This is a genomic window from Vibrio sp. TAP-3B, from assembly GCF_057784735.1.
Genome location: NZ_CM173495.1, coordinates 519,045 through 749,730 on the forward strand (window position 1 = coordinate 519,045; position 230,686 = coordinate 749,730).

Consider the following 230,686-nt stretch of genomic DNA (forward strand, 5'->3'; position numbering starts at 1 on the left):
GTTTGCTTGTGGATCGTTTGATGACCGAAACCGTGGTGGAGGGCTAGTTTTGTTTTCACCTTTAGCATTGATGATCGGCGGTCGCTTCAGTCGCGCGAAAAAGCGCAATAAGATGGTTTCTTTCATCTCTCTTTCGTCAACAATTGGGATTGCGGTGGGTGTTGCCGTGATCATTATCGGCCTTTCGGCAATGAATGGTTTTGAGCGTGAACTGCAGTCGCGTGTGCTGTCTGTGATCCCACACGGTGAATTGGAAGGCGTCAATGGTCCACTTCATCACTACACTAAAACGATGAACCAAGCTTTAAGGCATGAACGCGTGGTTGCCGCAGCGCCTTACGTGCGTTTCACAGGATTGGCTGAAAAGGGCAGCAAGCTAAAAGCGATTGAAGTCCGTGGCGTTGATCCTGCTTTTGAACAAGCTGTTTCTAGCATGGCAGACTATATTGACCGAGACGCATGGCAGAATTTTTATGCGGGCCAACAGCAAGTGATCTTAGGTCGAGGGGTGGCGAATGAACTAAGCGTTGACGTAGGAGATTACATCACGTTGATGATCCCTCAAACGGGGAGCGCCAACAAAGTACAAGCGCCTAAGCGTGTGAGGGTTAAAGTGTCAGGGTTCTTAACCTTGAATGGTCAAATCGACCACACGCTTGCACTCGTACCGCTAAATGATGCACAGCTGTACGCGAATTTGGGCGATGGCGTGACGGGAATATCGCTTAAAACGGACGATGTACTCAATGCCCCTTCTATTGTTCGAGAAGTAGGAAGCCTTGTTGATGTGTATGTGTATTTGAAAAGCTGGCAGCAAAAGTTTGGTTTTTTATATCGAGATATTCAGCTTGTGCGCACCATTATGTATTTGGTCATGGTACTGGTGATTGGGGTTGCCTGTTTTAATATTGTCTCAACTCTCATGATGGCAGTAAAAGATCGCGCGGCAGAAATTGCGATCCTGCGGACTATGGGCGCAAAAGATAGCCTGATCAAACAAATCTTTGTCTGGCAAGGCGTGTTATCTGGTGTATTTGGTAGTCTAGTCGGCAGCGTAACTGGTGTATTGGTCGCGTTAAACCTTACCCCAGTCATTAAAAAGTTAGAGGGGTTAATAGGACATCAATTCTTATCCGGTGATATCTACTTCGTTGATTTCTTACCTTCACAGCTGCACTGGCCAGATGTCGCTTTAGTGTCTATGACGGCCATCGTTCTGAGTTTGCTTGCGACTTGGTATCCCGCTTCGCGTGCCGCGAAACTAAATCCCGCCGCGGTATTAAGCTCAAAATAATTGAACTTTATGAACGTGAATGATTTGGCAACATGACCAACCATTCACAAAAACAAAAAGGACCGAATTCGGTCCTTTTTTGTCTTTACCCTACTTGAGCAACATCTCGTTTCATTTTAGTTGTTAGATGCCCCTCAACCGTTACTCAACATGCTGATTTTTATGCATTGACGCCTTATCTTATTTTGCGCTTTTGCCAACTGCGCACCACAGAGTAACGCCAAAGGCCACGAATACCAAAATAGCCAATGACGGCTGAGGTCACGGCGCAGATAGCACAGCCTAGTAAAAAAGGCGGCCCGAGCGTACTCATTTGCTGCATAATAAATTCCCATGACAACTCAAAGTGAAATGGTTGTGAAGGGACGTGCATCACGACAGCGCCTAATTTGTAGGCGAAATAAAATAGTACAGGCATTGTGATTGGGTTGCTAATCCAGACCAGAGCGACGGAGAGAGGTAGGTTGACACCAAGCATGATTGCAAAACCCGCGGCTAGGATCATTTGGCTAGGAAGCGGAACAAACGCCATAAAGAGACCAACGGCAAAAGCCCCAGACGCCGAACGACGGTTTAAACACCAAAGGTTCGGGTTGTATAACACATTACCGAAAACCTTCAATGCTTTTTGGCGTTTGATCAATTCATGATCTGGTATGAAGCGTTTTATCAGCTTTCTAGGCATAGGACAGCATGACTCTCTCAGAAAAAAGTTGGACCTTGGCGTTATTTGTAGCAAGCGTTATCTCGTCAGCATGGTGGCCGACAATACCAGGTTGGCGTTGGTTGCTGCTGGGAATAATAACCACAGGCTCAATAATAAAATTACGTCGCGGTTTAATTAGCATAGGCGTAATTGTGGGCTTTATGATTGTCGTCGTCCACGGCAATGTCATGGAGTATCAGAGACAAGCCCTTTTTCAAGTAGGGGAGAATATTAACATAATTGGTAAAGTTGACAGCCCTTTTACGCAAATAAGTCATGGATATGAAGGCATCGTGGTGTTAAAGCGGATTAATGGTCAAACTCTGTTACCTTTTCTTAAACCTAAACTCCGTCTTATCACGTCTTTTCCACTCGAGGTTAACAGTGAGTTTACGACGACCGTGTCGTTAAAACCGATCATTGGTTTACGAAATGAAGTGGGATTCGACACCGAAAAACAATCGATGGGTAAGGGGGTGGTCGCGCGTGCGGTGACCGATAAAAATGCAACTTGGGTTATTCGTAGCACGACTTCTTGGCGACAAACCATTATTGCTGATGTCATTGATGATGTTTCTTCTCTCAATCACTTTTCTCTCATTAATGCTTTAGCTTTTGCCGATCGTTCTTTGTTATTGAAGGAGGACTGGCAAGCACTTCGAGATAGTGGCTTGTTGCATTTGGTTTCTATTTCTGGTCTGCATATCGGTATGGCGTTCACTTTCGGCTTAGTTGTTGGCAACGCAGTGCGCTATGTTGTACCCAGATATCAATTATTACCTAGTTTAAGTGGGCTACTGTTCGCCATTTCTTATGCGTGGCTAGCCGATTTCTCATTGCCGACCACTCGCGCTGTTTCAGTCTGTATTATTTATGTGGCGCTCAAATACACGCTAGTACATTGGACTCCTTGGCGAGTCCTGTTGCTGGCGGTGGCTTTGCAATTGTTCGTTCAACCTTTTGCTTCATACAGCATGAGTTTTTGGTTGTCATATTTGTCGGTTTGCGCAGTGTTAGTTGCGATCAATTTGGTTCGGCATCAGAAAGGAAGTTGGTTTGCAAAACTAAAGGTTTTGCTATTCAGTCAGCTAGTTCTAAGTTTGTTTATTGTCCCGGTTAGTGGTTATTTTTTTTCAGGCTTCAGTCTTGTTTCCATCGTTTATAATTTGGTTTTTATTCCGTGGTTTGGCTTTATCGTCGTCCCTTTCATGTTTTTGGCGCTGTTCTCTTCACTTTTTATTGAAGCGGGTGCGAAGATGCTATGGCAGTTGGTTGACTGGTCACTGTGGCCGTTAAGTGCCTCAACACACTATGCGGTAGGCTCTTGGCAACCCATTAGTATTGAAATGACATGGTTTATCATTGCGGTGAGTGCGTGTTTGATGCTTAAGCGTTTCATGTCGGTGTATGCGTGGTGTGTACTGTTGGGCGTTGTCATAAGCATCAAAATATCGTCGCAATATCGCGAACAGAACTGGCGTATCGATGTTCTAGATGTTGGTCATGGTCTGGCGGTCCTCATTGAGAAATCGGGTAAAGTTATGCTCTACGACACCGGCAAAGCTTGGCAAAACGGCAGTATTGCAGAACAAGTGATAACGCCTTTACTGCATCGGCGAGGCTACCAAACCATCGACACAATGATCCTGAGTCATTTCGATAATGATCATGCTGGTGGGCGTGCCTCAATTGAGCAATACTTTTCTCCTCTCCATAAGATCAGTAGCCAAAACCTTGCTAGCTATCAACCCTGTATCAGAGGTAGCTATTGGCACTGGCAGGAACTAACTATCGAAGTACTTTGGCCTCCCGAACTTGTTAAGCGCGCTTATAATCCGCACTCGTGTGTGTTGCGTGTTAGTGACCCTGCATCACAATTTAGTGTGCTTCTTACTGGTGATATTGAGGCCATCAGTGAATGGATGTTACTCAGGGAACCAGAAAAGTTGGCTAGTGATGTGATGATCGTTCCGCACCATGGCAGTAAAAGCTCATCAAACCCTCGGTTTCTGGAATCGGTCTCGCCTAGCGTGGCGGTGGCTTCGTTAGCGAAAAATAATCGATGGGGGATGCCTGCCGAAACGGTAGTCTCCTCTTATCGTAGGCGTGGTGTCACCTGGCTTGATACAGGGCAACACGGTCAGGTGAGCTTCTTGGTTAATCATAATAATTGGCGTTTTGAAACCAAACGTGGTGATACATTTGAGCCTTGGTATAGGCAGATGCTGCGGAAGGGGGTAGAATGAGAGCCTTAATCTAAGAAAACAAAGCACTTCTATGTCGATAAATACTGATGAAACGACTTGGCAGACGTTTAAACGTCTATGGCAATTTATTCGCCTATATAAGACCGGTCTTATCGTTGCAGTCATAGCATTAGTTATTAATGCTATATCAGATACCTATATGATTTCCCTGCTAAAACCTTTGCTAGATGAAGGCTTTGGGAATGCCGAGTCTGATTTTTTACGCATACTTCCATTGATTATCTTTGTCATGATGTTCGTTCGTGGTACGAGTGGATTTGTCTCCACTTATTGCTTGAGCTGGGTGTCTGGTAACGTCGTAATGCAGGTGCGTCGCATGGTGTTTAATCACTTTATGCACATGCCAGTGTCTTACTTTGATAAAGAAAAAACGGGTAACCTTTTATCTCGTATTACTTACGATTCAGAGCAAGTCTCAGCTGCGACGAGCCAAGCGTTAGTCAGCATTGTACGAGAAGGTGCCAGTATTATTGGTTTGCTAGTTCTGATGTTTTACAACAGCTGGCAGCTATCTTTAGTGCTATTTGCGGTTGCACCAGTCGTGGCGTGGAGTATTGGCGTTGTCTCTAAACGCTTTAGAAAAATATCCAAAAATATGCAGACGATGATGGGCAATGTGACGGCGTCAGCAGAGCAGATGCTGAAGGGACATAAAGTCGTATTGAGCTACGGCGGTCAAGACATCGAACGTAAACGCTTCGAAAAAGTCAGTAACCAAATGCGTCAACAAAGCATGAAGTTGGTGACCGCGCAAGCGGCCGCTAACCCGATTATTCAGATGATTGCGTCATTTGCCATTGTTGCGGTTCTTTATCTAGCGAGCATTGATTCTATCAAGGAACAATTGACACCAGGTACCTTTACTGTTGTTTTCTCTGCGATGTTTGGTCTGATGCGTCCGCTTAAGGCACTAACTAATGTTACTTCTCAGTTCCAGCGTGGTATGGCTGCGAGCCAAACGTTATTTGCTTTGATTGATCTTGAACCAGAGAAAAACGAAGGCAAATACACCATTGAACGTGCGCAAGGTGATGTTTCAGTCAAAAATGTCACTTTCACTTATGTGGGGGCAGAAAAACCTGCATTGCAAAACGTCAGCTTTGATATTCCCCGAGGGAAGACGGTGGCGTTGGTTGGGCGCTCTGGTTCGGGTAAGAGTACCATTGCGAACTTGTTCAATCGTTTTTATGACGTTGACAGCGGTTCTATCATGTTAGACGGTCGCGATATTCGCGAATACGAACTGAAGAATTTACGTGAGCAATTTGCGTTGGTTTCGCAAAACGTACATTTGTTCAATGACACTATTGCTAACAATATTGCGTACGCAACCGAGGATAGGTACCAGCGAAGTGATATAGAAAAGGCGGCGACATTAGCGCAAGCTATGGAGTTCATTAATAAAATGGACAATGGCTTGGATAGCATGGTTGGTGACAACGGTGCGAGCTTATCCGGAGGTCAGCGCCAGCGTGTTGCGATTGCTCGCGCGCTGTTACGTGATGCGCCTGTACTGATCCTTGATGAAGCGACCTCTGCTTTGGATACCGAATCTGAGCACGCGATTCAGGCGGCGTTAGAGGAGCTGCAAAAAGACAAAACGGTGTTAGTCATCGCGCACCGCTTGTCGACGATTGAAAAAGCGGATGAAATTCTTGTGGTGGATGATGGTGCTATCGTTGAGCGCGGTAATCACGCTGATCTTATTGCAAAAAATGGTGCTTACGCACAGTTGCATCGCATTCAATTTGGTGAATAGATACGGTGATTGAAAAAGTCTGGTTTGGCAATCACCCACTCAAATATCTCTTATGGCCGCTCTTGTGGCCATTGAGTGTATTGTTTGGTGCGATAAGTAAGTCTAAGCGAAAACAGTATCACACAGGCAAAAAGCGCCCTTATAAAGCCCCGGTACCCGTTGTTGTCGTTGGTAATATTACCGCGGGTGGTAATGGTAAAACACCGGTTGTGATATGGCTGGTTGAGCAATTGCAAAGTATGGGCTTTAAGCCCGGAGTCGTATCTCGTGGTTATGGGGCAAAGGCGCCGCACTACCCATTGATACTAAAAGAAAATACACCTGCGAAACATTGTGGTGATGAGCCTAAGCTGATTCATTGTCGTACTGGTGCGCCTGTTGCGGTTGACCCTGTGCGTTCAAAGGCGGTGAAAGCATTGCTTGAGTCTGGTGTCGATATCATCATAGCGGATGATGGCTTGCAGCATTATGCGTTGGCTCGTGATATTGAGTTAGTGATTGTGGATGGTAACCGACGGTTTGGTAATGAAAGCTTGATCCCACTTGGCCCTTTGCGAGAAGGTGTAGAGAGGTTGAATGAAGTCGATTTTATCATCATCAACGGTGGGCTGGCTCACCAAGGCGAGATCGCCATGACACTTTCGCCTTCAAAAGCCATTAATCTTAAAACTCATCAACAAGTGGAAGTATCTGCGTTAAATGATCTCGTTGCGTTTGCTGGCATTGGTCATCCTCCGAGGTTTTTTAATACATTAAGTACACTGAATGCAGACGTTAAAATCACTAAGGGGTTTGCAGACCATCAGGATTTTAACCAACAAGAATTAGAAGCATTGGCTCTACAAGGAGCGAATGTCATCATGACTGAAAAAGATGCCGTTAAATGCAGTGCGTACGCGCAAGAAAATTGGTGGTATCTGCCTGTATCTGCCCAGTTTGAACCAAACGATGCAGAGCGAATTTTAAACAGAATAAAAGAGGTTAAAGCGACTTATGGATCATCGTCTGCTTGAGATTGTAGCTTGCCCTGTGTGCAAAGGTAAGCTGACGTACGACAAAGGTAATCAAGAGTTGATTTGCAAATTAGATCGTCTTGCTTACCCGATCAAAGAGGGCATTCCTGTTCTGCTTGAGCCAGAAGCTCGCACTATGAATATGGATGAGGGACGCTGATGTCTTTTACGGTTGTCATTCCTGCACGTTATTCATCGAGCCGTTTACCGGGTAAACCGCTTGCAGATATCGGCGGTAAACCAATGGTTCAATGGGTTTATGAACAAGCACTACAAGCGGGGGCGGACAACGTCATCGTCGCGACCGATAATGCACGTGTCTCTGATGCCGTCGTGTCGTTTGGTGGCAAAGTGTGTATGACGTCACCGAATCATGAGTCGGGCACAGAACGCTTGGCTGAAGTGGTTGAAAAAATGGCGATTCCTGCGGATCATATTATTGTGAATGTACAAGGCGATGAGCCCTTGATCCCACCATCTATCATTCGTCAGGTTGCAGATAACTTAGCGAATAGTAAGGCTCCGGTGGCCACATTAGCGGTGGAAATCGATTCAGAGGATGAAGTGTTCAATCCAAACGCGGTTAAAGTTGTGGCTGATGAGCAAGGTTATGCGATGTACTTTAGTCGAGCGACGATCCCTTGGGATCGCGATAACTTCGCCAAACAAGACAAAACGATAGCAAACCCGTTAATGCGTCATATCGGAATTTATGCTTATCGTGCGGGGTTCATTAATACCTATGTGAACTGGGCTCCAAGCGCGTTAGAGCAAATTGAGTGCCTTGAGCAGCTAAGAGTACTTTGGTATGGCGAGAAGATTCATGTGGCGGTTGCAAAAGAGTCGCCGGCAGCCGGTGTTGATACCCCAGAAGATCTCGAAGCAGTTAGGGCGATAGTGACGAAAATAACGTAATTTATGTTTTGCCAAAGATAATAAAAGACTCCTACATGAGGAGTCTTTTTGCTTTTAAGGGGGAGGTTTAATCCGATTTGTCTAAACGAGTTTATCTAGAATGAAATTTAACCTTAACAAGTCCACAAGTTCTAGATGTTCGTGTCATATTGGTTACGTTTAGGGCAAGTTGCCAGCGTTTCTCGATGACCAGTGTCTTTAACTTCCTGTAAAACCACGTCGAAACCCCACAATCGGTACACGTGCTTCAATACCTCCTCGTGACTTTCATCTAACGGAATGCGATTGTGCGGCACGTATTGTAGAGTGAGTGAGCGGTCACCGCGGACATCGACATTAAACACCTGAATATTCGGCTCAAGGTTCGCTAAATTGTACTGAGCTGCCAGAGTTTCGCGAATGCGTTGATAGCCCATTTCATCGTGGATAGCCGCCACTTCGATAAAGTTTTTATGGTCGTCGTCATTGATAGCAAACAACTTGAAGTCACGCATGAGTTTGGGGGACAGATACTGGCTAATAAAACTCTCATCTTTAAAGTTGTGCATTGCGAAGTGCACGGCGTCCAGCCAATCTGTTCCTGCTAAATCAGGGAACCATTCCTTATCTTCATCAGTTGGTTCTTCGCAAATTCGTTTTATATCTCGGAACATCGCAAACCCGAGCGCATAAGGGTTAATCCCACTAAAGTAAGGACTATTATATGGAGGTTGGGCGACCACACTAGTGTGGCTATGTAAGAACTCAAGGATGAATTTTTCGGACACAAGGCCTTCATCGTAAAGGTGGTTTAGGATGGTGTAGTGCCAGAATGTGGCCCACCCTTCATTCATTACCTGAGTTTGTTTTTGAGGGTAAAAGTATTGACTGATTTTCCGCACAATACGTACAACTTCGCGCTGCCACGATTCGAGAAGTGGTGCATGTTTCTCAAAAAAGTAGAGTAAATTTTCTTGAGGTTCACTTGGAAAACGTTCTTTTATGTCTTCTTCTTTGGTCTTCGCCCTCGGGACTGTTCGCCACAAATCATTAACTTGAGACTGGAGATAAGCCTCTCTCTCTTCTTGTCGGGCTTTTTCTTCAGTAATGGAAATTTTCTCTGGTCGTTTATAACGGTCCACACCGAAGTTCATTAATGCGTGGCAGGAATCGAGTAATCGCTCTACTTCTTGAGCGCCATATCGTTCTTCGCACTCTGCAAGGTACTTTTTAGCGAATAATAAGTAATCGATTATTGAACCCGCATCCGTCCATGTTTGGAATAAATAATTGCCTTTGAAGAAAGAGTTATGCCCGTAAGAAGCGTGTGCAATCACGAGCGCTTGCATCGTTACGGTATTCTCTTCCATTAAGTAAGCAATACATGGGTTGGAGTTAATGACGATTTCGTACGCCAAGCCCATTTGGCCGTGTTTATAGTTTTGTTCCGTCTGGATGAACTTTTTCCCAAATGACCAGTGATTGTAATTGATGGGCATACCGATACTTGAGTATGCATCCATCATCTGCTCTGAAGTGATGACTTCAATTTGGTTAGGGTAAGTGTCGAGACGGTAATGTTTCGCGACACGTTTAATTTCTTTGTGGTAGCGCTCAAGTAGTTCGAAAGTCCAATCAGGGCCATCTGGTAGTATCTTACTATTACGCTTTTTTGGCGTCTCTCCAGAGAAGTTTTTCGTTGCAGTATTCATCGCTAGCCTCCTTACGCCGTTTCTTTTTTGAATAGTTCACGGAAGACTGGGAAGATATCTTCCACAGAGCGAATGTTTTTAATGGCAAAGTTTGGGAACTCATCAGTGAGTTTTTCGTATTCATGCCACAAGGTTTGGTGAGAGCGGCGGGTGATCTCAATATATGAATAGTACTGACAATTGGGCAGGAGCCTGTTTACAAGCAAATCACGACATCTCGGTGAGTCATCCGCCCAGTTGTCACCATCGGATGCTTGCGCAGCATAAATATTCCATTGATCAACTGGGTAGCGTTCTTTCACGATCTCATCCATGAGCTTCAATGCACTGGATACGATAGTGCCTCCAGTTTCTTGCGAGTAAAAGAACTCGTGTTCGTCCACTTCTTTCGCTTGAGTGTGGTGGCGAATAAAGACGACGTCGACATTCTCGTACGTACGAGTTAAGAACAGGTACAACAGAACGTAAAAACGTTTTGCGATGTCTTTCGTGGCTTGATCCATAGAACCAGATACGTCCATCAAACAAAACATAACCGCTTGGCTTGATGGAACCGGACGTTTCTCGTAGTTTTTAAAGCGCAAATCGAAGGTATCAATAAACGGTACACTTTCGATTTTTTTACGTAGTTCTTCAATCTCCGTTTTCAAGCGGTTCTCTTCAAACTGTTGAGCTGGTTCAATGTTTTTGATACGAGCAAGTTCGTCTTCTAGCTCTTTAAGGAGGCGTTTCTTGCCTGCTGTCATTGCAGTTCGCCGAGCAAGTGACTGTTGAAGTGAACGGACAATGGCGATGTTAGAAGGCATACCAGCAGTTTGGAAACCTGCGCGATGCGTTTTCCATTCAGTAATTTTTGTGATTTGATTCTTCTCTAGATTCGGCAGTTCGAGATCTTCGAACAAAATATCTAGGTATTCATCTTTCGATATTTGGAATACAAATTCATCCTGACCTTCTCCGTCTGGACTGGCATTTCCTTCGCCCGATCCGCTCCCTTGCCCTCCACCTTTAGGGCGCTCGATTTTATCACCAGTAATGAATTGGTCATTGCCCGGATGTACTCGTTCGCGTACCCCTCCTTTGCCCTGATGAAAGGTCGGCTCATTGATGTCTTTGTGTGGTATAGATACATCTTCGCCCGTTTCTGTATTCGTAATCGAGCGTCGATTCACTGCGTCTGCTACCGACTCTTTAATTTGCTCTTTATGGCGTTTCAAGAAGCGCTGTCGATTTACAGCGCTCTTGTTTTTTCCATTGAGCCTTCGGTCTATAAATTGCGCCATGGAATAGCCCTCTTCATGTTTCACAAGCGACCTAACGCAACCACTTGATTAGGATGACTTACGTACTCGTAGGTACCACTCAGAAAGTAGACGTACCTGTTTCTCGGTATATCCTTTTTCCATCATGCGAGCGACAAAGTCGTCGTGTTTCTTCTGATCTTCAGAAGAGGTTTTCGCATTAAATGAAATAACCGGAAGCAGCTCTTCAGTGTTAGAGAACATTTTCTTCTCGATTACTGTGCGCAGTTTTTCGTAGCTGGTCCAAACTGGGTTTAGACCATTGTTATTCGCTTTCGCACGAAGCACAAAGTTAACGATTTCGTTTCGGAAATCTTTCGGGTTAGAAATACCCGCCGTTTTTTCGATCTTCTCTAGCTCTGCATTGAGTGAAGATCGGTCAAACAGCTGCCCAGTTTCTGGATCGCGATATTCTTGGTCTTGAATCCAGAAGTCTGCGTATGTTACGTAGCGGTCAAAGATATTTTGGCCGTATTCAGAGTAAGACTCGAGATAGGCGGTCTGGATCTCTTTACCAATAAATTCGACGTAGCGAGGGACAAGGTAACCTTTCAAAAATTCGAGATATTTTTCAGCGGTTTCTGTCGGGAACTGTTCGCGTTCAACCTGTTGTTCTATCACATAGAATAGGTGCACAGGGTTGGCTGCCACCTCGGTTTGGTCGAAGTTAAATACGCGTGACAAAATCTTAAATGCGAAACGTGTTGAGAGGCCATTCATGCCTTCATCGACACCCGCATAATCACGATACTCTTGATAGCTTTTCGCCTTCGGGTCTGTATCTTTCAGCGTTTCGCCATCATAGACGCGCATTTTAGAGAAAATGGATGAGTTTTCAGGTTCTTTCAAACGAGAAAGAATACTAAACTGTGCCAACGTTTCGAGCGTGCTTGGTGAGCAAGGCGCGGTAGACAATTCGCTGTATTCAAGCAGTTTCTCATAAATTTTCACTTCTTCTGACACGCGTAGACAGTATGGCACTTTGACAATATAAACACGGTCGAGGAAGGCCTCGTTATTTCTGTTATTGCGGAATGTTTGCCATTCTGACTCGTTTGAGTGGGCTAGAATCATGCCATCGAATGGAATTGCAGAAAGGCCTTCTGTACCGTTAAAGTTGCCTTCTTGGGTGGCGGTTAAAAGTGGGTGTAGCACCTTAATTGGCGCCTTGAACATTTCTACGAACTCCATCAAACCTTGGTTAGCTTTACAGAGTGCACCAGAGTAACTGTAAGCATCTGGGTCATCTTGTGAGTAATGTTCGAGTTTACGAATATCAACTTTACCCACCAATGATGAAATATCTTGGTTGTTTTCATCACCTGGTTCAGTTTTAGCGACCCCGATTTGATCGAGGATAGAAGGGCGGACTTTGACTACTTTAAACTGGGTGATATCCCCACCAAACTCATGCAATCTTTTTGCCGCCCATGGCGACATTATTGATCTCAGGTAACGCTGTTCTATACCGTATTCTTTTTTCAAGATTTCGCCGTCTTCAGTGGCTTTAAACAAACAGAAAGGGTGGTCGTTCACGGGACTACGTTCTCCGTTAACACTTAGTACGTAGATTGGCATTAGTTCCATTAGTGCTTTGAGCTTTTCAGCAAGCGATGATTTACCACCGCCCACAGGGCCGAGCAGGTAGAGAATTTGTTTACGTTCTTCTAACCCTTGAGCCGCATGTTTTAGGTAAGAAACAATCTGTTCTATTGCGTCTTCCATTCCATAGAAGTCTTTAAAGGTCTTATAACGAGAGATAACACGATTCGAAAAAATGCGGCTTAGTCTTGGATCTTTCGCCGTATCAATTATCTCTGGTTCGCCAATTGCCATCAGTAGGCGCTCTGCTGCATTCGCATAAGCACTTTTGTCATCCTTACATAGAGCGAGAAACTCCTGTAACGACATCTCTTCATCTTTTGCAGCTTCATATCTTGATTGATAGTGATCAAAAATACTCATAGCAATTCCCCTTTCGATTACCACCGCTTTAAAAACAAATTCCTAACAAGTTAAGCGTAGATGGCAATTGTCGATTTTGCTTTAGGATTATGTGCTTATTTCCATTTACTACGGTATCAACAACGATATTTTTGATGGGAAGAGTGCTCGTCATATTAAAAAATAAGATCATGAAAATGTGCTAAATCGGACCAACTAAAGCGAGGTTTAATAAGTATTGATGGTATGTTCGCATACGCTTTTTTGACCGCAGCATAATGATATTTTTAAATGTTATATCCCATTAATTCACGGGGATGACGATGAAGACTGATTAGTTATTTATTCTGTCAAGGTTTGTTTTGAACATTGTATTAAACTGATTAAGTCCTTATGATTGGTGGATTGATTTGCAATAAAGTGATAAGGCTAATATGCAACATCGTAAAATGTTGTTTCTGACTATCAGTTCCGCTCTGTTTTTTTCAAGTTATTCGCAAGCAGCGGGTTCATCGTGGTCGATCGGAGGGGCCGTGGCTTACTCTCCTGCTGTTTATAAAGATACTGATTATAATACAACGGTGATTCCATTAATCGGATATGAAGGTGAGCATCTTTTTTTTCGGGGGTTTAGTGCAGGCTATCGTCTTTTGCCTGTGGGTTCTGAAAGGAATGTCATTTTTCGACTTGCTTACGACCCTCGCACTCTCAAGCCAGAAGATTCTGATAATGCGAAGATTCGACTATTAGACGAACGAAAAGCATCCATTCTTGCTGGTGTGAGTTATCAGGTTAACACTAAGGCTGGTACTTTGGAGGCATCAGCAGGTACTGATGTGGGAGACCAACACAATGGCTTGTACGCAGAATTAGCATGGCGTTTACCGTTGCATTTTCGAGGCTGGGGAGTCACTCCCTCGATAGGTTATGCGTACAACTCAGAGAAGCTTAATGATCACCTCTATGGTGTGTCGAAAGCGGAAGAACAGAGAAGTAGTATCAAAGCGTTCGACGCAGACTGGGATGGCCACTATTTTATAGGTGCTTCGGCATATTTGCATTTAACGCGAAAGGTCCGGTTAACGGGCAGTATTCGCTATCTTAACTTAGATGGTGACTTAGCGGACAGTCCAATATTAGAGCGAGGTATCGCAACCACGGGCACCCTAGGGGTCTCTTACGTGTTTTAATTGGTAAAATAAAAAACCAAATGAGCCTTCTCACTTGGTTTTTTATTACTTTTACTACTGAAGCTTTGATTTATGCACTAAAAATTTGTGCCAATTCGTTTTCACATAGGTGGTATTGGCGAGGGCAGTTACGCCATGTTTGCAACATACGGCGGTATTTATCCAGCATCGGCATTTGGCTATTGAAGTGGTGGTCTGCTTTATCAAATTGTGGGTAAAGCCCCTCAGAATCGATCAGGAAGCGAACGTAGTGCACTTGCTGTACTTCGGTTGCTATATCAAATCCTAGGAACTGTAATCGGCGTTGATCCACATTGCTGCACTCTTCTGTGTCTAGCATATTGTGAGATTCTTGCATTGCATGGTACATCTCCATAATGTCGATGATCTCGCGGCACTCAGCTTCTGAAAGGCATCCAAAATCTTTATTTAATTCAAGCATATGCAATTCATAACCGCGTTCTACGATCGTTTGCAGACGTTTGTATTTCGCCGCATTATTTGGATCAAGCTGAGACATTAGGTTGTATTGGTTTGATAGAATCAGACGTTGAGCGTTTGACATTTCCATGGTGACCTCACTAAATAATCTAATATATTTTTAATGTGCTTAGATTAACGCTTAAGACATGAGTGAAACATGATCTCAATACATATTTAATATGAAAAAATGACAAGAATGATTGATTCCAGCCAAGGTGTGTAAGGCGAAGAGCTACTTTTTGTGATAGTGGTTGTATATGTAGTCTTTATCGGAGAAAACTCTGAGCCATTCGGGTTTGAAAACCGTCAGTACGGCAAGCGACATACCATTGAGTAAACCTTCTGGAAAGGCGAGCAGAGGCACAAAAATAAAGTAATTATGCTGAATAACTTCCCAATCATAATGACCAACAGACAGATGGTAAAATGAATTAATCAGGAGATGTAAACTACCCGTTATTGCGCCGTTGAAAAAACCCGCAACGAAAATGAAAACAAAGAGATTTCGCGGTAAGTAGTGATAGCTTAAAATAAATACTAAGTGACTGATTAATATGGGGATTAGGGCAGAAAGCACTAAAGAGGTGGGTAATAATAGCAATGAAATATCATGCAACCAATGATGAGCTAACATCGCTGGTATACTGAGGAGAAAAGCCATGCGCCAACCGTACATCATGGTTACAGTCGTTAAGGCGAGAAAGTGAATTTGCAGCCCTTCTTTTACCCCTGCTTGTGCAGACCACAGGATAGTAAGAAAAAATAATGTTGCTAACACAAGGTGTTGAAATATTTTTTCTTTTTCAAGCTTGGGCCAAACTACTTTTTTCCAATCGGTTAGACAGTGGGCGAGTACTACCCAAAAGATGACGACCAGCGAACCTAAATTAAACCAATCCATGTTTCTTCCTTTGCTGCGAACTTTGTGTAATCGCCTTCACCTATATTTTTAGTATAAAAATACCAGCATTATGCTGGTATTTTAAAGAGTTTCGGTTTGAAGTCGGTTTAGTATTTTACGTTATCATTGTACTGAGCAAGAATCGACTGGATATTATCCATGGTTTCCTTTGAAGGAGGGTTTACCCCTTCTAATGGGTATTCTAAGCCCAGCGCTTCCCACTTATGGGCTCCCAGTTTGTGGTATGGAAGTAACTCCACTTTCTCGACATTATCCATGTCTTTGATGAATTCACCAAGCATGTGAGCGGCCTCTGGATCGTCCGTATAGCCCGGTACGACAACATAACGAACCCAAGTTTTCTTCCCAATTTTCTGTAAGTAACGAGCAAAGTCCAATGTGCGTCTATTAGACACGCCGATAAGATCTTGGTGAACTTCATCTTTCATATGTTTGATATCAAGCATCACCAAATCGGTCGCGTCTAACACTTCGTCGATGATATCAGTGTGTTTACGAACATAGCCATTGGTATCCAGACAAGTGTGGATGCCCTCAGCTTGAGCTGCACGGAAAAAGTCACGTACAAACTCAGGTTGAAGCATTGCTTCACCGCCAGAACAAGTAACGCCACCCCCGGATGCATTCATGAAGTGGCGGTAACTTTTCGCTTCGGAAATGATTTCTTCAACCGTCACTTCTTTGCCATCATGCGTGTCCCAAGTATCGCGATTATGGCAATACTTGCAGCGCATCAAACAACCTTGCAAGAAAACGATGAAACGAATGCCAGGTCCGTCTACGGTACCACATGACTCAAATGAGTGAATACGACCAGCTGTTGACATCTTGTGCTCTCATTACTAATGAATTCTGGCTGTTATTTTATTACAAAAAGCAGGGTTAAAACAGCTTTGTAGGCTGTTAGGGTGAATTGAACCTTGCATCATAAAGTTATTTAGGAATAGGGCACGCTTATTTATTAAAGTAGCCATAACTTGATTGTCTATTGAAGGTTGATATTAATAAAGTGGATAGCTTAGCGCTTAGAAAAAGGCGAAAACAGAGAACGATCCCGTGCCATACACGTCAGTTTGAGACTCTTCATAGTCTGACGTTTTGACGGTGAATGCCAAGCTCGCGCCATAGTTTTGGTTATACCAAGTTGCACCCGCAACGGCACTGGCTTGCCAGTTTTGCAGTGTCACGTCGTATGGCGTTGATGGTTCAGGAATTCCAGAACGATCGCCCTCGATGGTCATATCGTTAAAACTATATCGTCCCTCAAACCCGGTATATAAAAACCAGCTCGATGTGTTTTTTGCCAACATGCTGGCAGAAAAAGGACTTTCTGCACTAATATTCGCCGCGCCGATGCTGTTGGCTAAGTGTGTTCCCCAACGAAACATCACTCCTTGAGAGATGTTACTGCGGAAATTACCCACGTTAATGTCATTAACATTGGTAATCTCCCACTGCGTGCTTTGGCTATCGCTGCGCATCAGTTTATTGAAAGCTCGGTAGCCAACACTAAACGCTATTTCATCATCGATTTGGTAATCCCAACCCTGCGGGTCGGTTGAGCCAGTAATGCCGTGAACAATTTGTTGCGCTTTTTCTGATAGTGAGCTTTCGCCAGTCGCCCCAACCGTCAAGTTATAGCGAACGGTTTTATCATTAGCAATAGAAAGATAGTTGATTTCGGTATGCAAGTAACCAGCGTATGGGCGGTCATTTGCAAGAGGATAGTCAGCTTCGATATCACTCGGTGTCCACATTTTATGGCCAAGAACCAATTCTATTTTATCGATATTTGATTGTTCTGGGTTATTTAAACTCAACCATTTCCACTCGTTTTCTTTTTTGAGTTGGCCCGTTGCGTAGGAGAGGAAAATGCCATTGGTGTAATCTTGGTCAACACCAAAAATACCGTCATTGTCGAGAGTGAAAGAAAGCGTAGACTTAGTGGATGCCATCGCAACCGGTGAAAGAAGAGTAAGAACAATTAATTTACTGAGTTTCATATACTTTATTTACTAATTTTTTTCGCATCATACGTAAGAATGTGGGCAAAATCTTTCGTAATATCACAACTTTCGTTCAAGAAATAAAAAAAGGGCTGATGCTTCATCGCATCAGCCCTTTTATATCACTAAAACGTTACATCGCTATGGTCTTATAGAGACTCAGTGAATGTACGTGCGATTACGTCAGCTTGTTGCTCTGTAGTTAAAGAGTTAAAGCGAACAGCGTAACCTGAGACACGAATTGTTAGCTGAGGGTATTTCTCAGGGTGTTTAACCGCGTCTTCTAGAGTTTCTCGGTTAAGAACGTTCACGTTTAGGTGTTGACCGCCTTCAATTCCAGACTCGTGGTGGAAGTAACCATCCATTAAACCAGCAAGGTTAGCGCGCTGTGAATTTTCATCTTTACCTAGTGCATTTGGCACGATAGAGAAAGTGTAAGAGATACCATCTTGTGCGTCAGCAAACGGCAGTTTTGCAACTGAAGTTAGTGATGCAACAGCGCCTTTCTCATCACGACCGTGCATTGGGTTTGCACCTGGAGCAAATGGAGCGCCAGCACGACGACCGTCCGGAGTGTTACCCGTTTTCTTACCGTATACCACGTTTGAAGTGATAGTAAGAATTGACTGAGTAGGGATTGCATCACGGTAAGTCTTAAGCTTACGGATTTTGCCCATGAATACAGAAACAAGTTCACATGCGATGTCATCAACGCGTGGGTCGTTGTTACCGAATTTAGGGTAATCACCTTCGATTTCGAAATCGATCGCTAGACCGTCTTCGTCACGGATAGGCTTAACTTTTGCGTATTTGATTGCAGACAGAGAGTCAGCCGCAACAGATAGACCTGCGATACCACAAGCCATAGTACGCTTAACATCACGGTCATGTAGAGCCATTAGCGCAGCTTCGTAGCTGTACTTGTCGTGCATGAAGTGGATGCTATTTAGCGCAGTCACGTATTGCTTCGCTAGCCAATCCATGAAGTGGTCCATTTTGTCCCAAAGTTCATCGTAGTTCAAAACATCGCCTTCGATCTTAGGCATGTTTGGACCCACTTGGATTTTTAGCTTCTCATCCACACCACCGTTGATGGTGTAAAGCATGGTTTTCGCAAGGTTAGCACGAGCGCCGAAGAACTGCATTTGCTTACCAACAACCATTGGAGATACACAACATGCGATAGCGTAGTCATCTGACTCCATATCTGGACGCATTAGGTCATCATTTTCGTACTGGATTGAAGAGGTATCGATTGATACTTTCGCACAGAACTTCTTGAAGCCTTCAGGTAGTTTCTCAGACCACAACACAGTGATGTTTGGCTCTGGAGAAGGACCCATGGTGTATAGCGAGTTTAGGAAACGGAAGTTTGTACGAGTCACTAGCGTACGACCATCAAGACCCATACCACCCATAGATTCTGTTGCCCAGATTGGGTCGCCAGAGAACAGGTCATCGTACTCAGGAGTACGTAGGAAACGAACCATACGTAGCTTCATGACGAAATGGTCGATCATTTCTTGAGCTTGTTCTTCGTTGATGCGGCCAGCAGCGATGTCGCGCTCGATGAACACGTCTAGGAACGTAGAAGTACGGCCTAGAGACATTGCTGCACCGTTTTGAGACTTAACCGCTGCTAGGTAACCGAAGTAAGTCCATTGAATGGCTTCTTGCGATGTTTCTGCCGGACGAGAAATGTCGAAACCGTATTTCGCTGCCATCTCTTTGATTTGACCTAAAGCGCGATGTTGCTCTGCGATTTCTTCGCGAAGTTGCATCGTCATGTGTAGATCTTCGCCATTCTCAAAGCGCTCTTGTAGAGATGAGAATTGAGCAAATTTGTCCTTCATTAAGAAATCAATACCGTATAAAGCAATACGACGATAATCACCAATGATACGACCACGGCCGTAAGCATCAGGAAGACCAGTCAATACGCCAGACTTACGACACTTCATGATCTCTGGAGTGTAAATGTCGAAAACGCCTTGGTTGTGTGTTTTACGGTACTCTGTGTAGATTTTCTTAACTAGTGGGTCAAGCTCGCGGTTGTAGGCTTTGCATGAGCTTTCAACCATGCGGATACCACCATTAGGGATGATCGCACGTTTTAGAGGAGCGTCAGTTTGAAGACCTACGATCGTTTCGAGATCTTTTTCGATGTAGCCTGCATCGTGAGCAGTGACGGTAGAGATAATTGAAGTATCGAAATCAACAGGAGCGTGAGTCGCGTTCTCTTGTTTGATACCTTCCATTACCTTAGCCCAAAGCTTGTTAGTCGCTTCAGTACCTTCAGAAACTAGGAAAGATTCGTCGCCTTCGTACGGAGTGTAGTTCTTCTGAATGAAATCACGAACGTTTACTTCGTTTTGCCAGTCGCCTGCAGCAAAACCTTCCCAAGCTTTAGCAAATTGCTCTGCCATGACATACCTACCTTTTTAGTAGAAAAAAATACGTACTGCTTCGCCGTTGAGCCAGCTATCCCCAATTGAAGAGGGGAACAGTACACTCTTATGAATAACAATATTTATAGTCTTAAATTTAAATAACCGGATCATAAAACTATAAATATTGTCACTATTTAAAATGTCTCTCTTTTTAAGCAACAGTTAGAGGTTAAACTAAAATTTTTTTGTAAACCTTAAACTAAATCAATAAATCCTCAACAATCTCGATAAAAAGAGGGTAGCGACTAGCGCTACCCACACATTTTTTGAGCGATTGGCATTACAACCAAGACTGAATACCATATTGGCCTTCAAGCATACCAACTGCAAGCATAGCGACCAAACAAATGGCAAACACACAGATAGGGATAATAATCTTGTCAGCAAAAGAAAGGCGTGAAGCGCGTTCTTTGTCACCGATTAGGCCATTGTTGTCTAAGAACATCGTTAGTGCCCAAGCCAGTACAGGGTTGGTCATGATAGAAGCGAAGATACAAATACCAGCTGCTTGTGAGTCTTTGGTGTCACGAACCATTTGCATCCCTGCTTCTAGTAGAGGTAGAGAGACACCAACAAGAAGTGCAACACGCATGACTGGAGGCCATACCGCAACATCCATAGGGAAGCCCAGAATCGCAACGACAATACAGAACGAACCAAGTAGAATCGCACCAGCAGGAATAGGGCGCTTGGCAATGGCCGCAGGGATCATGTAAGTACCCCAAGAGGAAGTGATGTTACCGCCACCGACAGCCGTACCTACCATCTGACGAACAGAACACATACTCATCGTGTCATCAACATCCATGAGCACTTTTTCAGTCTTCTTAGGGTAGTTCAGTTCTTGGAAAATGCGGTGGCCTAGGAAATCAGGTGACCACATTGCTACTGCTAGAATCGCAAAGGGTAGAGAGGCGATGAAATGTTCTACGTTTGGTAGACCAAGCATCCAACCTTCTTCTGTGCTGCCCCACCAGTAAACAGGGTTTAGATTTGGTATACCCATTTCTGTTTCGAATTTAATGTCAAAACCTGCGCCAAGAACTAAAGCGATTGCTAGGCCTGTGAATGCACAAACGGGAATGGCTAACCAACGCTTGTTTACCTTTGCAAGGTATGCGTAAATCGCAACAGTGATGCCAAGTACAATCAGACCCACGTACCCCATGCTACCCGCTTCAACCGTTGAAGATTGAAGCCCAACAGCCCAATCTTGGATTGAAGTAATTTGGCTCATGGTACCTGTCAGGCCAAGGAAAATAAGTAAGCCACCTGCCGTCCCTTCGGACGTGAGGTTAACAAGCTTCGACCCGCCTTTTAAGAAACTTAAGATTAGACCAAACACCCCGATAAGAATTGCTAGAGCAAGGGGATGAGCGCCCGCCAATGCGATGGTGCCTATCAAAGGAATCATTGGGCCGTGGTTACCAGCAAGGTTTGCACGTGGGTTTAGGAAACCCGAAGAGATGATACAAAAAAGAAGTGCCGGGATTAGCATTTCCACACGTGCAACTTCGATAGCGAAGTCTTTACCTAGATTGATATGATCCCATGAGGCGGTAAGGCCCTCAGCCCAAGACATCATTACTGCTGAGTACATGGCGATAATGCCAATGGTACCAGCAAGTGCAGGAACAAGATCTTCAAGCTCAAAACGGAAGTCACGACCTGGCAAGTTTAAGCCGAAACGACGCGGCTTCATAATTTGTAGTTCGTGGTCTAGGTAGTCTGAACGGCTTGCGAACTCAGATGCTGGACGGTGAAGCTCACGGTAGCTCTTGGTCTCGATATCTGAATCAGAGTGCGCTTTATTAACTGCGTCTGACATAGATTCCTCATATATTTTAAAGTTATGAATTCTTCATTCAATTGTGTTAGCCCGCATCCTGCGGCACGCTTATGCTAGCTGTTATTAGATTTGTTGCACGTCGATATTGTGCCTAAGCATAGCTAATAACTTATTGTGTTGAGGCACAAAAAAATCCTCATCTTTTGGCTGGAGTCTAACAAGATAGTCATTTTTGGTGATTGATTTAGATCACTTTAAGAATAGATGTGAAATAAAACTACATAAAGTGTCTAACATGAGAATGTGACGGTGATCTCTGGTGTAAATTAATTACACATGTTGCATAAAATTAGAAGTTTTAACATTGGTTATCTTATAAGCATTAAGTGGAGTATTAATATTGACGATAAAGCTGGCTTTATTCTTGCTAAATACTGAACAAAGACGATTTTGGGTTAATCATTGCCGCTCAGTTTAGGAAGAAGACATGAAACAACGTAAAGTAATGCCACTTGTGGCTATCATCTCGGGGTTAATCGTTGGTTGCGGAGGTGGCGGAGGTGGCGGAGGCAACCCTGCGCCGAAAACGGCATTTACTTTTGATTTTGCTATACCAGCAACAATGATTGAAAGTGAAGCAACAGCGAAAGGTTGTTCGGTGTATGACCACAAAACTGAGCTGAACGGTGATGAAATGGTTTTAACCTATAGCGCAGCGTCAAAAGAGCAAGTGACTAACTATGTTATCGGTTATTACTCTGATGCTGATGGCAAAAGATCTGGAGACTTCATTAAACCAACCACTGATAACTTTAAGTTCTATCTTGAAGATATCCCTGACGGCGGCTTTGTAACGTTTCAAGCAATAGAGTTTAACGGTAGGGAAGCTCGCGTAAACACATTTTCAAAAGAGTTTCTACAAGACAGAAAGCTGCGTAATGCCACTTTTGCTCTTAACAGTATCCCTTTGAATCAATGCTTTACAGGCGGAAACTTAACAAGCAAAAAATTTACGAACTTAGATTATCGAAATGCTGAGTCAGGTGGTGGAGATTACAACTTTGTCTCGCAAACCGCTATTTTCACATCTCCTAACTCTGATATGTTGCCTACAGATGAGCTAATAGGGCTTAAAGGTGAGCCAACGGCGTTGTTCCAGTATGAATCTGGTTCAAGCGACAAAGCGCTTTACCAGTATGGTATTGGTTCGTGGGGTACTGGTGAGATCGCCTTAGTAAGAGCTGATAATACGTCAAGAATTTATTCTTCGTCTGACTATATTTACGACTCGCTTCACATTGGTTTTGTTACTAACGGCTTTGCCTATGATGCGTTAGAACTAGATAACACAACCGTTGAATATAATCGTCCTAGCTCAACGAACAAAGAAACTTGGGTTTACATGGCGTTTTTTGAGAATCAAGCTAATGGTTGGGAGTCTCTACTTAACGAAACGGTCTCTGATGGATGGGATATTGATGTTGATCCGAGCTCTTACTTAAATATTGATAACCTGCCAAATACAAAACCAAGTGTATCAATGCAAGGAAGCGTAGAGTCGGTGATCGATTTAGGTATGGGCTTAACCTCGGCTACAGAAGGCTTTACTCGCGTAGCTTACTTTGCTGCTTCTGGTGACTATAAAGTCACACACCGCATTTTCACTAAGAGTGATAGCGATTCAGTCGTTGTTCCAGAACTGCACTATTACAACTTTCCTACATCTGCTATTAATGGTTTGAAAGTTTCGTCAACAGACAACTTTAATCGTACAGCAGTTGTGTTGAGTGAAGATAGCAAAATTGATTCTAAGATGTTTATGAGTTTCTTCTCTAACGGCGCAGCGTCGGAGCCTAAATTAGATGCAGATTTAGATGGTATTCTTACTTCAGAAAAAGAAGATTTAGAAAACGAAGTGGTTTTGCGTCATTCAAATTCTTTAGTCGTAACTCGTTTCAATTAACACTTTTTAAATTTATCAAGCCCCTTTTAAAAGGGGCTTTTTTGTAGTGAATATTCACAGGTGAGAAAGTATATAACCATTGAGTGAGGTTAAAGTTAATTATTGTGAATTTTTATTCATTGTTTTCGGGTTAATAATTTGTTGCAACTTTCAGGGGGTGGTGCTAATTTGAACTGAATTAGAAAGGGCGGAGTCCCTTAGCAGTGATAGAAATACAGGGAGTAGGGCGCATGAATGATGTACCAGCGCTAGATATAAAAGACCTGCACAAAACATTTGGACAAAATGAAGTTCTTAAGGGAATTTCTCTTTCCGCACACAAAGGGGATGTTATCTCCATCATTGGCTCTTCCGGTTCTGGTAAGAGTACCTTCCTTCGATGTATCAATTTATTAGAAACACCAACTGCAGGTGAAATTTGGGTGAACGGTGAGCTTATCCAAATGAAGAATAATCGTGCTGGTGAATCTGTACCTGACAACGAAAAGCAAGTGCAACGCATTCGTTCTCGTCTTGCGATGGTGTTTCAAGGGTTTAATCTTTGGTCGCATCTCACTGTACTAGAAAATGTCATCGAAGCTCCTATTCATGTTCTTGGGATAGCAAAAGCCCAAGCGATTGAAAATGCAGAGGCATTACTTAAGAAAGTGGGCCTGTATGAGCGTAAAGATTATTACCCTGGACATCTATCTGGTGGTCAGCAACAGCGTGCCGCCATTGCTCGAGCATTGGCAGTCGATCCTGAAGTCATGTTATTTGATGAACCAACCTCAGCACTAGATCCGGAACTTGTTGGGGAAGTGCTAGGAGTAATGAGAGATTTGGCAGATGAAGGAAGAACGATGCTGGTTGTCACGCATGAGATGGCGTTTGCTCGCGACGTCTCTAATCATGTGATGTTTCTGCATCAGGGTTTAGTGGAAGAGCAGGGAAAACCAGCTAAGCTGTTTACAGAACCAGATTCAGAACGATTACAACAGTTTATTTCCTCTATCTATTAATATTCTTCAGGCGGCAGGCTTTTGCCACCTAAGCCAACACAACAAACAAAACCAATAAAATAGCAATCACAGGAGTATGGAAATGAAAAAGTGGTTATTAGCAGCAACATTGGCTGCAACGGCAATATCAGGGGTCGCTCAAGCGAAAGAATGGAAAACGATTCGCTTCGGCATTGAAGGTGCTTACCCTCCTTTTAGCTGGACAGAAACAGATGGATCTCTACAAGGCTTTGACGTCGACATGGCGAATGCTCTTTGTGAAGAGATGCAAGTTAAATGCAAAATTGTTGCTCAAGATTGGGATGGCATCATACCGTCACTACTTGCGAGAAAGTACGACGCGATTATTGCTGCCATGTCTATTACCACAGAACGTAAGAAGAAAGTGGATTTCACGGGGAAATACGCGCTTATTCCAAACAAATTTATCGCTAAAAAAGGTGCGAACCTAGACTTTGATAACCTAGATGGTAAGAAAATCGCAGTGCAACGCGCGACGACTCACGACAAATACCTCACAGACAACTACGGTGACAAAGTTGAGGTCGTTCGTTATGGATCTTTTGATGAAGCTTACCTAGATCTTGCTAGTGGACGAGTTGTTGCAGTGCTGGGTGATGCATCTGCTTTAGAAGAAGGTGTACTTAATAAGGCGGGGGGTGAAGCGTACGAATTTGTTGGCCCGTCACTCACTGATCCTAAATGGTTTGGTGAGGGCTTTGGTATTGCCGTCCGTAAACAAGATAAAGATTTAACGAAAAAGCTTGATGCGGCGATATTGTCACTACGTGAGAAAGGGGTTTACCAAGAAATTGCAGGTAAATACTTTAACTACGATGTTTACGGTGAATAAACCGTAATTAAACGGCCGTTGGCTTGTTCCTAGAAGTAGTCAACGGTCGATTTTGAGTTTTAGGGATTAGGAACTCACCTATGCTGGATTTACAAGGATATGAAGCCTCCATCCTAAAAGGGGCTTTGGTAACCATAGAAGTCGCTGTACTTTCCCTTCTGCTTGCTGTCATTCTGGGTATGGCCGGCGCGTTAGCTAAGTTAGCACCATACAAGTGGGCCAGAGCGATTGCGACTCTTTACACCACCATAATTAGGGGGATTCCGGACTTAGTTCTGATGATGCTGATTTTCTTTGGTGGGCAAATACTGTTAAACAACAGCCTTTACTCTATCAACGAAACGCTCAACGAGTGGTTTTCTTCTAGTGATCCAAACCATGAATGGACTTCTTACTTGCCCGATTATATTGACGTCAGTCCGTTTATCGCTGGGGTGATCACCATAGGCTTTATTTTTGGTGCCTACATGGCAGAAACATTTCGCGGCGCAATTATGGCGGTTGATAAAGGCGAGCTAGAAGCCGCAAAAGCTTATGGCATGAGCTCTATTTTATCGTTTAGAAGAATTTTGTTACCTCAGATGATCCGTCATGCATTGCCTGGGTTTGGGAATAACTGGTTAGTACTGCTTAAAACCACGGCGTTAGTTTCTATCATTGGTTTAGATGACATGGTGAGAATAAGTTCTTTGGCCGCTGGGACGACGAAAATGCCGTTTACCTTTTACATGGCAGTTGCGCTTATCTTCCTATTATTTACCAGCGTTTCTACAGGTTTACTTAAACTTGTTGAGCGCAAGTTCAGTATTCATGCGAGGTAAGTCATGGATTTTTCTTTGATAATCGAAAGTTTGCCAATCTACCTCCAAGGGCTCTGGACGACCGTTTGGTTGGTGGGGTTAGCGCTGGTGGTTGGCTTGTGTGTCTCTATTCCGCTAGCCGTTGCACGCAATAGCACTAACTACTTACTGAGTTTGCCTTCTTGGGGTTTCATTTATTTTTTCCGTGGTACGCCACTATTGGTTCAGTTGTATTTGATTTATTACGGTATGGACCAATTTTTTCCAGTAAAAGATACATTATGGGAAAACGCGTGGTTTTGTGCGTTGGTTGTCTTTATCTTTAATACCTCGGCCTATACTGCAGAAATTATTCGCGGTGCGATTAATGGTTTGTCAAAAGGTGAGGTAGAGGCAGCCAAAGCATATGGGATGAGTAGGTTTATGACATATAAGCGTATTATCTTACCAAGCGCCCTACGTAGAGCATTGCCTGCTTATTCGAATGAAGTTATTTTCATGCTGCACGGTAGTGCGGTCGCGGGTATCGTTACTATTATGGACCTAACTGGAGCTGCGCGCTTAGTAAATTCACGTTATTACGCCCCATTCGAGTCTTTTCTGACAGCGGGGCTTTTCTACATGGCACTGACCTTTATTATATTATGGTGCTTTAAACTCGCAGAAAAACGATTTCTGGCATATCTTCGCCCACTCAGTTAGTCATTGATTTAAAATGGTACCTATAGAGGTGCCACTTTTTACACCTTCATTTTGATACCTTCATCCCTACTTTTCTATTTGATCTAAAAGACAATTTCTTTACCTAGAGTATTTACATTAAACTTGGATAAACCCATTGTTTAGTGAGTAAAAGTGAAAAAAACAATTCTATCGTTGGGCTTTGCCGCCATCGCCACTGGATGTGGTGGGGGAGAGTCACAATCAAATACCCAAGTAAAACCAACGCCAACGCCAGTTCAACAAGCGTTGGAAACTGGCAATGCACTATTCGTTTCTGAACCGAACGATTTCATCCGCAAAAGTCGTCAGGTCGTCGAAGCACATAAAAAGCAGGCTAACGCGATTAAATCCGCTATCGCGAAAAAACTATCTGGTTTGTATTGGGATCCGACTCATGATGCTGCGATTTTGGCACCTAAGTATGGATTCAACAGCACGATTTTGATGACTAATAAGGCAATGGCAAGCGGTTACAAAGACCAAACCTTGTCAATTGGCGTTGCAGGAGAGCAGACCAACGGTCAACGTTACGCGGTATTAGGTAGTAACCCATTTCGCACCAAGCAACGTTTTCCTGATTCTTCTAATGCAGCGATGACTCAATGGTTAAATAACCTAGTTACTTGGCTTTCTAACGGCTCGACATCAAACGTCGTGATTGCGCAAATGGATCAGTCTCACTACTTCCCTGATGAGCAAGCCACGCGCAATTGGCTAAAAGATAATATTTCACAAGAGTTGGATGTTAACGATGTTAATCAGTGTGATGGTTCGAAGCTACTTAGCTGTTTGAAGACGAATACACCGAACTTGTTGATTTTGTCGCAACATCTGCGCTCAGGAGACAGCAACCAGCAGGTGCTGGATGCGCTGTCTTACGCTGAGCAAGCCAAAATTCCTGTTCTCTATCTGCATTGGGATGGCGGATTAACTGAGCTTGGTCGAGACGTTTTGGAAAGACTTCATGTTGATTACGTGGGAGATAATTACTGGCGTAAGTTAGGCTTAGTCGATTGGGCGCCTTCATCCTTAATGAACGTTGTGCCGGATTCTGTGGTTACGCAACAAGCGTTGTTGTCTCGTTTTGAATCTCAAAATTTCAATGTTGACTTGTCACAGTGCGATGATAAATCTTGCCCTGATACTGCGAATATGGATGGTCAATTTTATGCTGGAGCAAACAGTATTCGGCAGTGGCTGAAAAAGCATGATGAACAAAAGCTCTCATTGTTTGACCAAGACGGCTACCAATACGAAAAACTTATGGTGTTGCTGGCGGATCATTATCGTCAAACGATAACATTCCCAATGGACAAGCAATCAACTGAAACGACCGAGTTCCTGAAGTCATACTTTGCCGATTACGTGCAATACAACAGCCGAAACGTTAATCCCAAACAGCCAAATATGGGTAACTTCAGTCGCAGTGAGTTTGGCTCTGAAGTGAAGAGAATCAGTGCTACGATTAATATGGAATCAAAGCGTAACTTCCGCTCCGCTGGTGTGTATGCGCTTCCCGGGGAAACCTTTACGGTCACACGTAATGACAGCAATGATGTGACGACCAAAATTGTCATTAACAGCTTAAGAAGTGGCGCAACTCATGAGTTCAGCAAAGATGGTTACACTCGACCAAAAATGCTGACTTCATTCGCCTATGAAGTGAAGCTGGGTGAAGCCATCACTCTAACTTCACCTTATGGTGGGCCGATCCAAGTTCACTTTGACAACAATGATGTGCCAGTAGAGCTAACATTTAGCCATGTAGCGCAACATCCAGTATGGAGAAGTGCGAAGAACAACGATACGTTTATTCAACAGCTTGAGGCAAACTTGTTCGATTGGGCTGAGTTGATCACGCCTGGATTTGAAGTGCACGCTAAGCGAGACAAAATGCTTGAATCTGTTAACGATGCAACGTGGTCGACACCAGCCGCAATGGCGCTTGCGACAGAAGAGTATGCCCACAATTACCCACATGTGCTAGCTGGTTTCCAAGGGCCGGGTATCAATGAAGTTCCAGAAATTATCCAATATGCCAAAAATCAAGGCTGGGAAATCGCTAACATTGATATGGTGAAGCATATGAATGCTGACCAAGCAACATGTGGCTACGGCTGTTCTGGCAACCCATATGATGCATATTGGGCATTCAGCCCGCTTGGTCACGGTGATTTACATGAGCTAGGTCATGGCTTAGAAAAAGGTCGATTCCGATTTTCTGGTTGGGAAGGGCACTCAACGACTAACTATTACTCTTATTATAGTAAGTCTCGTTTCTTCCAGAATACGGGGAAAGTTTCAACTTGCCAAAGCTTGGACTTCAAAGGCCAGTTTGAACTACTGCAATCTAGCCGAACCCAAGCGGATCCAAATGCGCATATGGCAGAGAAAAATCAAACCAGTTGGAGTTGGGGCGTTCGTGTTTATATTCAAATGATGATGGCGACGCAGTACGAAGGCGAACTGCAAAATGGTTGGCATTTATTGGCGCGATTGCACCTGATCGAGCGTGAGTTTAACCGCTTAAAATCGGATGATGCGCTTTGGAATGAGAGACGATGGAGTATTGGTTTCGCCAATTACTCTCGTGAGGAGGCAAACAGCATCTCAAACAATGATTGGTTGCTTATTGCTCTGAGTTCCGTTGCTCAGCGAGATATGACGAGCTATTTAGATATGTGGGGCTTCTCTTTCTCGGAAAAAGCAAAACAGCAGGTTGTGGCGCTGAATCTACCGCCAATGCCTCTCACTTACTTTGCAAGTAGTAATACTGGCTACTGTTTGAATGAATTTGCTCAAATACCAGTCGTTATCGACGGTCAAGCGCCTTGGCCACTTAACTAAATTCAAACAGCTATTTAGCAGACACAAAAAGGGAGACATTGTCTCCCTTTTTACTAGAGGTTAGCAATGCAATGAACCAACCTATAGCTATGTACTATTTGAATGTCGACCAAATTGGGGCGTGGTCGGAAGGCTTTTCAATGCCACGGAGCTCATAGTCGATACCAGATTCAATGCATTTTTGCGCTAGGGAAGGGGTCGCTAAAATGACGTCGATCCGTAGGCCACGGTTGTCATCAAAGCCGCGTGAACGGTAGTCAAACCATGAGAAACGATCATTAACTTGTGGGTATAGCTGGCGGAAAGTGTCCACAAAGCCCCAATCTAACAAGGTTTTCAGCCATTCACGTTCTTCAGGTTGGAACGAACACTTACCGGTTTTTAACCAGCGTTTACGGTTTAGTTCACCAATGCCAATATCAGCATCAATAGAGCTGATATTAATATCGCCCATCACGATTAACTGTTCATCATTGCTATGGTGATCGTTTAAATAAGTCATCAAATCTTTATAGAACTGGCGCTTGTAAGGGAATTTAGTCTCGTGACTGATGTTCTCCCCTTGAGGGAAGTAACCATTAAGAACCGTAACCTTGCCACCATTATCATCTTCAAACGTTGCCATAATCATGCGTTTTTGATGTTCTTCATTATCGGTCGGAAACCCTTTTTGTACGCTGATTGGCTCTTGTTTACAAAGCATCGCTACACCGTAATGCGCTTTCTGACCGTGAAAATACACTTTGTAACCCATGGCTTCGACATCTTGAATCGGGAACGCGTCATCGTGAACTTTAATTTCTTGGAGGCCGATAACATCAGGTTGGTGTTTATCGATAAGCGCTTGGAGTTGGTGCAGTCGTGCACGAAGACCATTGATGTTAAAGCTGATTACTTTCATTTTTTATCCTTATTAAGGGCATACTTTTTATGGATGGTATCACTGCACGTTTGCACTGCAAATGATTCTCAACGAAAGAAGAGAGGGGAGAATGTAGAGACTTTACTGCTTAGCTTTTATTTTGTTTTCTAAATCCGATTGCACAATTTTTAATGCATTAAGGGCCGCTTCAGGAGTAATGTCGTTAGATTCAAGCAAATAGATTAAATCGACAGCCAGTTTGATTTCTTCTGGGGCTTCATCAAGAGGGGAGATAGGTTGATCTGACATTATTGATGTTTTTCTCTGTGAGTGATTTGGTTTTCAAGTTTGAGCAAAGCGGCTTCGCAACGTGCCAGTCGTTGTTCTGTGGCTAGCAAGGTCTTTTGCGCTTCAGCTCGGATAAAACTTGGTGACGTTTCTACAGCCCGTTCTTTTTCTAAAACCATCTCTCGCAAGCGCCTTGCCCACTCTTGGTGTTGAGCGAGTTCTTGGTATAACACATTGATTGGTTTTCGAAAGTGGCTGCTATGTTTGATCTCGTTCTTACGAATTTTCGTGGTTGAGATTTCCCGTTGTATTGCACCGATCTGTGCGACTAACCGTTCTGTGAGGTATTCAGCACGTAAAGCCGTTAGCTTCTCTTCCTCTTGTTCACGGATGATGGCATTCAATGTTGATTTTGCTTCTTTTACACAAGGCGTTAATAATCGAGAACGACAATGAAACAGACGCTCATCAAAAAGTGATACATGATGTTCGCCTCTTTGGCGATCAAGTATCGCGGCTTGTTTCGCCATTTGTTCTAAATGTTCGGAAAGCTGAGCAATATTCATTAAAAACCTACAAACCATGCGTCATAAGCCAATTTAATGGCAAGTACGCTGACGACAGTAACAAACACAGGACGAATGAACTTTGAGCCAAAGCGAATAGCAGAGTGTGCTCCAACAAACGCTCCAGCCATTAAGCAGACGCCCATCGTTAAGCCTAGCATCCAATTGATGTGCCCAAGAGCAGCAAAAGTGATCAGTGACGTAAAGTTACTGGTAAAATTCATCGATTTTGCTAATCCTGAAGCCAGCAGGATATTGAGGCGATAAAGAGCCATGGAGCTGACCGTCCAAAATGCACCAGTACCAGGACCCGCTAAGCCATCATAAAAGCCAATTGAAAAACCTTGCAAGTACTGTTTTCTATTGAGTAAGGGGCATGGCTCTGGCGTTGGGCTTTGGTGCGTCGACTTCGGTGTTTTATGAAACACCGTATAAAGCGCAGCCGCTAAGATAATCAGAGGCAATACCTTCTCTAACCAGTCAGTGCTGATCGCATCCACAAAAAGAGTCCCCAAGGCGGCCCCGATCAGGGTTGCAACAAAAGCTCTCCGCCAACATTGAGGTCGAAACAAGCGTTTTTTGTAGTAAGTAAATGCTGCAGTTGAAGAGGCAAATGTTGCCGCTAACTTGTTCGTTCCTAGGGCGATATGAGGCGGTAAGCCCAAGGATAGTAACGCAGGTACCGTTAGCATGCCGCCACCGCCTGCAACCGCATCAATAAATCCAGCAATAAAAGCGACAAGCGCCAACACCAACAGCATGGTTGGCTCAATCATTTCCATAAATGGTGTTTCTTCTAATGTTCTATTTTACGTTTAAATGGAGGCAGTGAGTCGAGTAAGGCTTGTCCGTAGCGTTTTGTCACTAGGCGTCGATCAAGGATTGTTACTCTACCAGAATCTCGTTCCTTGCGCAGTAATCGACCTACGCTCTGAATCAGCTTTTTACTCGCGTCTGGTACCGTGATTTGCATAAACGGATTGCCGCCTTTCTTTTCGATATACTCAGAATGAGCCTGTTCGACAGGAGAGGTCGGGACACCAAATGGAATCTTAGTAATCACCAAGTTTTCAAGCAGTTCACCAGGCAAATCTAACCCTTCAGAGAAACTACCAGTACCAAATAGGATGCTGGTTTTATTTGATTCGATTAGTTTTTTATGTTTTTTGATGATTTCTTGACGAGAACTTTCGCCTTGGACTTGCAAAGCCCAACCTTGCTTAATGAACCCTGAAGAGAGAGCTTTCGCTACTTGGTTCATTTGCCAATAGGAGGAGAATAATACCAAGTTAGCCTTCTTGTCTTCCAAGTACTTAGGCAATATATCGATAAGATATTCAGTAAATTGAGGTGCTGGTGGTTCATACTTCATTGCTGGTATGAGCAGTTCTGCTTGATTTTGATAGTCAAACGGTGAAGCCAGTGCCAAAAATTGCGTGCCAGATTCTGGTTTGCCATCAATGCCAACTTGATGGCAGAAGTAATGGAAAGAGTTCAAGGCGCGCATTGTCGCGGACACTAATACCGCGCCAATGCAACGGCTCCAAATTTTTTGGTCGAGTTGCCATCCTACTTCAAGTGGAGAGACACTAACAATGAAGTCACCTTCACGGTCTGGGTGCACCTCTAACCATCTCGCTAAAGGCGCGCCTTTTTCGCGAGTGGGTTCAGCCATCAAGTGCCATACTTGCGCCAGGTTATCCAATCGCTGAATATAAAAACCTAATTCGGCGAGTGCGGATTCTGCAAGCTTGGTTGACAGTTCACCATCTTTTACTCTTTCTGCAATCAGCTCGGAGATTTTAACTACACTTTGGTTCGCTTTTTTGCTTGATTGTTTTAGTTCTTTCGATTGGTTTTCTAGCCAAGAGGGTAGTTCACCGTGTTCAAATCGAAAAACTTTTTCCTCAAAATGTTCGGGGTCGAATTGTTTGGTCAGTTGATTCAACGCAGGGATGAGACTTTGAACGGATTCTTGTAGATCATTACGGAATCGAACCACGCGTTTTTCATCGGCCAGAGAAGAAAATTTACTAATCGATTGATTCAGCTTCTCTAACCAAGCTGCAGCGCCTTTTAGACTTGCAGAGGCGGATGCATGATCGCGTGCGACATGTGGTAGGTGATGGGCTTCATCAAAAACGTACATGGTATTTTCAGGCTCTGGCAAAATGACGCCGCCACCTAAATCAGCATCTGCCATCACTAACGAGTGGTTTGCAATGATGACATCATTTTTATCAAGTTCTGAGCGTGCTTTTTGAAATGGGCAACCACGATGCCCAGGTAAACTGTTGTTGCAACTGTGCTTGTCGCTGACGATCAGCTGCCATAGTTTATCGTCAATCGGTTTTGGCCATGAGTCGCGATCACCATCCCACTTACCTTGGGCAAGAGAACGATACATTGTTTCTAGTAAATCGAGGTCTTTTTTCTTGGGTTTCGTTTCGAACATCGCGAGCTGGCCACCATCAACCCCACTGGCTGTCGCAAGCTTTTCCGCACAGCAATAACGTTGGCGGCCCTTCGCCAAAATAAATGAGAATTCTTGGTCGGTAATTCGACGAAATAAAGGAAGATCTTTATTGATAAGCTGTTCTTGTAGGGCGACAGTCGCTGTTGAGATGACCACCTTTCTATTGTTATGAACAGCAATAGGAATGACGGCCATCAAATAGGAGAGTGACTTGCCGATCCCTGTTCCTGCTTCTGCAACCAGTACTCGGTTGGATTTATGATACTGACCACAAAGCGTTTTTGCGATTTCAGCGACAAGATAGTTTTGTGCTCTTCTTGGAACAAAGTTATCAAGTTGATCTTGCAGGTTTTGATAGCTATTACGAATCGATTTTTGAATGTTACTGGTCAGCATACGAGCCTCAAATGCGTTGGAGGCGAATAGTAGCACACATCACTAGATGTTCAGTAGTTCACAAAACGGAATGCTTTTCTGAGGAAAATAGATCTTCTTCACAAAAAAACATTGAACCTTATCTAAATGAAATTAATTTCACTACGTGAAAAATATAAAACTTCAAAATAGCCATTTTTGCCAAATAATATCCCTTATAAATTTATTTTTTTGATTGGTTTTGGTGTAAAGTTTTAGTTATTAAGCTTTATGTTAATTACTGCAAAGCTAAGTAATTGTTTAGATGTTCGTCGCATAAATAAAGGTAAATCATCTAAGTGTTTGTTTTTTATTTGTATTTTTATTTTTTTATATTGATGTTTAGGGAGTTTGACAGGCAGAATAATCTTTTGCACTCTACGCCAAGATTTTGAGAAGGGGTGCGTAACCTTTTGTTAACGCTCTAACTCAAACATATAAAAAGGGAACCGGACAAGGATATCCCGAACTAAGAAAAGGCAGTGGATTTATTATGAAAAAAACTCTATTAGCACTAGCGGTTGCAGGCATCTCTACATCTGCACTAGCAGCAGGCAACATCTACGACGACGGTACTACAGCGTTCAATCTTAAAGGTGAAATCGATAATTACCTAAGCACCAAAAAAGCAGACTTAGTAAATGGTGAGACAAAGAAAGCTGATGCAGACGTTGACCTATGGGCAAAAGTTCAAGTAGATGCTCAACATAAAGTCAGCAACGATGTTACTGTATTTGGTTCTTTTGAAATCGAAAATGGTAACGGCTTTGGCTATGGCGATGACAACTACTCTGTAAGCACAGACGATCTATACTTTGGCGCGAACTTCGGTGAAAACTGGGGTGTAGCACTTGGTGAAGTTGGTGACTTCGGTGATTCTCTAGACGCAATCACTATCGACAACACTAACGAAGGTTACGGTTATGCTGATGACTTTTTAAACATTTTAGAAAGCGATGGCCATGCAGTATCTGTAAAAGGTAGCTTCGACAACCTGACTGTTATTGCTGACACTTACCTAAATCAAGATGAAGATGTTGATACAGCGTTCGGTTTATCTGCTCAATACGCAATCAACGACCTGTTCACAGTTGGTGCTACTTACCAAGATCAGGGTGAAAATAATAACTCTGAATACAGCGTTATGGGTGCGTCAGCTCGCTTTAATATGGATAACTTCGCAGCCGCAGTTGCTTACATCCTTGAAGAGAAGAACAGCAACGACCTTGATACAATCGCAGCATCAGCGTCTTACCAAATGAACGAAGCTCGTCTATACACGTCATTCGGCTTTACAGACGGTGATAACGATGCAGAGGGTAACTACTACACGGTAGGTACTGATTACGCATTAACTAGCAATCTGCTAGCATTCCTTGAGTACTCAGTGAAGGAAGATGACCTAGCTGGTAAGGTAGAAGTAAACGGAACAGACTTCCAAGCTGACAAAGATACTCTAGTATTAGCCGGTGTTTACTACACGTTCTAATATCTAGTATTTAGATTAATACAGTCAAAGGCCGCAGATTTGCGGCCTTTTTTGTATGATGAATATGCGAATGTTTATCATACAAAATGTAAGACCATAGTATGCGTTTTTATGTTGAGAGCGTGCTGCTCGGTTTTTTATTGAGAGGACGTCTACGCTCGTTAGAAAATGATGGTTTTCCGTATCGAATTCCTTAAACTGATGGATTTCACTGATTTGAAGGTTATTAAGAAATGAAATTAAAGACTTGGCTAACGCTATTCGCTTTTGCTTTTATGGGGACAGCAGTGAATGCAGAAACGACGAATGAAGTTAAGATGTCAGCCGTTGTAACCACAGCGCAAGGTGTTGAGGTTTTGTTTGTGAATGGTATCGCGGCGGATGAGTGGAATACCCCTTTGACTGTAACAGAAGGGTATAACCAACTGGTAGTGAGAGTTAATAAAGGCATTGGTCGCGGAGATAAACGCACTCAAGTGAAGTCGGCACCGTATATTATCGATTTGGATCTCGGAGCAGGTAAGCTTTATATCGACATGCCTGCGTTTAGAAAGGAGCGCCAAGCAGAGAAGCTATTTGAGCAAGATAAAATGGACTGGAAAGTGAACCTCAATGGCCAGTCGATCAAATACACTCAACACAAAATGCTAGGTAAGAAAGGAGCCTTCCCGTACTCAAACCTTGATGAGCAACTCTTGGAGTACAATCAAGCCAATGGCATCTATTTTGTAAATGGCAGCAAAGTGGACTTATCTACAAATGAATTGATTGAAGCTGGTGGTGTGAACCACGATAACCGCCAAGTGACGTCCTCTATGACTAAAGCAAAGATTGCTTATCTAGAAATGTCTGATACGGAGCGTCAAGAATTTAAAAAATGGATTAAACAACAATAGTTGTTATACCTAAATGACTTCAATATACACCGTAGATATGGCGTCAAAGCAACGAACAAAGTGTCATTACAGGTTCTTTTAGGGTTGTTTTGAGTTATTTGGGTTTATTGCCAACGAGAAAACATAAAACCAGACGCTTGTCTGATTTTATGTTTTTTTATCTCGCTTTATTCTAGAGAGTGATTTCTTTCCATTCTCCTGGCTGAAGACCCTCTAAAACAATATTTCCCATTGAGTGACGTACCAGACGTAGTGTTGGGAAACCGATGTGTGCGGTCATACGGCGGACCTGGCGATTTCTTCCTTCAATAATGGTAATGGCAAGCCAAGTTGTTGGTATATTAGCGCGAAATCGAACCGGAGGTGTTCTTTCCCAAATCGCTGGCTCTGACATGATTTCAACCTGGGCAGGTAATGTCATACCGTCTTTGAGCTCTACGCCTTTACGTAGCTTATCTAACTCTTCTTCTTGTGGGGCACCATCGACTTGTACCCAATATGTTTTCGGTGACTTTGATTTAGGCTGCGTTAGTTTGGCCTGCAATACACCATCATTAGTGAGCACCATTAGGCCTTCACTGTCACGATCCAACCGACCCGCTGCATAGACGCCTTTGACAGGAATATAGTCTGCTAAAGTCTTACGTCCCTCGCCATCAGTAAACTGACTTAGCGTGTCGTAAGGCTTATTAAAAATAATCACTTTACGATCTTTAGGATCGATCTTGGATCTGTGATTTCTGGTTGAGCGAGTAGGGTGACGCCCTTTTGGGGCCAGAACTTCTTGACCACTGCGCGAGGCAGAACGTTTAAAATGGCTGGTTTTTGAATGGTGATTACGATGACCTTTTTCATGGCCTGGACGAGGTGACATGTTAACTACCCTACAAAAATGTAAATGAACTGTGTTTGAAAGTTTTAAGTTTTCCTATGATCGGATATGATTTGCGCGCCTAAAACTAACAAACGCGCATAGAATGATAGACTATTTCGTGTTATTTGTTTAATTATATCAGTGCACTTATGGATTCAGAGCCCAGAGCTTCAAACGACAACAAAGAGTGCGAACCGCATGTGGCGTTAGTAAGAAGAATGTACTGCTAACGCGCAGCAATGCGTCAATAAACCAACTCAGACGCTGAGTTGATCAGCCAACAAGTTGATTAAAATAGGGAAATTTCATGCCTACAGAAAAACCTACAATTATCTACACCATCACTGATGAAGCGCCGGCGCTAGCAACTCATTCATTACTACCAATCATTCAATCGTTCACAGCATCGTCTGGCATCAATGTAGATACTCGTGATATTTCACTAGCAGGTCGAATTATCGCTAACTTCCCAGAGCATCTAAAAGAAGAGCAGCGTATTGGCGATGCGCTCACAGAGCTTGGTGAATTGGCTCAAACACCAGACGCGAACATCATTAAACTTCCTAATGTTTCTGCTTCACTCCCCCAGCTAAAAGCCGCAATCAAAGAGCTTCAGGCAAAAGGTTACGACTTACCGAACTATCCAGACGAGCCAAGTACGTACGAAGAAAAAGCGATCAAAGCGGCTTACGACAAGATTAAAGGCAGTGCAGTTAACCCAGTACTTCGTGAGGGTAACTCAGACCGTCGTGCGCCACTTTCTGTTAAGAACTACGTGAAGAAAAACCCACACTCAATGGGGGCGTGGTCAGCCGATTCTCAATCACATGTATCAAGTATGTCGGGTGACGATTTCTTCGGTAGTGAAAAGTCGACAACCATCTCTGGCGCAACAGAGGTTAAAATCGAGTTCGTCGGTAATGATGGCGCAGTTAAAGAGTTGAAATCTGCTTTCCCATTGCTAGATAAAGAAGTCATTGACACTTCAGTAATGAAGAAGAAGGCGCTGGTTGAATTTTTCGAAAAAGAGATTGAGGACGCGAAGTCAAAAGACGTGCTTCTTTCACTACACATGAAAGCGACCATGATGAAGGTGTCAGACCCTGTTATCTTTGGTCATGCTGTTAAAGTTTACTACAAAGAGGTATTTGATAAATACGGTAAACTATTCGAAGAGCTTGGCGTTGATGTGAACAATGGCATTGGTGACGTTTACTCGAAAATTGAGACACTACCAGCAGAGCAGAAAGCAGAGATTGAAGCTGCAATTCAAGCCGTTTATCAGACTCAGCCAGAACTCGCGATGGTTGACTCTGATCGCGGTATCACCAACTTACACGTACCAAGTGACATCATTGTTGATGCCTCTATGCCAGCGATGCTTCGTTCTTCTGGTCAAATGTGGGGACCAGATGGTAAGCAGAAAGATGCCAAAGCGATGATTCCTGATCGTAGCTACGCAGGTATTTACCAAGCGGTTATCGACTTCTGTAAAGAGCATGGTGCCTTTGATCCAACAACAATGGGTAGCGTGCCTAACGTTGGTTTAATGGCTCAAAAAGCGGAAGAATATGGTTCTCACGACAAAACATTCATCCTCGATTCGACAGGAATTGTTCGCGTAGTCGATACAGCGGGTAACGTTTTATTAGAGCAAGCGGTTGAAGAAGGCGATATCTTCCGTATGTGCCAAGTTAAAGATGCCCCGATCCAAGATTGGGTGAAACTTGCAGTTACACGTGCACGTGCAACGGGTGTTCCAGCCGTCTTCTGGTTAGATGAAAACCGTGCACACGATGCTGAGCTAATTAAAAAAGTAAACGCGTACTTACTTGATCACGATACTGACGGCCTAGAAATTAAGATCATGTCTCCTGTTGACGCTTGTAAGTACTCACTAGAGCGCATGAAAGCGGGTCTAGATACGATTTCTGTCACGGGTAATGTTCTGCGTGATTACCTAACAGACTTGTTCCCAATTTTAGAGTTGGGTACATCTGCTAAAATGCTATCTATCGTTCCATTGATGAACGGTGGTGGCTTATTTGAAACAGGTGCTGGCGGCTCTGCTCCGAAGCACGTCCAGCAAGTCGAAAAAGAAAACCACCTTCGCTGGGACTCTTTGGGTGAGTTTTTGGCACTTGCTGCATCGTTAGAGCACCTGAGTGTTGCAACAAATAATCCTAAAGCACAAGTCTTGGCGGATACGTTAGATAAAGCGACGGGTGAGTTCTTGGACAACAATAAGTCCCCATCACGCAAAGTGGGTGAGTTGGACAACCGTGGTAGCCACTTTTATCTAGCGCTGTACTGGGCGAAAGCGCTAGCAGAGCAAACTGATGATGCCGAGCTTGCTGCAGAGTTTGCACCAATTGCTAAGTCTTTGGCTGAGAACGAAGAAAAAATTGTTGCAGAACTGAATAATGCTCAGGGCGTGAAAGGTGAGCTAGGTGGGTACTATTTACTTGATAAGGCACTTGTCTCGAAAGTGATGCGCCCTAGCGAAACGTTTAACGCCATCATCAACAAATAACGTTGATTGAACACGTCGGGCGCGGCGTGTTTTTTAAGCTTTAAAAAAGCAAGAAACCCGCTTAACTGGCGGGTTTGTTTTTTCTCTTCATAACGTGAAATCGACGTTGCGAGAGCGATTATTTGGTTTGGCCTTCGATTGGTACGACGCTGCTTGCGTGGCAACCTTTCGGACCTTGTTCAACCTCGTATGAGACTTGTTGGCCTGCTTTCAGTGTACGATAACCGTCCATCTGGATAGTTGAGTAGTGGGCAAAGATATCCCCTTCTTCTTCTTCTGAACAGATAAATCCAAATCCTTTGGCATTGTTAAACCACTTTACTGTACCTGTAGTCATGCTTTACATCCCTCATGCATCTTTTACTGATTTCGTTACAACAACCAAGTTATACCTTTAACTTGGTACTACCATTGCCAGCGGTCGCTAACAAACGTCTACTAGTTAATGAGAAATCACATTCACCAAGCTGCTTTAAAACAAATTGATCCAAAATGATGATTTATGCATCAACACCTTCCACTGTAGTCAATGAAACCATGTAGTCAATATCCCTAAGCCACAAACAGGAACATAATTGAAAACGAATCACAGTTGATATCAATAACTTTCCAAACAGTTTTTTAGGTATACGCCGAGGCTTAGTCAATTAGCCTGCAAAGAGGGGGATAGTCAAAAAGCCATACTGTTCGAGTTGCTTATGCTAGTGAAATCATCTGACTGAATAAAAATGAAGTTGGTATGATAATCAACCGATTTTCAGTGATGAAGTGTGAGCTAAGGCAGGGAATTAGTTTGAGTGTTGATCTGATTCAAAATGATAAAAAAGTAAGTATTTCATGAGTAGAAGTTTATGGCTTGTCGACAAGAATCTTTTATTTGCGCCCCCGTAAGACGTGCATTAATCTTTATATTAGGTAGTAACTTTTATCTATCAAAGTTCGAATTCGGTGCCACGCCTACTACACCCTACAGCATGCTTGTGTTAGATTGTTTTTATAGGTCAAAAACATCAACCCTTTGATACGATATCTTTGAATTGCCATGAGTAAAAATTTTGAATGGGTAACTCCAGACTCTGATCTTCTGGAGAAAGAAAGTACAAAAGTTCAGCCACCCAAGCTGTATAACGTTGTACTCAACAATGATGACTATACACCTATGGATTTTGTCATAGAGGTACTTGAGCGATTCTTTTCACATGATATTGATAAAGCGACTCAAATCATGCTTAAGATCCACTATGAAGGAAAGGCAATCTGCGGTACATATAGCGCGGAAATTGCCGAAACCAAAGTAGCGCAAGTGACGATGTACGCAAGGGAAAATGAACATCCGCTACTTTGCACTATGGAGCAAGCGTAGAAGAAGACTTGCTCGAGCTACCCAAGTTGTTTTTTCGGGAGGTACGTATGCTAAATAAAGAACTAGAGTCAAGCCTTAACGGTGCATTTGCTCGGGCGAGAAATAAACGCCATGAGTTTATGACTGTCGAACACCTCCTACTTGCATTGTTAGAAAATGATGCAGCCCAGGAAGCCCTTCTAGCTTGTAAAGCGGATCTTGACGCTTTGCGCAACGAGCTTGATATATTCATCGATCAAACAACACCGCTTATCCCTGATAGCGATGAGACGCGTGAAACTCAGCCGACCTTAAGTTTCCAACGCGTACTACAACGCGCTGTGTTTCATGTACAGTCGTCTGGTAGAAATGAAGTAACAGGTGCAAATGTGCTTGTTGCTATTTTTAGTGAACAAGAGTCGCATGCTGCTTATTTGTTAAAGAAAAATGACATCTCCCGTTTAGATATTGTTAACTTTATCTCCCATGGTATTACCAAAGCGTCAGGTGCAAGTGAAGACCCTTCTTCAGACTCATTCAGTTCAGAAAGTGTCGAGGAGGCAAACTCAGAGGAGCGCTTGGAGAGCTTTGCTACAAACCTTAACCAAGTAGCGAAAGATGGAAATATCGACCCACTTATTGGTCGTGATAAAGAGTTAGAGCGTACGATTCAAGTTCTTTGCCGTCGTCGTAAAAATAACCCTCTGTTAGTAGGTGAAGCAGGGGTTGGTAAAACGGCGATCGCGGAAGGTCTTGCTTGGAGAATCGTAGAAGGACAGGTCCCTGAAGTCATTCAAAATAGTGTGATTTACTCCTTGGATATTGGTTCGCTGCTAGCCGGCACCAAGTACCGAGGTGATTTTGAAAAGCGCTTTAAAGCGATCTTAAAGCAGCTTGAAAAAGAGGAAGATGCGATTCTGTTCATCGATGAAATTCATACTATCATCGGTGCGGGTGCGGCGTCTGGTGGGCAAGTTGATGCTGCAAACCTGATCAAGCCACTGTTGAGTAGCGGTAAATTGCGTTGTATCGGTTCTACTACCTATCAAGAATACAGCAACATTTTCGAGAAAGAGCGCGCGTTGTCCCGTCGCTTCCAAAAGATTGACGTTGTAGAGCCTTCATTGGATGATACAACTAAAATTTTGATGGGCTTGAAGCCGAAGTATGAAGCTCATCATGAAGTACGTTACACCAATAAAGCACTACGTGCTGCGGTAGAACTTTCGGCGAAATACATCAATGAACGCCATTTACCAGATAAAGCCATTGATGTCATTGATGAGGCTGGCGCTCGAAGCCGTCTTGCTCCGGCTAGTCGCCGTAAAAAAACGGTTGGTGTTGCTGATATCGAAGCGATGGTTGCCAAAATGGCGCGAATCCCAGAAAAGTCGGTTTCTTCTTCAGATAAAGATATCTTGAAGAATCTAGATAGCAAGATGAAGATGCTAGTATTTGGTCAAGACAACGCAATTGATGCGCTGTCAGAGGCCATCAAACTGACACGTGCGGGTTTAGGTGTGGATAACAAGCCTGTTGGCTCATTTTTGTTTGCAGGTCCTACAGGAGTTGGCAAAACCGAGGTGACAGTGCAGCTTTCGAAGTTACTAGGTATTGAGCTACTGCGTTTTGATATGTCTGAATATGGCGAGCGTCACTCTGTCAGCCGCTTGATTGGTGCGCCTCCTGGTTACGTGGGTTATGACCAAGGTGGGTTGTTAACCGATGCCGTGATCAAACACCCACACTCGGTCGTTCTTTTGGACGAAATCGAAAAAGCACACCCAGATATCTTCAACCTATTATTGCAAGTAATGGATAATGGTACGTTGACGGATAACAATGGTCGCAAAGCAGATTTCCGCAATGTGATTCTTGTGATGACGACTAACGCCGGGGTAGCAGAAACAGAGAAGAAATCGATTGGTTTGATTCAACAAGATAATAGCCATGATGCGATGGCAGTGATTAAGAAGGTGTTCACACCTGAGTTCCGAAATCGTTTAGATAACATCATTTGGTTTAATAGCCTAGATGAAAGTGTTATCCACCAAGTTGTCGATAAGTTTATTGTTGAACTTCAAGTTCAACTGGATGCGCGTGGTGTATCGATGGAGGTATCACAGGACGCTCGTCATTGGTTAGCGCATAAAGGCTATGACAAAGCCATGGGCGCACGACCAATGGGACGTGTAATCCAAGAGCAGCTTAAGAAGCCGTTGGCCAACGAATTGCTGTTTGGGTCATTGGTTGATGGTGGTACTGTGAAGGTAACACTTGTTAACGATACACTTAAGTTTGAATACTTAAATGAGAAAGAGACTGCAATACACTAATTGCATGATTCAAATTAAAAAAAGCGTGCGAGTAATACCGCACGCTTTTTTTGTACTCATTTTTTAATTACCTATTCACATCATCTCCGTATGAAACAGCTTGATAAAAGTATAAGTAACTTGTTTGCAGGACGAGATTTTTGCTCCGCAAGTTTTTGCCAGTACCTGTAACTTGTATTAACGTTATTGGTATTACGTATCGTTTTGGCAATGTTCTGTTTTGCCCACAAATAAAAAACGGAGCAAGTAGCTCCGTTTTTTATTTGCATCCGAAAATCAGAAATTAACGAGCGCGGAAGACGATGCGGCCTTTTGTAAGGTCGTATGGAGTCAACTCTACAGTTACTTTGTCACCCGTTAGGATACGGATGTAGTTCTTACGCATCTTGCCAGAGATGTGAGCTGTCACAATGTGACCGTTTTCAAGTTCAACACGGAACATAGTGTTTGGTAGAGTGTCAAGGACAACGCCTTGCATCTCAATTACGTCTTCTTTAGCCATTTAATCCTCTTTAGAAATTAGGCAATATTAGCGAGCTCTATTTTGCCGCTAAATGGTAATTATGTAAAGTTGAGGCGTATTCTACCCTCGCCAACGCTGATTTACTAGCCTTTGGTGGGGTTGAAAGCGCGTTTTGTAGTTCATTGCTGGACATTCATCAATCTGATAACCCAAATATAGCCATTGTTGCTTGTTTTCTTGGCAGTATTTTATCTGGTAAAGCACGGCTAATGTGCCAAGTGATAACGAGTAATCTGGGTCAAAAAAAGTGTAGAATGCACTTGAACATTGCTCCATTACGTCGGTTACAGCCACCGCAAGTAATTGGTTTGATTTATCATAAATATGTAAGAATAAAGTGCTTAGCCAGTTGGTTTGAGCAAAACGAGAAAACTCATCGCGTTTAGGCGGGTACATGGTCCCATTTTTGTGTCTTTTGCAAATATAACGGCTGTAAAGATCAAACCACTCCGGATCCAATTGGTGCTTCATTTCCCAACGGAAAGCCTGTCCTTTTCTAAGCAGTCGCTTTTGGCTTTTTGATAGCGCTACGTCAGGAATAGAAACACGAATTGGTTGGCAAGCGTTGCAATGTTCACAGTGAGGCTTATAGATTGTATCGCCACTACGACGAAAACCGTTTGCCAGTAATAATTGATAATTCTGTTCGGTATGTAACCCTGCGTCAAGCGCAACAGCTACACGTTCTTGACGTTCGGGCAAGTAACTACAAGGATGATTATTAGTTAACCCAATTCGAATTTGTTGTAGATCCGTGCTCATACTGAATCCTGCAAAACTTGAGGCTCAAAGGTACCTGATGTGGTTTGTTTTTCTCTTAAAGATAGTAGTTTTTGCATGAAATCGTCTCGCTCAAGTTCAAAAGCTCCAAGCGAAGCCAAGTGAGGGTTCATTACCTGACAATCAATTAATTGACCCTTCTTTGATGCTAGGTGGTTGCATAAGTGCCACAAGGCGATTTTTGATGCGTTATCTTTCAGACTAAACATTGATTCGCCGCAGAAGAGTTGGCCGACGCTGATGCCGTATAATCCACCAATTAACGAATTGTCCTGCCATACTTCTATTGAGTGACAATGACCAAGTTTTGCTAGTTCAATGTAGGAGGCTTGCATCTCTTCGTTGAGCCAGGTTTCCTCCGCTGGACGCGTTGATGAGCACAACTTGATTACATGTTCTGTGGCAAAATTGATAGTTACTTTGTAGCCATGCCTTCGCAGACATTTTTTCAGGCTTTTTGACGGCTTGAACGTCATAGGGTCAAATACCGCACGAGGAGAAGGGCTCCACCAGAGTATAGGTTCACCAGAACCATACCAAGGAAAAATTCCTTGGTAATAGCCATTTAGTATTCTCATGGGAGCTAAATCGCCGCCAAACGCGAGTAAACCATTTGGATCACCGAGAGCTTCATATGGTGAGGGAAAGTCGAACTTATCATCGAGTTCAGTTAAGTAAATTGCCATAAGAAGTCGTTACCAACATTAGAGCCTGAGGAGCTTATGATGACCCACTCAAGAAATATCGTGAAAGTATGGTCTTGGATCATACTGTTTTTGCCACTTTTCGCCAATGCAGCATACGAAAGAAATGTTGCCAAACCCGTTAATCAAGTTGTTTATGGAAAGGTTGACTCTGTTCGGTATATCACTCAGCAAGAAGTGGTTCAATCGAAAAATAATGGTTGGAAAACGCTGCTTGGCGCAAGTATCGGTGGGTTAGTCGGAAATCAATTTGGTGGCGGAACGGGTAGGGAAGTAGCAACAGCCGTTGGTGCATTAGCTGGAGCCGCAGTCGCACAGAACCAAAGCAACTATCAGTATACGGTGGAATACAAACTAGTTGAGTTGCTCATTAAAGTGAAGGGAGACAAACTCATCAACGTTATTCAGGATCTGGATAAGAGTATGTTGTTTAGCCGCGGTGACGAGGTGCGCATCTTGTATTTTGATGACGGCGTTCGCGTGGATATAGCCTATTAACTCGATGCTTGGAGGACGAATAAGTTGCTGACTAATTATTCATAAATTAGCGTAGATTTGTTCTGGTTTTGTCGTGTTTTTTTGGGTAGTCTGAATTCACGAAAAATGGTTTAGCCCTTCTATAAAATAGCGTATTGGGGCACAAAGGATTATCAACTTTTAATGGAAAGCTTAACGTTACAACCCATCAACAAAATCCAAGGGGAAGTTAACCTTCCTGGCTCTAAAAGTGTTTCTAACCGAGCGCTTTTACTGGCTGCTTTAGCCCAAGGCACCACCCGGTTGAAGAACCTTCTGGACAGCGATGATATTCGTCATATGCTAAATGCACTTACGACACTTGGTGTCCAGTATCAGTTATCTGAAGACAAAACCGAATGTGTCGTAGAAGGTCTTGGTCACCCTTTTTCAGCATCACAACCTGTAGAATTATTTTTAGGGAATGCTGGAACAGCCATGCGGCCATTGGCAGCGGCTTTGTGTTTGGGTGAAGGTGAATATGTGTTGACTGGCGAACCTCGTATGAAAGAGCGCCCGATCGGTCACCTCGTTACAGCTCTGCAAGAGGCGGGGGCAAATATCGAATACCTTGAAAGCGAAAACTTTCCACCACTAAAAATAGTAGGTACTGGCCTAAAAGCAGGCACTGTTTCTATCGATGGCTCTATTTCTAGCCAATTTTTAACGGCTTTCTTGATGTCTGCACCATTAGCAGAAGGCGAAGTCCGGATCCAGATTGAAGGTGAACTGGTATCAAAACCATATATTGATATCACCTTACACATCATGAAACAGTTTGGTGTTAAAGTCATCAACAATGACTACCAAGAATTCATTATTCCTTCAGGTCAGCAATACATCGCACCAGGTAATTTCTTAGTCGAGGGGGATGCTTCTTCAGCGTCTTATTTTTTGGCTGCTGCCGCGATTAAAGGTGGGGAAGTTAAAGTCACTGGCATTGGTAAAAATAGCATTCAAGGTGATATTCAATTTGCCGATGCACTAGAAAAAATGGGCGCTAAGATTGAGTGGGGTGACGATTATGTGATTGCTCGTGCTGGCCAGTTAAAAGGCATCGATATGGATTACAACCATATCCCTGATGCAGCAATGACGATTGCGACAACCGCACTGTTTGCTGAAGGTAGCACTGCTATTCGCAATGTGTACAACTGGCGTGTCAAAGAAACCGACCGTTTGGCGGCGATGGCGACTGAGTTACGTAAAGTTGGTGCAGAAGTCGAAGAAGGTGAAGACTACATTATTGTTAAGCCTGTTCCAAAACTGAAGCACGCAGCTATCGACACATACGATGATCATCGCATAGCAATGTGTTTTTCATTGATTGCTCTGAGCGATACACCTGTAACGATTAACGATCCTAAATGTACCTCGAAGACGTTCCCAGATTATTTCGAAAAGCTTACGTCACTTAGTTGCTAAGTGTATAAGCTTAAAAAAGCCAGAGCTATCGAGCTCTGGCTTTTTGTTTCAGACGATCATTTTGCTATTTCTTCAGGGTAAACTCTTTTGAAAGGTGGTGAGCTAAGAATTTAAACATGTTGAATGCTGCAGTGCTATTGGAGGTTGGTAAGCCCTTATCATCAAGGAAGTATTCCCCCTTAAATACCAAGACACCGTCCTTTTCTACTACGCTTGTGGCTCGCATACCTTCGATATAGTCATCGTGTTCTTGGATAATTTGGTTAGCGATTAAAAGAAGGTCGAATTCTTCAATAAATTTTTTATTAGACATAACATTATCATCATTCATTACACATTAATTATGAGGAAGTATACCCATAATTAACAAGGATTTGCATGCTTAATTTAACATCGTGAGTAAGCCTTGGTTGGAGTAAGTTTTATAGACAAATTACGCGGACAAAGTGTCTGCTTTTTAAAGCATTCCAAGGTTCGATTGTATGTACAAAAAACTATTTTGTGATGAATAACAAAATTTATTGTATTAGATTAGCGATAGTAAAGTTTGCCTGTTTAGATATGCCGCTCAATACCATTCAGAACTCTGTCTCTTTGAAGTACAAAGACGATGAATTGTCAACCAATCGGATCTGAATTTCAAAAAAGCAGTTGATCTTCTTTTCATCTCGCACAATAGTAAAAAAGAAGCAACGAAATATAACATTATGCGGGTGGCCTCTAAAAGGGTTCTACCCGCATTATTATGAAGGACGTTAGAGTCAGTTATGGGTAAATCACTCGTTATAGTGGAGTCACCAGCCAAGGCAAAGACGATAAACAAGTACCTTGGTAAAGACTTTATTGTTAAGTCTAGTGTTGGTCATGTGCGTGATCTGCCTACGGCTGGTCAAAGCACTGGTGAGAAAAAAGCCGCAGCCATCTCAACAAAAGGGATGAGTCCGGAAGAGAAAGCACGCGTTAAAAAAGAGAAAGACCGTAAAGCGTTGATCAAAAAAATGGGGATTAACCCATATCATGACTGGGAAGCGAACTATCAAATCCTTCCGGGCAAAGAGAAGGTTGTCAACGAACTACAAAAACTCGCTAAAGATGCAGATTGCGTTTATCTCGCGACCGATTTAGACCGCGAAGGAGAAGCTATCGCATGGCACCTTCGTGAGATCATCGGTGGCGATGAAGAGCGATACAAACGAGTTGTTTTTAACGAAATTACAAAAAATGCCATTCAGCAAGCATTCCAGACACCAGGTGAGCTGAATATGGATGGTGTTAACGCACAACAAGCACGTCGCTTTATGGATCGTGTTGTTGGCTTTATGGTTTCTCCATTATTGTGGAAGAAAGTTGCGCGTGGTTTGTCGGCAGGGCGTGTACAATCTGTAGCGGTGAAGTTATTGGTTGAGCGTGAACGCGAAATCAATGCATTTGTACCAGAAGAATTCTGGGATATTCACGCGAATACCAAGACCAAAGATAACGCTGATTTCAAACTGCTTGTTGCTCAGAAAGATGACGCAGCGTTCAAGCCTGTTAATGAGGCGGAAACACAAGCAGCGATGTCTGTGCTTGAAAACGCGAGTTATGAAGTATGTAAACGTGAAGACCGTCCGACAAAGAGTAAGCCTTCTGCACCTTACATCACGTCTACGCTTCAACAAGCAGCAAGTACACGTCTAGGTTACGGCGTTAAGAAGACCATGATGCTAGCTCAACGTCTCTATGAGGCGGGTTACATCACATATATGCGTACAGACTCGACGAACTTGAGTGCTGAGGCTGTGGATGCCGTACGAGACCTCATCAGTTCTGAATTTGGAGATAAGTATCTCCCAGCAAGCCCGTTGAAGTACGGCAGCAAAGAAGGGGCGCAAGAAGCGCACGAAGCGATTCGTCCTTCAAATGTGGGTGTTAAAGCAGAAGACCTACAAAGTGTCGATGCTGACGCACACAAGCTTTATTCATTGATCTGGAATCAGTTCGTGGCGTGTCAGATGACACCAGCAGAGTATGACTCAACGACTATCAGCGTAAAAGCAGCGGAATATACACTTAAAGCAAAAGGTCGCATTCTTAAGTTTGATGGTTGGACTCGTGTACAACGTCCAATGGGCAAAAATGAAGATACAATTCTTCCTGCGGTTCAACTTGGCGATAAGCTAAAGCTAGAGTCACTTGATCCTAAACAGCACTTTACAAAACCACCAGCACGCTTCACAGAAGCGGCCTTGGTGAAAGAGCTTGAAAAGCGTGGTATTGGTCGTCCTTCGACTTACGCATCGATCATCTCTACGATCCAAGATCGTGGCTACGTAAAAGTTGATCAGCGTCGTTTCTATGCTGAAAAAATGGGTGAAATTGTTACTGACCGTCTTGATGACAGCTTTAACGATTTAATGAACTATGACTTCACGGCACGTATGGAACAGAAACTGGACCAAATCGCGGAAGGTGAGGTGAACTGGAAAGCGGTTCTGGATAACTTCTTTGCTGACTTTACTGGCGATCTAGAAAAAGCCGAGCGGGATGAGTCAGAAGGCGGGATGAAGCTAAACCACATCGTCATGACAGATATTGAATGCCCGACTTGTAGTCGTCCTATGGGGATTCGCACGGCTTCTACTGGTGTATTTCTCGGTTGTTCTGGTTATGCGCTACCGCCGAAGGAGCGTTGTAAAACCACGATCAATCTAGGCGATGAAGATGGCGTTATCAATGTTCTAGAAGAAGACGTTGAAACTGCGGCTCTTCGTGCTAAGAAGCGTTGTCCTATCTGTGAAACGGCAATGGACGCCTACCTGATTGATGACAAGCGTAAGATGCATGTTTGTGGTAATAACCCGAATTGTGAAGGCTACCTTGTTGAATACGGTGAGTTCAAAGTAAAAGGTTACGATGGTCCCGTGGTTGAATGTGACAAATGTGGTTCAGACATGGTGCTTAAGAACGGTCGCTTCGGTAAATACATGGATTGTACCAGTGAAACCTGTAAGAACACTCGTAAGATTCTAAGAAACGGCGAAGTGGCGCCACCGAAAGAAGATCCGGTACACTTCCCAGAGTTACCATGTGAAAACTCGGATGCTTACTTTGTTCTTCGTGATGGTGCCTCAGGTCTATTTATGGCGGCAAGCAACTTCCCGAAATCTCGTGAAACTCGCGCACCGCTAGTGTCTGAGCTGGCTCGTTTTGAAGATCGTTTACCAGAAAAGTTTAAGTACTTAGCGACAGCACCACAAGAAGATCCGGATGGTCGTCCTGCGATTGTTCGTTTTAGTCGCAAGACAAAAGAGAACTATGTACGTTCTGAAGAGAATGGTAAGCCAAGTGGCTGGACAGTACTCTTTGTCGATGGTAAGTGGGAAATTACAGATAAACGTAAAAAAACGAAAGCATAGAACACGTTAATAGAATAAAAAGGAGGCAGTGGAATCACTGCCTCCTTTTTTTATTTTTATAATTTACCTTTAGAACCTCTGCCCTTAAACCGCTCTTTCCACATCAAGCTGAGTACGGAGGGTCAAAGCCCTTTTTATGTAAAAGCCTTCGTCAGTCGTTCTCAGAATGTAATCGGTTGCTTTATCCTTATGTGACCAAGATATCGTCTTGAATAAGTAACTTTTGCATGGAACACAGAATGGCGTATTTAAAATTGTAATTTAGGGACTGGTTAGATAATTTGTTATAAGAACTAGTGCAATTGTATGCATTGTTTGCGTCAAGAAATATAAAGATAATGGATGCTCGCATACTGGAAGTGCCATAGCTCTTTTATCCGCATTGTAAGAGTTCTGAGAAACTCAGGATGTGGGTGCAACAACGTATTCGCTTGACTCCCCGAGTAATACTCATTCAAGTGAATACCAAATCCAAGCTATAACGATATGGAGAACAACAAATGGCTGGTGTTTTGGGAATGATTCTTGCTGGCGGTGAAGGCTCTCGTTTGAGACCTTTAACGGAATCTCGCAGTAAACCTTCGGTACCTTTTGGTGGTAGCTACCGATTGATTGATTTTGCTCTAAATAATTTTGTAAATGCGGATCTCATGCGCATTTATGTTCTAACTCAATTTAAATCACAATCCCTGTTCCATCACTTAAAAAAAGGCTGGAACATTAATGGTATCACTGACCGTTTTATCGATCCTATTCCTGCCCAAATGCGTACAGGTAAGCGTTGGTACGAGGGAACTGCGGATGCTATCTATCAAAATTTACGTTTTATGGAGCTAGAAGAGCCTGAGCAAGTGTGTATTTTTGGCTCAGACCATATCTATAAAATGGATATCAAACAAATGTTGAGCTTTCATTGCGAGAAACAAGCATCGTTAACGGTATCAGCACTGCGTATGCCGCTCAAAGACGCCTCTCAGTTTGGTGTTATTGAGGTTGATAGCGAAGGTCGCATGATAGGCTTTGAAGAGAAGCCAGTAAATCCCAAGTCGATACCCGGTGACCCTAATCACGCACTAGTGTCGATGGGCAATTACGTCTTTGAAGCGAATATTTTGTTCTCTGAATTAATGGAAGATGCAGACAATGAAGCGTCATCTCATGATTTTGGTAAAGACATTATTCCGAAGTTATTCCCTCGTGGGGATGTGTTTGTGTATGACTTCAGTACCAACAAAATAAGCGGTGAGAAAGAAGAAGTGTATTGGCGTGATGTCGGTACTATCGATGCATATTGGGAAGCGCATATGGACTTGCTGGCGAAAGATGCGCCGTTCTCTTTATACAACCGCAAATGGCCACTTCATACATATTACCCGCCACTTCCCCCTGCTACATTTAAGGATTCAGATAACGGTCGAGTTCAGTTCATCGATAGCTTGGTATGTAATGGGAGTTATGTACGAGGCTCAAGAATAGAAAAGTCAGTGCTCGGTTTTCGCAGTAATATTGCATCGGCTTGCGATATCAGCGAATGTATACTTCTTGGTGATGTGAAAATTGGCGAAGGCTGTGTTTTACGTCGTGTTATTGTCGATAAGGATGCCGATATTGCTCCTGGCACTCAAGTTGGTGTGAATCTCCAAGAAGATAAGAAACACTTCCATGTGTCAGAGGAAGGGATTGTCGTCATTCCTAAAGGAGCGCGAGTTGGCTACTAGCAATCTGTCTATTCTGTTTGTCGCGTCTGAAGTTGAAGGGTTGATAAAAAGCGGAGGGTTGGCTGATGTAGCCAAGGCTCTGCCTGAAGCCCTTCAAAGTCTTCAGCAAGATGTAAGAATTATCATTCCTGCGTACAGCAGTATCGAAAAGTTAGCAGATGCCGAATTGGTACTAGAAACGCAGTTAACATCTTGGCCACACACACAGTATCGAGTTTTAAGGATTATGCTTGGTGATAACCCTGTCTATCTGATTGATTGCCAACCTTACTTTGACCGTGCTTCGATGTATGCTGAGAATAATCAAGCCTACCCAGACAATGGTGAACGCTTTGCCTTTTTCAGTGCAGCTTGTTTAGACATGCTCCCTAAGGTAGGTTTTCAGCCAGACATTGTACATGCCAATGATTGGCATACAGGGTTGGTGCCATTTTTATTAAAACATCGATATGGCGAAGATCCGTTCTTTGCTAATACACGCAGTGTTATTTCTATTCATAATGCGGTGTTCAAGGGAGTATTTAGTTATGACGATATACAATGTCTTCCGGAGTTTCACTGCCGAAATGTGCCAGATGCTGCGGTGAGCGCAACACATATCACCATGCTTAAAGCAGGAGTGATGAGCGCGGATAAAATTAATGCTGTTAGTCCGACTTATGCACAAGAACTAAAAACTGAGCTTGGTAGTCATGGGATGGCTTGGGAGTTCCAGCAGCGCGCGCAGGACTTAGTTGGCATCTTGAATGGCTGTGATTACGGTGCGTGGAACCCCGAGACCGACGTGTATTTACCAGTGAATTACAGCGCTAATGACCAAAGTATGGCCAGAGGCAAGAGTGCTTGTAAAAAAGTGCTGCAGCAACGTGTAGGTCTCATAGAAAAAGACTGTGCAGTGTTTGGTATGGTCTGTCGTCTTACCCAGCAAAAAGGAGTTCACTATTTATTGCCAGTATTGGCGGACTTTTTGAAGCATGATGTACAATTAGTCGTCGTTGGAACTGGTGACCCTGTTCTTGCTGCACAGTTAAAAGATGTCGCTGCGTTATTTTCGGAAAAGCTCGTGTTTGTTGAAGCGTATGACAACGAGCTGGCACATTTAGTGGAAGCCGGTTCAGACTTCTTTTTAATGCCCTCAGAATTTGAGCCGTGCGGTTTGAATCAAATTTATAGTATGGCTTATGGCACATTGCCGATTGTCAGAGGGGTTGGGGGGCTAAAAGACAGTGTAAATGATTATGATGTTGACCCTTCTCACGCGACAGGCTTTGTTTTTTATGAGCCAACGCCTCAGGCGTTATTGCTGATTATGTTGAGAGCGCTGTTACTTTATGCTCAAAACCCTCCTGAAGTAAAACGAATTCAATTACATGCAATGCAGCAGGACTTTTGTTGGAGAAAGGCCGCAGAAGCGTATTTGCACCTTTATCGCTCGGCGTTAAATTGATGCGAGTTTACTTTAAATTATAATAAAGGCACTGATTAAGGTGCCTTTATTATCTTGATTAAACGGAGTGTGGTAGGATGACATTTTGCTCAATAGTACGATTTTTTATACCGGAATATGACTCAACCGCTACTTTTTCATAAAACCTATCTGCACCCTACGAGTAATGAGTGGGTCGTATTCGTGCACGGTGCGGGGGGCAGTTCCTCAATTTGGTTTAAGCAAATCAAAGCGTATAAGCAACATTTTAATCTGCTGCTTATCGATTTAAGAGGTCATGGAAAGTCAAACCAGTTACTGAAAGAGCTGATTAGGAATCGTTACACCTTCACTGAAGTCACTCAAGACATTTTAAAGGTCTTAGATTACCTAAAAATCCAGTCTGCGCATTTTGTCGGGATGTCTCTCGGTACCATTATTGTCCGTAACTTGGCTGAACTTTCATCGGGTCGCGTGCGTTCAATGGTGCTTGGAGGCGCAATCACGCGACTCAACACCCGTTCGCAAATACTCGTTAAGCTTGGTAACTTTTGCAAGCATATCTTGCCCTACATGTGGCTGTACAGGTTGTTTGCCTATATCGTTATGCCGCAGCGAAACCAGCGTGAATCTCGACACCTTTTCATCCGTGAGGCTAAGAAGCTTTGTCAAAAAGAGTTTAAACGCTGGTTTATTTTGGCTGCAGATGTCAACCCGCTAATGAAATACTTTAAAGATAGAGAACTGCTAATCCCCACTCTCTATTTAATGGGAGAACGGGACTATATGTTCATTCAACCCGTGAAAGAGATGGTTGCGGCGCATAAGTTTAGTGTCTTACGTGAAATTCCAAATTGCGGACATGTTTGCAATGTTGAACGCCCTGAAGACTTCAATCAGTACTCAATCGCATTTATCAAGCAGCAAAGCTTGGCGGTGTAGAGTTAAATTATGAAACGAGAGAGCAGGAGAGAGTGCTAAGGTTCTCCTATTTGATGCCCACATTGCCAACAGGCGCCAAATTGCCCTTCATTCACTTCTAAACACTTAGGGCATTGCCAATCAGGGTATTCATGTCGGCGTGATTGTTTTTGGTATGCTTCCACAATTGCGATTGCTTTTAACTTTTGTTCAGGAGCAAGTAACCAAACATAAGGGTCCGTATCATCACTAAATGGCAATTCTCCTTTTAGACCGAAAATACCTTCTCCCCGAACTTCGCAGGAGATTTTTTCGCTTTTTAGCAATTCACATACAATATGTGCTTCTGCAGGGTTCTTAGCGATAAATATCTTCATTAAGAGCTTCCATTTTGTTGGTTGGGTATTGGTCTTACCTTATTCATAATCCATTTAGCGATAATTGGAAATAGTCCCAATAATGCGAATGACACTAAGACAGCGGGAGAGATGATGCCAGATAACGTTTCAATCGTGGCTAATTGAGTGCCTGCATTTAAGTAAACGGCCGTTCCTGGCAGCATGCCAATTTGGCTCGTCAGATAGAACCGGCCGACTGACATTGGCGTTAATCCCATTAGCAGATTAATCAAGAAAAAAGGGAATACAGGGATTAAGCGAAGAGAAAATAGATAAAACGCACCGTCCTTTTTAACGCCTTGATTAATAGCAGTGAGCTTTCCTCCAAATTTGATTTGAACCCAATCATGCAATAAGTAACGACTACTTAGAAATGCAATGGTCGCCCCCATTGTGCTGGCAAAAGAAACCAGTAATAAACTTGCCCAAAACCCAAAGAGAGCCGCACCAAGCAAAGTGACAACTGTTGCACCAGGAATGGAAAATGCTGTAATGAGGATGTAAGCGAAGAAGTAAACTGCCGCAGAAAACACGAAGTTTTGGTCGATGTAAGCGGTCAGTAGTTGTTGTTGTGCCTTAGCATTTTCTAGGGTTAGGTATTGACTGAAGTTCACACCTAAAAAGATGATTAGCGCTAATAGGGTAAGACCTAAAATCAGTTTCTTATTCATATTTTTTGCTCCACTTGGGTATGCTTTATAAGACAGATTTTAGTCCGAAAAAATTTCACAAAAAAACCGCAGTGTTATCTGCGGTTTACTCTATGGTTAGCGATTTATTTCTATTGAAGGTCGCTAATCAACTCGTCTCGACGAGTTTGAGGAACTACACTCCAATGAGTGCCGTTTATAGCACCTTCTAGTGCCCAGAGGAGCTCAATGCTCACAGCGGCGGAGTGTGTGTCTATTATCGCTTTGTAGGCATTAAGCGCACCTTCTTCTTCTAGCTTTTCTACCGATTCGATGCCAGCTTTCTTAAGCATTCTTTCAGTAGCTAGTCGCAAATTAGGCAAGTCTTTCAAGCGGTTAGGTTTACTTGTCGCTTGTTGCTTTTTTTCCATTTTTGCATTTTCTAAGGATTGCTTTGCTACTTCAACTAAGTGGTCGTTTGATCTCCATAAGTCGCTGGAAATCGCGTAGTACTTAGTTACGACTGGAAAACCACGCTTTTTATAAACGTATGGTTTTAGCCCTTGTTTCTCGAAATCAGATGAAGTCTTTTGGTCAGCTCGTATATGAAGTTGATTATTCACAACTAGTGCGAACATCGTATCATCGGCGAAAAGACCAAAGCCACCAAACATTGAGCGCGACTTGATCGTACCAAGTGCCTCAAATAGCTTCATAGAGTCTTTGAGTATCGGTTTATCCATGATGTGTTATCTCGGTGTAATTAATATTACGCCACCAAAAATCAGGTCCGAGAGGTTAGCAAATACATGCAGACACAATGTCAATAAAGGGTGAACTCATTATATGCATATTTGCCATCGGTAACCCCGCTACCTTCCATCGTATACGATGGTTCAGGCCGGAGGCTTTGCGTCCCATCCTTTCGGATGGTTTGCCCTGTGCGTGACAGTTGGATCATACTTTGTATATTGAATTAACATCACACTTTACGCTTGAAAGTGTGATGTTGGTTCAGTAAAAATGTGAGTTAGTGCATATTTGTGCATATTCAAGAAGAAGTTTTACTCTAAAAGAATAAGAAGGGCAAGACTGAGTCACATCCAAATAAAACAGCAAGTTATCCTACTATTAACGATTTTATAAGCAAGAAAATGTGTTGTAAATGTTATTTTTTATTAAAAAACAAGCGCTCGTAAGAGCGCTTGGATCCAGTTTTATATATTAAAGCTAATATCAGTTCAGTTTTTTCACGGTATTTCGAATGACAAGCTCAGGTTGCATTTCGAAAACACGTTTCTCATGTTCTTTATCTTTGATTCGTTCAAGTAAAATTTCGAATGCATTTTTACCTACACGACGCTTCGGTTGGTGAATAGTCGTAAGTGGTGGTGAAAAGTACTCCGCCAATTCAATATTGTCATAACCAATGACAGATACATCATCAGGTACTTTAATGCCATTTTGTTGTAAACGACTCATAAGGCCCAGCGCCATAGTATCGTTGAAACAGAAAACGGCTGTTGGACGCTTGTCCATTGCCGTTATTTGTTCTGCAACCAACACGGCGGTATCACACTCAAAGTTGCCCTCTAGAATCCAATCTTCGTTTATGGGTAACTTTGCTTCTGTCATTGCGCGGCGAAAACCAGCAATGCGCTCCTGACACGCGAGTTTTTCAAAATGACCACTTAGACAAGCGATATCCGTATGGCCGTTGTCAATCAGGTGTTTGGTTGCAATGTAGCCACCTTCTTCTGAATTATCCATAATCTTATCAGCTTGAGAGCTTTCTGGACCCCAGTCCATTACGACCTTAGGAATATCAGCATGACGGTCTAACATCTGTTTTAGCTCTTCCGTCAGGTCAGAACACATCACTAAGATACCATCTACACGTTTCTCGGCTAGCATGCGGATGTAGTCGCGCTGTTTCTCGTAAATGCCACCTGTATTACATAAGATCAGAGTGTAACCCTGGCGGTAACAGTAGCTCTCAACACCGTCAATTACTTCAGAGAAAAATAGGTTGGTGGACTGAGTCACTAACATGCCAATAGTGCGCGTTGAGTTGCATTTTAAGCTGCGAGCAACCGCGCTAGGTGCGTAGTTAAGCTCATCAACGGCTTTCATTACTTTTTCTTGAGTTGTTTCGGCAACGAAACGTGTCTTGTTAATAACGTGAGAAACAGTAGTCGTAGAAACGCCGGCTAAGCGAGCAACGTCTTTTATAGTGGCCATAAATGGTGTCCTGTATCGAGCTACTTAAAAATGCCGTGATGGAGTGTCTCAATACCAGAATCGTTTTCACACTTAGCGTTATAAACGCTCATGTTGAGTGTGTTTGGCAGAGGTTATCCTAAGAGCGGCAAAAAAGTGTGTAGCAACTGGTCGATGAGTTCTATTTTTTTCTATATGGTGATAAATCGTCATCAGCCCATTAAGAAAACACAAAAACCGCTATATTTTAGCGGTTTACATATAAATCATATTTAATCGTTTGCGCTCACATTTTAGCTCTATGTGGGCTGACTAGCAATGCTTTCAACCAGTGTTTTGTGTATTTGAAGTCACATTATGACTGCTAAGTAACCGGGTGTCTTTGCGTTAGATTAAAAGCAAACGAATAATCTACCAAGCATCTTGAAGTCATTGCGAATATGGGAAGCCCGATTTGAGGGCTTCTTAAAACAGGCGGCGATTATTCACCAAGAAGGTAAGTGCTGTCCAGTTTACAAAATGCAATTAATAGTTGCGCAACACTTGAGTAGAAACCGAATTCATCGAGCTGCTTACATTTTTGTCCAAATTGTGGCAGCCAAGACATCAACTGTTGTTGAATGAAGCAGTTTTGTTGAACAAACGCTTTTTCCATATGTTTGTCTTGTTCTAGTTCATTAGAGCGGATGATCATGTTGCCTAAAAAGTCGAGCTCAACGGCTAAGTGATCGGCTGGTTCTTTGAGGTTAACATCAACCTGAACGCCAAATTCACTCATTAATTTTTCCATCTCTTCCGCTGGTTTGTCATTGAGTAAGCCTGATTCACCAATGTACATTGAAGCGTAAGGGAGGGCGCCGTATTTTTCCGTCTTTAAGAACAGTTCGCAAAAGTCTGCGGCAAGCTCTAGTTGTGCGTCTTGACGATCTTGTAGGCGATTCAATGCGTTAACAAGGCTGTCAACGGCAGGTTTAAGGGATTCATTTTCACCTAAACCCGCTAAAAAACCGCGAATTTCAACACTGTGGTAAGTTTTCAATTCTTTGTTTGTTAATTCTTTGGCGAACAAGCTCGAAAACCACCAGTAAATTTCAGCGCGTTTTTCATTAAAAGCTTTCACTTCTTGCATTTTTGGGCTCCTGAATGATGCTTTAAGTCGTGCACCATAAGGTCAATTAGGGATATTCCCTAAGTGTAATCAATTAAAATGAATAGCAGTAACTATAATTATTATGTTTTATAGCAAAAAATGTTCATTTGTTAATGGTGGTGGGTAAGTTTGTTTTGAATCAATAAAAACGCTAAATCTTGCTTTTTAATGTATCTATGACTAGAAATGTTACTAGTTATGAATAGAATACGTCTTGGATAATAAGAAGATAGAAGTGGTGTAAATGAGCTATCACGTATTAGTCGTAGAAGATGATGTTGTAACGCGTAGTAAGCTTGCGGGATATTTCCAAAATGAAGGTTATCAAGTTAGCGAAGCAGAAAGTGGCGCAGAGATGCGCGAAGTTCTGCAAGCGGGTGATGTAGACCTTATTATGTTGGATATTAACCTGCCGGGTGAAGACGGCCTGATGCTTACTCGCGAACTACGTAGCCAGTCGGATATTGGCATCATATTAGTAACAGGACGCACGGATAGCATTGACAAAATCGTAGGTCTAGAAATGGGCGCTGACGATTATGTGACAAAACCTTTTGAACTCAGGGAACTCTTGGTTCGCGTTAAGAATCTACTGTGGCGTATTTCAGCAGCCCGTCACGGTAGTAATAAAACGGCAGAAGCCAATGAGGAACACATTGTTCGCTTCGGAGAATGGACATTTGATATTCAGCGCCGTGCACTAAGCCGTAATGGCGAACCCGTGAAACTGACCAAAGCGGAGTATGAACTTTTGGTCGCGTTATCGTCGTACCCGAATCAGGTGTTAAGTCGTGAGCGTATCTTGAATATGATTAGTCATCGAGTGGACGCGCCGAATGATCGTACCATTGACGTTTTGATTCGACGTATGCGAGCCAAGATGGAGTTTGATCCAAAGAACCCACAGATTTTCGTGACGGTTCACGGAGAAGGCTATATGTTTGCTGGGGATTAATTCTCAGGTGCAAAGAAGAAAAGGTGAGTATTCGCTCTCATGACGTTCAGCTAAGTCAATAGTTGTCAGAATAATTGAACGGTCCTTTGTGTGTGTAAAAATCCGATAAACAGTGTTTATCGGATTTTTTATGCACGTTTCCCAAGTTCAGCGTCGTCAATTAATGGTGGTCTAACAAAGTAAACTTCAGCGGATTGACTAATCGCTGAACTGATTGAAGAGACTAACTGCTAACTGATAGCCACTGTGACTCTAATAAAGAGAAAGCGCATGCTTAATCTAAGGCATAATACTTGTTGAGCGAAACGCTCTCTCAAAGGTAAAGTTGTTCAAACATTCGGAAGACACGATAAGCCAGTAAATAAAAAGTTGCCCCTCAATCGAGCAAAGTTGGCCTCGACTCCCAAGTGAGGTTATCGTGCGTCTCATATCGTGAATAAAAACGAAAAGTAAGACGATGTATTGACTTCAATTATACGCCAAGGAGGAATCTGAGTGGTGCTACATTGCTATATTTGTGCCATTCATGTAATTTCTTAAAAAGCTCACTGAATATATATACCCAAACGATTCCAAGTTACAGAGCCAGAGTGTTACCAGTGATTTTTCCTTAATCAAAGTAACCTAGCGGAATAGCCCCCATTTCCAAGGCCATTTTCGTTAAACCATTTACCACGAAATTATCTGGGTATATAACCTCGTGGTATACGCATCGGTTTAGAATAAAACAATAATCATCCAGAATTTAGGTAGTAGTATGTCCGGAGTGTTAAATACGGTTGATCAGCGTACAAACTTAGTTGGTGAGAACCGATTAGAGCTTCTGCTGTTCACTTTAAATAGTCGTCAATTGTTCGCTATTAATGTGTTCAAAGTCAAAGAGGTGATTAAGCTTCCACCGTTGACCAAGCTTCCTGGCTCTCACTATAACATTCGTGGTGTAGCCTCCCTAAGAGGTGAAGCGGTGCCTGTCATTGATTTACGCGGTGCTATTGGCTTCCCTGCTTTGCGTGGTGAAGCGGAAGAAGAAAATCTGATCGTGACTGAGTACAATCGTACTGTTCAAGGTTTTTTGGTGGGTTCAGTTAAGAATATTATTAATACCGCATGGACAGAAATTCAGCCGCCACCGTCAACATCTGGTCGTTCTAATTATCTAACGGCTATCACCCAAGTCAGAGATGCTGATGCTTCTCAGATTGTTGAAATTATTGACGTTGAAAAGGTATTAGCGGAAATTGTGCATTACGATGTCACGATTTCAGCCGATATTTTAGATGAAGAGCTTTCTCAAGCAATGGTCGGACGTAATGTTTTAATTGTGGATGATTCTTCTACGGCTCGTAATCAGGTTCGCGATACGCTTTCCCAATTGGGCATGAACATCATCGAGTGTCGCGATGGCCTAGAAGCGCTGACGGTTCTAAAGCGTTGGTGTGATGAAGGTAAGGATGTTGAAAAAGAACTACTGATGATGATTACAGACGCGGAAATGCCGGAGATGGATGGTTACAAACTTACTCACGAAGTTCGTAATGACCCTCGAATGTCAAAATTATTTATCACATTAAATACCTCACTAAGTGGCAGCTTTAATGAAGCGATGGTGCAAAAAGTGGGCTGTGATCGTTTGATTTCTAAGTTCCAGCCCGACTTATTAGTTGAAGCAGCACAAGATAGACTGCGACTTGTTCTTGTAAATGATGCGAAATAGGCTTTAGGTATAAAAGGGAGGGACAGCCTCCCTTTTTTCAAGAACTCCTTTCACCATTTAGTACTTTTTGAGTTGAGCTAAGCTGGGTTCTGCGCTCGGGCAACATTTACTGCCTCTTAAATCAATTGTACGAGGTTAGTTAGGTAAGGGGGATCACTTACGTTTCGGCTGTGCATCGATGCATTGACCGTTTACATTTGTCACTGAAGGATCCATAAGGTGGAGATACAGTGGCATAATATCCAGTGGTGTTTTTAGAGTATTCGAATCTTCACCTGGGTATGCTTTTTCACGCATACGGGTACGGGTTGCACCAGGGTTAATCGCGTTAACACGGACTGGTGTATCACTCAGCTCGTCAGCCAGCACTTGCATCATGCCTTCTACAGCAAATTTAGAGATTGCGTATGCGCCCCAGAAAGCACGGCCAGAATGACCAACGGTTGACGAGGTAAACACGATACGACCCGCTTCTGATTTACGCATCACAGGCAGTAGTGCTTGAGTCATCAAAACTTCCGCTTTCACATTGATCTGCATGATGTCATCGAAGTCTTCTTCGTTGAGCTGCTCAAATGGGCACAACGCACTCAGTACACCCGCATTGTGTAGTAGCCCATCCAAGCGACCAAATTGCCCCTCAATAGTTTCCGCCATATCAATGTAATGTTGTTTCGTTGCGCCTTTTAGATCAAGAGGAATGATAGCGGCTTGTGGGTAGCCAGCTGCTTCAATCTCATCATAGAGAGATTCAAGATTTTGAACATTTCTGCCTAAGAGAATAACAGTGGCGCCGTGCTCGGCGTAAGAAAGCGCGGCTTGACGGCCGATGCCATTACCAGCACCAGTAACAAGAATGACTTTACCTTTTAGGGCATCAGCTGAAACAGAGTAGTTCACGGTGATAAATCCTTATTATTGTAAGAGGGTCCATGATAGTTAATTGACGCTAAAAACGTCTGTTCTTCAATGGAAAATCTTGGTAATCGTGACGAGATGGTTACAATACACCAATTCATGTGTTATACCAATTCCAGAACTTTCGTTAGGTATGTTATCCGAACGCTATCAATCAGAACAAGTGGTTACAAAACTCGTTGCCTTCTCGCTGATGTTTCTGCGTAACATAACGACGTAACCTAGAATGAGATAAAGGAGCTCTCGTTGGAATTTTTATTAAATTATGGTCTATTTTTGGCCAAAATCATCACGGTTGTTGCCGCGATAATTGTTCTACTCATTATTGTGAAATCGGCTGGTGGCAAGTCGGGTGCAGCGAAAGGGGAGTTAGAGATTACCAATCTTTCGGAACAACACAAACAATCTGTTGAGCAGTTAGAGCATCACTTACATGACGATGCTTTCATTAAGGCGCGCGATAAAGCCGTCAAGAAAGAAGAGAAAGAGAAAAACAAATCTCGTGAAAAAGAGATCAAGCAAGCGAGTAAAGAGGGGGCACTAGATAGCAAACGTGAACCTCACTTATTCGTTCTCGATTTTAATGGCAGTATCGATGCGAAAGAAGTGAACTCATTACGAGAAGAAATCACTTCTATTCTTGCTGTCGCACGTGAAGGTGATGAAGTGTTGCTTCGTCTAGAATCTGGCGGTGGTATGGTTCACGGTTACGGTCTCGCCTCTTCTCAACTTGACCGTATTAAAGCCGCTGGTCTTCCTCTGACCATCTCTGTTGACAAAGTTGCAGCAAGTGGCGGTTACATGATGGCATGTGTAGCAGATAAGATTGTTTCTGCGCCATTTGCGATTGTGGGTTCTATCGGCGTTATCGCGCAAATTCCTAACTTCAATAAACTATTGAAGAAGCATGACATTGAGTACGAACAATTAACCGCAGGTGAATATAAACGCACGTTAACGATGTTTGGTGAGAATACCGATAAAGCGCGTGATAAGTTCAAGCAAGAGCTTGAAGAAACACACGTTCTGTTTAAAGACTTCATCCGTGAGCGTCGTCCGAGCCTAAACCTAGATAAAGTAGCCACTGGTGAGCACTGGTTTGGTAAACAAGCAAAAGAGCTGGGTTTAGTCGACGACATCACGACATCTGATGATATTGTCGTTGAAGCATGCAAAGAGAAAACCGTACTCGCTGTGCATTATGTTCAAAAGAAAAAACTGGCAGACAAGCTAGCAGGTGTCGCGGGCAAAGTCGCTGACAGCGTGATCTTAAAGCTGGCAGAGCGTGGTCAAAAGCCGATTGTTTAAACGAATTTAACCGCGATTGAATTTGTAAACGGCGAGGGGAAACTCTCGCCGTTATTCATTGAGCTTTAAGCCACTTTATAAATCCAATTACGTATTGGGTGGATGTCTTACACGATATTTTTCCTCGCTCCAAGAGGCGATTGCACGTATAATGTGCGCCTCGAAAACCGAGCGAATTGCTGAAAATTATAGGTGGAGAAGAACATGTCCTCTCAAACTCCGGTTGTAACCGTAGATGGACCTAGTGGTGCAGGTAAAGGCACTTTGTGTATGTTGCTAGCGAAAAAGCTGGGATTCCAACTTTTAGACTCTGGTGCGATTTATCGTGTACTTGCCCTTGCTGCGATTCATCATGGTGTTGACACTGAGTTAGAAGACGCGCTTGTCCCATTGGCAACACACCTAGACGTTCAATTTGTCGCTGAAGGTGACCTAGTTAAGGTGATTTTAGAAGGCGAAGATGTATCAAGTGAACTTCGTAAAGAAGAAACGGGCATGGCAGCGTCTAAAGTAGCGGCACTACCACGTGTTCGCGAAGCACTGTTACGCCGTCAGCGTGCCTTTGAGGCTGCTCCGGGCCTAGTCGCTGATGGTCGTGATATGGGGACAATTGTATTCCCTGCAGCACAAGCGAAAATTTTCCTTGATGCGAGCGCTGAAGAGCGTGCAAATCGACGCCTTAAACAGTTGCAAGAGAAAGGGTTAGATGTTAAGTTTCCTGACCTTTTAAGCGAGATCCAAGAGCGTGACGATCGAGATCGTAACCGCCCAGTGGCGCCACTACGCCCTGCAGAGGATGCGCTTGTGCTAGATTCTACGTCGATGACTATCGACGAAGTGGTAGAAAAGGCACTACACTATATCGAATCGAAGCTAGCTGAGTAATGATTCTCGGTTAGGCTAAGAGCGTTGGTCGCAAGGATGATGACTGGCGAATTTAATAACCCCATGCGGTAGGATACCCGTGGAAGTTTAATTTATTGAAGATTAACTAAATGACTGAATCTTTTGCTCAACTCTTTGAAGAGTTTCTAAACGAAACAGAATTCCAACAAGGCAGCATCGTTAAAGGTACTGTAGTCGCTATCGAGAACGGTTTCGTTCTTGTTGACGCTGGTCTTAAGTCTGAATCTGCTATCCCTGCTGAACAGTTCAAGAACGCTGCTGGCGAACTTGAAGTTGAAGTTGGCGCTGAAGTAGATGTAGCTCTAGACGCTGTTGAAGATGGTTTCGGTGAAACTCAACTTTCTCGTGAGAAAGCTAAGCGTCACGAAGCTTGGATCGTACTTGAGAAAGCTTACGAAGAAGCTGAAACTGTTGTTGGTATCATCAACGGTAAAGTTAAAGGCGGTTTCACTGTTGAACTAAACGGTATCCGTGCTTTCCTTCCTGGCTCTCTAGTAGACGTACGTCCAATCCGCGACACTGCTCACCTAGAAAACAAAGAGCTAGAGTTCAAAGTTATCAAACTTGACCAAAAACGTAACAACGTAGTTGTTTCACGTCGTGCTGTTATCGAATCTGAAAACAGCGTTGAGCGTGACGAGCTTCTAGAAACTCTACAAGAAGGTTCTGAAGTTAAAGGTATCGTTAAGAACCTTACTGATTACGGTGCGTTCGTTGACCTAGGTGGCGTTGACGGTCTTCTACATATCACTGATATGGCTTGGAAGCGCGTTAAGCACCCATCTGAAATCGTTAACGTTGGTGACGAGATCCAAGTTAAAGTTCTTAAGTTCGACCGTGAGCGTACTCGCGTATCACTAGGTCTTAAGCAACTAGGCGAAGATCCATGGGTAGCAATCGCTAAGCGTTACCCAGAAGGTCACAAACTAACTGGTCGCGTAACTAACCTAACAGACTACGGCTGCTTCGTTGAAATCGAAGAAGGCGTTGAAGGTCTAGTTCACGTTTCAGAAATGGATTGGACTAACAAGAACATCCACCCATCTAAAGTTGTTAATGTTGGCGACGAAGTTGAGGTTATGGTTCTTGAAATCGACGAAGAACGTCGTCGTATTTCACTAGGTCTGAAACAGTGTAAAGCTAACCCATGGCAGTCATTCGCTGAAGCACAAGCTAAAGGCGACAAAGTTACTGGTAAGATCAAGTCTATTACAGACTTCGGTATCTTTATCGGTCTAGAAGGCGGCATCGACGGTCTAGTTCACCTATCTGACATTTCTTGGAATGTTGCTGGCGAAGAAGCTGTACGTGAGTACAAGAAAGGCGACGAGATCTCTGCAGTTGTTCTAGCGGTAGACGCAGAGCGTGAGCGTATCTCTCTAGGCATCAAGCAAATGGAAAATGACCCATTCAATGCTTACGTTGCTGATAACAAGAAAGGTACTCTAGTTAACGCTACTGTAACTGCAGTTGACGCTAAAGGTGCTACTGTTGAAATCGCAGAAGGCGTTGAAGGTTACATCCGTGCATCTGAAGTATCTCGCGATCGCGTAGAAGATGCTGCTTTAATCCTAAGCGCTGGTGATGTTGTTGAAGCTAAGTTCACAGGTGTAGACCGTAAGAACCGTGTAATCAACCTATCTATCAAAGCTAAAGACGAAGCTGAAGAGCAAGAAGCAATGGCATCTGTTAACAAGCAAGATGAATCTTCTTTCGGTAACGCAATGGCTGATGCTTTCAAAGCAGCTAAAGGCGAATAATATACTCGCTTAAGCAAAAAAGGAGCCGCAAGGCTCCTTTTTTATATTTGAGCATATTTAAGTAGTAATACTAATGACGGTAAACTATCTTAATAAAAGGCATTTCCTCATTGCGCATTTTGCGTAAAATTTGTCTGGAATTGTTAGCAAGTGTTTGTTGGAATTAGTATTACTTACTATAATAAGTGATAAAGATACTCAAAGAGGGCAACTATGACTAAGTCTGAACTGATTGAAAGACTCTGTGCTGAGCAAACACATTTATCAGCGAAAGAGATAGAGGATGCTGTAAAAGATATCTTAGAGCACATGGCCTCTACGCTAGAGAGTGGTGATCGTATCGAGATCCGAGGCTTTGGCAGTTTTTCTCTTCATTACCGTGAGCCTCGCGTAGGTCGTAACCCTAAAACAGGCGATAAAGTGGAATTGGAAGGTAAATACGTTCCACATTTCAAACCAGGTAAAGAGCTTCGTGAGCGTGTCAATATTGGCTAAGGCACTCTTATTAGTTTGCAGAAAAAGCGGCATACTTTTTTGTATGCCGCTTTTTTTGTAATATGCCCAAACAACATCGAAGTCATGATCCAACGAGAATATTTTACTTGTATTGGCTCTGACCGTTTTACGAACAGGTGTCGACACTCAAATAATTTTAACTTCTAGGCGTGTCTATAAACTAAGCATCTTGAGGTTACTTGGGTATAGATTATTGCTAATATACGTAGTCTGAAGAAGTATTTTCCTGCATAATCTTACCGACTTACTCCTAGAAGGGTGATGTAACATGAAAATTATAAAAATCGTTGTTGTTTTAGCTCTCTTTTTAATTGCATTGGCATTAGGTTCGCAAAACCAAGAACTTGTGACCTTTAATTATCTTCTAGCAAAAGGAGAGTTCCACTTATCAACATTATTAGGCGTGGTATTTGTCGTTGGTTTTGCTTTAGCATGGATGATCTTTGGTAGTCTCCAACTAAAGACTCAGCTGCGAGTTCGTCGTTTGAAAAAACAACTGAAAAAATATGAGCCTGCTGAAGCGGAAAAAACGGCGAATAAGTCAGCCATCGAAAAACAGGCATAAGGATAAGGCTTTACTTTAATGCTTGAACTACTCTTCTTGTTATTGCCTATAGCTGCTGCATATGGCTGGTACATGGGACATCGCAGCGCTCAGCAAGACAAGCAGAAGCAATCTCATCAAATTTCTCGTCAATACATGACGGGTCTTAATCTGCTTCTTTCTGATCAATCAGATAAAGCCGTAGATCATTTTATTGAATTGCTCCAAGTTGATAACGAGACAATTGATACTCACCTTGCGTTGGGTAATCTCTTTCGTTCTCGTGGAGAAGTAGACCGTGCAATTCGAATTCACCAAAACCTCATTTCCCGCTCAGGGCTAACACTGGACCAGAAAAACCTCGCGCTTCAGCAACTAGCGAAAGACTACATGGTTTCTGGCTTTTTAGACCGTGCAGAAAGAATTTTTGAACAACTAGTCGAAGAGCCTGATCATAAAGAAGGCGCGCTTCAGCAGCTTGTTACCATTTACCAGCAAACGCGTGAATGGGAAAAGGCGATTTATTATGCTAATCAACTAGCGAAAATGGGCAATAAGCGCTCTCGAATACGTGCAAATATCGCGCACTTTTGGTGTGAGATTGCCATGCTAGATCAAGCTGATGGTAATACTAACAAAGCAATGCAGCATTTTAAAAAGGCGCTATCAGAAGATCCTAAATGTGTGCGAGCGAGTATTTCTCTAGGTCGAATTTATTTAGAGTCTGAAGATTACAAGCATACCATCAAGTACCTAACAGGTGTACTTGAGCAAGATAAGGACTTCATTAGCGATGTGTTACCTACCATTGCGGAATGCTACCACCATCTAGGGCAAGAAGATGAACTGGTCGAGTTTCTAAGGACCTGCATTGATAAAAAAGCAGGAGTGTCTGCTGAATTAATGCTGGCACAGTTGGTGGCTCACCATGAAAGTATCGGCTCTGCGCAAGAGTTGCTTACTAAACAGTTGCTTAAGAATCCAACCATGAAAGGCTTTTATCGCCTGATTGATTATCATATTGCAGAAGCAGAAGATGGTCGTGCGAAAGACAGCCTTTCGACCTTACAAGCGATGGTTGGAGAACAGTTAAAAGTTAAACCGCACTACCGATGTCGGCAATGTGGCTTCTCTACTCATTCTCTTTACTGGCATTGTCCTTCCTGTAAAGGATGGGGGACGATCAAGCCAATCCGAGGATTGGATGGTGAATAGCTTTGATGCAGCAGGCAGGCTCTCTGTCCGCTGCATTTTTTTAACCTTTTATTTAACAAGAACCAAAATAATTAGGAGATGAAATGATCGACCAAAAAGTTATTGTCGCACTGGATTATGATAACCAAGCAGATGCGCTTGCGTTTGCAGATAGAGTTGATCCTGCGTCATGCCGTCTAAAAGTAGGCAAGGAAATGTTTACGCTATTTGGTCCTGATTTCGTACGTGAGCTTCACAAGCGTGGTTTTTCTGTATTTCTGGATTTAAAATTTCACGATATCCCAAACACATGTTCTAAAGCAGTACGTGCGGCCGCTGAACTAGGCATATGGATGGTGAACGTACATGCCAGCGGTGGTGAGCGAATGATGGCGGCTTCTCGCGAGATTTTAGAGCCTTATGGTAAAGATCGCCCGTTGCTGATAGGTGTGACGGTATTAACCAGCATGGAACAGAGTGACTTGGCAGGTATTGGTTTGAATGTTGCGCCTCAGGAGCAAGTGATTCGTCTGGCAACACTGACGAAGAACGCAGGTCTTGACGGTGTCGTATGTTCAGCGCAAGAGTCGTCATTACTGAAGAGCGAACTTGGTCAAGACTTTAAGTTAGTTACACCAGGAATCCGACCAGCAGGCTCTGAGCAAGGTGACCAGCGCCGTATCATGACGCCAGTGGACGCTATCCAATCCGGTTCTGATTACCTTGTGATTGGCCGTCCTATAACGCAAGCTGTTGAACCTGAAGAGATATTAAAGTCAATTAATGAAAGCTTAGCGAATATGTAATTGACTTTAATCCTCTAGTAAAGGTGAAGCATTAGTGCTTCACCTTTTTCATTTCTGAAGGGCGCATTTTAGTCAATTATTAGGTTTGTATTCTATTATCTTAAGTATACGGCTAACATGCCATTTCCCTTGTATTGATCTTAGCTCGGAAGCAAAAAGGAAGAAATATGGCTAAAAAACGGCCATTGCCAGTGCTCGCAACATTGACTGCTGCCAGTTTTCAACTGAATGCGGCAGAGTTGCCAGTTGGTATTGAATGGATTTCAAATAACAATGAACCCCTGTTTGCGTCTGAAAACGCCTTCCGTGATGGTACCTACCGTACTTATATTTCAAGTTTTCCGCAGACGTTACGTAGCGTTGGCCCTGATGCGAACTCTGGTTTGCGTCAATACCTGATGGACGGCTCGCCAAAACTTGCTCAGCGACACCCAAATACTGGGAAATGGATACCGCAACTCGCTAAGTCATGGGCATTCGAAGAAGATAACAAAACGGTTTTCTTTAGACTTGATGACACGGCAAAATGGTCTGATGGCGAAAAGATTACCGCAGATGATTATGTTTTCATGATGAAGTACTACAGGTCAAAAGACATTATTGACCCGTGGTACAACGACTTCTTCACGAACAGCATTGTTCGCGTTACAAAGATTGATGACTACACGATCAAGGTGAATCTTGCTGTTGCTCAAAGCCATGATTTACTGATGGTGATGATCAATATGCCGAGTAATGGTTTTCAGCCTCGTCCGGAACACTTCTTTGAAGGAGAAAAGGACGCAAATAACGATGGCATGCCGGATAATTTCGTCCGAAAATTCAACTTTAAAGCTGAGCCAACGGCAGCGCCATACTATCTAGACAAAGTGAAGAAAGGTAAGAGTGTTACCTTCAAACACGTGGGCGAAGATTGGTGGGGATATAACAACCGCTACTATAAAAACCGTTACAACGTAGAAAAAGTTCGCATTAAGGTGATTCGCGATCCTGATATTGCGATGAAGCATTTTGAGAAGGGAAGTCTTGATTATTTCGAAATGGTACTACCAAACTTTTGGCATGATAAGACCGATAGTGAAGTGTATAAAAAAGGCTATATCCAAAAATATTGGGGCTTTAATGAAGCACCACAAGGGGCTGGTGGTCTTTGGATGAACACAGCAATGCCGATGTTGGATAACCTAGAAGTGCGCAAAGGTGTTATGGCAGCAACCGATTATGACGGCATGATTGAAAATATCATGCGTGGAGATTATTCACGCAAGCCACATGGACTCGGTTTTGGCCACGGCGAATATGATGCTCCTAACCATACGCCGCCTAAGTTTGACGCCGATGCAGCGGTTAAACATTTTGAAAAAGCGGGCTTTGACAAAGTGGGCGCAGATGGTATTCGTGTCAACGACAAGGGTCAACGTTTGAGCTTTGCTATCACCTATGGATACAATTCTTGGACACCGCGTATTGCGTACCTGAAAGAACAAGCAAAACTCGCGGGTCTTGAGTTCACGTTAAACTTGGTTGATGGCTCATCGGCGTTTAAATACATTCTTGAGAAAAAGCACCAGTTAGCGTTTTTGAATATGGGTTCTGGTGAGGTCCCAGCATATTGGGAGTACCTACACTCTGATAATGCGAATCGACCACAAACGAATGCTCATACCAACTACAGCAGTCCTGAACTGGACAAGTTGATTGAAGCCTACGACTCTGAGTTTGATCAGGAGAAGCGTTACGAGCTATCGCATCAAATCCAAAACTATGTCAGTAAAGCAAATATCATCGTTCCTGGTTACATGGTGCCTTATTCTCGAGTTGCCCATTGGCGCTGGGTTAACATTCCTAAAGATGGCATGACTAAAGCGACAGAATGGGTGCTTCACCCAATGGATATCGGCAACTTCTGGATCGACACCAAAGTAAAAGAAAAGACGGAGGAAGCGATGGACGAGGGTAAAACCTTCCCAGAGACAACGGTCATTGATGATCGCTACAAGTTGTAACTCCACAACTTAGCAGCGACAAAAATGAAAGCCTCGGAAAAGGGAAGCAACTTGCTTCCCATAAATTGATATTGAACTTAAATTTGTTTGGCAATGTCCGATGTCAAACTGTCCAGCCCGATGGATAAAGCGTCGACGAGTGCTTCATAGCCTTCCTCTTTTAGAGGCTGAGAGATTTGTACTGGCGCACTGTTTTCCACCTTACCTTCAGCATTAATGAGTAACCATTCGCCCTCAATTTCGACATTACCTTTGTAACTGCCATTAAACTTATTTAACGTAAGTTGGAGTGTTGCTTCATCGCTTTGATCCAACAGGTTGTTCATTTCAGTCGGCCAGTAATGGGGCTGTTTTTGGCGTAGCTCCGCGACGATTCGTTGAGTGATTTGCTCAGAAATGCTGTGCGCCCATTGATTGTGTTTCGCCTGAATAACTTGCGTTTCAGAGGTGCGATAAACGATACCATTGTCGTTCAAATAACTTGCCAATTGCACTGGACGAACAACTAATGCAGGGCGCTGCGCAATATCAGAATTACTCAGCGTTACAGCTTCCGCCTTAGGTAGAAGGTACAAAGCTCCTTTAGTTTCTGGAGCGCTACTGCAACCCGTAAGGCCGACCAATAGTGCGATAGACAAAAAGAATACTCGTTTCATTATTTTTGGCCTTTAACTGGGGTTGGGTCACTGATTTCATCTTCTCCAAACACAAGAGAGTTTGGCTTCTCGTTTAATTGTTTCAGTACAGGTTTAAACTCCGTCATCACACTTTCTAGCTTTCTGAGCGTGGTTTCCATTTCACTGTACAGGGTTGAGTTTGGTCCATAGCCATCGAGTGTTTTTTGCAACTGCTGCAAGCTTTGGCGAATATCAGCAGGGATCTCTTGAGTCTCTTTTTGACTTAAAAGTTTATCAATACTGTTCGCAACGCGCTCGGCTGAAGCCAACGTTTTCTCCGAAGTTTTTAGTGTTGAATTGAGAGAGCTTAGTGTTTCTTCCATTGGTAAGGTGTTAATCTTATTGAGGAAGTCATTCACTTGACGTTGAACCTGAGCAAAACCACCGCGCATGGTCGGGAATACTTCCAAACCTTCAAACTCGCTTGGTATATATTGCTCATCGTCGGGATAAAAATCGGCATCAATATAGAGAGCGCCAGTCAACAAGTTGCCCGTTTTTAAGGTGCCACGAAGGCCTCGCGCAAACTCCTTTTTCAGTTTTTTCTTGAACATCGGCAAGGATTGGGGTTGTAAGTCACCGTATACCCGGCCTAACTCAATACGCACCAATATAGGGATCTTTTTCGCAGATAAGTTTTCTTCTGGCGTTGGTAAACGCATAGGCACTTTCGTGACAGTACCAATGCGAAGACCACGATATTCTACAGGCGCTTTACGTTTAAGACCGCGGACAGACTCATCAAATAACATAACAAATTCAATGTAGTCGTCGTACATCCCTTCACGCAGTTGTTTAATATCGTCATACAAGCGGAAGTTGGTCATGTCGTCTGTGAGCCGTTCGCCAGATTCAATACCCGGGATCGTATCAAAGGTTACGCCCCCGGTTAGCATGCTTTCTAGTGAGCCGAACTTGACCTCAAAGCCTTCTGAATTTAACTGCAAATCTACGCCGGAATTCAGCCAGAACTTGGTACGAGTACGAATTAAACTGTCGTACGGTTTAAACACAAAGAGTTGATAAATGGCTCGACGAGTATCCACATCAAAGCGAGTTTTTTCGACGCGGCCAACGGTAAAACCTTTATAAATCACAGGGTCACCAACGCTAAGTTTACCGGCTTCACGATGCGTTAATACAATCCGTAACCCTTCTGCATCTGGCGAGGCTACGGGAGGGATGTCTAACACCGTAAACTGTTCTTTTTCGACCTGAGAGCTACCGGGTTGCAATTGGATATAAGCACCAGAAAGCAATGTCTCCAAACCAGAAATACCATCACGACCAATACGAGGTTTGACAACCCAGAGCATGGTGTCATCTCGTAACATGCGCTTTGCGTCTTTGTTCATTTGCGCTGTCGCGATGATGTGATCGTAGTTTTCACTTAATGTGACGTCAGTGATCAGTCCTACTTTTACGTTCAGAGCGCGGATTTCGGTCTTGCCGACTTCAATGCCTTCTGCGGTTGGTAGCTGTAAAGTAATCTGTGGGCCTGTACTGTCGATGTATTGAAACAGCATCCAAGCTCCCATTGCTAGCGCGAGGATTGGAACGAGCCAAATGGCTGAAATCTGCTGTTGCGGTTTGATCTGAGCGGTTACGTTGTTCTCATCACTCATATTTTGCGTTCTCTTTTAAGTTATCTGATATGGGTTCCTGCACTTCGCTTTGTGGTAATGGCCATAACAAACGTGAGTCAAAAATCATTGCAGAAAGCATAGTAAAAATGACCACTGCAGCAAAAGACAGTGCGGCAGGGCCTGGATAAATGGCCATTAAGTTCTGTAGTTGAACCAGTGCGACTAAAATGGCGACGACAAAAATATCGATCATTGACCAACGACCAATAAATTCAGTGAGGCGGTATAGTTTTAAGCGCGAGATACTCTCTTCAGGTGGAAGGTATTGCGCTCTTTGGGCGCTAAAATACAGCCAGGCGAGCGCAAACATTTTAGCAATCGGAATAAACACACTGGCGAAGAAGATCACCATTGCAATCGGGTAAGAGCCGAGGTGCCATAGCAAAATGACCCCTTCCATAATGGTTGAGCCTTCCGATTGACCAAGGCTAACGGTATACATCATTGGGTAGAGATTTGCCGGAATATAAAAAATGATTGAGGCGAACAATAAAGCCCATACTTTTTGTAAATTGTCTAAGGGATTGTATTTATGAATCGGACTTTCACAACGAATGCAGTGTTGACGTTTTTTATCTTCAATAGGATTAAGTTGATGACACGTATGGCAACCAATGTGATTATGGTCATGGTGGGTATCACCTTCTTTTACACTAGGTGGTGTGATGGCTGGAATAAAGTGCCCCCAAAGCCAATTTTTATCGACCATCGAGATACACTTCACCACTAACAGAGCATAAACGCAGAACGCCCAGAATGAGCTGCCCATACCAATATCGGCCAAAGACGCGATTTTAATTAAGCTCACCAAAACGCCAATTAAGAACACATCGACCATCAACCAAGGTTCGACCCGAAACAGAAGCCGACATAAGACTTTTGCCATCCTTTGCTGCCGTTTAGATGGCGTATGCTTGCGTGTTTTTAGAGCTTCAAAATGGAGAAATAAAATTAATCCTACGTAGATAGCGGGCAACACGACGACGGTGGCCAGTAGTAGGATGCCAAGAAGCGCATTTTTAAATTCTGCCAGCATTTTTGCTGCGTGTAGCAACGTGATTTCTTGTGATAGGCCTTGCACACTGAACGACATAAAGGGGAAGGCGATACTGAGTAGCAGCATAATCAAACACGCGGATGAAACCGCAATCACGCTTTGATAAGGCTTGGCATTAATTTTTGTCAGTGAATGCGCACATCGAGGACACTGAGCTTTCTGTCCCAGATCAAGTTCAGGAATGCGAACGACAAGGCCGCACTCTTCGCAAGAAATTAACTGACGTGAATTAGGTTGAATACTCATCGGAAAGGTTTTGGGTTCATTTGCCTTAAGAATACTCTGTTTTCACTAGGCACGCTTGTTTTGTCTTTCTTTAGGGAGGAATAGCAAAGCCTGCCCAGAGACTCTGGGCAGGGCGTTGGCGATTTTCTAGTCTACTGTTCCGCTATCAAATGCGTTCGAGCCTAACTGTTTTCCGTTAAGCGTTTTTCCGTAATAGCCTTGATGCTGGTGGTACTTCTCTGCGTTCGCGTCGACATTGCCTTTAAAGCGAGGGTCTTGAGGACGTTCGTGACTATTAACATACGCGGCGACATCCCATGCTTCTTGCTCGGTTAGTTGTACGCTTTTTCCAAGTGGCATATTTTCGTAAATAAAGTAAGCCGCGGTATTAATGCGGTGCATACCAGCGCCCCAGTTGTAGGCATTTTCACCCCAAAGCGGTGGAATATACGAATGCCCATCACGGCCTTTGATGCCCGAACCATCGGCGCGATGACACGTCTCGCAGTTATTTTTATACACTAAAGCGCCTCGTTCAGGGGATGGAGCTTGAGCTGGTGCGGCGATTTTTGGGTAGCCACGTCCAGTAAGGTTACTGCGTTCTTCGATTGGTAGTGCTTGAGCAATTGCATCTGGTAATGGGAAGTTTTCCGTTTTGCCACCCACTTGTAATGCTTTAGCATCTAATTCAGGAATGGGCTCATCACTCATGCCATGACCATCAAGTAGTGCGCCCATTGACAGCCAATAAGCGTAAGCGCTAAGCGCAACAATTTCTGGTGAGTCGTAAGCCGGTGCTTTGCCATTCATCGAGTACTCAAAACAGCCTTGAATTCGGTCTGCATAGCTGTTGACGCGATCATTTTTCTTACGATAAGCCGGGTAGGCCATGTACGCTGCCCACAACGGCGCTGCGTTAGCTTTGCGTCCAGCTTCCATATGGCAGTTCACGCAGTTTTGTTCATTGCCAATATATTGCCCGCGCATTTGTTGAGAATTCACAAATAACGAATAGCCGCGTTTTACTTGTTCACCAAATTCCGTATTAGGAATGGTACTGAGAGCACGAGGTTGTAAATACTCACCATGATTTTCTTTTTTAACGGCAGGTAATTCTGTTTGTCGGTCGGGTAATTGATCGTTCGCCATCGCAGCAACAGAAAGGATAGGGAGTACTAACAAAGAATAGAAACGTTTCATGTCTGCTCCTAGTAACGTAATGAGGCAAAGTAGTAGGAAAGGTTTTCGATCTCTTTGTCAGTGAGATTCTTCGCGATTGTGCTCATCATATTGAGAGGATCACCACTGCGAGTGCCGTTTTTCCATGCCATCAATTGTGCTTTTAAATAGTCGGCATGTTGGCTGGCGAGGCGGGGGAACTTGTCGACCCCCATACCGCTTGCTCCATGACAAGTTGCACACGCAGGAATATTGCGGTTCCAATCTCCTTGGAAAATCAATTGACGATAAGGGTTGCGAATATCAGCTTGGTCTCCGCGCTGCTCAGGATTAGTGAATTCGTAGCTTGGCAGGCTAGCGAAATATCCCATCACTGCTTTACGGTCATTGGGATCGCTGAGTTCTTTAGCCATGCCTTGCATGACGACATTTTGCCGTTCCCCGCTGAGGAATAGCTCGATCTGAGTGTTGAGATAGTCGGCGTTTAATCCGGCAATCATAGGGGCGATGTTGGCTTGACCCATACCATCTTTACCATGGCATCCACTACACGTTTGGGCTTTTTCTGGAATTGATGAGGCGCTCGCGCCCATTGTGGTCGACAGTAAACAGGCCGTTACCACAGGAATAAATTTTGACATGCTGACTCACTTTGCTGTTTTTATTTATATTCCCAAATGGCTTCAAGATGCTTGGTTCAGCGAAGGTGGCTCGGATTACACACGCGACAATGATGTGACGATTTGTGGTACTAAATCCAGCGTCGTTAACAAAGTCTGCGGGCCAAGATAACGCTCTTTATCCTGCCTCTTGAAGTCACTTGGGAATAAGATTGTCGGCTTTGTCAACAAGTAAGGGTATTGTGGATTTCCACATATTTAGAAAGTCAGGGTAAACGCGAGCCCTTATTGGCTTACTGCTTAGATTATAGATTATCCCCAATAAAAAACGATAAAGGGCAGCTCAAATTCGCTGCCCTTATTTGCTTTGTTACGCTTTGAAGATTTTTGCGGGTAAGGATTGACGTGCGGCGGCACCGACGACCCAGTCGAGTAAAACGCCTTTTCCTTCTCGGGTAGGGTCAACCAAACCAATGTCGTTAATGTTTACGCCGTCTTGGCTGCGCGTTTGCACGGGCTGCTTTTGCTCTCCAATCCAGTGTGAACGCTGTCCTAACTCCGTATGTCCAAATCCGTGCTCAAAACCGAGAGTGCCTTGGCGAATACCACTGACCACCATCGCGAGAGCTTTAGTACTGGCTGACGGAGTTTCGATAATAAACTCGTCACCGGTTTCAATACCTGCGCGCTCTGCGTCGATAGGGTGAATATAAACTGGGTTAACTCCTTTGATGGAGTTTAACCTTGGCGATAAATTCGATACTGCACTGTGAATGTTGGACTTAAAGTTGGTTAAACTGAACGGCCATTCTGAACTTGGATATTGCTCATCTAACGGTGTACCATCGGCCAGCTTTTGTGGGTGCCAGGTTGGGCAGCCAGTGTAAAAATGACCCGTCATGGTGTTTCTTGCACTGCCGACGGTCTCATTCCAAATCGCGACAGGGCGTGTCCATTTATGTTTCATCTGTTCGCCTTGATATGCCTCGGTTGCATTTTCAAAGCGACCGCCGCGCGCAAAAATAAACGCCACGCGTTTCATTTCGTCGGGGGTTAATGTTTTTTGCATACTTGGGATCAAACGCTCCAAACCTGACCACGCAATATCTTCGGCGGACACTTCATGTACCCCGCCTTTTACGTAAGCCAAGTTAGCCGCAGAGCGTAAGTAGAAATCTTCCGCACTATGAAGTCCGTGCCAGTTTCCCTGCGCGTCTTGAATGGCGTTATCGCCAAATCCGCCTAATTGCATTTTCTTCGCAACATCAATCAGAAAGTTTTCTAAGCAGATACTGCGACCATCGACGGTTTTCTCTGTACGAGCGTCAACAATCGGCCAACGAGCGGTGACGGTTTTCACTGGCACACCATGCCAAGGAGTTGCCATTCCCCAGCTTTCGTAGGTCACGGTATCCGGTACGATGTAATCAGACAAAGCGGTGGTTTCGTTGATGAACGCGTCGACTGAGACAATCAATCCTAATTGCTTTGGATCTTTAAGCTTGTCTTCTAACAACGTTTTTAAGCCGGGTACACCATACATCGGGTTCGCCATATGATTGATCCACGCTTTTACACGATATGGGTATCCGTCAATGGCCGCAGATAAATGCTCAGTAAGCAGAGGCGCGGCGAACGGGTACCAAGGGGCGCGAGTCGGGTAAGGAGATTCGCCTGCTGCGACACGACGTTGATATTCACTGGTTTTATGGTACGGAAATTTGCTACGCGAAAGGAAGACGCCTTTCGGGCCAACCTTGCCGGCAAATTTGGTGAAGTCATAGCGAGGCCCATTGCCAGAAGTCGGGTATCCTCCCGCCTTTGCCATCGCGCCACCTTTCATGTTGATATTACCAATCAAGGCGTTGAGCATCATAATGGTAAATGAGTTATAGAAACCGTTCGTGTGCATGTTGCCACCGTGGGTATCGACAACCGCTTTGGTACCGTGGCTGGTGAATCGTTTTGCTAACTCAATGATTTGTTCCACCGCGATGTCACATTGTTGGCTGTAAAAGTCCAAACTGTATTTGAACGCCTCTTCTTTGAGTCTTTGCAGGGAAGATTTAACTTGAACGTCACCCGATGCCAGTGTCACGGTTTTATCGACAAACAGTGCCGCTTCATCAGTTTGGGTATGAACACCAAACTCACCGCTTTGTTGATCGACAATAACATACGGGTCAGAATCAGACAGTGCTTCGCCTTCAAACGCCAGTTCAAGATCGGACGCACGCAAGAACGTGCCGTTTCTAGGGTGCTGCTCATCGCTTATCACCAAATGCGTGGCATTACACCAGTGTGCTGTTCCCGCTCGCTTCATGGCGTTAGCGCCCGGCTGAGATAAAAAGGTTTTATTGTAACGTTGGTTGTCAATGATCCACTGGATCATGCCAAGCACCAGTGCTGAGTCGGTGCCAGGTTTAATCGGTATCCAGCGGTTGTTGTCACCGGCCGCTAAACTAGATGAGCCTGCCGGTAAGCTTGGAGTGATGATGGTGTATTCCAACTCGCCTTCAGTTCGCGCCTTCGCCAGTTGACGAGCCTGACGCTTAAATGGGTTGCCCGCTTGGGCTGGCGACATACCAATGAAAATGATGTATTCTGCGTTGTCGAAGTCAGGCTTTAAATGGGCGAACTTTTTCAAGTCATTCATAAATGCGCCGCTGCCAGCACGGAACGCATAGCCGCAGTAAGATCCATGGTGACCAAAGTTACGTGTACCATAGCTGTTAAAAGCGAAGCGTTTGAAGATGTCGTCTCGGCCTTCGTTCCCTGCGTTAGTCATTAACAACTGGTTCGCTTTCGGGCCATATTCTGGGCTGTCTGGATCCACGGGAGCGTTTAAATCTCGAATAGTACGTAGACCGTCAACATGACCCTCACCAAAGAGATCGCCACCTTCGACGACTTCGTCTACTAATTGCTCATAACTAATTGGGACCCATTTACCTTCGCCTCTTTTCCCAACACGTTTCAGTGGTTGGGTTATGCGATATGGACTGTTACGAATTTCTAACATGCCATTGCCACGAGCACAGGCGGTTGAGCGCCCTTCGAGGCCAGACTCACCCGCCATACTCAAATACGCTTCTTTTACTGGGGTCTCAAACGGAATGTGTTGCTGGTGAGAAAGCGGATGATATGGGTTGCCGCTGATACGCAAAATTTCGTCACTGCGGTTATCAACGCGAACACGCAAACCACACAGCGACCAGCAGCCAAAACACATTGAGGGTGCAACACGCTGGTTTGGGTTTGGGATCAGATTGCCCTTGTTATTGACTTTGTATTCTGGCTCAAGGGAGTTGCCGTGGTGAATGTCACGAGTCTTTTTACCTGCGGTGCCTTCAAGTGCACCTTCGACCATGTGTTTGGTGGTTGTGGCATAACCTGCAGCGAATGCGCCAAGCCCACCCACAGCAAGGCCTGATTTCAAAAACTGACGGCGTTTGTTATCCATAATGAAATCCTCTTCGATTAGCGTTCAGTTAAGGTGAGTGAAGTCGCGTTTGCTTCGGTGTTCTTTTTAGGTTGAATCAGTTCTGAGCCGAGTAAAGCCAATGCAAGCCACAACCCGAGCATGCCTACAATGCCTATCCAGCCGTTACCATCCATGGACAGTTGGTATGGATAAAGTCCTGCATCGTATTTGGCGATAGTTTGTACTTCCATGATCGTGACCCAACGAACCAGCCAAGCACTGGTTAAAGCAACCAACGATATGCAAGCAACCCCCATAGTGCGTCGCAAGCTCGTCGATGTAATGGCGGAGGTTTTATTGTCACGTAGTGTGATAAGCGTGAGTAATACGCAACCTAAGGTGATAAAAGTGAGTAGGGCAATGTTACTGACCCACTGCTCGCTTGAGTAGAGAGAAAAGGTCGCGTTATTAGAAGCCCAAATCGGCAGGAGTATCAGAGTCAACACGCCGCTAATGACTAACGCTTTTCTGAGTAAGTTAGTATCACCCGCAGTGAGGTTTTTTGACTGTTGAGGTATCAGTAGCCAAATCAGTAAAGCAAAGCCGATAGCGCCCATAAATGCGGTAATGAACCAAAGAATGGGTGATGCTGGTTGATGCCATAAAGAACGTGATTGAACGATGGCAATTTCAGCCCCGGTATAGAGTGCGATGCTTAGGCCAGAAAACACGGTTACCCCAGAAACCATAAGCATGGTTCTGCGTGTGATTGCCCACTCACCGAGTGACAATTTCGATAACAGCGGCAATATTTTTCCCGGTTGATGGCGCAAAGCCATAAGATCATGACGCAGATACAACCACGCGGTTATGACCGCTAAACCAGAAAAAACAGGCAGAAAGAGTGAGCCTAAGGACATCCAAGACCATGGCGTGATATGGGCGTAAAAATGCCACGCACGCCCGGGTTGGTGCAAATCCCCGGTTAAGGCCAGTGGACCGACAATAGCACCGATGGCTAAAGTCAGCACCAAGGCGACACGAAGTCGATGGCTGGTATGTTGTTCAAACAGCAAAGCAATTAAGAACAAAATAGCGGCAGCGTAAGCCGAGCCGATGTAGAAGAAATATTGCACAGCCCACGGTAGCCAAGCCATTGCTTGAGGTTGGATTAACACTTCAGTGATGTTCATGCGTGCTCTCCTTGTGGGTCATAAATGGCGGGTTGCGCATCGACAGGGTGAGTAAAACGTTCATCCATTCCGATATAAAACACATGTGGCTTAGTGCCTTCGTTGGGTTTAAGCACTTTGATGTCATCTTGATGCTTCGCAATTAAGTGGCGAATTTCGCTGGTTGGATCATTTAAATCACCGATAACGCGAGCACCACCGACACAGGTTTCCACACAAGCAGGCAGTAAGCCTTGCTCTAAACGGTGTGCACAAAAGGTGCATTTGTCTGCGGTTAGGGTTTCTTCGTTAATAAAGCGAGCGTCATAAGGGCATGCTTGCACGCAGTATGCACAGGCCACACAGCGGCTGTTATCGACCATGACGATGCCATCTTCACGTTGAAACGTGGCTTGAACAGGGCAAACCGCCACACACGGCGGATTATCGCAGTGGTTGCAGAGGCGAGGCAGCATAAAGGCTTTGGCTTCTTTAGTGGCCTTGGAACCATCATCGAGGATGACTTCATACTGTTTCACCGTCGTACGAAATTGGCCGATAGGCGCTTGGTTCTCAATACTGCAACCCACGGTGCAAGCTTGACAGCCGACACATTTCCGTAAATCAATGACCATGGCATAGCGTTTGCCGACCTGTCCTTTTCGGTCGGCGGATTGGTTATTTCGAATAACATTTCCCGCGGTTGCGGTACCAATACCAGCGACGGGGATCAGCGCCGCACCGGCTGTGACGGCGCTGAGAAAGCGACGTTTGGTGGAATCCATAACTCACCTGCTTAGTTGTATTTAATCTGACTGACTGCATCCATTGTGAGAAATGCGTCGTGATGCTGATATAGTGGATTTCCACATACCCAGACCAAAGTTGATCTAAAACAAATGTGGTTTACGCTGCGTTGCTGCTATCCTTGCGGCACACTTTCGACGGAACGATTTGATTCATCATGAAAAACGCACCGCCGCTGCTTCAGTTTTGGATTCTTTGCTTGGCTGCATTTTCGCTTGTGGCTCAAGCTACCTCGACCATTCAAGGCCCACAGCACGACGTTAAGCCGCAAGCCGACATCGGCGTTTTAGCGATACGTGGCCACCTTTACGCAGAGCAGCGATGGCAGCCAACCATCGATTGGTTAAATCAGCAAATTACTGATGTGCATTTTGTGCTTCATCCGCTCAATTTGGATGAGATGGGAGAAGCGGTGAAGTTTCAAAGCATGGATTTCATCTTAACCAACCCTGGCCAAGCCGTTCGATTGGGTCGGCAATATGCGCTTTCTTGGATGGCGACACTGACCAGTCGCGCGCCGAAAAACTCGAATTACGGCATTGGTTCTGCGTTAGTGGTGCGTGCTAACTCTTCTTATCAATCATTGCAAGACGTCATGGGATTGCCAGTGGCTGCGGTCTCGGAAAAAGCTTTTGGGGGCTATCTGACGTTGCGTTACCAAATCGTAGAAATGGGACTCGATCCGAACGATTTTTTCGCGGATGTTCGTTATCTCGGTTTCCCTATTGATGCAAACTTGTACCAGCTGCGCGATGGCAATGTACAAGCTGCCGTCGTTCCGGCTTGTTTATTAGAACAGATGCAAAGGGAAGGGCTGTTACAGCCAGGCGGTTTTCGGGTTCTGAACCCACAGTCAAGCGAATGGTCATCTTGCGCCGTTTCCACGTCTCTCTATCCCAATTGGTCGTTTGCTAAAACAGAGCGAGGCGCTTCGCTACTAGCGAAAAGAGTAGCGCAGCAATTGCTCGCCATGCCGCCGGAACATCCTGCGATTATCGCCGCAGGCGCATCGGGATGGACCTCTCCCGTTAGCTTGTTGACGATTGATAAGCTTTATCAGGCATTAGATCTTCACCCGCTACAACAACCTTGGTGGCAAGACGCTTTACGTTGGCTACGCACTCATCAGGAGTGGGCATGGGCATTGTTCATTTTTGTGATTGTGTTAAATGCTTACCACTTTTGGCTTGAGTACCGCTTCAGCAAGAGTAAGCAAGCGCTTGAACAGACTTCATTGCGATTGAAAGAAAAAAGCGAACAGCTAGAGCATTCACAACGAGTGGCTATCGTCGGAGAAATCGGCAGCAGCCTTGCTCATGAGCTGAACCAACCGTTGGCGGCGATTCGCAATTACAGCGAAGGCGGCCTGTTACGCTTGGCCAAGAAACGTCCGCATCAAGATATTGTACCCGTGCTCGAGAAAATACAGGGACAAGTAGAAAGAGCCGATGCGATTATTCAGCGTTTAAGAAACTTAATCCGCAAACGCAGTGTCGAAAAAGCGCCGTGTAACATGGATGTGTTAATTGAAGACACGATAGAGTTGCTCCATTTTAGGATGCAAAAGCAAAATGTATCTATGGTGACCACGACAGAGGGAAAGGCTCGTCCCTTATTGGCGGATGTGGTTGGGGTTCAGCAAGTGTTGGTCAATGTGATCAGCAACGCCATTGATGCTTGCGTCGACTTTCAAGAAAAATATCACATGTCAGATTATCAAGGTAAAATCGCGCTTCATACTGACTATCAAGCTAAGCGACTCTGTATTCGAGTGTTGGATAATGGTACGGGGTTAGAGCAAGACAACCCAACGCAAGCTTTTGTGAGCAGTAAACAAGAAGGGCTTGGGCTCGGCTTGACGATTTGCCGTGATGTGATGGAAATGCACGGGGGAGAGTTGGTTATCCAATCAGCCAAGCCTCATGGTTGTTTGGTTGAGCTTGTCTTTCCGTATCAAACCGAGGGTCGACAACCCTAATGCCTTAAAAGGAACATTTGATGAGCAATAGTGAAAATCCGCTGCCAGTATATGTGGTCGATGATGATGAGTCAGTACGTGATTCGCTGGCATTTATGTTAGAAGAACATGATTTTGAGGTGACGACGTTTGCTAATGGACGCTCTTTTCTGGATGAAGTCGATATCCATCACGCGGGTTGTGTGATTCTGGATAGCCGAATGCCTAACCTGCGTGGTCAACAAGTGCATCAAATATTGAATCAGGCTAATAGTCCGTTAGCGGTCATTTACTTGACGGGGCATGGTGATGTGCCAATGGCGGTTGATGCATTGCAAGCTGGCGCAGTGAACTTTTTCCAAAAGCCCGTCAAAGGTGATGCGTTGGCGCAAGCGATTATACAAGGTCAGGCGCAGTCGGTATTAAGCTTTAATATGGCCGAAGCGAAAGCCGCTTACGCATCGTTAACGCCACGAGAGAAAGATATCTTGCGTTTGATTATTGAAGGAAAACGCAACATTAGAATTGCCGATGAGTTGTGTATTGCGATGCGAACGGTAGAAGTGCATCGTGCGAATTTGCTGAAAAAATTCTCAGCGAAAACGGTGGCAGAACTGGCGTATATTTACGGTAAACTAGCACTTTGATGATGTGTGAATAACCATAGTCAACTAACCTCAAGAGGTTTGGTTCAGTAAGAATAACGTGGTTGACAGGCGCGGCCACGATTTGAACCCTGTATCTTGACGCGATTAGGTATATACAACTTGAGCTTTACGGCAACTTGGGTATTATCTTCAACGTTTTTATCTGTTTCTGATTGATTATGAGTTTATTGACTTCACGATATAATTCGTCCAACAAACGGGCGAAATGGCTACTGGCTATGATTGGCTGGGTCGTTGTCGTGTGTTTGATGCAAAACTCTGGCTTGGCATCATCATGTTCAATAAATTATGAAACGATCTCGCCTTCGATGTTAGTGGGGGATGACGCTTATGTCGTCCAAACAGATAAAGGCAAAGACTTGAGTCAATGTGAGCTGTCTGAAAAGTTAATCCAGTTTGCTCAGCACCAACTTGAGGCGTTCATTGTTGTATTATTCGTTGGGATTTTGGTATCCGCTATTTGGCGCGGTAGTGTTGTTACCCGCGCAAGACAATGGACGGAACCAATCCGATACAAGTATCGAGTCCATCTAACTTTTTGTGTATTCCGAGAATGACAAGTGATTTCTGACCAATGCCGTCAGCCACGTATTACATTTGTTTTTTAATTAGGAATCACTATGAATCACACGACAACAATGATTCGAACAACGTCGATATTCATCATGACGTTGGTTTTGAATCTATTTTCTCTCCAACTTTTTGCTCAGACACCCGATACCGGTTGGATGACCAATCCTCAGCACCCGCCTGTCAAAACCCGCTTCGTATTGACAGGCCAGCAAGATCCACAGGCAAAAACACTCACTGGCTATTTGGATGTGCAGTTAACGGGTGATTGGAAAACCTATTGGCGATCACCCGGGGAAGGGGGGATCGCCCCGTCTATTGATTGGCAAAACTCACAAAACCTAACCAAAGTGGATTGGCAATGGCCGTATCCTCAAAAGTTCGAATTATTGGGTATAGAAACGCTCGGTTATAAAGGCGATACCTTATTTCCGATGACGCTGCATATTGAAGACATGTCCAAACCGGTCAAACTTGATGCAGTGTTAACCTTGTCTTCCTGCACCACCATTTGTGTGTTAACGGACTATCCAATGCAACTGACGTTTCACCCTTCAGAGTTAAACATCGATGAAGACGTGATGTTCAGTTATGCCCAGGCCGTGAGTCGCGTCCCGCAATCTTCACCATTTGTTGACGTCACACAAACAAGTTGGGATGCGGCACAATCAAAATTGCAAATCAAGCTAACGAACACGCAAGGTTGGGATAATCCGCAAGTGTTGGTCGATGGTGTCGATGAAGCAACTCGCGACTACAGCTTCAAGTTGGAGGCTATTGATCAAGAAGGCGATAGCCTAACGGCGAATTATGTGGTTGATACGTGGCTTGGTGATGTGGAACTTAATGATCAGTCTTTATTCGTCTCAATCAAAGATGCCAACCTGCTGGTGGAAGAAGTCACGCAAGCAAAAGCAGAGCCGATAGCCGCGTCATTACCGACGACTTCTTTAGCGAGTGTATTTTTATTGGCACTCCTAGGTGGATTAATTTTGAACATTATGCCTTGTGTTCTTCCGGTGCTTGGCATGAAACTCAGCAGTATCGTAGCGGCACAGGGGGTTGAGCGTCGTCAAATCCGTACGCAATTTATAGCCTCGTCATTGGGGATTCTTACCTCGTTTTGGCTACTGGCTGGCTTCATTTTAGCGTTAAAGTTGACCGGCAACGCCATCGGTTGGGGGGTGCAGTTCCAAAGCCCTTGGTTTTTGGGGGGGATGGTAGTCGTCACCAGTCTATTTGGCGCCAATATGTTAGGGCTGTTTGAAATTCGTCTTTCGTCTGATACCAACACTTGGTTGGCGTCAAAAGGTGGTAACTCTCTGATCGGCCACTATGTTCAAGGCATGTTTGCCACGTTACTTGCGACACCTTGCTCTGCGCCATTTTTAGGCACCGCCGTCGCCTTTGCATTGGGTGCAGATGTGCTGACGCTGTTTGCGACATTTACTGCGCTAGCTTTAGGCATGGCCCTGCCTTGGATTTTGGTTGCGGTTTTTCCGAGCATTGCGTTGAAGTTACCAAAACCTGGCCAATGGATGCATGTCGTTAAGATAGTGTTTGGCATCATGCTGTTGGCAACCAGCGTTTGGTTGTTGTCTCTTATGGCGAACCACGTTCCGGTGTTATGGGTGGCTTTAATTGCGGTAGTCGCCTTGATAGTGATGATGGCTCGGGTAAAGCGAGTATACGGCGATAAGGCGTTCGCAGTCTCAAGCACCGCGTCGTTGGTGATCATTGCAGGTGGCTTATTGCTTGGCAGTGTCACCGCGAATCAGTGGGCGAAACCGCTTCCTGAGGATCTTGCGTGGCAAACATTGTCTGACGCGACAATTGAAGAACATGTCAATAACGGACGGGTGGTATTTGTGAATGTGACTGCAGATTGGTGCGTGACATGTAAAGCGAATAAGATCGGTGTCATTTTGCAAGATCCCGTTTATTCGTTATTACAAAGCCCTAATGTGGAACCATTACAAGGCGACTGGACACACCCAAATGACTCAGTGACTAACTTTTTACGATCGCATGGGCGTTATGGTGTGCCATTCAATATCGTATATGGTCCAGCGGCGCCTGAAGGTATCCCTTTACCCGTGATTTTGACTGACAACCTTGTGGTCAAAGCCATGCAACAGGCAAACGGGGAGACGAGTCTGTGAACGCAGAAAAAAAACGCAAGTCACTGAAGTACTGGCTTGGTCAGGTGCTGCAAATGGTACTCATGATCACCGTGATATCGGTTGCCATCGATTGGTACCGCACCAAAGATATTCCTAAAGAGCAGGCACCGCCGTTGAGCGCAGTCATGACGAATGGTGAATACTTAGATGTGATTGCTCAAAGTCATGAAGCGCCTGTGGTCGTCTATTTTTGGGCGACATGGTGTCCAGCATGTAAGTTTGTTAGCCCAAGTGTCAGCTGGCTTAGCGATGATTATACTATTGTTGGTGTTTCAGGAACTTCTGGGCCAGATCAGCGCGTTGAACAGTTTATGCAGTCAAAAGAGTATCGTTTTGACAACATAAACGATCCCAAAGGCAAAATAATGCAAGCATGGAAAGTGAATGTCACACCAACGCTTTATATTTTGAAAAATGGCAAGGTATCTTCCATCACCACCGGCGTGACCACTCCTGTCGGAATATTGGCAAGAATTTGGTTGGCTCGTTAGTTCGCTGACGCGTCAAATTGGAATATGGGCAAGAATATCAGAATGTATGCGTCAGCGAGGATGATTGTACAGTTGCATTACAATAGCACTGGCGTAACAACTGGCTCGACATTGGCCGCAACCATTGCATAGTTCGTGATTTAAGTGTGGCAGTTTATCGGCTTGAATAGAGATCGCGTTCTGTGGACAAGCAGAGGCACACTGCTGACACTCCATCTGCAGGTAGTTATTACAGTTTTGAGTAAAGTGCGGACGTAAGTTGATATCTATTGTCATAGCAGTATGGAGTGCATCAGTAGGGCAGGCTTTGACGCACTCACCACATAAACTGCATTCATTATAATCGAGGTTAAGTTGAGCGAGTTGATCGCCTAGTTCTATAACACTGTTCGGGCAAGCCTTTAAACAGTCGCCACAACCATCGCACAGACGTTCAAATAAAGCCTCGTCCACAGCCTGAGGTGGACGAGCTACTGAGCGAGGAGTGATCTCTGACTGTTGAACCTGTTTTACTGGTTGCCGAAAACGAGTCAGAAAACCACGTCGACTATTATCAATCGATTCGTTCATCTAAATATATCTTCTTTTGCGACACATGAATGCTTTGTTTTTGAAGCAAAAAGTTTAGCCATTCCAACACATCTTTAGCTAATAGTTGATAAAACAAGTTTGGTGCTTTGTCACTCAGCTGTTCTAGGTAGGTTTTCCCCCAAGGCATCAAGTGTTGACCAATTAGCTCGTGCGCGGCGTTGGCGTTGCCTTGCTCAAGCAAATACGCGTAGGCTAATAGCATTAAACCGAACTGATCTTCCGGTTCACGTTGCTCTGAGTCTAAGGCGATGCCGTGCTGTTGTAAGAATAGGCGATATTGAGTATTTGACGCGCCAAATAAGACTTGTTCTTTGTCTAAGTACACTGACCCCCAAGGTGGAATCGGCATGAATCCCATCCCTTCGAATAACACGCTAAAGTCATGTTCAAGTTGTTCTGCATCCAAAGATGAAAGTGCAATCAGCGTTTCATTTTGAAGAACATTTTCTGAGACTAGTGCGCTAACCAGTTCGATAGTTTCGGCTTTATTACGCTTGTGGTAGAACAATGTTCCCAAAAGTTTCCCAGTATTGATAATGTTTTTCATTTTGATGCTCTAATCTCGCGAAGTGTTTAGACATTCTCCAGAATATTGCTGAGAATTCATCTCAAAAATGAAAGAAAGTGACAGTTTATAATAAAATTCATACTAACTTTGACATATATCAATAGAGATTGTGGTCGTCATTTTCTTAGCACGTCATTACCCCTAAAGTGTTATCGGTAAGCAATGTTAAGGCATATAATTATGACAAAAAATAAACAGCAATCTGATTTGATGAACTTGACTCGTCGTGGGTTCATTAAAGCCACTTCTGCGGTGGGGAGTGCAGCTGCTTTGGCTAGTGGTATCAGTTTACCATTTAAATCCAGCCCTGCTAATGCTGCAGAATCCGTTACGAGTGACGAGAAGGTGGTTTGGAGTGCGTGTACGGTTAACTGTGGTTCGCGCTGCCCGCTACGCATGCACGTGCAAAATGGCGAGATCAAATACGTTGAAACCGACAACACAGGTACAGACGTTTTTGGTGACAGCCCACAAGTAAGAGCGTGTTTGCGTGGCCGTTCAATGCGCCGCCGAGTGTATAACCCAGACCGACTTAAATACCCAATGAAACGGGTTGGCAAACGTGGTGAGGGTAAATTTAAGCGTATCAGCTGGGAAGAAGCTTACGATGAAATTGCGACCACGATGCAACGTCTTATCAAAGATTACGGTAATGATTCTATCTACCTAAATTACGGTACGGGCACGCTTGGCGGTACGGTGACTAAATCTTGGCCGCCGGCATCTACGTTAATCGCTCGCCTGATGAATTTATGTGGTGGTTATTTAAACCACTATGGTGATTACTCTACGGCGCAGATAGCGGAAGGTCTCAGTCACACCTACGGTGGCTGGGCGATGAATAACTCCTTCTCTGATTTGGCAAATGCGAAGCTTAACATTCAGTTCGGTAATAACCCGGCTGAGACGCGTATGTCAGGTGGTGGCTTGATTCACCACTATGTCGAGAGTAAAAACAAGTCTAATGTCAAAACCATCATTATTGACCCACGTTATACCGATACAGCCGGCGGACGTGAAGACCAATGGATCCCAATCCGTCCATCGACCGATGCAGCGTTAGTTGCGGGATTAGCTCATGTCATGATCACTGAGAATTATGTCGATCAGGCTTTCTTAGATAAATATTGTATTGGTTACGATGAGAAAACGCTGCCAGCTTCAGCACCAAAAAACAGTGATTACAAGTCCTACATTTTAGGCTTGGGTGACGATGGCGTTGAGAAAACGCCGGAGTGGGCTTCTAAGATCACCGGCATCCCTGTCGACACTATTATCAAGTTAGCCCGTGAAATGGGCGCGAATAAACCATGTGCGATTCATCAAGGTTGGGGTTTACAACGTACCGCGAATGGTGAATTGGCATCACGTGCAATCGCTATGTTGTCACTACTGACGGGCTCTGTTGGGGTCACGGGTGGCTCGACGGGCGCGCGCGAAAGTGACATCAATATTCCTTTTGTTCGTTTCCCTAAAGTTCCTAATCCAGTAAAAACCTCTATTTCCATGTTCTTGTGGACCGATGCGATTTATCGTCACCATGAGATGACAGATAAAACTGACGGTGTGCGTGGCGCCGAGCGTTTAGCTAACCCGATTAAGATGATCTGGAACTACGCGGGGAACTGCCTAGTAAACCAGCATGCGAATATCAATAAAACGCATGAAATTTTACAAGATGACAAAGCTTGTGAAATGGTTGTGGTTATCGATAACCACATGACTTCTTCCGCGAAATACGCCGATATTATCTTGCCGGACTTAACCACTTCGGAACAGGACGATTGGGCGATGGACGGTAAAGCATCGAATGCGCCTTACTTTATCTATGCACAACAAGCGATAGAGCCTCAGTTTGAAGCAAGAAGTATCTATGAAATGTGCTCCGAGATTGCTAAGCGTATGGGGGTTGGTCAAGCGTTTACTGAAGGTCGAACACAGCAAGAGTGGGTTGAGCATTTGTATGCAGAAACTCGCAAGCAAGATCCTTCTCTGCCAACTTTTGAAGAGATGAAAGAACTGGGGATTTATAAGCGTCAATATCAACGTGATTACATCGCCTATCAAGATTTTCGTAATGATCCTGAAGCGAACCCGCTTTCAACCCCGAGTGGTAAAATCGAAATCTACTCAGAGACACTAGCGAAAATTGCCCAAGAGTGGACGCTAAAAGAAGACGAAACGATTCACCCACTGCCTGTCTATGCAGACTCGTTTGAGGGTCACAATGATCCACTGGCGGCGAAGTACCCATTGCAGCTAACAGGGTTTCACTTTAAAGCGCGTTGCCACTCTACTTACGGTAATGTTGCTTTGCTTAAAGCAGCAGCGCGTCAGGAAGTATGGATTAACCCTATCGATGCTCAGGCTCGTGGAATCAAAAATGGCGATATGGTGAGCATCTTTAATGATCGTGGTGAAGTGCATATACCAGCCAAAGTGACGCCACGTATCTTGCCGAATGTCGTTGCGTTAGGCGAAGGTGCCTGGTACGCGCCTGATGGACAAAAAATCGATCATGCTGGTTCGATTAACGTATTAACCACCCAACGACCTAGCCCACTAGCGAAGGGTAACCCTCAACACACCAATTTGGTGGATATTCAGTTAGCGAACAAAGCATAAGGTAGGTCAGGATGAAACAATACGGCTTTTACATAGATTCAAGTAAATGCACAGGTTGTAAAACTTGCCAGCTTGCTTGTAAAGATTATCGGGACTTGGATGTGAAGCGTAATTATCGCCGCGTATATGAATACGCTGGCGGTGGCTTTGTCCAAGATGGGGATACGTGGATTCAAAATGATGTCTTCTCTTACTATTTGTCTATCGCGTGTAACCATTGTACAAATCCAGCGTGCGTGAAGGTGTGTCCGTCAGGGGCAATGCATAAACGAGAAGAAGATGGCTTAGTGGTCGTCGATGAAGACATTTGCATTGGCTGCCAACACTGTAGCAATGCTTGCCCGTATGGCGCACCACAGTTCAATGCCGAAAAAGGGCACATGACCAAGTGTGATGGTTGTTATGAACGTGTCGCGGAAGGCAAACAACCGATGTGTGTTGAATCATGCCCACTGCGTGCGCTCGAGTTTGGTGAAATCCATGTGTTGCGAGAGAAGTATGGTGTCAACGCTGATGTGGCACCATTACCATCATCACATCTTACGTTGCCAAATATCGTGATTAAGTTAAACAAGAATGCTAAACCAACGGGCGATACCACTGGTTTCCTAGCTAACCCGAAGGAGGTTTAAGATGATTTTCCATGAGTATTCTTTAATCTTCTTTACGGTATTAGCGCAAACGGCGGTTGGCGCTTATTTACTGATCAGTGCTCGCTCGTTAGTCATGGGGTTCGATGAAGAGAAAATTAATAGTTACAAAGTGCCGATGTTTGCTTTATGGGCGATCATGGGCCTCGGGTTTCTATTCTCGACGACTCATTTGGGATCACCATTAAGGGCATTTAATTCGTTTAACCAGTTGGGTTCGGCTTGGTTATCTAATGAGGTGTTCTTTGGTGCGGCTTTCTTTGCTGTAGGCGGACTACAATGGCTGCTATCCGTATTGAAGAAAGGTGGCGCGGGCGCTCAAAAAGTCCTTATGATTGGCGCAATGGTGCTTGGCTGTATTTTTATGTATTCGATGATCAATGTATACATGATTAATACGGTACCAACTTGGTTCAATATGTACACACCATTAAGCTTCGTGATGACCATGGTGGTTTGTGGCTTGCTGTTATCACAATTGGTGATCGTTTCAGCTAAAGACAGCCGCTTCTCGGTCGATCGCAATATGGTTATCCTTGCGATTGTCGCGGTCGCGATTAGCTTGATAGTGATAGTCGGTAAAATGAATCTAGTCGGCGACATCCAAAGCTCTATTGTTAAGGCGTCAGATCTAGTGAATGGTCTAGGAAGCTACCTTGCTATACAAGTAGGACTTCTGTTGGCAGGCCTATTCATCTGGGTATTACCAATGGTGAATAAGTCGAGTGTTAATCCAGTCAACTTAACCGTGGCTCTGGTATTGATCTTAGCATCAGAGCTGGTAGGTCGTGGTCTGTTTTACAGTCTACATATGACGGTAGGGCTCTAATAAACCCTGGCCATACGCTTAGGCATAACAATATAACCCCTTCGAGGAAACTCGAGGGGGTTATTGTTATGTGGCGTCCTTTTCTCCCCCAATGCTGGTTGAAGAGTGTGAGCAACCGTCATCTTTTTCATGTTTTTTATTCCAACATTATGGAGTCTGATACATTATCTTTACTCAACTAATTGGGTACTATTTGTTGTGGTCGCTCAACATAGGAGATAGGAATGTTATCGAAAGAAAACACCGGCTTAATTGTGGTGGATATTCAGGGAAAGCTTGCTACATTGATGCATGAAAGTGATGCACTGATTGAAAATATCACCAAACTCGTTAAAGGTGCCAAAGCGCTGAAGTTGCCTATTCTTTGGCTAGAGCAAAACCCAGAAAGGTTGGGGCCAACGGTGGAGCCAATCCGTGAAGTGCTTGAAAAAGAACATTTGCCTATTACTAAGTACACATTTGATGGAGGCAAAGAGGCAACGTTTAAGCTGGCTGTAGAGAATGCAAACGTCGATACGTGGTTAGTTTGTGGTATTGAAGCGCACATTTGTGTTTATCAGACCGCGAGCGCTTTGCGTCAGTTTGGGTATCGTGTTGAGTTGGTGACCGATTGTATTTCTTCTCGTACCTCGACAAATAAAGCGTTGGCACTTGCGAAATTAACCGCGCATGGCGTGGTGTTAACGGGTCTGGAAATGTGCTTATATGAGATGGTAGAAGATTGTCGAGCTCCAGAATTTAAAGAGATCCTGACGCTGATTAAATAATCACTTACCACTAACGGCGCATCAAGTGCCACGTAACTTGTCGGTTACTCGAACTCTCGTTGATATCTTGGCAGCATCGATTCGTTGCCAAGTAACCCTCCCTGATGAATATAGATCAATGTTTTGTCACTATTCTCTTCCAACCATGGGGTTAGGCACTGCCACATATATGGATCGTAAAGCAGATCAAATTCGAGATCGGTTTGCTCATAAAGCGCTTTCCAAGTCATATAATCTTCTTCGTATAAACGACCGAAATGGTGCTTGTTGCGCGTCGTTAAAACGGTCGGATGACTACGCTCATCGAGTTGGTTGAACTGCTCTGTTAAGTAACTGGCGTCTCCCACACAAGGGCAAGTGAGTACTTCGATGCCATGTGGGCTTAGATGTTTATGAAGATACAAGGCGGTGGTACCTGTGCCGGAAGGCAGTGCTACAGCAAACTGCTGTTTACTTCTAACTCGCGTCCAATCAAGAATCTCTCGCGCTAACTGTTTGATGCCTGATTCTGCAAGGTACGAACGTCCTCCCTCTGGAATGAACAAAGTCGAATCATCCAGTCCGCGAACTTGAGTAATGTACTCACTAGGATGAAGAGGGCTGCCAATGTCTTGCAGCGCGGTGATTTGCATGCTTAAGTCGAGCGCGCCGCGATAGTTACCGATGGGGAGGCTTTTCAGCCAAGGTGGAATGCGGTGAACATAAAACTCAAACGCCCAACCTTTAATTTTGGCTAAGGCCGCCAATGAGAACATAGCGTTAGATTGAGCAGACCCATAGCTTATCAAGGTCGTGATGTGCGGATTTTGTTCTTCCATTAACGCCATAAACTTGCGCGCTTTGTTCCCAGAAAAATGAGAGTGCAGCATGTCATCACGTTTTAGAAAAAACGTATGTCCATTAAAGCGATGTTGGGTGATGGGGCTTTCTGAGAGTTTCATATTGATTCTGACGGAATGAACCGTGTCACCTTTGCCAGTTGAAAGGTGGCACAGTTTACCCGTTATTGAATGAAGGTTGTAGGAGTTTTCGCTTTAGGGTTGTGCTTGGGCTCTGATTCGGTGCTCTCAATGGACAGATCAATGCTCGCTTCGCAGCCCCCATTGGGGTGCGTATTAAGGGTGAATTGCCAAGCATAACGGCGACACAAATCATCTACGATCATCAGGCCTAAACCATGGCCTTCCGCATCAGGGATCGCAGAGAAGCCTTCGCCCTCATCTCGAACGTACAGCGCGCTATCTGTCATCGTAATATGAATGGCTCCCGCAGACGTGACTGCAATGGCATTGCGAATTAAATTACTCAAGATAATATTGAGTACCGCAGTGGTCGCCTTGGTTCGCGGATGGCCTAATACGCAGATGTTAAATGTGAGCGACTTTTGATCCGCTTGCGCTTGGCTGAGTGCGACAATGTGATGGAGCTCTTGCTCGGATATCATGCGAGTGGGGTTGTCATTGGCATTCCGCTCATACCGAACGAGGCTTAACAGCGCATCGACCATTGTCGACATTTGCTCTGTTGCACCTTGAATACGACCGATCTGACGCTCTTGAAAGGGAGTGCTAGGACCTCTCGCTAGCATGCTGCTTGAGCCTTTCATTACCGTTAAGGGGGTTCTCAGTTCATGACTCGCATAGCGCGCAAAGGCCTGCTCCCGCTTTATCACTTGATTGATTCGGCTTCGATACTCGTTGAGCTGATTGGCTAGGGTTTGAAACTCATTGGCTGAGCCGTCAGGAACAACGAACTTTTGAGTAGTGTCGCCTTGATGTCTATCTAATTGGGACTTTAGCGCACTGACTGGCTCGATTAAACGCTGAGACAATCTCGATAAGAGAGCACCGAAAATGAGCAGTAGTCCCGTGACAACCGCCAGTACTATCAAGATGACATACACAAATTCGGTGGAGGTGATCTCTATTTCATCGATGAGAGAAATTAAAATAATTGGATGTTCCTCGCCATCATGCGTGTAGGTGCTCATGTAAATCATGCGGGTGTCTGGCTCGTCAGCGACCTCTGCGAGAAAGTAATTTTTATCTTGAATAAAGGGTTGATAGATTTCAGGAACCAGACTGATATCGTTGTAAGCGGTGGTCAGCAAGTCGAGTTTTATCATGCCATCACTTGGGTGGCTCCGAAAATGCTCAATGGCTTCTTTCTTGTCGATCATAATTCGTCGTTCACCGACACGATCTTCTGACCAAAGCAGGGCGCCACTGACCAGAGCAAAACAGAGTAGACCAATCACAATCGATACCAACAAGAAGAACAGTTCCAAGCGTCCGGTCAGAGTTCTCGTGTTGTTAAATAAACGACGAATCACGCTTTCGACTCCAAGCGAAAGCCAACTTTGGGAATGGTTTTCAACAAATGTTCTTTGAATGGCTTGTCGAGCTGGCCCCGAAGTTGATAAATGTGGCTACGCAGTACGTCGTTATTTGGCTCATCTTCTTGCCATAAGCGAAAAGCGATCGCTTCACGCGTGACGACGTCAGGAGCGCTCTTCACCAGCATTTCCAGTATCGTATAAGTAGTAGGGTTTAATGCCAGTAGTTTGTTCTGACGATAAGCCTGATGTGTTTTTTGATCGATAAACACTTCGCCGTACTGAAGTTTGGTCGAGGCAACCGTGCCGTGGTAACGCTTTATTAATGCGGTCATACGCGCTTTAAGAATATCGAGGTCGAACGGTTTTGTTAGGTAATCGTCGGCACCATGCTGGAAGCCTTTCAGCATGTCGTCACGGCTATCGAGCGCAGTCAGCATCAATACTGGCGTGTTATTGCCCGCATCTCGTAGCTTGTTACACAGCGTTAGGCCATCCATGCGCGGCAACATAAGGTCAAGCAAAATGATGTCGAAAGCATTATCCATCGCCAGTTTTAAGCCTAACTCACCATTATCTGCGTAATCGAGTTGCATGCCAGCACACTCAAAATAATCGAACAACATTCCCGCTATTTCACGATTATCTTCCACCAAAAGTACACGCTGCATTTATTCTTACCCAATTTCGATACATTCGACTGTCAATCTTAACGAACATTATTCACTACTGGTGTGAAAAAGTTGTCGACAATGATTCTTTTATCGTTGTGTCTGCGTTCAATGTGTAACCAAAATACAGTAGTGAGGGTTCATGTAAATGTGAAACTGCTTTTTTCACTATCTATCAATTAATCCTGATGTATACGCACTAGAATTGCAGTGGTGGCAGAAGAGGTGATGGATATCATGTCGTCATCGGTGGACATCAACAACGAACTAACGACGAAGACCAGTGATCTTCATGGTGAGATGAGCAAGTTTAAGCTTGCTTAGTTAAACGAGTTTGTATCCTTCATATAACCTAACAGAGCTCGCTGCCGACAAGGTCGTTGAGATAAAAGTCGGGTAAAAATAAAAAGGCTCCAGAATTATTTCTGGAGCCTTTTTATTTTTGTTGGCTGGTTAACTCTTAGTGAATTAACGACGTTTTGGCTTATGCTGGCCAGTTGGTTGTCCTTGACCTTGTGGGCGACCTTGTCCTTGAGATTTGTTACCAGCAGGGCGATTTGCACCTTTGCCGTTCGGACGTTGAGCATTGTTATTTGGTCGTTGCCCGCCTTGTACTTTACCTGAACTGTTACGGTTACCTGATGCTTTTTCATCACGTGAGCCGCCTTCTGGGCGTTTGTTTAAGTGGCCACCGAACCCCGGTTGATTTTTGGTGTGTTTAGTCGCGAAACGGTTTGCACCGTGACGGCCTGACTTACGGCGTTGTGCGGGGGTTTGGGAATCCATATCTTCCGCAGGTACTAAACAGGTCGGTTTATCACCGATGAGGTGTTTTTTACCCATGCAGGCCAGTGCCTCACGGATCATCGGCCAGTTGGCTGGATCGTGATAACGCAGCAGGGCTTTATGTAGACGGCGTTGACGCTCACCCTTAGCCACTGGAATATCTTCACGCTTTTTGTACTTTACACGTTTCAGAGGGTTTGTCTCTGAGTAGTACATCGACGTTGCGTTACACATCGGCGATGGGTAGAAGTTTTGTACTTGATCACATTCGAAGTTGTTTTTCTTCAGCCACAGCGCAAGGTTTAGCATGTCTTCGTCTTTTGTACCTGGGTGTGCAGAGATAAAGTAAGGGATTAAGTACTGCTTTTTACCTGCTTCTGCACTGTACTTCTCGAACATCTCTTTAAAGCGATCATACGTGCCCATGCCCGGTTTCATCATCAGATCCAGAGGGCCTTTTTCAGTATGTTCTGGTGCGATCTTCAAGTAGCCTCCAACGTGGTGAGTCACCAACTCTTTCACGTATTCGGGAGACTCGATCGCAAGGTCGTACCGTACGCCAGATGCGACCATCACTTTCTTCACCCCTTCTACTTTACGCGCTTCGCGGTATAGGTCGATGGTGTGTTTGTGGTCTGTATTTAGCTTGTTACAAATGCCCGGGAATACACAAGAAGGACGACGACAGTTCGCTTCCGCTTTTGGATCTTTACAGCCCAGACGGTACATGTTTGCAGTAGGGCCACCAAGATCGGAAATCGTGCCGGTAAAGCCCGGAACTTTGTCGCGAATTTCTTCAATCTCGTTGATGATAGACTCTTTAGAGCGGTTTTGAATGATCCGACCTTCGTGCTCGGTAATGGAGCAGAATGAACAGCCACCAAAACAACCACGCATGATGTTTACCGAGGTTTTGATCATGTCATACGCTGGAATTTTTGCTTTGCCATACATAGGATGAGGAACACGTGCGTAAGGCAGGCCAAACACAAAGTCCATCTCTTCGGTTGTTAACGGGATTGGCGCTTGGTTTACCCAAAGTTCACGATCGCCGTGGCGTTGGAGCAAGGCGCGGCCAGAGTATGGGTTGGTTTCTAAATGCAACACACGGCTGGCATGGGCATACAGAATACGGTCATTTCTTAGCTTCTCGAACGAAGGCAAGCGAACCGCAGTTGTCGCAGCATCGTGGCGCGATGGGCGAATCGTGATTGGCTGTGCGGCTGGTGGTTCATCTTTCTTAGTCTCACACTGAGTTTCTACTTCGTAAGGGTTCTTGGGTACGAACGCTTCTTTACGAGGTTTTTCAATGCGAGAAGAATCGATAACCGTGTAACCTTCTGGCGCGGCTGGCAAGTTCACGGCCGTACCACGAATATTCGTCATGGTGCTGATGTCTTCGCCATTTGCAATGCGATGCGCTACTTCTACAAGTGCGCGTTCTGCGTTACCGAAAAGTAGGATGTCTGCTTTTGCATCGAATAGTACCGAGCGACGAACTTTATCCGACCAGTAATCGTAGTGCGCAACACGGCGTAGGCTGGCTTCGATACCACCTAAAACAATAGGCACTTCTTTATAAGCTTCACGACAACGCTGAGAGTAAACCAAAGTCGCGCGGTCTGGGCGTTTGCCCCCTTCGTTATTTGGTGTGTATGCGTCATCGTGACGAAGTTTTTTATCTGCGGTGTAACGGTTGATCATGGAGTCCATGTTACCCGCAGTGATCCCGAAGAACAGGTTTGGTTGACCAAGTTGCATGAACGCATCTTTATTTTGCCATTCAGGTTGAGCAATGATACCGACTCGAAAACCTTGTGCTTCTAAAAGACGGCCAATGATAGCCATACCAAAGCTCGGATGATCCACGTAGGCATCACCCGTTACAATAATAATGTCACAGCTATCCCATCCTAGGGCATCCATTTCTTTGCGGCTGGTCGGCAAGAAAGGTGCCGTACCAAAACACTCGGCCCAGTATTTTTTGTACTCATGAATAGGATTGATGTTATTGGTCATATTTTGTTCTCTGTTCCGGGGAGCGCGAATTATAGCGATTTGAGGATTAGGTATCTATACCAAACTCATCTATTCAAGCTTAGTTGATCGACTTTATTTGGTTTGTAAAAGTATCAACGCTATATCGGTGGCTTTCTGTTTAATATCACCTTGAAAGCGTTATGGTTATACCGTGAATCGTGAACATGAGTCTGATTGAAAAGGGGTGAGGGCTGTGAGTGATGTAAAATAAAAGGCACGTTGTGTTTAGGTGGTTTGACGATGGGTGATTTGCTATTATCGCCGTCCCAAAACGACTTTTGAGCTCGCATTCAATATGATTCAACAATTGCTGGTTACTTTCCCTCCAATGTTATTTGGCGCACAAGCGCTACTGACTTTGCTTTTGATCAAAGGCGATGTCTGTCCGGGTCAACGAGGTCGTTTGCACAAAATGTTACCAGCCGTGGCGGTATTATGGTTGGCCGTTGCCTCACTGCGTATTGAAGCTTTTATGGTCGTATTTGCGATATTCTATTTTTATTCGCAGGTTCAAACAAAGAAAACGCGTGATAAGGGGCCGTTATGGGCAATGCACCTAGCTAACGGTTTGGCCTTTGCGTTTGTGAGTATCCAAGTGTTTGAACAACCGAATTGGCCTGCCGCGATTGCCATGGCTCTCATGGTGTTGTTTCTCGGGGCGTCTTTTTCTCAACTGCTTCTTACGATTGCACGCAGTCGTTTACAAGCTTTTCACCGAATTTTGCCCGTCGCGGGGATTGTGTCAGGTATGCTTTTAGTGATTGCTACGCTATTTTCTTCTTACCAGCTTGATGAAGCGACACTGAACGCCGCGACGCAGCCGATTCTATTATCTTTGGCAATGTTGATTTCTGCTATCATCGTTTGGTGCTGGCATATTTTTACTCATAAAGCACCAGAAAAAATACAACTGAGTGTGGCTTTGTTGCTTGCTTTATCATCAATGACGAGTCTACAAGGTCTATTTTCACTCGCTGTTTAAGGCTATGTTGACGGCATGATTTAAGACCAGCCTCACTTTAAATTTACCCAATTATGTCTACGCTGTATGTATAGTTGTCGAAGAGGAGTGTCGCGATGGATTTAAGCAATGTAGGTAATCTAGACAGCATTATTTTACTAGGTATCGTCAACGAAAAACTGCGCTTGGAGTGTGACAGCTTTGACGAGTTAGTCTCAGTTTATGAAATGGACGTAGAATCGGTCGTGGGCAAGCTTGATACGCTCGGTTATCAATACGACCCACTTACCAATCAATTTAAAGCGTATGAACGCTAACCCATCTTAGAGCTAGACTCTTAAGCCATCTTGATCCCGTCAAGGTGGCTTTTACATTGCAGTCTTGCGGTTGCGAAGAAGGCCTGTAAATAACGTTTGTCTTTTTCTGAGTTGCGCGTTGCTGCAAATAAACGTCGCCAGAGTCCTTTACCAAAAGGTTTGCTGGTGATAAGTCCTTGGCGAGAAAATTCAGAAATTGCCCAGTTTGGTAGTGCCGCTACGCCTAATCCTGCTGATACCATTTGTACTAACATCAACGTATTGTCGGCTTGCTTCCATTTGGCTGGCTCTACGCCCGCAGGTTGTAAGAAGTGTTTAACCACATCCAATCTTTGCTTTTGAACAGGGTAGGAAAGCATCGTTTGATCGATAAGATCTTGCGGTTCAATGACGTCCTTGTCGGCCAAAGGATGGCGGGTGGATGTGATCAAACGCATTTCGAAATCGAATAAAGGCTCGTAGTGGACTTCTGAGCGTGGTTGAATGTCGGAAGTGATGACCAAGTCGAGCTCGCCAGCTAACAAAGCAGCAAGGGGCTCGAAACCAAAGCCGGATGAAAAATCTAAGGTCACACTTGGCCAAGCCAGTTGATACTCTCTTAATGCTGGCATCAACCACTGGAAACAAGAGTGGCATTCAATCGCCATATGCAGCCGACCGTTCACATCCTCTTTCAGGCTTGCTAATTCATTTTCTGCTTTCGCTAGCTTCGGTAAGATCTCTTCCGCGAGGCGTAATAGTATTTCGCCCTCAGAGGTAAATTTGACTGGTCGAGTCTTCCTAAGAAAGAGTTGTCCGCCAATGCGAGATTCCAGATCTTTGATTTGGTGAGACAGCGCTGATTGCGTCAAGTGCAAGGCGGTGGCGGTAGCGGTCAAAGAACCGGTATCCCTAAGCGAAGTCAGTGTCCGTAAATGTTTTAGCTCTATCATGAATTCCTTTCATCCTTTGTGGTTCGCCATGAACAACTCTAACTTAACGATAAAAGGTGGATATGTAAACGTCTAGACGTCCACTGTCTTAGCCTAATTGCGAGTGAGATCGGGCAGTATGAATTTTTTTAATAAACGAGTTGAATAAATGGACATTGTCCAAACCGTGTTTAAGAGAGATAGTTTAGCCATCCAGACGCCTTTTTAAATAGAGAAAGGTGCTCTGACCAAACATACTGAATAAGGAATAAGGAATAGGGACATGGCGACAACAACGCACATACTAGGTTATCCACGCATTGGTGAAAAACGAGAGCTTAAATTTGCCCAGGAGAAATACTGGCGTGGTGAAATTGATCAGGCTGAATTAAAGAAAGTAGGGGCGGATCTGCGTGCTAAAAACTGGCAGAAGCAAACGGATGCAGGGTTAAGCTTTACCACCGCAGGTGACTTCGCTTGGTACGATCATGTACTCACCACAACGTTGCTTTTAGGCCACGTGCCAAAGCGTCACGCAGATGGTTTCCCTGATCTTGATACTTTATTTAAGGTTGGTCGCGGCCAATCCCAAACCGGTTGCGGCTGTGCAGGTGCCGCTGCGTCTGATATGACTAAATGGTTCAATACTAACTACCACTATATCGTGCCAGAGTTCAGTAAAGACGATGTGTTCGAAGTCAGTTGGCCTCAGTTGTTTGAGGAAGTGAACGAGGCGGTAAAGGCCGGGCACAAAGTTAAACCAGTTTTGCTTGGCCCATTAAGTTACCTATATTTGGGTAAAGAAACCGAAGAAGGTTTTGACCGTTTAACCTTGCTACCGCGATTGTTAACCGCATATCAAGCGATTTTGGCTAAATTGGCAAATCAAGGAGTTGAGTGGGTTCAAATTGATGAGCCAATCTTGGCTCTTGAACTTGAGAGCGAGTGGGCGGACGCTTTTAAGTTGGCTTACCAAGTGATTCGTAGCGATGTGAAAGTGCTGCTCACCACGTACTTCGATGCGGTGACCGACACTCTAGACAAGATTGTTGATCTTGCTGTCGATGGCCTACATGTTGACCTATCTTCAGCGCCCGATCAGCTAGACGAAGTGGTGGCTAAACTACCTAAAAATTGGGTGTTATCTGCTGGAGTCATCAATGGTCGCAACGTTTGGCGTTCTGATCTAAGTGCACAACTTGCGCGCTTACAGCCAGTAAAAGACAAGTTAGGTGATAAACTTTGGCTGGCAAGCTCATGTTCTTTACTGCACAGTCCAGTAGACTTAGAGCTTGAAACGGCACTGAGCGAAGAAGTGAAGAGTTGGTTTGCCTTCGCAAAACAGAAAGTGACAGAAGTGGCCTTACTTGGTAAAGCACTAGATGGTGATCAAGGTGCCATTCTGGCTTGTGATGCTTACAGTCAGCCAATTAAAGCGCGTCAGACGGCAACGCATGTGAACAAGCCTCAAGTACAAGCGCGTCTAAACAGTATCACGGCATCACTTTCAGAGCGCAATGCTCCGTATGCTGAGCGTGCCGCACATCAAGCTGAAGTATTAGGTTTGCCATTGCTGCCGACAACGACCATTGGTTCTTTCCCACAAACCGGAGAAATCCGAGTTCAGCGTAGTGCTTATCGCTCTGGCCAACTTTCTGAATCTGATTACATTGATGCTCTCAAAGGACACATCGCAGATGCAGTGAAACGTCAAGAAGCGCTTGATCTGGATGTACTGGTACACGGCGAAGCTGAGCGTAATGACATGGTCGAATACTTTGCAGAAAACTTAGCTGGTTTCCAAACGACGAAATTTGGTTGGGTACAAAGCTACGGCTCTCGCTGTGTTAAACCTGCTATTGTGGTTGCTGATATTGAACGCGAAAAGCCAATAACAGTTAAATGGTCGACCTACGCCCAGTCTCTGACCAGCAAGCAAATGAAAGGCATGCTCACAGGTCCAGTGACGATTCTGTGCTGGACATTCCCACGTGAAGACGTCACTCGTCAAAAAATTGCTCAACAATTGGCATTGGCGCTACGTGACGAAGTGTCTGATTTACAAGATGCGGGTATCAATATAATCCAGATTGATGAACCAGCCATTCGTGAAGGTCTACCACTCAAAAAACGCGATCACAAAGCATACCTACAGTGGGCAGTGGATGCGTTTAAGATCTCGGCTGCAAGTGCTCAACCAGAAACACAAATTCATACCCATATGTGTTACAGCGAATTTAATGAGATCATTGACTCTGTGGCAGCATTAGACGCAGATGTGATCACGATTGAAACTTCGCGATCGAATATGGAACTACTGAAAGCATTCGAAGCGTTTAACTACCCGAATGCAATTGGTCCTGGTGTGTACGATATTCATTCACCCAATATTCCGACGGAAGAATGGATTGAAGGATTACTTAAAAAAGCGGCAGAAAAGATCCCGGCTCAGCGTCTTTGGGTTAACCCAGATTGTGGGTTAAAAACGCGTAACTGGGCAGAAACGGAAGCGGCGTTAGCAAACTTGGTATCAGCCGCTAAAAAGTTACGTACTGAGCTGGCGTAACCGAGAATGGCGAAGACGAAAAAGCGGAGAATGATATCTCCGCTTTTGAATTTTGGCGACAGGTGGTTGGTCACATTATCTAGCCTTCACCGTTGATTATTTGTGTCCTAGTAAAAGCGAATGGCGGCGATTATTTGAGCTGAGCACAGGTTTGCCCTGACACTAACTCATCCGCCATTAATTGACCGCGAGAGTTACGAACTTTAATCCGATACATCAAGCCCATATCAATTTGTTTACGAATCTCTGGGGCGCTGCAATAAGTATAGATACTGGTATTAAGTACTTGGTCTAGTGGTTTGGCGCCTAACGCACCGTCGTTATAAATCATCATCATCTCTACAACATTCTTGTTAGAAGAGACTCTCATGATTTGCAATGGGCCATACTTCAGCGGTAATCCAGCAGACAGCACCCCCGCTCGGTTTGATGCCATAAGCTCTAACTGGCGTTGAACATCATTGTTCGATGAACAGCCAATGAGCGCGGCACAAACGAGGAAAAGACACAGTAATTTTTTCATAAATTAAAACACTTTTTTGAACGGTTTTACGATCACATGGTCGTAAACACCTACCGCAACGTAAGGATCGGCTTCTGCCCATGCTTGGGCATCTTCTAAAGAAGTAAACTCAGCGATGACAGTCGAACCAGTAAACCCAGCTTCTCCAGGATTATCAGAATCGATCGCTGGCATTGGACCAGCAGTTAGCAGGCGTCCTTCATCTTGCAGTTTTTGCAAACGCTGTAAGTGTTGAGGGCGAACGCTCATGCGTTTTTCCAACGAGTTCTCGACGTCCTGAGAAAAGGTGACATACCACATAGCATAGTTCCTTAATTAATAGGGTAACGTGTTAATTTAACGACTTTTTTGTGTCTCTCACAAGTGAACAGTGGCAAATGTGAGGTTCTCTTTGGTCAATAAAGTTGCGAAAAGATTAATTCTGAACCGGGCGTGGTTTACCTTCACTGTCGATGGCTACGTAGTTGAACGTGGCATCGCATACCATGAATCTATCGCCAACACCTTGTTCTTTAACTGGCTTTACCCATACCTCCAGATCAACGCTCATGGATGTGCGACCAATCTTGGTACACTCGCCGTAACAGCAAACCACATCGCCCACACCAACCGGTTTTTTAAAGGTAATACTCGAAACGGATACGGTAACGACACGACCAGAAGAAATTTCTTTTGCTAGAATTGCACCAGCTAAGTCAAGCTGAGACATTATCCAACCACCAAAAATATCGCCATTAGCATTGGTGTCAGCGGGCATTGCAAGGGTACGAAGGAGTAGCTGACCTTTCGGAGAGTTAAATTCTTGACTCATAGTGACATCCTAAATCTTAGAGGGCGCTCAAATAAAGCGCCAATACGGTTTGTACCTAAATAACCACATATACTGGAGTTGCGAGAGTGGTCTGTGAAAGCATTAATATACAGACCCCTGCATTATGTATTATCCGTTTTATTGGTACGTTGAACAAAACAGCGACCTTCGGGTCGCTGTTTTTAGTAAATTGGCGCAGATTATAGCAAAACTGAGTTTTTAATCATCTATCGACACATCGGATGGGTTGTCTTTTTGTGCTTTTGGCATGTGCTTATAAATGTAAAAGCCAGTCGCAATCATGTAGGCGAACGTGGCGATCAGTAAGCCAAATACTTTGAAGTTAACCCACACGTCTAGTGGCAGCTTATACGCTACATAAATGTTCAAGCCTGCGCAGAATGAGAAAAAGCCCACCCATGCCCAAGTAATGCGCGTCCATATTCGTTCGGGAAGGGTGATTTCTTTACCAAGCATACCTTTTATCGCTGATTTCCCCATCGAGTGGCTGACAGCTAAGCCAATCGCAAACACAGCGTAAACCAGCGTCACCTTCCATTTGATGAAGTTGTCATCGTGCAGAAAGATGGTCATACCGCCAAAGATAGCCACCATAGCAAATGTGATTAGCTGCATCTTTTCAACTTTTTTATACAGTACAAATGTCAACACAACTTGAATTGCGGTTGCGGCAATAAGTGCGCCAGTTGCAATGTAGATGTCATACATCTTGAACAGAGCAAAGAAGACAATGAGTGGAATAAAATCAAGGATCTGCTTCATAATGGCAAAATTACCTAGTTATTGAGTTGCTGACAGTCTAGCGGAATTTAACACAATGTGAATACTTCGAAACCATTGGATAAAAGCGGTCGTGATATGGGCGATAGCTTATGCTTAGCACGCGTTTGGGTTTATTTTATATAGTGGCGTAATACAAAGCATAGACAAAAAAGCCGCTCGTAATGAGCGGCTTGCGTGTTTTGATTAGCGCTTAAGCTTCTTGCTTTTTAAGCTCAACCTCGGCAGCTTCCTCTTCAACCATAGCATCAACAATGACCGCACAGGCCGCATCACCAGTGATGTTGAGCGCAGTACGAATCATGTCGAAAATACGATCAAGTGCAAACAGTAGTGGAAGGCCTTCGATTGGGATACCTGCCGCCAGTAGTACCGCCACGACTAAGAAAGAAGGACCAGGAACACCTGCTTGACCAACCGCACCTAATGTAGAAGTAATGATGATCGCAATGTAAGCGCCCATACCTAGGTCGATATTAAATAGCTGTGCAAAGAAAATAGCGACTAAACCGTAGTAGATTGCATTACCCGACATATTGATGGTCGCACCCAGAGGCAGAACAAATGACGCTGTTGAATTTTTCACGCCGAGCTCTTTCTCACAAGTGTCCATTGTCACAGGTAATGTTGCCATCGAAGAGGCAGTTGAAAGTGCAACCGCTTGTGGTTTCTTCATTGAAGAGAGGAATTTCTTCGCTGAAGTTTTGGTAAACACGTGAACCATTGCTGGGTAAACAATAAAGCCAAAGATCAGGATTGCTGCGATATAAACAACGAACAGTTTGAACACAACCATCAGCGCGCCAAAACCAAACGTACCCACTGCTTCTGCCATCAAACCAAATACGCCTAGCGGTGCAATGATCATAACCTTGTTGATCATCCAAACCATTGCATCGACGATGCAGTTAACACCATTGATAATTGGCTCACGTCGCTCTTTTGTTTGCTTGGAAATCGCAATACCAAAGAACATACAGAAAACAAGAATTTGCAGGATGTTCGCTTCATTTAGTGATTGAAAAACGTTGGTTGGGATCATACCAGTGATGGTGGCCCAAAAAGTAGGTAGTTCACCTTTTGAAGCGTATTCTGCAGAGAACATGCCTTCAACGCCGGAAACGTCGATGCCCATGCCCGGTTGGAATACTTCACCCATGAATAGCGCAAGTGCAACGGCTAAGGCGGAGGTTAAACCAAAATAACCTAAAGTGACTAAGCCAACTTTACCAGCTGACTGGCTGTTACCAAGGCCTGCTGCACCTGAAATCAAAGCGACAGCAACCAAAGGGATAACCAGCATTTTGATTAAACTAATAAAGATAGCGCCTAAAGGAGCAAATACAGTCGCATCATGACCCATAGCAGCACCAACGGCTGTGCCCACAATCATGGCGATAACGACTTGTACGCCAATGTTATTTAGTAAACCCTTTTCTTTTAACACTTACATAACCTCCGTGCTAATAAAATGTAAAATCCTAAAATTACCCACTACCCAATAATTGTTTTGTGGATAATTATCTCGTCTTGCTTTGTACACTTTTCATTTACAATTGGCAATATGCAGCAGGGCGTTATTGATGAATTAATCGATGCTTTATTGATTGGTGCTAATTTTTTGCTCAATAGCAATCGTTTGCTATTGATTTTTAATATTAGTTTTACTGTTGATTATTCTTTTGGGTGATAATGTGCTTTTGTGAAAAAACACATTAATGGGCATGGAGCGTTCAACCTGAATTCTATGAACTAGCACGATAAATTTGATCGATATTTGTAATAATGAGCTTATGGGCTCGCATTTTTCTGATTTGGCTAGATGAAATGTTAATCACTTTACATTCTGAGCGCTTGGCCAATTGTAAGCGTTATGTTAACGGGTGATTTGAAAGGTGCTGGCATTGAATGGCGATGATAGTGGAATGGGTCATTGAGTTGAAAAAACGCCCACTCACGTTAATTAAGCAGGCGTTTGGTGTTTTATTACATCAAGAATTTTTACTTCTGTGTGGCTGCTTTCATCATGGAAATAAACCCAGCCAGTTTGTCTAACATGATGTGAGGCTGATCAATATTTTTTTCAATGATCTTAACGACAGCGGAACCTGAGATGACACCTGCAGCGCCTGATTCTAATGCTTGTTTCACTTGGGCTGGCTCTGAAATACCAAAGCCGAGTAATGCAGGGGGGGCATTGTATTGGTTCAGCTTCACCAGTAGATGATCAACCGGCATGTTTGCTTTTGTCTCTGTACCTGTAACACCGGCACGAGAAAGTAGGTAAGTGTAACCCCCACCCAGTTCAGAAACTTGTTTTAGTGTTTCGTCACTGGCGGTAGGTGGTGCAATGAAGATAGGGTGAATCCCAAACTTCTGCGCGGCGGCAACAAACTCTGCACTTTCATTGGTTGGTACGTCTGCAATCAGAATGGAATCAATGCCAACTTCTGCACAACGTTCGTAGAAGTGCTCGATGCCACGTGAGTAAACCAAGTTGGCATACATCAATAGACCAATTGGGAGTTCTGGGTATTTTGCGCGAATCTTTCCGATCTGTTCAAAACAAATCTCGGGCGTGGCTCCGGTGTCCAGAGCGCGAATGTTTGCCCCTTGGATTGTTGGACCGTCTGCCAGTGGATCAGAGAATGGGATACCGAGCTCTAGTGCGTCAGCGCCAGACTCAACTAATGTTTCCATGATCTTGTAAGATTGCTCTGCGTTTGGATCGCCGACGGTAACGAATGGTACGAATGCCCCTTGGTTTTTTTCGTTTAGGCGCGCAAACATCTTCTCATAACGACTCATTGGATGACTCCTTTTTCTTCTAAGATGGCGTGTACAGTGAAGATGTCTTTATCACCACGTCCAGAGAGATTAACGACCAATAGCTGTTCTTTTTCTGGGTTCTCACGTGCCATGTGTAATGCATGTGCTAGCGCGTGAGCCGATTCAAGTGCAGGGATAATGCCTTCGTTACGTGCAATTTCTTGGAACGCTTCTAGAGCTTCATCGTCTGTCACGTTATCATATTCCGCGCGACCAATAGCGAGTAAGTGCGCGTGCTGAGGGCCTACAGATGGGAAGTCTAGGCCTGCTGACACAGAGTAAGACTCTTCAACTTGTCCATTGGGATCTTGCATCAACGGTGATTTCATACCAAAAAAGATCCCCGTTTTACCGTGCTTGAGTGGTGCGCCGTGTTGGTCGGTGTCAATGCCTTTACCTGCAGGCTCAACCCCAATTAGACGAACGTTTTCCTCTTCGATAAAGTCAGCGAACATACCAATAGCGTTTGAGCCACCACCCACACACGCGATAACAGCATCAGGAAGACGACCTTCACGAGCCAGGATTTGGTTCTTGGTTTCTTCACCAATCATGCGCTGGAATTCTCGAACAATGGTTGGGAATGGATGAGGGCCAGCTGCCGTACCCAGTAGGTAGTGCGTATCTTCATAAGTGGCAGACCAGTCACGTAGAGCCTCATTACATGCGTCTTTCAGTGTTGCAGATCCTGAGTGAACAGGAATGACTTCGGCGCCCATTAGCTTCATACGGAACACGTTCGGGCTTTGACGTTCGACGTCTTTTGCGCCCATGTAAACACGACACTTAAGCCCAAGCAGGGCACATGCAAGCGCCGTGGCCACGCCGTGTTGACCCGCTCCCGTTTCTGCGATGATTTCATTTTTACCCATGCGTTTTGCTAATAGGGCTTGGCCCAGCACTTGGTTGGTTTTGTGCGCACCGCCATGAAGGAGATCTTCGCGCTTGAGGTACAGCTTGGTTTTCGTACCTTTTGTTAGGTTGCGAGTCAGAGTTAAAGCGGTTGGGCGACCTGCATACTCTTGAAGAAGTGTCATAAATTCGCTGCGAAATTCAGGGTCTTCCTGTGCATCGATAAATGCTTGTTCTAGTTGATCCAGTGCTGGCACTAGTATTTGCGGAACGTATTGACCGCCGTATTCGCCAAAGTAGGCATTCAATTTTGCCATGGTGATACTCCTTCTCGTAATTTTTAGTAGTTGCGAATGGCATTAAATGCGGTTTGCAACTTCTGTGAATCTTTTTTACCTGGTGCACTTTCAACACCAGAGTTTAAATCTAACCCCAAGCACCCTAATGCCGCTGCTTGGCGCACATTCTCTGGTGACAACCCTCCTGCCAGCATGATTTGGCTGGGATCGCCGATCAGTGACCAATCGAACATTTGACCTGTTCCACCTGTTTGGTTACCTACTTGGGCATCTAAAAGGTGACGATTGATGTGGTCAGCAAGCAGTGCTGGTTTTGCATCAGTGACGCCGTAAGCTTTCCAGATCTCAACGCCTGCTGGTAGTTCCACTTTAAGTTGGTTTACGTAAGTTTGGTCTTCTTGACCGTGCAGTTGTACCGCTTTTAAACCTAGTGAGGTAACCACAGAAGCAACAAAGTCGATGTCATGATTTTGGAATACCCCGACGTAATGGAGAGGCGCGCCACTCATGGTTAGGCGTGCGCTTTCAAGGTCAACAGCCCGTTTGGATTTTTCAACGAAAATCAACCCACCAAATACGGCGCCTGCTTGGTACGCTTTGGCGGCATCATCAGGGTGAGTTAGGCCACACACCTTGTTTTCACCTAGTGTCACTTTACGTATCGCAAGCTCTAGGTTCTCTTCCGCCATCAGGGAACTGCCAATCAAAAAGCCATCGGCGTATGCCGCTAAATCACGAACTTGTTGGTGGGTGTAGATACCGGACTCCGAAATGACAGTCGCCTCTGGTGCAAGCTTGCGAATAGTCGGTGCCAGTTCTTTGGTTCGGTTCAAATCGGTACTGAGATCACGCAGGTTACGGTTGTTGATGCCGATCACTTGAGCGCCCAATTTAACCGCGCGGTTTAGTTCTTCTCGGTTGCTGATCTCGGTTAGGATGCCCATGTTCAGACTATGGGCTGCTTCTTCTAAAGCTTGGTATTCTTGGTCGTTAAGTACGGAAAGCATCAGTAAGACGGCATCGGCACCGTAATGACGAGCGAGGTATACTTGGTAAGTATCGACCATAAAGTCTTTACACAATACAGGTTGTTTTACCTGTTTGCGTACTTGTGGCAGAAAGTCGAAGCTACCTTGGAAGTATTTTTCATCAGTTAAAACAGAAATCGCGTCTGCGTGGTGATTATAAATTGAAGCGATGTAGTCCAAGTCGAAGTGCTCACGAATTAACCCCTTTGACGGGGACGCCTTTTTACACTCGGTAATGAACACGGTTTTTTCGCCACTCAGCGCATCGTAAAAGCTGCGGTCAGATGGGAGCAAGTCCGACTGAAAAGTACTCAAATGTTGTGAGGCTTTACGTTCTGCGACCCATTTGTATTTATCTCGCACAATTTTGGCAAGCACTTCCGCCATTTCAGCTTCTTTTTTCGAGACGTGTTCGGATAAGTTGCCAACTTGTTGAGTGTTGAGAGCAGTCATCTTCATCAATTCCTTAGGCGTGTGCGGCAAGTCGGAGTAATAATTGGTAAGCCTTACCAGAATTCATCGCCTCTAGCGCTTGTTGCGTGTTGGCTTTCAAATCCTCGTGGCCGAATAAACGCATTAATAATGCAACGTTCACCGCTACCGCGCCCAATTGTGCGTTGGTGCCTTTACCTGTCAGAATGTTGGTGATGATGGCTTTATTTTCTTCAGGGTCACCACCTTTAATCGCTTCCAGCGGGTGCGCATCTAAACCAAAATCTTTTGGCATTAGCGTGTATTCGGTGATCTTGCCGTCTTTGATTTCGGCGACGGTCGTTGCGCCGTGAATTGCAACTTCGTCCAACCCACTACCATGCACGACAGCGGCGCGCTTCATACCCATTTGTAGCATGGTTTCTGCAATAGGACGAACCAGTTCTTCACTGTAAACGCCCATTAACTCGAGATTGGGGCGAGCAGGGTTTATCAATGGACCAAGAATGTTAAAGATAGTGCGTGTCTTCATGGTTTGACGTACAGGCATCGCATGACGAACCCCCCCGTGGTATTGAGGAGCGAATAGGAATGCGACCCCAATATCATCGACGGCTTTACGAGTATCTTCAGCGGTCATTGCTAGGTTAATACCAAATGAGTCGAGAAGATCAGAAGACCCCGACTTGCTTGAAACACTGCGGTTACCGTGTTTGGCGATTTTTAGACCACACGCAGCGGCGACAAATGCCGCAGTGGTTGAAATGTTAATGGTGTCATGACCATCGCCTCCGGTGCCGACGATGTCAGCGAAATCGTAGTCTGGACGTGGGAATGGATTTGCGTTTGCCAGCAGCGCTTTTGCTGCGCCTGCGATTTCATCTGGTGTTTCGCCTTTGATTTTTAATGCGGTTAGAACGGATGCCATCAAAATAGGATCTAGCTCACCACGAATGATAACGTCGAACAATTGTTGACTTTCTTCTTGAGTCAGTGACTCTTGTTCGTATAATTTATTGATAATTGATTCCATAATGCCTCTGCCCATTTCCCTATGTGTTGTCATTCTCTAGTGCCCATTCGATAGCATTCGCTAACAAGGTAGCGCCGTACGTTGTCATAATTGACTCTGGATGAAACTGGAACCCACATACTTTATCTTCTTCATGCACAACCGACATGGTTAGACCATCGACTTCAGCGGTAACCGTTAAGCTATCTGGGATGTGCGTTGCCACCAAAGAGTGGTAACGGGCTATTGCGAGTGGTGATGGCAAATTAGCGTAAGTCGCATGGGTTTGGTGTTCCATCATAGAGACCTTTCCGTGGATAATTTCGCCAGCGCCAGTCACGATGCCACCGTACGCTTCAACAATCGCTTGGTGACCAAGACAAATACCGATCATTGGAACTTTGCCTTTCATGCGTTGAATAAGCTCTGGCATTGAGCCTGCTTCTGACGGTGATCCAGGGCCGGGCGATAACAGAACCACAGGGTTTTCAAGCTCCTTCACCGCTTGCTCGATGGTTTCTGCTGGGATGTTGTTTCGGTAAATTTTGACTGAGTGACCTAGCGAGCGGAACTGATCCACAAGGTTGTAGGTGAACGAGTCAAAATTATCGATGAATATGATGTTGGCCATGTCTGTCTGCTACTCCTTGTTCGTGTCAGGTAAAGAGTGTGCCGCTTGAATAGCAGAGATTACCGCCTGAGCTTTACCACGCGTTTCGTCCGCTTCGGATTGCGGGTCGGAATCAAACACCACACCAGCACCGGCTTGAACTTGTGCTATGCCGTTTTCAACATAAGCAGAGCGAATGACGATACAAGTATCGAGTGTTCCTTCACCTGTTAAGTAGCCTACAGCGCCGCCGTAGCTGCCTCGACGCGCGCCTTCAACGTCACGAATCAACTGCATTGCACGAATCTTAGGCGCCCCCGTTAATGTGCCCATATTCATGCAAGCTTGGTAAGCGTGTAGTGCGTCCAAGTCTTCACGAAGTTGACCAACCACACGAGACACCAAGTGCATCACATGGCTGTAACGATCGACTTTTAATAAGTCGGCCACGTGACGAGTACCAGCCTGTGCAATACGAGCCACATCGTTGCGTGCGAGGTCAACCAGCATCATATGTTCTGCGTTTTCTTTTTTGTCGCTACGTAGCTCCAGTTCAATACGGCTATCTAGGTCAAAGTCAATGTCACCATTTGGGCGTTTACCACGATGGCGTGTCCCCGCGATGGGGTAAACCTCAACTTGGTTGGTCTCGGTTTCGTACTTCAATGCACTTTCTGGTGAGGCCCCAAATAAAGTGAATAGCTCATCTTGCATGTAAAACATGTAAGGGCTTGGGTTGCTCTGTTTTAGTTCTTTGTAAGCGGCGAGTGGAGAAGGGCAAGCTAGCGTGAATCGGCGAGAAGGCACCACTTGGAAAATATCGCCTTTCACTACGTACTCTTTTAGTTGACGAACGATCTGACAAAAGTTTTGGTCAGTAACACTTGGTTGTACCGCAATATTGGTTAATTCACGTGCGCTTGGAAGGTACTTTGGGGACGTACATTGTGAACGGATGGCGGCAATGCGATTTTCTAAGGTTGTTTTCTGTGAATCATCGACGAAGAGAGTGGCTTGCAGTTGGCAAGATTGCTTTTGATGGTCAACCACCAACAAGGTTTCCGCCACATAGAAAACGTAATCTGGACATTGATTGGTTGTTTCTGCATTACCAAGCGGTTCAAAGTTCGCCACTAAGTCATACGCGAACAAGCCACCAAGGAAGAGTGCGTGTTTGCCGTGATCTGAAATATCAAAGCTGTGTTGGACTAAGCGAAGCGCATCAAACGAAGAGGCTTCACGTAGACGAGAGTCTTCATCAAGGGTATCGCCTGGCTGAGGGAATGTGAGTGTGAGTGTTTCGCCATCAAATTCATTCGCAATTTCATGGCGCACGTTGTGGTTCAGGTGTGTCAGTAAATTTTTGCCGTTATCGGTGAGGGCGTGCATGGTGACGTTATGACCGTAACAAACAATACGGACAGCAGAGTCGACGATTAAAAGGGATTTTAAATTCCGTTTTGAATCGATTTCAGCAGACTCTAAAAGCAAGCTATCTGTCTTGTTCTCACAAATGGTATGGAATAAGCGCGTTGGGTCTTGAGTATAAGGAACAGAAGCGTTTAACACTTCTATGTGTCCAAGTTTTTTAATTTCTATGGCCTTGTTCACAAGACCTCCTTGTTGCTGTTTAAATCTTCCTAAAATACATAGTCGCATAAAGCAAACGTTCTCCCAATCAAGAGTTATCCTTATCCGTAAATCTTAAGGCAGTGAAATGTGAGTAGAGCGACAAAATAAAAAAGCCCGCTGAAGTAGCGGGCTTTGTAACGTTTGTTTCTTTAAATTAGAAGTATACGTTTGCCCACCAAGAACTTGTCCAAATGCGCCACCAAGCAAGTTCTGATGAACTTGTCTTATCCAGACAAATCGTAACTTTCGCTTTTTGGTTTTGGTTAAATTCTTGTAACATGGTAAACCTTAAATGATGCACTTCGTATTTGTGTACTAGTTAACTAGTGCGGGAGTGAAAAGTCAACCCCAAAACAGCTTTAAAACGACAAAAATATGAGAATTGATTTACATAGCCACACCACAGCCTCGGATGGTCGGTTTGATCCTAAAGACCTGGTAGATAGGGCGCTGAGTTTTGATATCGAGTTTTTGGCGATCACAGATCACGATACGGTTGACGGATTAGCGTTGGCTAAGCAGCACGTGAAGGACAATAACTTGCCAATTAAAATTATTAATGGCATTGAGATATCAACGGTCTGGCAGAATAAAGATATTCATATCGTCGGTTTGAATATTGATCCTAAAAATTCAGCTTTGGTTACGCTAATAGAACAGCAGCAACAGCATCGTATTAAGAGAGCTGAGCTGATTGCAGAACGTTTGCAAAAGGTGACACGTGAAGGTGTTTTAGAAGAAGTGCAGAAAATTGCGGGCGATGCGCCAATTACGCGTGCGCATTTTGCCAAATGGTTGGTAGACAATGGTTATGCGAAAACCATGCAAATGGTCTTTAAAAAGTATTTAACGCGTAATAATCCGGGGTATGTGCCGCCTAATTGGTGCACGATGGAAGAGGCGGTCGACGCCATTCATAAGGCTGGAGGTCTGGCTACATTAGCGCATCCTGGCAGATATAAGTTGACAGCGAAGTGGATTAAGCGTCTTCTCGATGCGTTTGTAGAAGCTAATGGTGATGCGATGGAAGTAGCGCAGCCGCAGCAAGCGCAACAAGAAAGGCGAAACTTGGCTGATTATGCTATACAATACAATCTATTAGCGTCTCAAGGCAGTGATTTCCACTATCCATCACCTTGGATGGAGTTAGGAAGAAACCTCTGGTTGCCTGCAGGCGTAGAACCAGTTTGGAAAGATTGGGGTATTGATCCTTCGCTGGCTATTGCTCAGTAAAACGACTTCAATCTCCAAATAAGAATATAGAGTCGAGAGGCTCGATAATGAGGAATTACAATGAGCCAGTTTTTTTACGTTCACCCAGAAAACCCACAGGCTCGCTTGATTAATCAAGCAGTAGCAATCATTCGCAACGGCGGTGTCGTGGTTTACCCTACGGACTCAGGATACGCACTTGGCTGTCAGTTGGAGAACAAACAGGCGCTAGAACGTATTTGTCAAATCCGTCGTTTGAATGACAAACATAACTTCACCTTGTTGTGTCGTGATTTATCGGAGATTTCTCTGTACGCGCGTGTGGATAATATTGCATTCCGGCTACTGAAAAATAATACGCCGGGTCCATACACTTTTATCTTTAAAGGGACGAAAGAAGTCCCTCGTCGTTTGATGAACGCCAAGCGTAAGACGATCGGCATTCGTGTGCCTGATAATCAAATCGCGCTGGATCTTTTAGAAGCGCTAGGCGAACCCATGATGTCTACGTCGTTGATTCTCCCTGGTAGTGACGTAACGGAATCAGATCCAGAAGAGATTCGCGATAAACTTGAGTATGCGGTTGATGTGATTCTTAGTGGTGGCTACCTTGGCGAGCAACCAACAACCGTTATCGATTTTAGCGACGGTGAGCCTGTTGTGGTTCGTCTGGGTTCTGGTGACCCCAGCCCTTTTGAATAAGCGATAAGAAAGAGAAGAAAAAGGAGGCTATGTGCCTCCTTTTTTGCGTTTGAGGTGCTAAGGTTTTTTCAAGTCTTAACCAACTCAATTAAAATCAAAACGAAAATATAGATATTTTTTATTTCATTTTAACTGGTTTAGTGAGTAAGCAAAGGACGGTTGATCGGTTGAGATCTAAAGTCGCAGAGAACGGCGATTTTATACGTAGATTTGGCTTGGTAAATAGCGTGGATTTCGTTTACATTAAGCAAGAAAGTTACGTATAATGCCTGACCCAAAATCCCACGAGGTGGGTAATTAGCAAAATACAGACCACTCTTGGTCTAGACGTCTGTGAAGACGACACATAGGTAGATAAATGAGCGAAAAGTTACAAAAAGTATTAGCACGTGCTGGTCACGGTTCTCGTCGTGAGATTGAATCGTTAATTAAATCTGGTCGCGTAAGCGTGAACGGTGTAGTGGCTAAACTTGGTGAAAGACTTGAAGATGAGAGCAGCGTGATTCGTATCGATGGTCACATTGTATCTGCAAAGATACAAGAAGAAGTGATCTGTCGTGTCCTGGCGTACTACAAGCCGGAAGGTGAGTTGTGTACTCGTCACGATCCAGAAGGCCGTCGTACAGTTTTTGATCGCCTGCCAAAGATTCGTGGTTCTCGTTGGATTTCTGTTGGTCGTCTGGATGCGAATACTTCTGGTTTATTGCTTTTCACTACAGATGGTGAACTGGCAAACCGCCTAATGCATCCAAGCCGCCAAGTTGAGCGTGAATACCTAGTGCGAGTGTTCGGTGAAGTAACTGAACAAAAAGTTCGTAATCTAGTAAAAGGTGTCGAACTGGAAGACGGTGTAGCTCGCTTCGAAGATGTTGTGTATGCAGGTGGTGAGGGTATGAACCACACTTTCTACGTAGTGATCAACGAAGGCCGTAACCGCGAGGTGCGTCGACTATGGGAATCACAAGAGTGTACTGTAAGTCGTCTAAAGCGTGTACGTTATGGTGATATTTTCCTTGATAAGAAATTGCCTCGTGGTGGTTGGATGGAACTTGATCTGAAAGAAGTAAACTACCTGCGTGAGCTTGTAGAGCTTCGCCCAGAGAAAGAGACCATGCTTGACCTTAGCAAAGACAATACGTCTCGTAAGCGTGAACGTGCACGTAGTCAAAAAATCCGTCGTGCAGTTAAGCGCCACGAAGAACGTGTGAACACGCCTAAGGGCCGTAGTAATAATCCTGCTCGCCGCAAGCCAAAGAACAACGCTGGTGTAACAGGCGCACGTAACAAACATCGTTAATTGATAGTGAAAAATAAAGATTAGAAAGGCTTGCCCAGTGGCAGGCCTTTTTCTTATCTATTGTTAGGTATAAGAACAGAATGCCAAGCGAGATACAAAGAGCAGGCGCTTCCAATAGATAAAAAAACACCAGCGCGAGGCTGGTGCTGTTATTCACGGCAAAGGGAATGTTAATCGCGTTTCCAAAGAATATGGCAGAATTTATGCTCTGGGTCTCGGCTGATTAGCATACGAGCAAATACGTCATCAAGTACGTCACTTTCCTCGTTTACTAAGCCAATTCGTACTTCTGCATACTCTTTTCTGTCGATCTCGAAGCCGATATGCTCCACCCAGTCTTCGCCTGTTTCAACAAGCTCTGCGGCACCACGATCTTCAAATTGCGCAGTAAACAGAATTACATCAGCAGGCTCTAAATTATCAGGGGCCATTTCAAGGAAAATGTCGTACGCGGCGTCGATGGCATCGTCGTAAGAAATTAAATCAGGCATGCTTATGCTCGGCTCATGTATTTACGTTCAGTCGTGTTGATCACCACACGGTCACCCGTTGCGATGTATTCAGGGACTTGAACCACAAGGCCAGAAGCGAAATGGGCTGGCTTGGTACGGGCAGATGCTGATGCCCCTTTGATTGATGGGTCCGTTTCTTCAATCACTAATTCAACTGAAGCAGGAAGTTCTAAACCAACGGCAGAACCGTTAATTAAAACCACATGGGTACCTTGGGTGTCTTCGTTGATGAACAGTAGGTCATCTTCAATTTCGTTATGTTTGAAGGTGTATTGAGAGTAATCTTCGTTGTCCATGAAGATATGCTCGTCGCCATCAGCGTAAGAGTACATAACAGCACGCTTGTTCATTTCTACTGTCTCAACAACGTCATCTGACTTGTAGCGTTCATCTACGCGTGCGCCTGTGTTGAGATCTGCACAACGCATTTTATAGATCTTAGCGCCGCCACGACCACCAGGAGTCGTTACTTCGATGTCTTTGACTAGCAGCGTTTTACCATTCGACTCGATGGCGAAGCCTTTTTTGATTTCACTTGCCTTTGGCATTGTATATTCCTATTCATACTTATTAAGCAAAACTCGCTGATTATAGCGCTAAGTTAACCACCTAGCATTAAAATTTATCGTAGAAAGTTGCCCTCACTCCCATCATTAAACGCATCATTGGGCTTGATTCAGACCCTATGGTGGGAGAACATATTACGCATCGTCTTTTTATAACCTGAGATCACGTTTTCACTCATGTCCCTGCCCGTTATTGACCCAAAGCAGCCTTTTCAATCAGAATTTTCTCCTTTAATCAGAGAAGCCATTACTTGCCTTAAAGGTGGGCTTGGGCGAAATCTGCATAGTGTCTATGTTTATGGCAGTGTCGCGAGAAAAACAGCCGTTGCAGGAAAATCGAATTTAGATTTAGTCGTCGTGACCAAGTCGTTATTTGAAACTGACCGAGTAACTTTGTTCAATACGATTAAGTGGCGTGCGCAGCAAAGTCACCCTCAAGTCAACGGTGTAGCCATTCGTACAGCATTGGTTAGCGAAGTCGCCAATCTGGATAGTATCTTTACGTGGGGGTTCATGCTCAAACATTGTTGTGTTTGTGTATACGGTGATGATTTAGCCGATTGTTTTGGTGATTATGTCCCGAGCTGGGAAATCGCCAAGCATTGGAATATGGATATAGAAGATTGGGTTATTGTCTATCGAAAGAAAATTGCCCAAGCAAAGACAGCAGAAGAGCAAGGGATAGCTCAGGCAGTGATTGCGAAAAAATTATTGAGGGCATCTTACTCATTGGTTATGTATTGAGATAAACGCTGGTTTGACGATCCTATTCAGTGTGGTGAGGTCTTTTTGACTTATCATCCTGAAAAGCAACTAGAGATAGAGCGGTTAGGGATTTTGCTATCTGGCCGCGCGATCCCTAAACGTTCTGTTATTGGTTTAATCGACGCGTTTGGTGGTTGGCTGGTCAAGCAATATCAGAAAACTGAATTTCGCATCGGTTAAAACAAACCCATTTGCGGTGCTGAAAGCCGATCAAAATTGGTTCCGATAAAGGGTAAAATTGCATCAGCCACAGGTTTTAACTGTTTATCAATGTAATGTTGATAATCAATAGGACTGTTGAGGTACTCGTAAGGCTCAGGACCGTTTATTGTGATGATATATTCGATTTTGCCTCGATTTTGATATTGTAGCGGGCGCCCCAGTTTGGTGTTTATTTCATCGGCTAAACGTGCCGCGCGAACTTGCGGTGGGATATTCTTTTGGTACTCATGCAGCTTTCGGCGTAGACGTTTTTGATAGACTAATTGTTCGTCAAACTCACCGTGGTTGGTCTTTTCAACGATCTCACGAACATAGTTACTTGGGTCTTCACCGTGGAAAACCATATTGTAAAGTGTGTTTTGAAACTTTTGTGCTAATGACGTCCAGTCGGTCCGTGCGCTTTCAAGCCCTTTAAAGATAATGCGCTCATGTGCTCCTTCGCCTATTAATCCAGCATAGCGCTTTTTAGAACCGGTTTCTGCACCACGAATGGTTGGCATAAGAAATTTACGGTAATGAGTCTCGTATTCGATTTCCAACATTGAAGTGAGGTTGTATTCCTCGCGTAGATGTTCATTCCACCAAGTATTGATGTACTCAATGAGTTGGTGTCCGACTTGATCTGCGTCTGCTTGACTGTAGGCACCATTTAAAGAAACGAAGGTGGAATCTGTATCGCCGTAAATCACTTGATAGCCTTGATCTTCGATCAGTACTTTGGTTTGCTTCATGATTTCATGTCCGCGCATTGTGATGCTGGATGCGAGGCGAGTATCGAAAAAACGACACCCTGATGAGCCTAATACACCATAAAACGAATTCATGATGATCTTAATAGCTTGAGAAAATGCTTTTTCGTTGTTCTGCTTGGCTACATCACGCGCAGCCCAAAGTTTTTCGATCATTTCAGGTAAGAAGTGCTTAGTTCGGTGAAATTGCCCACCGCGAAAACCCGGTACGGCTTGATACTCTTCTTTGCCAATTTCTAGTTGTAAGCCTTCAATGAGGCCCATTGGATCAATCAAGAATGAACGAATGATAGAAGGGTATAGACTCTTAAAGTCCAACACTAATACGGAGTCATACAGGTTCGGTATTGAGTCCATTACGTAGCCACCAGGACTAGCTATCCAGTTTTCTGGCTGTAAGTTGGGAGCAACGTACCCAGCACGATGAATCTGCGGTAAATACAAGTTAGTGAACGCGGCGACAGAGCCACCGATGCGGTCAAGTTCAACCCCAGTCAGGCGAGAGCGTTCAATCGCAAAATCGAGTAGGTGAGTGTGGTCGAAGATCTTATTCACCAATACACAATCTTGCAGGTTGTATTTGGCAAGAGAAGGCTTATCCGAACGGTACATGCGATTGATCTCATCCATACGGTCATGCACATTGTGAATTTGTTTGCCTTCACCTAAAAGTTCTTGAGAAACCGACTCAAGCGACCAAGAGCGAAAGTGATAGGTTGCCGTCTTCAGTGTGTCGATGCCGTCCATCACTACTCGCCCGGGAATAGAAATAAAACCTTGCTGGCTTTGAGCAGAACTACGGAAAAAACTCGCTTGGTCGGCTCTTCCTAACATGAGCTTCATACTATGCCATTCTGCGCGTTTATGAAGCAGACGGAAGTCGAAGTCAATGACGTTCCAACCGATAATGACATCTGGATCAAATCGTTTAAACCAGACGATTAACGCTTCGAGCAAAGCTTTCTCATTTTTAACCCATTGTATCGCAGTGTCTGCAGGTTCTGGTTTTCCGACCATAATGACCCGTGAATCCATAGGGCTGTCCAATCCGATAGAGTAAAGGATGCCTTTCTCAGAGCACTCCAAATCGAGAGAAACCACATGCAAAGAAGGAATATACTTACCCTGACGACATTGCGTTTGTGTCACTTTGGTGTGATTCGACTTGGTTTGAAATTGACCGGTAAACTCAATGCTGCCTTTTATAAATCGTTCCATTAAGAAGCGATCTGCGAGCTTGATGTCAGTTTCTAGAGTCAGTATGTTTTCTTTGGCTAAGAGATTGGAAAGCGTGTGAGATTCTTTAATCGTGTGACAGTAGCAAGCACTCAGAAGAGTCAGGTCAAAACTCGCGAGCGCTAAAGGCTTGAGTTCTACTTGGATATTGCTGTCGTTAGCGATGGATTCAACTTGAGTCTGTTTATCTTGTTCGATAAAAAAGACAGGCTTTTCTTCCTGTATCATTAAATTTGCGGGTCCATTCTCTGTGGAAACCCAAAGATCAATTTGAGTTTTTCCTGAAAAGTCCCGAGCTTGACGGGTTAGTAAAAAACCTTGCTGAACTGTCAACGACACACTTCCTATAGAACTAAAAAAGGCTACGTCGTGTAGCCTTTTACTTAATAGAGGATATTAGCAAAAACTCAGTAGTAAAAGTATCCGGCGAGGCTTGCTGAGGTATTTTCTCGAGACCAATGTTGATATTCGAGTTCGCCACGAATCGCCCAATTTCGACTAAGAGTCCAGTTCCAGCTGGCAGTCACTTTCGCATTTTGATCCGTATGTGAATCCAACAGGTGCAAATATTGACCTTGAATGCCGATGCGATGATTGATGCTAGCCTGCCATAGGATGCCTGTCTCGACGCCTGCACCGAGAGTAAAGTCATAATTCGTTAACTCACCTCCACTTATTTCGCCAGAGATGAGAGTGTATAAGTGGAGTTTGTCGGATTGCCCCCACGCTTTACCAGCCCCACCTTGCGCAAACCACCGTCCAGCGAGCTTGTTCTTATCAGGCATGCGATCGAAACCGCTGCGGATATTCCAAGCCAAACTGTCAAAAACTTTGTTACCTGGTGCTAAAGCCATCGCATCCAACACATGTAGCTTTTCTAACCTTGAATTTGCATTTTGGTCAATGCTAAAAGCCGTGTCTAGAAAGCTAATCTTTGCACCTGGAATAAAGCCAGCTTGCGAGTCGAGTAAGTCATGGTAAGCGGCGCGCCATTGAAAGTTCACGCGATTGCTGGTGATGTCATTATATTGATAAGTTAAACCAGCACGAGCAGAAGCGTGCCCTTTTTCAGGTGAAACATTTGGAGCAAGGACGGGAGAAAATGGCGAGTCTGTTTTAATTCGACTGCGTTGGTAGAGAAGTTGAGTAAGCTGTCTGGCGGTAGGATCTCGTTCAAGCCCTTCATCATAGAGTTCATAATTGAGCCACTCATAGGCAAATTCTAAAATTGCAGCGCGCTCTTCAGCGGTAAACTTTGTTTCACTAGGATACTCGCCTTGCTTGGCTTTGATAGCCGCCTCAAACAGCTTTTCATCGATTTCATTTAATTGGTGGAGTAAGCGAGTTCCAAAAGCAGCGCGGTATTTAGGTTCATCTAAAAGGCCATTGTTCGCAAGTGTTTCGACCGTATCTGATGGGATTGCATGACCTGGAAAGTCATCGACAAGGGAAAGATCATCTCGTGCAAGCTCCAAAAGAGCAAGCAACTGATAAGAGCAGTTTTCATCAATAAAGTAGTAATCAAATTCGGCTTTTTGCATTTCCCAGAGATGTAATAGAACTCGATTAACTTCGTCTTCAGACAAGTTGAGTTTGTACTCCCATATGTCACGAGACTCAATATCGTTGTATTCACGTACTTTGCGATAATATGGCATCACGGTAAATCGCCCAGGGTAACTACCTGTTAAGCCTTTCAGGGCATAAAGTGCAGCGTTGTCATCGGTTTGAGGCTCGGCCGCAAAGTTCACTGCAAAAGCAACCAGTTCTTTATGTCGTGTTTGATCTTTAGCATCTACCCTCAGTAGGGTATGGCCAAACATTGAAGATGGGTTATTCATAAATGCAGTAGGAAAGACTAACGTCATGCCCGCAGGGTTTAGCACTGCTTTCCAGTCTTCCATCTTTGGACAGTTTAAGACGGCCGAGCGTCCTTGTTGCTTTTCTAGCCATGTAAAGCGAGCAGGGTAGTGACAACGCATTTCAGCTTGAGTCGCTTCATCTGCGTGATAAAAAGCGTTAAATGATGCGACTAACTCAGCTTTTGGATTGGTTTTTCCTTCGTCAGAGAGGAAAAAATCTGGCGAGTCGACAGTACTTTTGTAGTGGCTGAGTGTTGCTGGAAGATAATGGCCTAATTTTAGCCAGTACGAGGTTTGTGCAAGCTGTTGAAAATCTAAGCTGTTAGCTTGTACAGACAAGGATGGTAAAAGTACGCTTGATGAAATGAGCAGAAAGCGTGTGCAAAAAGAGAGCTTCATTGAATACCGCAAAAAATTGACATTAAAAAAGTGCCCAAACGGGCACTTTTCTTTTATAACGGAACAAGCGCTTAGATAGTGTAAGTCGCTAGTGCGTTGTTTTCCGCAACCAGATTGTTTAGGTTAGCGAATACTTCTTGTGAAGTCACATTCTCAGACTTGAATACTTTCGCAAAGTTTTCTTGAGCCATTTGATTGAATGCTGCTTTGTCAGCTTTTTGGATGCCCCAAACTTCAGAAAGAGTAGCAAGAGTTTCTCCTTCACCTTTCGCAATATCACGAGCTAGGTTGTCCATGTTGCCATCGATAAATAACGCTAGTTTTTGAGCTGATGTGATTGTGCCATTACCGTCACAACCTAAAGTGCCGAAAGTAATACCAAATGTTTGGTTACCAGACGTACCGTTAGTCGTTGCTCCCAATACCTTAAACACTTTGCCTGATTTTCCATCGAAAACCATAGTACCTAAACCACAACCGATGTCTGAATCCGCTAACGCAACGTTAGAAAGAGGAAGAGTTGCTAGTGCTGCCACTGCTAATAGCTTTTTCATTATATTTTCCTGATATTTAAGAAGTTATATCCAATTTTTGATTGCAATATAATTGCGGCGGTGATTTTAATGAAACGATTTGCATTTGCAAATGTTATTTCATTGGATGTGTTAATTTGGTTTATATATGAGAGACCAGTTCCTATACAAACCTTCAAAACAGTAACTTATTGATAATATTGTTAAATATCGATTGGGCGTTGTGACAAGTTTTAAGCGACACTCGTTGCTAATAAGCGCTAAGCTGGGAGAGGGGCCGTTTTTAAGTTCAGTTAAATTGAAATGTATGATGATTTTTACGCGGCTAGTTTTGTGGTAGATATGCAAATTAAGTCTGACTGACCAGATATAAAAATAAGTTCTTGCTAAACTTTGCGTTTCAGCACATATTCATATAAAGCAATTTTTTGTCGATTACGTTATTATATAGGCAATCATGCTGATATCCACATTTAACAATGGTTATGTGGGTGCAGAACCAATACAAAGTGTGGAGATACAAGTTTGATAAATGTTTTCCTTGTAGATGATCACGAGCTGGTTCGCACAGGGATACGACGTATTATTGAAGACGTCCGTGGAATGAACGTAGCAGGAGAGGCTGACAGCGGTGAAGAAGCAGTAAAATGGTGTCGCAGCAATCATGCTGACGTTGTTTTAATGGACATGAATATGCCAGGAATTGGTGGTTTAGAAGCCACTAAAAAAGTTCTTCGTGTAAATCCAGATGTAAAAATCATCGTACTAACCGTTCATACAGAGAATCCGTTTCCAACCAAAGTGATGCAGGCTGGTGCGTCTGGTTATTTAACCAAAGGTGCAGGTCCTGACGAAATGGTAAACGCGATTCGTGTGGTTAAGAGTGGGCAGCGTTACATCTCCCCAGAGATCGCGCAGCAAATGGCCTTGAGTCAATTCTCTCCAGCTTCTGAAAACCCATTCAAAGATCTATCTGAGCGCGAATTACAGATCATGCTAATGATCACAAAAGGTCAAAAAGTAACGGATATTTCTGAGCAACTTAATTTAAGTCCAAAAACAGTCAATAGCTACCGCTATAGGTTGTTTAGTAAATTGGATATTAATGGTGACGTTGAGTTAACACACTTAGCGATCCGCCACGGAATGTTGGATACCGAGACCTTATAGTGTGACTCCTCCCTTCGATTCGGTTTCCTTTCTCAAGACAGTAACTCATCAGCCCGGCGTTTACAGAATGTACAACGCCGAGGCTGTTGTTATTTATGTAGGCAAAGCCAAAGATCTTAAAAAGCGCCTTTCCAGCTACTTCCGGCAAAAGGTAGACAGTGAAAAAACGCGTGCGCTCGTCAGTAATATCGCCAAAATTGATGTCACAGTGACTCACACTGAGACGGAAGCACTGATCTTAGAGCACAACTACATTAAGCAGTATTTGCCGAAATACAACGTTCTGTTACGCGATGACAAGTCTTACCCGTACATTTTTATCAGCGGTCACAAGCATCCAAGGTTGTCGATGCATCGTGGGACGAAGAAACGGAAAGGCGAGTACTTTGGTCCTTATCCTGATTCTGGAGCGGTGCGTGAGACTTTACATTTACTGCAAAAGATTTTTCCTGTGCGCCAATGCGAAGATACCGTATATGCGAACCGTACCCGTCCTTGTTTAATGTATCAAATTGGCCGTTGTGCAGGCCCATGCGTTGACACCATTATCTCAGATGAGGAATACGCGGAGTTGGTCGGATTTGTGCGCATGTTTTTACAAGGGAAAGATCAACAGGTACTTAAGCAGTTAATAGAGAAGATGGAAGTGGCGAGTCAACAGTTGCGTTTTGAAGAGGCGGCTAAGTTTCGTGACCAAATCCAAGCGATTCGACGTGTCCAAGAACAACAATACGTATCGGAAGACAGCATGGACGATATGGACGTACTCGGTTTTGCTCTAGAAAATGGCATCGCATGTATTCATATATTGATGATTCGGCAAGGTAAAGTGCTCGGTAGTCGGAGCCATTTCCCTAAAATCCCACACAATACCAGCCAGCAGGAAGTTTTCGATAGCTTTTTGACGCAATACTACTTGAGTCATAATGAAGCGCGTACTATTCCTTCTCGCATTATTTTGAACCCAGATTTAGCTGAGGATATCGTCCCAATTCAAAAGGCATTAAGTGAAGTTGCTGGTCGTAAGGTTCACTTTCATATATCGCCAACGGGCTCACGGGCGCGCTACCTGAAGTTGTCCAACACGAATGCATTGACCGCGATTACTACAAAAATCAATCATAAGATGACGATCAATCAACGCTTCCATGCACTTCGTGAAACATTGAATATGGAGTCGATTGCTCGCATGGAGTGCTTTGATATTTCCCATACCATGGGGGAAAGCACGATAGCATCTTGTGTGGTCTTTAATAGTGAAGGCCCAGTAAAGCAAGAATACCGTCGTTACAATATTACGGGAATCACAGGAGGTGATGACTATGCTGCTATGGGGCAGGTGCTGGAGCGTCGTTATTCGAAACAGTTGGATGTGGAGAAAATCCCAGACATTATTTTTATTGATGGTGGTAAAGGCCAGTTAAACCGTGCGCACGAAATTATTTCTCGTTATTGGGGAGATTGGCCAAAGCGACCGGTTATGATTGGTATTGCAAAAGGCGTGACGCGAAAACCTGGTTTGGAGACCTTAATCACCGTAGAGGGGAAAGAGCTTAATTTACCGAGCGATGCCCCTGCGCTTCACCTTATTCAGCACATTCGTGATGAAAGCCACAATCACGCAATTGCGGGGCACCGAGCAAAGCGGGGGAAAACTAGACGCACGAGCGTTTTAGAAGGGATTGAAGGTGTTGGTCCAAAACGGCGTCAAGTTTTGCTTAAATACATGGGGGGGTTACAAGAACTTAAACGAGCAAGTGTTGAAGAAATCGCCAAAGTACCGGGAATTAGTTACTCTTTAGCAGAAATTATTTTCCAAGCATTGAAACAATAAGGAAAATCCCGCAACATTAACCCGCAATGTGTAAGAGAATAATAAAATGCGTTTGAATATCCCGAACATTCTGTCTCTCCTTAGACTGTTCTTAATCCCTGTTTTTATGGTTGTTTTTTATCTACCTTATTCATGGGCACCTTTTGCAGCAGCAATGGTGTTTTGGGTAGCAGCTTTTACCGACTGGTTAGATGGCATGTTGGCTCGTAAACTTGGCCAAACTTCACGTTTTGGGGCGTTTATCGATCCGGTCGCAGACAAAGTGCTGGTGGCAACAGCATTGATCTTAATAACAGAACACTATCACTCTATTTGGGTGACTATCCCTGCCGTAACAATGATCGCCCGAGAAATTATTATCTCTGCATTGCGAGAATGGATGGCTGAAATAGGGAAGCGAGCTAGCGTTGCGGTATCGTGGGTTGGCAAAGTGAAGACAGTTTCACAAATGTTCGCTCTATGGGTATTGGTATGGCGCTATGATGATTGGATGGTTTGGCTTGGCTTTGCTGCCCTGTATGTGGCAACCTTCTTGACGTATTGGTCGATGATTCAATACTTAGCTGCCGCAAAAGATGATTTGTTGAACGAAGAGCATCATTAAATAGAGATGTTCTAAAGCAGGCTAATGAGCCTGCTTTTTTGTATTTATCACTTCAATGTGATCTAAGTCTTGTTTTTCATGGTTGGAGCCTTTCAAGTCATTGAGCCATCCGATTATGAAGGCTTAAGTAGTTTCCTCTCTCTATTGGCGGGGTAGGACATAGTGAAAACTCTATGATAAACAAGTGTATTTAAGAGTGTTTTAGTAGTAAAACTAAACAATCTACTGCCTCTCGAACAAAATCTAGTCAAACGATTTAAAAAAATAAAAATAGTGTTGACTCGATCGCTCGAATCCGTAGAATGCATCCCGTACCCAAGAGAGCAATGCTCAAACGGGTGTTGATAAGAAAGTTTATTTTCTTATAATGAGGCGCCTTGGCAGAGTGGCTATGCAGCGGATTGCAAATCCGTGGACCTCGGTTCGACTCCGGGAGGCGCCTCCATTATTCTTTTGAGAGTGAATGGCTTTCGAAAATAAACGCGACACTAGCTCAGTTGGTAGAGCGCAACCTTGCCAAGGTTGAGGTCACGAGTTCGAACCTCGTGTGTCGCTCCAAATTTTATTGATATGGCGTTAGCGGTATCAGATGGTGTTTTACTTTTCTGTAAAGGCATCACAAAGAATATTTGTGTGCCCTGGTGGTGGAATTGGTAGACACAAGGGATTTAAAATCCCTCGACGTTCGCGTTGTGCCGGTTCAAGTCCGGCCCGGGGCACCATCTCATATTAAATGCGACACTAGCTCAGTTGGTAGAGCGCAACCTTGCCAAGGTTGAGGTCACGAGTTCGAACCTCGTGTGTCGCTCCAAGTTTAAGGCCCAGCATGAAAATGTTGGGCCTTTTTTGTGTTTCTTCAAATCTCAAATTTCTTCTCCGTAATGGATTTCGTTAAGCACTGAGCCCCTTTAGCTCATTAACTCATATTCTTGTTAATTCTAGCCATAGTCACGTCACTCCAAGGTCATACCCATCGGCTAGTTTAAGTTTGGTCAATCAAGGTTCTGTGAATAAAGACTCACGCTTTAGGCAAAGTCGTGACGTGAATACCAGCGCTTTTAAATGCCTTGGATACTGTAAATAATGTTCTACGATTAAAGAGTGGCATATTCATAAGCCGTTTTTGGTTCACGGTTCACAGCGCTGATATTTTAGGGAGATGTGTTTAAATAACAGGTGTTTGAGAAAAGAAGAAAAGCGTGGTGGATGAGTACGAATGTTAAAATCTCACTAAGGGGGACTTTGTTGTGATTTACATCACTGTTACTAATATGGAAAATCGTTGCCAGAAGATTTTATTTTGTGATAAATTCGCGCGCAATCTCGGAGCGTAATTAACAACGCTTGATCTCTGGGGGATACGCGTAGTGACCATTCAAGCTGATTGTGACACTGCGTAGGGTAGGTATCGGCAAAGCCTTTTGTCGATAGACGGGATACTAATGCTGTAAACGCAGCATATTAATGGGAAACCCAACATTGAAATCTTTGAATAAACACACACTAATCAGCTTCATACTGCCGAAATGTCCTGTTTTACAAAACGGGTGCATTACGGAACCTTGATTAATCCCTTTACATATAAAGTCACAAGCACCGTGGCGGATGCTCTGTCTTTGTCATTTATGTACTGACAAATATGGAGGGGGATTCACACCTCCTGTAACTTCATTCCAATGATTATTAATACAGGATATAGAATTATTATAATTCAAGGGATTATGTAGTATGAGCACTGCCTTTGAAGTCGATAGCAATATCGCAAACATTTTTTCGTCTCAGGTTCCTATCGTTGAGGGGACGTATGACTTAACGCCAGATCAAGTATTGATTGATCTGGCTGAGCATGAATCTGAAGTACGTTCTTATCCACGTCGCTTGCCAATCGCAATCAAACAGGCCTTTGGTTGCTTGGTTGAAGATACACGTGGACAGATCTTTTTAGATTGCCTTGCGGGGGCGGGCACTCTAGCTTTGGGGTATAGCCATCCTGAAATCAACCAAGCTCTGAAAGAGCAATTAGATTCCGGTCTGCCATATCAGACGCTAGATATTGCAACATCAGCAAAAACAACGTTTATTCAATCTGTTAAATCTTTTCTTCCTCAAGAGCTTAGCGAGAACAGCGTTATCCAATTTTGTGGCCCGTCTGGAGCCGATGCAGTTGAAGCCGCGATCAAGCTCGCGAAGCAGACTACTGGCCGCAACACCATGTTTGCTTTTCGTGGCGCATATCATGGTATGACTAACGGCACAATGGGCATGATGGGCAACCTAGGTACGAAAGCGCGTCGAACTGGTTTAATGTCAGACGTCCACTTTATGCCTTTCCCATACAATCTGCGTTGTCCTTTTGGACTCGAGGGTGATGAAGGTGCGAAAGCAAGTATTCGCTATATCGATCGCCTGCTAAACGATGATGAATCGGGCATTATGAAGCCTGCTGCGATCATCGTTGAGCCAGTGCAAGGAGAGGGTGGTGTGGTGCCTGCACCAGCATTCTGGCTACAAGAGCTTCGCCGTATTTGTGATGAACACGGTATCTTATTGATCTTCGATGAGATCCAATGTGGTGTTGGTAAAACTGGCTACAACTTTGCGTTTGAAGAATCAGGCATTGTTCCAGATATCCTGTGTTTATCAAAAGCTATTGGCGGTGGCTTACCAATGTCACTATTGGTTATCAACAAGCAGCATGATGCTTGGAGCCCGGGCGAACACACAGGTACGTTTCGTGGCAATCAGTTAGCCATGGTCTCTGGTGCGAAAGCCTTAGAAATTATCCAGCGTGACAATCTGGTTGAGCATGCCAATATTGCGGGCCAGTACTTGCGCTACGGTCTTGAGAGCATTCAAAAGCGCGTGAACTGTATCGCAGAGGTACGTGGCAAAGGCTTGATGCTTGGTGTGGAGATTAAAAATCCAAACGGTGATCTCAATAAATTTGGCGAACCTCAAGCGGATAGTGAACTCACTCTTTCCATTCAACGCGCAGCACTTGAGCGTGGCTTGATCGTTGAGAAAGGCGGACGTGAAGGCGCAGTAATTCGCTTCCTTCCTCCTCTTATCATCTCGTTTGAGCAAATCGACTTTGCTTTACGTGTATTTGAAGACGCGATTTTAGCCGCTGGCGGTAGTCACATCGAAACTCAGCCACAAGATGAATGGAACAAGCATTTCATCCACACTGGAGCGTTGGGCAGCAATGAGTTTGCTTCGGTGATGAATCACACCACGACTGCAATGAAATCAGTGTTTGAACAGGTTGCTGCACCATACTCAGGTATGGATCCAAAAGCATTGGAAGCAGCGATCCATGCTGTTGATCTTGACAATAAAAATGCGCCTCTCAAAACGGTTATTGATGATGCAGCCGAGTTGGTCGCGAAAAACGCGATTTTTACTCAACATCCAGATTGTATCGCTCACCTGCATACTCCTCCATTGATGCCTGCTATTGCCGCAGAGGCAATGATTGCGGCTTTGAACCAATCAATGGACTCATGGGATCAAGCTTCATCTGCGACTTATGTTGAACAGAAAGTTGTGAACTGGCTATGTGATAAATACGAGTTAGGTGAAAAAGCGGACGGTATCTTCACGAGCGGCGGCACACAAAGTAACCAAATGGGTTTGATGCTTGCGCGTGATTGGATTGCCGACAAACTCAGTGCACACTCAATTCAAAAGCTTGGCCTTCCTGAATACGCAGACAAGCTGCGTATTGTATGTTCGAAAAAATCCCACTTCACGGTTCAAAAATCAGCGTCTTGGATGGGATTGGGTGAAAAAGCGGTCATGACCGTCGATGCTCATGCCGATGGAACGATGGATGTCACTAAGTTAGACGAAGTTCTAAATCAGGCAAAAGCGGAAGGTTTAATCCCATTTGCAATTGTCGGTACAGCGGGCACAACGGATCACGGTGCTATTGATGATCTAGACTTTATCGCCGATATGGCAGCGAAACATGACATGTGGATGCACGTCGACGGTGCATACGGTGGAGCTCTGATTCTAAGTAGCCAAAAAGTCCGTCTGAAAGGTTGTGAGCGTGCACACTCCATCAGCGTGGACTTCCACAAGTTGTTCTATCAAACCATCAGTTGCGGTGCGCTGTTGCTGAATGATAAGTCTAACTTTAAGTTTCTGCTTCATCATGCAGACTACTTGAACCGCGAACACGACGAACTACCGAACTTAGTGGATAAATCTATCGCCACGACGAAGCGTTTTGATGCGCTAAAAGTGTTTATGACGATGCAAAGCGTGGGGCCAAAATCTCTAGGCGATATGTATGATCATTTACTTGATCAGACGCTTGAAGTTGCGGACATGATTCGAGATAACAAGCACTTTGAGTTGTTGGCTGAACCATCATTATCTACGGTTCTATTCCGCGCGACACATGAATCAGCGGATCTTGATGAACTGAATAAAACGTTGCGCTTAGAAGCGTTAACACGTGGCATTGCGGTATTAGGTGAAACCATTGTCGACGATAAAACTGCATTGAAATTTACGATTTTGAACCCGTGTCTGACGACGGCGGACTTTGAATCTTTGCTCTCAAAAATCAATACGCTAGCGGCAGAGCTAGTTTAACAAAGGTAACGGAAAACTATGGCAATTCTACAGATTGGTGCAGGCGGCGTTGGCTGGGTAGTTGCACATAAAGCAGCACAAAACAACGACGTTATGGGTGATATCACAATCGCATCACGTACCGTAGGTAAGTGTGAGAAAATCATCGAATCGATTCAGAAGAAAAACAATCTGAAAGATTCAACTAAGAAACTAGAAGCTCGTGCGGTAAACGCGGACGAGGTAGATTCTTTAGTTGCTTTAATTAAAGAAGTACAGCCTGACCTAGTGATCAATGCAGGTCCTCCTTGGGTGAACATGTCTATTATGGAAGCATGTTACCAAGCTAAAGTGTCATACCTTGATACATCTGTTGCGGTTGATTTGTGCTCTGAAGGCCAACAAGTACCTCAAGCTTACGATTGGCAGTGGGGCTACCGTGAGAAATTTGAAGAGGCGGGCATCACAGGTATTCTTGGTGCCGGTTTCGATCCGGGCGTAGTCTCGGTGTTTGCCGCATACGCAGTGAAGCATCTGTTCGATGAAATCGATACTATCGACGTAATGGATGTAAACGCAGGTGACCACGGTAAGAAGTTCGCAACTAACTTTGACCCAGAAACGAATATGCTTGAGATTCAAGGCGATTCGTTCTACTGGGAAAACGGCGAGTGGAAACAAGTACCTTGTCACTCACGTATGCTTGAGTTTGAATTCCCGAACTGTGGGTCACATAAAGTGTACTCAATGGCGCACGACGAAGTTCGATCTATGCAAGAGTTCATTCCAGCGAAACGTATTGAGTTCTGGATGGGGTTCGGTGATCGTTACCTAAATTACTTCAATGTAATGCGTGACATCGGTCTACTAAGCCCAGATCCACTAAAGCTTCACGACGGCACGGTTGTTCAACCTCTACACGTGCTTAAAGCGTTACTGCCAGATCCGACATCACTAGCTCCTGGTTACACTGGCCTAACGTGTATCGGTACTTGGGTTCAAGGGAAGAAAGACGGTAAAGAGCGCAGTGTGTTCATTTACAACAACGCTGATCACGAAGTCGCATACGAAGACGTTGAGCATCAAGCTATCTCATACACTACGGGTGTACCTGCGATCACTGCGGCTTTGCAGTTCTTCCGTGGCAAGTGGGCAGACAAAGGCGTGTTCAATATGGAACAACTAGATCCAGACCCATTCCTAGAAACCATGCCATCTATTGGTCTGGATTGGCATGTTCAGGAGCTGAAGCCAGGACAACCTGTTATCCATAAATTGAAATAAGAACTTAGCGACTCTTATTTGTACGTTTAAGCCGATGCGATTGCGTCGGCTTTGTTCGATTTTATCGTGCCTTTGCTAAGGCAAAGGGACGTAAGGTATCAAAATGCAACAAAACGAACTAAAAACGCCATACTTCATGATCAATGAAGACAAGCTGATTGAGAACCTAGAGAAAGCAAAACAGCTAAAAGACATCTCTGGTGTGAAGCTTGTATTAGCGCTGAAGTGTTTCTCAACATGGGGCGTATTCGACATTATCAAGCCATACCTAGATGGGACAACCAGCTCTGGCCCATTCGAAGTGAAGCTTGGCTACGAAACCTTTGGCGGCGAAACGCACGCTTACAGTGTGGGTTATAGCGAAGATGACGTCCGTGACGTGGCGGACATCTGTGACAAGATGATCTTTAACTCTCAGCCACAGCTAGCGGCTTACCGTCATATCGTTGAAGGTAAAGCATCGATTGGTTTACGCCTAAATCCAGGTGTGAGCTACGCAGGACAAGACTTAGCAAACCCAGCTCGTCAATTCTCTCGCCTTGGCGTTCAGGCTGATCACATCAAACCGGAGATTTTTGATGGTATTGATGGCGTGATGTTCCACATGAACTGTGAGAATAAAGACGTGGATGCGTTTATCTGCTTACTCGATGCTATTTCAGAGCAGTTTGGCGAGTACCTAGATAAGCTGGACTGGGTAAGCATGGGTGGCGGCGTGTTCTTTACATGGCAGGGCTACGACATCGAGAAGTTGGGTTTAGCGCTAAAAGCATTCTCAGAAAAACACGGCGTGCAAATGTATCTAGAGCCGGGAGAAGCGATCATCACCGAGACAACCGATCTTGTCGTAACTGTGGTTGATATTGTGGAGAACATGAAGAAGACCGCGATCGTGGATTCGGCGACAGAAGCCCACCGGTTGGATACGCTTATCTACAACGAGCCAGCGTCCATTCTAGAAGCATCCGAAAAAGGCGAGCACGAGTATGTGATTGGTTCATGTTCTTGTCTTGCTGGGGATCAGTTCTGTGTGGCGAACTTCGAACAGCCTCTCGAGATCGGCCAACGTTTACACATTTTGGACAGCGCAGGCTATACCATGGTTAAGTTGAACTGGTTTAACGGTTTACGTATGCCTTCGGTCTACTGTGAACGCTCGAATGGTGAGCTTCAAAAGCTGAACGAATTTGACTACTCTGATTTCAAACGTTCACTTTCTCAATGGGCAGTTAAGTAAGCGAGATATTATTGATGCTAATAAAAAAGAGCAGCGTGTGGCTGCTCTTTTTTATTTTATCTGGCTGTAACTAGCTTTCAAGAATCACTCGCGTATCTTCACTTAGGGATTCTAGCTCGTTCGCAACGTCGTCAATCTCTAGTTCACTCGGCAGTCTAATTGCCATCTTGGCGCTAAATAGGCTTGAGCTGACACCACCACCGCTAGCAATAAATACACGTTGACAATCCATGTCTAAAATAGAAATTCCTTGTTTATCAAGGATATGAGTAATTTCGTTCACGATGCCAGATCTGTCATTAGCATCGAGTCGAAGTTGGAAAATGGTATCTTCATTGTGTGAGTAGGGCTCTGAATCAACAAACTTAACCACTAGGGTTTGACAAGAAGAGAACGCCTCTTTAACGATGTCAGCATTTTTTTCAGGAAGCTCAACTTTGATAACGCCCGCGACTTGATCTTCTATAAAGTTAACTTTACTGATCAGCCATTTACCTCCATTTTCATGAGTGACTGCAGCAAGCTGTTTGATGGTCGCAGGTGACGCTTGACCGACAAAGTTCACGATAAATACAGTGTTCATATGTCCCCTCCTAGAATAAGGTTCCGGTGCAGTGCGTATAAACTAAACGTACTGCTTAAGTTATTGGAATAAATCCTTTTATTCAGTGTAGGTGTTAGAAGGGAGTTATGCTTGATGAAAGTCAATTTTCACACTAATTCGTGATGTAAATGATCAAAATAATGCGCGGGACATAAAAAAGCAGCCAAGTGGCTGCTCTTCATCAAGATGATATCAACACGCTTAGAACGTGACCTTTAGTTCGACACCATAAAACTGGCTGTCATAGTTTGCGCCTGCATCCATCGCAAATTTTGCGACATCTTGATTTCCAAACCAAGGTGAGGAGTTGAACTGTAACTCAGCACTACCGCCCCATGCATCTGTAACCCAATAGTGAATGTGGCCTACAGGGTTGAGGAGGAAGAGTGAAACATCACCTGCCGTTTCAGAACCCATCACCTCCCCACCAGTAGCAATAATATCTTGCTCTGCGGTTATCATCATCTCACCGACAATGGCACCAAAAAATGGAGTGATGAAGATATCTTGCCATGACGGGACTTCTGCAAATGCTTCAACACCGTATTCCCAGAAGAATGTCGACATGGTTGCAGAGTATAAAAACGATTCAAATTCGTTGTAGCCAGAGTGGCGCGCAGCAGTATAGTAAACCCCACCAAAATAAGGATGCATGACATAGTTAAGGAAGTGTTCATCGCGATCCCAAACAGGGCCGCTGGATACGTTGTCTTTCCACTTACTGCCTAGCTGGCTCATGTCGCGGTCTTCCTCATCCCATTTGGTAATGCTTTCTGGTAAAAAAGTCATCATCCCGACGGTTGCAACGCTAAGACCAAGAATCGTATAGGTTTGACCCATCAGGTAATCCCAATCTTTGTCTTGAGGAACGATTAGATGCTTAGGTTGAAGACCTGCATCAAGGTTTAATGAATCACCGTTATGCTGTTCAAAAGCGAGACTATGATTTTGAGCTTCGAAGGTGTACAGAGTCGTTGTTTCGCAGTAACCTGAGAGGCAATCAGGTGTGTTAGAAAACCCTGCATGACTGGTCAGGCCATACTGGCTTGCGTTTGCAAGCGCTGACGAAGTCAAGAAAAGGCCAGTTATAGTCTTCTTGAGCATGGATGATTTTGACACAAAGGTCTCCGAGTTAGTGGGTGTGATGATCGGGCTCACAATTATCTCTTAAAACATCAACCATTTAAATACTTGACCTTCATTTAGCCCTAACAAATCTCTCAGAGATCCGTCTAATAAAAAAGAAAATGGTAGATACCCAACAAGTAACCTCAAGATACCAGTGTTAATGTTCTGAGTCCTGTAACTTGGTGTCACTTAGGTATTAGCACCACGATCAAAAATACAATTGTGCTTATATTCAGGAGTCAGTTTTGAAAATAGCAATGCTTAGTACCGGTGAGGAAGTGCTTCACGGTGATATTATTGATACCAATGCAGCTTGGTTGTCGAGCTTGTTTTATCAGCATGGATTTGGTTTAACAAAGCGTTCAACCGTCGGTGACAAGCAGTCGAGTTTGATTGAAGAATTCTTAATGCTGAGTTTTAACAATGATGTTGTTATCGTTAATGGTGGCCTTGGACCAACCTCGGATGATATGAGTGCTGCTGCCGCCGCAAGAGCGGCAGATTGTAAACTCGTGCTATTCAAAGAGTGGCTGCAACGTTTAGAAAATCTTTATGCTAAACGTGGTATCCCAATGCCCGATAGCAATTTAAAACAAGCTATGCTACCAGAAACAGCAGAGATATTAGACAACCCAATAGGTACCGCATGTGGCTTTAAAATGCTAATTAATGATGCGGTTTTTTACTTCACACCAGGTGTTCCCAGTGAGTTTAAATTGATGGCGGAGACGCAAGTTCTGCCCGATTTAAGAAGGTTGTTTCCTGAGGTGGAAGGTGCTTGTTGCAGTCGTATTTACACATTTGGTTTATCCGAGTCCGTTATTTCGGATAAACTCGATCAACTTAAACTCCCTCAAGGATACGAGTTGGGTTATCGTTCTTATCTTCCTTTTATCGAAGTCAAACTGTTCGGTCCCGTAGATCAATTGGAGCAGCGTTTAAAGCTGATGCAAATTATTAATGGGCACTTAGAAACGAATACGGTCAGTATCGATGTGCCTATGGTTGAGCATGCTGGCCAGTTGTTGGTTGATAAGGATTTAACGCTATCAGTATCAGAAAAGAGTAGTGGAGGGTATTTAACCTATTGGTTGAATGGTGACGAGAATGCAGAAAAGCAGTTTGGACATGGTTGGATATTATCAAATCATACGCAAGCGATTAATGATAATGGTGATCCATTAGCTGCAACTTTTGCTTTGGCGGGTGCAACGCGTGAAAAGTGTGCGACTGACTTATCTCTGGTGACTGGTCAAATAGATCAAGGAATATTCTCTATTGCGTTATCGACTCCGTCAGGCGAGTGGGGGGCGGTGTATAAGCTATCTAAAAAGTATCACCGAGATGATCAAGTTAAAGTTATCAGCACGGCCGCACTTGATCTGCTGCGCCGCTACTTGGAGCGTAAACCGATGTTTGCGCATTATGCGTTTTTAGAAAGAATAAAAGAGATGCACATCCCAAGCAGTGCGCTTTAGCTAACATGCTCAGCATCGTAGTTAAATAAACAAAAAGCCAAGGCAATGCCTTGGCTTTTTTCGGCTATGTTTTTACAGTGCTTGTTATGCGCGCTTTTCTTTCATCGCATAATTAACGCCGCTGAGTGACAAGTTAGATTTCGCTTTACAGATACAAGGCAGAATTTCATCACCTTGTGTGTAAGCCATTGCAAAACCAACATACTCAATTTCACCAGACACTAATTTGCAGCGACAAGCACCGCAGTGGCCATCGCGGCAATTATATTCTGGTAGTAAGCCTACTTGCTCCATGGTTTCCAAAATCGTATTGGAAGGATTGGATTCGATGCTTATCAGTTTGTTGATTTTGATCGTTGGCATTACAGCTCAAACCCTTCAAAGTCGTCCACACTTACTTGATTGTCAATTTGGCCCACAAGGTACGAAGAAATTTCCGCTTCTTGAGGTGCAACTTGAACGTTATCCGATGACAACCAAGCATTAATCCATGGGATTGGGTTGGTTGTTGCTTCTGGGTACGCCGCTGGAAGTCCAACCGCATGCATACGGATGTTCGTTATGTACTCAACGTACTGGCTCAAAATGTCTTTGTTTAGACCTATCATGGAACCGTCTTTGAATAGGTATTCTGCCCATTCTTTCTCTTGCTCTGCTGCTTCTTTGAAAAGATCAAAGCACTCTTGTTTTGCTTCTTCTGCAATTTGAATGAACGAGAAATCGTCTTGACCATTACGTAGTAGGTTGATCATGTGTTGAGTACCATTCAAGTGAAGGGCCTCGTCACGAGCAATGAGCTTGATAATTTTTGCATTACCTTCCATTAACTCGCGCTCAGCGAAAGCAAATGAACAAGCGAAACTCACGTAGAAACGGATTGCTTCTAATGCGTTAACCGACATCAGACAGACGTATAGCTTCTTCTTCAGATCGTGCAGACTGACTTTAACCGTTTCACCGTTGATAACGTGATCACCTTCGCCGTAACGGTGGTAATCGTTCGTTGCTTGGATCAAGTCATCGTAATAGTGCGCGATGTCTTTCGCACGCTTAAGAATATGTTCGTTTTCTACGATGTCGTCAAATACCACACTCGGGTCGTTGACGATGTTACGAATAATGTGTGTGTATGAACGAGAGTGGATCGTTTCAGAGAAGGACCAAGTCTCAATCCAAGTTTCTAGCTCTGGCAGAGAAACAAGCGGGAGCAACGCTACGTTTGGGCTACGACCTTGGATAGAGTCTAGCAGCGTCTGGTACTTTAAGTTGGAGATAAAGATGTGCTTCTCGTGATCAGGTAGCTTGTTGTAATCGATACTGTCGCTCGATACGTCAACTTCTTCTGGGCGCCAGAAGAAAGAAAGCTGCTTCTCGATGAGCTTTTCGAAGATTTCGAACTTTTGTTGGTCGTAGCGAGCAACGTTTACTGATTGACCAAGGAACATAGGTTCCTTGAGCTGGTCATTCTTTTTTTGGTTAAAAGTACTGTAAGCCATAATGCCTCAATTCCTTTTAAACCTCCCCATGAAGAGGAGGTTTTCGATAGTCTGTTTTTTACGAATTGTTGGAGTGGGTAAGATTAAATCTTACAACCGCCGCCTGCACAATCGTCATCTTGTGGTTGAACAGCATCTTTCTGTTCGTCTTTCGCACCATCACGAGTGTTATGGTAGTAAAGTGTCTTCACTCCAAATTTGTATGCAGTCAGTAGGTCTTGAAGCAGTTTCTTCATTGGAACCTTACCCGTCTCGTAGCCAGATGGATCGTAATTAGTATTCGCTGAGATCGCTTGGTCAACGAACTTCTGCATAATACCCACAAGGTGTAGGTAGCCGTCGTTAGAACCGATGTTCCAAAGCAGCTCGTAATTGTCTTTCAGCTCAGTGAATTCTGGTACAACTTGCTTCAAGATACCGTCTTTTGATGCTTTTACAGAGACGTAACCACGTGGTGGCTCAATACCATTAGTCGCATTAGAGATCTGAGAAGACGTCTCAGAAGGCATTAGCGCAGTCAGTGTTGAGTTACGTAGGCCGTGTTTCATAATTTCTTTACGTAGGCCGTCCCAGTCATAGTGCAGCTCTTCGTCACAAATTAGATCGATATCTTTCTTATACGTATCAATCGGCAATAAGCCTTTTGCATAGTTCGTTTCATCAAATAAAGGACATTTGCCTTGCTCTTTTGCGAGTTCTACCGATGCTTTCAATAGGTAGTATTGCATTGCTTCAAACGTACGGTGAGTCAGGCCATTTGCGCTGCCATCGGAGTACTTCACACCATGCTTCGCGAGGTAGTAAGCAAAGTTAATCACACCAACACCTAGTGTACGACGGTTCATGGTCGATTTGTATGCGGCTGGTAGTGGGTAATCTTGATAGTCCAATAATGCATCAAGAGCACGAACAACAAGCTCAGACAGTTCTTCGAAGTCGTCAAGTGACTTGATCGAGCCAAGGTTAAATGCCGAAAGCGTACATAGCGCAATCTCACCTGAGTCATCTTCAACATTAGTCAATGGTTTAGTTGGAAGTGCAACTTCCAGACATAGGTTCGATTGACGAACGGGTGCGACTTCAGAGTCGAATGGACTGTGCGTATTGCAGTGGTCAACATTCTGGATGTAGATACGGCCTGTGGATGCACGTTCTTGCATTAGCAATGTGAACATCTCGATCGCTTTAACCGTTTCTTTTTTAGTCGAAGGATCGTTTTCGTATTTCACATATAGGCGTTCAAATTCCTCTTGGTTCTCGAAGAATGCGTCGTATAGGCCAGGTACGTCCGATGGGGAAAATAGCGTGATATTGCCACCTTCAACCAGACGTTGGTACATCAATTTGTTCAGCTGTACGCCGTAGTCCATGTGACGCACGCGGTTCTCTTCTACACCACGGTTGTTTTTAAGCACCATTAGAGAGCGAGCTTCGCCGTGCCACATTGGGTAGAATACAGTCGCTGCGCCACCACGAACACCACCTTGCGAACAACATTTTACTGCGGTTTGGAAGTATTTGTAGAACGGAATACAGCCTGTGTGAAATGCTTCCCCACCGCGGATCTCAGAACCTAGCGCACGGATACGACCTGCGTTGATGCCGATACCTGCACGTTGAGAGACGTAACGAACAATCGAGCTTGCTGTTGCGTTGATGGAATCAAGACTGTCGCCACACTCGATCAGAACACATGAACTGAACTGACGAGTAGGGGTGCGCACACCAGACATAATTGGTGTAGGTAGAGAAATCTTAAATGTCGACGTCGCATCGTAGAAACGCTTAATGTAATCAAGACGTGTCGCTTTTGGATACTTCGCAAACAGGCACGCAGCGACAAGGATATATAAGAACTGAGCACTCTCGTAAATTTGACCCGTCACACGGTTCTGTACGAAGTACTTACCTTCTAGCTGCTTAACTGCCGCGTATGAGAAGTTTAGGTCGCGTTTATGGTCGATGTACGCATCAAGTTCGTCGAGTTCTGCTTTTGTGTAGTCTTCTAGAATATGTTGATCGTACTTACCTAAATCGACAAGGTGAGACACATGGTCATAAAGCGTAGGTGGCTCATATTGGCCATACGCCTTTTTGCGCAGATGGAATACCGCTAGGCGAGCTGCTAGGTATTGGTAATCCGGAGTCTCTTCAGAGATCAGGTCTGCCGCAGACTTGATGATAGTCTCGTGGATATCTGTCGTTGTGATGCCGTCGTAAAACTGGATGTGAGCGCGCAGTTCTACTTGGGAGACTGAGACATTATCTAGACCTTCTGCAGCCCAAGTGATAACGCGGTGGATTTTATCCAGATCGATACTTTCTTTACGGCCATCACGTTTGGTGACGGTAAGTTGTTGGTTCATTCTGCTTTATTTCCCTAAGAAAACTGATAAAAGCCGTATTTTTGTTTGTTTATATGCCATATGAGTAAAGCTTGCGGCGGCTTTGTGATCAAAGTCTATCTATATTTTATCCATATATTGTAGCTCAAGCACAACATATAGGGGTTGATTTGATTTCGGGTTACAAGATAGAGCTATTACACTGATTTATCAAGGCACAGATTTGGGATGACTTGTGGATAACTAACAAAATAAAAAAAATCAGTAAGTGAGCACTAACCGATGAGAAAAGGGCAGACTTGAGTGCTTAAAAGCAAGGTTTTCAGATCGGTTTATAAATAACCGCATGTAAAAAAAATCTCCTTGATCTTTGACCGTTTTTACCTACGAAAAATGGGTTAGTCAAAATGGAAGCTAGAGCACGAATTTTATCCATAAAAAGACAAAAAAGTAGCAACTTTGTGCTACCAATTTTGATTCATTTTTCGCAAGAGATGTCAATCAAGGAAAGTATTTTTAACACAACGTGGTATTAATCTTTTTTAGTATGGACAATGTAATTTACATCTACATTATGACCAAGCTTATAAGTGTCATTTAGAGGGTTGTAATGTAGCCCTGTGATGCCCATTTCAGTTAGATCGGTCTGGTCAATCATCTTCATCATCTCAGCGGGTCTGATAAACTTTTCGTGCTCATGAGTGCCCTCAGGAACAATCTTTAGCAGCTTCTCTGCACCGACAATCGCAAATAAGTACGACTTGATGTTTCGGTTCAAGGTCGAGAAAAAGACGTGTCCACCCGGTTTAACCAGTGCTGCACAAGAACGGATAACGGAGAGGGGATCTGGTACATGTTCTAGCATCTCCATGCAAGTTACCACATCGTAGGTTGCGGCGTTTTCTATCGCATGATCTTCTATCGTACTTTGGATGTAAGTAAGTTGAGTACCGGTCTCCAATGCATGCAGGCGTGCAACTTCTAATGGTTCCTTGCCCATGTCGAGTCCGGTCACAAGGGCACCTTCTTTTGCCATGCTCTCTGCGAGAATACCACCACCACAACCGACATCAAGTGTACGTTTACCAAACAAGCCATTTGCTTTCTCAAGTACATAGTTTAAACGAAGTGGGTTAATCTGGTGCAGCGGTTTAAACTCGCCTTCTAAATCCCACCATCGAGAAGCCATGTCCTCGAATTTTTTAATTTCACTAGGGTCGACGTTCTGTGCTTTAGTCATCATGGTTGTACAACGTTCAATCTGAGTCCTTTAGAGGGGGTCAGTATACTCCAACGTTTGTTCAGGATTAAACAGATTAATCTCGGTTTGCACGTGTTGATTCCTATTTTGCTCAATACTGGCCGAAATATAACCACTAATCAGAAAGATATGGGATGAGTGTGCAAATTCTCGACATTTGATTCATAACCAAACTCACAACCTGATAAAAGGAGAGGGAAAGTGATGCCGAACTGGTGCATTATGTGTTATATTTTTGCACCTTACACGTATCGTAATTACGATCAGATAATAGAGGGATAATGGCTCTATGAGCGATTTAGCTAAAGAGATCACGCCCGTAAACATTGAAGATGAGCTTAAAGGTTCATACCTAGACTACGCGATGTCAGTCATCGTGGGTCGTGCTCTTCCAGATGTGCGTGATGGCCTAAAACCAGTACACCGCCGCGTATTATTCGCGATGAACGTACTAGGCAACGATTGGAACAAACCATATAAAAAATCAGCCCGTGTTGTCGGCGACGTGATCGGTAAATATCACCCTCATGGTGATAGTGCTGTGTACGATACTATCGTACGTATGGCTCAGCCGTTCTCACTTCGTTATATGCTGGTCGATGGTCAAGGTAACTTTGGCTCGATTGATGGCGACTCTGCTGCGGCAATGCGTTACACCGAAGTTCGAATGGCAAAAATTGCCCACGAGCTTTTGGCTGACCTAGAAAAAGATACCGTAGACTACGTACCTAACTATGATGGTACTGAGCAGATCCCAGCGGTTCTTCCGACAAAAATTCCCAACCTATTGGTCAACGGTGCTTCTGGTATCGCAGTAGGTATGGCAACCAACATCCCGCCACATAACCTTGGCGAAGTGATCGATGGTTGCCTCGCATTCATCGATAATGAAGAAATCACGATTGATGAATTAATGGATTACATTCCTGGTCCTGATTTCCCAACGGCAGCACTTATCAGTGGTCGTAAAGGCATCGTAGACGCGTACAAAACAGGTCGCGGCAAAATCTACATGCGCTCAAAAGCTGATATCGAAGTGGAGAAAAATGGTAAAGAAACCATCGTTGTCAGTGAAATTCCTTACCAAGTCAACAAAGCTCGCTTGATTGAGAAGATAGCAGAGCTAGTTAAAGATAAGAAAGTTGAAGGCATCAGCGCGCTACGTGATGAGTCTGACAAAGACGGTATGCGCATCGTTATTGAATGTAAGCGTGATGCTGTGGGCGAAGTGGTTCTGAATAACCTTTACGCTCAAACTCAGCTGCAAACGACTTTTGGTATCAACATGGTGGCGCTAAATAACGGCCAGCCACAGTTATTCAACTTGAAAGATATGTTGAAGTGTTTTGTTGATCACCGTCGTGAAGTAGTGACTCGTCGTACCATCTTCGAACTACGTAAAGCGCGTGAACGTGCGCACATCCTCGAAGGCCTAGCGCTTGCGCTGGCTAACATCGATGAAATCATTGAACTTATTCGTAAAGCCCCAACGCCTGCTGAAGCAAAAGCGGGCCTTATCGCGCGCGGTTGGGATCTAGGTAATGTTTCGGTAATGCTTGAGCGTGCTGGTACTGATGCCGCTCGTCCTGAATGGCTAGAGTCACAATATGGTGTCCGTGACGGTCAGTACTTCCTAACAGAGCAACAAGCACAAGCCATTCTAGACCTACGTTTACACAGACTAACAGGTTTAGAGCACGAGAAGATTCTGGGTGAATACAAAACACTTCTAGAAGAAATCGCGGAGCTAATGCACATTCTCGAGAGCACTGAGCGTTTGATGGAAGTGATCCGAGAAGAGTTAGAATTGGTTCGTGATGGCTTTGGCGATGCTCGTCGTACAGAAATCACAGCAGCTAGCCATGACATTGACATGGAAGAGCTGATTGCACGTGAAGACGTCGTAGTTACGCTGTCTCACGGTGGTTACGTTAAGTACCAAGTACTGAGCGACTACGAGTCACAGCGCCGTGGCGGTAAAGGTAAGAGCGCAACGAGGATGAAAGATGAAGACCATATTGATCGTCTTCTAGTGGCGAATACCCACGACAACATCTTATGTTTCTCTACCCGTGGTAAAACATACCGCTTGAAAGTTTACCAACTGCCGCTTGCGAGTCGCACTGCCCGTGGTAAGCCTATCGTGAACATTCTTCCACTAGAAGAAAATGAACGTATCACGGCTATCCTACGCGTAGGTGAGTTCTCAGAAGATAAATTCATCTTCATGGCAACAGGTGACGGTACGGTTAAGAAAACGCCGTTGAATCAATTTGCCAACGTACGTTCAAATGGCCTAATTGCTGTTAACTTGCGTGATGATGATTCATTAATTGGTGTTGATATCACTAATGGTGAAAATGAAATCATGCTGTTCTCGAAAGCGGGTAAAGTTGTTCGCTTTAAAGAGGCAGAAGAAATTCCTGTACTTGATGAAAATGGTAACCCAGTTCTTGATGAGAACGGTCAGCCTGAAATTAGGTTTAAAGGGGTTCGTCCTATGGGTCGTACCGCTTCAGGTGTTCGTGGTATGAAACTGGCAGAAAATGACCAAGTCGTCTCTCTCATCATTCCATCACATGAAGGCGACATACTAACGGTTACAGAGAATGGTTATGGTAAACGTACCGCGCTTAATGAGTACCCGACAAAAGGTCGTGGCACTCAGGGTGTGGTATCAATCAAAGTCTCTGAGCGTAACGGTCCAGTAGTTGGAGCGATCCAGGTCGACGAAGGCGACGAGATGATGATGATCACCGACGCTGGTACTTTAGTTCGTACCCGTGTTTCTGAAGTTAGTCAAGTCGGTCGTAATACTCAAGGTGTGACGTTAATCCGCACAGCAGAAGATGAGTCAGTTGTTGGCCTACAGCGCATCGAAGAAATCGATGAAGCAGAGCTAACAGGTGGTGAAGAAACGGAAGCCACTGAGTCAACTGAAGCAAATGCGCAACAGGATGCTCCAGAAACCCCTGCCGTCGATGATGCAGAAGAAGGCAATGAAGAGTAATCTTTTTTCGCTATTCTAATATTAAAAGCCGAGCCTTAAACGCTCGGCTTTTTTGTACCTGTATCAACGCAATTGTGACGGTAAGTTCGAGATTGTTGGTCAACATTTTTGTCGATGGTGTCGAAAGCACGCTCTACATACGGGCGAGTTAATGCCAGCGCGAGCTCGCCTTTCTTAAACCCTTCAGAACGCGTATCGTGACAATCTGAACAGCCAATAGGATTGACGATTTCAGCCCCCAAGCGGCCCATTTGTCTTCAGAGTAACCATCGTCACCACGCCCTTCTATCACGCGCGCAACGTCGGGGCTTTTTCAGCTCCAACAAACCATCGGTATTGGGCCTGAGTTTTCATCGCTCGGCGCACCAGTACGTAAGGTTTGGCGTACATCATCTATAGTGTAAAAGTGGCCACGCGCTTTATTGTAATCTTTGGCGAAGCATAGCCTGCCCACATAATCACCATGTTTGGATCTTCGCTTAAAGCATCTTCGATATGTTGGCTTTCTGAAGTCGTTTTCCAAGAGTGATATTGCTCAGGATGGTTTTGTTCAAAGACATCATTATAAGGTTCGATGAGAGCTTTATCTTCCGCTGCTAACGGAGCGCCGACCAACATTACTTAGCTAGCGAATAAGGTCATAACCGCGGTAGGTATTTCCGTTGTCTCTATTAATACTTACCGTATTAGCGATAATGCCAATATTGCAATAGTTTTGCTCAATATAGAGGCAAGTTAAGTATTGATAAATGGAACTCGCTATTTTCAGGGTATTTTAATGTCGTACTTTAAATATTTCTATATCACTATTTTCATGTTGGCGTTATTTTCTCCCATTACTAAAGGAGAGCCAATAAAGCAACATGTAGATCTATTTGAGTTCCATTCGATTGAATTGCAGCAGAGAGCAATGTCGCTTGCTAAGACCTTACGTTGTCCGCAATGTCAAAACCAAAACCTTGTAGAATCAAACGCACAGGCCGCGAAAGACTTGAGGCTAAAGGTCTACTCTATGATGAACGAAGGAAGTAGTGAGCAAGAAGTAAAAGATTACTTAGTCGAGCGGTATGGGAATATCGTTCTATATCAACCTCCATTTAATTATGCAACGACGATATTGTGGATCTTTCCTGTGTTATTTTTTATCCTTTTCGTCTTATTTTCGAAGCGAATGTTAAAGCGTCATTAATGTGATTACTATTCCACTATGGAAAATAAATTGTGCACTTAACAAGCAGAGTGTTATCATTTTCAACGATTGATGAAGGCTCCGTATTTAGCAAGCTATCAGATTTGAGCTGGATAAGTAATAAAAGAACTAAGTAGGTGTACGCAGTGGATTCAGTTATATCGCAGTTAAAACAGGACTTCTATTCGCAGATTCGTGCATTGCAAACACCGAAACTGCCTCAAGTCACTTCGACTCTCGCCGTGTTAACCGACGAGGAAATTCAAGAACTCGAAGCAGTATGGATAGAGCTTACGGTTTGGAAGCGTAGCCAAACGCATTAAATCTCTTTCCTAACCCCTACTTTTTAAAAACCCCAGACAGAATTTGTCTGGGGTTTTTTATTGTAGTTTTGCGAAAATGTTATAATATAACATTTCATCAGCGCCGCGAAGTCACCATCGTCTTTGCAGGCCTGAGAGAGTATGATTCATTCAATTGTGATCTCTATATTGAAAAATACGGTATCAATCCCCATAGTTGAGAAGCAATGAGTGAATCCCATGAACGCAATAATAACGAACACGCATCAAGCGCATCAAGCAATAAATCGAGTGAGTATAGATATGGCTGAAGTACGTGCCAGAGTAGATTTTAAAGTCGGGGCTAAAAGTAATATCGATGCTGAAATCCTGTCTTTCCATGGCCTGAAGACAGATAAAGAGCATGTGGCAGTTATCTTCAGGCAAGCGGATAAAACGCAAGAAACGCCTTTAGTACGAATGCATTCAGAATGTCTCACTGGTGACGTTTTTCACTCGTCTCGCTGCGACTGCGGTGAGCAACTAGAAGAAACCATTCAGCGAATGGGCGAGTTCGGCGGCATCATCCTTTACTTACGTCAAGAAGGGCGTGGTATCGGTCTATACAACAAGATTGATGCATATTGCTTGCAAAGCCAAGGAATGAATACCTATGAAGCGAACAACCATTTAGGTTTCGACGATGATCTTAGAGACTTTACCGAAGCTGCGCAAATGTTGGAAGCGTTGGGGATAAGCAAGATTCGACTCGTCACGAATAACCCTAAAAAAATTCGTGAGTTAGCAGAATATGGCATTGAGATCGTCGAGGTTGTCAATACGTCAGCACATATTAAAAAAGATAATGAAAATTACCTTAAAGCGAAGGTTTCTCACGGAAAGCATAAGCTAAAGTTCTAATATAAAAGAGAAAATCAGTTTTTTATATTTGAAAGCCTCATAATAATGAGGCTTTTTTTGTATCTGGGAGTTGCAAAAAAATTGTAAATTTGTATTATCTTGCCAATCTAAGTGTAAATAAGAATAATTAGCACTACTAATCAATAAAATAAATTGTTCAACAAGGATGCTCCTAATGAATGCAAAAAGCGTGTTAGTCCGATCTATAACGGCTTCATTTCTCATTGCCAGTGGTTCTACGGTGGCGGCTCAAGTAACGAAACAACAAGTTGTCGAACATTATGCTGATGTTGCGCACGCGGTCTTCGCTGATTCAGTGACGACAGCGAAGGTACTTGATGAAAAAATCGATGAATTTCTAACCGCTCCGTCTGCTGCAAAGCTTGAAGAAGTAAAGCAAGCGTGGTTTGACTCTCGCGTTCCATACCAACAGTCTGAAGTTTTTCGTTTTGGTAACGCTATCGTTGATGATTGGGAAGGCCAATTGAATGCTTGGCCACTGGATGAAGGTTTAATCGATTACGTGGCCACTGACTACCAGTATGAACTGGGTAACGAAGGTGCAGCGGCAAATATTATCGCGAATACCAGTTTAACGATTGGCGCTTCTCAACTCGACATTGCAAAGATCACCCCAGAACTTATCGCAAACCTGAACGAAATTGGGGGATCTGAAGCGAATGTAGCATCAGGTTATCACGCCATTGAATTTCTACTTTGGGGTCAAGACTTGAACGGTACCAATGCTGGCGCAGGCCAGCGTGCTTATACGGATTTCGTTGTAGGCGCTGAATGTACGAATGGACACTGCGATCGCCGTGGTGAATATCTACAAGCGGCAGCGGATCTTCTAGTGCAAGATCTGGAATGGATGGAAAAACAGTGGTCTGCGGATATCAAAGATAATTACCGCCAAGCACTTATATCTGATTCTGCCGATAATGGGTTACGTAAGATGCTATTCGGCATGGGATCTCTAACGTTAGGTGAGCTGGCGGGTGAGCGTATGAAAGTGGCTTTAGAAGCGAACTCGACAGAAGATGAACACGATTGCTTTTCTGACAATACGCACAATTCTCATTACTACAATGAGCAAGGCATCTATAACGTTTACACTGGCTTGTACAAACGTGAAGATGGCACGCTCCTTTCTGGGCCAAGCATTGCCGATTTAGTGGCGCAGCAAGATAAGCAAGCAGCAAAAGAAATTCAGAAGCAATTCGACGTTACACGCCATCAAGTTGGTGAGCTTGTCACATCTGCTGAAAAGAATGGCCAGCATTTCGACCAGTTGATTGCAGCAGGCAATACGCAAGGTAACGCGTTAGTGAATGACGCAATCATGTCGCTAGTCGCTCAAACGGGCGCCATTGAACGCGCCGCGGGTATTGTCGGTATCGATAGCCTAAGTCCAGATACTGCTGATCACGAGTTTTAATCCGACAACCAAATAAATAAAGGGTTCTTTTTGAACCCTTTATTGTTTGAGCTCGTGGCATCCCTCCTGTTGTATTTTTTGAGCAATGATATGAAACCATACTTAATTTCGGCGATAGCCGTGTTCCTTTCTTGTTCTGCCATGGCTTACGACGTTAGGTCTGGCGGTAAAACCAGTGTTAAAAAAGAAGGCGCAAACGCCTATTCGCTCCCAGCTGCCAATCTTCCAATGAGCAAACGTCTTGATTTCAGTGTAGGCAATAGCTTTTTTAGAAACCCTTGGGTGCAAGCACCTGCTTCTACTGATGCGCGTGATGGATTAGGGCCGTTGTTTAATACCAATGGTTGCCAAAACTGTCATATCAAAGATGGTCGCGGTCATCCGCCGGAATCAGGCGATACTCATGCAGTGTCAATGTTAGTACGTTTAAGCATCCCAGCGATGACAGCGGAGCAAAAGCAAGCTTACATCAAAAATGGTGTGATTCCGGAACCAACCTATGGTGATCAATTGCAAGACTTTGCTCTTCAAGATCAAAAACCGGAAGGAAAGATAGACATTACCTATACAGATGTTCCGGTACAGTTCGAAGATGGCACGACCGTTACATTAAGGAAGCCAAATTTGAGAATTACCCACTTGGGTTATGGTGAGATGCATCCTGATACCCAGTTTTCTGCCCGTGTTGCGCCGCCGATGATCGGTTTAGGACTACTAGAAAGTATTCCAGACGCAACGCTATTTGCTTGGGCGGATGAGCAAGATGTCAACCATGATGGGATTTCAGGTAAGGTTAATCGAGTCTGGGACATCGAAAAAGGAGACTTGGCAGTTGGCCGCTTTGGCTGGAAAGCCGGACAACCGACACTGATGCAACAAAACGCTGCGGCGTTTAATGGTGATGTGGGTTTGACGAGCCACTTATTTCCTCAGCAAAATTGCACATCGAATCAAACTATTTGTGACGATATGCCAAATGGTGGGGCGCTGGAAGTCAGTCAAAACATTCTCGATTTTGTTGAGTTTTATAGTCAACACCTAGCGGTACCGACTCGTCGTAATGTCAACGAGCCTAATATCCAGTTAGGGCAGCAGATTTTCTCTGCATCTGGTTGTGAAAGCTGCCACAAGACCAACGTGAAGACGGCGAAGCGCAATGGTTTACCAGCACTGTCTGAACAAGAGATCCATCCTTATACCGACCTGTTACTCCACGATATGGGAGAAGGGCTTGCGGATCACCGACCTGAGTATCTTGCGAATGGCCGAGAGTGGCGCACGCCAGCGCTATGGGGAATCGGTTATACCAAAGAAGTGAGCCGTCATACGTACTTTTTACATGATGGTCGTGCTCGTAACTTAATGGAAGCGGTACTTTGGCATGGTGGTGAAGCTGAAACGGCAAAACAAAATGTATTAGCGCTTAGTAAGAAAGAGCGTGATGCACTGATTGCATTTTTGAACTCCTTATAAGGAATCGACCGTGAAAAAAATGATGTTAGCAAGTACGGTCGCCGTGACTGTAGGCTTGGTGGGTTGCCAATCGAGCACAAACTTAAATGGTGCTCAGCCTGATCCAACGAGTCATATCTCTCAAGGTGTGTATGAAGTTGAGTTTCAATCGGCACACAAGTTTTTAGCACAAACCGCTCAGCTAAAACGGGACTTAACTGCTTATTGTTCTTCAGAGATGAAAGATGATGTACCTGCGAAGCTGCAATGGCATCAATCCATGCTCGCTTGGATGGCACTCCAAGGTCAAGAGCGTGGCCCAGCGACCGCGTTAAAACAAGGATGGAGCGTTCAGTTTTGGCCCGACAAGAAAAACACCACAGGGCGTAAAATGTCGGTGTTAACCAAATCGAATCTCATCTGGACAGCCGACCAAATTTCAGCTCAAAGCGTGACAGTGCAAGGTTTAGGCGGGTTGGAGTGGTTACTTTACGATAACGCATCGACGCTTGCTACAAATCACAATACTTGCATGACGGGCATGGCTATCGCTGAAAACCTTCACAATAAAGCGCAGGTCATTGCCACGGCTTGGGCACAAAACCCTTGGAAATCAATGCAGCTGACAGAGTGGGAGTCAGAGTACATCTCTCTGCTTTCTAATCAGCTGGATTACAGTATGAAGAAATTAAGCCGGCCCTTGGCGAAAATTGGCCAGCCTCGCCCCTATTTTTCTGAGTCTTGGCGCTCGGGAACGTCACTGTCAAATTTAAAGGCGAACCTTGAAAGCTTAAAGGTCCTCTATTTTGCGAATGGTAATGGTTTGGATGCGTTGTTAAGAAAGCAAGATAAAGCACCGTTGGCGAACCGTGTTGCGCGTCAGTTTGAGTTGACTTTAGAGACGTGGCCTGAAGAGGCAAGCCTTTTTTCGGCACTGCAAACTAAAGATGGTTATCGCATGGTGTTGTCACAATATAACAAGCTTGAGCAACTGAAATACCTTATCCATGAAGAGGTTGCTATCGAACTTGGCGTAGTCATAGGATTTAATGCAACCGATGGTGACTGATCAAACTCGACGAACGCTACTAAAAGCGGCGTTGCTTGGAGCTGGAGTTCCTGCTATGCCTTTTGGCTGTGCTTCTACTGCTTATCGACAACCAGCTTTGATTGGCTGCTCGATCATCGGGCGTGATAAATACGCAGCGGTGGTTGCGGATGAGCATGGTATGCCGATTTCAACGCTGCCGATTCCGGATCGCGGACACGGTGTGGCCACTAATCCGCAAGGACATGCGGTAGTATTTGGCCGCCGCCCCGGAACATTTTTTATGGTATTTGACTATCGCACCGAGCAAATGGTTAAGCTTCAACTCGCAAAGTCAGAGCGGCATTTTTATGGGCATGGCGTTTATTCTCACGATGGTGATTATTTGTTCGCAACAGAAGGAGAGCGGGGCACAAGCCGAGGGATTATTGGTGTCTATGATGTACAAAAACAATATCAAAAGATTGATGAATTAACGAACTTTGGTATTGGCCCTCATGAAGTGATCATGATGCCCGACGGTACATTAGCGATTGGTGTTGGTGGTGTGCATACTAATGGTCGCGAACCGCTAAACTTAGCAAGCATGACGCCAACCTTGAGCTACTTGTCACAAGATGGAGCGTTGCTTGACCAAGCCTCTTTACCGGATCACAAGCTCAGTATTCGCCATTTAGCCCATGATGGCTCAGAAACCGTACTGTGCGGGCAGCAATATCGTGGTGAACCTGATGAATACCCTGCGCTTCTTGCTATGCATACCCGGGGTGGCGAGATGCAAACACTGCAAGCAGAGCCTGAAGAATGGGCGCGTTTCAATCATTACGTTGCAAGTATTGCCGCGACAGAAGATTGGATACTGGCGACATCGCCACCTGGTAGTTGTTACGGTATTTGGTCAAAGGGGACAGGCAAGCTCGTGGAATTAAATGCACTACCTGATGCATCAGGTGTCGTGATCTACGGAGATGAATTTAGGATAAGCTCAGGTGCAGGTAAAGCCGTTGAGCAGAGGCCAAATGAATTTAAAAGCACGATTTTTAGTGGTATCCAATGGGATAATCACTGGTCAAAAATCGTTTAAAAAAGGTCAAGTTATCGTCCGATATTGAAGAAGTAGCGTCAATTTACCTTGCGGTATTCTTAATTTTAAACCTGCAAGCGGTGAGATGTTTGCCATACTTTTCATTGTGGTTCAAGTAACGCAAGGGTGGTTTCAGTGTTTGCTAGAGTTTTAATAATGACGGCGCTTATGATGCCGCTTTGCAGTTTTTCTAGCGCGTCTGTCGCAGTTTCCTTTGAAGCTTCAGCCCAAACGAAGCAAGAGGGAGCAGTGCAACAGCTGTCAGTAGAAAAACTGATCCATTACCCAGAGGTGATTGATCGATTATATCAAAGTACCAACTATCGCCTGAATTGGGAAAATGAAAGTGATGTGGAAGAGCTCATTTTTCAAATGAATCTTGTTGCGCTTGCTGATGTCACTAAAGAGTTTGAAAATCAACTCTACCGAATAAATCAAGTGAAATGGCAAGGGGATAACCTCGACTTTGATTTGGTGATGACCGACTCTCTGCTGTTGTATCTCAGTTACCTTGAACAACTCCCTCAAACAGGCGTCAGCTGGCTGTTTGCAAAACAAGCTCATGTCACGCTTCCTGCACCGAGTATCGACATTCTGTCAGTGCTTAGTAATGAAATCACCGTAGGTAAGCTTGGCCTATTTCTAGCGAGTCTTCGCTCTCCATTGCAAATGGATGAGACGTTTTACTCCGCCTATTCATCGCTATTAGAACATACTCAATATCAATACCCTCTATATGAACAAACAGGTTTAGCACGTGTGGGTGATCCACTAGAAAATAAGCCGCTGCTGGCTGAAAGAATGGAAGTGGTAGGGGTAGATGTCAGCCAGTTAGATTTAACCACGCAACGCTATGATGAGACGTTAGAACAGGTTGTAAAAGAGTTTCAACGAATTCATGGCTTAAAACAAGATGGTGTGATCGGCCCTAATACAATTCGATGGATAAACTTTTCTCCGCAACAACGATTACATTTATTGGCGTTGAATGCCGAACGTTCGCGGATTTGGTCCAAAGCGCGAGACAACGTGGTATTTGTCAATGTTCCTGGTTACGAAGTGACTTACTGGCACGATGGCCAACCCCTCTTTGAATCTAAAGTGGTGGTGGGTAGAGCATCAAGAAAAACCCCCATTATGACCGGGACATTAGATTCCGTTATTCTAAACCCAACTTGGAATGTGCCATGGAAGATCATGGTGAAAGACATCATTCCGAAAGTGAAACGCAACCCAATGTATTTGATGGAACATAACATTCAAATCATCCACTCTTGGACATCCAACCAAATTATCGACCCTACGACCATCAATTGGGCGACGGTGAACCCAAGAGCATTCCCTTATCGGATGCGACAAACTTCCGGTTTTCACAATGCATTAGGGTTGTATAAATTCAACATGCCAAACCCTCAAGCCATTTACCTGCATGATACGCCTAGTAAAAACTTGTTCGAGCAAGACAGAAGAGCGTTTAGTTCTGGTTGTGTCCGCGTAGAAAATGCCGATCAGCTTGCTGAACTTTTGTTTAAAGCACAGGGGCTAGAAGCCCGCTTGGCGAAGAAGCGAGAAAGCGCTAACCGACCAAATACGTCGGTTCCATTGGCAGAGCGGATTCAAGTGCATATTATTTATCAAACAGCATGGCTTGAAGAAGGGACGCTCTATTACCGCGACGATATTTATCAATACGATCATCGAGGTTGATACACTCAAAAAATTTAACGAAAATTTACAAAAGAGAAAATAGCTTTATCGTTCAATCATTAACCAAAATTGAACTGGGCTTTACTAAACGCTGGTCACGTTTATGCGTTTGACGTGACGATTGGGTTTGGGTAATGTCCGCTGCCTATTTGGTTACTGAGCATTATTTTTAAAATGGTAAGTCGTAATTTTTCCCGCCGAGATTTCCTTAAAATCACCGCTGGTGGCGTTGTATTAGCGTCTACCATGCCAGCCCTTTCATGGGCTTCGCTTCCGGATAAACCGCGCGTGTTGGCGATGAATAACCTTAATACTGGAGAGCTACTCGAAACGTGTTACTTCGATGGTAAAGGTTACATCAATGATGAATTACAAAAGCTGAATGAGTTTTGTCGTGATCATAGACGTAATGAAGTGCATCCAATGGATCGACGTTTATTCGACCAGATTACTCAAATTCAAAAGTTGATTGGTACTGAATCTGAAGTCGTCGTGATTTCTGGTTACCGCGCTCCTGTGACCAACGCTTCTCTACGTCAAGGTTCTACGGGAGTAGCAAAGAAGAGTCTTCATATGGAAGGTAGGGCGATAGATTTCCGTCTCGATGGTGTGAAATTGTCCGATGTTCGTGATGCTGCGATAAGCTTGAAAGCAGGTGGTGTCGGTTACTACCCAAGTAGTGATTTTATACATATTGACACCGGGGCGGTGCGCTCTTGGTAAGTGATGTAGCGGCTTCTGCAAGTCTTGAAGTCACCTAGGGTTAGTGTCATAGTTGCCGCAGTTTTTAACGCAAATTTGTTTGGAAATAGGTTTTCTATGGCTCTGAAATATCAAGTTGTCCCAGTGACAGCTTTTTCTCAAAACTGTTCAATTGTCTGGTGTGATGAAACAATGAAAGGCATTGTGGTTGACCCAGGCGGTGATGAAAAGCAGCTTGCAACGTTGATCAAAGAGCTTGGTGTCGAGGTCGTCAATTTGGTGCTCACACATGGTCACTTGGATCATGTCGGGGGCACAGAACCGCTGGCAGCCATGCTCGGTAGTCCTGAGATCGTTGGCCCTCACAAGGCAGATAATTTCTGGCTGCAAGGTTTAGAAGGGCAGAGCCAGATGTTTGGTTTCCCACTGACTGAAGCATTTGAACCACACCACTGGCTGAATGAAGGTGACGTTGTCACGTTTGGTGGGCAGGCATTAAAGGTGCTTCATACTCCGGGGCACACACCAGGTCATGTGGTTCTTTATAGTGAAGAAGCACGTTTGGCATTTGTTGGTGATGTTCTTTTCAATGGTAGTATTGGTCGTACGGATTTTCCTCAAGGGGACTTTAATACCTTGATTCGCTCGATTAAAGAAAAGCTTTGGCCATTGGGTAATGATGTCACGTTTATACCTGGTCACGGTCCGCAATCCACATTTGGTCATGAACGCAAAACAAACCCGTTTGTTGCCGATGAGATGCCAATCTACTAAAGCCTGTTCCGAATGACGGTCAGTTAGCACTAATCTGGCTCGGCGGCCGCTAAGTATCGTCGAGTCAATCCCACAAACTCTTCCGCTTCTCGGTCGAGGTCACTGGCAGAAATAAACAGGTCATAACCGTAAAAGCCTCGCTGATATTTCATCCTATTGGCCAACATGGCAAGTAGACCTTTGTATTGGACCCCATTGCGGTTGATATAAGGTTTGGGGTCAAGCACCATATCTTCAAATTTCTCTTCACATTGATTTTGTCTCGCACCTAAATAGAGTAACGCGCGCTGACCTAAGAGGATTTCAGTTGCTATACGTGGGCAAATTGAATCTAAATAAGGCGAATAATTTTTTAGACGTATCCCTATCCAAGGCAATGGCTGGTGCCATCCATCTTGTTGGTAACTGCAAATGCCAATCGATTCAACGTTTCGCCAGCGTATTACCCATCCACCTTTGAATAAGTGTTGTTGAAAGTGTGAAGCGGTAAGCGTGAAAGCGACTTGGCTTTTTTTGATCATCAAGATGGCGAAGCCAACAATCACGGTCATCAACATCACGGATAATATTGCTTGTTTCCATCCAGGTGACAGTATCACTAAAAACAGAGTGATCAGTGCAACAAGCAACAAAATCAGTTTATTGATCGGGGAGTCAGATTTGAAGTGTGAATTTGTCAGATGAAGCGTTTGCATGCTTTTATCCTCGTTGAACACTAGCGTGAAGACTTCCGTTTCTTTTTATGCACTTTTATTCATTAGGCGAGCAAAGAAACCTCTGTCTTTATACCCAGTATTCAATAAATCCGTTCACAAAATAACTGGTTAAATTGTAGACGTTCTAAGCTTTGTGCGCATTTTTCATCGCGTTTCGCCGCTAAAACCTACAAATTGTTTGTAAATTTTGATATAAAACGCGCTTCAAATTTTCATCCCTGCTGAGATGCAGTGAACTGGAGAAATATTCAATGAGACTTGCTCATAAGCGTAAAGTGCAGATGAAACTGCAAAAACGCATTAAAGCGACAGTAGCTAACTTAGCTGTAGTATCTAAAGCAGCAGCAAAACCTGTTGTGGAAAAAGCAGTAGCTGAGAAGAAAGTAGCTGCAGCGCAAACTGTTGATGTTGCCCTTACTCCTAAGCAACAACAAGTATTAGACATCGTTGTAGCAAATGCTGAAGGCATCAACCCTAAAGGCATCGGTTTAGCTGCAGGTCAAGAAGACACTAAAGCGGCATCCTGGGCTACTGGCGCACTGAAGAAGCTTCTTGAAGATAACCTAGTTCAAAAAGAGCAGTTAGCAGGTAATAAAGTTATTTACAAAGCAGTTTGATTATCGCTACCGTTCTGTTTCTAATACCTCGACGATCGTCGGGGTATTTTTTTTGCCTTAACTTCTGGCTTTCTTTATCTCAGCAAACTCAATTCTAGAGGTTTAGATAAGGGTTTTGTCACGTTTTTTTTAATATTATGTAAATTCTTTAATGAAAGAATACGTACGTACTCTTCTTGAAGTTCGCTCCAGAATAAGATTCCAATTTATTGATTTTATTTAAATAGAGATATGGTGTTATTTATATATTGCGTATTAATACGTAATACTAATGGATAATAAGTCTTTTAGTAAAAAGCGAAATTCAGTGTTCATGCTTATTTCGCATTGGACAACATTGTTACATCTTTTATAACGAATACACCTAATCCTTGAAATGGATGACAACGATAACTCTGGTGATAAAGGACGTGAACAATGAGTCTAATTAAAAAATCTTTGAAGCGAGTGCTCAAAATAACCGCTGTCGTCGCAGCTATGACTGTCGTGACGACTTCTGTGAGTGCGGCTGAAAAAGTCTACCGCTTAAAGCTTGCTGAAACGTGGGGCCCCAACTTCCCAATTTTTGGGGATGCAACGAAAAATATGGCACAAATGGCAGAGGAGATGTCTAACGGGCGCCTTCAAATCCGTATTGACTCTGCTAACAAACACAAAGCGCCTTTTGGTGTGTTTGACATGGTTAAGTCTGGCCAATACGACATGGGCCATTCGGCCTCTTATTATTGGAAAGGAAAGGTTCCAAACACACTTTACTTCACTTCTATGCCTTTCGGAATGCTACCGACAGAACAGTATGCGTGGTTTTATTACGGTGGGGGTATGGAACTGATGGAAAAGGTGTACTCGCCGCATAATCTAATGTCTTTCCCTGGCGGTAATACGGATACACAGATGGGAGGATGGTTCCAAAAAGAGATCAAATCCGTTGAAGACCTTAAAGGTTTGAAAATGCGCATTCCGGGTTTTGCTGGTGAGATCTTGGCTGAGCTAGGTGCAAAACCAACCAACATTGCACCGGGCGAGTTATATACTTCGTTAGAGCGCCGTACAATCGATGCGCTGGAGTGGGTTGGCCCATCGTTAGACTTACGTATGGGTTTTCACAAAATCGCGCCATATTACTACACAGGTTGGCATGAGCCTGCAACAGAGCTTCAGTTCTTAGTCAACCAGCGTACTTGGAATCGACTACCTGACGATCTGAAAGCAATTTTGCAGGTAGCGATGAAAACGGCCGCTTACGACATGTACACCCAGTCTAAACACGAAAGTGGTAAAAACTGGACCTCTATCCAGTCGGAATATCCAAATGTTGAAGTAAAAGACTTCCCGCCAGAAGTGGTGTCTGCATTACGAGAGGCAAATGATCGTTTGCTGCAAGAGCACGCAGACAAAGATGCTCTGGCAAAGGAGATTCAAGAGTCTCAAGCGGATTATTTAAAACAAGTTCGCCCTTGGTCAGATATCTCACATCGAGCTTACTTAAACAGCCAAGCACAATAAGTATTGTACTAACGGGCTAGCCTTGGCATGGCTAGCCTGAATTAAGCTCAAGGAAAAACTTTCGTTGAGAAGATTGCAAATACTGATCAAAGTAAGTGGTGTGGCATTGGTAGAAAGAATACTGAAGGTTAAGGCAGAACTTTTCGATAAGTAGTTATTCTACAATCAAAGGCTTCAACGTCGTTACCTCGTGTTTTCAAAAGCTTGGATGACCCGCAAGACTTACGGTGATTGATATAAAAAGTGCTCCATAACACAGTGGAGCACACCTACACGTTCCACGGAGTTCGGAATGAGAAGCCTTATTTATATTGAGCGACTATTTAACCGCTTCGGTGATTTTCTGGGGTGGTTGTCCAGTATCCTCTTCATTTTGTTGTTAGCAAACGTGGTGTACGACGTTGTGATGAGATACGTGTTCAATGACGTGTCGATTGCCTTTCAGGAGATGGAGTGGCACTTGTTCTCTGCGGTATTTCTGCTTGGGGTCCCATACGCGATTAAATCGGGTGGTCACGTACGAGTCGACATTTTTTATGAACGCTTGTCTTACAAAGCGCAATCGGTCATCGACATCATAGGCACACTTTTTTTTCTTTTTCCTTTTTGTTTATTGGTGGCTTGGTTTGGTATCGATTTTGCCAAAGAAAGTTACGCGCTAGGGGAGACGTCCGGCGATCCTGGCGGCTTGCCTTATCGCTGGATTATTAAAGCGATGATACCGCTGTCGTTTTTCTTTATGGCGGTCAGTGGCATTGGGTTGCTGCTGCATTCGATTAATAAAATTGTTAACCCTCATCTTATCTATGCCGGTAATAACGGTAAGTCGTAAAAGGAATTCATGATGATCGGTATAGTGATGTTTTTTGTCGCGTTATTTGCGCTTCTACTCGGGTTCCCTGTTGCGTTTACTTTTGGTGGGATCGCATTGATTTTCGGTGTTTGGGCTGAAGGCGTAGAAATGTTTGCGTTCATGCCATATCGTATTCAATCCATCATGGAAAACACGGTGCTAATGGCCGTCCCACTGTTCGTTTTTATGGGGTTGGTGTTACAGAAAACGAAACTGGCAGAACAATTGCTCGAGTCCATGGGACGTCTGTTCGGAGGCGTACGTGGTGGTATCGCGATTTCGACCGTATTGGTTGGTGCACTGCTCGCCGCCTCAACGGGTGTGGTTGGGGCATCAGTGGTTGCAATGGGGTTGATTTCGTTGCCAGTCATGCTGAAATACAATTACGACAAAGGGTTGGCATGTGGAACCATTTGTGCGTCCGGCACTTTAGGTCAAATTATTCCACCTTCTATCGTGTTGATCCTGCTTGGTGATGTTCTTGGGGTTCCTGTCGGGGACCTTTTCCAAGCGGCTATCTGGCCAGGTATTATTTTAGTGGTCGCCTATGTAATCTACATTCTTATTTATGCCAAGTTGAATCCTCAAGCGGCGCAAGCGATTGAACGTGATGAGTCTATCAGCCGTAAGCAAGAGGTGTTTAAGGCACTGAAAGCCGTGATACCACCATTGGCATTAATTATCGTGGTTCTGGGCTCTATCTTCGCTGGGATTGCAACACCGACCGAGTCTGCTGCGCTTGGTGGTGCTGGCGCGATAGTATTGTCATTGCTGTATAAGCAGTTTAGTTGGTCGATGGTTTACGACGCTTCGAAAGAAACCGTTAAAGTGACAGCAATGGTCTTTGCTATCTTACTTGGGGCGACAGCGTTTTCCATGGCGTTCACCTACACGGGTGGTGATTACCTAGTTGAAGAATGGATGCTGGAGTTACCGGGTGATAAATGGGGTTTTCTTATTATCACTATGGTTGTGATTTTGATTTTGGGCTTCTTTATAGACTTCGTCGAGATCTGTTTCATCATTGTGCCGATAATCGCTCCTGTCGCTGAACTCATGGGGATCAACATGACTTGGTTTGCGATACTTGTTGCGATGAATTTACAAACGTCCTTCTTAACGCCTCCATTTGGTTTCAGTTTATTTTATCTAAAAGGCGTAGCACCTACGGGCGTGACAACGCGAGATATTTACAAAGGCGTAATGCCGTTTATCGCTATTCAAGTTGTTGTGCTGGCTTCACTGCTCTTTTTTCCAGGCTTTTATGGCATGAGTTAAACAATGGGTGGGAATAAAAGCGATTTTGTGAACTGAGAGTTTTCACCTTTCAAAGCAAGTTGATAAGCTGCTGATGATTACTATATCCAAATAACTTCAAGATGCTCGGTTGTTCTGAACTCGGCGTCTTGAGTTTATTTTGGGTATAGGCAGCGTTTCATGGAGGGAAGGGATGCCTCTTAAAGCAAAATTAATTCTGTTAACACTGATACCGGTGGTATTGGTGTCCGCCAGTATCAGTTGGATTTCTATCTATCAAACCAAAACGCTTGGTACTAGAGAGGTAGAAATTTTTCATCAAAACTTGATCCAATCAAAAGAAGCGGCGTTAAAAGATACCGTAGACGTAGCATTTGATTCGATCTCTCATATCTATAACGATCAAACCCTAGAGAAAACTACCGCTAAAACACGTGTGAAGGCCATTTTAAATCGTTTAAGTTACGGCTCGGATGGTTATTTTTTTGTATACGACAAAAACGGTACTAACCTCGTTCATCCCGTTTTGCCTGAGTTAGTCGGAGAAAACCTGCTTCATTTACAAGATGAAAATGGAGACCGTTTAATCGAGGCATTGTTATACCAAGCACAATCGGGTGGTGGATTTCACCAATATTTATGGCAAAAACCCTCTACAGGAGAGGTGGTCCCCAAACTCAGTTATGCTGCTTGGCTTGAAAAGTGGGAGTGGATGATTGGCACAGGGCTGTACATTGAAGATGTGAGCCAAGAGATCGCCGATATGCGCGCTGCTGTGAATCAAAACATCGAAACAACCTTTTTCTCAGTAGTGATGATATTAGCCGTGACGGTGGCAGTCATCATTGTTCTTACTTTAGCGATTAATTTGCATGAACATCGCCTTGCCGATAAAAACCTCAAAGAGTTAGCACATAAAACCGTTATGTTTCAGGAGGATGAGAAAAAGCATCTTGCGCGTGAGCTCCATGATGGCATTAATCAGTTGTTAGTCTCCAGCAAATGCCATTTGGATTTAATGAGTCACCGATTGGAAGATGAAAAGCTTAAAGCGCACCTAGACAAATCACAACGGTCCTTGGTGACGGCGATAAACGAGGTGAGGCATATTTCCCACCAACTGCGCCCGAGTGCTCTGGATGATATTGGTTTAGAGGCAGCATTGACGACTTTATTGCAGGACTTTCATTCGCACTCCAGAATTGATATCGAAAATCACTTTGATATCCAACAGTATAAATTGACCTCGGAAGTGGCCACCACCTTGTACCGGGTCGCTCAAGAATCTCTGAATAACATTGAAAAACACGCTAGAGCGAAAAAAGTCACCGTTATTTTGCAAAAAATGGGCAATATGCTGCAATTACTCATACGTGATGATGGTGTTGGCTTTGTGGTCAACCAAGCCGTGCATCAGCAAGGCATTGGGTTGAGAAACATGCAAGAACGTGTTGAGTTTATAGGTGGGGAGTTTGAGCTTATGAGTGAACTTGGATTAGGGACAGAAATTACCGTGCTGCTGAATTTGGATGAGTTAGTTTATGGATAAACCGATTAGTGTGGTGATTGTCGATGATCATCAAGTGGTATTAGATGGATTTATGGCACGTTTGGAGTTGGAGCCTGATATTGAGGTTCTCGGCACTGCCAGTAATGGTTTAGAAGCGATTGAGGTCGCGAAGCACCTCAGGCCGGATGTTATTCTTATGGATATCAGCATGCCCATAATGAACGGCATTGAAGCGACGGGCGTTATCAAAGAGGAGCGGCCAGAGAGCAAAATACTCATGCTGACAATGCATGACAATCGTGAGTACATCATGAAAGTAATGCAAGCCGGTGCGGTCGGGTATATGTTGAAGGAGATTTCGGCCGACAAGATGGTACAAGCGGTCAAAACGGTCAATCAAGGTTCGACTTACTTTTGTGAGTCGGTCACGCAGACGTTATTTACTCAAGAAGTCTTGCCTGCCAACCAAAAAACCAATCCTCTTAGCCGCAGAGAAGAAGCGGTACTTAAGCTAGTCGCCCAAGGGAACAGCAGCAAAAAAATCGCGATATTATTGAGTATTAGCTATCGAACGGTAGAGACACATCGGCATAACATCAAGCATAAACTGGATTTGCACTCGACGGCTGAGTTGGCGAAGTATGCGTTTGAGATGGGGCTAACTGAATAGTGCTCGCTGAATGCGAGCACTCGGTGGAGAAGAAGAACTTAATCTAATTTTGTAATGCTACCGAGCTCTAGCATTGGGGCGACATCGAAATCTTCAGCGTTCATCATAGTTGAGATGCGCTGAACTGAAGAAAGCAGTAAAGTTTGTTCCCATTCTGCTAGTTCTTGGAATCGGCGAATGAAGTGTTCTTGCAATGGAGTTGGTGCTTGTCTTAATGCCTCTTGGCCTTTCTCGGTCAATACAGCATGCACTTTACGTTTATCCTGAACACTGCGTTGGCGCTCAACGAACAGGCCTCTTTCTAGGCGATCTAGGATCGTCGTCGCGGTCGCTTGGCTCATATTCGTGTGGCTAGACAACTGTTTGATAGTTACGTTATCTAAATCGTTGATAGCACGCATTAATATTAACTGTGGAGCGGTCAATCCAGATTCTTTGCTCAGCTTTTTAGAATGTAAATCAATAGCGCGGATGATCTGACGAATCGAGACCAATACTTCTTCGTACTTTTCCAATTTTTTCATCCAGTCTGTAAGGTACATTTAATGAGGCGACACTAACTTAAATACGCCCTTATTTAAAGGGGGGTCTTCAAAAATTACCGCTACAATCTTAAGTAGCTTCTTTACTTTATTTTCATTGCGTCATGCATGTGCAATAGAAAGACCTAAATTATTATAGCAATAAATATTTGTGGTCTAACTATTGTGGCAAAGGTTTCTACTTTTGGTTGAGGAAATTTCTACTTGAAAAGTAAGTTATCGGATTTTTTCATAGCGAAAGATAGACAAAAACGTTTCAAGTGATAGGATCTTGCGCTTTCACGAAGCGCAAAACGTATCGTGTTCGAATGATTTTTTGTTTGGTGCGTAAAAAATAGTACAAAAATAGAGAGGAACGATGACAAAAGGTATAGATAAGTACAGTATCGATAGTACCGACTATACGGTAGGTCAGGACAACGTTCAAAAATGGGGTTTTGATGTTCATAATCCTGTTTTTGGTATTAGTGCAGGTTTAATTGCGCTGTTTCTTGTCGCTGCATTAGTGTTAGATCCACATACCGCAAAGACGGTACTTGACGGGCTTAAGTGGAAGATCATTGGCTCATTCGATTGGTTGTTCATTATTGCAGGTAATATTTTCGTTATTTTCTGTTTGGCACTTATCGTCTCCCCAATGGGTAAAATCCGTTTAGGTGGTAAGGATGCCGTCCCTGATTACTCATTTATGTCATGGCTTGCCATGCTTTTTGCTGCAGGTATGGGTATCGGCTTGATGTTCTGGAGTGTTGCAGAACCGGTTGCTTACTTTACGGGTTGGTACGAAACCCCATTAGGCGTCGAAGCAAATACACCAGAAGCGGCTAGGTTGGCGTTAGGTGCAACCATGTACCACTGGGGTCTTCACCCATGGGCAATCTACAGCGTTGTAGCACTTTCTTTAGCATTTTTCGCCTACAACAAAGGCCTACCGTTATCAATGCGCTCGATCTTCTACCCACTGCTGGGCGACCGTGCATGGGGTTGGGCAGGGCACATTGTCGATATCTTAGCCGTACTAGCGACGCTGTTTGGTTTAGCAACATCATTAGGCCTTGGTGCTCAACAGGCAGCAAGCGGTATTCACCATGTGTTTGGTGTGGAGCCCGGTCTAGGGTTACAAATTGTTGTTATTACTGTTGTCACTCTACTTGCGGTTGTTTCTGTGTTACGCGGTATTGATGGTGGTGTTAAAGTCATCAGTAATATCAACATGGTCGTGGCTTTTTTACTACTGATTCTCGTTGGGTTAATTGGCTGGGCTGCAAGCTTGGGTTCAATTCCTACGACGCTGATGGCGTACATAGAAAATATTATCCCACTAAGTCAGCCGTTTGATCGGACTGATGAAGCATGGTTCCAAGGTTGGACGGTGTTCTACTGGTCTTGGTGGATTTCATGGTCACCATTTGTCGGTATGTTCATTGCACGTGTATCTCGTGGTCGCACGGTACGTCAGTTCATTACTGCTGTATTACTTGTACCAACCGCAGTGACGGTGATCTGGATGTCAGTGTTCGGTGGTTTGGCCATTGAGCAAGTTGTCGACAAAGTTGGTGACTTGGGCGCTAATGGTTTAACCGATGTTTCACTGGCTATGTTCCAGATGTTTGATGCTTTACCATTCGGTAGCTTGCTATCTATCATTGCGATTGTTCTGGTATTGGTATTCTTTATCACCTCTTCAGATTCAGGCTCACTGGTCATCGACAGCATCACGGCTGGTGGTAAAGTGGATGCACCTGTGCTGCAACGTATTTTCTGGGCATTCATGGAAGGTGCAATTGCGGTTGCTCTACTATGGATTGGTGGCTCGGAAGCAGTTCAGGCCCTACAGGCTGGTGCAATATCAACAGCATTGCCATTCACCTTTGTTTTGCTTGCAATGTGTGTAAGCTTATTAATGGGAATGAGAACCGAGCGTCAGTAACTCAGTCATTTTGTCTGAGAAACAAATAGTTAAAAGCCAGCGTATCGCTGGCTTTTTTTTGTGTGGTTTTTATGACGCACAGACAAAAAAATGTCACATTAAAGTTCAAGCATTACAAAGAGTTAATGTGTTATTGTGTTTTCTTTAAATTTAATGAATAGTCATGAAAAAGTGTGTATTATTCACACACCTTAACTGTTCTCCCAACTCAAAAAATATAAATATGAATTTATCATTAAAACAAAAGCTTATTGGCGCAAGCCTTTCTGCTGTTGTTGTGATGGCAACAGCACTTACTTGGTTGTCGGCTGGTCAATTGTTTGATCAGACTCGTTCAGGTGTCTATTCACGTGCACAAAGCCTAAGTACAACGGCGTCAGAAGGAATTTCTGATTGGGTCAATATCCGCAAAGATATTGCTACGGCATTCAACGACTACTCGACAGAGCAAGATGTTGTGCCTTTCTTACAACAAGCTCGTAAATCTGGTGGTTTTGACGATATATTCCTAGGTACGCCTAACGGTGACATGTATCGCTCTCATCCTGAGCGTAACCGTGCTGATTATGATCCGCGCACCCGTCCTTGGTATAAAGATGCCAATGCAGCCGGTAAGCAGATCATCACTGCCGCTTATCAAGATGCAATTACGAATGCACTTCTCGTGACCATTGCTGAGCCAGTCATGAAAAATGGCCAGTTTATTGGAGTGGTAGGGGCAGACGTACTGATCGATCAACTTATCAGTGACGTGATTAACTTAGATGCGGGTAAAAATGCTCGCGCTATGTTAATTGATATGAATGAAGGTACTTTCCTTGCCCATCCGGATAAAAGTTTAACGCTTAAGCCCATTACCAGCGTGCTAACAGATTTCTCTGAAGAGGAAATTAAGCGCGCGGCTGAAGAAGGTCGAATTGAAGAGACCATCATCAAAGGCAAAGAGAAGATGTATTACTTCAACAAAGTATCTGGTACGAATTGGATGTTCGCGATTGAAATGGATCGCGCAACCGAAGAAGCTGGCCATGCTATTTTGTTGCGTGACTTGTTGATTGCTGCGGTAATGATCACCATTGTGGTGATTCTCGCTGTTTCTTGGTTAGTTGGCTTCCTATTCCGTGATTTAAACCGTGTATCAGTTGCACTGGAAGAAATTGCATCTGGTGACGGCGATCTGACTCAACGCCTAGAACCACGCAGCGATGATGAAGTCGGTAAGTTGGCTGAAAACTTTAACCGCTTTGTAGGTAATATGCATACGATGGTAACCAAATTAAGCCATGTATCCACGGCGTTATCTGAGCAGGCTCGTACAACAGCACAGCAGGCTGAAGAGCGTAGTCAGCGTATTTCTTACCAGCAAGATGAAATCAACATGGTTGCAACAGCGGTGAATGAAATGGCCGCAGCAACGCAAGAGATCGCTGGTAATGCAGATAGCACTGCAAGCAACTCTGAAGAAGCGGTTCAAGCTTGTTCACATGGTTCTAATCAAGTCAAACAGACACAAGTTTCTATCCAGAACTTAGCACAAGAAGTTCAAGTCGCGACCAATGTTATCCAAGAGCTAGAAGCGCACGGTAACAGCATCAATACGATTCTATCGACCATTCAAGGTATTGCTGAGCAAACGAACTTACTTGCACTTAATGCGGCAATTGAAGCTGCTCGTGCGGGTGACCAAGGTCGTGGATTTGCGGTTGTGGCTGACGAAGTTCGTGTATTGAGCCAACGTACACATGCATCAACTCAAGAGATTCAAGAAACCATCGAGATGCTCCAAGGTACAACAGGGAAAGCCGTTGGTATCATGGGTGATAGTCGACGCTTAGCTGACACAAGTGTTGATGACGCGAACTCGGCAGCAGCAAGTCTGACGCAGATCCACACCGCAGTGGAACGTATCAATGATATGGCGACGCAAATCGCGTCTGCAGCAGAAGAGCAAGCATCGGTAACAACAGAAATAACTCGAAACTCGGAAGGTATCCGAGACGTGTCGAATGAGTTGTCGACAGAAGCTCACCAAGCCGCAGAGCAAGCCGCGCATCTTTCTGAGCTTTCTCATGAGCTAGAACAAGAGATCAAACGCTTTAAGTTGTAGTGGCGTGAATTGACCTAACAAAAAAGGAGCCGAAATGGCTCCTTTTTTTATTTTTATCACGTTGGTTCTATACCGGGTGTCACTACAACCACAATTCGCCGATGGGCTTATCATCGTTGTAATGATGGGCGATTTGCGCTTGTAGTAGCTCCGCAGTGGCAATCGCGTCCGTTAACGCGTGGTGAGGGGTATAATCTGGTAAGCCGTAGCGACGCCTCGACTGAGCAAGTCTCAAAGACTCGGGCTTTTTCCCTTTTAACCGTTCCCATAATGAACTTATACGTTTCTGCTGGATAGTTTCTTCGATATGAAGCGTATCTAACACGGGAAACTCAATCCCTTCACCAATACGTGCTTTGAGGGCGATATCGAGAAATTCTCGCTCGATACGGCGATAATGTACCACCACAATTTTGCCGCTTAAGCACGGTAGCAGCTCACTTAAAATATCCCCTAAGTCAGGAGCGTCAATGAGGTCGCTATGAGTAATGCCATGAATAATAACCGAATCCTCATCCAGCGTTCTTCGAGGTCGTACTTTCCAGTGACGCGAATCACGTAAGAAAATGCGTTTCAGGTTGAATGGAACCAAACCGATGGTAATGATGTCGTGTTTTTCTGGATTTAAACCAGTCGTTTCGAAATCTAAAGCGACGAACTCAATTTCGGAAATCGGTGTTTCTGGATCAGGCAGTTTATTGCTATAAAACGCGATTAAATTCTCATCTTTAGCAAGCTCAAGTTTTTGCTCAAACTTAGTCGGCCATTGAATTGTCGGCTTTTGAAAGAGCTTCTTAATCATGCAAACCTCACTTAAAATTCTTGTTAGCTTGATAACGGAACTTAAGGAAGTTCTGACCATTACTTAGAATCTGGAAAGCATCTTTTAGGTTTCGACGTTCAAATTCAGAGAGGTTTTCTGGTTCAATGTTGTTATCAGGTTCTATACCCAGCTCAACATCCGTTGCTTGGTGGCGAATGCGAACCATAGAAATAAATTCTAACGCGTCTTTTAAATCTTGAGCGCGGCCTTTTGGCAAAATGCCGGCGTCAATAATGTCATCAAGACGCTCGAACGAGTTTTGTGCTCGGGAGCCAACAGCTAGGGAGTGGACACGAATCAAATCGACCAAAGGAGCCGTGCCACGACGTTTGAGATTAATGGAGTTATTATGTCTGCCGTCTTTCTCCATCACAAAGTCTTTAAAGAAACCGAGAGGTGGGGTGCGGTTAAGAGCATTGCGAGCCAAACAAGCCAAAAATCGGTTGTTTTTACGTGCTCGGCGGACAATAAAGCTGGTTAACTGCTCAGCCCATTTTAAACGGCCATAAACGCCATATAAATCGAAAAAGATAGAAGCGTTGAGTAGTGCTTTCGGGTTTGGGTTGTCAATCCAATCAGCAAAACATTCTTCCCACTCGGAACGAGTCATACGCCACATTGGGTTTGTCGCCATAATATCGCCAGTACAATATTTGTATCCACAAGCATCTAGCCCATCACTGACGTATTTTGCTAATGCTTCAAAATATTTACCGTGCTTTTCTTCTTGATAAGTATCATCAAGGATGATGGCGTTGTCTTGGTCTGTGACCAACAGTTGCTCATCTCGTCCCATAGAGCCAAGGGCGAGGAAGCAGTATGGGATGGGAGGGGGACCAAGCGTTTCTTCGGCCATTTCCAATAAACGCTGTTTGAAGCTTCGTCCAATCACTGACATTGCACTGCCGACCATGTGAGAGTTGGCATCTTCATTGACCAGGCGCACAAAGCTACTGCTTACCTCTTCAGCAACCACGGCTAAATCTTCAATGGTTTGTTGTTGGAAAATGCTGCTCACCAATAACAATGAGTTTTGCGATTCGTAACGGACGATGTCCGTTGTTTCGATAATGCCAATCGGTAGTTGATTTTTGACCACCGGAAGGTGATGCACGTTGTAGCGCAACATGGTCAGCATCGCCTCATAGATGTAGGCATTGTGGTCGAGAGACATTACCTCGGTCGTCATCACACTTGACACGTCGTCTTGCGGTGATAGCCCTTCTGCCAACACGCGTGTACACAAATCACGGTCGGTAATAATACCTAGTACAGGCGACTGAGGGTCGTCTTCATCACGAACAAAGTCAGGTTCTACGATGAGCAGGGCAGATACGTTATCATTTGCCATTAATTGAGCGGCTTGTTGTATCGTTTGACCGCGATCGATGGTATGTACATCGCCAGTTAGCAATGTTTTCACTTTCGATGTGGTAAGGTCGTTCGCATCTTTGTTTTCTGAAATAGCAAGTCGTAAGCGTGCGCTGTTTTCTACTTCAACAAAGTCTGCGAATGAGTCAAAGGAATCGTAAATTTCTTGGAATACATCACCCGGGATACAATAGAGCAAAGAGTCTTCAATGGCTTTGACCGGAAAACGAACTTTGTTATTAGTTAGCATGCCCATCTGGCCAAATAGGTCACCTTCATCAAGACGGTTGTAGAGCTCCCCTTTACGTCGATAAACTTCTACAACACCGCTCCTTACCACATAAAGATCCTGAATATAATCACCAAAATGGATGATAGGTGTGTCTTGTCGGTAGTACGATATTTCGACGCTTTCAGTCACTTTGTTCAGTGTTTCTTCTGGGAGTTCATTGAACGGGGGGTACTTGGCGAGAAAGTTATATATCTCGAGAAGTTCTGCATCCATCAAGGTGCCTTTTGGTTCGCAAATAATAAAGCAATCTTAACTTAGTTTTAAAACAGAGTCTTATTCGATCCTTGTTTTTCATACTCAGTCGTAAGATTCTGACATACCGCACGGCAAGAAATCAGCATTTCAACTACTATGTAGACTCTCAAGTCTTAGCATCATATCGTGTTTAGATAGTTCTCATAAGTTTAGATAACTCTCATAAAAGGAAGTTGAATGGTGAGAAGTTTAGTGTTTGGGCTACTTTCAGTCTTACCTGTAGTGAGTAGCGCTTCAGCTGTAGATCAAGGTGAAAAATTTGGTTACGAGCACCTTCATCTTGATGTCGGTGCAGGCACCACGAACGAAGAATGGTTAGATAACTCTAACGCGACCACAGTTAATTTTGGCGGCAATTATTTGTTTACCAATAATTGGTTGTTTAATGTTGATTATTCGGCACAGTTTTTTCATCCGGATGATTTTACGCTCCGAATTGACCGTTTGTTAGTTGGTGGTGGGTATCGTCAAGGTATTACTCCGCTATTCGATATCTACGCTACATACGGGGTTGGTGCAATCAAAGCCAAAGCAACCAATGATAAAACAGATAATACGTTATCTTCCGATAGTGAACTGCTCCAGGCTGTTACTGTAGGTGTCAACTACTTGTTGAGTGAGAAGCTCATCGCAACGGCAGAAGTGGAAGTAAATCGAAGTGATATCGTCGACGAAAATAACGTCAAGATCGGGTTTAATTATCAGTGGCATGACGTTATCGGCAGTGGGCTTTTTTACCAATTTCGAGACACTGATTACAACGGCGAAAGCTCGGACTATATTAATGAAGTGGGTTTGAGTTTAAAGTTCATTTATTAAGTCATGATAAATAAAAAGGTCAGCACATGCTGACCTTTTGCTTCTTCTGATAATGGGTTTACGCCACTTAAAGAACTGCTGCAATCCCTTTACATAGTGGGCCCATATTTGATTTAGTCATGCCAGCAACGCTAATACGACCTGAGCCGACAATATAGATTGCGAATTCATCTTTAAGGAGGTTAACTTGTTCTTTTGATAACCCAGAGAACGAGAACATGCCATTTTGACGCTCAATAAAGCTAAAGTCTGCGTCTACGCCTTCTGACTTAAGTGTCGCAACAAATAGCTCACGCATCTCTTGAATACGATCACGCATCTCTGCGACTTCTGCTTCCCATTCTGCACGTAGTGCTGGGTTGTTTAGAATGTGAGTCACAACTGCGCTACCGTGCGCTGGTGGGTTAGAGTAGATAGAACGAATGATCGCTTTTACTTGTGAGAAAGCCGTTGTTGCCACTTCTTCTGACTCTGCTACAAGCGTAAATGCGCCGACACGCTCATTGTACAAACCGAAGTTCTTTGAGAATGAGCTCGCTACGAGGATCTCTTTATTGTACTTAGCAAAAATACGCAGACCTGCAGCGTCTTCTTCTACGCCTTTAGCGAAACCTTGGTATGCAAAATCGAACAGAGGTAGAAGGTTCTTCTCGGCTACCAACTTGGCCAGTGCTTCCCATTCTTCGGCAGTTGGGTCGATGCCTGTAGGGTTATGACAGCAGCCATGTAGAAGCACGATGTCGCCTTCCGTTGCCGCTTGTAAATCGCTTAGCATCGCATCAAAGTCTTTATCTTTGCTTTCTGCATTATAGTAGCTGTATTGTGCAGTTTCGATACCTGCCGCAGCGAATACGCCATTGTGGTTCGCCCATGTTGGGTTGCTGATCCAGATTTTTACGTCGCCAAGCTGACGTTTAATGAATTCACCAGCAACGCGTAGTGCGCCAGTACCACCGGGTGCTTGTGCTGTTTTTGCACGCTTTTCTGCAACAATGTCAGCATCCGAACCGAACAACAGTTTTTGCACGGCTAAACCGTATTCTGCTGTCCCTTCAATAGTGAGGTAAGATTTGGTTGTTTCAGTCTCGATGAGTGCTGCTTCAGCTTTTTTGACAGTCGTAAGAACTGGTGTTTCACCTTGCTCGTTTTTGTAAATTCCTACGCCAAGGTTAATTTTCTCAGCACGAGTATCTTTTTTAAACTCTTCAGTCAGGCCAAGAATAGGGTCAGCCGGAGCGGCAACTACTTTTTCAAACATAATCTTCATCCATGTTAATCGAAGGGGTCTGGTGATATTTATACCTTTCAGCCATATTCGTTACAACCGTTCATGAAAAGAAAACCTGAAAAAATTGCGATTTGAAACGAAAATCTAACATAATTAGAGTTTTGCTATGAAAACGTCAGCTAGGCAAGGAATAAAAAGGATATCTACACTGGCGCAGGTGATCTTTTGTGCATGTTTCTGGGCTTTAGTCGAGGGAGAGTAGTCAGACGTTCAAATATGCAATTTTGGCTAAGCGAATGTACTTATTTATTGACAAAAAATCTTAAAGTTTATAGTTGCTGCTCATTCTTTCGAATTCATACAATTTAGGGATTGGTGGCTTAGGGATACTGCCAGATACTCATTCATGCGATAGAACGAATTAAGTCACAACCCATCGGTTAATGTTAGTTAAGATTGAATTGAAGCGGCGCGTTAAAGGTCTAAAAAATTAAGCCCTCGTATATTTGAGGGCTTAATTACTTACCAGTGGTAGTTAATCGTTAATATTTCTTCAGTATCTCGATAATATCTTCTTTGCTTTCTGCAGAAATGATTGCATCAATATCCTCATCATTTTGGAATAGCTCAGATAAGGCCACAATGGTTTGAATGTGGCTATCCGAGTCCAATGCTGCAAGAGTTATCGAGAAATACACATCACCATTATCTTTCGACTCTAGGTCAACGCCATTTTTAAATACAGTGACTTGTAAACAAGCTTCATTAACACCATCCTCTGGACGAGCATGTGGCATGGCAATCTTAGGGGCTAGTACATAATACGCCCCGATTTCTTTGTGTTTACTTTTAATCGCCTCTAGGTAGCTTTTTTCAACTTTGCCTTGTTCAATTAATCTAGAGCAGGTGAGATCTAATGCTGCATCAACACTTAAATTTTCTTCTGTAGAAATAACAATGCTGTTATCGCCAATTAAATTAAAAATACTCATGAAACAATCCACCCAAGAATTAGCCCTACTACACCGAAGTCAAAGTCTGCAAACGTCGTTGCTTCAAGACCTAAGCCCCCAAGTACTGGTAACAACATCATTGGTAAAAACGAGATACACAGCCCTTGAGTAAAAGAACCTAAAATGGCACCACGTAGGCCACCCATGGCATTACCATATACACCTGCGGTGCCACCAACGAAGAAGTGAGGAACGACACCAGCCACGATAATGGTCAAATCCAGCGCCCCTTGTATTGCCATGGCAATAATACCGGCGGCAAAGGAAGATAAGAAACCAATCAGTACCGCATTGGGCGCAACAGGGAATACCATCGGACAATCCAAAGCAGGCTTTGCTCCTGGAACAAGCTTGTCAGAAATGCCTTTAAAGGCTGGCACAATTTCAGCAATCAACATCTTCACGCCTTGAAGTACAATGTACACACCTCCCGCAAACACCAAAGATTGCATAAACGTAAACACGACCCAGTTCTGACCTCCAGAGATAGACTCTACAAACTCACCGCCAGCAAAAATCGATGAGAATAAGAAGAATATCGCCATCGTAACGGCAACGGCTACTGGCGTATCTCGTAGAAACATCAAACTTTTCGGTACTTTCAGATCTTCGGTTGATTTCGATTTGTCACCAAACTTAGAGCCGATAAAAGCCGCAATGATGTATGAGAATGTAGAAAAGTGACCCATAGCGAGTTGATCAGTCTGCATAACCTTTTCAGTGTATTTCTGCACAAGTGCGGGCATGATAACCATCAAAGACCCTACAATGATTGACCCCGCCGCTACCAGTGCCGCACCTTTGACTTCTGCCGTTGACAGGATAACTGCAACGAGCATTGACATAAACATGGTGTGATGACCGGTTAAGAAGATAAATTTTAACGGAGTAAATCGCGCGAGAAGAATATTCACCATGAAAGCAAAGAACATGATAAGGGCCATTTCGTAGCCAAATGCTTCTTGTGCCAGTGCAACAATCGCTTCGTTGTTTGGAATAACACCACTGACACCAAACGCTTCAATAAATACAATAGAGAAATTATTTAGCGCACCGATTAGGGCTCCGGCACCAAAACCTAAAATAAGGAAGCCCATAACTGTTTTAACAGTGCCTTTCAGAATTGTTGAAACATCGGATTTTTGAGCAACCAAGCCTACAAATGCAATAAGGCCGACCATGATTGCGGGCTCTTTTAATATGCCCAGCATAAACTCAAAGAAATTCGCCATACTACTATTCCTTACACAAATTTTTGTAATTGCTCTTCAATTGACTCTTTATCAAAAATATTGGCTAGGCTCACAATATTCTGTTTACCCTGATCGGCTAATTGGCTTGCTACATCTGTGGCTGCAACCCATATATCAGCTTTGCTTGATGATGCGGAAGAAAGATCTTCATGATCAACTTCGACTTCTAGACCCATTTTTTTAGCAACTTCTTTAACTGCCATTTCCATCATTAATGAGGTACCAAGACCGTTACCGCATACAACCATTATTTTTTTCATAATATTATTTCCCTGTAGGGTGTAATTAAGAATATTGTCTTATTCTGTTATTGGACGAGAAAAGAATAGCTAAGACATGGTTGATTTGATGGGTTATTCGTCACAAAGTCAGATTGATCTTGTGACGCAGATCTTGTTTTTGGTGGTTTTTTAATTATTAAAAGTTTCTATTGAATTGAGTATTAAATAAAATATGCGGCTTAGAATTTGGATGGGGTAGGCGAGATAGTCATGTCGCTTAATGACTTTATAATTACTTACCGTAATCTGTAAGCATTTTTTTAAGTAGACTGTTGATGTCTTTGGTTTTCTTATTTCGCTTAGTCAGTGCGGTTAATGACGTAGGTGCTATAACAGCTTCATGAGTATCTTCTTCGGTATCAGTCCGTTCACGAAGTTTTTGTACCGAAGCCATTAACATGCGAACTTCTTTACCGAGACTGTCCTCGAGAACGACGATATTATCAGCCTCGACTTGAGTAATAGTAAGCAGCCCGTATTTAACTGATTCAACTTTTTCACCCACCATCAAGGATTGAGGTGGAACGGAGCGATCATAAACTTGACCACTACGAAGCTTTGCAGCAGTCGTTGCACGTATATTTCCTGTATTTTCAAAAGCTACAATGACGGTATGAGTATTGTAGTACTCTACAACAATGACGTAACCGTGTTTTCTTGTTTTAAATGATGCACCTACCTGCATATCATGCGGTGCGTCCATTTTTCTCATTAACATCAGGTGTTCCCAATACTACCTAGTGTTGCTTTGGCATATCGATAAATTAGCTTATTCCCCAAAGTATATACCTTCCTATGTTTTATAGGAACGATTAGGTTCATAGCCTATTATTTTAGTACAGCGTATGTAGCCCACAAGGGCGGTTGGCTTATTGTGAGTAATGGTGACTATTTAGAGAATGTAATTGTATCGTGACTATCTAAAGCTTTCTCGGAGTGCAGGTAGGAGGATAAGTGGGTATAAAAAACGGCAGTTTGTGTCTGTTTTTGTTTAGCGACAAAATTGTACCATTGACTACCGTTTCAGTTTTCGCATTTTTACGATGAACCTATTTTTTTAGTTCAATCTCTGACTCAACCGCGTTGGTTTCAATCTCCGGGTTAGAAGAAAGTTTATCGGTTGCCCAGTCATTCATATGTTTCAAAATCGCGGTTAATGCGTGCTTTTCTGTTGGTACTTCAGACTTCTTAAATTCAAGCTTTTGCTTGGGGTGTGAACCCGTCGCATCTTCTGCTACGTGTAGCCAATCTGGATGCCAGTAATAAGGCTGGCCTGAAGGTGAGCTCCAAGAATGTACGCCGTTGGATTCACCTTTGTATTTGAGGTCTTCTTCTTTATATTTCGTCATTTGTGTTTTCTCTCATAATTTATGAGTTGAGGTGTGCATCACCATTCCTATATAAATGTAACAAACGTGATAAGAATTAATGTGACAAATCTCAATTTATTTTGCAGGTAGCTCGCTCATGACGATACACACCTCTCACTCAGCAACATTTCGTCTCTGATTTTCTTACCACTTTTCGCCTTGATGTGGGCATTCGTTTTGACGTCCGTAGTCCAGCATTGACGGCAGTTTATTTGGGCGTGATGAGTTATTCGCCATTAATATGTTTAACAATAGCGGTTTTTGCGTGTTCTTCTGTCGCCGTTTCGCCATCGGGCACTTCTAGGTCGACTTTCTTGTGTTCACCTAATGCGTCTTCGGCAATATGCAACCAGTCAGGATGCCAATAATAAGGGGTTTTACTGCCAGGGTGGTTCCAGCTATGTACACCTTTGTGTGCGCCACGATATGAGAGGTCGTCCATTGTAAAAACTTTCATCGTTTCCTCCTGAAATAAAAGTCATACGACTGAAAGTATGGAACATAATGCCGCATTTTTGTATCGCGAATTGCTATCGATAACCTTGCTAAATTGATCGTTGCGATATCAGAATGCTGGTGCGAAGTATGCTAAGGTGCGTTCGCAAGTGAAAGAGGGATACATGAACCGATATCATCAATTGGCCGAATTGTTCAAAGCGCAGATTCAGAAGAATACATGGAGGGCAGGGGAAAAATTACCTTCTTTGCGTGTCACAAGTCGCAATTATTCAATTAGTACAGGTACTGTACTACAAGCCTATCAATTGTTAGAAGCACAAGGGTGGGTAATAGCAAGACCTCAGTCGGGTTATTATGTGACTGCAAAGCAGCAACGGGTCGAAAGTGCGAATGGTACTAACAATACGGCAGACACCAAACTGAATGATGAATTGTATGCTTTTTTAAAGCACCAAGCGACGCCTGATATGACTCATTTGGGCTCTGCCTTTCCTGAACCTTGTCTGTTCCCTCTTGAAGCGCTCAACCGCAATCTAGCCAGCTCGGGTCGTAAAATGGGACCGGATACGCTTTTAGATAACTTACCTCCAGGATTCGAAGCACTCAGGCGCTTAATTGCACAGCGCTATATTCAGCGCGGCAACTCTCTCACTCATGATGATGTTGTGATCACCTCTGGTGCATTGGAAGCCTTAAACCTTAGCTTACAAGCCGTCACTCAACCAGGAGATACGGTGGTAATCGAATCACCGACGTTTTATGGTGCTCTTCAGGCGGTTGAGCGGTTAGGTTTAAAGGTGATTGAAATACCTGTAGATGCGCAGTACGGACACTCATTAGATCATCTTGAACAAGCATTTTCTGAACATGATGTGCGCGCGTGTTGGCTGATGGTGAATTTTCATAACCCAACCGGGACCTCTTTATCTGAAGCAAAAAAAGAACAAGTGGTGCGCTTGGCAGAAAAATACGATGTCTACATTATTGAAGATGATGTGTACGCTGAATTGCATTTTGATATTGAGAAACCAACTTCTTTGAAAACTTATGATTCACAAGACCGCGTGCTTCATTGCGGTTCTTTTTCTAAGAACTTATGCCCGGGATATCGATTAGGGTGGGTTGTGAATAGACGCTTTAATGAGGCGGTGCAAAAACTTCAATTAATCTCGACGTTATCGGGGAGTGCGCCCATTCAACAGGGGGTTGCGCATTATCTGCAAAATGACAGCTATGACAATCATCTAAGAAAGTTGCGTAAGACGCTACAACAGCGGCAACAGGTATTCGCTGACATGGTCAAGAGGTACTTACCTAGGGAGGTCACATTTCATCTTCCTGATGGGGGCTATTTCTTATGGTTACAACTGCCCGTAGGTAAACGTAGTAAAGCCATTTATCAAGCATTACTCGGTGAGCAAGTGACGGTCGCGTACGGTCAGTTGTTCTCCATGGATGGACAATATGAGAACTGTTTAAGGTTAAACACTTCACTCCCTGTTGATCAAAAACTAGAAAGTGCAATCAAGAAGTTAGGTGATCTGCTTCGCTAAACCAACTGTTTAGCTTTTTTTCATTCCAATTGTATCAGAGTGATTTATTTGGGCCGTGCTTCAATCATCACTAGAATTTCTGATAGGGATGATGATGAAAAAACAGTTGGTTAAACATGAATTAAGGTTGATAGCCGTAGCTATCTTTAGCGCGTTTTTATTAGTTTTTGCTCACTTAATTTTAGCGAAGTCGTTTTCTCATAAGGTATGGACCGAATACACGGCGGCGGTGATTCCTTTTGTGATGCTTGCTTTGTGTATCGTTGGCGTGAAGTACGCAGTAAGAGCGGACTTGGAAGAGGAATAGTCGTAAAGAAGGTATTGCTTATTCGAGCTTATGTGAATGTCAAATAAAAGACCTCCACTTAGGAGGTCTTTTTGATTCTGTGTCACTGCGTAGAATTAGAAGTTTGCAGAGCGTGGAGTACGTGGGAACGGGATCACATCACGAACGTTGCCCATACCAGTCACGTAAGAGACTAGGCGCTCGAAGCCGAGACCGAAGCCAGCGTGCGGCACCGTCCCGTAACGACGTAGGTCGCGGTACCAGTTCATGTGTTCAGGGTCGACACCCATCTCACGCATGCGTGAATCAAGAACGTCTAGACGTTCTTCACGTTGAGAACCACCGATGATTTCGCCGATGCCTGGTGCTAAAACGTCCATCGCGGCGACCGTTTTGTCATCGTCATTCATTCGCATGTAGAACGCTTTGATGTCTTTCGGGTAGTTTTTCACGATTACTGGCGCTTTGAAGTGTTCTTCCGCAAGGTAACGCTCATGCTCAGAAGACATGTCGATACCCCATTCAACTGGGAACTCGAACTTGCGACCAGATTCAAGCAGGATTTGAATTGCATCTGTGTAATCGACTTGTGCGAAATCAGAAGAAACAAAATTCTCAAGACGAGTTAATGCTTCTTTGTCGATACGTTGTGCGAAGAACTCCAAATCATCACGACGCTCTTCAAGAACGGCCTTGAATACGTATTTCAGCATATCTTCAGCAAGTTTGGCTACGTCATCCAGATCAGCAAATGCAATTTCAGGCTCAACCATCCAGAATTCTGCTAGGTGGCGGCTTGTGTTTGAGTTTTCAGCACGGAAAGTCGGTCCAAATGTATAAACTTTGCTCAGTGCGCAAGCGTAAGCTTCTGCGTTGAGCTGTCCAGATACCGTTAGGAATGTCTCTTTACCAAAGAAATCTTCGTTGTAGTCCACTTTACCAGCGTCAGTGCGAGGTAGGTTTTCCATGTCTAGCGTAGAAACACGGAACATTTCACCAGCACCTTCTGCGTCTGATGCGGTGATCAGCGGAGCCGAAACCCAGAAATAACCCTGCTCGTGGTAGAAGCGGTGAATCGCTTGAGAAAGGCAGTTACGTACACGTGCTACCGCACCGATTACGTTTGTACGCGGGCGTAAATGCGCAACTTCACGTAGGTATTCGATAGAGTGACGTGTTTTTGCCATTGGGTAAGTTTCTGCGTCTTCAACCCAGCCTACAACCTTCACACCAGTGGCGGCCAGCTCGAAATCTTGACCTTTCGCAGGAGACTCTACAACCTTACCCGTTACTTCAACAGAGCAGCCAGTTGTTAGCTTAAGTACTTCGTCTTCGTAATTATTAAGATTACTTGGGACCACGGCCTGAATCGGGTCGAAACAAGAGCCGTCATATATGGCAAGGAAAGAGATTCCAGCTTTGGAATCACGACGTGAACGGATCCAGCCGCGAACAGTAACTTCACTGTCTACTGCTAGCTTACCGCGTAGTACGTCAGATACAGGCGCGTAAGTCATTTTTTTAATATTCTCCATTGAGGTAAAAATTCAACGCAATGCTTATTAAAGTGCTTGTCTCATAATAACTTTGTTTAAAAAACAAACTAAGCGCTGAGTTGGGTCGCATTTTACAGATTCAACCGAATATATTACCTGTCAAATCGTCAGCTTCAACCTTTATATTCATTTTGAAGGGGAGAATTTTTCTAATTATCCTCTCTTTGCTCTTTCGAAAGAGTAAATTGATTAAGTAATTGCTCCAACCGCTCTGAAAGGTGCTCTAAATCGACACTGATATCACGAGTATGGGATGCCGATTGCGATGTATCGTTAGCGTGTAATGTAATCACATCAACTTTCGTTTGGATACGTGTACCCACATCCGATGTTGTTTGCGCTTGGCTCTGGATATTTTCTGCATGCTTGAGCACTTGGTGCATTTCATCCACCATCTTATGCATTGTTGCTGAAAGAGCCTCGACATCAACAGAACGTTGGTGAGCAGACTGACAAACATGATCGACGGAAGAGAGCGATTCTTCACTGCCTTGTTGGAACTGTGCAATGATGTGCTCAATGTTGCTGGTGGCCTCGGCGGTGCGGGAAGCAAGCGTTCGTACTTCATCCGCAACCACTGCAAAGCCGCGACCTTGCTCACCCGCGCGTGCTGCTTCAATGGCAGCGTTCAAGGCGAGTAAGTTGGTTTGTTCTGCAATGCCTTTTATGAACCCAAGAATGGACGAAACCTCTTCCGTTCTCTGGTTGAGCGATGTGATTTTTTCGCGCACGCCATCAATATCGCTGACCAAATTCTTAATGTCCTCACTCACGCTGTGTGCCTGACTCGCACTGTATGTGGCGAGATCGACGGTGTGATTGACCAACGTCGTAGCATCGATCGTCGAGTTCTCAACGGCGGTTTGTTGCTGCAACATATCAGTGATATTGCTTTGCACTTCACTGGTTTCTAATTGTTGGTTATTCGCGGCTTTATCCGTTGACTGAGCCACATTCGTCAGTCGCCCAGCGGAGCCAGCAAGGGAATGGGAGGTGTCTTGCACACGCTCTAAGCTCTCAGAGACGGTGTCCATAAAAGAGTTGATTGCCATCGAGAGCTGGCCGGCCTCATCATTCTGCTGGTGGGTGAGTCGTTGTGAGAGGTCTTTAGTGTTGCTCACATTCGACATAAATTGAGACGTCTTTTGAATTGGGCGCACAATGATCTTACGAATTAATCCCATGGTGATAAGAAAACCGATAAAGGCAATAACAGCCATAATGCCCATCGCGAACATGGCCTGTTTATTGATCATTGAATTGACGTGGTTCATGTTGTATTCCAAGCGGATCGCGCCAAGCACTTTGCCTTCAGGCGCAACATGACAAGCAACGCAGTTAGTACCACGATAATTTTCGCTGGATTTCATTGGCAGTGCGACAACAAGCCCTTTTCCCCAATCGGCTGTGATGGGTTCAATGACTAGTTCGCCATTTAAGGCTCGTTGATCAATGTCATCAACAGGTTGTTGACTTGCTTTTCCTGGCCCATAGAGCGTGGTGACGGCCTCGGCACGCAACACTCGAACTTGCTCAATGCCTTCTTGGGCAAGTGCTTTTTGTCTGAGCGTTTCTTTCTGTGACATGGTCCCAGTGAGCATCATCATGTTCAGGCTATCAAAATAATTGCTGGCCTTATCATGAAGCTGTTCACTAAGAACATCCTTTATTAACGTTTTTTGTTGGTGGTATTGGTAAGCGGTGGAGGCGGCTAAAACGCAACTGAAGACAGCGATTAACGTGAGCAAGAGTTTAAAAGTGATAGTTGAGTGCATATTCTTATAAGTGTAATTGGAACGAACGGCGCAATCTTAATGCACATAAATGCATACTGCGAACAACCAAATGAATGATTGTGACTCCACTCATGTTGGGAATATGTAATTGTGATGTGAGTGCGGCGTAATCAAATGTTTGGCAGGCGACAAAAATACGGCAGTAGCCGGAAGCGATAATGATTAACATCAGAAACGGCCAAGAGCATGGACTATGTCTGTATTGGGTTGTACTTGTCTCTTGGAAGTGAATTCCTTAGTATGACGTGTTTTTTTAAGCCTGAGAATCAAGATGAAAACAGAATTGTACAAAGAGTTTATGTTTGAAGCGGCACACCACTTGCCACACGTGCCTGAAGGGCATAAATGCGGTCGTTTACATGGACATTCTTTTTTGGTTCGTCTTTATGTAGAAGGTGAGGTCGATCCACATACTGGTTGGGTTGTGGATTTCGCAGAAATCAAAGCGGCATTCAACCCAATTTATCATCGTCTGGACCATTATTACCTAAACGATATTGAAGGTCTGGAAAACCCGACCAGTGAAGTATTGGCAAAATGGATTTGGCAACAACTTAAGCCAAGTCTACCGCTGCTAAGTAAAGTCGAGATTAAAGAAACTTGTACAGCAGGGTGTATATACAAAGGCGAGTAAATTAAATTTATTATTAAGTTTTCGACACAAAGGCAAGCGATAAGTTTGCCTTTGTTTTATCGGTGATTTGTGAATGTTAGAGTATAAAAAAACCCGAGCATTGCTCGGGTTTTGTACGCTTTTAGCGTCAGTAACGTTATGAACTAAAAGTGATTAGCAGATAACTTTAATGGCGAGACCACCTTGAGAAGTCTCACGGTATTTCGCGTTCATATCTTTACCTGTCTCCAGCATGGTTTCGATAACCTTATCTAAAGAGACAGTAGGAGCAGAAGAACGACGTAGTGCCATACGAGTCGAGTTGATCGCTTTTACTGCTGCAATGCCGTTACGCTCAATACATGGCACCTGCACCTGACCTGCAACGGGGTCACAGGTTAAGCCAAGGTTGTGCTCCATTGCAATTTCTGCCGCCATACATACTTGCTCTGGGCTACCACCCATAAGTTCAGCAAGGCCAGCTGCTGCCATTGAACATGCCACGCCTACTTCGCCCTGACAGCCAACTTCCGCACCAGAGATAGACGCGTTACGCTTGTAAAGGCCGCCAATGGCACCAGAAGCTGCGAAGTAACGGATGTAGTCTTTCTCAGTTACGGTTTGGATAAACTTGTCATAGTAAGCCAGTACCGCTGGGATGATGCCACACGCACCGTTAGTTGGCGCAGTTACAACACGACCACCTGCTGCGTTTTCTTCGTTAACGGCAAAAGCAAACATGTTGACCCAGTCAACCACTGACATAGGGTCGTTAGTGGTTTTTTCTGAAGTAAGCAGTTGCTGACGAAGGGCTGCCGCACGGCGAGGTACGCGTAGTGGACCAGGCAAAATGCCTTCTTCGTTCATACCGCGATCCATACATTCGCGCATTGTGCGCCAGATGTTCGCGAAGTAAGTACGAGTCTCTTCATCAGAGTGGAGAGCTTGTTCATTCTTCATGGTTAGCGCGCTGATAGATAGGCCACTTTCGCGACATTGATTTACCAGCTCTTCAGCCATAGTGAATGGGTAAGGAACTTTAATTGGATTTTCAACTTCTTTTCCGAAGTTCTCCTCATCAACGATGAAACCACCGCCGATAGAGTAGTAGGTTTTCGAGTACGCTTTTTCGTCTTCAATCCATGCATGGATCTGCATGCCATTTTCGTGCAGATCCAAGTTGGTTTTATGAAAGTTCATACCACCTTCACGTGGGAACGATACTGTATGACAGTGCATGCCAACAGGAAGGCGTTCAGTTTCTTCTACACGAGCCATAAAGCCCGGGATAGAGTCGATATCTACTTTCTCAGGGGAGTTGCCTGCAAGACCCATGATGATCGCGATATCTGTGTGGTGACCTTTCCCTGTCAGTGATAGTGATCCATAAACGTCAACGGTGATTTTAGTGATGTCGCGCAGTTTTCCCATTGCACGAAGGTCATCAATAAACTCTTTGCCCGCTTTCATTGGGCCTACAGTGTGTGAGCTTGAAGGTCCAACACCGATTTTATAGATATCAAAAACACTAATCATATCGATTACCTCAGAAGAAAGCCTCCCAAGGGGAGTTGGGAGGCTTAATTTTATCGTTATATTTTTGGATTAATCATGCCCAGTGGAGCGGAATGATTAAAGAGCGCCGTAGATTACAGAAGTAATCGCCGCAAAACCACAGATTGCTGTGAAAATTTGCACAGGTGCTGAAGTTTTGAACTTCGCCATCGCTGGCACTTTTTGCATCGCGAAAACAGGCATCAAGAATAGGATTGCCGCAATCATTGGCGCGCCCATTGTTTCAATCATACCTAGGATGCTTGGGTTAACGATAGCCACAACCCAAGTTGTGATTACGATGAAGATAAGCGACATTTTTTCAATTTTGCTTACCGATGAGTTTGAGCGAGATTTGACCAGACCGACTAGACCTTCATGAGCACCTAAGAAGTGGCCGAAGTAGCTAGAAGTAATTGCTGCGAAGGCAACCAGTGGACCCAAGTAAGAGATCAGTGGTGATTCGTGAACGTTCGCTAGGTAAGAAAGAACAGAGATATTTTGATCTTGTGCTGTTGCTAGTTGCTCTGGAGAAAGAGAAAGTACAACAGAGAATACGAAAAACATCACGAAGCCCATTAGCATCATCGCTGCGCCGCCAGTGATAGCGTCTGTTTTCTTAACTGCACCGTCACCGTATACACGACGTTGTTCTTTAGAGAACTGCGAGACAATAGGGCTGTGGTTGAAAGAGAACACGATAACAGGGATTGCTAACCAAATGATAGCAGGCATTGCACTCCAGTCTGGTGATACATCTACCATTGAAGTGTTCCAGCCAGGGATAAGGTAAATAGACAGGGCCAGTAGGATGAATACGAGAGGGTAAACCATTGCTGATGTTGCTTTCAGCATCAGTTCTTTACCAAATACTACACCCGCTGTCATTGCCGTGATAAGTGCACCTGACAGTAGCCAGCGAGGAATGGACTCCATTCCAATTTGGTTAACTAGAAACGAGTCAACCGTGTTTGTAATACCAACACCGTAGATAAGTACGATTGGGTAGATAGCAAAGAAGTAAGCGAAAGTAATAAGGTTGGCGCCAGTCTTACCAAAGTGCTCTTCTACAGTGTCAGTGATGTCCGCGTCAGGCTTTTTTGCTGAAAGAACGAAGCGAGCGAGAGATTTGTGTGCGAACCAAGTCATTGGTGCAGCGATTAGGGCTAGGATTACTAATGGCCAAAAACCACCCGCACCCGCTTTAATAGGAAGGAACAGTACACCTGCACCTACTGCCGTGCCGAATAATGACAGACACCAGGTGAAGTCTTTGTAAGAAAACTTACTAGGTGATTGTGCGGTCGAAACCGCAGAAGTAGTTGTATTCATTTTTGAGTTACTCGTTTTGGGAACAGGAAATAATTCGAGAGCGATTTTGCAAGATTTTACACTATGAAAATTAGATCTGAATCATGTATTGCTCGCGCTTATTGAATGATTTATCAAAAATCTGGTTTTTATCACGAAAATGATGTGCTACTCGTGATTTCTGCTAATGAATGAGATTAGAAAAACTTATCAATAGGTGAGATTGTGTAAATTTATTTCACTGCAAACGATTGCGATTGAAGTTGAAAATTAAACTAATGTGAATGAATTTTTATGAAGTAACATTCTAATAATATTGATGCACATAATGTTCAACTCAATAAAAGCATCAATATGAAGGATTGTTCAGTGAGAAATGATGTGTTTTTGCATGGATTCGATGATTTGAGCCGTCATGCCCCAGATGAAATGCTGTCGATATGGGATGGCAAATATACGATGGTTGCTTCTTTTTAGTTCAAATTGGGTGCTATACAGCTTTTTCGGATTTAAAATATGGTCTGCAGGCACCTCAAAAACAGACTCCACCTCGTTTGGGTCAATATGCGTTTTATAGTCGGGGAAAATAAAGGCTAAAAATGGTGTCACATTAAATTGGCTAATCGTTGGCAGTGTTGGAAGCTGACCAAATACGTGAATGTGTTCATCCTCGATACCAATCTCTTCTTTCGTCTCTCTTAACGCAGTATTCATCAAGTGGATATCTTCGGCTTCAAACTTTCCACCGGGAAAGCTAATTTGTCCTGGATGATGGCGTAAGTGCGTCGCTCTTTTGGTCAAAATTACTTGTAAACCTTCAGGGCGCTCTACAAAACCAATGAGAACCGCCGCATTTCGTAGCGGTTTTTCTTTCATAAACTTCAAGCGGGCAAGGGATTCTTGGTGATAGCCCGTTGGAAGGCGCAATTGAAAATTCTGTAATAACCTTGTTTTATCAATAATCAAACTGAACCCTTACTTATCTCATCCATCCCATATTATATACCTCACACGATGAAACATGCGTGAACACCAAGAGAGTTAGTGGGCTCGGTAGTGATGGTCATAAAGGTTTGAGTAAACGGGCCGTGAATGTCAGTCAGGTTTCCCATACCTTTGGCCCAGAGCATATACAACAATAAACCTGTCCAATTTATTGTGGCACACTCTAATCCGCTAAGTTGTGCTATAGCAATGCAGGAAGAATTTTGGACAACTTATCCAATGTCTCTTGGTATTCCGCGGCGCAATCACTATCTGCGACCACACCGCCACCCGCCCACGCATACAAGGTGTTATTTTCAGCCACGAGTGTGCGAATTGTGATACTGGTATCCATACGGCCATGTCGAGAAATATAACCGATACTGCCACAGTAAGCACTGCGGCGATGCGGCTCTAGTTCTTCGATGATCTGCATGGCGCGAACTTTTGGCGCTCCCGTGATCGAGCCGCCAGGGAAGCAGGCTCGCAACAAGTCCGCAGGGGCGTATTGCTTATCTAAATCCGCGCGAATAGTACTCACTAAATGATGAACGGCAGGAAAGCTTTCAATATCAAACAGCTTTGGAACATGCACACTCCCCGATGATGCCACACGGCCAATGTCGTTACGCAATAGGTCTACAATCATCAGGTTTTCTGCTTGATCTTTCTCTGCGGTTTGCAAGTCTAACGCATTGATTTTGTCTTGTTCTGGATCGGCGTTACGCGGGCGAGTGCCTTTAATTGGTTTGGTTTCTATCACGCGATCTTTGAGTTCCAAAAAGCGCTCTGGTGAAATGCTTAAAATTGACGATTCTGGCATGCGAATAAACGCAGAAAAAGGCGCTTGGTTGGCAGATTCGAGCTTCAAATAGGCTTGCCATTCACTGCCTGTATAAGGGGCATTAAAGCGTTGTGCTAAGTTGATTTGGTAGCAATCGCCACTGAGCAAATACTCTTGAACCTTATCGAAGCGAGACGAGTAAGCTTCTTGCGTCATATTGGAGTGCCACTCTCCCGCTAAAGTGAAGTCACTGGTTTGCTCAGCTTCTTGTTCGCTTAACCACTGCCAAGCTTGCTCGATATTCTGACCGACTAGGCAGGCTTTTTTGAGATGGTGGTCAATAACGACGGCCCACTCATACAGACCTACTGCCATATCTGGCGTGTTGAGATCTTTTTCGGCCAGTTCTAGCATCGTTTCTACGCGCCGACCTAAATCGTAACTAAAGTAACCGAGCGCGCCGCCAACAAAAGGCAAATCCCATTCATGGCTGATTTCAACATGGGGTAACCACTGTTGTTGTAACTGCTGCAGAAGAGCAAAAGGGTCATCATAAGAGACCACCTCATCGAATGGCGTTATGATTTGCGTGCTTTTCGAAGTGGTTTCTAACGTGACGATTGGGTTAGCAACGAGCACATCAAAACGGCTATCAATATGGTTTTTTGACGCAGAGCGCAGCAACATTGCCCAAGGCTTGTGTTGAATACATGAAAAAAGGTAAAGAGCAAGATCGGGTGCGTAATCTAACGCTTTAAAATCAATGAATTGGTTGTCTATGTTGTTCATTTGTGTAATTTGTGACAAAGAGATCGTTCACTGAATGGCATGTCATGGTCGGCAAGAGTATCATATTCCCCTGTATAGCCAAACTCCCTCTATACAAAGGGGTCAGAGAGGGTTTTAACTATACGAGCAGGCAACTTCAATGTTTCGTGTGTCGATATCAGCCGTTCGACAATTGTTTATAAAAAACGAAGCTCACTCAAAAGAGCAATAAGCTCAACAAACACGATTGAAGCCAAGCCAATAATGGAAGCATAACGATAACGAGGCATGTAATGACGGTAATACGCAAGCAGGATGTGATCAGCAGTGTCGCTGATGCGCTACAGTATATTTCTTACTACCACCCGCTAGACTTTGTTCAAGCCCTTGAAAAAGCCTACCACCGCGAAGAGAGCCAAGCCGCGAAAGATGCGATTGCACAAATCTTAATCAATTCGCGTATGTCGGCCGAAGGCCATCGACCAATTTGTCAAGATACCGGTATCGTGACTTGTTTTGTCAATATTGGTATGGGCGTGCAGTGGGACTCAACGGACATGACGGTTCAGCAAATGGTAGATGAAGGGGTTCGACAAGCTTATACGAACCCAGATAACCCATTGCGTGCGTCAGTACTTATGGATCCGGCTGGTAAACGTATAAATACCAAAGACAACACGCCAGCTGTCGTACACATCAATATGGTTCCTGGCGATAAAGTTGAAATTCAGATCGCGGCCAAAGGTGGCGGCTCTGAAAACAAAACCAAGATGGTAATGCTAAACCCATCTGACGACATTGCTGAATGGGTAGAAAAAACGCTACCAGCCATGGGCGCGGGTTGGTGTCCACCAGGCATGCTTGGCATTGGTATCGGCGGTACGGCTGAAAAAGCAGCGGTACTGGCAAAAGAATCGCTAATGGAACACATCGATATTCAAGAGCTTATCGATCGTGGCCCACAAAACGCAGAGGAAGAACTTCGTCTGGATATCTTCAACCGCGTGAACAAGCTTGGGATCGGCGCGCAAGGCCTTGGCGGTTTGACGACCGTTGTTGATGTGAAGATCAAAACCGCGCCAACGCATGCGGCTTCTAAGCCTGTTTGTTTGATCCCGAACTGTGCGGCGACTCGTCACGTACACTTCACGCTTGACGGCAGCGGCCCAGCAGAGCTAACGCCACCTAAACTAGACGATTGGCCAGACATCACTTGGGAAGCGGGCGAAAATACGCGTCGCGTTAACCTTGATACGGTAACGAAAGAAGAGGTACAAGAGTGGAAGACAGGCGAAACCGTTCTTCTATCTGGTAAAATCCTGACCGGCCGTGATGCTGCGCATAAACGGATTCAAGGTATGTTAGAAAGTGGCGAAGGCCTACCAGAAGGGGTCGACCTCAACGGTAAATTTATTTATTACGTAGGCCCAGTTGATGCCGTAGGTGACGAAGTTGTCGGTCCGGCAGGTCCAACAACCTCAACACGTATGGATAAGTTCACTGATATGATGTTAGAACAAACCGGCATTATGGGGATGATTGGTAAAGCAGAGCGTGGTCCTGCGACCGTAGAGTCGATTAAAAACCACAAAGCGGTTTATTTAATGGCCGTAGGCGGTGCGGCGTACCTTGTGTCAAAAGCAATTAAGAAATCTCGTGTTGTTGCGTTTGAAGATTTAGGCATGGAAGCGATCTACGAATTTGAAGTCGAAGATATGCCAGTCACGGTTGCGGTAGACTCGAATGGTGTGAATGCCCACCAAGTCGGTCCAGATACTTGGAAAGTGAAAATTCAGGAAATGGAAGCGTAAAGGAAACAGTAATCTTGCAGTGCTCAATAGAGAGAGTGTGACAAAGTGCTGATTTAAATCGCAAACAATTGGGAAAAGTGCAGCGAAAACTGCACTTTTTGTCTATATAATTAGGTATAGCAATTCAATGTTATGCAAACAATAATTAGGAGACCGCATGCCTCGTTTTATTCAGATTCTACAAATTATTCTTGCTGTAGTGGTAGGCGGCTTTGTTGGCTACGACTTAATTCTTCACGGTATCAGTATCTTTAATGGTAAATATGTCACCATCACCTGTGCATTATGGCTGATGCTGGAAATTGCCCTATTTGTTATCTATAAACTGATCGAGAATGATTAAACCATATTGGGCCTATAACTTGCTTTGCCGTATGTGTCGTGACGGTATGGGAAGTAAAGCGATAAAAGATCAAAAGTTTAAGCCTCTGAAGTTTTCAGGGGCTTTTTCTATTTTTGGCCATTTGAGCGTGAATACTTTGTTCATCTTTAATTAAGGTATATAAAGTTAAACTCATACAGGTTGAATGTTTATAGCTACACAAAGTGGATGAGATAAAGAACAGCAATGAAAAGAATTAAGAAAGAAGTGAATGACTTTATCAACAGAGGTATGGACTCTAACGTCCGAGTCGCAGTGACAGGGCTTTCTCGCGCGGGTAAAACGGCGTTTATTACTTCACTTGTTAATCAGCTGCTCCACACGGCCACCCACGATAATTTGCCTTTGTTGACAGCGGCAAGAGACAAGCGTCTTATTGGGGCGAAACGAGAGCCACAAGCCAATATGATGGTCCCCCGTTTTGCCTATGATGAAGCCATGAGCCAGATACATGCTACCCCTCCTCAATGGCCAGTACCAACGCGCGATGTAAGCGAGATTCGCTTAGCGCTGAAATATAAACCAAACAAAGCCACCAAAAAGCTATTGAGTAAAACGGCAGTTTTGAACGTCGATATCATCGATTATCCTGGAGAGTGGCTGCTTGATTTACCGTTACTGGGTATGGATTTCGCGACATGGTCGCAAACTCAATTTGACGCACTTAAAGGGCAGCGTGGCGAGTTAGCGCAAGCGTGGCTCGCCGAATTGGACCATGTAGATCTCTCTGCCGACGTGAACGAAAAGCAGTTAGAGAAGGTGGCACATTGCTACACAGAATATCTTCATGCATGTAAAGACGCAGGGCTACACTGGGTGCAACCAGGGCGATTTGTCCTGCCGGGTGAACTTGCAGGTGCGCCCGTGCTGCAATTCTTTCCGTGTCGATATGACTCAGAAACCAAGCCAGTGAAAGGCAGCAACTTGGCGATGCTAGAAGCGCGCTTTCATGAATATCAGCAGAAAGTCGTGAAGGCGTTCTACAAGCATCACTTTGCGACATTCGATCGCCAGATTGTACTGGTAGATTGTTTGCAGCCGCTCAATGCCGGTGATGAAGCGTTTTACGATATGCGCCAAGCACTCGAACAAATCATGCGTAGTTTCCGTTATGGTCGCAGCAGCTTTTTGCGTCGTTTGTTCTCACCAAAGATAGACAAAATACTTTTCGCGGCAACAAAAGCCGATCACATTACGCCTGACCAGCATCCCAACTTGGTGTCTTTACTGCAACAAATGGTGCATCCGGCGTGGCAAACAGCGGCTTACGAGAATATTGAGATGAGCTGCATGAGCATCGCTTCTATTCAGGCAACCACAACAGGTTTTATTGCGTCTGGAGATCAAACCATTCCAGCGTTACAAGGGGTCACATTAGATGGTGAACCAATGACGATGTTCCCAGGAGATGTGCCTAAAAAGCTTCCTAATGCAGCTTACTGGCAAAACAGTGGTTTTGATTTTACGTCGTTCCGCCCGATGCCTTCGACAAATGATGAGCCAGTGAAACACATTCGCTTGGATAAAGCGCTGGATTACCTGATTGGAGACAAGTTGGCATGAGTGAATTGAAGAAAAAACAAGTTTTCTCTGAAAAGGCATTAGAAAAAGAGGTGCAATCAGACGATCTAGAGTTAACCGCACAGAAGGCCTTTGGTCGAAATGAAGCCTTTGTGCCAGTTGAAATGAAAGAAGAGCAAGCAGAAACCGGAGCAGAACGCCAACTTGAGCATGTGATCCGTCCAAAATCAGGACGAAAATGGTTCACAACAGGAATATTTAGCGCTTTTGCAGGTTTGCTAGGGTGGCAGGCGGTGAACTCCGTTGTTACAGCGATACAAAACTCTGATTGGTTAGCGTTAGGTTGGGCTGGGTTTATCACAGGGATCGCTTCTTTGGGCTTAGCCGCAATAGGTAAAGAATTGTGGAAACTGAGAAAACTAAGAAATCATTTTAGTATCCAAGAAGAAGGTGAACTTCTCGTGCAGAGCGAGAGTGTCGGCAAAGGTAAAGCGTTTTGCGAGAAAGTGGCCGAACAAAGTGGCGTACTGGCAGAAAATCCAGGTTTTGATCGATGGAAGAACAGCATCAATCCGGCGCACAGTGACGCAGAAATTCTCGACATGTATGACGCAATGGTCGTCAGCCAACAAGACAAGCTAGCGACGCAGATCGTGTCTCAGCACGCCACTGAGTCTGCGGCTTTAGTGGCAGTCAGCCCACTGGCGGCCGCCGATATGCTGTTGGTGGCGTGGCGCAACTTTAAAATGATCGATAATCTTTCCAAAGTGTATGGCGTTGAGTTGGGCTATGCCTCGCGGATTAAGTTATTGCGAGCGGTATTCGTTAACATGGCCGCCGCGGGGGCCAGTGAATTAGCCATAGATGCAGGCATGGACTTAATGTCGATGGATTTGGCGGGGAAAGTATCAGCAAGAGCAGGGCAGGGACTTGGTGTCGGGATTCTTACCGCTCGATTAGGTCTAAAAGCCATGACATTACTTCGTCCTTTACCTTGGTACCCGCAGCGTCAAGTAAAACTCGGGATGATTCGCAAAGCCGTAGCGGCGAAAGTTGCATCAATTACGATGAAACCGTAACGAATATCACCTTTGATAGGTAGGATTGCTTGACGCCATACCAAGCATGGTAGAAACTACTGTCAACTTTTCCTGACAGTTGCGAATTGGGATATTTTCAGTGCGTCTTGAAGTCTTATGTGAAGATCGACTCGGCTTAACCCGAGAATTACTCGATATTTTAGCGTCAAAAAGTATCGATTTACGTGGTATCGAAATCGACATCAGCGGCATTATCTATCTAAATTGCCCAGATATTGACTTTGATACGTTCAGTGAATTGATGGCTGAAATCCGCCGTATACCGGGGGTGAAAGACGTACGTAAAATCCAGTTTATGCCGATGGAGCGCCACAACACTGAGCTGCTCTCATTGGTAGACAATTTGCCTGATCCGGTTTTTGCCATTGATCTTAGAGGCGCCGTTGATATGGCAAACATGTCTGCCTTGTCACTACTTGGGCTTCACAAGCAAGAAGTGATTGGCACTCCAATTGGTACCTTATTACCAAGCGTACGTTTTTCTCGTTGGACGGAAGGCGTTAATGGTCGTACACGAGAAAATCTCGTTATTGATGGCTTAGATTATATTCTTGAGCTTATGCCTGTTTATATCCGAGATGAGGCACAAAACTCGACCTTAGCCAGTACTCTTATGACGATTCGTTCTAATCAACAAGTCGCCAAAATTGAAGAAGCGCTACCACTGCACAACCCACTTGGTTTTGAACATTTTGTTGGGTTGTCCAATCGCCATAAAGCATTAATGAACCAAGCCAAAAAGTTGTCCGTACTTGATCAACCGCTATTGATTGAAGGGGAGACTGGCACTGGTAAAGAAATGCTAGCTAAAGCGTGTCATAGCCGCTCAAGTCGTGCGAGCAAACCGTTCTTAGTATTAAGCTGCGCTTCAATGCCGGACGATGTCGCGGAAACAGAACTATTCGGCCATGCTCCGGGGTCATTCAATCATGAGCAAGGGCACAAAGGGATTTTCGAACAAGCGAACGGTGGCACGGTATTTCTTGATGAAATTGGTGAGATGAGTTCACACCTGCAAATTAAGCTTCTTCGTTTTCTCCAAGATGGTAACTTCCGCCGTGTGGGCGCAGAAGACGAGATGCACGCCGATGTCCGCATTATCGCTTCAACCAAACATAACTTGGCTGAATTATCTGAAGCAGGCTTGTTTCGAGAAGATTTATACTACCGTTTAAATGTGTTGACGTTAAGCATCCCAGCTTTACGCAAGCGCTCAAACGACGTCGTGCCATTACTGGATTTATTTGTGGCTAAGCATGCTCAGCAACTTGGTATCGATAAACCTGAGTTTGATGAAGGGTTAGTGGATGCGTTAGCTAATTATCAATGGCCTGGAAATATGCGCCAGCTCGACAATATGGTACTGCGCGCGTTGACTGAAATGGATGGCGATTTGTTAAAAGCTGAACACTTTAATTTACCACAGCCGCAGACAGTAGGTGGCGGCAACATCACTCTCAACATCGACGGCTCTCTGGATGAGATAATGAGTGACTACGAATCCCAGATATTGGAACGTTTATATCAGTCATTCCCCTCAAGCCGAAAGTTGGCCAAACGTTTGAATGTCTCGCACACTTCTATCGCCAATAAACTGCGTGATTATGGGATTCGCAAGAATTAAATCGAGTCAGATGGTAAACGGGGATTGTCATTTGTAATGGAAGATAAAAGCTCATCCATCGCCGTTCATAAGCAGGACGGCGACTTACTTCTGCGTACTGCTGAGATTGGCGACGCCGACATGATTGCCGAGTATTTCCAAATTAACCGAGAGCACTTAAAACCATTTGAACCAGCTCGTGATGACGTGTTTTACTCTGTCAATGGTTGGCTAAAAAGGCTCATTAAACTTAACGAGTTGCACCGTATGGGGCTTGGTTATTATTGTTTGTTGATCAATGCAAACTCAGGTGAGATGTTAGGTACGATCTCGCTTAGCAGTCTGAGTCGATTCCCATTTTATTCGTGCAACGTTGGCTACTCCTTGGCAGAAAAAGCACAAGGCCATGGCTATATGCGCCGCGGTTTAAAAATGGCTTGCGAATATATGTTTGATGTCCAAAAGCTACATCGCATCCAAGCGGGCTATATGCCGCATAACAAACGAAGTGAGGCGGTGTTAGAGCACGTTGGTTTTAGTAAAGAAGGTTACGCAAAAGACTACCTTTTGATCAATGGGAAATGGCAAGACCATGTGTTAGCGTCATTAACTAATCCAAGTTGGCAACAAGAGAAACATTAGTATGGGATGGTTAGAAAAGCCGCAGAAGCTTTGTTTGGCAAGCTTGCAGAGAACCAGACCAACAACTATTCGCGCTATAACATGAATTTGAAGTTGCAGAGTGTGATGACGCAGAAGATGCTCAAGCACTCGAACGGTTGATTCCAGTGCTCTTGAACGATCATAATGATGGTCAACGTTGGAAAGCGCATGGTGTCACTCGTGAACAAGTGCTTACTATTAATAAATGAATTGAAGTTGGCGTTGTTCCCTTATGGAACAAAGCCAAAAATTGATTGAAAATGCCACTATAAAAGGTTGGCTGAAGTCGTAATAAAGGAGACTGAATGTCTTATTTGCCTTTGGACGAATACCAAAGAAAATGGATTTTTACTCACCAGTCAATGCCGGTGCCAAAAGAAGACTTAGCGTTAATAAAACCAATGAGCCAAGCGCGATCAGCTCAGTTTTGGAAAGAGAATATTAGTGCCCAAAGTCCAGATATGGATCACTTAAGCTCCCAAGATTGGCCTATGAATGAGCCTAATTGGTCAAAAACGGTCGATTGGATGGCGGTATGGGAATCGGATGAGCCAGAAATGCCACAAGAAGTAGAAGTTCATATTGATTGGCAAGATGATGTGACCGTGTACTTTTGCTATGAGAAGTACAATGTAATCGAAACAAAATGGTCGATTTTTAAAAAGCATTGGAAAAACTTTCTCTTTTATGACGATGGTCCGATATTAATTGGACGCCGTCGCTCACAAGCGCTTTGGTTTGATTCAAAAGGCAATGTGAAACTCGGTGTCCGTCAATAAGTTATTTTTTACCAAAGCCACCCTCTGAGGTGGCTTTGTTTTGCCTAAAGACTCGATAGTGGGCTTAACACACCGCCTGCACCTCGTTCGATGACGTGCGTGTAGATCTGTGTTGTCTTAACATCGGTATGTCCTAACTGTTCCTGAACGGTCCTAATGTCAGCCCCAGATTCTAATAAGTGGGTTGCAAAGCTATGCCGTAGTGTATGGCAAGTCACAACTTTCTCAATTCCAGCATCTTGTGCAGAACGCTTTACCGCTCTTTGTATCGCACTTTCATTGATATGGTGTCGTCTTAGTTCTCCAGTTTCTCGATCAATACTTAACTTGGCTGACGGGAACAAAAAATGCCAGTTAAAATCCAACTCTGCTTTTGGGTATTTGCGTCTTAATCCTTCAGAAATATAGACCCCCGCGTATCCTGGCATGTGCCGATCTTTAAAATAATAATTTCTCGCGAGACTTACTTGCGCTTTAAGTGGCTCGTGCAGTTCTTTTGCTAACGTGACCGTTCGGTTTTTTCCTCCTTTTCCTTGCCATACACGAATAGCGCCATAGTCATAATCAATGTCTTGAACTCTTAACCTCAAACATTCCATCACTCGAAGGCCTGAACCATAAAGTAATTGAGTGTGTAGCTTATATTTCGGATCCATATGCTGAACGAACCTTCTGACTTCTTCGCGTGTTAGTACAACAGGTAGTTTCTTCTCAGTTAGTGACTTTTGAAACCTCATATCAAGGGATAAAGGGGTTTGAAAGTAGTCTCTGTATAAGAAAGAGATTGAATTAAGTGCCAAAGCTTGCGTTTTTACTGCGACTTTTTCTTTAACAGCTAGATGGCTAAGAAATTGAACAACATCGTCTTCAGCTAATGTGGAAGGATGTGCAAGCTGGTGGAAAGCTATGAAGCGCTTTATCCAAAATAAGTAGCTATCAATTGTTTTGTTGGCATAGTGACGGGTAATCATATGTTCTTTAACACTCAATAAAAACTGACTTTTCATTGTTATCTTTACCTGTTTATTTATACAGTTTTGATAATTTATCACTCTTCTCAAAATTAACGTTCTTTTAGCCGTCTAATTGCGCGCTCGAACACACATATCCATACTATTTTTCTATTTGTTTCATGTAGGTAAGTGCTAACATTCATATTTATTTTGTCGAGAAAGAGGGCGGTAGCTTGCTTGAAAGGCGGCAAATAGCCGTATAGAAAGCGTTATACCACTTCGGAGATAAAATGCGTGAGCAATTAAAAAATCTGACAGAGAATGACTACTGGGTTTATGGTGTAACTGAATCCGACTTCAATCATGCAGTATCAATTGTGCGTGAAATGATAGAAGCGCGAAATCATCAGTATGAATCTGAAGCCGCAAGGGTTCGTAGTGAAAGCTCTGAAATTGCGGATGATATTCTTGATGATGTTGCTTACTATCGTTATACCGATAATCAGTATCTTTGGCAGTTTGCTCTCTGGAGGCTTCAGGGATTAATTGAAGCAGTTATCACTTATCAGCTTGTAGATAAAAATGCCAAGAAGCTGTTCGGGCTTAAGTCAAAACTAGAAGCTTTAGTTAACAGTGGCTATCAAATCGAGCAACATGAGATCGACGAGTTGCTACTTTGGGCAAACCTAAGGAACGCAATTTCTCATGCTCCCCCGGAACAGTTTCGACCTATTCCATTATGTGAAGACGATATTGTTGAATACCAGATGTTTGTAAAAAGGCTGTTTGTGAGATGGCATTCAGTGAAAAACGTTGAGACAGTGGTATAACAAACTGTTCAAGAGGGATTCGCAACGCGTGGCATTTTCACTATGCGTTAGTTTTAGTGTTTAAGGTGGTATGCGGCGGCTTCAATATTGCGTTGCTCACCCCTTAACAGGGCGTTATATGCTTTCAAAATCTTTGAGCAAAAGGGAGTTTAAAATGATTTTAAATCACGTCTCAGTTGGTGTTTCAAATGTGGTATCTGCCGTGGGTTTTTACGACTCAATTCTATCCGCGTTGTTCATAAAACGCTCTCATTACATCGAAAATGTAGCGGCTGCCTACGGGGAAAACTTTGAGTTTTGGGTCGGTTGTCCATGTGAAAATATTGCATCTTCGGGGAATGGTACTCACATTGCTTTCAATGCGCCGAATCAAGATGCCGTTGATCAGTTTTATGCTACTGCATTGGAGCTTGGTGGTTCGTGTGCAGGCAAGCCAGGTTTGCGTCCTGAGTACGGTGAAACTTACTATGCGGCGTTTGTCCGAGATGTTGATGGAAACAAACTTGAAGCAGTCTTTATGTAGTTGAAACTACGCATATAACAAAGCGTTTAAGACGGATTCACAACGCTTGGCATTTTTAGTTTAAATCGGCTTAAGTGTTTACGGTACAATGATTTAGGTTTCGTGGTTGCGTTGTTCACCACTTAACGCGGCGTTATACCACTTCGGAGATAAAATGCGTGAGCAATTAAAAAATCTGACAGAGAATGACTACTGGGTTTATGGTGTAACTGAATCCGACTTCGATCATGCAGTATCAATTGTGCGTGAAATGATAGAAGCGCGAAATCATCAGTATGAATCTGAAGCCGCAAGGGTTCGTAGTGAAAGCTCTGAAATTGCGGATGATATTCTTGATGATGTTGCTTACTATCGTTATACCGATAATCAGTATCTTTGGCAGTTTGCTCTCTGGAGGCTTCAGGGATTAATTGAAGCAGTTATCACTTATCAGCTTGTAGATAAAAATGCCAAGAAGCTGTTCGGGCTTAAGTCAAAACTAGAAGCTTTAGTTAACAGTGGCTATCAAATCGAGCAACATGAGATCGACGAGTTGCTACTTTGGGCAAACCTAAGGAACGCAATTTCTCATGCTCCCCCGGAACAGTTTCGACCTATTCCATTATGTGAAGACGATATTGTTGAATACCAGATGTTTGTAAAAAGGCTGTTTGTGAGATGGCATTCAGTGAAAAACGTTGAGACAGTGGTATAACAAACTGTTCAAGAGGGATTCGCAACGCGTGGCATTTTCACTATGCGTTAGTTTTAGTGTTTAAGGTGGTATGCGGCGGCTTCAATATTGCGTTGCTCACCCCTTAACAGGGCGTTATAACCTTAGAGGGAAAATGGAACTTAGAGCATTTGAAAAGGAAGATCATGATCTGCTAATCGGTTGGATCGACTCGGATAAATTGAATTATCAATGGGGCGGTCCAAATTTTGAGTTTCCATTGGATTCAGTGCAAATTTCTAACCACTGTTCCCAAGCGGATGTGTTTCCCTTTATTTTCATTGTCTCAGATCAGAGTGCTGGTTATGTTGAACTCTTCAAAGTTTCCGAGTCGCACTTTAGGATTTTCCGCGTATTTGTTTCAGACAACTTTCGCGGAAAGGGCGTTTCAAAGCTCATGCTTGGTCAGTTAATCGAGCTAGCAAAAGAAAAATACAGCGCTAGCTTACTATCACTGGCCGTATTTGAACGAAACATAGTTGCGAGAAATTGTTATGAGTCTCTTGGTTTTACCGTTACATCGCATGAAAATGGCTCTCGTTCTTTCGATGGTGAGGTTTGGGGTCTTATACGCATGGAAAAACGGTTATAACAAAGCGTTTAAGACGGATTCACAACGCTTGGCATTCTCAGTTTTATTCTGCTTAAGTGTTTACAGCACAATGGTTTAGGTTCAGTGGTCGCGTTGTTCACCACTTAACGCGGCGTTATGTGAATTGGAGGTATCAGTGGACAAGGTAGTCAAAAATCGTTTCGACGAATACCCAGCAAATGTTCGAGTTCGGCTCGAAGAGTTGCGTTCTCTAATCCTAAAACTCTCTTCGGACTTAGACTTAGGTGAAGTTGAAGAGTCTTTGAAATGGGGTGAGCCAAGTTACAGCGTAATGACGGGTAGCCCAGTTCGTATTGACTGGAAATTAAAGTCACCAAACAGCTATTATATATTCTTCAACTGCCAAACGAAACTTGTCGACACATTTCGAGAGTTGCATGGCGATGTATTGCAGTTTCAAGGTAATAGAGCAATCGTATTAAGCTTATCAGAGCCATTGCCAGTATTAGATCTCAAACAATGCTTAGAGCTTGCCTTAACATATCAACACCGAAAAAACTTGCCGTTTCTTGGCGCGCGATAGGTATTCACATAACAAAGCGTTTAAGACGGATTCCCAACGCTCGGCATTTTTGGTTTGCTTCAGCTTAAGTGTTTACGGCACAATGGTTTAGGTAGGGTGGTCTGCGTTGCTCACCACTTAACGCGGCGTTATGTGAAAGGAGTAAAAAATGAGTTCTGACAACATAAAAAATGTGGTTTTTGACATCGGTAATGTTGTTGTTCGTTGGGCTCCTTTGGAGATCATTAGGCTTACTTTTGGTGAAAAAAACTCTCTCGAAGAGCAAGCAAAATCAATATTTCAGTCTGAAATTTGGCTAAGTTTGAACAAGGGGCAGATAACTGAAAGTGACGCAAAAGCTCAGTACCAAGAAGCCATAGGTTTAACCGAACTAGAATGTGAACGCCTTTTTTATTATGTGAAGCAAACACAAATCCTAATCTACGGTTCCGTAGACCTTATTAAACGCTGTAAATCTGCAGGCTATAACGTATTAGCGTTAACAGATAATGTGCATGAAATTGTATCTCACTTAAAAGCACGCTATACATTCTGGGATTTGTTCGATGGCGCAACAGTATCTGCGGAAGTCGGTTTACTGAAGCCTCAACCAGAAATCTACCACTCACTACTCTCTCAACATGATTTACAAGCTTCAGAAACCGTGTTCATTGACGATATGTCATACAACGTTAAAGTTGCAGAGGCAGTCGGTATGTCAGCTATTCAGTTTGTAAGTGCAGCTCAATGTGAGCAAGCTTTAAAGTCACTGGGAGTTCAGCTCTAATGGCAGGATTTCACATAACAAAGCGTTTAAGGCGGATTCACAACGCTTGGCGATTTCCGCTCAAATCCGTTTTAGTGTTTAAGGTACAATGAGTTAGGTTTGGTGGTAGGCGTTGTTCACCACTTAACGCGGCGTTATGTTCTAAGGTGAAAAATGAGAAATCAAGGAATGATATTAGTTGCTTTCATCTTATCAACTGTTCAAGCTTTTTGGGCGTATTTGCTTCATAACGACATGGTTTCAGTTGAAATATTCCAATGGATAGTCTCGGTAATATATATCCCGTTGTATTTCGTTCTTCTGTTGATTGGTGGATTATTAGAAGTAGTCTTTGGGCTGAATCTGCTAAAAGGTGGAGTTGCTTTTCCCTATCTACATGATGCTTTATGGGCAGTTGGTAGCATACTATTACTTCCTCTAAATCTGTGGCTTTTGAAGTTAGGCGTACGCTGTAAATTACGAACATAACAAAGCGTTTAAGACGGATTCCCAACGCTCGGCATTTTTGGTTTGCCTCAGCTTCAGTGTTTACGGCACAATACTTTAAGTGCAGTGGTCTGCGTTGCTCACCACTTAACGCGGCGTTATGTGCTTGGAGATAAAATGAGAAAGCTGTCAATCATTACATTGGGTGTATCAAATATCGAGTTTTCCGCAAAGTTCTATGAAGCCGTGCTTGGTTTAGAACGCACAGATTATCAATCTGATGAGATTGTATTCATGGATATTGATGGTCCGGAATTAGCTCTGTATCCCAAATCCGAATTAGCAAAAGATGTTGGTGTTGAACCAAATGGTTCAGGTTTTGCCGGTATTACATTGGCTAGAAATGTTAGTTCGTCTTGTGAAGTTATTAGTCTGCTGAAAAAAGCTGAGGATAATGGTGGAAAAATCGTCAAACAAGGACAGCCTGTGTTTTGGGGTGGTTTTTCAGGTTACTTCTCTGATCCAGATGGTTATTTGTGGGAGATAGCTGTAGATTTAGAGCTCTATAAAGCAGAAATCGAGCAACGCACATAACAAATTGTTCAAGAGTGATTCGGCACGCGTGGCATTTTTACTGTGCGTCAGGTTTAGTGGTTAAGGTGGTATGCAGAAGCTTAGGTATTGCGTGCCTCACACCTTAACAAGGCGTTATGTGACCCGAGTAAAATGTGAGACCTCTCGCACGTGAGATTTAGTTGCATATAAAGCTGTATGTGAATAGTAATACCCTAATAGTCTTCGTTATTACAAAGGTGGCACATAATGTATTTCTGGAATATTGAGTCTCTCAAACGTGATATCGTCGCTGAGCGACTAACAGAGAAAGACAGGTTCAAATACGCCCTTATTTATATCGTGTTTAGTATTATAGCGTTAGAGTACTTTCAACAGGAAAATTCAGGGAAACTGAATTTATGGCTTCAAGTCGAAGCTGCTCTAAATGTTATTATTGTACTTTTAGGAACTTACTTTGCTTACAGGGCGAATGGCGGTGAAAATGGCCAAGACTTTTTGGGTCGTTATTTCAGTATCAGCTTTGTAGTTTCAATTAGATTTTCGGTTTTACTTTTCCCTATGATTTTTGTTGTACTGATGTATCACTCTGCATTCGGGGCGGAAAGTGAGCTGGTTTCCACAAGTCCGATCGAAATCTGCATGTTCTTGCTCTGGACTGCTCTTCTGTATGCAAATATCGTTAAGCATATGGGGTTGAGAAACGTCACATAACAAGGCATTTAAGAGTGATTCCCAACGCTCGGCATTTTTCATTCCATCGTTGGGTTTCGTGTTTATGGCGCATTGGTTTAGTGCTGTGGTAGCGTTGCTCACACCTTAATGCGGCGTTATGTGCTTGGAGATAAAATGAGAAAACTGTCAATCATTACATTGGGTGTATCAAATATCGAGTTTTCCGCAAAGTTCTATGAAGCCGTGCTTGGATTAGAACGCACAGATTATCAATCTGATGAGATTGTATTCATGGATATTGATGGTCCGGAATTAGCTCTGTATCCCAAATCCGAATTAGCAAAAGATGTTGGTGTTGAACCAAATGGTTCAGGTTTTGCCGGTATTACATTGGCTAGAAATGTTAGTTCGTCTTGTGAAGTTATTAACCTGCTGAAAAAAGCTGAGGATAATGGTGGAAAAATCGTCAAACAAGGACAGCCTGTGTTTTGGGGTGGTTTTTCAGGTTACTTCTCTGATCCAGATGGTTACTTGTGGGAGATAGCTGTAGATTTAGAGCTCTATAAAGCAGAAATCGAGCAACGCACATAACAAATTGTTCAAGAGTGATTCGGCACGCGTAGCATTTTTACTATGCGTTGGTTTTAGTGATTAAGGTGGTATGCGGAGTCTTCGGTATTGCGTGCCTCACACCTTAACAAGGCGTTATGTGCTTTCTCTAAAACCCATCAGATTCACTAAAACTTTTTTCTAGCTGGCCGCATCGGTTGTTTTGAATTGGCACCCTTTAAAATGCCGTTTTGATGCCTTATTTTGGCTAAAACGGGGTGTTTTAAGTGTCTGTTTTTATTGGTTTTGTTTTTCTTGAGAACTTTCAGGTAAATGGTAGTCTTCAAATCAAATATTTTTTGGAGCTACAGCATGGAAAAATCAAAGCAATTATATAATCAAGTAAACTTCTCACATCAGAATTTGCAAGAACATATCTTTAGCAATTGTACTTTTATACATTGTAATTTTAAGCGGTCAAACCTTCGAGATTCACAGTTCATTAACTGTACTTTCATAGAGCAGGGGGCACTGGAAGGGTGCGATTTTTCTTATGCTGATCTCCGAGATGCTTCATTTAAAGATTGTCAGCTTTCAATGTCCCATTTTAAGGGGGCAAATTGCTTTGGTATTGAACTGAGAGATTGTGATCTTAAAGGGGCAAATTTTAGCCAAGTTAGTTTTGTAAATCAGGTTTCGAATAAAATGTACTTTTGCTCTGCATACATAACAGGTTGTAACTTATCCTATGCCAATTTTGAGCAGCAACTTATTGAAAAGTGTGATCTGTTCGAAAATAGATGGATTGGTGCAAATCTTCGAGGCGCTTCATTTAAAGAATCAGATTTAAGTCGTGGCGTTTTTTCGGCAGACTGCTGGGAACAGTTTAGAGTACAAGGCTGTGATTTAAGTCATTCAGAACTTAATGGTTTAGATCCTCGAAAGATTGATCTTACAGGTGTAAAAATATGCTCGTGGCAACAGGAGCAGTTACTGGAGCAATTAGGGGTAATAATTGTTCCTGACTAAGCGCAAGATTCGGCTACGCACATAACAAAGCATTTAAGACGGATTCCCAACGCTCGGCATTTTTGATTTATTGTGAATTTAGTGTTTACGGTACAATGCTTTAAGTCCAGTAGTCTGCGTTGCTCACCACTTAATGCGGCGTTATATTTTCTGAGGTAATGATGAAGATTTTTGAGTTTAAAGTGAAAACAGACCAAAGTTTCGATATGAGTTATAGGTTCACATCTGAATTTAAGCTATTGAAGTTTCGTTCACTTATTGAAACAGGCGGTAAAGCTAGAATTGATAACAAGTGGTTAGAAGTCAAAGACGGATATCTAATACACTATAAAGATGGCCGCCATAACGGGCCTTCATACTCAATGCCAATCGAAGGGATTATAGATACTATTGATGCTCTATATCCTGCTAAATAGCCAGGACTCTCTACTCCAAATATAACAAACAATTTAAGAGTGATTCAGCACGCTTGGCATTTTTGGTTTGGGTATAGTTCAGTGTTTACGGTGTTCAAATTAAGTTCTGTGGTCGCGTGCTTCACACCTTAATTGGGCGTTAGTTGCTAATTAGAAAGGTTTAGATATGGATGATTTAATAAATGCAGTACTTAGACTTTTTGGTGCTGCTATAAAATTTGTTCTTGAGATAAGAGTCGTTGAACTTTTCTTCTACGGTGTTGGTTTTGTGGTATCCAAATCCTTTACGTTAGGAAAGTATCCTTCCAAAGAATCTGACAAAATTAAGGTCAATTATATTGGATTAATTACCGTGGTAATTTGTCTCATTGCAATTGGTGTTTTCAATACTTCACAACGAATAACTTAACTGCGCAACTAACAAGGCGCTTAAGTCTGATTCGTGAACGCGTGCCATTTTCGCTTCGCTCTAATTTTGGCACACTTTCACTCACAGCTTAGCTTGGCGTTAGTTTGCAAAGGGCAGAAAAGCGTTTGTAGTCTAAGATCCTAGTCCGGTTTTTATGCTTTACACCTGTTCGTTTTCCAATCTCACGAACTTTCCGGTGGCACTGTGTTGGAAGCGTTTGCGGTGCGTTAGTCACTTACTGGTTCTAACATTGTTGCTAATTCGTTGGTGCGTTTTCTTTGTTTTGGGGACTAATTTCGTTAACAAATGGCTTGGTCACATTTGGTTGTCAGGTTAGTCGAACGAATCCTTTGTCAGTTAAAGCGCTTCAAACCGTGGTTATATTCCGCATGTCGCTTCTTAGCCAAGTGCGTTTGTCGGTTGTATTTTAATTCTTAGCTGCCCGTTTTACTTTTGTGTTCAAAGCCAGTAGTTTCATAGTTAATTCAGCATCTTGGCGCTAAACCTTGGTTTCATCGCGGTGGCAAACTAACAAAGCGCTTAAGACAGATTCGCAACGCGTAGCATTTTTAGTATGCGTTGATTTATGTGTTTAAGGTGTTATGCGGTGGCTTCGTATTGCGTTGCTCACTACTTAGCTTAGCGTTATGGGCAAGGAGATAAAATGGAACTTATTCACTTAGAAAGTACGGATGATCTATATCAAGATGCCTTGGATTTACGGTACGACTTGTTCTTTCGAACTCCTGGTCTTCCTCGAGAAATAATGTTTGATGGGCTTGAAAGCAGCAGTCTTCATGTTGCAGTAGTAAATAATGGTTCATTGTGCGCATATGGCAGACTAAGCGAAGAAAGCCCCCGACGATTTAAGATTTCTCAGATGGTCGTCCGCCCGAGTATGCAAGGTCAGGGCTTAGGCACTAGAGTTCTAACAAAACTGACACATGAAGCACTCGAAAAGGGTGCTGAAGAAATATACTTAAATGCTAGGCTACATGCCGTATCAATGTATGAAAAATTGGGCTTTCAGGCATCAGGTCAATCTTATGTGGCTAAGAGCACTGGCGTACCTCATATCAAGATGATCAGGCGCGTCTAAATTGCCCATAACAAAGCGTTTAAGACGGATTCCCAACGCATGGCGTTTTCAGCTTTCTTCCGTTTAAGTGTTTATGTCACAATGGTTTAGGTAGGGTAGTAGGCGTTGCTCACCACTTAACGCGGCGTTAGCCGTCATGGAGCTTGCTATACTCAAAGTGATAGCATAGTATCACTTTAGTATTCCTTTGGAGCAGCTCTCATGAAAGTAGAACTAGTTACATCACTCAAACGTCAAGCAACTAAGATCCTCGCCGATCTCCACGACACCAAAGAACCAGTGTTAATTACTGAGCATGGTAAGCCATCTGCGTATCTAGTTGATGTTGATGACTACGAATTTATGCAAAATCGTTTAGCTATTCTTGAGGGTATTGCACGAGGTGAGCGTGCACTAGCTGATGGTAAAGTTGTAAGTCATGATGAAGCCAAGGACAAAATGTCAAAATGGCTGAAGTAATCTGGACTGAACCAGCGTTATCTGACCTCAATGATATCGCTGAATACATCGCACTTGAAAATATCTTAGCTGCAAAGCAGTTAGTACAAACGATCTTCTCCAAAGTCGAACGCCTACAAACTTTCCCAGAGTCAGGTCGTATTCCACCCGAGCTAGAACATTTAAGTTATCGTGAAGTTGTCGTTAATCCATGTCGTGTTTTCTATAAACAAGACGATGACAAAGTGTTTATTCTGTTTGTTATGCGTGCAGAGAGAGATTTGCGTAAGTTCTTGTTGGGTAAGCAATAGCCTTTGGGAATGAGCGGCTAACAAACTGTTTAAGAGTGATTCGCAACGCGTGGCATTTTTACTATGCGTTGCGTTTAGTGTTTAAGGTGGTATGCGGGAGCATCGGTATTGCGTTGCTCACACCTTAACAGGGCGTTAGTTGCACGAGGAGGTTTCGTGGAAGAATTATCAGGTGGAAGAGAATCAGCAATATATCGAGATGGTGAAGTTGTCTATCGTCCTCTTCAGCCGTGGAGTCCTACAATTCACCTTATTTTGAAACACCTCGAGCGCGAAAATGTAGCTGAATCTCCAAGATTTCTTGGTATTAACCAAGAACAGGAAGTCCTAAGTTTTGTTGTTGGTAATACTTATAACTACCCTCTAATCGGTGCAATTGCGACTGTGGATGCACTCATATCAGCAGGTAAACTATTGCGTAAAATACATGACTCAACTGTGCCACTTTTGGAACAAGTAGATGTCAATGCACACAAGTGGATGCTAGAGCCAAGAGAGCCTTTTGAAGTTATCTGTCATGGTGACTTTACCCCTTATAATGTTGCTCTATCCGAGAACACAGTTGTAGGTGTATTTGACTTTGATACTGCGCACCCTGCACCAAGAATATGGGATTTAGCATATTCAGTTTATTGTTGGTCGCCTTTCAAAACTGACAGCAATGATAAGTTAGGCACAATCTCTGAGCAGGTAACTAGAGCTAAGTTGTTCTGTGATAGTTACGGTGCAACTATGTCCGAAAGAAATCAACTAGCGGACGCAATGATTGAGCGATTACAGGCTTTAGTTTTGTTCATGCGGAGAGAAGCTGAAAATGGTAATGAAACCTTTGCTGAAAACATAGAGCAAGGTCATCTTCAAGCTTATCTAAATGACATAAAATATATCACTGAAAATAAACAAAAAATTCAGTGCGCATTGTGCAACTAACAAAGCATTTAAGAGTGATTCGCAACGCTTGGCAGTTTCGCTTCGCTCAAGTATAGCCAAGCGCCGCTCACACCTTAATGCGGCGTTAGGAATTATAAGGAAATAGTATGTTTGAAACTAAGTTACAGAATGAATTGGTTCAGTTGTTAACTGCAGGCGCAAGTTTTAAGCTAGCTGCGGGAAGTAAACTACAACAAGAGCTTGTTCAGTTAGCGATTGCAGCAAAAAGTGGTGGCGGAACTTTGACTTTGACAGGTGTAGCGATGAAAACTCAGCGTGAGTTAGTTCAGTTATCTACAGCCGGAAAAGGCTCGATTGTGTTTGCCGAAGATTAATTCCTAACAAACTGTTTAAGAGTGATTCGCAACGCGTGGCATTTTTACTATGCGTTGCGTTTAGTGTTTAAGGTGGTTTGCGGAGGCTTCGGCATTGCGTTGCTCACACCTTAACAGGGCGTTATGTGCTAGGAGATAATAAGGAGCATTATGAACTCTACATTGAGTATCCCTACGGACAATCCTTACAAATTGATGGCAATAATTGGTTCGGTGATATTTATCCTAAGTCTGTATTTTCTCGGATATCAAACGTACCGATTCAATGACTCTGTTTTCGAATCGTTGGAGAAAATTTCGATTATTTCATCAAATGTAGAGTTGTCTGAGTCTGACAAGGATTATCGTATTGCGATTGAAGAACGGAAAATAGAAATAATTGAGAATGATCGGAAGTTTCTACCTTTCGGTTGCGCCATTTTCTCTGCAATAGGTTTATTTCTCGGTTTTTACGGTTTTCGTCATTGGCTGATCGAAGTTTATCCCGTTGAGGATTCTATGAGGAAAGCACAGCTAAAAAACTTGGAACTTTCTAATCAAGAGCGGTCTCGTTTTAAAGTTAAAAAACGCACATAACAAAGCGTTTAAGACGGATTCACAACGCTTGGTGCTCTCGTTTATATCAGCTTAAGTGTTTAAGGTACAATAGTTTAGGCTTGATGGTTGGCGTTGTTCACCACTTAACGCGGCGTTAGATTTCTCCGCGGGAAACATCGAATTCGAGGATTTTAGATCATGGATTATGAAGCGAAGCTACGACTTGCTCACAAAGAGTTAAATGATAAAGGCGTTTGGAAGTCGAACTACAATCCACCGATTGTAAAGTGGCTACGTAAACTTGGAATGTGTTTTCCGCCACCTTATTACCAAAGCTATTTTGCAAACGTTATGCTTTGTGCGACTTTCTTTGCTCCTGTATGGGGGATCTTTCAATGGTTTTTCGTGTGGAACGAGCTAGGTAAACCTGTTTTAGAAGCAGTTTTCATCTCGTTACTTGCTGGCACTTTGTTTGGCTTTATTATGGCAACCTTCTACTGCATTAGACGTAAGCAATTAAATCTAACAGATTGGGGGTCATTGGGAGAATAAGCCCAAAACCTAACAAACTGTTTAAGAGTGATTCGCAACGCGTGGCATTTTCACCATGCGTTGGTTTAAGTGATTAAGGTGGTATGCGGCGGCTTTTGTATTGCGTTGCTCACACCTTAACAGGGCGTTAGTACTGGGTTGGCATCAATAGTCAAAAATTCGGTGTTTATCGGTTTTTCTTTCTAGCTTTACACCTGAACAAATGTGCCTTTCACGTCCTTTCCGGTGGCACTATATGTGGAGTGCTTGCGTTTATTTCACCGTTTACGGTTTCTCACTCACAGGCTATTTCTTTGGCGCGGCTTCTTTTTTGTGGTTGGTTTTTCATCGTAAATTCGGTTCGTTGGCGTGGTTGTTCAAGTCCGATGATCGAATTCTTTGCTAATTTGAATGCGGTGAAAGTTGGGCAGTTTTGTGTGTTTTTCTTCTCGCCAACTTGCGTTTTGAGAGTGGGTTCGAGTTTGGCGACTGTCCGTTTAACTTCTGTGTTTTTAGCCAAAAGTTTCGTGCTATATTTCAACACCTTGGTGTGTGCCAAAGGCTTTGGAGTAGCGTACTAACAAATTGTTCAAGAGGGATTCGCAACGCGTGGCATTTTCACTGTGCGTTGAGTTTAGTGTTTAAGGTGTTTACTGTGTCTTCGGTATTGCGTCGCTCACCCCTTAACAAGGCGTTATGAGTAAATTGGTATTGGAGTCCAAGTTTAATGTCAGAAAAAGAAAAAATGTTAGCAGGTGAGCTTTATGATCCAAGTGATGAAGAGTTATTAAAGCTAAGATTGAACGCTAGATTGTTAACTGAAGAGTTGAATACAACCTCTGTTGAGTTTCAACAAAAGCGTGTTGAAATAATTAAGCACTTGTTCGGCACAACAGGTGACAATATTCACATCGAATCTTCTTTCAATTGTGACTATGGCTCTAATATTCATGTTGGTGATAATTTCTATGCTAATTTCGGCTGCGTGATTTTGGATGTTGCGGAAGTAAAATTTGGTAAGAACTGTTTACTTGCACCTCAAGTTGGAATTTATACTGCGACACATCCCTTAGACCCAATCGAGAGGAACAGTGGTTTAGAGTTAGCAAAGCCAATAACCATTGGTGACAATTGTTGGATAGGTGGTCATGCGGTTATCAACCCTGGTGTGACCCTTGGGAACAATGTGGTGGTAGCCTCTGGTGCAGTGGTAACGAAGAGTTTTGGAGACAATGTCGTAATTGGTGGTAACCCAGCGAAAGTATTAAAAGAAATCAGCGTTAAGCCATAATTCACTCATAACAAAGCATTTAAGAGTGATTCCCAACGTTTGGCATTTTCAGTTCAAGGTTGGGTTTCGTGTTTACGGTGGTATGGTTTAGATTCAGTGGTAGCGTTGCTCACACCTTAATGCGGCGTTAGCTTTCAAGATAAACAATAATCACCTCAAAGAATTAAATTACCAAGTGTTCTAAACTAATTGCTTATTATTAGCGATAAGGAAATGGTTATGTCTGTAGAAAATGATAAACAAGAAGTTACTGTTGTAGATGTAAAAATGCCTTTTATGTCGATGGTTATTTTTATGGTTAAATTGGTTATTGCTTCAATCCCCGCCTTTATAATTCTGAGTATAATTTTTGGTCTTTTAATGGCTTTTTTTGGTGGAATGTTCCATGGAATGGGGCGGTATTAAAAGCTAACAAACTGTTCAAGAGGGATTCGCAACGCGTGGCATTTTTACTATGCGTTGGTTTAAGTGATTAAGGTGATATGCAGCGGCTTCGGTATTGCGTTGCTCACCCCTTAACAGTGGGAATGAGTAAAAACTCTCAGTAAACACCAATGAACAAGAATGAGCTAATACTCGCATAAAAACATGTACTTATATGAATCTGGTTTGTTCTTTGTTGTTCGTGGGTATGGGTGTATGTACAATAATTTTGCTACATATCAGCTACACAAAGGACTTGTGCATGCCCATTAAGAAGAAGATCACCAACACCTCAATCAAAGCACTTACCGTCGTTCAGGGGCGGCTTAATGATACGGAAATTAGCGGGTTTCATGCTCGTATTTCACCCAAAGGCGCAATCAAGTATTACTTTTACTACCGTTTCAATGGCAAACAACGAAATTACTTCATTGGCTCGTCGGATTCACTCACACCCGCTCAAGCGAGAGATTTAGTCAAAGAGAAAGCAGGATTAGTTGCGAGCGGGGTGGATATCCAAGAATCTCGTCATGAAGCGAAAAAGGCAGAGATGCGCAAAAGTCTCACGCTTGGTCGGTTTCTTTCCGAACACTATAAAGATTACTTAATTTCAATGAATCCAAAACGGGCGAGTCAGGCTTATTCTTGCATTGCGAATTCTTTTACCCACCTTTTAGACAAACCATTGGATGAGATCAAAGCTTGGGATATACAGCAGTGGATCACCGAACGCAGAAAGCTAGGCCGCGCACCCTCAACGATAGAATATTGCGTCAATCGCCTTAGAGCGGCATTCAATCGTGCCGTTGAGTGGGAGTTCATAGATAGTCACAATTTAAGCAGCGTGAAACTCATCAAGCAGGATAATACGCGAATACGATATTTATCTAAGGAAGAAGAACAGCGTCTACTGGATAGTATTCAAAACCGAAATCAAAGCATTCGAGCGTCCGATAGAACGAAGAAGCCTCTCATGTTCGTTGATTTCTTAGAGCCATTAGTGATCACCGCTATGAATACAGGCATGAGAAAAGGCGAACTTCAGACTTTACGATGGGAGTATGTTTCTTTCCCCAATCGTTATTTAACCATTCGCTCTGAAAATGCCAAATCAAAGAAGACTCGAACGATACCGCTTAACGATACGGTGCTTAATCTACTAGAGAGTTGGCGAGCACAAAACTCTGATGCCGATTATGTCTTCGTAGCGAATAACCAACCCGTAGAGTTCTTTCAATATCAATGGCAATCATTATTGAAAGAGGCGGGTATTGAGAATTTCAGGTTCCATGACTTGCGGCATCATTTTGCAAGCAAACTGGTAATGGCGGGCGTCGATTTGAATATTGTGCGTGAACTTCTTGGACATGCGGATCTCAAGATGACGTTGCGCTATGCACATTTAGCCCCTGAGCATAAAGCGGCAGCGGTGAATCTAATTGGTTAGGTTACAAAGTAAATCGAGATATCACTCGAATTATCAAGGGCATGGTTTTTTATACAGTGGTATTAGTGCTGTAATTCGGTGTTTAAGTGGTGTTAATTCAAGGAGGGATTGAAGTGAGCCAGTTTAAACGCCGTTATGTCAGGCTTGAGGAAGCTTGTGATAAAACCTATTTAACCAAGTGGGACATACTGGAAGCCATTGAAGAAGAGAAGCTGAGTTTGTATGCGCAGATCTCTGCTCAACGTCTTGGGGCTATTCATCCATCTAGTCAAGGTGTTGCGGCCATCTTCGACTATAAAGGCATTGTTCAACTGACGGACAGACCATCTAAACAGTTTGCGCTTTCGTTAGAGCCAGTACCCGTTCAACACGTCATTGTGGTTGAGCCACATGGGATCAACCGTTGGCGTTCGGTTACGGATGCGTTTGATAACGTATTACAAGCGGACTTTAAGTACTTATCGAGTGCGTTAAACCAACCGAACAAAGCATTCCTTGCTTATACGGCGGTTAATGCTTCCCTAATCACTGAAAGCGTGGTTGGAGAGTTCATCACGAGAGCCTCGAAGATCTTAAACGATGAAAAGGTTCATCAGTATGTTGAGCAATACCCAAGTCAGCGTGGTCAGCGCCTTTCAACCGATACGTTGACGGTTAAACCCTCTCAAATACGGGTTGATATGGAGGAGGTTGTCTGTGTCTTTGGTAAAGCCGCACTCATGAATGGCGGTTGCCAAGCGGTGGATACTACTGAGGCAACGGTAGGCTTAACGGTTAACCCTATTACTAGTCACTGCACTGGAGTGGTTGAAGCACCCACTACTATTCGGTTGAATTCGGTTACCCAACCGATGCCAATCCATCCGATAGCACAAATAGCCTATCGAGTATTACAACTGCATCCTAAAGCGAGAGCGGATAAGGTTTGGAACACCATAAGACAAGATGTGAGAGAAAACGAGTTTAACCGTCAGTTTGATGTTGATACGCTGGTTGAAAGTATTACTCAGGACTCTGTGACGTGGTTTGGCCGCGGAGATAATGAAAATACCATGTCCTACGAATCATTCAGAAAGAATGTATTGGTCGATGTGAGACGGCAAATTAGAACGCTGGGATAAAACGTCGTCGTCATCGTCGTTGATAACGTCATATGACGTTTGCAGTCATTAAGTTGAAACCTCAATGAACAAGAGGAAACATCAACATGACTCAATCCCCACTGGATAAACGTGTATACACAGAACAAGAAACTGCACTTTACATCGGCATGAGCCGTTCGTTTTTACGCCAAGCTCGAATGGAAGGACAACGCAAGAGCCGAACGGCAGCGCCGCCTTTCATTAAAATTGGTCGTGCCGTTCGCTATCTCAAAGAAGATTTAGACCAATGGTTAGACAGCCACATTAAACGTGACCACTTGCTGCAAGGGGAGGGATTCCATGCGTAATGACGTTGCTGCCCCAGAGTTCCCTCATGTCAGATATAAAGAGTCGGGACAACAAATCGTATTAAACACGGCGGATAACCTGAGAGAACTGCTTAAGAGCACCGGCTATCAAGCAAAGCTCAACAAAATGACGTTAGAGCCCGATATCTTCAAAGACAATATCTGTATCGGTTTTCCTGATATGGTCAGAAGTGAGCTCGTCTCTCTGGCGTCGATTTACTCATTACCCAAATCGGCCATTGATGATCATTTTAACGCCATTGCACAAGATAGCAGCTACCATCCAATCGCGGATTGGCTTGATGGTGAGTGGGATAGAAAGCCAAGAGTGGAGGCGGTACTCAACTGCTTAGATAAACAGAATCCAACGCTCTCTAACACCGTGTTGCTACACTGGTTGGTTTCCTGTGTAGCATGTCTCTTTGTTCGTAATTTTAAATCTAAGCTCGTGCCCGTCTTACAAGGTGAGCAATCTTACAAAAAGACCGCGTTTGTTGAGCGTATTGCCAATGTAATGCCGAGTGCCTTTCTCGAAGGTGCAGAGCTAAACCCTGACAACAAAGACAGCGTGCTCACGGTGATCCGCTCATGGATAGTGGAATTGGGTGAGCTAGAACGTTCAACAAAGAACTGCCAAGGGGCATTGAAAGCATTCATAACGAGAGCCTGTGATACGGTGCGTCCACCCTATGCGCGCAATGATATTAAAAAAGACCGTCAAACCAACCTAATTGCGACGGTAAACGGCACGGACTTTTTAAAAGACGAAACTGGAAATACCCGTTATGCGGTCATTGAGCTTGTGGGCGAGACGGATATGGACACGCTGAATCAAATACTGGGTTGGGAATATCAAGCCACCGGAGAGCTGACCTTAAAAGAGCCTGAGCAGCTACGCCAATTTTGGTTAGAAGTGAAACACAAGTTCATGGTTGAACGTCATCCTTGGATGCTGTCACCTGAGATACAATCGCAAGTATCACAAGAGTCGGCAAAATACGTAGATAAAGGCACTTGGTACAACTTGTTAAACGACCATTTAGTCGAATGCGCAGGTAAGGCGAGGGAGTGGCTATCGACCAGGCAGATATGTGAAGTTCTGAACACAGACGGGTCGAAAGGGAATGTAATTGGCAAAGCACTGAATCAACTGGTCAAAGAGGGCAAGTTAGAGAAAAAAATGCTCAATGGCTCAAACCGTTATTGCTTCCCGACTGTACGCCCTCAACACGCATTTCACTAAGTAGCCAAAGTTACCCCACTTACCCCACTTACCCCACTTGAATTGATATTAAGTGGGGCAGGTGGGGTAACTTATTTGACTTTCAGAAAATAGAAACATCGTTCTCGGTATGCAATTAGGTATGGACGTTTCGTTTTTATGCGTTTGATTTCCCATTTGTAAAGACAACCGCTTGATCCCAACAGTGCTTTAGCCTATTTCTCGATAAGAATCATTGATGACATTGTAACCATATTGTTGAGGCTATTTATGTTAATCCCTTTTGGGTTAAAAGATGGCAAGTACTATGATGTTAGCGAAGTAGATCGCGGAAGGGCTTGCGGGTGTATCTGCCCAAGTTGTAAGCAAGTATTGGTTGCTAGGAAGGGCGACCCCGAAAAAAAAGCACATCACTTTGCTCACGACAAAAAAGCGCAAGAAGACCAAAATGAGAAAATAGAGTGTGATTACTCGTTTTGTGTGGTGGCAAGGCTAGTCATTAAACAATCGCTTAGAGAGCTTACCTCCTTTGAGATTCAATCGCCAGAATGGAAGATAGAGCTGTCTGAAAAAGATAAGTATGACCGGACTAAGATTGTTACTGGTTACGTAACGCAAGAGCGTACTCTGACATTTGAAGAGTTCGAGGTTGAGCCTAGCGGACCTTATAGTGAGGTTGACGTCCTATGTCGCATAAATGGATACGTTATCGGCATACACTTTAGCTACCAAGGACGCCCAAGTTACAGCCCTGATAAGAGAGGAAAGCTCTCTATCTTAGATATTGACCTAGAGCCACTTAAGCAGCTTTACCATGAATTCAAAAAACAGGAATATGACTCGTTTAAAGAGTTGGTACTAGCGTATGTATTTGAAGATGGATGTCGACGTTGGTTAAGCCATGCGCGCTACGCTACCCGAGAAAGGCAACTAACAGCAACGCTTAAAACCATGGTTGAGGAATCAAATACACAACCGCCGGAGCCAAGCATTAGTGTCATTGAAGTTGTTAGAAAGCGCCATAAACCCTATAAAAAGCAGAGAAAGACGATCGCTAGGAAAGTTGAAGATACAAAATGCAGTCGTTCGCCCAATGAACCATGCGCCCGCTGTAAGGGCGGGGTGAGTAATTATGTTTATAACCTGATATGCGCTCAGTGCTTACAGTATTATTATAGTCAGGGCATATTTCACGTAGATGAGATAAAGAAAGTTGTAAAGGCAGAACTTTCATGAATATAGAACTTTCTGTTCCAAAGCGAATTATTGGCTTCATTAGCCATTAATCTTAATGCAATCATTACAGGTACTTATCTAACCCAAAACAAGGGATTATTCTGCCTGTGCGAAATTATCGCTAATTGTCAACTTAACACTCTTAAGCTATAGAGATTATGCAATCTGTTTGATTTATATAACAACTCTTCCAATTTGGTTGTGCTAGCATCGCAGGAATAATTTTAATTTGCTCAAAGGAGAAATGCATTGGCCAGACGAGGAAGTGGTCTAAGGACAGCTATCAGGGTTGTTAAAGCTATAGATAGGGCCAACAAACAAGCAGCCCGTGAAGCTCAGCGCAGAGAGAAAACTCGGCAACGTGCTGAAGCTCAAGCACTTAGAGAGCATGAAAGAGCTGTGCGTGAAGCTCAACGAGAACTAAAGCGAAAAGTAAGACAACAGAAATCCGCAGCAATGCAAGCATTTAAGAATGCTCAGTCAAATGCAAGCGAAGAATACCAAGAGCGCTGCGAAGAACGAGCCGCCCTTAGAAAGCAATTCATACAAGAGGTTTTAAGGTAAACAATGGATAATAATTTACTGATATTGGCAGGCATATCTTTGTTAGCAGTTTTGCTGACCTATGTAGTGACGAAACGCTCCGTGAATAAAAAAGTTGGACAGTACAAGTCAATTGAGGAAGCCTTAACGAAAGCCCAAGAAGAGCATGAAGCCTTAAAGGAAGCAAATGAATCACTACAACACACTACTGAGACAGCAAAGCAGGCGCTTTCCAAAATTAACGCTGAAACTGCCGGTCTTCAAGCTTTAAAAGGACAAGGTGATTCTCTTAAAGTTAGTATTCAAGAACAGCAAGAGTCTCTTGACGCTGCACAAAACACTCTTAATGAACTTAATGCCAGTATTGAAAAATGCGAACTGGAACTGAATGAGCTAATGGGAGGGATAGACTTGTATTCACGACTCGATGAATATACTGCCCATGGTCATTTCGAAATGCCACAATATCTCTATGAAACATCTACTCGCTATGCTGAAGAGATCAAAGATATTAGGCAGCAGCAAAAAGACATGATTAAAGCGAAGACCGCAGTCACCTTCCCAGACACGACGGTTATTTCTAGTGACAAATCTTTCAATAAGAAAATTTTTAATGGTCAAGTTAAGCTGATGCTAACAGCATTTAATATTGAATGTGACATGCTTATTGGCAAGATATCTCCAAGCTCGTTTGGTCGGACGCTCGAGCGAATCGAGAAACTAGCAAACAATCTAGAAAAGTCGGCTGCGACACTTGAGTGTGGCTTTAATATCGACTACATCGAACTAAAATTCGAAGAATGTAAGCTTCAGTATCAATATACCCTGAAGAAGCAGGAAGAAATTGCCGAACAGAAGCTTATCAAAGAGCAAATTCGTGAAGAGCAGAGAGCCATAAAGGAGTTTGAAAAGGCTATTGCGGAAGCAGAGAAAGAAGAAAAAATGTATCGAAATCTTCTTGATAAAGCTCAACAAGAGCTTGCTCAAGCGAATGAACAAGAACGTAGTGAAATGGAGCAAAGAATAGCAATTCTAGAGCAGCAATTAGCCGAAGCTGAAGCCAAAGAAGAACGTGCTAAGAGTATGGCTGAACAAACTCGTAAAGGCCACGTGTACGTGATAAGTAACATTGGTTCTTTTGGAGAAGATGTTTATAAGATAGGTTTAACCCGCAGGCTAGAGCCTATGGACAGGGTAAAAGAGCTTGGTGACGCTAGTGTACCATTCCCATTTGACGTACATGCCATGATTTATACTGATGATGCGCCTACACTCGAAACAGCCTTGCACCGTGAATTTCATTCTCAACGTGTTAACGCAGTCAACCTTCGCAAGGAGTTCTTTAATGTTGGTCTAGATGAAATTAAAGATGCTGTTGAAAAGGTCGCAGAAGTAGATGCCGAGTTCAAAATGACCGCTCTAGCGGAAGACTATTACGAAAGCCTTCGTCTTAGTGACGCTGCATGATTTAGTAGTATTGTCCACCCTTGAGTCAGCCAAATTAGTGCTGACTCATCTTTGCCTCAAAACTGCTTAGCTCAAGATTCCCGACCACTTTCTTATGTAAGTTCTTGACCTACATATACTAATAGCAGATTATGAGCCTAGTTGAGCAATTATGATTATACAGACATTTATGAGTGGAAGGAAGAATAAGACCTATAGAACAGTATGTTGCTGCTATGGTATCTGTATTTTCTCAAAATATTATAAAGACAATGTCTGCTGAAAAAGCACTGTTAAATCGAAGAGGAAAATATGGCATCTCCTTTAGCAGATCTAGATGAGCTAGTTTTAAAATGTAGAGATGAAAAAGCGCTTCAATACATAAAAGAAGCTGTGAATTGTTATAAATCTGGAGCCTTTCGTTCAGCGATAGTTTCCACATGGATTGCTGTGACGTTTGATCTTGTTGATAAGTTTAAAGAACTTTCGTCCTTAGGTGATAAAGAAGCTGAACGACAGGTCGAGGAAATAGAGAAAGCTCGAAGAATTAATGACATATCCAGATTTTTGCAATTAGAAAGAGACATCATTGGTGTAGCAAGAGATAAGCTAGAATTAATTTCACATACAGAGAGTATCGATTTAGAAAGGTTACAAGAAGATCGTAATCGATGCGCTCATCCTTCAATGAATTTAGAAGGTGATATATTCAATCCATCGGCTGAACTGGCACGGTTGCATATCCATTCCGCAGTAAATCACCTTTTACAGTATCCACCGTCTCAAGGGAAATATGCTTTAGACAAATTGGTAGCAGAAATTGAGTCAAAGTTTTTTCCAACATCAAAATCAGATATTTTGCTAACTGTTAAAAATAGTCCGCTAAATAAACCTCGATATAGTTTATTACGGAACTTTATGGTTGTTCTTATAAAAAAAGCATTGAGCGAAGAATGTGAACAAGGAATAAAATATCGATTATACTCAGTTTTGGAAGCTATAAAAGAACTTCACAAAGAGAGTTACGATGATATCCTTGGAAAAGATTTATCAAAAATAATTTCTAAAGTTCCCGATGAAAATTTAAAATTTGCAACAGATTTACTTATGGGGTTAGACGATTCTTGGGAATATCTGGAAGATTTTGTTAAGGTTAAATTAAACACCTTCGTTCGTGATTTGCCTAAAAAATATATTGATGATCTGCAGTACTTGATTAAATATGAACCTGTGAGAAATTCTGCTGAAAAAAGGCTTAAGAAATCAACTATGTCAGAGTTGGTAGATATCATACCATTCGATATGGATGATAGAATAATTAATAGGATGATTGAAATATATGGTAAATCAGGTAATTTTTACTCAGCCAACGATTGGGTAAAAGAAACTATAACATTTGTCTTTAATTTTACACCAGATCACGTAAGGAAAATTATTGAAGTTGCTTCGGAAAATAACCAAATTACTGATAGTAATGAATATCCTAGATTAATTCGTGCTATTCGTTCAAGGAATATTATCAGTGAAGATGAGTTGAATACGTTATTGATAGATAATGATATGAAAGATTTAGTCGTAGTATCAAAACCAGAGCTGGAAGCGGAGGAGTAATTTCGATTTAACAAGTCGAAGCAATTGACAAAATAATTGTCACGCATTTTGCAGAGCAAAATGACGCACCAAATATTTTGCAACTGTTCTCAGCGTTAGCAGTATAAAAGAGGATTATGATGATAGTTGTAGATATAAGAGATGTCAAGTTATTCGGAAATGGGGCAGGAGAGGACGAAGATTTAGATGTTCTTAACTCTTACTACATTGATAATGATGAATTCTATGATTTCTTTGATTCAGAGAATAGATTAAGCGTTGTAAGTGCCAGAAAAGGTATGGGTAAGTCAGCTTTACTTTCTCGTCTGGAGTACAAATTAAAAAACGATTCTGAATATGATGAACCAATAGTAATAAGGGTCACAGGAAACGAATTACTGGGCTTAGGTGATTTCTCTTCAAAAGATCAAGCATATCTAGAAAACTATTGGAAAAGAATTATTTGTAAAAAAGTAATCATCGAGATCGGAAGTCAGATAGGCTTTGCTTTGTCCAGTGATGAGATTGCAATGGTTGAAAGCGCTGAGCTAGATGGTTTAAAAAGCAAAAACTTTATTGGCGGGCTATTGGCAAGAGTTAAAGGGAAAATCCCTTTGGTTAATGCGGAACTAAAAGCCAATATCCCAGAAAAAATAGAAACTCTTCTCTCAAATTACCAAGCTAAAAATGAAAACTCTAAGGTTTGGATGCTGATCGATGATATAGATTCTAAGTACGTTGACACGGAAGATTATCAGGCGAGAGTAGGTTCTTTTTTTAGTGCAATACGTTCATTGGCATTCAATACCAAAAATCTCAATATACGCTCAACAGTTAGGTCGGATGTATGGTTAAATTTACGGCATTTGGAAGACCTTGATAAATGGGAGCAATATATAATTGAGATTGTTTGGACTAACAGGCATATGAGAGATATGTTAGCTAATAAGATTCTGTCATACGTTAAAAGAAATCATCCAGACTCCGATGAAGCTAAGCTCTCTTATACAAGTAATTATGGTCGACTTTTTCAAATTGTATTTGATACACCAATTGAATGGAAAGGTAAAAAAGATGCTTCAATTTGGGAGGCTATCGCGGCGTTCTCCAATAAACGTCCAAGATGGATGGGACAACTATGTCGTATGTCTGCCATTCAATCTAAGCGCTCAAACTCTCGAAATCGTAAAATTCAGTTCCGTCATATTGATGAAATCCTCGAAAACTTCGGAAAAAACCGTAAGCATGATTTAATCAAGGAGCATAAACATCAGTTCTCTGAACTTGATGCATTAATTGATTGCTTTAGGGCGAGGGATAAAGAGTATACTTATCATGAACTGAATGACGTAATTGAAGCTCACTATATTCGAGGTCGGGATAGTGATGAAATTCCGACAGTAGATGGTATTAAATATAAATCTACAGAAGATCTAAGTGCGTTTCTTTACAAGCTTGGTTTAATTTCTCACAAGCAGGATGTTAGAACATTTACACATTATTGTGATAATCCTGATTTATTCAAAACAATTGAAAATAGAGACAATAAACTTGTTTGGGCTATACACCTTTCATATAGAAAGTTCTTAAACATCCGCTAGTTATACTGCTAACAAACGATCAAGGAATCAACATACTTTACCTAATCTGACAGAAGCGCTTTAGAGCATCAGTTCTAAATCGTTTCTGTCCAAAAGCATGTTGGTAGAGTGCTTGCTTTGTTCACTTTTATCGCTACATATTTGCTACATGCCTTATGGCTTTGGATGTTTTTTCTTAGTTAAGTGTCTGTTTTAGATGTTTTTTAAAGATTGTCATCATCCCCTTAACAGGGCGTTATATTCATTGAGGTTTTGATGATCAAAGCAAACAATCATGTGTACCGAAGTGCGACTGAATTTTTATCTCTCTGTGAGCTAGCTGAGAAACAATCAGTTGAAATATCTTCATTTCATTATGCATACAATGCAAACTTGGCATTTTCGATTGAGTTATACCTAAAGTCTATTAATGCTTCATCAAGAACTAAGCTTACTTGCGAGGTCGGCGATGCAAAGTTGTATAAAGATTTTAGTGAAGTTTATATAAAGAAGCATGAGCTATACGTAGTATTCACAAAACTACAAACTCAAGTGCAATATCAATTATGTAAAGCGTTTAGTAAACATCAATGCAACATATCATGCCGGTCTTTAAAAGAGGTCTTGAAAGTATTGGATAACGTATTTGTTGACAGCAGATACTCGTTTGAAAATGGTGGTAACTTCTTGGGAAACGACCCTGAACTTTTGCTCTGGACTGCTCGTTTTTTCAAAGAAACTTTAAAGCCAGTAAAATGAATATAACAAACAATTTAAGAGTGATTCGGCACGCGTGGCATTTTTAATATGCGTTGGTTTTAGTGTTTAAGGTGGCATGCGGCAACATTGGTATTACGTGCCTCACACCTTAATTGGGCGTTAACACACAGATTGAGATTTTCATACAAGGAAGGTTTATATGTCTGATAATGGAACAGAGTTACACTGCAGTAAGTGTAATCAAAAGACAATGCATCGAAGATTAAGTAGTTCAGAGATTGAAGTCCAAAAAGCCGAAAAAAACAATCCAAAAAATAGAATTCTTAATTTTGTGTTTAGCGTCTTACTCAATCAAAACAGCTCTAAATCAAACATCTCTTACTTCAAGTGTACTGTTTGTGGTTCAGAGTACAGCGATAATGAAAGTATGCCTCATGGCTGGAGTTAAACTCATCGTTTTACTTTGTGCTAACAAAGCGTTTAAGACGGATTCCCAACGCTTGGCATTCTCAGTTTTATTCAGCTTTAGTGTTTACGGCACCATGGTTTAGGTAGGGTGGTAGCGTTGCTCACCACTTAACGCGGCGTTATGTGCTAGCCCAAAATCGGGACATTACTCGTATAAACTTCCAAGTAAATGGCATGGTAATCTCATATGACTAGGCTAGATAAAGCAGATGCTAATATGAGGGGAGTAAGATGACAGAGGCTCAAGATAAATGGTTTAAACAATGGAAAAGTAAACGGCGCAAAGGGGCGGTTTATTACATATTCATTCAGACTCTCATCATCGGCGGTGCGCTCGTCCTCGGTAAGCTTATTGGTGCTGCATTTTTCACAAACCAGAGCCGGTGGGGAATATTTTTCACTGACTTACCTACGACTGTGTTGCTTGTGTTGGCAGTTTGTATTCCGCTTAACACTATTGTCTGGTTTTTAGGTGAATGGCGGTATCAAAATCTTTCACGAAAGCAGAAAAGCACATAACAAAGCGTTTAAGACGGATTCCCAACGCTTGGCATTTTCGGTTTGGTTCAGCTTTAGTGTTACGGCACAATGGGTTAGGTGTGGTGGTCTGCGTTGCTCACCACTTAACGCGGCGTTAGGAGATTCAATGGTTTCGTATCAACAAACAGAAGATTTATCAGCTTCGGCTAAAATCACTTACTTAAACATGCGTTCATATTACGAGCATTACTCTGTTGATTGGGATCGCTCAAAAATAGAAGCTCAAATCCATGATTTAAATAACTTCGATATTCTGTTCAATGGTGAGGTTGTTGGGGCAATTCGTTTGGCGTTTGATAACGATGATTGTTACATCCGTGACTTGCAAGTCAGCGAAAAATGCCAAAATCAAGGTATTGGTGCGTTAGCACTTTCTGAATGTGAAAGGTTAGCCATTGAATCAGGCTCTATTCGACTTAGATTACGTGTATTTAAAATTAGTCCAGCTTTCCACCTCTATAAAAGAGTTGGATTTGTAATTGATAGCGCTGACGAGAGATTTTATAGCATGTCGAGAACAATCTCCTAACAAAGTGTTTAAGACAGATTCGCAACGCTCGGCATTTTCGGTTTGCTTTGAATTTAGTGTTTACGGCACAATAGGTTAAGTTTGGTGGTCTGCGTTGCTCACTACTTAACGCGGCGTTAGTTGCCAATGAGGAAAACGCAGCCAAAGTAGAAGTTTAGGGCTAAATTTCTGCGTTGTTTTCGTCTCGAGTTTTGCCCAAGTTTTCGTTTTTCAGAAACCACGAATTAACTTTCAAGCGGTTTTGTTTGCCATTGCAGAAGCCGATTTACTGGCTGAAAGTCAGCATTGTGGCATTACCTTTCCAAAAGCGCTTTTTGGTGTTGCCAGTTCGTTTTCTACGGCGTTGTTTGTTCACGTGGTTTCAGTGCCAGTCGCTTTAAAACTACGCCTGATTTGAGTCCACAAAAATACGAAAATTCGGTGGTAACAAAGCGATAATAAATTAAAATCAACGTGTTAGGCTTGGCAACTAACAAATTGTTCAAGAGGGATTCGCAACGCGTGGCATTTTTACTGTGCGTTGAGTTTAGTGTTTAAGGCGTTTACTGCGGCTTCGGTATTGCGTCGCTCACCCCTTAACAAGGCGTTATATGCTTTCAACTATAAATCAGTAAATAGGCTAGGAAAAATTATGAGTAAAGGATTATTGCTAATTGATATACAGAACGACTACTTCTTAGGTGGTGCTATGAAATTGGAGGGCATGGAAGATGCAGCTCGCAATTGTGCTCGACTGCTTTCTTACTTTCGAGAGCAAGAGTTACCAGTTTTTCATATTCAGCACATAGCAACGCGTGAAGGTGCAACCTTCTTCATACCAAATACCTTTGGTTGCAAAATACACGAACTAGTTGAGCCGATGGAGAGTGAGCCAGTGATTGTTAAAAATTATCCTAGTTCATTTAGAGAAACTAATTTAAATGAACTTCTTAACTCACAAGGGGTTGATGAGCTTGTAATCTGCGGTGCAATGACACATATGTGTATTGATACAACGACAAGAGCAGCATTTGATTTGGGTTATAAATGCACTGTTATATCAGATGGTTGTGCAACAAAGAGCTTGGAGTTTGACGGTAAGCAAGTCTTGGCTTCTGACGTCCAGGCTGCTTATATGGCGGCGCTTAGTGTTCCGTTTGCTCAAGTGGTTTCAACAAATGCTTTGGTTGCTTCATTGTAGCACGCATATAACAAACAATTTAAGAGTGATTCAGCACGCTTGGCATTTTTGGTTTGGGTTAAGTTCAGTGTTTAAAGTGGTCAAATTAAGTGTAGTGGTCGCGTGCTTCACACCTTAATTGGGCGTTATGTGAACAAAATTGAGGTTAACGTCGAGTTTTTAATATTTGATGCTAGATAGCGTCTGATTCGATCTTAATAATGTTTCAAACTGAAGTTTTGGAGCATGAGCATAGTGAATATTGTTTTAGTTTTATTAACGGTAAACCATTCTATTTACTTGTTTTTTGAGCATTTTATAGAAAGTATGGTGAGTAGTGATGGGAGAGCAGGAGAGGCTTCGCTATACGGATTAGCTTACGGATTTCTGATATTACCTTTTCAGTTTCTCTTAGAGTTGGCTTTATTTTTTGCTTTCCTATATCAAGTGCTAATAGTTCGTCAATGGCGTGCGAGTATATGGTACTGGTCTACTTTCTTGCTTACGTTGTTTTTGATTCTTGACATCGGATACTGACTTAAGTTTATTCACATAACAAACGCTTTAAGACGGATTCGCAACGCGTGGCATTTTTACTATGCGTTGGTTTTAGTGGTTAAGGCGGTATGCGGTAGCATCGGTGTTGCGTGCTTCACCCCTTAACAAGGCGTTATGGCTCAGGCGCTAACTAGATTTTTAGAATAGAAGTAAAAAGGGGAGTATGCTGGTACCAGCATACTCGTTAATAGGTTTTTTTTATGTCACGGTAAAAGTTTTCGTGAGAACCTAGCGCCATCAGTTCTAAGGTCATAGTTCCATATTCATAGCTATAACCAAGTAAAGTTAACTGTTTGACCATCTTGAACTTATGTACTCGCAAAAATGAAAGGTCGCCTTTTTTTTGTTCGCCAACATATGGATCTTTCAGCAGTTCTCGAATAGCGTTATCTAAGTCCATTTTCTGGTTTTTATGTAGCCTCTTAACTGCTTTCTTAAAGGTCGGTGTTTGCAGGATATTGGTAATCTTAGTCAAAGGTGTAAGCCTCTAATTTACCAGCCTCTTTCTCTGCTTTTGCAATAATCGCTTGTTTTACAAACTCATAGGGTAAATCAGGGTTGTCTTCCATCATTTCCCCAATTTTTGCCCAGTGCTCAATTTGTTTTGGTGTCGTACGATTTAATGCTTTAGCCATAATCGAGGCCTTATCAAAAAGCTCTTGATCAATACGTACACTTGCAGTCGCCATGATGTTTCTCCTAATATAGTTAACTAACAATACAATTGTAGCATATTGCTACTGGCGTTGCGAGTTGCGCCATAAAAAGCGTTTAAGACGGATTCCCAACGCTCGGCATTTTTGGTTTGCTTTGAATTTAGTGTTTACGGCACAATGGTTTAGGCAGGGTGGTGGTGTTGCTCACTACTTAACGCGGCGTTAGTTGCCAACGAGAAAAACGCAGCCAAAGTAGAAGTTTAGGGCTAAATTTCTGCGTTATTTTCGTCTAGAGCTTTGCCCAAGTTTTCGTTTTTCAGAAACCACGTATTAACTTTCAAACGGTTTTGTTTGCCATTTCAGTCACAGATATCACTTACATCTGGGTGAAGAGCCGTTGGCTGTATCTAGCAACGGTCTTAGACTTTCACTCAAGACGGATCGTGGTTTGGTCATTAGATACCAGACCGAGCAGCTGATCACTAATGCTTTCAGAATAGCGTCTAAGTCATGTAAGCTGCCGAAAGGCGTCTTAGTCCATTCAGACCGAGGTGTACAATATAGAGCTTACAAGTATCAGGACTTCATGCGAAAGCACGGAGGAGTACCGAGCATGAGCCGTCAGGGTAATTGTTGGGACAATGCGGTGATGGAGTAGTTCTTTAGTCGACTGAAGGTCGAGTTAATCTACGCAGAAGATTATCAAACTATCGAAGAAGCCCGAATGGGCATCTTCGAATACATAGAGGTTTTTACAATCGAAGAAGAAGACACTCAGCGTTGGGACAAGTCAGTCCCGTTGAGTACGAAAGTATGTAGTTATGTACTATCTACTTTTTGTGGGGGTCACCAGCGGTAAGAAGTCAAAAGGGCTAGCAAATGCAAACTAGCCCGTTAAATCTATTTAGTTTTTGCAACCGTTCTTGTCGCATGTGATTTTACTGTGTGAATCTGTCCAATGAGATGCTTCTTTCTTCGTGTCAAATCCACATCCAGTAGTACCTCCTTTTTGTCCCTTGTGCACGATTCCAGTAGGTGTGTGTTTTACTGCCATAAACTTACTTCTTATCATTACCAGTATTGGTGCTGATATTTTAGTGCTCGGAGTAATTTTGAATTGTGCGCTTTGTTGCTTATTTTGTGTAAGAATACGATAAAATTGAAGTTTGCGAGCAACCGCATAACAAACTGTTTAAGAGCGATTTGCAACGCGTGGCATTTTTATTATGCGTTGAATTTAGTGATTAAGGTGGTATGCGGTGGTTTAGGTATTAGGGAAAATTCACGAACATGCCCATGTTTAAAGGCTTCGTAGTGTAGTGAGCTCTCAATTTTTGAATATCATGAGTTGTCACCATCACATAAAAGTTAATTGGTCAAAGATCGATTTGTAGATCATTTTCAGTGTTTTTAATACCTCCATAAACAAATTGGAGGTCCAACAATGAGTAACCAGCACCCATTTATGCATTTTATGC

General features: G+C 43.7%; 209 protein-coding genes, 4 tRNA genes, 3 pseudogenes, 1 riboswitch and 1 other annotated feature (2 of these 218 only partly in view). Of the genes and pseudogenes, 130 read left to right on the forward strand and 86 right to left on the reverse strand.

What is annotated here, in order from left to right:
- Together lolD and lolE are read left to right on the forward strand one after the other, a co-directional pair.
- On the forward strand, window positions 1-47 hold the end of the coding sequence (gene lolD, locus AC3D28_RS02550; RefSeq protein ID WP_488535427.1) for a lipoprotein-releasing ABC transporter ATP-binding protein LolD. Its footprint begins 658 nt before the window's first position; the window shows 47 of its 705 coding nt (coding positions 659-705); its start codon lies off the left edge, out of view; the stop codon is at window positions 45-47.
- A 2-nt stretch (window positions 48-49) separates the two neighbouring features.
- A complete protein-coding gene (lolE, locus tag AC3D28_RS02555; RefSeq protein WP_488535428.1) occupies window positions 50-1,294 on the forward strand; it encodes a lipoprotein-releasing ABC transporter permease subunit LolE in 1,245 nt (414 codons plus the stop codon).
- Between the two features lie 175 nt (window positions 1,295-1,469).
- Here lolE and AC3D28_RS02560 read toward each other — a convergent pair whose 3' ends face one another.
- Window positions 1,470-1,979 carry a DUF2062 domain-containing protein gene (locus AC3D28_RS02560; RefSeq protein WP_098416049.1) on the reverse strand — a complete coding sequence of 170 codons (510 nt, stop codon included), beginning with the start codon at window positions 1,977-1,979 and terminating at the stop codon, window positions 1,470-1,472.
- Between the two features lie 8 nt (window positions 1,980-1,987).
- Here AC3D28_RS02560 and AC3D28_RS02565 point away from each other — a divergent pair, with 8 nt between their 5' ends.
- Genes AC3D28_RS02565 through kdsB form a run of 5 tightly spaced genes read left to right on the forward strand, consistent with a single transcriptional unit; the run spans window position 1,988 to window position 7,954 of the window.
- Window positions 1,988-4,246 carry a DNA internalization-related competence protein ComEC/Rec2 gene (locus tag AC3D28_RS02565; protein WP_488535429.1) on the forward strand — a complete coding sequence of 753 codons (2,259 nt, stop codon included), beginning with the start codon at window positions 1,988-1,990 and terminating at the stop codon, window positions 4,244-4,246.
- Between the two features lie 31 nt (window positions 4,247-4,277).
- Window positions 4,278-6,026 carry a lipid A ABC transporter ATP-binding protein/permease MsbA gene (gene msbA / locus AC3D28_RS02570; RefSeq protein WP_488535430.1) on the forward strand — a complete coding sequence of 583 codons (1,749 nt, stop codon included), beginning with the start codon at window positions 4,278-4,280 and terminating at the stop codon, window positions 6,024-6,026.
- Between the two features lie 5 nt (window positions 6,027-6,031).
- Window positions 6,032-7,039: a tetraacyldisaccharide 4'-kinase gene (gene lpxK / locus AC3D28_RS02575; protein WP_488535431.1), complete on the forward strand. Its 1,008-nt coding sequence runs from the start codon at window positions 6,032-6,034 to the stop codon at window positions 7,037-7,039.
- On the forward strand, window positions 7,020-7,199 hold the full coding sequence (locus AC3D28_RS02580) for a Trm112 family protein (RefSeq protein ID WP_098416045.1): 180 nt from the start codon (window positions 7,020-7,022) through the stop codon (window positions 7,197-7,199). The genes lpxK and AC3D28_RS02580 overlap by 20 nt, the downstream gene beginning before the upstream one ends.
- Window positions 7,199-7,954: a 3-deoxy-manno-octulosonate cytidylyltransferase gene (gene kdsB / locus AC3D28_RS02585; protein WP_488535432.1), complete on the forward strand. Its 756-nt coding sequence runs from the start codon at window positions 7,199-7,201 to the stop codon at window positions 7,952-7,954. The genes AC3D28_RS02580 and kdsB overlap by 1 nt, the downstream gene beginning before the upstream one ends.
- Before the next feature lie 131 nt (window positions 7,955-8,085).
- Here kdsB and AC3D28_RS02590 read toward each other — a convergent pair whose 3' ends face one another.
- From AC3D28_RS02590 to AC3D28_RS02600, 3 genes are read right to left on the reverse strand one after another with little or no spacing between them, the layout of a single operon-like run.
- Window positions 8,086-9,645 carry a SpoVR family protein gene (locus AC3D28_RS02590; protein ID WP_488535433.1) on the reverse strand — a complete coding sequence of 520 codons (1,560 nt, stop codon included), beginning with the start codon at window positions 9,643-9,645 and terminating at the stop codon, window positions 8,086-8,088.
- 11 nt (window positions 9,646-9,656) lie between these two features.
- Window positions 9,657-10,928, reverse strand: coding sequence for a YeaH/YhbH family protein (locus AC3D28_RS02595; protein WP_098416042.1), 1,272 nt, complete (start codon window positions 10,926-10,928; stop codon window positions 9,657-9,659).
- A gap of 48 nt (window positions 10,929-10,976) precedes the next feature.
- Complete coding sequence (locus AC3D28_RS02600; RefSeq protein WP_488535434.1) at window positions 10,977-12,911, reverse strand: PrkA family serine protein kinase; 1,935 nt, start codon at window positions 12,909-12,911, stop codon at window positions 10,977-10,979.
- Between the two features lie 413 nt (window positions 12,912-13,324).
- Between AC3D28_RS02600 and AC3D28_RS02605 the strand changes: the two genes are divergently transcribed.
- Window positions 13,325-14,080, forward strand: coding sequence for a MipA/OmpV family protein (locus tag AC3D28_RS02605; RefSeq protein WP_488535435.1), 756 nt, complete (start codon window positions 13,325-13,327; stop codon window positions 14,078-14,080).
- A 70-nt stretch (window positions 14,081-14,150) separates the two neighbouring features.
- Here the strand turns inward: AC3D28_RS02605 and AC3D28_RS02610 are convergent, their stop codons facing one another.
- The 6 genes from AC3D28_RS02610 to AC3D28_RS02635 all read right to left on the reverse strand — a co-directional run bounded on the left by AC3D28_RS02610 (window position 14,151) and on the right by AC3D28_RS02635 (window position 21,769).
- The gene (locus AC3D28_RS02610; RefSeq protein ID WP_488535436.1) at window positions 14,151-14,651 is read right to left on the reverse strand and encodes a YfbU family protein; all 501 of its coding nucleotides are present in this window, start codon (window positions 14,649-14,651) and stop codon (window positions 14,151-14,153) included.
- Window positions 14,652-14,795: 144 nt separating this feature from the next.
- Window positions 14,796-15,464, reverse strand: a complete 669-nt coding sequence (locus tag AC3D28_RS02615) for an energy-coupling factor ABC transporter permease (RefSeq protein ID WP_488535437.1) — start codon at window positions 15,462-15,464, stop codon at window positions 14,796-14,798.
- A 107-nt stretch (window positions 15,465-15,571) separates the two neighbouring features.
- On the reverse strand, window positions 15,572-16,312 hold the full coding sequence (pflA, locus tag AC3D28_RS02620) for a pyruvate formate lyase 1-activating protein (protein ID WP_488535438.1): 741 nt from the start codon (window positions 16,310-16,312) through the stop codon (window positions 15,572-15,574).
- A 198-nt stretch (window positions 16,313-16,510) separates the two neighbouring features.
- Complete coding sequence (locus tag AC3D28_RS02625) at window positions 16,511-17,488, reverse strand: lipid A deacylase LpxR family protein (RefSeq protein WP_488535439.1); 978 nt, start codon at window positions 17,486-17,488, stop codon at window positions 16,511-16,513.
- A 152-nt stretch (window positions 17,489-17,640) separates the two neighbouring features.
- Window positions 17,641-19,917 carry a formate C-acetyltransferase gene (gene pflB, locus AC3D28_RS02630; RefSeq protein ID WP_488535440.1) on the reverse strand — a complete coding sequence of 759 codons (2,277 nt, stop codon included), beginning with the start codon at window positions 19,915-19,917 and terminating at the stop codon, window positions 17,641-17,643.
- A gap of 304 nt (window positions 19,918-20,221) precedes the next feature.
- Window positions 20,222-21,769 carry a DUF3360 family protein gene (locus AC3D28_RS02635; protein WP_488535441.1) on the reverse strand — a complete coding sequence of 516 codons (1,548 nt, stop codon included), beginning with the start codon at window positions 21,767-21,769 and terminating at the stop codon, window positions 20,222-20,224.
- Between the two features lie 448 nt (window positions 21,770-22,217).
- On the opposite strand from AC3D28_RS02635, the gene AC3D28_RS02640 reads away from it, so the two are divergent.
- From AC3D28_RS02640 to AC3D28_RS02665, 6 genes are all read left to right on the forward strand, one after another.
- The gene (locus AC3D28_RS02640) at window positions 22,218-23,693 is read left to right on the forward strand and encodes a 54K polar flagellar sheath protein A (protein ID WP_488535442.1); all 1,476 of its coding nucleotides are present in this window, start codon (window positions 22,218-22,220) and stop codon (window positions 23,691-23,693) included.
- A gap of 230 nt (window positions 23,694-23,923) precedes the next feature.
- Window positions 23,924-24,694 carry an ABC transporter ATP-binding protein gene (locus AC3D28_RS02645; RefSeq protein WP_098416032.1) on the forward strand — a complete coding sequence of 257 codons (771 nt, stop codon included), beginning with the start codon at window positions 23,924-23,926 and terminating at the stop codon, window positions 24,692-24,694.
- An 82-nt stretch (window positions 24,695-24,776) separates the two neighbouring features.
- Window positions 24,777-25,547 (forward strand): ABC transporter substrate-binding protein, encoded by a 771-nt coding sequence (locus tag AC3D28_RS02650; RefSeq protein ID WP_179885695.1) that lies wholly within the window; start codon window positions 24,777-24,779, stop codon window positions 25,545-25,547.
- 80 nt (window positions 25,548-25,627) lie between these two features.
- Window positions 25,628-26,368, forward strand: a complete 741-nt coding sequence (locus tag AC3D28_RS02655) for an ABC transporter permease (protein ID WP_488535443.1) — start codon at window positions 25,628-25,630, stop codon at window positions 26,366-26,368.
- Between the two features lie 3 nt (window positions 26,369-26,371).
- A complete protein-coding gene (locus AC3D28_RS02660; RefSeq protein ID WP_488535444.1) occupies window positions 26,372-27,049 on the forward strand; it encodes an ABC transporter permease in 678 nt (225 codons plus the stop codon).
- Window positions 27,050-27,202: 153 nt separating this feature from the next.
- Window positions 27,203-29,917 (forward strand): ImpA family metalloprotease, encoded by a 2,715-nt coding sequence (locus tag AC3D28_RS02665; protein WP_488535445.1) that lies wholly within the window; start codon window positions 27,203-27,205, stop codon window positions 29,915-29,917.
- 94 nt (window positions 29,918-30,011) lie between these two features.
- Here AC3D28_RS02665 and xthA read toward each other — a convergent pair whose 3' ends face one another.
- From xthA to dinG, 5 genes are all read right to left on the reverse strand, one after another.
- Window positions 30,012-30,818, reverse strand: a complete 807-nt coding sequence (xthA, locus tag AC3D28_RS02670; RefSeq protein WP_488535446.1) for an exodeoxyribonuclease III — start codon at window positions 30,816-30,818, stop codon at window positions 30,012-30,014.
- A gap of 102 nt (window positions 30,819-30,920) precedes the next feature.
- Entirely contained in the window at window positions 30,921-31,088 is a 168-nt protein-coding gene (gene rsmS, locus AC3D28_RS02675) for a pleiotropic regulatory protein RsmS (protein WP_098416026.1), read from the reverse strand.
- Window positions 31,088-31,633 (reverse strand): primosomal replication protein, encoded by a 546-nt coding sequence (locus AC3D28_RS02680; protein ID WP_488535447.1) that lies wholly within the window; start codon window positions 31,631-31,633, stop codon window positions 31,088-31,090. The genes rsmS and AC3D28_RS02680 overlap by 1 nt, the downstream gene beginning before the upstream one ends.
- Window positions 31,633-32,415, reverse strand: coding sequence for a sulfite exporter TauE/SafE family protein (locus AC3D28_RS02685; RefSeq protein ID WP_098416024.1), 783 nt, complete (start codon window positions 32,413-32,415; stop codon window positions 31,633-31,635). The genes AC3D28_RS02680 and AC3D28_RS02685 overlap by 1 nt, the downstream gene beginning before the upstream one ends.
- A 14-nt stretch (window positions 32,416-32,429) precedes the next feature.
- Entirely contained in the window at window positions 32,430-34,505 is a 2,076-nt protein-coding gene (gene dinG / locus AC3D28_RS02690) for an ATP-dependent DNA helicase DinG (protein ID WP_488535448.1), read from the reverse strand.
- 511 nt (window positions 34,506-35,016) lie between these two features.
- Here dinG and AC3D28_RS02695 point away from each other — a divergent pair.
- Window positions 35,017-36,012 (forward strand): porin, encoded by a 996-nt coding sequence (locus AC3D28_RS02695; RefSeq protein ID WP_488535449.1) that lies wholly within the window; start codon window positions 35,017-35,019, stop codon window positions 36,010-36,012.
- A gap of 233 nt (window positions 36,013-36,245) precedes the next feature.
- Window positions 36,246-36,908: a DUF2057 family protein gene (locus AC3D28_RS02700; RefSeq protein ID WP_488535450.1), complete on the forward strand. Its 663-nt coding sequence runs from the start codon at window positions 36,246-36,248 to the stop codon at window positions 36,906-36,908.
- A gap of 172 nt (window positions 36,909-37,080) precedes the next feature.
- Here the strand turns inward: AC3D28_RS02700 and AC3D28_RS02705 are convergent, their stop codons facing one another.
- Window positions 37,081-37,782: a pseudouridine synthase gene (locus tag AC3D28_RS02705; protein ID WP_488535451.1), complete on the reverse strand. Its 702-nt coding sequence runs from the start codon at window positions 37,780-37,782 to the stop codon at window positions 37,081-37,083.
- Window positions 37,783-38,089: 307 nt separating this feature from the next.
- Here AC3D28_RS02705 and AC3D28_RS02710 point away from each other — a divergent pair, with 307 nt between their 5' ends.
- Window positions 38,090-40,315, forward strand: a complete 2,226-nt coding sequence (locus tag AC3D28_RS02710) for an NADP-dependent isocitrate dehydrogenase (RefSeq protein ID WP_488535452.1) — start codon at window positions 38,090-38,092, stop codon at window positions 40,313-40,315.
- A gap of 118 nt (window positions 40,316-40,433) precedes the next feature.
- Here AC3D28_RS02710 and cspD read toward each other — a convergent pair whose 3' ends face one another.
- Window positions 40,434-40,652 carry a cold shock domain-containing protein CspD gene (cspD, locus tag AC3D28_RS02715; protein ID WP_098416018.1) on the reverse strand — a complete coding sequence of 73 codons (219 nt, stop codon included), beginning with the start codon at window positions 40,650-40,652 and terminating at the stop codon, window positions 40,434-40,436.
- Window positions 40,653-41,357: 705 nt separating this feature from the next.
- On the opposite strand from cspD, the gene clpS reads away from it, so the two are divergent.
- Together clpS and clpA are read left to right on the forward strand one after the other, a co-directional pair.
- Window positions 41,358-41,678, forward strand: coding sequence for an ATP-dependent Clp protease adapter ClpS (gene clpS, locus AC3D28_RS02720; protein ID WP_098416017.1), 321 nt, complete (start codon window positions 41,358-41,360; stop codon window positions 41,676-41,678).
- A gap of 47 nt (window positions 41,679-41,725) precedes the next feature.
- On the forward strand, window positions 41,726-43,993 hold the full coding sequence (gene clpA, locus AC3D28_RS02725; RefSeq protein ID WP_098416016.1) for an ATP-dependent Clp protease ATP-binding subunit ClpA: 2,268 nt from the start codon (window positions 41,726-41,728) through the stop codon (window positions 43,991-43,993).
- A gap of 283 nt (window positions 43,994-44,276) precedes the next feature.
- On the opposite strand, the gene infA is transcribed toward clpA, so the two are convergent.
- From infA to aat, 3 genes are all read right to left on the reverse strand, one after another.
- Window positions 44,277-44,495: a translation initiation factor IF-1 gene (gene infA / locus AC3D28_RS02730; RefSeq protein WP_098416015.1), complete on the reverse strand. Its 219-nt coding sequence runs from the start codon at window positions 44,493-44,495 to the stop codon at window positions 44,277-44,279.
- 81 nt (window positions 44,496-44,576) lie between these two features.
- Window positions 44,577-45,278: an arginyltransferase gene (locus tag AC3D28_RS02735; RefSeq protein ID WP_488535453.1), complete on the reverse strand. Its 702-nt coding sequence runs from the start codon at window positions 45,276-45,278 to the stop codon at window positions 44,577-44,579.
- Window positions 45,275-45,982, reverse strand: a complete 708-nt coding sequence (gene aat / locus AC3D28_RS02740) for a leucyl/phenylalanyl-tRNA--protein transferase (RefSeq protein ID WP_488535454.1) — start codon at window positions 45,980-45,982, stop codon at window positions 45,275-45,277. The genes AC3D28_RS02735 and aat overlap by 4 nt, the downstream gene beginning before the upstream one ends.
- Window positions 45,983-46,021: 39 nt before the next feature.
- Here aat and AC3D28_RS02745 point away from each other — a divergent pair, with 39 nt between their 5' ends.
- Together AC3D28_RS02745 and aroA are read left to right on the forward strand one after the other, a co-directional pair.
- Window positions 46,022-46,498 (forward strand): outer membrane lipoprotein, encoded by a 477-nt coding sequence (locus AC3D28_RS02745; RefSeq protein WP_488536037.1) that lies wholly within the window; start codon window positions 46,022-46,024, stop codon window positions 46,496-46,498.
- A gap of 162 nt (window positions 46,499-46,660) precedes the next feature.
- Entirely contained in the window at window positions 46,661-47,941 is a 1,281-nt protein-coding gene (gene aroA / locus AC3D28_RS02750) for a 3-phosphoshikimate 1-carboxyvinyltransferase (protein WP_488535455.1), read from the forward strand.
- A gap of 64 nt (window positions 47,942-48,005) precedes the next feature.
- Here the strand turns inward: aroA and AC3D28_RS02755 are convergent, their stop codons facing one another.
- The gene (locus AC3D28_RS02755) at window positions 48,006-48,254 is read right to left on the reverse strand and encodes a YciN family protein (protein ID WP_098416425.1); all 249 of its coding nucleotides are present in this window, start codon (window positions 48,252-48,254) and stop codon (window positions 48,006-48,008) included.
- A 454-nt stretch (window positions 48,255-48,708) separates the two neighbouring features.
- Here AC3D28_RS02755 and topA point away from each other — a divergent pair, with 454 nt between their 5' ends.
- The 4 genes from topA (at window position 48,709) to AC3D28_RS02775 (ending at window position 55,425) form a co-directional block, all read left to right on the forward strand.
- Complete coding sequence (topA, locus tag AC3D28_RS02760; protein WP_488535456.1) at window positions 48,709-51,339, forward strand: type I DNA topoisomerase; 2,631 nt, start codon at window positions 48,709-48,711, stop codon at window positions 51,337-51,339.
- 500 nt (window positions 51,340-51,839) lie between these two features.
- Window positions 51,840-53,057, forward strand: a complete 1,218-nt coding sequence (gene glgC / locus AC3D28_RS02765; protein WP_488535457.1) for a glucose-1-phosphate adenylyltransferase — start codon at window positions 51,840-51,842, stop codon at window positions 53,055-53,057.
- Entirely contained in the window at window positions 53,047-54,504 is a 1,458-nt protein-coding gene (gene glgA / locus AC3D28_RS02770; protein ID WP_488535458.1) for a glycogen synthase GlgA, read from the forward strand. Before glgC ends, glgA begins: the two co-directional genes overlap by 11 nt.
- 117 nt (window positions 54,505-54,621) lie before the next feature.
- Window positions 54,622-55,425, forward strand: a complete 804-nt coding sequence (locus AC3D28_RS02775; protein ID WP_488535459.1) for an alpha/beta fold hydrolase — start codon at window positions 54,622-54,624, stop codon at window positions 55,423-55,425.
- A 35-nt stretch (window positions 55,426-55,460) separates the two neighbouring features.
- Here AC3D28_RS02775 and AC3D28_RS02780 read toward each other — a convergent pair whose 3' ends face one another.
- From AC3D28_RS02780 to torD, 5 genes are all read right to left on the reverse strand, one after another.
- Window positions 55,461-55,781 (reverse strand): putative signal transducing protein, encoded by a 321-nt coding sequence (locus tag AC3D28_RS02780; protein ID WP_488535460.1) that lies wholly within the window; start codon window positions 55,779-55,781, stop codon window positions 55,461-55,463.
- The gene (locus AC3D28_RS02785; RefSeq protein WP_488535461.1) at window positions 55,781-56,473 is read right to left on the reverse strand and encodes a TVP38/TMEM64 family protein; all 693 of its coding nucleotides are present in this window, start codon (window positions 56,471-56,473) and stop codon (window positions 55,781-55,783) included. The genes AC3D28_RS02780 and AC3D28_RS02785 overlap by 1 nt, the downstream gene beginning before the upstream one ends.
- A gap of 110 nt (window positions 56,474-56,583) precedes the next feature.
- Window positions 56,584-57,174 (reverse strand): TfoX/Sxy family DNA transformation protein, encoded by a 591-nt coding sequence (locus AC3D28_RS02790; protein ID WP_098416004.1) that lies wholly within the window; start codon window positions 57,172-57,174, stop codon window positions 56,584-56,586.
- Between the two features lie 116 nt (window positions 57,175-57,290).
- Window positions 57,291-57,380: riboswitch (cyclic di-GMP riboswitch) on the reverse strand.
- 287 nt (window positions 57,381-57,667) lie between these two features.
- Window positions 57,668-58,672: an HTH-type transcriptional repressor PurR gene (gene purR / locus AC3D28_RS02795; RefSeq protein ID WP_488535462.1), complete on the reverse strand. Its 1,005-nt coding sequence runs from the start codon at window positions 58,670-58,672 to the stop codon at window positions 57,668-57,670.
- A 460-nt stretch (window positions 58,673-59,132) separates the two neighbouring features.
- Entirely contained in the window at window positions 59,133-59,780 is a 648-nt protein-coding gene (gene torD, locus AC3D28_RS02800; RefSeq protein ID WP_488535463.1) for a molecular chaperone TorD, read from the reverse strand.
- Window positions 59,781-60,045: 265 nt separating this feature from the next.
- Between torD and torR the strand changes: the two genes are divergently transcribed.
- Both torR and AC3D28_RS02810 read left to right on the forward strand, forming a co-directional pair.
- Window positions 60,046-60,756, forward strand: a complete 711-nt coding sequence (gene torR, locus AC3D28_RS02805; RefSeq protein ID WP_488535464.1) for a two-component system response regulator TorR — start codon at window positions 60,046-60,048, stop codon at window positions 60,754-60,756.
- Window positions 60,757-61,513: 757 nt separating this feature from the next.
- Window positions 61,514-62,470, forward strand: a complete 957-nt coding sequence (locus tag AC3D28_RS02810; protein ID WP_488535465.1) for a chemotaxis protein CheV — start codon at window positions 61,514-61,516, stop codon at window positions 62,468-62,470.
- Between the two features lie 153 nt (window positions 62,471-62,623).
- Here the strand turns inward: AC3D28_RS02810 and AC3D28_RS02815 are convergent, their stop codons facing one another.
- Complete coding sequence (locus AC3D28_RS02815; RefSeq protein WP_098415999.1) at window positions 62,624-63,370, reverse strand: YciK family oxidoreductase; 747 nt, start codon at window positions 63,368-63,370, stop codon at window positions 62,624-62,626.
- Between the two features lie 264 nt (window positions 63,371-63,634).
- Here AC3D28_RS02815 and sohB point away from each other — a divergent pair, with 264 nt between their 5' ends.
- The 8 genes from sohB (at window position 63,635) to AC3D28_RS02855 (ending at window position 72,428) form a co-directional block, all read left to right on the forward strand.
- Window positions 63,635-64,696, forward strand: a complete 1,062-nt coding sequence (sohB, locus tag AC3D28_RS02820) for a protease SohB (protein ID WP_488535466.1) — start codon at window positions 63,635-63,637, stop codon at window positions 64,694-64,696.
- Between the two features lie 204 nt (window positions 64,697-64,900).
- Complete coding sequence (gene cmk / locus AC3D28_RS02825) at window positions 64,901-65,581, forward strand: (d)CMP kinase (RefSeq protein ID WP_488535467.1); 681 nt, start codon at window positions 64,901-64,903, stop codon at window positions 65,579-65,581.
- 110 nt (window positions 65,582-65,691) lie between these two features.
- On the forward strand, window positions 65,692-67,362 hold the full coding sequence (rpsA, locus tag AC3D28_RS02830; RefSeq protein ID WP_098415996.1) for a 30S ribosomal protein S1: 1,671 nt from the start codon (window positions 65,692-65,694) through the stop codon (window positions 67,360-67,362).
- 213 nt (window positions 67,363-67,575) lie between these two features.
- The gene (gene ihfB / locus AC3D28_RS02835; protein ID WP_011080796.1) at window positions 67,576-67,857 is read left to right on the forward strand and encodes an integration host factor subunit beta; all 282 of its coding nucleotides are present in this window, start codon (window positions 67,576-67,578) and stop codon (window positions 67,855-67,857) included.
- A 289-nt stretch (window positions 67,858-68,146) separates the two neighbouring features.
- Window positions 68,147-68,443, forward strand: a complete 297-nt coding sequence (locus AC3D28_RS02840) for a LapA family protein (RefSeq protein ID WP_488535468.1) — start codon at window positions 68,147-68,149, stop codon at window positions 68,441-68,443.
- Window positions 68,444-68,461: 18 nt separating this feature from the next.
- Window positions 68,462-69,637, forward strand: a complete 1,176-nt coding sequence (gene lapB / locus AC3D28_RS02845; protein WP_488535469.1) for a lipopolysaccharide assembly protein LapB — start codon at window positions 68,462-68,464, stop codon at window positions 69,635-69,637.
- 83 nt (window positions 69,638-69,720) lie between these two features.
- Window positions 69,721-70,422 carry an orotidine-5'-phosphate decarboxylase gene (gene pyrF / locus AC3D28_RS02850; RefSeq protein ID WP_488535470.1) on the forward strand — a complete coding sequence of 234 codons (702 nt, stop codon included), beginning with the start codon at window positions 69,721-69,723 and terminating at the stop codon, window positions 70,420-70,422.
- A gap of 167 nt (window positions 70,423-70,589) precedes the next feature.
- Window positions 70,590-72,428 carry an extracellular solute-binding protein gene (locus tag AC3D28_RS02855; protein WP_488535471.1) on the forward strand — a complete coding sequence of 613 codons (1,839 nt, stop codon included), beginning with the start codon at window positions 70,590-70,592 and terminating at the stop codon, window positions 72,426-72,428.
- Between the two features lie 77 nt (window positions 72,429-72,505).
- On the opposite strand, the gene AC3D28_RS02860 is transcribed toward AC3D28_RS02855, so the two are convergent.
- From AC3D28_RS02860 to dsrO, 8 genes are all read right to left on the reverse strand, one after another.
- Window positions 72,506-73,084: a PqiC family protein gene (locus tag AC3D28_RS02860; RefSeq protein WP_488535472.1), complete on the reverse strand. Its 579-nt coding sequence runs from the start codon at window positions 73,082-73,084 to the stop codon at window positions 72,506-72,508.
- Window positions 73,084-74,730 (reverse strand): intermembrane transport protein PqiB, encoded by a 1,647-nt coding sequence (gene pqiB, locus AC3D28_RS02865; RefSeq protein WP_488535473.1) that lies wholly within the window; start codon window positions 74,728-74,730, stop codon window positions 73,084-73,086. Before pqiB ends, AC3D28_RS02860 begins: the two co-directional genes overlap by 1 nt.
- Window positions 74,723-76,054, reverse strand: coding sequence for a PqiA/YebS family transporter subunit (locus AC3D28_RS02870; protein WP_488535474.1), 1,332 nt, complete (start codon window positions 76,052-76,054; stop codon window positions 74,723-74,725). Before AC3D28_RS02870 ends, pqiB begins: the two co-directional genes overlap by 8 nt.
- A 126-nt stretch (window positions 76,055-76,180) precedes the next feature.
- The gene (locus tag AC3D28_RS02875) at window positions 76,181-77,233 is read right to left on the reverse strand and encodes a c-type cytochrome (RefSeq protein WP_488535475.1); all 1,053 of its coding nucleotides are present in this window, start codon (window positions 77,231-77,233) and stop codon (window positions 76,181-76,183) included.
- A gap of 8 nt (window positions 77,234-77,241) precedes the next feature.
- Window positions 77,242-77,805 carry a c-type cytochrome gene (locus AC3D28_RS02880; protein ID WP_373560852.1) on the reverse strand — a complete coding sequence of 188 codons (564 nt, stop codon included), beginning with the start codon at window positions 77,803-77,805 and terminating at the stop codon, window positions 77,242-77,244.
- Between the two features lie 397 nt (window positions 77,806-78,202).
- Window positions 78,203-81,295 (reverse strand): molybdopterin-dependent oxidoreductase, encoded by a 3,093-nt coding sequence (locus tag AC3D28_RS02885; protein WP_488535476.1) that lies wholly within the window; start codon window positions 81,293-81,295, stop codon window positions 78,203-78,205.
- A gap of 17 nt (window positions 81,296-81,312) precedes the next feature.
- Window positions 81,313-82,449 carry an NrfD/PsrC family molybdoenzyme membrane anchor subunit gene (nrfD, locus tag AC3D28_RS02890; RefSeq protein WP_488535477.1) on the reverse strand — a complete coding sequence of 379 codons (1,137 nt, stop codon included), beginning with the start codon at window positions 82,447-82,449 and terminating at the stop codon, window positions 81,313-81,315.
- Window positions 82,446-83,213, reverse strand: a complete 768-nt coding sequence (gene dsrO / locus AC3D28_RS02895) for a sulfate reduction electron transfer complex DsrMKJOP subunit DsrO (RefSeq protein WP_488535478.1) — start codon at window positions 83,211-83,213, stop codon at window positions 82,446-82,448. Before dsrO ends, nrfD begins: the two co-directional genes overlap by 4 nt.
- Before the next feature lie 179 nt (window positions 83,214-83,392).
- Between dsrO and AC3D28_RS02900 the strand changes: the two genes are divergently transcribed.
- The 5 genes from AC3D28_RS02900 (at window position 83,393) to AC3D28_RS02920 (ending at window position 89,104) form a co-directional block, all read left to right on the forward strand.
- On the forward strand, window positions 83,393-85,213 hold the full coding sequence (locus AC3D28_RS02900; RefSeq protein WP_488535479.1) for a sensor histidine kinase: 1,821 nt from the start codon (window positions 83,393-83,395) through the stop codon (window positions 85,211-85,213).
- A gap of 20 nt (window positions 85,214-85,233) precedes the next feature.
- Window positions 85,234-85,839 carry a response regulator transcription factor gene (locus tag AC3D28_RS02905; RefSeq protein WP_488535480.1) on the forward strand — a complete coding sequence of 202 codons (606 nt, stop codon included), beginning with the start codon at window positions 85,234-85,236 and terminating at the stop codon, window positions 85,837-85,839.
- A gap of 179 nt (window positions 85,840-86,018) precedes the next feature.
- On the forward strand, window positions 86,019-86,417 hold the full coding sequence (locus AC3D28_RS02910; protein WP_098415981.1) for a hypothetical protein: 399 nt from the start codon (window positions 86,019-86,021) through the stop codon (window positions 86,415-86,417).
- A 63-nt stretch (window positions 86,418-86,480) separates the two neighbouring features.
- Window positions 86,481-88,592, forward strand: coding sequence for a protein-disulfide reductase DsbD family protein (locus AC3D28_RS02915; RefSeq protein WP_488535481.1), 2,112 nt, complete (start codon window positions 86,481-86,483; stop codon window positions 88,590-88,592).
- Window positions 88,589-89,104, forward strand: a complete 516-nt coding sequence (locus tag AC3D28_RS02920) for a protein disulfide oxidoreductase (protein ID WP_098415979.1) — start codon at window positions 88,589-88,591, stop codon at window positions 89,102-89,104. Before AC3D28_RS02915 ends, AC3D28_RS02920 begins: the two co-directional genes overlap by 4 nt.
- Before the next feature lie 51 nt (window positions 89,105-89,155).
- Here the strand turns inward: AC3D28_RS02920 and napF are convergent, their stop codons facing one another.
- Both napF and AC3D28_RS02930 read right to left on the reverse strand, forming a co-directional pair.
- Window positions 89,156-89,674, reverse strand: a complete 519-nt coding sequence (gene napF / locus AC3D28_RS02925; RefSeq protein ID WP_098415978.1) for a ferredoxin-type protein NapF — start codon at window positions 89,672-89,674, stop codon at window positions 89,156-89,158.
- Complete coding sequence (locus AC3D28_RS02930) at window positions 89,658-90,242, reverse strand: molecular chaperone TorD family protein (RefSeq protein ID WP_488535482.1); 585 nt, start codon at window positions 90,240-90,242, stop codon at window positions 89,658-89,660. The genes napF and AC3D28_RS02930 overlap by 17 nt, the downstream gene beginning before the upstream one ends.
- Window positions 90,243-90,443: 201 nt before the next feature.
- Between AC3D28_RS02930 and AC3D28_RS02935 the strand changes: the two genes are divergently transcribed.
- The 4 genes from AC3D28_RS02935 to AC3D28_RS02950 all read left to right on the forward strand — a co-directional run bounded on the left by AC3D28_RS02935 (window position 90,444) and on the right by AC3D28_RS02950 (window position 95,134).
- Window positions 90,444-92,888, forward strand: a complete 2,445-nt coding sequence (locus tag AC3D28_RS02935) for a DmsA/YnfE/YnfF family dimethyl sulfoxide reductase (RefSeq protein WP_098415976.1) — start codon at window positions 90,444-90,446, stop codon at window positions 92,886-92,888.
- A gap of 11 nt (window positions 92,889-92,899) precedes the next feature.
- A complete protein-coding gene (locus tag AC3D28_RS02940) occupies window positions 92,900-93,520 on the forward strand; it encodes a DMSO/selenate family reductase complex B subunit (RefSeq protein WP_098415975.1) in 621 nt (206 codons plus the stop codon).
- A 1-nt stretch (window position 93,521) separates the two neighbouring features.
- Window positions 93,522-94,367, forward strand: coding sequence for a dimethyl sulfoxide reductase anchor subunit family protein (locus tag AC3D28_RS02945; RefSeq protein ID WP_488535483.1), 846 nt, complete (start codon window positions 93,522-93,524; stop codon window positions 94,365-94,367).
- A 224-nt stretch (window positions 94,368-94,591) separates the two neighbouring features.
- A complete protein-coding gene (locus AC3D28_RS02950) occupies window positions 94,592-95,134 on the forward strand; it encodes a hydrolase (protein ID WP_488535484.1) in 543 nt (180 codons plus the stop codon).
- A 44-nt stretch (window positions 95,135-95,178) separates the two neighbouring features.
- Here the strand turns inward: AC3D28_RS02950 and AC3D28_RS02955 are convergent, their stop codons facing one another.
- The 4 genes from AC3D28_RS02955 to AC3D28_RS02970 all read right to left on the reverse strand — a co-directional run bounded on the left by AC3D28_RS02955 (window position 95,179) and on the right by AC3D28_RS02970 (window position 100,945).
- Window positions 95,179-96,075, reverse strand: coding sequence for a 1-aminocyclopropane-1-carboxylate deaminase/D-cysteine desulfhydrase (locus AC3D28_RS02955; protein ID WP_488535485.1), 897 nt, complete (start codon window positions 96,073-96,075; stop codon window positions 95,179-95,181).
- Between the two features lie 62 nt (window positions 96,076-96,137).
- On the reverse strand, window positions 96,138-97,466 hold the full coding sequence (locus AC3D28_RS02960; protein ID WP_488535486.1) for a sensor histidine kinase: 1,329 nt from the start codon (window positions 97,464-97,466) through the stop codon (window positions 96,138-96,140).
- Entirely contained in the window at window positions 97,463-98,140 is a 678-nt protein-coding gene (locus AC3D28_RS02965; RefSeq protein ID WP_098415970.1) for a response regulator transcription factor, read from the reverse strand. The genes AC3D28_RS02960 and AC3D28_RS02965 overlap by 4 nt, the downstream gene beginning before the upstream one ends.
- A 468-nt stretch (window positions 98,141-98,608) precedes the next feature.
- Window positions 98,609-100,945, reverse strand: a complete 2,337-nt coding sequence (locus tag AC3D28_RS02970; RefSeq protein ID WP_488535487.1) for a YgiQ family radical SAM protein — start codon at window positions 100,943-100,945, stop codon at window positions 98,609-98,611.
- Between the two features lie 316 nt (window positions 100,946-101,261).
- Here AC3D28_RS02970 and AC3D28_RS02975 point away from each other — a divergent pair, with 316 nt between their 5' ends.
- A complete protein-coding gene (locus AC3D28_RS02975) occupies window positions 101,262-101,948 on the forward strand; it encodes a hypothetical protein (RefSeq protein ID WP_488535488.1) in 687 nt (228 codons plus the stop codon).
- 95 nt (window positions 101,949-102,043) lie between these two features.
- A complete protein-coding gene (locus AC3D28_RS02980) occupies window positions 102,044-102,244 on the forward strand; it encodes a DUF4250 domain-containing protein (protein ID WP_098415968.1) in 201 nt (66 codons plus the stop codon).
- A gap of 20 nt (window positions 102,245-102,264) precedes the next feature.
- Here the strand turns inward: AC3D28_RS02980 and AC3D28_RS02985 are convergent, their stop codons facing one another.
- Complete coding sequence (locus AC3D28_RS02985) at window positions 102,265-103,176, reverse strand: LysR substrate-binding domain-containing protein (RefSeq protein ID WP_488535489.1); 912 nt, start codon at window positions 103,174-103,176, stop codon at window positions 102,265-102,267.
- A gap of 262 nt (window positions 103,177-103,438) precedes the next feature.
- Here AC3D28_RS02985 and metE point away from each other — a divergent pair, with 262 nt between their 5' ends.
- Window positions 103,439-105,721 carry a 5-methyltetrahydropteroyltriglutamate--homocysteine S-methyltransferase gene (gene metE, locus AC3D28_RS02990; RefSeq protein WP_488535490.1) on the forward strand — a complete coding sequence of 761 codons (2,283 nt, stop codon included), beginning with the start codon at window positions 103,439-103,441 and terminating at the stop codon, window positions 105,719-105,721.
- A gap of 130 nt (window positions 105,722-105,851) precedes the next feature.
- Here metE and AC3D28_RS02995 read toward each other — a convergent pair whose 3' ends face one another.
- The 12 genes from AC3D28_RS02995 to trpL2 form a co-directional block, all read right to left on the reverse strand.
- Complete coding sequence (locus AC3D28_RS02995) at window positions 105,852-106,244, reverse strand: GspS/AspS pilotin family protein (protein WP_488535491.1); 393 nt, start codon at window positions 106,242-106,244, stop codon at window positions 105,852-105,854.
- 3 nt (window positions 106,245-106,247) lie between these two features.
- Window positions 106,248-106,544, reverse strand: coding sequence for a YciI family protein (locus tag AC3D28_RS03000; RefSeq protein ID WP_488535492.1), 297 nt, complete (start codon window positions 106,542-106,544; stop codon window positions 106,248-106,250).
- A gap of 115 nt (window positions 106,545-106,659) precedes the next feature.
- Entirely contained in the window at window positions 106,660-107,055 is a 396-nt protein-coding gene (gene yciA, locus AC3D28_RS03005) for an acyl-CoA thioester hydrolase YciA (protein ID WP_098415963.1), read from the reverse strand.
- A gap of 219 nt (window positions 107,056-107,274) precedes the next feature.
- A complete protein-coding gene (locus AC3D28_RS03010) occupies window positions 107,275-107,838 on the reverse strand; it encodes a septation protein A (protein WP_488535493.1) in 564 nt (187 codons plus the stop codon).
- Window positions 107,839-108,049: 211 nt separating this feature from the next.
- The gene (locus AC3D28_RS03015) at window positions 108,050-109,303 is read right to left on the reverse strand and encodes a dicarboxylate/amino acid:cation symporter (protein WP_488535494.1); all 1,254 of its coding nucleotides are present in this window, start codon (window positions 109,301-109,303) and stop codon (window positions 108,050-108,052) included.
- 554 nt (window positions 109,304-109,857) lie between these two features.
- Window positions 109,858-110,664, reverse strand: coding sequence for a tryptophan synthase subunit alpha (gene trpA / locus AC3D28_RS03020; protein WP_488535495.1), 807 nt, complete (start codon window positions 110,662-110,664; stop codon window positions 109,858-109,860).
- The gene (gene trpB, locus AC3D28_RS03025) at window positions 110,661-111,854 is read right to left on the reverse strand and encodes a tryptophan synthase subunit beta (RefSeq protein ID WP_488535496.1); all 1,194 of its coding nucleotides are present in this window, start codon (window positions 111,852-111,854) and stop codon (window positions 110,661-110,663) included. Before trpB ends, trpA begins: the two co-directional genes overlap by 4 nt.
- Before the next feature lie 23 nt (window positions 111,855-111,877).
- Window positions 111,878-113,317 (reverse strand): bifunctional indole-3-glycerol-phosphate synthase TrpC/phosphoribosylanthranilate isomerase TrpF, encoded by a 1,440-nt coding sequence (gene trpCF, locus AC3D28_RS03030; protein WP_488535497.1) that lies wholly within the window; start codon window positions 113,315-113,317, stop codon window positions 111,878-111,880.
- Window positions 113,318-113,330: 13 nt separating this feature from the next.
- Entirely contained in the window at window positions 113,331-114,329 is a 999-nt protein-coding gene (trpD, locus tag AC3D28_RS03035; protein WP_098415958.1) for an anthranilate phosphoribosyltransferase, read from the reverse strand.
- Between the two features lie 19 nt (window positions 114,330-114,348).
- Window positions 114,349-114,939 carry an aminodeoxychorismate/anthranilate synthase component II gene (locus AC3D28_RS03040; protein WP_488535498.1) on the reverse strand — a complete coding sequence of 197 codons (591 nt, stop codon included), beginning with the start codon at window positions 114,937-114,939 and terminating at the stop codon, window positions 114,349-114,351.
- Window positions 114,940-114,948: 9 nt separating this feature from the next.
- Entirely contained in the window at window positions 114,949-116,529 is a 1,581-nt protein-coding gene (locus AC3D28_RS03045; RefSeq protein WP_488535499.1) for an anthranilate synthase component 1, read from the reverse strand.
- Window positions 116,530-116,654: 125 nt separating this feature from the next.
- Window positions 116,655-116,758 (reverse strand) — a sequence feature (Trp leader region).
- The gene (gene trpL2, locus AC3D28_RS03050) at window positions 116,705-116,830 is read right to left on the reverse strand and encodes a tryptophan operon leader peptide (protein WP_098415955.1); all 126 of its coding nucleotides are present in this window, start codon (window positions 116,828-116,830) and stop codon (window positions 116,705-116,707) included. It overlaps the preceding feature by 54 nt.
- A 95-nt stretch (window positions 116,831-116,925) precedes the next feature.
- Here trpL2 and rnm point away from each other — a divergent pair, with 95 nt between their 5' ends.
- The 3 genes from rnm to rluB all read left to right on the forward strand — a co-directional run bounded on the left by rnm (window position 116,926) and on the right by rluB (window position 119,761).
- Window positions 116,926-117,783 (forward strand): RNase RNM, encoded by an 858-nt coding sequence (gene rnm / locus AC3D28_RS03055; RefSeq protein WP_488535500.1) that lies wholly within the window; start codon window positions 116,926-116,928, stop codon window positions 117,781-117,783.
- Window positions 117,784-117,843: 60 nt separating this feature from the next.
- Complete coding sequence (locus AC3D28_RS03060; RefSeq protein WP_098415953.1) at window positions 117,844-118,464, forward strand: L-threonylcarbamoyladenylate synthase; 621 nt, start codon at window positions 117,844-117,846, stop codon at window positions 118,462-118,464.
- A 358-nt stretch (window positions 118,465-118,822) separates the two neighbouring features.
- A complete protein-coding gene (gene rluB / locus AC3D28_RS03065; RefSeq protein WP_098415952.1) occupies window positions 118,823-119,761 on the forward strand; it encodes a 23S rRNA pseudouridine(2605) synthase RluB in 939 nt (312 codons plus the stop codon).
- Between the two features lie 170 nt (window positions 119,762-119,931).
- On the opposite strand, the gene AC3D28_RS03070 is transcribed toward rluB, so the two are convergent.
- A complete protein-coding gene (locus AC3D28_RS03070; RefSeq protein ID WP_488535501.1) occupies window positions 119,932-120,252 on the reverse strand; it encodes an HI1450 family dsDNA-mimic protein in 321 nt (106 codons plus the stop codon).
- 2 nt (window positions 120,253-120,254) lie between these two features.
- Window positions 120,255-120,821: an elongation factor P-like protein EfpL gene (efpL, locus tag AC3D28_RS03075; protein WP_488535502.1), complete on the reverse strand. Its 567-nt coding sequence runs from the start codon at window positions 120,819-120,821 to the stop codon at window positions 120,255-120,257.
- 195 nt (window positions 120,822-121,016) lie between these two features.
- Here efpL and AC3D28_RS03080 point away from each other — a divergent pair.
- A pseudogene (locus AC3D28_RS03080) lies at window positions 121,017-121,784 on the forward strand (nucleotidyltransferase domain-containing protein).
- On the opposite strand, the gene AC3D28_RS03085 reads toward AC3D28_RS03080, so the two are convergent.
- From AC3D28_RS03085 to AC3D28_RS03095, 3 genes are all read right to left on the reverse strand, one after another.
- Window positions 121,781-124,144: a DNA polymerase II gene (locus tag AC3D28_RS03085; protein ID WP_488535503.1), complete on the reverse strand. Its 2,364-nt coding sequence runs from the start codon at window positions 124,142-124,144 to the stop codon at window positions 121,781-121,783. The pseudogene AC3D28_RS03080 and the gene AC3D28_RS03085 sit on opposite strands and share 4 nt — an antisense overlap.
- A gap of 74 nt (window positions 124,145-124,218) precedes the next feature.
- A complete protein-coding gene (locus AC3D28_RS03090; protein ID WP_488535504.1) occupies window positions 124,219-126,072 on the reverse strand; it encodes an Lnb N-terminal periplasmic domain-containing protein in 1,854 nt (617 codons plus the stop codon).
- A gap of 71 nt (window positions 126,073-126,143) precedes the next feature.
- Window positions 126,144-126,626, reverse strand: a complete 483-nt coding sequence (locus AC3D28_RS03095) for a DUF3015 domain-containing protein (protein ID WP_488535505.1) — start codon at window positions 126,624-126,626, stop codon at window positions 126,144-126,146.
- Between the two features lie 504 nt (window positions 126,627-127,130).
- Between AC3D28_RS03095 and uvrY the strand changes: the two genes are divergently transcribed.
- The 10 genes from uvrY (at window position 127,131) to nspC (ending at window position 137,318) form a co-directional block, all read left to right on the forward strand.
- Window positions 127,131-127,775, forward strand: a complete 645-nt coding sequence (gene uvrY / locus AC3D28_RS03100) for a UvrY/SirA/GacA family response regulator transcription factor (RefSeq protein ID WP_098415945.1) — start codon at window positions 127,131-127,133, stop codon at window positions 127,773-127,775.
- 1 nt (window position 127,776) lies between these two features.
- Window positions 127,777-129,609, forward strand: coding sequence for an excinuclease ABC subunit UvrC (uvrC, locus tag AC3D28_RS03105; RefSeq protein ID WP_488535506.1), 1,833 nt, complete (start codon window positions 127,777-127,779; stop codon window positions 129,607-129,609).
- A gap of 46 nt (window positions 129,610-129,655) precedes the next feature.
- A complete protein-coding gene (pgsA, locus tag AC3D28_RS03110) occupies window positions 129,656-130,213 on the forward strand; it encodes a CDP-diacylglycerol--glycerol-3-phosphate 3-phosphatidyltransferase (protein WP_098415943.1) in 558 nt (185 codons plus the stop codon).
- Between the two features lie 371 nt (window positions 130,214-130,584).
- Window positions 130,585-130,658, forward strand: a tRNA-Cys gene (locus AC3D28_RS03115).
- Between the two features lie 37 nt (window positions 130,659-130,695).
- Window positions 130,696-130,771: transfer RNA gene (locus tag AC3D28_RS03120), tRNA-Gly, on the forward strand.
- A gap of 77 nt (window positions 130,772-130,848) precedes the next feature.
- A tRNA-Leu gene (locus tag AC3D28_RS03125) sits at window positions 130,849-130,935 on the forward strand.
- Between the two features lie 13 nt (window positions 130,936-130,948).
- Window positions 130,949-131,024, forward strand: a tRNA-Gly gene (locus AC3D28_RS03130).
- Window positions 131,025-131,941: 917 nt separating this feature from the next.
- The gene (locus AC3D28_RS03135) at window positions 131,942-134,818 is read left to right on the forward strand and encodes a diaminobutyrate--2-oxoglutarate transaminase family protein (RefSeq protein WP_488535507.1); all 2,877 of its coding nucleotides are present in this window, start codon (window positions 131,942-131,944) and stop codon (window positions 134,816-134,818) included.
- A gap of 18 nt (window positions 134,819-134,836) precedes the next feature.
- Window positions 134,837-136,081: a carboxynorspermidine synthase gene (locus tag AC3D28_RS03140; RefSeq protein WP_488535508.1), complete on the forward strand. Its 1,245-nt coding sequence runs from the start codon at window positions 134,837-134,839 to the stop codon at window positions 136,079-136,081.
- Between the two features lie 103 nt (window positions 136,082-136,184).
- A complete protein-coding gene (gene nspC, locus AC3D28_RS03145; protein WP_488535509.1) occupies window positions 136,185-137,318 on the forward strand; it encodes a carboxynorspermidine decarboxylase in 1,134 nt (377 codons plus the stop codon).
- Window positions 137,319-137,388: 70 nt separating this feature from the next.
- Here nspC and AC3D28_RS03150 read toward each other — a convergent pair whose 3' ends face one another.
- Both AC3D28_RS03150 and AC3D28_RS03155 read right to left on the reverse strand, forming a co-directional pair.
- Window positions 137,389-137,901 carry a glycine cleavage system transcriptional repressor gene (locus AC3D28_RS03150; protein ID WP_098415939.1) on the reverse strand — a complete coding sequence of 171 codons (513 nt, stop codon included), beginning with the start codon at window positions 137,899-137,901 and terminating at the stop codon, window positions 137,389-137,391.
- A gap of 222 nt (window positions 137,902-138,123) precedes the next feature.
- Entirely contained in the window at window positions 138,124-139,026 is a 903-nt protein-coding gene (locus AC3D28_RS03155) for a DUF3943 domain-containing protein (RefSeq protein ID WP_098415938.1), read from the reverse strand.
- A 269-nt stretch (window positions 139,027-139,295) separates the two neighbouring features.
- Between AC3D28_RS03155 and AC3D28_RS03160 the strand changes: the two genes are divergently transcribed.
- Window positions 139,296-140,528: a CinA family nicotinamide mononucleotide deamidase-related protein gene (locus AC3D28_RS03160; protein ID WP_488535510.1), complete on the forward strand. Its 1,233-nt coding sequence runs from the start codon at window positions 139,296-139,298 to the stop codon at window positions 140,526-140,528.
- Window positions 140,529-140,612: 84 nt separating this feature from the next.
- Here AC3D28_RS03160 and yfaE read toward each other — a convergent pair whose 3' ends face one another.
- From yfaE to ubiG, 4 genes are all read right to left on the reverse strand, one after another.
- On the reverse strand, window positions 140,613-140,891 hold the full coding sequence (yfaE, locus tag AC3D28_RS03165; RefSeq protein ID WP_098415936.1) for a class I ribonucleotide reductase maintenance protein YfaE: 279 nt from the start codon (window positions 140,889-140,891) through the stop codon (window positions 140,613-140,615).
- The gene (gene nrdB, locus AC3D28_RS03170) at window positions 140,891-142,024 is read right to left on the reverse strand and encodes a class Ia ribonucleoside-diphosphate reductase subunit beta (RefSeq protein ID WP_488535511.1); all 1,134 of its coding nucleotides are present in this window, start codon (window positions 142,022-142,024) and stop codon (window positions 140,891-140,893) included. The genes yfaE and nrdB overlap by 1 nt, the downstream gene beginning before the upstream one ends.
- Before the next feature lie 83 nt (window positions 142,025-142,107).
- On the reverse strand, window positions 142,108-144,390 hold the full coding sequence (nrdA, locus tag AC3D28_RS03175; RefSeq protein ID WP_488535512.1) for a class 1a ribonucleoside-diphosphate reductase subunit alpha: 2,283 nt from the start codon (window positions 144,388-144,390) through the stop codon (window positions 142,108-142,110).
- A 511-nt stretch (window positions 144,391-144,901) separates the two neighbouring features.
- On the reverse strand, window positions 144,902-145,609 hold the full coding sequence (ubiG, locus tag AC3D28_RS03180; protein WP_098415930.1) for a bifunctional 2-polyprenyl-6-hydroxyphenol methylase/3-demethylubiquinol 3-O-methyltransferase UbiG: 708 nt from the start codon (window positions 145,607-145,609) through the stop codon (window positions 144,902-144,904).
- 310 nt (window positions 145,610-145,919) lie between these two features.
- Between ubiG and gyrA the strand changes: the two genes are divergently transcribed.
- The gene (gene gyrA, locus AC3D28_RS03185; protein WP_488535513.1) at window positions 145,920-148,640 is read left to right on the forward strand and encodes a DNA gyrase subunit A; all 2,721 of its coding nucleotides are present in this window, start codon (window positions 145,920-145,922) and stop codon (window positions 148,638-148,640) included.
- An 86-nt stretch (window positions 148,641-148,726) separates the two neighbouring features.
- On the opposite strand, the pseudogene AC3D28_RS03190 reads toward gyrA, so the two are convergent.
- Window positions 148,727-149,258 (reverse strand): annotated as a pseudogene (locus tag AC3D28_RS03190) (ammonia-forming cytochrome c nitrite reductase subunit c552); the annotation flags it as partial.
- Between the two features lie 160 nt (window positions 149,259-149,418).
- On the opposite strand from AC3D28_RS03190, the gene AC3D28_RS03195 reads away from it, so the two are divergent.
- The 10 genes from AC3D28_RS03195 to AC3D28_RS03240 all read left to right on the forward strand — a co-directional run bounded on the left by AC3D28_RS03195 (window position 149,419) and on the right by AC3D28_RS03240 (window position 159,236).
- Window positions 149,419-149,829, forward strand: a complete 411-nt coding sequence (locus tag AC3D28_RS03195) for a cytochrome c-type biogenesis protein CcmH (protein ID WP_488535514.1) — start codon at window positions 149,419-149,421, stop codon at window positions 149,827-149,829.
- 146 nt (window positions 149,830-149,975) lie between these two features.
- Window positions 149,976-150,152, forward strand: coding sequence for a hypothetical protein (locus AC3D28_RS03200; RefSeq protein ID WP_098415929.1), 177 nt, complete (start codon window positions 149,976-149,978; stop codon window positions 150,150-150,152).
- 282 nt (window positions 150,153-150,434) lie between these two features.
- The gene (locus tag AC3D28_RS03205; RefSeq protein ID WP_098415928.1) at window positions 150,435-151,031 is read left to right on the forward strand and encodes a GTP cyclohydrolase II; all 597 of its coding nucleotides are present in this window, start codon (window positions 150,435-150,437) and stop codon (window positions 151,029-151,031) included.
- A gap of 175 nt (window positions 151,032-151,206) precedes the next feature.
- Window positions 151,207-152,469 carry an imelysin family protein gene (locus AC3D28_RS03210; protein WP_179885670.1) on the forward strand — a complete coding sequence of 421 codons (1,263 nt, stop codon included), beginning with the start codon at window positions 151,207-151,209 and terminating at the stop codon, window positions 152,467-152,469.
- Window positions 152,470-152,559: 90 nt separating this feature from the next.
- Window positions 152,560-153,942, forward strand: a complete 1,383-nt coding sequence (locus AC3D28_RS03215) for a di-heme oxidoreductase family protein (RefSeq protein ID WP_488535515.1) — start codon at window positions 152,560-152,562, stop codon at window positions 153,940-153,942.
- Window positions 153,943-153,952: 10 nt separating this feature from the next.
- Window positions 153,953-154,990 carry an imelysin family protein gene (locus AC3D28_RS03220; RefSeq protein WP_488535516.1) on the forward strand — a complete coding sequence of 346 codons (1,038 nt, stop codon included), beginning with the start codon at window positions 153,953-153,955 and terminating at the stop codon, window positions 154,988-154,990.
- Entirely contained in the window at window positions 154,971-156,053 is a 1,083-nt protein-coding gene (locus AC3D28_RS03225; RefSeq protein WP_488535517.1) for a DUF1513 domain-containing protein, read from the forward strand. Before AC3D28_RS03220 ends, AC3D28_RS03225 begins: the two co-directional genes overlap by 20 nt.
- 135 nt (window positions 156,054-156,188) lie before the next feature.
- Window positions 156,189-157,760 (forward strand): L,D-transpeptidase family protein, encoded by a 1,572-nt coding sequence (locus AC3D28_RS03230; protein WP_488535518.1) that lies wholly within the window; start codon window positions 156,189-156,191, stop codon window positions 157,758-157,760.
- 174 nt (window positions 157,761-157,934) lie between these two features.
- Complete coding sequence (gene mepK / locus AC3D28_RS03235; protein WP_488535519.1) at window positions 157,935-158,483, forward strand: peptidoglycan L,D-endopeptidase MepK; 549 nt, start codon at window positions 157,935-157,937, stop codon at window positions 158,481-158,483.
- 96 nt (window positions 158,484-158,579) lie between these two features.
- Window positions 158,580-159,236 (forward strand): MBL fold metallo-hydrolase, encoded by a 657-nt coding sequence (locus AC3D28_RS03240; RefSeq protein ID WP_098415824.1) that lies wholly within the window; start codon window positions 158,580-158,582, stop codon window positions 159,234-159,236.
- 29 nt (window positions 159,237-159,265) lie between these two features.
- On the opposite strand, the gene AC3D28_RS03245 is transcribed toward AC3D28_RS03240, so the two are convergent.
- Window positions 159,266-159,931 carry a DUF2982 domain-containing protein gene (locus tag AC3D28_RS03245; RefSeq protein WP_098415823.1) on the reverse strand — a complete coding sequence of 222 codons (666 nt, stop codon included), beginning with the start codon at window positions 159,929-159,931 and terminating at the stop codon, window positions 159,266-159,268.
- Between the two features lie 272 nt (window positions 159,932-160,203).
- Here AC3D28_RS03245 and AC3D28_RS03250 point away from each other — a divergent pair, with 272 nt between their 5' ends.
- The 6 genes from AC3D28_RS03250 (at window position 160,204) to AC3D28_RS03275 (ending at window position 166,365) form a co-directional block, all read left to right on the forward strand.
- On the forward strand, window positions 160,204-160,569 hold the full coding sequence (locus AC3D28_RS03250; RefSeq protein WP_488535520.1) for a MarR family transcriptional regulator: 366 nt from the start codon (window positions 160,204-160,206) through the stop codon (window positions 160,567-160,569).
- 417 nt (window positions 160,570-160,986) lie between these two features.
- A complete protein-coding gene (locus AC3D28_RS03255) occupies window positions 160,987-162,075 on the forward strand; it encodes a TRAP transporter substrate-binding protein (protein WP_488535521.1) in 1,089 nt (362 codons plus the stop codon).
- Between the two features lie 292 nt (window positions 162,076-162,367).
- Window positions 162,368-162,907: a TRAP transporter small permease subunit gene (locus tag AC3D28_RS03260; RefSeq protein WP_098415820.1), complete on the forward strand. Its 540-nt coding sequence runs from the start codon at window positions 162,368-162,370 to the stop codon at window positions 162,905-162,907.
- A 12-nt stretch (window positions 162,908-162,919) separates the two neighbouring features.
- On the forward strand, window positions 162,920-164,206 hold the full coding sequence (locus tag AC3D28_RS03265; protein ID WP_098415819.1) for a TRAP transporter large permease: 1,287 nt from the start codon (window positions 162,920-162,922) through the stop codon (window positions 164,204-164,206).
- Window positions 164,207-164,378: 172 nt separating this feature from the next.
- Entirely contained in the window at window positions 164,379-165,734 is a 1,356-nt protein-coding gene (locus AC3D28_RS03270) for a cache domain-containing protein (RefSeq protein WP_488535522.1), read from the forward strand.
- Window positions 165,727-166,365, forward strand: a complete 639-nt coding sequence (locus AC3D28_RS03275; protein ID WP_488535523.1) for a response regulator — start codon at window positions 165,727-165,729, stop codon at window positions 166,363-166,365. The genes AC3D28_RS03270 and AC3D28_RS03275 overlap by 8 nt, the downstream gene beginning before the upstream one ends.
- A gap of 38 nt (window positions 166,366-166,403) precedes the next feature.
- Here the strand turns inward: AC3D28_RS03275 and AC3D28_RS03280 are convergent, their stop codons facing one another.
- On the reverse strand, window positions 166,404-166,880 hold the full coding sequence (locus tag AC3D28_RS03280) for a MarR family winged helix-turn-helix transcriptional regulator (RefSeq protein ID WP_488536038.1): 477 nt from the start codon (window positions 166,878-166,880) through the stop codon (window positions 166,404-166,406).
- Between the two features lie 385 nt (window positions 166,881-167,265).
- On the opposite strand from AC3D28_RS03280, the gene AC3D28_RS03285 reads away from it, so the two are divergent.
- Both AC3D28_RS03285 and AC3D28_RS03290 read left to right on the forward strand, forming a co-directional pair.
- Window positions 167,266-168,837: a BCCT family transporter gene (locus AC3D28_RS03285; protein ID WP_098415816.1), complete on the forward strand. Its 1,572-nt coding sequence runs from the start codon at window positions 167,266-167,268 to the stop codon at window positions 168,835-168,837.
- A 223-nt stretch (window positions 168,838-169,060) separates the two neighbouring features.
- Window positions 169,061-170,944, forward strand: coding sequence for a methyl-accepting chemotaxis protein (locus AC3D28_RS03290; protein WP_098415926.1), 1,884 nt, complete (start codon window positions 169,061-169,063; stop codon window positions 170,942-170,944).
- Between the two features lie 82 nt (window positions 170,945-171,026).
- On the opposite strand, the gene AC3D28_RS03295 is transcribed toward AC3D28_RS03290, so the two are convergent.
- Together AC3D28_RS03295 and AC3D28_RS03300 are read right to left on the reverse strand one after the other, a co-directional pair.
- Complete coding sequence (locus AC3D28_RS03295; protein WP_488535524.1) at window positions 171,027-171,746, reverse strand: 3'-5' exonuclease; 720 nt, start codon at window positions 171,744-171,746, stop codon at window positions 171,027-171,029.
- A gap of 7 nt (window positions 171,747-171,753) precedes the next feature.
- Window positions 171,754-173,643: a DUF294 nucleotidyltransferase-like domain-containing protein gene (locus AC3D28_RS03300; protein WP_488535525.1), complete on the reverse strand. Its 1,890-nt coding sequence runs from the start codon at window positions 173,641-173,643 to the stop codon at window positions 171,754-171,756.
- Window positions 173,644-173,862: 219 nt separating this feature from the next.
- Between AC3D28_RS03300 and AC3D28_RS03305 the strand changes: the two genes are divergently transcribed.
- Window positions 173,863-174,504, forward strand: coding sequence for an outer membrane beta-barrel protein (locus AC3D28_RS03305; RefSeq protein WP_488535526.1), 642 nt, complete (start codon window positions 173,863-173,865; stop codon window positions 174,502-174,504).
- Window positions 174,505-174,571: 67 nt separating this feature from the next.
- On the opposite strand, the gene AC3D28_RS03310 is transcribed toward AC3D28_RS03305, so the two are convergent.
- The 7 genes from AC3D28_RS03310 to AC3D28_RS03340 form a co-directional block, all read right to left on the reverse strand.
- Complete coding sequence (locus AC3D28_RS03310; protein WP_098415812.1) at window positions 174,572-175,762, reverse strand: amino acid aminotransferase; 1,191 nt, start codon at window positions 175,760-175,762, stop codon at window positions 174,572-174,574.
- Between the two features lie 512 nt (window positions 175,763-176,274).
- On the reverse strand, window positions 176,275-176,724 hold the full coding sequence (locus tag AC3D28_RS03315) for a PTS sugar transporter subunit IIA (protein ID WP_488535527.1): 450 nt from the start codon (window positions 176,722-176,724) through the stop codon (window positions 176,275-176,277).
- On the reverse strand, window positions 176,721-177,977 hold the full coding sequence (ulaA, locus tag AC3D28_RS03320) for a PTS ascorbate transporter subunit IIC (protein ID WP_098415810.1): 1,257 nt from the start codon (window positions 177,975-177,977) through the stop codon (window positions 176,721-176,723). The genes AC3D28_RS03315 and ulaA overlap by 4 nt, the downstream gene beginning before the upstream one ends.
- 11 nt (window positions 177,978-177,988) lie before the next feature.
- Complete coding sequence (locus tag AC3D28_RS03325) at window positions 177,989-178,258, reverse strand: PTS sugar transporter subunit IIB (protein WP_098415809.1); 270 nt, start codon at window positions 178,256-178,258, stop codon at window positions 177,989-177,991.
- Window positions 178,259-178,511: 253 nt separating this feature from the next.
- Entirely contained in the window at window positions 178,512-178,991 is a 480-nt protein-coding gene (locus tag AC3D28_RS03330; protein WP_488536039.1) for a hypothetical protein, read from the reverse strand.
- A gap of 337 nt (window positions 178,992-179,328) precedes the next feature.
- A complete protein-coding gene (locus AC3D28_RS03335) occupies window positions 179,329-179,628 on the reverse strand; it encodes a hypothetical protein (protein ID WP_488535528.1) in 300 nt (99 codons plus the stop codon).
- Window positions 179,629-179,875: 247 nt separating this feature from the next.
- Window positions 179,876-180,106: a hypothetical protein gene (locus AC3D28_RS03340; RefSeq protein WP_488535529.1), complete on the reverse strand. Its 231-nt coding sequence runs from the start codon at window positions 180,104-180,106 to the stop codon at window positions 179,876-179,878.
- A gap of 163 nt (window positions 180,107-180,269) precedes the next feature.
- On the opposite strand from AC3D28_RS03340, the gene AC3D28_RS03345 reads away from it, so the two are divergent.
- The gene (locus tag AC3D28_RS03345) at window positions 180,270-181,661 is read left to right on the forward strand and encodes an aminotransferase-like domain-containing protein (RefSeq protein WP_488535530.1); all 1,392 of its coding nucleotides are present in this window, start codon (window positions 180,270-180,272) and stop codon (window positions 181,659-181,661) included.
- 94 nt (window positions 181,662-181,755) lie between these two features.
- Window positions 181,756-181,968: a hypothetical protein gene (locus AC3D28_RS03350; protein WP_179885666.1), complete on the forward strand. Its 213-nt coding sequence runs from the start codon at window positions 181,756-181,758 to the stop codon at window positions 181,966-181,968.
- A 95-nt stretch (window positions 181,969-182,063) separates the two neighbouring features.
- Here the strand turns inward: AC3D28_RS03350 and asnS are convergent, their stop codons facing one another.
- Window positions 182,064-183,464 (reverse strand): asparagine--tRNA ligase, encoded by a 1,401-nt coding sequence (asnS, locus tag AC3D28_RS03355; RefSeq protein ID WP_488535531.1) that lies wholly within the window; start codon window positions 183,462-183,464, stop codon window positions 182,064-182,066.
- Window positions 183,465-183,652: 188 nt separating this feature from the next.
- Window positions 183,653-185,278 carry a methyl-accepting chemotaxis protein gene (locus tag AC3D28_RS03360; RefSeq protein WP_488535532.1) on the reverse strand — a complete coding sequence of 542 codons (1,626 nt, stop codon included), beginning with the start codon at window positions 185,276-185,278 and terminating at the stop codon, window positions 183,653-183,655.
- 292 nt (window positions 185,279-185,570) lie between these two features.
- Between AC3D28_RS03360 and queD the strand changes: the two genes are divergently transcribed.
- A complete protein-coding gene (gene queD / locus AC3D28_RS03365) occupies window positions 185,571-185,933 on the forward strand; it encodes a 6-carboxytetrahydropterin synthase QueD (RefSeq protein ID WP_179885665.1) in 363 nt (120 codons plus the stop codon).
- A 153-nt stretch (window positions 185,934-186,086) separates the two neighbouring features.
- Here queD and AC3D28_RS03370 read toward each other — a convergent pair whose 3' ends face one another.
- The 4 genes from AC3D28_RS03370 to pabB all read right to left on the reverse strand — a co-directional run bounded on the left by AC3D28_RS03370 (window position 186,087) and on the right by pabB (window position 191,334).
- Entirely contained in the window at window positions 186,087-187,448 is a 1,362-nt protein-coding gene (locus AC3D28_RS03370) for an L-serine ammonia-lyase (protein ID WP_098415800.1), read from the reverse strand.
- Between the two features lie 96 nt (window positions 187,449-187,544).
- Window positions 187,545-188,798 (reverse strand): aromatic amino acid transport family protein, encoded by a 1,254-nt coding sequence (locus AC3D28_RS03375; RefSeq protein ID WP_488535533.1) that lies wholly within the window; start codon window positions 188,796-188,798, stop codon window positions 187,545-187,547.
- Between the two features lie 345 nt (window positions 188,799-189,143).
- Window positions 189,144-189,743: a CoA pyrophosphatase gene (locus AC3D28_RS03380; protein ID WP_098415798.1), complete on the reverse strand. Its 600-nt coding sequence runs from the start codon at window positions 189,741-189,743 to the stop codon at window positions 189,144-189,146.
- 220 nt (window positions 189,744-189,963) lie between these two features.
- Complete coding sequence (pabB, locus tag AC3D28_RS03385; RefSeq protein ID WP_488535534.1) at window positions 189,964-191,334, reverse strand: aminodeoxychorismate synthase component I; 1,371 nt, start codon at window positions 191,332-191,334, stop codon at window positions 189,964-189,966.
- 272 nt (window positions 191,335-191,606) lie between these two features.
- Here pabB and AC3D28_RS03390 point away from each other — a divergent pair, with 272 nt between their 5' ends.
- From AC3D28_RS03390 to AC3D28_RS03425, 8 genes are all read left to right on the forward strand, one after another.
- Entirely contained in the window at window positions 191,607-193,124 is a 1,518-nt protein-coding gene (locus AC3D28_RS03390; protein WP_098415797.1) for a fumarate hydratase, read from the forward strand.
- Window positions 193,125-193,281: 157 nt separating this feature from the next.
- A complete protein-coding gene (locus AC3D28_RS03395) occupies window positions 193,282-193,467 on the forward strand; it encodes a hypothetical protein (protein WP_098415796.1) in 186 nt (61 codons plus the stop codon).
- Window positions 193,468-193,692: 225 nt separating this feature from the next.
- Complete coding sequence (locus AC3D28_RS03400) at window positions 193,693-195,069, forward strand: YcjX family GTP-binding protein (protein ID WP_488535535.1); 1,377 nt, start codon at window positions 193,693-193,695, stop codon at window positions 195,067-195,069.
- Complete coding sequence (locus AC3D28_RS03405; RefSeq protein WP_488535536.1) at window positions 195,066-196,106, forward strand: YcjF family protein; 1,041 nt, start codon at window positions 195,066-195,068, stop codon at window positions 196,104-196,106. The genes AC3D28_RS03400 and AC3D28_RS03405 overlap by 4 nt, the downstream gene beginning before the upstream one ends.
- A 100-nt stretch (window positions 196,107-196,206) precedes the next feature.
- Window positions 196,207-197,751: a transcriptional regulator TyrR gene (gene tyrR / locus AC3D28_RS03410; RefSeq protein ID WP_098415793.1), complete on the forward strand. Its 1,545-nt coding sequence runs from the start codon at window positions 196,207-196,209 to the stop codon at window positions 197,749-197,751.
- A 36-nt stretch (window positions 197,752-197,787) separates the two neighbouring features.
- The gene (gene rimJ / locus AC3D28_RS03415) at window positions 197,788-198,372 is read left to right on the forward strand and encodes a ribosomal protein S5-alanine N-acetyltransferase (protein ID WP_488535537.1); all 585 of its coding nucleotides are present in this window, start codon (window positions 197,788-197,790) and stop codon (window positions 198,370-198,372) included.
- A 137-nt stretch (window positions 198,373-198,509) separates the two neighbouring features.
- Complete coding sequence (locus tag AC3D28_RS03420; protein WP_488535538.1) at window positions 198,510-198,602, forward strand: hypothetical protein; 93 nt, start codon at window positions 198,510-198,512, stop codon at window positions 198,600-198,602.
- A gap of 96 nt (window positions 198,603-198,698) precedes the next feature.
- Window positions 198,699-199,172, forward strand: coding sequence for a DUF2947 domain-containing protein (locus AC3D28_RS03425; RefSeq protein ID WP_488535539.1), 474 nt, complete (start codon window positions 198,699-198,701; stop codon window positions 199,170-199,172).
- A gap of 44 nt (window positions 199,173-199,216) precedes the next feature.
- Here the strand turns inward: AC3D28_RS03425 and AC3D28_RS03430 are convergent, their stop codons facing one another.
- Window positions 199,217-200,179, reverse strand: a complete 963-nt coding sequence (locus AC3D28_RS03430) for an integron integrase (RefSeq protein WP_488535540.1) — start codon at window positions 200,177-200,179, stop codon at window positions 199,217-199,219.
- Window positions 200,180-200,415: 236 nt separating this feature from the next.
- Here AC3D28_RS03430 and AC3D28_RS03435 point away from each other — a divergent pair, with 236 nt between their 5' ends.
- The 34 genes from AC3D28_RS03435 (at window position 200,416) to AC3D28_RS03600 (ending at window position 228,015) form a co-directional block, all read left to right on the forward strand.
- Window positions 200,416-200,955, forward strand: a complete 540-nt coding sequence (locus AC3D28_RS03435) for a hypothetical protein (protein ID WP_488535541.1) — start codon at window positions 200,416-200,418, stop codon at window positions 200,953-200,955.
- A 154-nt stretch (window positions 200,956-201,109) separates the two neighbouring features.
- Window positions 201,110-201,478 (forward strand): VOC family protein, encoded by a 369-nt coding sequence (locus AC3D28_RS03440; protein ID WP_488535542.1) that lies wholly within the window; start codon window positions 201,110-201,112, stop codon window positions 201,476-201,478.
- A 154-nt stretch (window positions 201,479-201,632) separates the two neighbouring features.
- Window positions 201,633-202,172, forward strand: coding sequence for a hypothetical protein (locus tag AC3D28_RS03445; protein ID WP_019278123.1), 540 nt, complete (start codon window positions 201,633-201,635; stop codon window positions 202,170-202,172).
- A gap of 133 nt (window positions 202,173-202,305) precedes the next feature.
- Window positions 202,306-202,782, forward strand: coding sequence for a GNAT family N-acetyltransferase (locus tag AC3D28_RS03450; protein WP_488535543.1), 477 nt, complete (start codon window positions 202,306-202,308; stop codon window positions 202,780-202,782).
- Window positions 202,783-202,918: 136 nt separating this feature from the next.
- On the forward strand, window positions 202,919-203,326 hold the full coding sequence (locus AC3D28_RS03455; protein ID WP_488535544.1) for a DUF1801 domain-containing protein: 408 nt from the start codon (window positions 202,919-202,921) through the stop codon (window positions 203,324-203,326).
- A 148-nt stretch (window positions 203,327-203,474) separates the two neighbouring features.
- Window positions 203,475-204,092: an HAD family hydrolase gene (locus AC3D28_RS03460; protein WP_488535545.1), complete on the forward strand. Its 618-nt coding sequence runs from the start codon at window positions 203,475-203,477 to the stop codon at window positions 204,090-204,092.
- A gap of 153 nt (window positions 204,093-204,245) precedes the next feature.
- Window positions 204,246-204,560, forward strand: a complete 315-nt coding sequence (locus tag AC3D28_RS03465; protein WP_488535546.1) for a hypothetical protein — start codon at window positions 204,246-204,248, stop codon at window positions 204,558-204,560.
- A 135-nt stretch (window positions 204,561-204,695) separates the two neighbouring features.
- Window positions 204,696-205,112, forward strand: a complete 417-nt coding sequence (locus AC3D28_RS03470) for a VOC family protein (RefSeq protein WP_488535547.1) — start codon at window positions 204,696-204,698, stop codon at window positions 205,110-205,112.
- Between the two features lie 228 nt (window positions 205,113-205,340).
- Entirely contained in the window at window positions 205,341-205,805 is a 465-nt protein-coding gene (locus tag AC3D28_RS03475) for a hypothetical protein (RefSeq protein WP_419444306.1), read from the forward strand.
- Between the two features lie 135 nt (window positions 205,806-205,940).
- Window positions 205,941-206,357 (forward strand): VOC family protein, encoded by a 417-nt coding sequence (locus AC3D28_RS03480; protein ID WP_488535548.1) that lies wholly within the window; start codon window positions 205,941-205,943, stop codon window positions 206,355-206,357.
- A gap of 330 nt (window positions 206,358-206,687) precedes the next feature.
- Complete coding sequence (locus AC3D28_RS03485; RefSeq protein ID WP_206627591.1) at window positions 206,688-207,344, forward strand: quinolone resistance pentapeptide repeat protein QnrVC8; 657 nt, start codon at window positions 206,688-206,690, stop codon at window positions 207,342-207,344.
- Window positions 207,345-207,502: 158 nt separating this feature from the next.
- Window positions 207,503-207,760 (forward strand): hypothetical protein, encoded by a 258-nt coding sequence (locus AC3D28_RS03490; RefSeq protein WP_488535549.1) that lies wholly within the window; start codon window positions 207,503-207,505, stop codon window positions 207,758-207,760.
- A gap of 166 nt (window positions 207,761-207,926) precedes the next feature.
- Window positions 207,927-208,169 (forward strand): hypothetical protein, encoded by a 243-nt coding sequence (locus AC3D28_RS03495; RefSeq protein ID WP_488535550.1) that lies wholly within the window; start codon window positions 207,927-207,929, stop codon window positions 208,167-208,169.
- A 664-nt stretch (window positions 208,170-208,833) separates the two neighbouring features.
- Window positions 208,834-209,268, forward strand: a complete 435-nt coding sequence (locus AC3D28_RS03500) for a GNAT family N-acetyltransferase (protein ID WP_060467980.1) — start codon at window positions 208,834-208,836, stop codon at window positions 209,266-209,268.
- Window positions 209,269-209,469: 201 nt separating this feature from the next.
- On the forward strand, window positions 209,470-209,727 hold the full coding sequence (locus AC3D28_RS03505) for a type II toxin-antitoxin system Phd/YefM family antitoxin (protein ID WP_005448240.1): 258 nt from the start codon (window positions 209,470-209,472) through the stop codon (window positions 209,725-209,727).
- A complete protein-coding gene (locus AC3D28_RS03510) occupies window positions 209,715-210,017 on the forward strand; it encodes a type II toxin-antitoxin system RelE/ParE family toxin (RefSeq protein WP_488535551.1) in 303 nt (100 codons plus the stop codon). The genes AC3D28_RS03505 and AC3D28_RS03510 overlap by 13 nt, the downstream gene beginning before the upstream one ends.
- A 156-nt stretch (window positions 210,018-210,173) precedes the next feature.
- Window positions 210,174-210,947 carry a phosphotransferase gene (locus tag AC3D28_RS03515; protein WP_161680526.1) on the forward strand — a complete coding sequence of 258 codons (774 nt, stop codon included), beginning with the start codon at window positions 210,174-210,176 and terminating at the stop codon, window positions 210,945-210,947.
- A gap of 107 nt (window positions 210,948-211,054) precedes the next feature.
- Window positions 211,055-211,282 (forward strand): hypothetical protein, encoded by a 228-nt coding sequence (locus AC3D28_RS03520; protein ID WP_488535552.1) that lies wholly within the window; start codon window positions 211,055-211,057, stop codon window positions 211,280-211,282.
- 150 nt (window positions 211,283-211,432) lie between these two features.
- Window positions 211,433-211,858 (forward strand): hypothetical protein, encoded by a 426-nt coding sequence (locus tag AC3D28_RS03525; protein ID WP_226422280.1) that lies wholly within the window; start codon window positions 211,433-211,435, stop codon window positions 211,856-211,858.
- Window positions 211,859-212,017: 159 nt separating this feature from the next.
- Window positions 212,018-212,371 carry a DUF6404 family protein gene (locus AC3D28_RS03530; RefSeq protein ID WP_488535553.1) on the forward strand — a complete coding sequence of 118 codons (354 nt, stop codon included), beginning with the start codon at window positions 212,018-212,020 and terminating at the stop codon, window positions 212,369-212,371.
- A 706-nt stretch (window positions 212,372-213,077) separates the two neighbouring features.
- The gene (locus AC3D28_RS03535; RefSeq protein WP_488535554.1) at window positions 213,078-213,641 is read left to right on the forward strand and encodes a sugar O-acetyltransferase; all 564 of its coding nucleotides are present in this window, start codon (window positions 213,078-213,080) and stop codon (window positions 213,639-213,641) included.
- A gap of 219 nt (window positions 213,642-213,860) precedes the next feature.
- Window positions 213,861-214,046, forward strand: a complete 186-nt coding sequence (locus AC3D28_RS03540) for a hypothetical protein (protein WP_098415726.1) — start codon at window positions 213,861-213,863, stop codon at window positions 214,044-214,046.
- A gap of 280 nt (window positions 214,047-214,326) precedes the next feature.
- Entirely contained in the window at window positions 214,327-215,511 is a 1,185-nt protein-coding gene (locus AC3D28_RS03545; protein ID WP_488535555.1) for a site-specific integrase, read from the forward strand.
- A gap of 113 nt (window positions 215,512-215,624) precedes the next feature.
- A complete protein-coding gene (locus tag AC3D28_RS03550; RefSeq protein ID WP_488535556.1) occupies window positions 215,625-216,632 on the forward strand; it encodes a hypothetical protein in 1,008 nt (335 codons plus the stop codon).
- A gap of 86 nt (window positions 216,633-216,718) precedes the next feature.
- Entirely contained in the window at window positions 216,719-216,961 is a 243-nt protein-coding gene (locus tag AC3D28_RS03555) for a helix-turn-helix transcriptional regulator (RefSeq protein ID WP_488535557.1), read from the forward strand.
- Window positions 216,954-218,204: a VapE domain-containing protein gene (locus AC3D28_RS03560; protein ID WP_488535558.1), complete on the forward strand. Its 1,251-nt coding sequence runs from the start codon at window positions 216,954-216,956 to the stop codon at window positions 218,202-218,204. Before AC3D28_RS03555 ends, AC3D28_RS03560 begins: the two co-directional genes overlap by 8 nt.
- Before the next feature lie 249 nt (window positions 218,205-218,453).
- Complete coding sequence (locus tag AC3D28_RS03565; RefSeq protein WP_488535559.1) at window positions 218,454-219,419, forward strand: hypothetical protein; 966 nt, start codon at window positions 218,454-218,456, stop codon at window positions 219,417-219,419.
- Window positions 219,420-219,986: 567 nt separating this feature from the next.
- Window positions 219,987-221,429 (forward strand): SNIPE associated domain-containing protein, encoded by a 1,443-nt coding sequence (locus tag AC3D28_RS03570; RefSeq protein ID WP_488535560.1) that lies wholly within the window; start codon window positions 219,987-219,989, stop codon window positions 221,427-221,429.
- A 291-nt stretch (window positions 221,430-221,720) separates the two neighbouring features.
- Complete coding sequence (locus AC3D28_RS03575; RefSeq protein WP_488535561.1) at window positions 221,721-223,019, forward strand: hypothetical protein; 1,299 nt, start codon at window positions 221,721-221,723, stop codon at window positions 223,017-223,019.
- 116 nt (window positions 223,020-223,135) lie between these two features.
- Window positions 223,136-224,599: a P-loop ATPase, Sll1717 family gene (locus AC3D28_RS03580; protein ID WP_488535562.1), complete on the forward strand. Its 1,464-nt coding sequence runs from the start codon at window positions 223,136-223,138 to the stop codon at window positions 224,597-224,599.
- Between the two features lie 255 nt (window positions 224,600-224,854).
- Window positions 224,855-225,337 (forward strand): hypothetical protein, encoded by a 483-nt coding sequence (locus tag AC3D28_RS03585; RefSeq protein ID WP_045403047.1) that lies wholly within the window; start codon window positions 224,855-224,857, stop codon window positions 225,335-225,337.
- Between the two features lie 660 nt (window positions 225,338-225,997).
- Entirely contained in the window at window positions 225,998-226,285 is a 288-nt protein-coding gene (locus AC3D28_RS03590) for a hypothetical protein (RefSeq protein WP_488535563.1), read from the forward strand.
- 127 nt (window positions 226,286-226,412) lie between these two features.
- On the forward strand, window positions 226,413-226,835 hold the full coding sequence (locus tag AC3D28_RS03595; protein ID WP_488535564.1) for a GNAT family N-acetyltransferase: 423 nt from the start codon (window positions 226,413-226,415) through the stop codon (window positions 226,833-226,835).
- 631 nt (window positions 226,836-227,466) lie between these two features.
- Entirely contained in the window at window positions 227,467-228,015 is a 549-nt protein-coding gene (locus AC3D28_RS03600; RefSeq protein WP_488535565.1) for a cysteine hydrolase family protein, read from the forward strand.
- Between the two features lie 721 nt (window positions 228,016-228,736).
- Here AC3D28_RS03600 and AC3D28_RS03605 read toward each other — a convergent pair.
- Together AC3D28_RS03605 and AC3D28_RS03610 are read right to left on the reverse strand one after the other, a co-directional pair.
- Window positions 228,737-229,027, reverse strand: coding sequence for a type II toxin-antitoxin system RelE/ParE family toxin (locus tag AC3D28_RS03605; RefSeq protein WP_488535566.1), 291 nt, complete (start codon window positions 229,025-229,027; stop codon window positions 228,737-228,739).
- Window positions 229,020-229,241 carry a TA system antitoxin ParD family protein gene (locus AC3D28_RS03610; RefSeq protein WP_488535567.1) on the reverse strand — a complete coding sequence of 74 codons (222 nt, stop codon included), beginning with the start codon at window positions 229,239-229,241 and terminating at the stop codon, window positions 229,020-229,022. Before AC3D28_RS03610 ends, AC3D28_RS03605 begins: the two co-directional genes overlap by 8 nt.
- Before the next feature lie 353 nt (window positions 229,242-229,594).
- Here AC3D28_RS03610 and AC3D28_RS03615 point away from each other — a divergent pair, with 353 nt between their 5' ends.
- From AC3D28_RS03615 to AC3D28_RS03625, 3 genes and pseudogenes are all read left to right on the forward strand, one after another.
- Window positions 229,595-229,687 (forward strand): hypothetical protein, encoded by a 93-nt coding sequence (locus tag AC3D28_RS03615; protein ID WP_488536040.1) that lies wholly within the window; start codon window positions 229,595-229,597, stop codon window positions 229,685-229,687.
- Between the two features lie 206 nt (window positions 229,688-229,893).
- Window positions 229,894-230,067, forward strand: coding sequence for a hypothetical protein (locus tag AC3D28_RS03620; RefSeq protein ID WP_488536041.1), 174 nt, complete (start codon window positions 229,894-229,896; stop codon window positions 230,065-230,067).
- A gap of 585 nt (window positions 230,068-230,652) precedes the next feature.
- A pseudogene (locus AC3D28_RS03625) lies at window positions 230,653-230,686 on the forward strand (ISAs1 family transposase) (it continues 1,103 nt past the right edge of the window).

Bases quoted from the DNA above. Each gene is read 5' to 3' on its own strand.
- AC3D28_RS02565 (WP_488535429.1), top strand. From the start codon at position 1,988: ATGACTCTCTCAGAAAAAAGTTGGACCTTGGCGTTATTTGTAGCAAGC.
- AC3D28_RS03290 (WP_098415926.1), top strand. From the start codon at position 169,061: ATGAATTTATCATTAAAACAAAAGCTTATTGGCGCAAGCCTTTCTGCT.
- AC3D28_RS02980 (WP_098415968.1), top strand. From the start codon at position 102,044: ATGGATTTAAGCAATGTAGGTAATCTAGACAGCATTATTTTACTAGGT.
- AC3D28_RS03510 (WP_488535551.1), top strand. From the start codon at position 209,715: ATGGCTGAAGTAATCTGGACTGAACCAGCGTTATCTGACCTCAATGAT.
- asnS (WP_488535531.1), bottom strand. From the start codon at position 183,464: ATGACTTACGCGCCTGTATCTGACGTACTACGCGGTAAGCTAGCAGTA.
- AC3D28_RS03535 (WP_488535554.1), top strand. From the start codon at position 213,078: ATGTCAGAAAAAGAAAAAATGTTAGCAGGTGAGCTTTATGATCCAAGT.
- AC3D28_RS02590 (WP_488535433.1), bottom strand. From the start codon at position 9,645: ATGAATACTGCAACGAAAAACTTCTCTGGAGAGACGCCAAAAAAGCGT.
- AC3D28_RS02780 (WP_488535460.1), bottom strand. From the start codon at position 55,781: ATGAAGATATTTATCGCTAAGAACCCTGCAGAAGCACATATTGTATGT.
- rsmS (WP_098416026.1), bottom strand. From the start codon at position 31,088: ATGTCAGATCAACCTATCTCCCCTCTTGATGAAGCCCCAGAAGAAATC.
- AC3D28_RS02655 (WP_488535443.1), top strand. From the start codon at position 25,628: ATGCTGGATTTACAAGGATATGAAGCCTCCATCCTAAAAGGGGCTTTG.
- AC3D28_RS03465 (WP_488535546.1), top strand. From the start codon at position 204,246: ATGAGAAATCAAGGAATGATATTAGTTGCTTTCATCTTATCAACTGTT.
- AC3D28_RS02755 (WP_098416425.1), bottom strand. From the start codon at position 48,254: ATGTCTAATAAAAAATTTATTGAAGAATTCGACCTTCTTTTAATCGCT.
- AC3D28_RS03155 (WP_098415938.1), bottom strand. From the start codon at position 139,026: ATGCTCAAGAAGACTATAACTGGCCTTTTCTTGACTTCGTCAGCGCTT.
- AC3D28_RS03225 (WP_488535517.1), top strand. From the start codon at position 154,971: ATGCAACCGATGGTGACTGATCAAACTCGACGAACGCTACTAAAAGCG.
- AC3D28_RS03195 (WP_488535514.1), top strand. From the start codon at position 149,419: ATGTCGTACTTTAAATATTTCTATATCACTATTTTCATGTTGGCGTTA.
- trpCF (WP_488535497.1), bottom strand. From the start codon at position 113,317: ATGACTGCTCTCAACACTCAACAAGTTGGCAACTTATCCGAACACGTC.
- AC3D28_RS03485 (WP_206627591.1), top strand. From the start codon at position 206,688: ATGGAAAAATCAAAGCAATTATATAATCAAGTAAACTTCTCACATCAG.
- pyrF (WP_488535470.1), top strand. From the start codon at position 69,721: ATGATCGACCAAAAAGTTATTGTCGCACTGGATTATGATAACCAAGCA.
- AC3D28_RS03575 (WP_488535561.1), top strand. From the start codon at position 221,721: ATGGCATCTCCTTTAGCAGATCTAGATGAGCTAGTTTTAAAATGTAGA.
- AC3D28_RS03505 (WP_005448240.1), top strand. From the start codon at position 209,470: ATGAAAGTAGAACTAGTTACATCACTCAAACGTCAAGCAACTAAGATC.
- AC3D28_RS02645 (WP_098416032.1), top strand. From the start codon at position 23,924: ATGAATGATGTACCAGCGCTAGATATAAAAGACCTGCACAAAACATTT.
- mepK (WP_488535519.1), top strand. From the start codon at position 157,935: ATGGTAAGTCGTAATTTTTCCCGCCGAGATTTCCTTAAAATCACCGCT.
- AC3D28_RS03335 (WP_488535528.1), bottom strand. From the start codon at position 179,628: ATGACGAAATATAAAGAAGAAGACCTCAAATACAAAGGTGAATCCAAC.
- AC3D28_RS03520 (WP_488535552.1), top strand. From the start codon at position 211,055: ATGTTTGAAACTAAGTTACAGAATGAATTGGTTCAGTTGTTAACTGCA.
- infA (WP_098416015.1), bottom strand. From the start codon at position 44,495: ATGGCTAAAGAAGACGTAATTGAGATGCAAGGCGTTGTCCTTGACACT.
- AC3D28_RS02935 (WP_098415976.1), top strand. From the start codon at position 90,444: ATGACAAAAAATAAACAGCAATCTGATTTGATGAACTTGACTCGTCGT.
- topA (WP_488535456.1), top strand. From the start codon at position 48,709: ATGGGTAAATCACTCGTTATAGTGGAGTCACCAGCCAAGGCAAAGACG.
- cmk (WP_488535467.1), top strand. From the start codon at position 64,901: ATGTCCTCTCAAACTCCGGTTGTAACCGTAGATGGACCTAGTGGTGCA.
- AC3D28_RS02915 (WP_488535481.1), top strand. From the start codon at position 86,481: ATGAATCACACGACAACAATGATTCGAACAACGTCGATATTCATCATG.
- AC3D28_RS03060 (WP_098415953.1), top strand. From the start codon at position 117,844: ATGAGCCAGTTTTTTTACGTTCACCCAGAAAACCCACAGGCTCGCTTG.
- pflB (WP_488535440.1), bottom strand. From the start codon at position 19,917: ATGGCAGAGCAATTTGCTAAAGCTTGGGAAGGTTTTGCTGCAGGCGAC.
- AC3D28_RS03390 (WP_098415797.1), top strand. From the start codon at position 191,607: ATGACGGTAATACGCAAGCAGGATGTGATCAGCAGTGTCGCTGATGCG.
- AC3D28_RS02965 (WP_098415970.1), bottom strand. From the start codon at position 98,140: ATGCAGCGTGTACTTTTGGTGGAAGATAATCGTGAAATAGCGGGAATG.
- metE (WP_488535490.1), top strand. From the start codon at position 103,439: ATGGCGACAACAACGCACATACTAGGTTATCCACGCATTGGTGAAAAA.
- AC3D28_RS02595 (WP_098416042.1), bottom strand. From the start codon at position 10,928: ATGGCGCAATTTATAGACCGAAGGCTCAATGGAAAAAACAAGAGCGCT.
- AC3D28_RS03565 (WP_488535559.1), top strand. From the start codon at position 218,454: ATGTTAATCCCTTTTGGGTTAAAAGATGGCAAGTACTATGATGTTAGC.
- AC3D28_RS02650 (WP_179885695.1), top strand. From the start codon at position 24,777: ATGAAAAAGTGGTTATTAGCAGCAACATTGGCTGCAACGGCAATATCA.
- AC3D28_RS03445 (WP_019278123.1), top strand. From the start codon at position 201,633: ATGCGTGAGCAATTAAAAAATCTGACAGAGAATGACTACTGGGTTTAT.
- AC3D28_RS03135 (WP_488535507.1), top strand. From the start codon at position 131,942: ATGAGCACTGCCTTTGAAGTCGATAGCAATATCGCAAACATTTTTTCG.
- AC3D28_RS02880 (WP_373560852.1), bottom strand. From the start codon at position 77,805: ATGGGCGCGAGCGCCTCATCAATTCCAGAAAAAGCCCAAACGTGTAGT.
- AC3D28_RS03555 (WP_488535557.1), top strand. From the start codon at position 216,719: ATGACTCAATCCCCACTGGATAAACGTGTATACACAGAACAAGAAACT.
- queD (WP_179885665.1), top strand. From the start codon at position 185,571: ATGAAAACAGAATTGTACAAAGAGTTTATGTTTGAAGCGGCACACCAC.
- AC3D28_RS02970 (WP_488535487.1), bottom strand. From the start codon at position 100,945: ATGACCAATAACATCAATCCTATTCATGAGTACAAAAAATACTGGGCC.
- AC3D28_RS03305 (WP_488535526.1), top strand. From the start codon at position 173,863: ATGGTGAGAAGTTTAGTGTTTGGGCTACTTTCAGTCTTACCTGTAGTG.
- AC3D28_RS03150 (WP_098415939.1), bottom strand. From the start codon at position 137,901: ATGAACACTGTATTTATCGTGAACTTTGTCGGTCAAGCGTCACCTGCG.
- AC3D28_RS03470 (WP_488535547.1), top strand. From the start codon at position 204,696: ATGAGAAAGCTGTCAATCATTACATTGGGTGTATCAAATATCGAGTTT.
- pgsA (WP_098415943.1), top strand. From the start codon at position 129,656: ATGCGTTTGAATATCCCGAACATTCTGTCTCTCCTTAGACTGTTCTTA.
- AC3D28_RS03345 (WP_488535530.1), top strand. From the start codon at position 180,270: ATGAACCGATATCATCAATTGGCCGAATTGTTCAAAGCGCAGATTCAG.
- trpL2 (WP_098415955.1), bottom strand. From the start codon at position 116,830: ATGTTACAAGAATTTAACCAAAACCAAAAAGCGAAAGTTACGATTTGT.
- AC3D28_RS03070 (WP_488535501.1), bottom strand. From the start codon at position 120,252: ATGCCTGATTTAATTTCTTACGACGATGCCATCGACGCCGCGTACGAC.
- torR (WP_488535464.1), top strand. From the start codon at position 60,046: ATGAGCTATCACGTATTAGTCGTAGAAGATGATGTTGTAACGCGTAGT.
- AC3D28_RS03325 (WP_098415809.1), bottom strand. From the start codon at position 178,258: ATGAAAAAAATAATGGTTGTATGCGGTAACGGTCTTGGTACCTCATTA.
- AC3D28_RS02910 (WP_098415981.1), top strand. From the start codon at position 86,019: ATGAGTTTATTGACTTCACGATATAATTCGTCCAACAAACGGGCGAAA.
- AC3D28_RS03215 (WP_488535515.1), top strand. From the start codon at position 152,560: ATGAAACCATACTTAATTTCGGCGATAGCCGTGTTCCTTTCTTGTTCT.
- torD (WP_488535463.1), bottom strand. From the start codon at position 59,780: ATGCAAGAAGTGAAAGCTTTTAATGAAAAACGCGCTGAAATTTACTGG.
- AC3D28_RS03610 (WP_488535567.1), bottom strand. From the start codon at position 229,241: ATGGCGACTGCAAGTGTACGTATTGATCAAGAGCTTTTTGATAAGGCC.
- AC3D28_RS03595 (WP_488535564.1), top strand. From the start codon at position 226,413: ATGGTTTCGTATCAACAAACAGAAGATTTATCAGCTTCGGCTAAAATC.
- AC3D28_RS03300 (WP_488535525.1), bottom strand. From the start codon at position 173,643: ATGGATGCAGAACTTCTCGAGATATATAACTTTCTCGCCAAGTACCCC.
- AC3D28_RS03580 (WP_488535562.1), top strand. From the start codon at position 223,136: ATGATGATAGTTGTAGATATAAGAGATGTCAAGTTATTCGGAAATGGG.
- AC3D28_RS03260 (WP_098415820.1), top strand. From the start codon at position 162,368: ATGAGAAGCCTTATTTATATTGAGCGACTATTTAACCGCTTCGGTGAT.
- AC3D28_RS03000 (WP_488535492.1), bottom strand. From the start codon at position 106,544: ATGTGGTATGTCACCTTTTCTCAGGACGTCGAGAACTCGTTGGAAAAA.
- trpA (WP_488535495.1), bottom strand. From the start codon at position 110,664: ATGAGTCGTTATGAGAAGATGTTTGCGCGCCTAAACGAAAAAAACCAA.
- AC3D28_RS03490 (WP_488535549.1), top strand. From the start codon at position 207,503: ATGATGAAGATTTTTGAGTTTAAAGTGAAAACAGACCAAAGTTTCGAT.
- nspC (WP_488535509.1), top strand. From the start codon at position 136,185: ATGCAACAAAACGAACTAAAAACGCCATACTTCATGATCAATGAAGAC.
- AC3D28_RS02610 (WP_488535436.1), bottom strand. From the start codon at position 14,651: ATGGAAATGTCAAACGCTCAACGTCTGATTCTATCAAACCAATACAAC.
- pabB (WP_488535534.1), bottom strand. From the start codon at position 191,334: ATGAACAACATAGACAACCAATTCATTGATTTTAAAGCGTTAGATTAC.
- AC3D28_RS02785 (WP_488535461.1), bottom strand. From the start codon at position 56,473: ATGAATAAGAAACTGATTTTAGGTCTTACCCTATTAGCGCTAATCATC.
- AC3D28_RS02705 (WP_488535451.1), bottom strand. From the start codon at position 37,782: ATGTCACCTCGTCCAGGCCATGAAAAAGGTCATCGTAATCACCATTCA.
- napF (WP_098415978.1), bottom strand. From the start codon at position 89,674: ATGAACGAATCGATTGATAATAGTCGACGTGGTTTTCTGACTCGTTTT.
- AC3D28_RS02900 (WP_488535479.1), top strand. From the start codon at position 83,393: ATGAAAAACGCACCGCCGCTGCTTCAGTTTTGGATTCTTTGCTTGGCT.
- AC3D28_RS03500 (WP_060467980.1), top strand. From the start codon at position 208,834: ATGGAACTTATTCACTTAGAAAGTACGGATGATCTATATCAAGATGCC.
- AC3D28_RS02615 (WP_488535437.1), bottom strand. From the start codon at position 15,464: ATGGATTGGTTTAATTTAGGTTCGCTGGTCGTCATCTTTTGGGTAGTA.
- AC3D28_RS02600 (WP_488535434.1), bottom strand. From the start codon at position 12,911: ATGAGTATTTTTGATCACTATCAATCAAGATATGAAGCTGCAAAAGAT.
- trpD (WP_098415958.1), bottom strand. From the start codon at position 114,329: ATGGAATCAATTATCAATAAATTATACGAACAAGAGTCACTGACTCAA.
- AC3D28_RS02580 (WP_098416045.1), top strand. From the start codon at position 7,020: ATGGATCATCGTCTGCTTGAGATTGTAGCTTGCCCTGTGTGCAAAGGT.
- AC3D28_RS02975 (WP_488535488.1), top strand. From the start codon at position 101,262: ATGATTCAACAATTGCTGGTTACTTTCCCTCCAATGTTATTTGGCGCA.
- AC3D28_RS02860 (WP_488535472.1), bottom strand. From the start codon at position 73,084: ATGAAACGAGTATTCTTTTTGTCTATCGCACTATTGGTCGGCCTTACG.
- AC3D28_RS02695 (WP_488535449.1), top strand. From the start codon at position 35,017: ATGAAAAAAACTCTATTAGCACTAGCGGTTGCAGGCATCTCTACATCT.
- AC3D28_RS03090 (WP_488535504.1), bottom strand. From the start codon at position 126,072: ATGAAGCTCTCTTTTTGCACACGCTTTCTGCTCATTTCATCAAGCGTA.
- AC3D28_RS03330 (WP_488536039.1), bottom strand. From the start codon at position 178,991: ATGAGAAAAATGGACGCACCGCATGATATGCAGGTAGGTGCATCATTT.
- nrdA (WP_488535512.1), bottom strand. From the start codon at position 144,390: ATGAACCAACAACTTACCGTCACCAAACGTGATGGCCGTAAAGAAAGT.
- AC3D28_RS02635 (WP_488535441.1), bottom strand. From the start codon at position 21,769: ATGTCAGACGCAGTTAATAAAGCGCACTCTGATTCAGATATCGAGACC.
- AC3D28_RS03525 (WP_226422280.1), top strand. From the start codon at position 211,433: ATGAACTCTACATTGAGTATCCCTACGGACAATCCTTACAAATTGATG.
- AC3D28_RS02605 (WP_488535435.1), top strand. From the start codon at position 13,325: ATGCAACATCGTAAAATGTTGTTTCTGACTATCAGTTCCGCTCTGTTT.
- AC3D28_RS03540 (WP_098415726.1), top strand. From the start codon at position 213,861: ATGTCTGTAGAAAATGATAAACAAGAAGTTACTGTTGTAGATGTAAAA.
- AC3D28_RS03040 (WP_488535498.1), bottom strand. From the start codon at position 114,939: ATGGCCAACATCATATTCATCGATAATTTTGACTCGTTCACCTACAAC.
- AC3D28_RS02775 (WP_488535459.1), top strand. From the start codon at position 54,622: ATGACTCAACCGCTACTTTTTCATAAAACCTATCTGCACCCTACGAGT.
- AC3D28_RS02905 (WP_488535480.1), top strand. From the start codon at position 85,234: ATGAGCAATAGTGAAAATCCGCTGCCAGTATATGTGGTCGATGATGAT.
- pflA (WP_488535438.1), bottom strand. From the start codon at position 16,312: ATGTCAACAGCTGGTCGTATTCACTCATTTGAGTCATGTGGTACCGTA.
- AC3D28_RS02940 (WP_098415975.1), top strand. From the start codon at position 92,900: ATGAAACAATACGGCTTTTACATAGATTCAAGTAAATGCACAGGTTGT.
- aat (WP_488535454.1), bottom strand. From the start codon at position 45,982: ATGGCAATTTACTTAACTGAACTCGATGATAAGTTCGACTTTCCCTCA.
- AC3D28_RS03435 (WP_488535541.1), top strand. From the start codon at position 200,416: ATGCGTGAGCAATTAAAAAATCTGACAGAGAATGACTACTGGGTTTAT.
- AC3D28_RS03350 (WP_179885666.1), top strand. From the start codon at position 181,756: ATGAAAAAACAGTTGGTTAAACATGAATTAAGGTTGATAGCCGTAGCT.
- ubiG (WP_098415930.1), bottom strand. From the start codon at position 145,609: ATGACTAAAGCACAGAACGTCGACCCTAGTGAAATTAAAAAATTCGAG.
- AC3D28_RS02735 (WP_488535453.1), bottom strand. From the start codon at position 45,278: ATGAGCACGGATCTACAACAAATTCGAATTGGGTTAACTAATAATCAT.
- aroA (WP_488535455.1), top strand. From the start codon at position 46,661: ATGGAAAGCTTAACGTTACAACCCATCAACAAAATCCAAGGGGAAGTT.
- AC3D28_RS03245 (WP_098415823.1), bottom strand. From the start codon at position 159,931: ATGCAAACGCTTCATCTGACAAATTCACACTTCAAATCTGACTCCCCG.
- AC3D28_RS03095 (WP_488535505.1), bottom strand. From the start codon at position 126,626: ATGAAAAAGCTATTAGCAGTGGCAGCACTAGCAACTCTTCCTCTTTCT.
- AC3D28_RS02945 (WP_488535483.1), top strand. From the start codon at position 93,522: ATGATTTTCCATGAGTATTCTTTAATCTTCTTTACGGTATTAGCGCAA.
- dsrO (WP_488535478.1), bottom strand. From the start codon at position 83,213: ATGGATTCCACCAAACGTCGCTTTCTCAGCGCCGTCACAGCCGGTGCG.
- AC3D28_RS02680 (WP_488535447.1), bottom strand. From the start codon at position 31,633: ATGAATATTGCTCAGCTTTCCGAACATTTAGAACAAATGGCGAAACAA.
- AC3D28_RS03430 (WP_488535540.1), bottom strand. From the start codon at position 200,179: ATGAAAAGTCAGTTTTTATTGAGTGTTAAAGAACATATGATTACCCGT.
- AC3D28_RS03530 (WP_488535553.1), top strand. From the start codon at position 212,018: ATGGATTATGAAGCGAAGCTACGACTTGCTCACAAAGAGTTAAATGAT.
- trpB (WP_488535496.1), bottom strand. From the start codon at position 111,854: ATGGCAAAATTGAATGCCTACTTTGGCGAATACGGCGGTCAATACGTT.
- clpS (WP_098416017.1), top strand. From the start codon at position 41,358: ATGAGTAAAAATTTTGAATGGGTAACTCCAGACTCTGATCTTCTGGAG.
- AC3D28_RS03460 (WP_488535545.1), top strand. From the start codon at position 203,475: ATGAGTTCTGACAACATAAAAAATGTGGTTTTTGACATCGGTAATGTT.
- AC3D28_RS02950 (WP_488535484.1), top strand. From the start codon at position 94,592: ATGTTATCGAAAGAAAACACCGGCTTAATTGTGGTGGATATTCAGGGA.
- nrfD (WP_488535477.1), bottom strand. From the start codon at position 82,449: ATGAACATCACTGAAGTGTTAATCCAACCTCAAGCAATGGCTTGGCTA.
- AC3D28_RS02745 (WP_488536037.1), top strand. From the start codon at position 46,022: ATGACCCACTCAAGAAATATCGTGAAAGTATGGTCTTGGATCATACTG.
- AC3D28_RS02930 (WP_488535482.1), bottom strand. From the start codon at position 90,242: ATGAAAAACATTATCAATACTGGGAAACTTTTGGGAACATTGTTCTAC.
- AC3D28_RS03480 (WP_488535548.1), top strand. From the start codon at position 205,941: ATGAGAAAACTGTCAATCATTACATTGGGTGTATCAAATATCGAGTTT.
- AC3D28_RS03395 (WP_098415796.1), top strand. From the start codon at position 193,282: ATGCCTCGTTTTATTCAGATTCTACAAATTATTCTTGCTGTAGTGGTA.
- pqiB (WP_488535473.1), bottom strand. From the start codon at position 74,730: ATGAGTGATGAGAACAACGTAACCGCTCAGATCAAACCGCAACAGCAG.
- AC3D28_RS02685 (WP_098416024.1), bottom strand. From the start codon at position 32,415: ATGGAAATGATTGAGCCAACCATGCTGTTGGTGTTGGCGCTTGTCGCT.
- clpA (WP_098416016.1), top strand. From the start codon at position 41,726: ATGCTAAATAAAGAACTAGAGTCAAGCCTTAACGGTGCATTTGCTCGG.
- AC3D28_RS03400 (WP_488535535.1), top strand. From the start codon at position 193,693: ATGAAAAGAATTAAGAAAGAAGTGAATGACTTTATCAACAGAGGTATG.
- AC3D28_RS03495 (WP_488535550.1), top strand. From the start codon at position 207,927: ATGGATGATTTAATAAATGCAGTACTTAGACTTTTTGGTGCTGCTATA.
- AC3D28_RS02985 (WP_488535489.1), bottom strand. From the start codon at position 103,176: ATGATAGAGCTAAAACATTTACGGACACTGACTTCGCTTAGGGATACC.
- dinG (WP_488535448.1), bottom strand. From the start codon at position 34,505: ATGCTGACCAGTAACATTCAAAAATCGATTCGTAATAGCTATCAAAAC.
- AC3D28_RS02625 (WP_488535439.1), bottom strand. From the start codon at position 17,488: ATGAAACTCAGTAAATTAATTGTTCTTACTCTTCTTTCACCGGTTGCG.
- AC3D28_RS02700 (WP_488535450.1), top strand. From the start codon at position 36,246: ATGAAATTAAAGACTTGGCTAACGCTATTCGCTTTTGCTTTTATGGGG.
- AC3D28_RS02790 (WP_098416004.1), bottom strand. From the start codon at position 57,174: ATGGATAAACCGATACTCAAAGACTCTATGAAGCTATTTGAGGCACTT.
- AC3D28_RS03295 (WP_488535524.1), bottom strand. From the start codon at position 171,746: ATGATTAAGAAGCTCTTTCAAAAGCCGACAATTCAATGGCCGACTAAG.
- AC3D28_RS02955 (WP_488535485.1), bottom strand. From the start codon at position 96,075: ATGAAACTCTCAGAAAGCCCCATCACCCAACATCGCTTTAATGGACAT.
- AC3D28_RS03360 (WP_488535532.1), bottom strand. From the start codon at position 185,278: ATGCACTCAACTATCACTTTTAAACTCTTGCTCACGTTAATCGCTGTC.
- AC3D28_RS03240 (WP_098415824.1), top strand. From the start codon at position 158,580: ATGGCTCTGAAATATCAAGTTGTCCCAGTGACAGCTTTTTCTCAAAAC.
- AC3D28_RS03405 (WP_488535536.1), top strand. From the start codon at position 195,066: ATGAGTGAATTGAAGAAAAAACAAGTTTTCTCTGAAAAGGCATTAGAA.
- rnm (WP_488535500.1), top strand. From the start codon at position 116,926: ATGAGAATTGATTTACATAGCCACACCACAGCCTCGGATGGTCGGTTT.
- ihfB (WP_011080796.1), top strand. From the start codon at position 67,576: ATGACTAAGTCTGAACTGATTGAAAGACTCTGTGCTGAGCAAACACAT.
- xthA (WP_488535446.1), bottom strand. From the start codon at position 30,818: ATGAAAGTAATCAGCTTTAACATCAATGGTCTTCGTGCACGACTGCAC.
- AC3D28_RS02560 (WP_098416049.1), bottom strand. From the start codon at position 1,979: ATGCCTAGAAAGCTGATAAAACGCTTCATACCAGATCATGAATTGATC.
- lapB (WP_488535469.1), top strand. From the start codon at position 68,462: ATGCTTGAACTACTCTTCTTGTTATTGCCTATAGCTGCTGCATATGGC.
- AC3D28_RS03275 (WP_488535523.1), top strand. From the start codon at position 165,727: ATGGATAAACCGATTAGTGTGGTGATTGTCGATGATCATCAAGTGGTA.
- efpL (WP_488535502.1), bottom strand. From the start codon at position 120,821: ATGCCAAAGGCAAGTGAAATCAAAAAAGGCTTCGCCATCGAGTCGAAT.
- AC3D28_RS03310 (WP_098415812.1), bottom strand. From the start codon at position 175,762: ATGTTTGAAAAAGTAGTTGCCGCTCCGGCTGACCCTATTCTTGGCCTG.
- AC3D28_RS03370 (WP_098415800.1), bottom strand. From the start codon at position 187,448: ATGATTAGTGTTTTTGATATCTATAAAATCGGTGTTGGACCTTCAAGC.
- glgC (WP_488535457.1), top strand. From the start codon at position 51,840: ATGGCTGGTGTTTTGGGAATGATTCTTGCTGGCGGTGAAGGCTCTCGT.
- AC3D28_RS03140 (WP_488535508.1), top strand. From the start codon at position 134,837: ATGGCAATTCTACAGATTGGTGCAGGCGGCGTTGGCTGGGTAGTTGCA.
- AC3D28_RS02885 (WP_488535476.1), bottom strand. From the start codon at position 81,295: ATGGATAACAAACGCCGTCAGTTTTTGAAATCAGGCCTTGCTGTGGGT.
- AC3D28_RS03340 (WP_488535529.1), bottom strand. From the start codon at position 180,106: ATGAAAGTTTTTACAATGGACGACCTCTCATATCGTGGCGCACACAAA.
- AC3D28_RS02710 (WP_488535452.1), top strand. From the start codon at position 38,090: ATGCCTACAGAAAAACCTACAATTATCTACACCATCACTGATGAAGCG.
- cspD (WP_098416018.1), bottom strand. From the start codon at position 40,652: ATGACTACAGGTACAGTAAAGTGGTTTAACAATGCCAAAGGATTTGGA.
- AC3D28_RS02660 (WP_488535444.1), top strand. From the start codon at position 26,372: ATGGATTTTTCTTTGATAATCGAAAGTTTGCCAATCTACCTCCAAGGG.
- AC3D28_RS02855 (WP_488535471.1), top strand. From the start codon at position 70,590: ATGGCTAAAAAACGGCCATTGCCAGTGCTCGCAACATTGACTGCTGCC.
- AC3D28_RS03265 (WP_098415819.1), top strand. From the start codon at position 162,920: ATGATCGGTATAGTGATGTTTTTTGTCGCGTTATTTGCGCTTCTACTC.
- purR (WP_488535462.1), bottom strand. From the start codon at position 58,672: ATGGCCACTATAAAAGACGTTGCTCGCTTAGCCGGCGTTTCTACGACT.
- AC3D28_RS02870 (WP_488535474.1), bottom strand. From the start codon at position 76,054: ATGAGTATTCAACCTAATTCACGTCAGTTAATTTCTTGCGAAGAGTGC.
- AC3D28_RS02995 (WP_488535491.1), bottom strand. From the start codon at position 106,244: ATGAAAAAATTACTGTGTCTTTTCCTCGTTTGTGCCGCGCTCATTGGC.
- rluB (WP_098415952.1), top strand. From the start codon at position 118,823: ATGAGCGAAAAGTTACAAAAAGTATTAGCACGTGCTGGTCACGGTTCT.
- ulaA (WP_098415810.1), bottom strand. From the start codon at position 177,977: ATGGCGAATTTCTTTGAGTTTATGCTGGGCATATTAAAAGAGCCCGCA.
- AC3D28_RS03250 (WP_488535520.1), top strand. From the start codon at position 160,204: ATGAGACTTGCTCATAAGCGTAAAGTGCAGATGAAACTGCAAAAACGC.
- rimJ (WP_488535537.1), top strand. From the start codon at position 197,788: ATGGAAGATAAAAGCTCATCCATCGCCGTTCATAAGCAGGACGGCGAC.
- AC3D28_RS03270 (WP_488535522.1), top strand. From the start codon at position 164,379: ATGCCTCTTAAAGCAAAATTAATTCTGTTAACACTGATACCGGTGGTA.
- AC3D28_RS02840 (WP_488535468.1), top strand. From the start codon at position 68,147: ATGAAAATTATAAAAATCGTTGTTGTTTTAGCTCTCTTTTTAATTGCA.
- yfaE (WP_098415936.1), bottom strand. From the start codon at position 140,891: ATGCCAACGATCAAAATCAACAAACTGATAAGCATCGAATCCAATCCT.
- nrdB (WP_488535511.1), bottom strand. From the start codon at position 142,024: ATGGCTTACAGTACTTTTAACCAAAAAAAGAATGACCAGCTCAAGGAA.
- AC3D28_RS03205 (WP_098415928.1), top strand. From the start codon at position 150,435: ATGGCTGAAGTACGTGCCAGAGTAGATTTTAAAGTCGGGGCTAAAAGT.
- kdsB (WP_488535432.1), top strand. From the start codon at position 7,199: ATGTCTTTTACGGTTGTCATTCCTGCACGTTATTCATCGAGCCGTTTA.
- AC3D28_RS02640 (WP_488535442.1), top strand. From the start codon at position 22,218: ATGAAACAACGTAAAGTAATGCCACTTGTGGCTATCATCTCGGGGTTA.
- gyrA (WP_488535513.1), top strand. From the start codon at position 145,920: ATGAGCGATTTAGCTAAAGAGATCACGCCCGTAAACATTGAAGATGAG.
- AC3D28_RS03285 (WP_098415816.1), top strand. From the start codon at position 167,266: ATGACAAAAGGTATAGATAAGTACAGTATCGATAGTACCGACTATACG.
- AC3D28_RS03475 (WP_419444306.1), top strand. From the start codon at position 205,341: ATGTATTTCTGGAATATTGAGTCTCTCAAACGTGATATCGTCGCTGAG.
- AC3D28_RS03590 (WP_488535563.1), top strand. From the start codon at position 225,998: ATGACAGAGGCTCAAGATAAATGGTTTAAACAATGGAAAAGTAAACGG.
- AC3D28_RS03315 (WP_488535527.1), bottom strand. From the start codon at position 176,724: ATGAGTATTTTTAATTTAATTGGCGATAACAGCATTGTTATTTCTACA.
- rpsA (WP_098415996.1), top strand. From the start codon at position 65,692: ATGACTGAATCTTTTGCTCAACTCTTTGAAGAGTTTCTAAACGAAACA.
- AC3D28_RS03010 (WP_488535493.1), bottom strand. From the start codon at position 107,838: ATGAAGCAGATCCTTGATTTTATTCCACTCATTGTCTTCTTTGCTCTG.
- yciA (WP_098415963.1), bottom strand. From the start codon at position 107,055: ATGAGTCAAGAATTTAACTCTCCGAAAGGTCAGCTACTCCTTCGTACC.
- AC3D28_RS03450 (WP_488535543.1), top strand. From the start codon at position 202,306: ATGGAACTTAGAGCATTTGAAAAGGAAGATCATGATCTGCTAATCGGT.
- AC3D28_RS03375 (WP_488535533.1), bottom strand. From the start codon at position 188,798: ATGAATACAACTACTTCTGCGGTTTCGACCGCACAATCACCTAGTAAG.
- AC3D28_RS03570 (WP_488535560.1), top strand. From the start codon at position 219,987: ATGGATAATAATTTACTGATATTGGCAGGCATATCTTTGTTAGCAGTT.
- msbA (WP_488535430.1), top strand. From the start codon at position 4,278: ATGTCGATAAATACTGATGAAACGACTTGGCAGACGTTTAAACGTCTA.
- AC3D28_RS03255 (WP_488535521.1), top strand. From the start codon at position 160,987: ATGAGTCTAATTAAAAAATCTTTGAAGCGAGTGCTCAAAATAACCGCT.
- AC3D28_RS03210 (WP_179885670.1), top strand. From the start codon at position 151,207: ATGAATGCAAAAAGCGTGTTAGTCCGATCTATAACGGCTTCATTTCTC.
- AC3D28_RS03600 (WP_488535565.1), top strand. From the start codon at position 227,467: ATGAGTAAAGGATTATTGCTAATTGATATACAGAACGACTACTTCTTA.
- AC3D28_RS03425 (WP_488535539.1), top strand. From the start codon at position 198,699: ATGTCTTATTTGCCTTTGGACGAATACCAAAGAAAATGGATTTTTACT.
- AC3D28_RS02810 (WP_488535465.1), top strand. From the start codon at position 61,514: ATGTCCGGAGTGTTAAATACGGTTGATCAGCGTACAAACTTAGTTGGT.
- AC3D28_RS03560 (WP_488535558.1), top strand. From the start codon at position 216,954: ATGCGTAATGACGTTGCTGCCCCAGAGTTCCCTCATGTCAGATATAAA.
- AC3D28_RS03545 (WP_488535555.1), top strand. From the start codon at position 214,327: ATGCCCATTAAGAAGAAGATCACCAACACCTCAATCAAAGCACTTACC.
- AC3D28_RS03585 (WP_045403047.1), top strand. From the start codon at position 224,855: ATGATCAAAGCAAACAATCATGTGTACCGAAGTGCGACTGAATTTTTA.
- AC3D28_RS02875 (WP_488535475.1), bottom strand. From the start codon at position 77,233: ATGAAACGTTTCTATTCTTTGTTAGTACTCCCTATCCTTTCTGTTGCT.
- AC3D28_RS03440 (WP_488535542.1), top strand. From the start codon at position 201,110: ATGATTTTAAATCACGTCTCAGTTGGTGTTTCAAATGTGGTATCTGCC.